208 protein-coding genes, 2 tRNA genes, 1 other RNA gene and 34 pseudogenes (1 of these 245 cut by a window edge) are annotated in these 224797 nt (G+C 68.0%); 164 read left to right on the forward strand and 81 right to left on the reverse strand.

Annotation, left to right across the window (positions count from 1 at the left end):
• Positions 1-53: 53 nt before the first annotated feature.
• The 5 genes and pseudogenes from F1642_RS01855 to F1642_RS01870 all read left to right on the forward strand — a co-directional run.
• A pseudogene (locus F1642_RS01855) lies at positions 54-611 on the forward strand (SDR family NAD(P)-dependent oxidoreductase); the annotation flags it as partial.
• A gap of 37 nt (positions 612-648) precedes the next feature.
• On the forward strand, positions 649-840 hold the full coding sequence (locus tag F1642_RS15210; protein ID WP_255522041.1) for an SDR family oxidoreductase: 192 nt from the start codon (positions 649-651) through the stop codon (positions 838-840).
• Positions 841-1073: 233 nt separating this feature from the next.
• Complete coding sequence (locus F1642_RS01860) at positions 1074-1592, forward strand: hypothetical protein (RefSeq protein WP_194885317.1); 519 nt, start codon at positions 1074-1076, stop codon at positions 1590-1592.
• A 399-nt stretch (positions 1593-1991) separates the two neighbouring features.
• Positions 1992-2360 (forward strand): VanZ family protein, encoded by a 369-nt coding sequence (locus tag F1642_RS01865; RefSeq protein WP_194885318.1) that lies wholly within the window; start codon positions 1992-1994, stop codon positions 2358-2360.
• A gap of 105 nt (positions 2361-2465) precedes the next feature.
• Entirely contained in the window at positions 2466-2858 is a 393-nt protein-coding gene (locus F1642_RS01870) for a DUF4112 domain-containing protein (RefSeq protein WP_194885319.1), read from the forward strand.
• 250 nt (positions 2859-3108) lie between these two features.
• Here the strand turns inward: F1642_RS01870 and F1642_RS01875 are convergent, their stop codons facing one another.
• From F1642_RS01875 to cueR, 3 genes are read right to left on the reverse strand one after another with little or no spacing between them, the layout of a single operon-like run.
• Entirely contained in the window at positions 3109-3870 is a 762-nt protein-coding gene (locus tag F1642_RS01875) for a MauE/DoxX family redox-associated membrane protein (RefSeq protein ID WP_206692636.1), read from the reverse strand.
• 2 nt (positions 3871-3872) lie between these two features.
• Entirely contained in the window at positions 3873-4307 is a 435-nt protein-coding gene (locus F1642_RS01880; protein ID WP_370582743.1) for a DUF411 domain-containing protein, read from the reverse strand.
• Positions 4304-4759, reverse strand: a complete 456-nt coding sequence (gene cueR, locus F1642_RS01885; RefSeq protein ID WP_194885320.1) for a Cu(I)-responsive transcriptional regulator — start codon at positions 4757-4759, stop codon at positions 4304-4306. Before cueR ends, F1642_RS01880 begins: the two co-directional genes overlap by 4 nt.
• A 302-nt stretch (positions 4760-5061) precedes the next feature.
• Here cueR and F1642_RS16240 point away from each other — a divergent pair.
• Positions 5062-5199: pseudogene (locus F1642_RS16240) on the forward strand (DUF305 domain-containing protein); the annotation flags it as partial.
• Positions 5200-5258: 59 nt separating this feature from the next.
• Positions 5259-5345, forward strand: a complete 87-nt coding sequence (locus F1642_RS16245; RefSeq protein WP_370582763.1) for a hypothetical protein — start codon at positions 5259-5261, stop codon at positions 5343-5345.
• Between the two features lie 42 nt (positions 5346-5387).
• Here F1642_RS16245 and F1642_RS01895 read toward each other — a convergent pair whose 3' ends face one another.
• Entirely contained in the window at positions 5388-6614 is a 1227-nt protein-coding gene (locus F1642_RS01895; protein WP_194885321.1) for an amidohydrolase family protein, read from the reverse strand.
• 78 nt (positions 6615-6692) lie between these two features.
• Here F1642_RS01895 and F1642_RS01900 point away from each other — a divergent pair, with 78 nt between their 5' ends.
• A complete protein-coding gene (locus F1642_RS01900) occupies positions 6693-7094 on the forward strand; it encodes a nuclear transport factor 2 family protein (protein WP_194885322.1) in 402 nt (133 codons plus the stop codon).
• Here F1642_RS01900 and F1642_RS01905 read toward each other — a convergent pair whose 3' ends face one another.
• Positions 7095-7796: a GntR family transcriptional regulator gene (locus F1642_RS01905; protein WP_139597418.1), complete on the reverse strand. Its 702-nt coding sequence runs from the start codon at positions 7794-7796 to the stop codon at positions 7095-7097. It abuts the gene before it with no gap.
• A 171-nt stretch (positions 7797-7967) separates the two neighbouring features.
• On the opposite strand from F1642_RS01905, the gene F1642_RS01910 reads away from it, so the two are divergent.
• The 8 genes from F1642_RS01910 to F1642_RS01940 all read left to right on the forward strand — a co-directional run bounded on the left by F1642_RS01910 (position 7968) and on the right by F1642_RS01940 (position 15493).
• Positions 7968-8816: an ABC transporter ATP-binding protein gene (locus F1642_RS01910; RefSeq protein ID WP_045999468.1), complete on the forward strand. Its 849-nt coding sequence runs from the start codon at positions 7968-7970 to the stop codon at positions 8814-8816.
• Complete coding sequence (locus tag F1642_RS01915; protein ID WP_194885323.1) at positions 8813-9586, forward strand: ABC transporter permease; 774 nt, start codon at positions 8813-8815, stop codon at positions 9584-9586. Before F1642_RS01910 ends, F1642_RS01915 begins: the two co-directional genes overlap by 4 nt.
• A gap of 16 nt (positions 9587-9602) precedes the next feature.
• Positions 9603-10619 carry an ABC transporter substrate-binding protein gene (locus F1642_RS01920; protein WP_194885324.1) on the forward strand — a complete coding sequence of 339 codons (1017 nt, stop codon included), beginning with the start codon at positions 9603-9605 and terminating at the stop codon, positions 10617-10619.
• The gene (locus F1642_RS14950) at positions 10619-11041 is read left to right on the forward strand and encodes a gamma-glutamyltransferase (RefSeq protein ID WP_206692637.1); all 423 of its coding nucleotides are present in this window, start codon (positions 10619-10621) and stop codon (positions 11039-11041) included. The genes F1642_RS01920 and F1642_RS14950 overlap by 1 nt, the downstream gene beginning before the upstream one ends.
• Complete coding sequence (locus tag F1642_RS01925; RefSeq protein WP_255522093.1) at positions 10944-12158, forward strand: gamma-glutamyltransferase family protein; 1215 nt, start codon at positions 10944-10946, stop codon at positions 12156-12158. The genes F1642_RS14950 and F1642_RS01925 overlap by 98 nt, the downstream gene beginning before the upstream one ends.
• Positions 12159-12315: 157 nt before the next feature.
• Positions 12316-14001 carry a chloride channel protein gene (locus F1642_RS01930; protein ID WP_194885325.1) on the forward strand — a complete coding sequence of 562 codons (1686 nt, stop codon included), beginning with the start codon at positions 12316-12318 and terminating at the stop codon, positions 13999-14001.
• Positions 14002-14016: 15 nt separating this feature from the next.
• Positions 14017-14730, forward strand: coding sequence for an SOS response-associated peptidase (locus F1642_RS01935; protein WP_206692639.1), 714 nt, complete (start codon positions 14017-14019; stop codon positions 14728-14730).
• Positions 14731-14815: 85 nt separating this feature from the next.
• Positions 14816-15493 carry a GNAT family N-acetyltransferase gene (locus tag F1642_RS01940; protein ID WP_194885326.1) on the forward strand — a complete coding sequence of 226 codons (678 nt, stop codon included), beginning with the start codon at positions 14816-14818 and terminating at the stop codon, positions 15491-15493.
• 52 nt (positions 15494-15545) lie between these two features.
• On the opposite strand, the gene F1642_RS01945 is transcribed toward F1642_RS01940, so the two are convergent.
• Positions 15546-16847, reverse strand: a complete 1302-nt coding sequence (locus F1642_RS01945) for an MFS transporter (protein ID WP_148911832.1) — start codon at positions 16845-16847, stop codon at positions 15546-15548.
• Between the two features lie 269 nt (positions 16848-17116).
• Between F1642_RS01945 and F1642_RS01950 the strand changes: the two genes are divergently transcribed.
• On the forward strand, positions 17117-18691 hold the full coding sequence (locus F1642_RS01950; RefSeq protein WP_194885327.1) for a gamma-glutamyltransferase: 1575 nt from the start codon (positions 17117-17119) through the stop codon (positions 18689-18691).
• Positions 18692-18769: 78 nt separating this feature from the next.
• Here the strand turns inward: F1642_RS01950 and F1642_RS01955 are convergent.
• Positions 18770-18844 (reverse strand) — tRNA-Thr (locus F1642_RS01955).
• Between the two features lie 137 nt (positions 18845-18981).
• Between F1642_RS01955 and F1642_RS01960 the strand changes: the two genes are divergently transcribed.
• The 6 genes from F1642_RS01960 (at position 18982) to F1642_RS01985 (ending at position 23278) form a co-directional block, all read left to right on the forward strand.
• Positions 18982-19152 carry a hypothetical protein gene (locus F1642_RS01960; RefSeq protein ID WP_194885328.1) on the forward strand — a complete coding sequence of 57 codons (171 nt, stop codon included), beginning with the start codon at positions 18982-18984 and terminating at the stop codon, positions 19150-19152.
• Positions 19152-20423, forward strand: a complete 1272-nt coding sequence (gene murA, locus F1642_RS01965; protein ID WP_194885329.1) for a UDP-N-acetylglucosamine 1-carboxyvinyltransferase — start codon at positions 19152-19154, stop codon at positions 20421-20423. The genes F1642_RS01960 and murA overlap by 1 nt, the downstream gene beginning before the upstream one ends.
• Positions 20424-20426: 3 nt before the next feature.
• Entirely contained in the window at positions 20427-20903 is a 477-nt protein-coding gene (locus tag F1642_RS01970) for a DUF2948 family protein (RefSeq protein WP_045999462.1), read from the forward strand.
• 116 nt (positions 20904-21019) lie between these two features.
• On the forward strand, positions 21020-22333 hold the full coding sequence (gene hisD, locus F1642_RS01975; RefSeq protein ID WP_194885330.1) for a histidinol dehydrogenase: 1314 nt from the start codon (positions 21020-21022) through the stop codon (positions 22331-22333).
• Positions 22330-22809 (forward strand): UPF0262 family protein, encoded by a 480-nt coding sequence (locus F1642_RS01980; RefSeq protein WP_045999461.1) that lies wholly within the window; start codon positions 22330-22332, stop codon positions 22807-22809. The genes hisD and F1642_RS01980 overlap by 4 nt, the downstream gene beginning before the upstream one ends.
• Positions 22810-22813: 4 nt before the next feature.
• Positions 22814-23278, forward strand: a complete 465-nt coding sequence (locus tag F1642_RS01985; protein ID WP_045999460.1) for a low molecular weight phosphatase family protein — start codon at positions 22814-22816, stop codon at positions 23276-23278.
• On the opposite strand, the gene F1642_RS01990 is transcribed toward F1642_RS01985, so the two are convergent.
• A complete protein-coding gene (locus F1642_RS01990) occupies positions 23275-23517 on the reverse strand; it encodes a DUF1127 domain-containing protein (protein ID WP_127898244.1) in 243 nt (80 codons plus the stop codon). The genes F1642_RS01985 and F1642_RS01990 overlap by 4 nt on opposite strands.
• 134 nt (positions 23518-23651) lie before the next feature.
• Here F1642_RS01990 and F1642_RS01995 point away from each other — a divergent pair, with 134 nt between their 5' ends.
• Entirely contained in the window at positions 23652-24518 is an 867-nt protein-coding gene (locus F1642_RS01995) for a LysR family transcriptional regulator (RefSeq protein WP_194885331.1), read from the forward strand.
• A 4-nt stretch (positions 24519-24522) separates the two neighbouring features.
• Here F1642_RS01995 and edd read toward each other — a convergent pair whose 3' ends face one another.
• Complete coding sequence (gene edd, locus F1642_RS02000; protein ID WP_194885332.1) at positions 24523-26325, reverse strand: phosphogluconate dehydratase; 1803 nt, start codon at positions 26323-26325, stop codon at positions 24523-24525.
• Between the two features lie 122 nt (positions 26326-26447).
• Between edd and F1642_RS02005 the strand changes: the two are divergent.
• The 6 genes and pseudogenes from F1642_RS02005 to ftsY all read left to right on the forward strand — a co-directional run bounded on the left by F1642_RS02005 (position 26448) and on the right by ftsY (position 33124).
• A pseudogene (locus F1642_RS02005) lies at positions 26448-27682 on the forward strand (RSP_2647 family RNA methyltransferase).
• A 14-nt stretch (positions 27683-27696) separates the two neighbouring features.
• A pseudogene (locus F1642_RS02010) lies at positions 27697-28221 on the forward strand (RSP_2648 family PIN domain-containing protein); the annotation flags it as partial.
• Between the two features lie 60 nt (positions 28222-28281).
• The gene (zwf, locus tag F1642_RS02015; RefSeq protein WP_045999456.1) at positions 28282-29727 is read left to right on the forward strand and encodes a glucose-6-phosphate dehydrogenase; all 1446 of its coding nucleotides are present in this window, start codon (positions 28282-28284) and stop codon (positions 29725-29727) included.
• A 2-nt stretch (positions 29728-29729) separates the two neighbouring features.
• Positions 29730-30401: a 6-phosphogluconolactonase gene (pgl, locus tag F1642_RS02020; protein ID WP_194885474.1), complete on the forward strand. Its 672-nt coding sequence runs from the start codon at positions 29730-29732 to the stop codon at positions 30399-30401.
• Between the two features lie 9 nt (positions 30402-30410).
• Positions 30411-32009: a glucose-6-phosphate isomerase gene (gene pgi / locus F1642_RS02025; protein WP_194885334.1), complete on the forward strand. Its 1599-nt coding sequence runs from the start codon at positions 30411-30413 to the stop codon at positions 32007-32009.
• 107 nt (positions 32010-32116) lie between these two features.
• Positions 32117-33124 carry a signal recognition particle-docking protein FtsY gene (gene ftsY, locus F1642_RS02030; RefSeq protein WP_139597430.1) on the forward strand — a complete coding sequence of 336 codons (1008 nt, stop codon included), beginning with the start codon at positions 32117-32119 and terminating at the stop codon, positions 33122-33124.
• Here the strand turns inward: ftsY and F1642_RS02035 are convergent.
• Positions 33121-34233, reverse strand: a complete 1113-nt coding sequence (locus F1642_RS02035) for a Hint domain-containing protein (RefSeq protein WP_194885335.1) — start codon at positions 34231-34233, stop codon at positions 33121-33123. The two genes, ftsY and F1642_RS02035, sit on opposite strands and share 4 nt — an antisense overlap.
• A 127-nt stretch (positions 34234-34360) precedes the next feature.
• Positions 34361-35341, reverse strand: coding sequence for a GlxA family transcriptional regulator (locus F1642_RS02040; RefSeq protein WP_045999452.1), 981 nt, complete (start codon positions 35339-35341; stop codon positions 34361-34363).
• A 148-nt stretch (positions 35342-35489) separates the two neighbouring features.
• Between F1642_RS02040 and F1642_RS02045 the strand changes: the two are divergent.
• Positions 35490-36897, forward strand: a pseudogene (locus F1642_RS02045) (class II 3-deoxy-7-phosphoheptulonate synthase).
• A gap of 32 nt (positions 36898-36929) precedes the next feature.
• Here the strand turns inward: F1642_RS02045 and F1642_RS02050 are convergent.
• The 6 genes and pseudogenes from F1642_RS02050 to F1642_RS02075 all read right to left on the reverse strand — a co-directional run bounded on the left by F1642_RS02050 (position 36930) and on the right by F1642_RS02075 (position 44815).
• Positions 36930-37801: pseudogene (locus F1642_RS02050) on the reverse strand (lysophospholipid acyltransferase family protein).
• Positions 37801-38721, reverse strand: a complete 921-nt coding sequence (locus F1642_RS02055) for a DMT family transporter (protein ID WP_194885336.1) — start codon at positions 38719-38721, stop codon at positions 37801-37803. The pseudogene F1642_RS02050 and the gene F1642_RS02055 overlap by 1 nt, the downstream one beginning before the upstream one ends.
• 85 nt (positions 38722-38806) lie before the next feature.
• On the reverse strand, positions 38807-40825 hold the full coding sequence (tkt, locus tag F1642_RS02060; protein ID WP_194885337.1) for a transketolase: 2019 nt from the start codon (positions 40823-40825) through the stop codon (positions 38807-38809).
• Positions 40826-40897: 72 nt separating this feature from the next.
• Positions 40898-42220 carry an HlyC/CorC family transporter gene (locus tag F1642_RS02065; RefSeq protein ID WP_045999448.1) on the reverse strand — a complete coding sequence of 441 codons (1323 nt, stop codon included), beginning with the start codon at positions 42218-42220 and terminating at the stop codon, positions 40898-40900.
• 10 nt (positions 42221-42230) lie between these two features.
• Positions 42231-43200: pseudogene (locus F1642_RS15215) on the reverse strand (tyrosine recombinase).
• A gap of 1450 nt (positions 43201-44650) precedes the next feature.
• Entirely contained in the window at positions 44651-44815 is a 165-nt protein-coding gene (locus tag F1642_RS02075) for a hypothetical protein (RefSeq protein ID WP_164871414.1), read from the reverse strand.
• A 126-nt stretch (positions 44816-44941) separates the two neighbouring features.
• On the opposite strand from F1642_RS02075, the gene F1642_RS02080 reads away from it, so the two are divergent.
• Positions 44942-45493, forward strand: a complete 552-nt coding sequence (locus tag F1642_RS02080) for a shikimate kinase (RefSeq protein WP_240542382.1) — start codon at positions 44942-44944, stop codon at positions 45491-45493.
• Complete coding sequence (gene aroB / locus F1642_RS02085) at positions 45490-46596, forward strand: 3-dehydroquinate synthase (RefSeq protein ID WP_194885339.1); 1107 nt, start codon at positions 45490-45492, stop codon at positions 46594-46596. Before F1642_RS02080 ends, aroB begins: the two co-directional genes overlap by 4 nt.
• 76 nt (positions 46597-46672) lie before the next feature.
• Here aroB and F1642_RS02090 read toward each other — a convergent pair whose 3' ends face one another.
• Both F1642_RS02090 and ssb read right to left on the reverse strand, forming a co-directional pair.
• Positions 46673-47719 carry a Glu/Leu/Phe/Val dehydrogenase gene (locus tag F1642_RS02090; protein WP_194885340.1) on the reverse strand — a complete coding sequence of 349 codons (1047 nt, stop codon included), beginning with the start codon at positions 47717-47719 and terminating at the stop codon, positions 46673-46675.
• Positions 47720-47946: 227 nt separating this feature from the next.
• Positions 47947-48456: a single-stranded DNA-binding protein gene (gene ssb, locus F1642_RS02095; RefSeq protein WP_206692640.1), complete on the reverse strand. Its 510-nt coding sequence runs from the start codon at positions 48454-48456 to the stop codon at positions 47947-47949.
• A gap of 173 nt (positions 48457-48629) precedes the next feature.
• Here ssb and F1642_RS02100 point away from each other — a divergent pair, with 173 nt between their 5' ends.
• A complete protein-coding gene (locus tag F1642_RS02100) occupies positions 48630-49250 on the forward strand; it encodes a lytic transglycosylase domain-containing protein (RefSeq protein WP_045999444.1) in 621 nt (206 codons plus the stop codon).
• A 3-nt stretch (positions 49251-49253) separates the two neighbouring features.
• On the opposite strand, the gene F1642_RS02105 is transcribed toward F1642_RS02100, so the two are convergent.
• From F1642_RS02105 to mdh, 11 genes are all read right to left on the reverse strand, one after another.
• Positions 49254-49775 carry a lytic transglycosylase domain-containing protein gene (locus F1642_RS02105; RefSeq protein WP_255522042.1) on the reverse strand — a complete coding sequence of 174 codons (522 nt, stop codon included), beginning with the start codon at positions 49773-49775 and terminating at the stop codon, positions 49254-49256.
• Complete coding sequence (lpdA, locus tag F1642_RS02110) at positions 49768-51156, reverse strand: dihydrolipoyl dehydrogenase (protein ID WP_194885341.1); 1389 nt, start codon at positions 51154-51156, stop codon at positions 49768-49770. The genes F1642_RS02105 and lpdA overlap by 8 nt, the downstream gene beginning before the upstream one ends.
• A 62-nt stretch (positions 51157-51218) precedes the next feature.
• Positions 51219-51620: an MAPEG family protein gene (locus F1642_RS02115; protein ID WP_194885342.1), complete on the reverse strand. Its 402-nt coding sequence runs from the start codon at positions 51618-51620 to the stop codon at positions 51219-51221.
• Positions 51620-51874 carry a hypothetical protein gene (locus F1642_RS02120; RefSeq protein WP_045999441.1) on the reverse strand — a complete coding sequence of 85 codons (255 nt, stop codon included), beginning with the start codon at positions 51872-51874 and terminating at the stop codon, positions 51620-51622. The genes F1642_RS02115 and F1642_RS02120 overlap by 1 nt, the downstream gene beginning before the upstream one ends.
• A 97-nt stretch (positions 51875-51971) precedes the next feature.
• The gene (gene odhB, locus F1642_RS02125; protein ID WP_194885343.1) at positions 51972-53489 is read right to left on the reverse strand and encodes a 2-oxoglutarate dehydrogenase complex dihydrolipoyllysine-residue succinyltransferase; all 1518 of its coding nucleotides are present in this window, start codon (positions 53487-53489) and stop codon (positions 51972-51974) included.
• A 4-nt stretch (positions 53490-53493) separates the two neighbouring features.
• The gene (locus F1642_RS02130) at positions 53494-56460 is read right to left on the reverse strand and encodes a 2-oxoglutarate dehydrogenase E1 component (RefSeq protein ID WP_194885344.1); all 2967 of its coding nucleotides are present in this window, start codon (positions 56458-56460) and stop codon (positions 53494-53496) included.
• 34 nt (positions 56461-56494) lie between these two features.
• Complete coding sequence (locus tag F1642_RS02135) at positions 56495-56848, reverse strand: hypothetical protein (RefSeq protein WP_139085319.1); 354 nt, start codon at positions 56846-56848, stop codon at positions 56495-56497.
• A gap of 92 nt (positions 56849-56940) precedes the next feature.
• Positions 56941-57825, reverse strand: coding sequence for a succinate--CoA ligase subunit alpha (gene sucD, locus F1642_RS02140; protein ID WP_045999684.1), 885 nt, complete (start codon positions 57823-57825; stop codon positions 56941-56943).
• Positions 57826-57906: 81 nt separating this feature from the next.
• A complete protein-coding gene (sucC, locus tag F1642_RS02145; RefSeq protein WP_127898268.1) occupies positions 57907-59100 on the reverse strand; it encodes an ADP-forming succinate--CoA ligase subunit beta in 1194 nt (397 codons plus the stop codon).
• Positions 59101-59285: 185 nt separating this feature from the next.
• Positions 59286-60455 (reverse strand): hypothetical protein, encoded by a 1170-nt coding sequence (locus tag F1642_RS02150; RefSeq protein ID WP_194885345.1) that lies wholly within the window; start codon positions 60453-60455, stop codon positions 59286-59288.
• A 67-nt stretch (positions 60456-60522) separates the two neighbouring features.
• On the reverse strand, positions 60523-61485 hold the full coding sequence (gene mdh / locus F1642_RS02155) for a malate dehydrogenase (RefSeq protein ID WP_045999436.1): 963 nt from the start codon (positions 61483-61485) through the stop codon (positions 60523-60525).
• A gap of 166 nt (positions 61486-61651) precedes the next feature.
• On the opposite strand from mdh, the gene F1642_RS02160 reads away from it, so the two are divergent.
• The 12 genes from F1642_RS02160 to F1642_RS02215 all read left to right on the forward strand — a co-directional run bounded on the left by F1642_RS02160 (position 61652) and on the right by F1642_RS02215 (position 70295).
• A complete protein-coding gene (locus tag F1642_RS02160; protein ID WP_194885477.1) occupies positions 61652-62392 on the forward strand; it encodes a sulfite exporter TauE/SafE family protein in 741 nt (246 codons plus the stop codon).
• A gap of 82 nt (positions 62393-62474) precedes the next feature.
• Positions 62475-63317 carry a CoA ester lyase gene (locus F1642_RS02165; RefSeq protein WP_194885346.1) on the forward strand — a complete coding sequence of 281 codons (843 nt, stop codon included), beginning with the start codon at positions 62475-62477 and terminating at the stop codon, positions 63315-63317.
• Positions 63318-63359: 42 nt separating this feature from the next.
• Positions 63360-63911 (forward strand): NnrU family protein, encoded by a 552-nt coding sequence (locus F1642_RS02170; protein ID WP_194885347.1) that lies wholly within the window; start codon positions 63360-63362, stop codon positions 63909-63911.
• 1 nt (position 63912) lies between these two features.
• Entirely contained in the window at positions 63913-64119 is a 207-nt protein-coding gene (locus F1642_RS02175) for a DUF1737 domain-containing protein (RefSeq protein WP_194885348.1), read from the forward strand.
• Entirely contained in the window at positions 64116-65150 is a 1035-nt protein-coding gene (locus F1642_RS02180; RefSeq protein ID WP_194885349.1) for a MaoC family dehydratase, read from the forward strand. The genes F1642_RS02175 and F1642_RS02180 overlap by 4 nt, the downstream gene beginning before the upstream one ends.
• A gap of 245 nt (positions 65151-65395) precedes the next feature.
• Positions 65396-65788 carry a succinate dehydrogenase, cytochrome b556 subunit gene (gene sdhC, locus F1642_RS02185; protein WP_045999430.1) on the forward strand — a complete coding sequence of 131 codons (393 nt, stop codon included), beginning with the start codon at positions 65396-65398 and terminating at the stop codon, positions 65786-65788.
• 7 nt (positions 65789-65795) lie between these two features.
• A complete protein-coding gene (locus F1642_RS02190) occupies positions 65796-66185 on the forward strand; it encodes a succinate dehydrogenase, hydrophobic membrane anchor protein (protein WP_045999429.1) in 390 nt (129 codons plus the stop codon).
• A gap of 7 nt (positions 66186-66192) precedes the next feature.
• Entirely contained in the window at positions 66193-67995 is a 1803-nt protein-coding gene (gene sdhA, locus F1642_RS02195; RefSeq protein ID WP_045999428.1) for a succinate dehydrogenase flavoprotein subunit, read from the forward strand.
• Positions 67995-68363 (forward strand): hypothetical protein, encoded by a 369-nt coding sequence (locus F1642_RS02200; RefSeq protein WP_052715122.1) that lies wholly within the window; start codon positions 67995-67997, stop codon positions 68361-68363. Before sdhA ends, F1642_RS02200 begins: the two co-directional genes overlap by 1 nt.
• A gap of 4 nt (positions 68364-68367) precedes the next feature.
• On the forward strand, positions 68368-68682 hold the full coding sequence (locus tag F1642_RS02205; RefSeq protein ID WP_194885350.1) for a hypothetical protein: 315 nt from the start codon (positions 68368-68370) through the stop codon (positions 68680-68682).
• The gene (locus tag F1642_RS02210; RefSeq protein WP_194885351.1) at positions 68679-69503 is read left to right on the forward strand and encodes a hypothetical protein; all 825 of its coding nucleotides are present in this window, start codon (positions 68679-68681) and stop codon (positions 69501-69503) included. The genes F1642_RS02205 and F1642_RS02210 overlap by 4 nt, the downstream gene beginning before the upstream one ends.
• Before the next feature lie 12 nt (positions 69504-69515).
• On the forward strand, positions 69516-70295 hold the full coding sequence (locus F1642_RS02215) for a succinate dehydrogenase iron-sulfur subunit (RefSeq protein ID WP_194885352.1): 780 nt from the start codon (positions 69516-69518) through the stop codon (positions 70293-70295).
• A gap of 147 nt (positions 70296-70442) precedes the next feature.
• Here F1642_RS02215 and glyS read toward each other — a convergent pair whose 3' ends face one another.
• From glyS to F1642_RS02230, 3 genes are read right to left on the reverse strand one after another with little or no spacing between them, the layout of a single operon-like run.
• A complete protein-coding gene (glyS, locus tag F1642_RS02220; protein ID WP_194885353.1) occupies positions 70443-72650 on the reverse strand; it encodes a glycine--tRNA ligase subunit beta in 2208 nt (735 codons plus the stop codon).
• Positions 72650-73126 carry a DUF6446 family protein gene (locus F1642_RS02225; protein WP_194885354.1) on the reverse strand — a complete coding sequence of 159 codons (477 nt, stop codon included), beginning with the start codon at positions 73124-73126 and terminating at the stop codon, positions 72650-72652. The genes glyS and F1642_RS02225 overlap by 1 nt, the downstream gene beginning before the upstream one ends.
• On the reverse strand, positions 73123-74046 hold the full coding sequence (locus tag F1642_RS02230; protein WP_045999422.1) for a glycine--tRNA ligase subunit alpha: 924 nt from the start codon (positions 74044-74046) through the stop codon (positions 73123-73125). The genes F1642_RS02225 and F1642_RS02230 overlap by 4 nt, the downstream gene beginning before the upstream one ends.
• Positions 74047-74153: 107 nt before the next feature.
• On the opposite strand from F1642_RS02230, the gene F1642_RS02235 reads away from it, so the two are divergent.
• Positions 74154-75437 carry a peptidoglycan-binding protein gene (locus F1642_RS02235; RefSeq protein ID WP_255522043.1) on the forward strand — a complete coding sequence of 428 codons (1284 nt, stop codon included), beginning with the start codon at positions 74154-74156 and terminating at the stop codon, positions 75435-75437.
• On the opposite strand, the gene F1642_RS02240 is transcribed toward F1642_RS02235, so the two are convergent.
• Positions 75434-76885 carry a TrkH family potassium uptake protein gene (locus F1642_RS02240; protein ID WP_194885355.1) on the reverse strand — a complete coding sequence of 484 codons (1452 nt, stop codon included), beginning with the start codon at positions 76883-76885 and terminating at the stop codon, positions 75434-75436. The genes F1642_RS02235 and F1642_RS02240 overlap by 4 nt on opposite strands.
• Before the next feature lie 118 nt (positions 76886-77003).
• Here F1642_RS02240 and F1642_RS02245 point away from each other — a divergent pair, with 118 nt between their 5' ends.
• Positions 77004-78125 (forward strand): Ppx/GppA phosphatase family protein, encoded by a 1122-nt coding sequence (locus F1642_RS02245; RefSeq protein ID WP_042245371.1) that lies wholly within the window; start codon positions 77004-77006, stop codon positions 78123-78125.
• Position 78126: 1 nt separating this feature from the next.
• Entirely contained in the window at positions 78127-78870 is a 744-nt protein-coding gene (locus F1642_RS02250) for an RlmE family RNA methyltransferase (protein ID WP_045999420.1), read from the forward strand.
• A 65-nt stretch (positions 78871-78935) separates the two neighbouring features.
• Here the strand turns inward: F1642_RS02250 and F1642_RS02255 are convergent, their stop codons facing one another.
• Together F1642_RS02255 and miaA are read right to left on the reverse strand one after the other, a co-directional pair.
• Positions 78936-79982, reverse strand: coding sequence for an AraC family transcriptional regulator (locus F1642_RS02255; RefSeq protein ID WP_194885356.1), 1047 nt, complete (start codon positions 79980-79982; stop codon positions 78936-78938).
• Positions 79983-80068: 86 nt separating this feature from the next.
• Entirely contained in the window at positions 80069-80962 is an 894-nt protein-coding gene (miaA, locus tag F1642_RS02260) for a tRNA (adenosine(37)-N6)-dimethylallyltransferase MiaA (RefSeq protein ID WP_194885357.1), read from the reverse strand.
• Between the two features lie 81 nt (positions 80963-81043).
• Here miaA and pyrH point away from each other — a divergent pair, with 81 nt between their 5' ends.
• The 9 genes from pyrH (at position 81044) to F1642_RS02305 (ending at position 90365) form a co-directional block, all read left to right on the forward strand.
• Entirely contained in the window at positions 81044-81769 is a 726-nt protein-coding gene (gene pyrH, locus F1642_RS02265; protein ID WP_045999418.1) for a UMP kinase, read from the forward strand.
• Position 81770: 1 nt separating this feature from the next.
• Positions 81771-82568, forward strand: coding sequence for an ion transporter (locus F1642_RS02270; RefSeq protein WP_194885358.1), 798 nt, complete (start codon positions 81771-81773; stop codon positions 82566-82568).
• A gap of 86 nt (positions 82569-82654) precedes the next feature.
• The gene (frr, locus tag F1642_RS02275; protein WP_045999416.1) at positions 82655-83218 is read left to right on the forward strand and encodes a ribosome recycling factor; all 564 of its coding nucleotides are present in this window, start codon (positions 82655-82657) and stop codon (positions 83216-83218) included.
• A 7-nt stretch (positions 83219-83225) separates the two neighbouring features.
• Positions 83226-83957, forward strand: a complete 732-nt coding sequence (gene uppS / locus F1642_RS02280; protein WP_045999415.1) for a polyprenyl diphosphate synthase — start codon at positions 83226-83228, stop codon at positions 83955-83957.
• Positions 83954-84820 carry a phosphatidate cytidylyltransferase gene (locus F1642_RS02285; RefSeq protein WP_045999414.1) on the forward strand — a complete coding sequence of 289 codons (867 nt, stop codon included), beginning with the start codon at positions 83954-83956 and terminating at the stop codon, positions 84818-84820. Before uppS ends, F1642_RS02285 begins: the two co-directional genes overlap by 4 nt.
• A gap of 3 nt (positions 84821-84823) precedes the next feature.
• On the forward strand, positions 84824-85975 hold the full coding sequence (gene dxr, locus F1642_RS02290; RefSeq protein ID WP_194885359.1) for a 1-deoxy-D-xylulose-5-phosphate reductoisomerase: 1152 nt from the start codon (positions 84824-84826) through the stop codon (positions 85973-85975).
• On the forward strand, positions 85972-87294 hold the full coding sequence (rseP, locus tag F1642_RS02295; RefSeq protein WP_139597455.1) for an RIP metalloprotease RseP: 1323 nt from the start codon (positions 85972-85974) through the stop codon (positions 87292-87294). The genes dxr and rseP overlap by 4 nt, the downstream gene beginning before the upstream one ends.
• Positions 87295-87396: 102 nt before the next feature.
• The gene (gene bamA / locus F1642_RS02300; protein ID WP_194885360.1) at positions 87397-89697 is read left to right on the forward strand and encodes an outer membrane protein assembly factor BamA; all 2301 of its coding nucleotides are present in this window, start codon (positions 87397-87399) and stop codon (positions 89695-89697) included.
• On the forward strand, positions 89697-90365 hold the full coding sequence (locus F1642_RS02305) for an OmpH family outer membrane protein (RefSeq protein ID WP_045999411.1): 669 nt from the start codon (positions 89697-89699) through the stop codon (positions 90363-90365). Before bamA ends, F1642_RS02305 begins: the two co-directional genes overlap by 1 nt.
• Here the strand turns inward: F1642_RS02305 and F1642_RS02310 are convergent.
• On the reverse strand, positions 90362-91300 hold the full coding sequence (locus F1642_RS02310) for a nucleoside hydrolase (RefSeq protein WP_194885361.1): 939 nt from the start codon (positions 91298-91300) through the stop codon (positions 90362-90364). The genes F1642_RS02305 and F1642_RS02310 overlap by 4 nt on opposite strands.
• A 133-nt stretch (positions 91301-91433) precedes the next feature.
• Positions 91434-92432 carry a Fe(3+) ABC transporter substrate-binding protein gene (locus F1642_RS02315; protein ID WP_045999409.1) on the reverse strand — a complete coding sequence of 333 codons (999 nt, stop codon included), beginning with the start codon at positions 92430-92432 and terminating at the stop codon, positions 91434-91436.
• A gap of 106 nt (positions 92433-92538) precedes the next feature.
• Here F1642_RS02315 and F1642_RS02320 point away from each other — a divergent pair, with 106 nt between their 5' ends.
• Positions 92539-94344, forward strand: coding sequence for an ABC-F family ATP-binding cassette domain-containing protein (locus F1642_RS02320; RefSeq protein WP_194885362.1), 1806 nt, complete (start codon positions 92539-92541; stop codon positions 94342-94344).
• Here the strand turns inward: F1642_RS02320 and F1642_RS02325 are convergent.
• The gene (locus tag F1642_RS02325; RefSeq protein ID WP_194885363.1) at positions 94341-95324 is read right to left on the reverse strand and encodes a putative zinc-binding metallopeptidase; all 984 of its coding nucleotides are present in this window, start codon (positions 95322-95324) and stop codon (positions 94341-94343) included. The two genes, F1642_RS02320 and F1642_RS02325, sit on opposite strands and share 4 nt — an antisense overlap.
• A 249-nt stretch (positions 95325-95573) precedes the next feature.
• Here F1642_RS02325 and rplU point away from each other — a divergent pair, with 249 nt between their 5' ends.
• The 4 genes from rplU (at position 95574) to F1642_RS02345 (ending at position 98040) form a co-directional block, all read left to right on the forward strand.
• Positions 95574-95987: a 50S ribosomal protein L21 gene (gene rplU, locus F1642_RS02330; protein WP_139597460.1), complete on the forward strand. Its 414-nt coding sequence runs from the start codon at positions 95574-95576 to the stop codon at positions 95985-95987.
• A gap of 12 nt (positions 95988-95999) precedes the next feature.
• Positions 96000-96272, forward strand: coding sequence for a 50S ribosomal protein L27 (gene rpmA, locus F1642_RS02335; protein ID WP_045999405.1), 273 nt, complete (start codon positions 96000-96002; stop codon positions 96270-96272).
• Between the two features lie 106 nt (positions 96273-96378).
• Complete coding sequence (locus tag F1642_RS02340) at positions 96379-96963, forward strand: GNAT family N-acetyltransferase (protein ID WP_232303256.1); 585 nt, start codon at positions 96379-96381, stop codon at positions 96961-96963.
• A 63-nt stretch (positions 96964-97026) separates the two neighbouring features.
• Positions 97027-98040 carry an LLM class flavin-dependent oxidoreductase gene (locus F1642_RS02345; RefSeq protein ID WP_139597461.1) on the forward strand — a complete coding sequence of 338 codons (1014 nt, stop codon included), beginning with the start codon at positions 97027-97029 and terminating at the stop codon, positions 98038-98040.
• Positions 98041-98108: 68 nt separating this feature from the next.
• Here the strand turns inward: F1642_RS02345 and F1642_RS02350 are convergent, their stop codons facing one another.
• Positions 98109-98843 carry a Bax inhibitor-1/YccA family protein gene (locus F1642_RS02350; protein ID WP_045999403.1) on the reverse strand — a complete coding sequence of 245 codons (735 nt, stop codon included), beginning with the start codon at positions 98841-98843 and terminating at the stop codon, positions 98109-98111.
• Between the two features lie 104 nt (positions 98844-98947).
• Positions 98948-99916: an NADPH:quinone oxidoreductase family protein gene (locus F1642_RS02355; protein ID WP_194885364.1), complete on the reverse strand. Its 969-nt coding sequence runs from the start codon at positions 99914-99916 to the stop codon at positions 98948-98950.
• Positions 99917-100106: 190 nt separating this feature from the next.
• Between F1642_RS02355 and F1642_RS02360 the strand changes: the two genes are divergently transcribed.
• The 6 genes from F1642_RS02360 (at position 100107) to F1642_RS02385 (ending at position 108984) form a co-directional block, all read left to right on the forward strand.
• A complete protein-coding gene (locus F1642_RS02360; protein ID WP_042244532.1) occupies positions 100107-100466 on the forward strand; it encodes a helix-turn-helix domain-containing protein in 360 nt (119 codons plus the stop codon).
• A gap of 136 nt (positions 100467-100602) precedes the next feature.
• Entirely contained in the window at positions 100603-101388 is a 786-nt protein-coding gene (locus F1642_RS02365) for an inositol monophosphatase family protein (protein WP_194885365.1), read from the forward strand.
• Between the two features lie 24 nt (positions 101389-101412).
• Positions 101413-102771 (forward strand): magnesium transporter, encoded by a 1359-nt coding sequence (gene mgtE, locus F1642_RS02370; RefSeq protein ID WP_127898294.1) that lies wholly within the window; start codon positions 101413-101415, stop codon positions 102769-102771.
• Entirely contained in the window at positions 102768-103310 is a 543-nt protein-coding gene (locus tag F1642_RS02375) for a 5-formyltetrahydrofolate cyclo-ligase (RefSeq protein WP_370582744.1), read from the forward strand. Before mgtE ends, F1642_RS02375 begins: the two co-directional genes overlap by 4 nt.
• A gap of 420 nt (positions 103311-103730) precedes the next feature.
• Positions 103731-107303 (forward strand): vitamin B12-dependent ribonucleotide reductase, encoded by a 3573-nt coding sequence (locus F1642_RS02380; RefSeq protein ID WP_194885366.1) that lies wholly within the window; start codon positions 103731-103733, stop codon positions 107301-107303.
• Positions 107304-107550: 247 nt separating this feature from the next.
• Positions 107551-108984 (forward strand): mannose-1-phosphate guanylyltransferase/mannose-6-phosphate isomerase, encoded by a 1434-nt coding sequence (locus F1642_RS02385; RefSeq protein ID WP_194885367.1) that lies wholly within the window; start codon positions 107551-107553, stop codon positions 108982-108984.
• Here F1642_RS02385 and F1642_RS02390 read toward each other — a convergent pair whose 3' ends face one another.
• A complete protein-coding gene (locus F1642_RS02390; RefSeq protein WP_194885368.1) occupies positions 108985-109737 on the reverse strand; it encodes a DsbA family protein in 753 nt (250 codons plus the stop codon). It lies immediately after the preceding gene.
• A gap of 157 nt (positions 109738-109894) precedes the next feature.
• Between F1642_RS02390 and F1642_RS02395 the strand changes: the two genes are divergently transcribed.
• From F1642_RS02395 to F1642_RS02420, 6 genes and pseudogenes are all read left to right on the forward strand, one after another.
• The gene (locus tag F1642_RS02395; protein ID WP_194885369.1) at positions 109895-111031 is read left to right on the forward strand and encodes a pyridoxal phosphate-dependent aminotransferase; all 1137 of its coding nucleotides are present in this window, start codon (positions 109895-109897) and stop codon (positions 111029-111031) included.
• Entirely contained in the window at positions 111028-112257 is a 1230-nt protein-coding gene (locus F1642_RS02400) for an N-acetylmuramoyl-L-alanine amidase (RefSeq protein WP_194885370.1), read from the forward strand. Before F1642_RS02395 ends, F1642_RS02400 begins: the two co-directional genes overlap by 4 nt.
• A 55-nt stretch (positions 112258-112312) precedes the next feature.
• On the forward strand, positions 112313-114856 hold the full coding sequence (locus tag F1642_RS02405) for a penicillin-binding protein 1A (RefSeq protein WP_194885371.1): 2544 nt from the start codon (positions 112313-112315) through the stop codon (positions 114854-114856).
• Between the two features lie 216 nt (positions 114857-115072).
• Positions 115073-116197 carry a peptide chain release factor 2 gene (gene prfB, locus F1642_RS02410; RefSeq protein ID WP_045999394.1) on the forward strand — a complete coding sequence of 375 codons (1125 nt, stop codon included), beginning with the start codon at positions 115073-115075 and terminating at the stop codon, positions 116195-116197.
• Positions 116194-117180, forward strand: coding sequence for an aldo/keto reductase (locus F1642_RS02415; protein WP_370582745.1), 987 nt, complete (start codon positions 116194-116196; stop codon positions 117178-117180). The genes prfB and F1642_RS02415 overlap by 4 nt, the downstream gene beginning before the upstream one ends.
• An 87-nt stretch (positions 117181-117267) precedes the next feature.
• Positions 117268-118333: pseudogene (locus F1642_RS02420) on the forward strand (patatin-like phospholipase family protein).
• On the opposite strand, the pseudogene F1642_RS02425 reads toward F1642_RS02420, so the two are convergent.
• From F1642_RS02425 to F1642_RS02435, 3 genes and pseudogenes are all read right to left on the reverse strand, one after another.
• Positions 118330-119246 (reverse strand): annotated as a pseudogene (locus F1642_RS02425) (pseudouridine-5'-phosphate glycosidase). The pseudogenes F1642_RS02420 and F1642_RS02425 sit on opposite strands and share 4 nt — an antisense overlap.
• The gene (locus tag F1642_RS02430; RefSeq protein WP_370582746.1) at positions 119243-120064 is read right to left on the reverse strand and encodes a PfkB family carbohydrate kinase; all 822 of its coding nucleotides are present in this window, start codon (positions 120062-120064) and stop codon (positions 119243-119245) included. Before F1642_RS02430 ends, F1642_RS02425 begins: the two are co-directional and overlap by 4 nt.
• A 41-nt stretch (positions 120065-120105) precedes the next feature.
• Positions 120106-120462, reverse strand: a complete 357-nt coding sequence (locus F1642_RS02435; RefSeq protein WP_045999391.1) for a helix-turn-helix transcriptional regulator — start codon at positions 120460-120462, stop codon at positions 120106-120108.
• A 182-nt stretch (positions 120463-120644) separates the two neighbouring features.
• Between F1642_RS02435 and F1642_RS02440 the strand changes: the two genes are divergently transcribed.
• From F1642_RS02440 to F1642_RS02460, 5 genes and pseudogenes are all read left to right on the forward strand, one after another.
• On the forward strand, positions 120645-121025 hold the full coding sequence (locus tag F1642_RS02440; protein ID WP_370582747.1) for an AtpZ/AtpI family protein: 381 nt from the start codon (positions 120645-120647) through the stop codon (positions 121023-121025).
• Positions 121026-121027: 2 nt separating this feature from the next.
• A complete protein-coding gene (locus F1642_RS02445; RefSeq protein ID WP_045999389.1) occupies positions 121028-121777 on the forward strand; it encodes a F0F1 ATP synthase subunit A in 750 nt (249 codons plus the stop codon).
• Between the two features lie 88 nt (positions 121778-121865).
• A pseudogene (locus tag F1642_RS02450) lies at positions 121866-122103 on the forward strand (F0F1 ATP synthase subunit C).
• 165 nt (positions 122104-122268) lie between these two features.
• Positions 122269-122814, forward strand: a complete 546-nt coding sequence (locus F1642_RS02455; RefSeq protein ID WP_194885372.1) for a F0F1 ATP synthase subunit B' — start codon at positions 122269-122271, stop codon at positions 122812-122814.
• Entirely contained in the window at positions 122811-123374 is a 564-nt protein-coding gene (locus F1642_RS02460; protein ID WP_045999388.1) for a F0F1 ATP synthase subunit B, read from the forward strand. Before F1642_RS02455 ends, F1642_RS02460 begins: the two co-directional genes overlap by 4 nt.
• 60 nt (positions 123375-123434) lie before the next feature.
• Here the strand turns inward: F1642_RS02460 and F1642_RS02465 are convergent, their stop codons facing one another.
• The gene (locus tag F1642_RS02465) at positions 123435-124217 is read right to left on the reverse strand and encodes a FadR/GntR family transcriptional regulator (RefSeq protein ID WP_045999387.1); all 783 of its coding nucleotides are present in this window, start codon (positions 124215-124217) and stop codon (positions 123435-123437) included.
• A 99-nt stretch (positions 124218-124316) separates the two neighbouring features.
• Positions 124317-124988 carry an OmpA family protein gene (locus F1642_RS02470; RefSeq protein ID WP_045999386.1) on the reverse strand — a complete coding sequence of 224 codons (672 nt, stop codon included), beginning with the start codon at positions 124986-124988 and terminating at the stop codon, positions 124317-124319.
• A gap of 245 nt (positions 124989-125233) precedes the next feature.
• Between F1642_RS02470 and nth the strand changes: the two genes are divergently transcribed.
• The 5 genes from nth to F1642_RS02495 all read left to right on the forward strand — a co-directional run bounded on the left by nth (position 125234) and on the right by F1642_RS02495 (position 130052).
• On the forward strand, positions 125234-125896 hold the full coding sequence (gene nth / locus F1642_RS02475; protein ID WP_194885373.1) for an endonuclease III: 663 nt from the start codon (positions 125234-125236) through the stop codon (positions 125894-125896).
• Positions 125893-126921, forward strand: a complete 1029-nt coding sequence (locus tag F1642_RS02480; protein ID WP_194885374.1) for an adenosine kinase — start codon at positions 125893-125895, stop codon at positions 126919-126921. The genes nth and F1642_RS02480 overlap by 4 nt, the downstream gene beginning before the upstream one ends.
• A gap of 149 nt (positions 126922-127070) precedes the next feature.
• Entirely contained in the window at positions 127071-128333 is a 1263-nt protein-coding gene (fabF, locus tag F1642_RS02485; protein ID WP_045999383.1) for a beta-ketoacyl-ACP synthase II, read from the forward strand.
• Positions 128333-129514 (forward strand): endolytic transglycosylase MltG, encoded by a 1182-nt coding sequence (gene mltG, locus F1642_RS02490; RefSeq protein ID WP_176695014.1) that lies wholly within the window; start codon positions 128333-128335, stop codon positions 129512-129514. Before fabF ends, mltG begins: the two co-directional genes overlap by 1 nt.
• Positions 129515-129602: 88 nt before the next feature.
• The gene (locus F1642_RS02495; RefSeq protein ID WP_127898308.1) at positions 129603-130052 is read left to right on the forward strand and encodes a hypothetical protein; all 450 of its coding nucleotides are present in this window, start codon (positions 129603-129605) and stop codon (positions 130050-130052) included.
• Position 130053: 1 nt separating this feature from the next.
• On the opposite strand, the gene rnpB is transcribed toward F1642_RS02495, so the two are convergent.
• An RNA gene (gene rnpB, locus F1642_RS02500) (RNase P RNA component class A) lies at positions 130054-130428 on the reverse strand.
• 33 nt (positions 130429-130461) lie between these two features.
• Positions 130462-131106 carry an N-acetylmuramoyl-L-alanine amidase gene (locus tag F1642_RS02505; protein WP_370582748.1) on the reverse strand — a complete coding sequence of 215 codons (645 nt, stop codon included), beginning with the start codon at positions 131104-131106 and terminating at the stop codon, positions 130462-130464.
• A 41-nt stretch (positions 131107-131147) separates the two neighbouring features.
• On the opposite strand from F1642_RS02505, the gene F1642_RS02510 reads away from it, so the two are divergent.
• Positions 131148-131306, forward strand: coding sequence for a hypothetical protein (locus tag F1642_RS02510; protein ID WP_194885375.1), 159 nt, complete (start codon positions 131148-131150; stop codon positions 131304-131306).
• Positions 131307-131410: 104 nt separating this feature from the next.
• Here the strand turns inward: F1642_RS02510 and gatA are convergent.
• The 3 genes and pseudogenes from gatA to F1642_RS02525 form a co-directional block, all read right to left on the reverse strand.
• Positions 131411-132897, reverse strand: a pseudogene (gene gatA, locus F1642_RS02515) (Asp-tRNA(Asn)/Glu-tRNA(Gln) amidotransferase subunit GatA).
• Positions 132894-133181 carry an Asp-tRNA(Asn)/Glu-tRNA(Gln) amidotransferase subunit GatC gene (gatC, locus tag F1642_RS02520; protein WP_042244485.1) on the reverse strand — a complete coding sequence of 96 codons (288 nt, stop codon included), beginning with the start codon at positions 133179-133181 and terminating at the stop codon, positions 132894-132896. Before gatC ends, gatA begins: the two are co-directional and overlap by 4 nt.
• 233 nt (positions 133182-133414) lie before the next feature.
• Positions 133415-133753, reverse strand: a complete 339-nt coding sequence (locus F1642_RS02525; protein WP_194885376.1) for a hypothetical protein — start codon at positions 133751-133753, stop codon at positions 133415-133417.
• A 4-nt stretch (positions 133754-133757) separates the two neighbouring features.
• Here F1642_RS02525 and F1642_RS02530 point away from each other — a divergent pair, with 4 nt between their 5' ends.
• The 9 genes from F1642_RS02530 (at position 133758) to F1642_RS02570 (ending at position 139677) form a co-directional block, all read left to right on the forward strand.
• Positions 133758-134186, forward strand: coding sequence for an AEC family transporter (locus F1642_RS02530; RefSeq protein ID WP_194885377.1), 429 nt, complete (start codon positions 133758-133760; stop codon positions 134184-134186).
• Positions 134187-134299: 113 nt separating this feature from the next.
• Positions 134300-134374 (forward strand) — tRNA-Glu (locus F1642_RS02535).
• 234 nt (positions 134375-134608) lie between these two features.
• The gene (rpmG, locus tag F1642_RS02540; RefSeq protein ID WP_042244479.1) at positions 134609-134776 is read left to right on the forward strand and encodes a 50S ribosomal protein L33; all 168 of its coding nucleotides are present in this window, start codon (positions 134609-134611) and stop codon (positions 134774-134776) included.
• Positions 134777-134883: 107 nt separating this feature from the next.
• On the forward strand, positions 134884-135342 hold the full coding sequence (locus F1642_RS02545; protein ID WP_148911769.1) for a (2Fe-2S)-binding protein: 459 nt from the start codon (positions 134884-134886) through the stop codon (positions 135340-135342).
• Positions 135343-135675: 333 nt separating this feature from the next.
• Positions 135676-137568: a xanthine dehydrogenase family protein molybdopterin-binding subunit gene (locus F1642_RS02550; RefSeq protein WP_370582749.1), complete on the forward strand. Its 1893-nt coding sequence runs from the start codon at positions 135676-135678 to the stop codon at positions 137566-137568.
• A complete protein-coding gene (locus tag F1642_RS02555; RefSeq protein ID WP_255522046.1) occupies positions 137568-138179 on the forward strand; it encodes a hypothetical protein in 612 nt (203 codons plus the stop codon). The genes F1642_RS02550 and F1642_RS02555 overlap by 1 nt, the downstream gene beginning before the upstream one ends.
• 79 nt (positions 138180-138258) lie before the next feature.
• Positions 138259-139092 carry an XdhC family protein gene (locus F1642_RS02560; protein ID WP_194885379.1) on the forward strand — a complete coding sequence of 278 codons (834 nt, stop codon included), beginning with the start codon at positions 138259-138261 and terminating at the stop codon, positions 139090-139092.
• Positions 139089-139454, forward strand: a complete 366-nt coding sequence (locus F1642_RS02565; protein ID WP_194885380.1) for an NTP transferase domain-containing protein — start codon at positions 139089-139091, stop codon at positions 139452-139454. The genes F1642_RS02560 and F1642_RS02565 overlap by 4 nt, the downstream gene beginning before the upstream one ends.
• Positions 139429-139677, forward strand: a complete 249-nt coding sequence (locus F1642_RS02570; RefSeq protein ID WP_194885381.1) for a hypothetical protein — start codon at positions 139429-139431, stop codon at positions 139675-139677. The genes F1642_RS02565 and F1642_RS02570 overlap by 26 nt, the downstream gene beginning before the upstream one ends.
• A 27-nt stretch (positions 139678-139704) precedes the next feature.
• Here F1642_RS02570 and F1642_RS02575 read toward each other — a convergent pair.
• Positions 139705-141077, reverse strand: a pseudogene (locus tag F1642_RS02575) (aspartate aminotransferase family protein).
• Between the two features lie 93 nt (positions 141078-141170).
• Positions 141171-141674, reverse strand: coding sequence for an Lrp/AsnC family transcriptional regulator (locus F1642_RS02580; RefSeq protein ID WP_045999375.1), 504 nt, complete (start codon positions 141672-141674; stop codon positions 141171-141173).
• Positions 141675-141738: 64 nt separating this feature from the next.
• On the opposite strand from F1642_RS02580, the gene F1642_RS02585 reads away from it, so the two are divergent.
• The 10 genes and pseudogenes from F1642_RS02585 (at position 141739) to doeB (ending at position 149249) form a co-directional block, all read left to right on the forward strand.
• A complete protein-coding gene (locus F1642_RS02585; protein ID WP_194885382.1) occupies positions 141739-143100 on the forward strand; it encodes a PLP-dependent aminotransferase family protein in 1362 nt (453 codons plus the stop codon).
• Positions 143101-143287: 187 nt separating this feature from the next.
• Complete coding sequence (locus F1642_RS16250; protein WP_370582750.1) at positions 143288-143470, forward strand: hypothetical protein; 183 nt, start codon at positions 143288-143290, stop codon at positions 143468-143470.
• Positions 143471-143516: 46 nt separating this feature from the next.
• Positions 143517-143918 (forward strand): annotated as a pseudogene (gene dctP / locus F1642_RS16255) (TRAP transporter substrate-binding protein DctP); the annotation flags it as partial.
• Positions 143919-144012: 94 nt separating this feature from the next.
• The gene (locus F1642_RS16260) at positions 144013-144315 is read left to right on the forward strand and encodes a hypothetical protein (protein ID WP_370582751.1); all 303 of its coding nucleotides are present in this window, start codon (positions 144013-144015) and stop codon (positions 144313-144315) included.
• Positions 144316-144379: 64 nt separating this feature from the next.
• Positions 144380-144793 (forward strand): TRAP transporter small permease, encoded by a 414-nt coding sequence (locus F1642_RS16265; RefSeq protein WP_370582752.1) that lies wholly within the window; start codon positions 144380-144382, stop codon positions 144791-144793.
• Complete coding sequence (locus tag F1642_RS16270) at positions 144724-145044, forward strand: TRAP transporter small permease (protein WP_370582753.1); 321 nt, start codon at positions 144724-144726, stop codon at positions 145042-145044. The genes F1642_RS16265 and F1642_RS16270 overlap by 70 nt, the downstream gene beginning before the upstream one ends.
• Positions 145041-146327, forward strand: coding sequence for a TRAP transporter large permease (locus F1642_RS02600; RefSeq protein WP_194885383.1), 1287 nt, complete (start codon positions 145041-145043; stop codon positions 146325-146327). Before F1642_RS16270 ends, F1642_RS02600 begins: the two co-directional genes overlap by 4 nt.
• A 10-nt stretch (positions 146328-146337) precedes the next feature.
• A complete protein-coding gene (locus F1642_RS02605) occupies positions 146338-147039 on the forward strand; it encodes an aspartate/glutamate racemase family protein (protein WP_194885384.1) in 702 nt (233 codons plus the stop codon).
• Positions 147040-147066: 27 nt separating this feature from the next.
• Positions 147067-148264, forward strand: a pseudogene (doeA, locus tag F1642_RS02610) (ectoine hydrolase DoeA).
• Positions 148261-149249 (forward strand): annotated as a pseudogene (gene doeB / locus F1642_RS02615) (N(2)-acetyl-L-2,4-diaminobutanoate deacetylase DoeB). Before doeA ends, doeB begins: the two co-directional pseudogenes overlap by 4 nt.
• Here doeB and F1642_RS02620 read toward each other — a convergent pair.
• Positions 149246-149872 (reverse strand): alpha/beta hydrolase, encoded by a 627-nt coding sequence (locus F1642_RS02620; protein ID WP_194885385.1) that lies wholly within the window; start codon positions 149870-149872, stop codon positions 149246-149248. The pseudogene doeB and the gene F1642_RS02620 sit on opposite strands and share 4 nt — an antisense overlap.
• A 90-nt stretch (positions 149873-149962) precedes the next feature.
• Here F1642_RS02620 and F1642_RS15220 point away from each other — a divergent pair.
• The 32 genes and pseudogenes from F1642_RS15220 (at position 149963) to cysE (ending at position 177986) form a co-directional block, all read left to right on the forward strand.
• Positions 149963-150842, forward strand: a pseudogene (locus F1642_RS15220) (LysR family transcriptional regulator).
• 90 nt (positions 150843-150932) lie between these two features.
• Positions 150933-151407: pseudogene (locus tag F1642_RS02635) on the forward strand (formate dehydrogenase subunit gamma).
• Positions 151404-152923 (forward strand): annotated as a pseudogene (locus F1642_RS02640) (formate dehydrogenase beta subunit). Before F1642_RS02635 ends, F1642_RS02640 begins: the two co-directional pseudogenes overlap by 4 nt.
• Positions 152920-155848: pseudogene (gene fdhF / locus F1642_RS02645) on the forward strand (formate dehydrogenase subunit alpha). Before F1642_RS02640 ends, fdhF begins: the two co-directional pseudogenes overlap by 4 nt.
• A 2-nt stretch (positions 155849-155850) precedes the next feature.
• The gene (fdhD, locus tag F1642_RS02650) at positions 155851-156675 is read left to right on the forward strand and encodes a formate dehydrogenase accessory sulfurtransferase FdhD (protein WP_194885387.1); all 825 of its coding nucleotides are present in this window, start codon (positions 155851-155853) and stop codon (positions 156673-156675) included.
• A complete protein-coding gene (locus tag F1642_RS02655; RefSeq protein ID WP_127898328.1) occupies positions 156665-156868 on the forward strand; it encodes a formate dehydrogenase subunit delta in 204 nt (67 codons plus the stop codon). The genes fdhD and F1642_RS02655 overlap by 11 nt, the downstream gene beginning before the upstream one ends.
• Positions 156869-156939: 71 nt before the next feature.
• Positions 156940-157221, forward strand: a complete 282-nt coding sequence (locus tag F1642_RS15225) for a diacylglycerol kinase family protein (protein ID WP_255522047.1) — start codon at positions 156940-156942, stop codon at positions 157219-157221.
• Complete coding sequence (locus F1642_RS02660; protein ID WP_255522048.1) at positions 157221-157895, forward strand: diacylglycerol kinase family protein; 675 nt, start codon at positions 157221-157223, stop codon at positions 157893-157895. The genes F1642_RS15225 and F1642_RS02660 overlap by 1 nt, the downstream gene beginning before the upstream one ends.
• 6 nt (positions 157896-157901) lie before the next feature.
• Positions 157902-158924, forward strand: a complete 1023-nt coding sequence (locus F1642_RS02665) for a metallophosphoesterase (protein WP_370582754.1) — start codon at positions 157902-157904, stop codon at positions 158922-158924.
• Positions 158882-160561 (forward strand): 30S ribosomal protein S1, encoded by a 1680-nt coding sequence (gene rpsA, locus F1642_RS02670; RefSeq protein WP_255522051.1) that lies wholly within the window; start codon positions 158882-158884, stop codon positions 160559-160561. The genes F1642_RS02665 and rpsA overlap by 43 nt, the downstream gene beginning before the upstream one ends.
• Before the next feature lie 239 nt (positions 160562-160800).
• On the forward strand, positions 160801-161085 hold the full coding sequence (gene ihfB / locus F1642_RS02675) for an integration host factor subunit beta (RefSeq protein ID WP_045999360.1): 285 nt from the start codon (positions 160801-160803) through the stop codon (positions 161083-161085).
• A gap of 50 nt (positions 161086-161135) precedes the next feature.
• Positions 161136-161519 carry a LapA family protein gene (locus tag F1642_RS02680; RefSeq protein ID WP_194885388.1) on the forward strand — a complete coding sequence of 128 codons (384 nt, stop codon included), beginning with the start codon at positions 161136-161138 and terminating at the stop codon, positions 161517-161519.
• 3 nt (positions 161520-161522) lie between these two features.
• Positions 161523-162158, forward strand: a complete 636-nt coding sequence (locus F1642_RS02685) for a phosphoribosylanthranilate isomerase (protein ID WP_194885389.1) — start codon at positions 161523-161525, stop codon at positions 162156-162158.
• A 235-nt stretch (positions 162159-162393) separates the two neighbouring features.
• A complete protein-coding gene (locus tag F1642_RS02690; RefSeq protein ID WP_194885390.1) occupies positions 162394-162801 on the forward strand; it encodes a permease in 408 nt (135 codons plus the stop codon).
• A 34-nt stretch (positions 162802-162835) separates the two neighbouring features.
• Positions 162836-164095 carry a DNA-packaging protein gene (locus F1642_RS02695; protein WP_255522100.1) on the forward strand — a complete coding sequence of 420 codons (1260 nt, stop codon included), beginning with the start codon at positions 162836-162838 and terminating at the stop codon, positions 164093-164095.
• A gap of 80 nt (positions 164096-164175) precedes the next feature.
• Complete coding sequence (locus tag F1642_RS02700; RefSeq protein ID WP_045999664.1) at positions 164176-165360, forward strand: phage portal protein; 1185 nt, start codon at positions 164176-164178, stop codon at positions 165358-165360.
• A gap of 3 nt (positions 165361-165363) precedes the next feature.
• Complete coding sequence (locus tag F1642_RS02705; RefSeq protein ID WP_045999356.1) at positions 165364-165594, forward strand: hypothetical protein; 231 nt, start codon at positions 165364-165366, stop codon at positions 165592-165594.
• Between the two features lie 3 nt (positions 165595-165597).
• Positions 165598-166128: an HK97 family phage prohead protease gene (locus F1642_RS02710; RefSeq protein WP_245008326.1), complete on the forward strand. Its 531-nt coding sequence runs from the start codon at positions 165598-165600 to the stop codon at positions 166126-166128.
• 108 nt (positions 166129-166236) lie between these two features.
• Positions 166237-167400, forward strand: a complete 1164-nt coding sequence (locus tag F1642_RS02715; protein WP_194885392.1) for a phage major capsid protein — start codon at positions 166237-166239, stop codon at positions 167398-167400.
• A gap of 190 nt (positions 167401-167590) precedes the next feature.
• Positions 167591-168205 carry a hypothetical protein gene (locus F1642_RS02720; protein WP_045999353.1) on the forward strand — a complete coding sequence of 205 codons (615 nt, stop codon included), beginning with the start codon at positions 167591-167593 and terminating at the stop codon, positions 168203-168205.
• The gene (locus F1642_RS02725) at positions 168205-168543 is read left to right on the forward strand and encodes a head-tail adaptor protein (RefSeq protein ID WP_139597528.1); all 339 of its coding nucleotides are present in this window, start codon (positions 168205-168207) and stop codon (positions 168541-168543) included. Before F1642_RS02720 ends, F1642_RS02725 begins: the two co-directional genes overlap by 1 nt.
• Entirely contained in the window at positions 168540-168959 is a 420-nt protein-coding gene (locus F1642_RS02730) for a DUF3168 domain-containing protein (RefSeq protein WP_139597529.1), read from the forward strand. The genes F1642_RS02725 and F1642_RS02730 overlap by 4 nt, the downstream gene beginning before the upstream one ends.
• A gap of 12 nt (positions 168960-168971) precedes the next feature.
• Entirely contained in the window at positions 168972-169385 is a 414-nt protein-coding gene (locus F1642_RS02735) for a phage major tail protein, TP901-1 family (protein ID WP_045999351.1), read from the forward strand.
• Positions 169385-169699 (forward strand): gene transfer agent family protein, encoded by a 315-nt coding sequence (locus F1642_RS02740; RefSeq protein ID WP_045999350.1) that lies wholly within the window; start codon positions 169385-169387, stop codon positions 169697-169699. Before F1642_RS02735 ends, F1642_RS02740 begins: the two co-directional genes overlap by 1 nt.
• Positions 169696-169950, forward strand: a complete 255-nt coding sequence (locus F1642_RS02745) for a rcc01693 family protein (protein ID WP_194885393.1) — start codon at positions 169696-169698, stop codon at positions 169948-169950. Before F1642_RS02740 ends, F1642_RS02745 begins: the two co-directional genes overlap by 4 nt.
• Positions 169937-170581 (forward strand): phage tail tape measure protein, encoded by a 645-nt coding sequence (locus F1642_RS02750; protein WP_194885394.1) that lies wholly within the window; start codon positions 169937-169939, stop codon positions 170579-170581. Before F1642_RS02745 ends, F1642_RS02750 begins: the two co-directional genes overlap by 14 nt.
• Positions 170582-170594: 13 nt before the next feature.
• Positions 170595-171227: a DUF2460 domain-containing protein gene (locus F1642_RS02755; RefSeq protein WP_194885395.1), complete on the forward strand. Its 633-nt coding sequence runs from the start codon at positions 170595-170597 to the stop codon at positions 171225-171227.
• Positions 171224-172057 (forward strand): DUF2163 domain-containing protein, encoded by an 834-nt coding sequence (locus F1642_RS02760; RefSeq protein ID WP_194885396.1) that lies wholly within the window; start codon positions 171224-171226, stop codon positions 172055-172057. The genes F1642_RS02755 and F1642_RS02760 overlap by 4 nt, the downstream gene beginning before the upstream one ends.
• Positions 172050-172475: an NlpC/P60 family protein gene (locus F1642_RS02765; protein ID WP_127898344.1), complete on the forward strand. Its 426-nt coding sequence runs from the start codon at positions 172050-172052 to the stop codon at positions 172473-172475. The genes F1642_RS02760 and F1642_RS02765 overlap by 8 nt, the downstream gene beginning before the upstream one ends.
• Before the next feature lie 24 nt (positions 172476-172499).
• Entirely contained in the window at positions 172500-176381 is a 3882-nt protein-coding gene (locus tag F1642_RS02770; RefSeq protein ID WP_194885397.1) for a glycoside hydrolase/phage tail family protein, read from the forward strand.
• Positions 176371-177081 carry a DUF2793 domain-containing protein gene (locus tag F1642_RS02775; protein WP_045999343.1) on the forward strand — a complete coding sequence of 237 codons (711 nt, stop codon included), beginning with the start codon at positions 176371-176373 and terminating at the stop codon, positions 177079-177081. The genes F1642_RS02770 and F1642_RS02775 overlap by 11 nt, the downstream gene beginning before the upstream one ends.
• Positions 177082-177158: 77 nt before the next feature.
• On the forward strand, positions 177159-177986 hold the full coding sequence (cysE, locus tag F1642_RS02780; protein ID WP_045999342.1) for a serine O-acetyltransferase: 828 nt from the start codon (positions 177159-177161) through the stop codon (positions 177984-177986).
• 2 nt (positions 177987-177988) lie between these two features.
• On the opposite strand, the gene F1642_RS02785 is transcribed toward cysE, so the two are convergent.
• Both F1642_RS02785 and F1642_RS02790 read right to left on the reverse strand, forming a co-directional pair.
• The gene (locus F1642_RS02785) at positions 177989-179041 is read right to left on the reverse strand and encodes a quinone-dependent dihydroorotate dehydrogenase (RefSeq protein WP_139597532.1); all 1053 of its coding nucleotides are present in this window, start codon (positions 179039-179041) and stop codon (positions 177989-177991) included.
• The gene (locus tag F1642_RS02790) at positions 179038-179373 is read right to left on the reverse strand and encodes a DUF952 domain-containing protein (protein ID WP_139597533.1); all 336 of its coding nucleotides are present in this window, start codon (positions 179371-179373) and stop codon (positions 179038-179040) included. Before F1642_RS02790 ends, F1642_RS02785 begins: the two co-directional genes overlap by 4 nt.
• 141 nt (positions 179374-179514) lie before the next feature.
• Between F1642_RS02790 and F1642_RS02795 the strand changes: the two genes are divergently transcribed.
• From F1642_RS02795 to F1642_RS02805, 3 genes are all read left to right on the forward strand, one after another.
• A complete protein-coding gene (locus F1642_RS02795) occupies positions 179515-181116 on the forward strand; it encodes a bifunctional UDP-sugar hydrolase/5'-nucleotidase (RefSeq protein WP_139597534.1) in 1602 nt (533 codons plus the stop codon).
• Between the two features lie 89 nt (positions 181117-181205).
• Positions 181206-181799 carry a nicotinate-nucleotide adenylyltransferase gene (locus F1642_RS02800; protein ID WP_194885398.1) on the forward strand — a complete coding sequence of 198 codons (594 nt, stop codon included), beginning with the start codon at positions 181206-181208 and terminating at the stop codon, positions 181797-181799.
• Positions 181796-183181: a D-alanyl-D-alanine carboxypeptidase/D-alanyl-D-alanine-endopeptidase gene (locus tag F1642_RS02805; RefSeq protein WP_139597536.1), complete on the forward strand. Its 1386-nt coding sequence runs from the start codon at positions 181796-181798 to the stop codon at positions 183179-183181. Before F1642_RS02800 ends, F1642_RS02805 begins: the two co-directional genes overlap by 4 nt.
• On the opposite strand, the gene F1642_RS02810 is transcribed toward F1642_RS02805, so the two are convergent.
• Entirely contained in the window at positions 183178-183600 is a 423-nt protein-coding gene (locus F1642_RS02810; RefSeq protein ID WP_045999336.1) for a tellurite resistance TerB family protein, read from the reverse strand. The two genes, F1642_RS02805 and F1642_RS02810, sit on opposite strands and share 4 nt — an antisense overlap.
• Before the next feature lie 87 nt (positions 183601-183687).
• Here F1642_RS02810 and F1642_RS02815 point away from each other — a divergent pair, with 87 nt between their 5' ends.
• From F1642_RS02815 to F1642_RS02860, 12 genes and pseudogenes are all read left to right on the forward strand, one after another.
• Entirely contained in the window at positions 183688-185274 is a 1587-nt protein-coding gene (locus F1642_RS02815) for a lysine--tRNA ligase (RefSeq protein WP_045999335.1), read from the forward strand.
• Positions 185275-185620: 346 nt separating this feature from the next.
• Complete coding sequence (locus tag F1642_RS15230) at positions 185621-186628, forward strand: glycoside hydrolase family 55 protein (protein WP_255522053.1); 1008 nt, start codon at positions 185621-185623, stop codon at positions 186626-186628.
• Positions 186629-187770: 1142 nt separating this feature from the next.
• Positions 187771-188565: pseudogene (locus F1642_RS15235) on the forward strand (SulP family inorganic anion transporter); the annotation flags it as partial.
• A 118-nt stretch (positions 188566-188683) separates the two neighbouring features.
• Positions 188684-188836 (forward strand): annotated as a pseudogene (locus tag F1642_RS15240) (SulP family inorganic anion transporter); the annotation flags it as partial.
• Positions 188837-188842: 6 nt separating this feature from the next.
• A complete protein-coding gene (locus F1642_RS15245; RefSeq protein ID WP_255522101.1) occupies positions 188843-189307 on the forward strand; it encodes an STAS domain-containing protein in 465 nt (154 codons plus the stop codon).
• Between the two features lie 179 nt (positions 189308-189486).
• Positions 189487-191444 (forward strand): annotated as a pseudogene (gene acs / locus F1642_RS02830) (acetate--CoA ligase).
• Positions 191445-191563: 119 nt separating this feature from the next.
• Positions 191564-191821, forward strand: coding sequence for a DUF4212 domain-containing protein (locus F1642_RS02835; RefSeq protein ID WP_042244402.1), 258 nt, complete (start codon positions 191564-191566; stop codon positions 191819-191821).
• Between the two features lie 10 nt (positions 191822-191831).
• Positions 191832-193739, forward strand: a pseudogene (locus F1642_RS02840) (sodium:solute symporter family protein).
• 60 nt (positions 193740-193799) lie between these two features.
• Positions 193800-195615 (forward strand): annotated as a pseudogene (locus F1642_RS02845) (DUF294 nucleotidyltransferase-like domain-containing protein).
• Positions 195612-196115: a hypothetical protein gene (locus F1642_RS02850; protein WP_127898357.1), complete on the forward strand. Its 504-nt coding sequence runs from the start codon at positions 195612-195614 to the stop codon at positions 196113-196115. Before F1642_RS02845 ends, F1642_RS02850 begins: the two are co-directional and overlap by 4 nt.
• The gene (locus F1642_RS02855) at positions 196108-196470 is read left to right on the forward strand and encodes a response regulator transcription factor (protein ID WP_042244394.1); all 363 of its coding nucleotides are present in this window, start codon (positions 196108-196110) and stop codon (positions 196468-196470) included. Before F1642_RS02850 ends, F1642_RS02855 begins: the two co-directional genes overlap by 8 nt.
• 63 nt (positions 196471-196533) lie before the next feature.
• Positions 196534-198345 (forward strand): exonuclease domain-containing protein, encoded by a 1812-nt coding sequence (locus F1642_RS02860; protein ID WP_255522054.1) that lies wholly within the window; start codon positions 196534-196536, stop codon positions 198343-198345.
• Here the strand turns inward: F1642_RS02860 and F1642_RS02865 are convergent.
• From F1642_RS02865 to trpA, 5 genes are all read right to left on the reverse strand, one after another.
• A complete protein-coding gene (locus tag F1642_RS02865) occupies positions 198342-198722 on the reverse strand; it encodes an AAA+ family ATPase (protein ID WP_194885399.1) in 381 nt (126 codons plus the stop codon). The two genes, F1642_RS02860 and F1642_RS02865, sit on opposite strands and share 4 nt — an antisense overlap.
• 38 nt (positions 198723-198760) lie before the next feature.
• Positions 198761-199345: a TerB family tellurite resistance protein gene (locus F1642_RS02870; protein WP_370582755.1), complete on the reverse strand. Its 585-nt coding sequence runs from the start codon at positions 199343-199345 to the stop codon at positions 198761-198763.
• A gap of 222 nt (positions 199346-199567) precedes the next feature.
• A complete protein-coding gene (locus F1642_RS02875) occupies positions 199568-200062 on the reverse strand; it encodes an N-acetyltransferase family protein (protein WP_370582756.1) in 495 nt (164 codons plus the stop codon).
• On the reverse strand, positions 200059-200619 hold the full coding sequence (locus F1642_RS02880; RefSeq protein WP_194885400.1) for a VOC family protein: 561 nt from the start codon (positions 200617-200619) through the stop codon (positions 200059-200061). The genes F1642_RS02875 and F1642_RS02880 overlap by 4 nt, the downstream gene beginning before the upstream one ends.
• Positions 200616-201413 (reverse strand): tryptophan synthase subunit alpha, encoded by a 798-nt coding sequence (trpA, locus tag F1642_RS02885; RefSeq protein WP_045983790.1) that lies wholly within the window; start codon positions 201411-201413, stop codon positions 200616-200618. Before trpA ends, F1642_RS02880 begins: the two co-directional genes overlap by 4 nt.
• Before the next feature lie 155 nt (positions 201414-201568).
• Here trpA and ychF point away from each other — a divergent pair, with 155 nt between their 5' ends.
• Positions 201569-202666 (forward strand): redox-regulated ATPase YchF, encoded by a 1098-nt coding sequence (gene ychF / locus F1642_RS02890; protein WP_045999324.1) that lies wholly within the window; start codon positions 201569-201571, stop codon positions 202664-202666.
• Between the two features lie 36 nt (positions 202667-202702).
• Here the strand turns inward: ychF and F1642_RS02895 are convergent, their stop codons facing one another.
• The 6 genes and pseudogenes from F1642_RS02895 to F1642_RS15265 all read right to left on the reverse strand — a co-directional run.
• A complete protein-coding gene (locus F1642_RS02895; RefSeq protein ID WP_194885401.1) occupies positions 202703-203713 on the reverse strand; it encodes a cytochrome d ubiquinol oxidase subunit II in 1011 nt (336 codons plus the stop codon).
• 3 nt (positions 203714-203716) lie between these two features.
• Entirely contained in the window at positions 203717-205102 is a 1386-nt protein-coding gene (locus F1642_RS02900) for a cytochrome ubiquinol oxidase subunit I (RefSeq protein ID WP_194885402.1), read from the reverse strand.
• 5 nt (positions 205103-205107) lie between these two features.
• A complete protein-coding gene (locus F1642_RS15250; protein ID WP_255522109.1) occupies positions 205108-205398 on the reverse strand; it encodes a hypothetical protein in 291 nt (96 codons plus the stop codon).
• Positions 205304-205675 carry a GbsR/MarR family transcriptional regulator gene (locus F1642_RS15255; RefSeq protein WP_370582757.1) on the reverse strand — a complete coding sequence of 124 codons (372 nt, stop codon included), beginning with the start codon at positions 205673-205675 and terminating at the stop codon, positions 205304-205306. Before F1642_RS15255 ends, F1642_RS15250 begins: the two co-directional genes overlap by 95 nt.
• Before the next feature lie 25 nt (positions 205676-205700).
• Positions 205701-206771, reverse strand: a complete 1071-nt coding sequence (locus F1642_RS16275) for a hypothetical protein (RefSeq protein ID WP_370582765.1) — start codon at positions 206769-206771, stop codon at positions 205701-205703.
• A 48-nt stretch (positions 206772-206819) separates the two neighbouring features.
• A pseudogene (locus F1642_RS15265) lies at positions 206820-207399 on the reverse strand (D-alanyl-D-alanine carboxypeptidase family protein); the annotation flags it as partial.
• Between the two features lie 373 nt (positions 207400-207772).
• Between F1642_RS15265 and clpS the strand changes: the two are divergent.
• The 4 genes and pseudogenes from clpS to F1642_RS02925 all read left to right on the forward strand — a co-directional run bounded on the left by clpS (position 207773) and on the right by F1642_RS02925 (position 209914).
• Positions 207773-208090 (forward strand): ATP-dependent Clp protease adapter ClpS, encoded by a 318-nt coding sequence (gene clpS, locus F1642_RS02915; RefSeq protein ID WP_045980873.1) that lies wholly within the window; start codon positions 207773-207775, stop codon positions 208088-208090.
• 4 nt (positions 208091-208094) lie between these two features.
• Positions 208095-208442 (forward strand): annotated as a pseudogene (locus F1642_RS16280) (MFS transporter); the annotation flags it as partial.
• A gap of 199 nt (positions 208443-208641) precedes the next feature.
• Entirely contained in the window at positions 208642-209109 is a 468-nt protein-coding gene (locus F1642_RS15275; protein WP_255522056.1) for a class I SAM-dependent methyltransferase, read from the forward strand.
• Positions 209106-209914, forward strand: a pseudogene (locus tag F1642_RS02925) (SDR family NAD(P)-dependent oxidoreductase). The gene F1642_RS15275 and the pseudogene F1642_RS02925 overlap by 4 nt, the downstream one beginning before the upstream one ends.
• Here the strand turns inward: F1642_RS02925 and F1642_RS15280 are convergent.
• Positions 209900-210148 (reverse strand): hypothetical protein, encoded by a 249-nt coding sequence (locus tag F1642_RS15280; protein WP_255522057.1) that lies wholly within the window; start codon positions 210146-210148, stop codon positions 209900-209902. The pseudogene F1642_RS02925 and the gene F1642_RS15280 overlap by 15 nt on opposite strands.
• A gap of 244 nt (positions 210149-210392) precedes the next feature.
• On the opposite strand from F1642_RS15280, the gene hemF reads away from it, so the two are divergent.
• Positions 210393-211259, forward strand: a complete 867-nt coding sequence (gene hemF, locus F1642_RS02935) for an oxygen-dependent coproporphyrinogen oxidase (protein ID WP_194885403.1) — start codon at positions 210393-210395, stop codon at positions 211257-211259.
• 9 nt (positions 211260-211268) lie between these two features.
• On the opposite strand, the pseudogene F1642_RS02940 reads toward hemF, so the two are convergent.
• The 5 genes and pseudogenes from F1642_RS02940 to F1642_RS15290 form a co-directional block, all read right to left on the reverse strand.
• A pseudogene (locus tag F1642_RS02940) lies at positions 211269-211560 on the reverse strand (YnfA family protein).
• Positions 211561-211592: 32 nt separating this feature from the next.
• Positions 211593-213556: pseudogene (gene parE, locus F1642_RS02945) on the reverse strand (DNA topoisomerase IV subunit B).
• A 100-nt stretch (positions 213557-213656) separates the two neighbouring features.
• Positions 213657-214316, reverse strand: coding sequence for a glutathione S-transferase family protein (locus tag F1642_RS02950; protein WP_139085723.1), 660 nt, complete (start codon positions 214314-214316; stop codon positions 213657-213659).
• Between the two features lie 63 nt (positions 214317-214379).
• Complete coding sequence (locus F1642_RS15285; protein ID WP_255522058.1) at positions 214380-214757, reverse strand: alpha/beta fold hydrolase; 378 nt, start codon at positions 214755-214757, stop codon at positions 214380-214382.
• Positions 214758-214771: 14 nt separating this feature from the next.
• Positions 214772-215341 (reverse strand): alpha/beta fold hydrolase, encoded by a 570-nt coding sequence (locus F1642_RS15290; RefSeq protein WP_255522059.1) that lies wholly within the window; start codon positions 215339-215341, stop codon positions 214772-214774.
• Positions 215342-215495: 154 nt separating this feature from the next.
• Here F1642_RS15290 and F1642_RS02960 point away from each other — a divergent pair, with 154 nt between their 5' ends.
• Positions 215496-216161 (forward strand): DUF1007 family protein, encoded by a 666-nt coding sequence (locus tag F1642_RS02960; RefSeq protein ID WP_255522060.1) that lies wholly within the window; start codon positions 215496-215498, stop codon positions 216159-216161.
• Positions 216158-217084 carry a nickel/cobalt transporter gene (locus F1642_RS02965; RefSeq protein WP_194885404.1) on the forward strand — a complete coding sequence of 309 codons (927 nt, stop codon included), beginning with the start codon at positions 216158-216160 and terminating at the stop codon, positions 217082-217084. The genes F1642_RS02960 and F1642_RS02965 overlap by 4 nt, the downstream gene beginning before the upstream one ends.
• A 37-nt stretch (positions 217085-217121) precedes the next feature.
• Here F1642_RS02965 and hisG read toward each other — a convergent pair.
• From hisG to F1642_RS02980, 5 genes and pseudogenes are all read right to left on the reverse strand, one after another.
• Positions 217122-217777 (reverse strand): annotated as a pseudogene (gene hisG, locus F1642_RS02970) (ATP phosphoribosyltransferase).
• Entirely contained in the window at positions 217774-217953 is a 180-nt protein-coding gene (locus F1642_RS15295; protein WP_255522061.1) for an ATP phosphoribosyltransferase regulatory subunit, read from the reverse strand. Before F1642_RS15295 ends, hisG begins: the two are co-directional and overlap by 4 nt.
• A gap of 30 nt (positions 217954-217983) precedes the next feature.
• Positions 217984-218214 (reverse strand): hypothetical protein, encoded by a 231-nt coding sequence (locus tag F1642_RS15300; protein ID WP_255522062.1) that lies wholly within the window; start codon positions 218212-218214, stop codon positions 217984-217986.
• Between the two features lie 619 nt (positions 218215-218833).
• On the reverse strand, positions 218834-219088 hold the full coding sequence (locus F1642_RS15305; RefSeq protein WP_370582764.1) for a His/Gly/Thr/Pro-type tRNA ligase C-terminal domain-containing protein: 255 nt from the start codon (positions 219086-219088) through the stop codon (positions 218834-218836).
• Positions 218985-220376 (reverse strand): annotated as a pseudogene (locus tag F1642_RS02980) (histidine--tRNA ligase). Before F1642_RS02980 ends, F1642_RS15305 begins: the two are co-directional and overlap by 104 nt.
• Positions 220377-220754: 378 nt before the next feature.
• Here F1642_RS02980 and F1642_RS16285 point away from each other — a divergent pair.
• The 4 genes and pseudogenes from F1642_RS16285 to ispG all read left to right on the forward strand — a co-directional run.
• Positions 220755-222039, forward strand: a pseudogene (locus tag F1642_RS16285) (adenylosuccinate synthase); the annotation flags it as partial.
• A 98-nt stretch (positions 222040-222137) separates the two neighbouring features.
• On the forward strand, positions 222138-222347 hold the full coding sequence (locus F1642_RS02990; protein WP_045980810.1) for a DUF2842 domain-containing protein: 210 nt from the start codon (positions 222138-222140) through the stop codon (positions 222345-222347).
• An 11-nt stretch (positions 222348-222358) separates the two neighbouring features.
• Complete coding sequence (locus tag F1642_RS02995) at positions 222359-222967, forward strand: thiamine pyrophosphokinase (protein ID WP_370582758.1); 609 nt, start codon at positions 222359-222361, stop codon at positions 222965-222967.
• Positions 222968-223079: 112 nt separating this feature from the next.
• Positions 223080-224218, forward strand: a pseudogene (ispG, locus tag F1642_RS03000) (flavodoxin-dependent (E)-4-hydroxy-3-methylbut-2-enyl-diphosphate synthase).
• A gap of 62 nt (positions 224219-224280) precedes the next feature.
• Here the strand turns inward: ispG and moaA are convergent.
• Positions 224281-224797, reverse strand: a pseudogene (moaA, locus tag F1642_RS03005) (GTP 3',8-cyclase MoaA); it runs 488 nt beyond the window's last position.

Here is a 224797-nt window from a genome sequence, read left to right on the forward strand (position 1 = left end):
CGCCTTCATGCGGTGCGTCGATCAGTTTCACTTTTGAACGCGAAGGATCTCCCATGGCCAGACTGTCCGGAAAGACGGCGCTCGTGACAGGCGCGGCGCGCGGCATCGGTGCGGCCATCGCAACGGCCTTTGCCAACGAGGGCGCACATGTCGTTGTCACCGACATCGATAGGATCGGCGGCCATGCCGTGGCAGACGCGATTGGTGGGACATTCGGCCGGCTCGACGTCACCTCCGAAGCGGACTGGAGTACGATTGCCGAGCAGTTCCCGACGATGGATATCGTCGTCAACAACGCCGGGGTCACCGGGTTCGAGGGATCCGTCCCACCGGCGCATGATCCGGAAAATGCACGGCTTGCCGATTGGCGCGCCGTTCATGCCGTCAACCTGGACGGTACCTTCCTGGGCTGCCGCTACGCCATCCGCGCCATGAGGCCGAAAGGCGTGGGATCGATCATCAACATCTCCTCGCGCTCGGGGCTTGTCGGTATCCCGATGGCGGCGGCCTACGCGTCCTCCAAGGCCGCCGTTCGCAATCACACGAAAAGCGTGGCGCTGTACTGCGCGGGGCAGGGCCTGAACATCCGGTGCAACTCGATCCATCCCGCGGCGGTGATGACGCCGATGTGGGAGCTGATGCTGGGCAATGGCCCCGACCGCAGCAAGCGGGAGGCGGCAATGGTGGCCGACACGCCCCTGCGCCGCTTTGGGCAGGCCCGAGGAGGTGGCTGCGCTGGCGGTCATGCTGGCATCGGACGAGGCGGCCTACATGACCGGGGCTGAACTGACGATCGATGGGGGTATCCTGGCAGGTTCGGCCGCCGCGCCCGGACGTTAGGCCATAAGGGGGGGGCGAGCGCTGTAGGTTCACCGGCACTACCGACTGCAGGCAGTGGCGACCATACTCACGGGCAATCCCGAATGGCCGGCAAAGTATCGGTGATGTCCCAACTTTTGGGATGTCAGGCTAAGCCAGACGCAGTGGGTGGGCCGGATCGGGGTTCGGGAAGGTATTGCGCTTTCACGGCCTCATGAAGATCATCGCTCAGGAGAGAGATTGAGGCCCGGCACATGACCCGATCGCACATGCCAAGCCGACCACCACGGCTTGCAACCTTGCCTCTCGAAGCCTTCGCTCCCCCGGATGCCTGGATCATCGACGACGCGGATATGAGCAGTGCGGACCGTCTGCGACTGTATGTTGCAGCCGAAGAAATCGGTGACGCCCACACAGACTTCGTCAGGGACCCGGCTTCAGCCATTGTGCTGCCCTTCAGCCAACGCTCAGATGTGCTCTTTTTCCGTGTGAATGCGATCGTCCTGGCGGTCTGCACGAAGTGCGGCGCACTGGCAGGCGGCGTCAGCAATTACCATCCCATCGTGTTTCCCGCGCATCGGGGACTTGGCATCGGCCGCGACTTTCACCTCGTGGCAGATGAGAATGGCATGATCCTGTTCCAGCCTGAATACTTCTCCAGGGCAGGATACGCCGCCCGTTTGGCAGCCCATAAAGCGGCCGTTGTTCAGGCGATCAGAGAGGGTCGCGTTGTCCATCCGGAAAACCGCATGCGCTATCGCACTGCCTGGTAGTGGGCCGCTTCCCAAGGCATTGCCCTGTAGCTTGTGAAACTGACCCTGCTACAAAAATAACGTTAGACAGCGCGCCCTGTTAACCTTAAGCAGAAAATAATAATAAGAACTACCCCAGTAGTTGAGCGCACTTCGGCGGCAGAGATCGAGGGCACGAGCAGGACGACAAAGACGCACTGTCGATGACATGCGTGGGCTCCCGGGTAAGCTCCGGGAGCTGCTTCTTTTTTACAAAGAGGTTTGACGCGTTGAACCGTCGGCTGCCCGGCGCCCGCGTTATGCTGCATACCGTTATGATTCCTCAACAGGTAAAGGTGATTCTGTATTCAGGCCCATCATGGTGTAAGGCCGGTATCGTCGTGGCTTTTGCCCGGCAGATGTTTGAAACGCGAAGTGTCCATGCCCCTTCAGTCGAAACTCGCCTTAGGGCTGTCATGTCTGATCGCAACTGCGATTGCGGTCCTGACGCTGACGCCGGTACCAGCGCCGCCTTTGGGGTCAGTCGCGGGATCCGACAAGATCTACCACATGGTCGCGTTCGGGGTGCTTGCCTTTCCGATGGCCTATCTTCGGCCGCGTTGGCTGATGCTGGCTGTACCCGCCTATCTGGCGTTTGGCGGCTTGATTGAGATCCTTCAGCCATTCGTCGGGCGTGACCGCAGTCTTGGGGACTGGCTTGCGGACCTGATCGGTCTCGGGATTGGTGTGGTCATCGGCTTGGCCGCCGGACGGTTTGTACCCTTTGCACGGCCGCGCATGCGCCGGTAACCCCGACGGGGGCTTGGCGGAAAAGCCACAGTGTCACGCTACGCCGACGCGCCAACAGATCAATGCATTTGGGAACCATGGTGGTGCTGTCGTGCTTGCAACCACATGAACGATGATTTGCACAAGGCGCGCTTTGAACGGCTGGAACAGCTTTCCGGCAAACTGGATTCGGTGTTTCGAATCCCAGGCACACGGTTTCGGGTCGGATACGACGCGATCGCAGGTTTGGTGCCGGGGCTCGGTGACGCTGCGGCAATGCTGCCGGCGGCATGGATCGTCTTGGAAAGTTATCGCATGGGGCTGCCTAGGCACAAGCTTATAAGGCAGGGGATCAACGTTGCCGTGGACACGACATTTGGCAGCATCCCTCTTGTCGGAAGCGTCTTTGATGCTTGGTTCAAGTCCAACCTGCGCAACGTCGACATTCTGCGCTCGCATCTCAATCGCGATAGGCTTGCTGGGGTTGGGGCACCTTATGGCGACGAAAGATCATCCTAGAATCTCTCATGGGGGATCTATCGGGAGCCTGCTTGGTCAAGTCACGGAGTAGAAGTCCGTCGCAATCAATGCGACCGGTTCCCGGGAACGCTTTTCCGAGGTCATGCTCACCGCAGCTGTTTCGTTTTGGCTCTGATACTGAATCAATCTGGAGCCTCATTGGGACGCAGGTCGGTAATGGCCGGTCGTTTTTCTTTTCCGTTTTCATTCAGAAGCCATTGCCAGCCGCTTGATCCCCAACTGATACCTACTAATGCGCCAGCACCGTGACCTTGATCAGCATCCAGACCGCCATGGCGATCATCATCAGGTTCTCGGTCAGGGAGACGAACCCCAGGGGGACGTTGCTGTCGCCACCGACGCAGGCGCATTTGATGTCGCGCTTGTCGACATAGACGGCCTTCCAGACGGACACGGCGCCGATCGTGCCGATGAACAGGGCGACCGGAATGGACAGCCACATCAGCGCACCCGCGACCATCAGGACGCCCGCCAGTCCCTCGGCGAAGGGATAGACGTAGCCGTAACGGACCCACCGCTGCGCCAGCAGGTCATAGTTCAAGAACATCGTGGCAAAGCTGTCGACGTCCTTCAGCTTTTGCAGGGCCAGCAGACACATGGAAGAGGCCACGAACCACTCGGCCGCGGCAATGGTGATCAGCTGGCCGAACGCGGCCCAGCTGGTCGCAAGGGCCATCGCGGCGGCCATCGCGAACAGCGCGATCACGGGGCGGTAGGTGGTCGCCGACTTGTCGCGGACGGCCTTGCCGAGATGCCGCCTGAGGTCGTCATAGCCGCCGATCCGCCGACCGTCGATGAAGGTCTGCGGCGTGGTCCGGACGTCGTGTTGTTCCTTGAACGCGTCGACCTCGGCACGGGTGGTCAGGTGGTGGTCCTCGACGCCAAAGCCCTGGCGCCGCAGCAGGTCCAGCGATTTGAGGCCATAGGGGCACATGTGCTTGGCCATCACCATGCGGTGAACGGTGGCGGTTTTGGGGGTCGTCAGGGTCATGGTCAACCTCGATGGCTTGCAAAGATGCGGGTTTCGGACCCGGTCCACAGGATGACGTCATAGGGATCGCGCCGCCCGCCCATCTCCATGCCGGGCACCGCCAGACCGGCGGCCGGCGGACGCTGCGCGAGCAGGGCGCTGATGTCGGTGGCGGGCACATGCCCCTCGATCACATAACCGTCGATCAGGGCCGTGTGGCAGGAGCGCAGCGGCGCAGGCACGGCATGGCGATCCTTGACCCCCTGCATGTCATCGGTCGTAACCACCTCCACGGCAAAGCCGTGATCCCGCAGATGCGCGACCCACGCGCCGCAGCAGCCGCAATCGGGCGCGCGAAAGACCCGCGTGCGGACCGGCGCCTGACCGGACCATGCCATCGCCGGGCCGGCAAGAATGCCCGCCGCCAGCGCCGTCATGAACATGCGTCGATCCGTCACCCGCCGATCCTTTCCTTGAATCCCCGTTCGGGCCGCTCGCGGGGCAACGGATCGTCATCCGTGTCCAAGGTCTCCAACCGCTGCAGGATCGGACAGTTCGGACGCTCGTTTCCGGCGCAGGCATTCGCCAGTTCCTCCAGCGTGTCGGCCATGTCCTGCAGGTGCGCGATCTTGTGGCGCAGGTCCCGGACCCGCGCCTGCGCCAGCGCCTTGACGTCGGCGCTGCGCCGGTCCTTGTCGCGCCACAGGTCCAGCAGTTCGGTGATCTCGGCAACCGAGAAGCCTAGGTCGCGCGCGCGCGCGATAAAGCGCAGCATATGGACGTCGCGCGGTTCGTATTCGCGATAGCCCGAGGCCGTCCGGCTGGCTGTCGGGATCAGGCCGATCCGTTCATAGTATCGGATCATCTTGGCCGATACGCCCGAGCGGTTGGCGGCGTCTCCGATGTTCATGGCAGGGCTCCGTCATTGCTATGACAGGGATATGGGGCTTCCCATCATGGGAAGGTCAAGAGCGTGATGACGCCGTCCGCGCGGCATTGACCTTGCAACGATGGGAAGGATTATCTGAGATCGGGAAGAAGGAGAGCACTGCCATGAAAACGTTCGTCCCCATCCTGCTGACCGCCCTTGCCGTCGCCGCGCCGGGTCTTGCCCAGCAGACGATGGACCATTCCGCCCATGGCGACATGGCGCAGATGGACCATTCCGCCCATGGCGACATGGCGCAGATGGATCATTCCGCGCATGACGACATGGCGACGTCCGGGGCACGACCCGACGATACGCCGGCGACGACGGCCTATCGCGCAGCGATGGCCGAGATGCACGCGAACATGGACGTCGAATACACCAATGACGCGGACGTGGACTTCATGCGGGGGATGATCCCCCACCACCAGGGCGCCATCGACATGGCGCGCATCGTCCTTGAACACGGCCAAGACCCCAGGTGCGCGCCCTGGCCGAGGAGGTCATCGCGGCGCAGGAGGCCGAGATCGAGATGATGGAGGCCTGGCTGGCCGAACACGACAGCTGAACGATGACAGACAGCGCCAGGCAGGTGGTGCATGGCGCTGCGTCAGGCGGGCAGGGTGCCCGCCACGGGGCGCAGCAATCGCGCCGCGGGCCGGTCGAAGCTCTGGCGACCGGCCTTGAAGCCCATCAATGGTGCCGCGATAGTGGCCAGTCCATCCTCGGCCGTCGCGGCGTCCAGCACGATCAGGTCGGCGCGATCACCGACCGACAGCCCGTAATCGGCAAGCTGCAGGATGCGGGCCGGGCCCTCGGTGATCATCCGTAGGCAGGCCGCGAAATCGCCGGCGCCGAGGTGCATCACGTTGGCATAGAGATTGGCCATCCGCAGCAACGAGCAGTCGCCATAAGGCGTGAACGGGTTCATCACGTTGTTCGTCGCCACCGCGACCGTCACCCCTGCCAGCAGGTGCAGGGGCGCCACGCCGCGGGGCGCACGGTGACCCTGGTCCATGCCGTTCAGGTACAGGTCGGTGGCGGGCAGGGCGGTCACGGCGACCCGGGCCTGGGCCAGCATCGCGGCGTGATCGCGCAGGGCACCGTCGGTCATCACCGCCAGCTTGGTCACATGGCCCAGGTTCACGCGGCCCTGCCAGCCGTGGCGGATCGTCCGGTCGCAGATCGCCTTGATCTGGGACCCGTCGGGGTCCAGGTCGAAATCCAGGTGAAAGTCCAGATCGACGTCGTGCCGCACGGCCATCGCGAACAGGATGTCGATCTGCGCCAGCGGGTCGCTGTCGGTATAGGGGCAGCCGCCCAGAAGGTCGGCCCCCTGCGCCAGCGCCTGTTCCAAAAGCGCCTCGGTGCCGGGATCGTTGGTCAGGCCTTCCTGGGCAAAGGCGCAGACCTGCAGGTCCAGCGCAAAGGCATAGTCGTCCTTCAGGGCCAGCACTGCCGTCAGGCTGCGCAATCCGGCGCGGGGGTCGACCTCGACATGGGTGCGAATGTGCATGGTGCCCTGCCGGATCGCGGCCTCGATCACCTGCGCGCCGCGGCTGCGCACATCGTCGACGGTAAAGTCGCGCTTCAGCGCGCTGACCGCGGCCACGGCTGCCTGCACGCTGTCGGCCTGACCGCAGCGGCACAGCAAGCCGGCCTTGTCCAGGTGGATATGCGCCTCGACCAGCCCCGGCAGGACGGCGCGGTGTACGATGTCGCGGACCTCGCGCGACGGGCCAAGGTCACGGCCAAGGGCGGCGATGCGACCGCCGGCAATGCCGATATCTGCGGCACCCTGCGGCAGGCGGGCATTCTTCAGGATCAGATCCAGCATCGTTCTTGTGTCCCCGGCGACCTTCTGTATTCTGATAGTGTATGCACTTTACCCCGCCACAGACAAGCAGAGAGCGCGATGAACCAGAACACCGAAAAAGACCTGCAGGCGGTCAAGGACTATCTTGCGGCGTCGATGGCGCCCGATCCGGTGCTGGCCGCGACCTTCGTCGCGCCGGGCTTTACCTGCCGGTTTACGGGCGGGCGCGTCTTCGACACGCCGTCGGGGCCGACCGGTTTCAACGCCGCCCGCTATGCCTGGGTCAAGAAGCGGATCGAGCGGTACGACGTCGTGCCGGCGGGCGACCAGACGATCGTCTATAGCTTGGGCTATCTGCATGGCGCCTGGCCGGACGGCACGCCTTTCGACGGGAACCGCTATATCGACCGGTTCACGGTGCAGGATGGGCTGATCCTGGACACGGACGTCTGGAACGACAGCGCCGAATGGATCCTTGATCCCACCATCGCCAAGGGCTGATCAGCCCTTGGCATAGGGCTGCAGGATATTGACCAGATCGCGGCTGCGGCTGCGATCGCCCGACAGAAGGGCGCGGGCGGCCACGGCCTCCAGATGCTCGGCCATCAGGTCGGCGGCCTTGTCGGCGGGCCCCTTGGCGATCAGGTCGATCAGGGCCAGATGCTCGCTGATGGCGCAGTCCGACGAATGCGGGCGGGCCAGCGCAGACAGCGACAGGCCCGCGCGATAACAGATTTCAGTGACATAGCGGACCAGGATCGGCTTGCCGGTCATCTCGGCCAGGCGGATGTGGAACTCTGTTGCCAGCCGGATCGACGCGCCGTCGGGCCCGTGGCGCGCGTCATGTTCCTGGCGGACGATCTCCTTCAGGGCGGCGACCTGGTCGGGCGACAGGTGACCGGCCAGATGCTGCACGACCTGACGTTCCAGGGCCACGCGGATGTCGAAGATGTCGCGCGCATCGGCCGGCGTGGGCGCGGTCACGGTCGCGATGCGGTTGCGGCGCAGATCGACCAGGCCTTCGGCGGCCAGCTGCCCCAGTGCATGGCGCGCGATGGTGCGGCTGACGCCGAAGCTTTCGCCAAGGGCATCCTCGGGCAGGCGGTCGCCGGGCATCAGCGCCCCTTCGATGATGGCCCGACGGATGCCCTGGCAGATCGCGGCCATGCGGTCGCCGCCGACGGAACGCGCCCCCGCCGTCATGCGACCGCCTGCCGATCGGGCATGTGGCCCGGAACTGAGGAAAGTTTCGGCATCGACCATCCGGCCACCATTTTCCAGCGCCCCGCGGTTTGCGTGGCTGGGCACCGGCGGGCTAAGGATTCGGTATAAAGTGTATGCACTTTTGTCATGCACCTTTGACAGGGGAACCTCATGAACCCGGATCTTGCACAGATCGCGCCGGAACGAAAGCGACCAGCGGTTCAGCTGTCGCGGGCATCGGTCGCCTTCGGACAGGGCGCAGAGCGCGTCCAGGCGCTGCAACCGACAGACCTGCACCTGGACGAGGGCGAATTCCTGGCGCTTGTCGGGCCGTCCGGCTGCGGCAAGTCGACGATCCTCAAGCTGGTCGGCGGCCTGACCCGCCCGTCCGGCGGAGAGATCATCGTGGGCGGACGCGAGGTCGCGGCCCGCGCCCTGCGCGTCGGAATGGCGTTCCAGAATCCGACCCTGCTGCCATGGCTGACGATCGAACAGAACGTCATGCTGCCGCTGAAGATCGTGCGCCCGTTCAGACAGGATTACGCCCGCAAGAAGCGGGGCGAGTACCGCGACAGGGTCCACGCGCTGCTGGCCGATGTGGGCCTGGAAAAGTTCGCCGGTCATTACCCCTGGCAGCTGTCGGGCGGCATGCTGCAGCGGGCCAACCTGTGCCGCGCGCTGATCCACGAACCCAGCCTGCTGCTGCTGGACGAGCCGTTCGGCGCGCTGGACCAGTTCACCCGAGAGGAGCTGTGGGGCACGATGCAGGATCTGTGGATCAAGCGTCGCCCCACCGTGATCCTGGTCACGCATGACCTTAAGGAAGCCGGCTTTCTGGGCACGCGGATCTGCGTGATGAGCGCGCGCCCCGGCCGCATCATCGACGACAGCCCCGTCACCTTTCCCCGCCCGCGCACGGTCGAGATGACCTTTCAGCCCGATTTCGTGGCCCTGAACCAGCGCCTGCGCGAACGCATCATCGATGCCCGCGGCGAATCCGCCCGAAAGGTCGCGTCATGAACTATGCCATCCGTCACCGCATGTGGTCCGCCGCGCTGATCGTCGCCTTCTTCCTAGGGTGGGAGGTTCTGTGCCTGGCCCTGAACGTGTCCGACCTGGTCGTGCCGCGCCCGTCGCAGGTGATGGCAACGTTGGTCGCGCGCTTTCCGGTCCTGTGGCCGCACATCATCCAGACGCTGTGGACGACCATGATCGGCTTTGGCCTTGGCGTGGCGGTGGGCGTCGTGATCGGCGCGCTGATCGGCACGTCGCGGGTGGCCTATGACACGGCCTATCCGCTGCTGATCGGGTTCTCGTCCATCCCCAAGGTCGCGGTCGTCCCGATCTTCGTGCTGTGGTTCGGGGCGGGGCCGGTGCCTGCGGTCCTGACCGCGCTGGCCATGTGCTTCTTTCCCATCGTGGTCAACATCGCCACCGGCCTGGCCACGACCGAGCCCGAGATGGAGGACGTGCTGAAATCCCTGGGCGCCGGCAAGATGGACCTGCTGCTGAACGTGGGCCTGCCGCGCACCATGCCGTTCTTCTTCGCCTCGCTGAAGATCGCGGCCACCTATGCCTTTGTCGGCACCGTGCTGGCCGAGACTGTCGCCTCGAACAAGGGCATCGGCAACGTGATGATGAGCGCATCGTCGAATTTCGACGTGCCGCTGGTCTTTGCCGGCCTGTTCATCCTGGCCTTCCTGGGGGTCGCCCTCTACGTCCTGTTCTCGGTCATCGAGGGCCGCGTCGTGGGCTGGGCGAACCGCCGCACCGACCTGTCCCCCTCCTGATCCGAAAGGTATCCCGATGCTGAAATCGCTGCTTGCCGCCGCATCCCTGATCGCGATGGCCGCCCCCGCGCTGGCCCAGACCGACATCCGCTTCACCCTGGGCTGGAAGACGCAGGGGTCGGATGCGCCCATCCTGCTGGCCCAGCAGAAGGGCTATTTCGAGGAGGAGGGCCTGAACGTCACCATCGACCAGGGCGAGGGGTCCGCCGCCACCGTCACCCGGATCATGTCGGGCACCTATGACGCGGGCTTCGGTGACATCAACGCCATCATCCAGAACGCCGCCGAACGCCCCGACCAGACCCCGGTCATGGTCTATCAGCTGTGGAACGATCCGCCCTTCACGGTCGTGACCCGCAAGGAAAGCGGCATCACGACCCCTGCCGATCTGGCGGGCAAGACCCTGGGCGGCGCGCCCGGGACGCCCACGACCAAACTGCTTCCGGTCTTTGCGCGCATGAACGACGTCGACCTGGACAGCATCACCATCGAAAGCCTGGCGCCGAACCTGACAGAACCCATGCTGATCCGCGGCGACATCGACGGGGCGATGGTGTTCAACATCACGGCCTGGTTCAACCTGATCAACAACCGCCAGGACCCCGCGGCCGATTTCAACTGGCTAAACTACGGCGATCACGGCCTGGACCTCTATGCCAACGGGGTCATGGTCTCTCAGGCGATGATCGCCGACAACCCCGAGGCCGTGACCGGCCTGGTCCGTGCGATCAACCGCGCCGCGGTCGAGATCGCCCAGGACCACGAGGCAGGTGTCGATGCTGTCCTGGCCTTTGACAACCTGGCCAATCGCGACCTCGAGATGGCGCGAATGATGTTTTCGTACGAGAACCTGATCGCCTCGGACGAGGTGACGCGGATCGGTCTGGGCGATCTGGATGACGACCGCCTGTCGCGCGCCATCGACATCGTCGCCGAGGGCTATCAGCTGCAGACCACGCCCAAAGCCGGGCAGGTCTTCGACCGCAGCTTCCTGCCGCCGCTGGACGACCGCCAGCTGGTCCTGGCCGACTGATGGCGGCCGCCGCGATGCAGCCGATGGCCACCAGCCCGCACCCACTGGCGACACTTGCCGGGGCGGACGTCCTGCAGCGCGGCGGCACCGCGGCCGAGGCCGCCGTGGCGATGGGCGCGGTCCTGGCCGTGGTCATGCCGCATTTCTGCGGGCTGGGCGGCGATGCGGTCTGGCTTATGGCCGACCGCGACGGTTGGGCGACGACGCTGATGGGGCATCGGCCAGGCGCCGGGCGTCCTGCCGGACCTGCCCGACGCGTTGCCCCTGCGGGGGCCGGGGTCGATGCTGACGACCGCCTGCGCCGTCGACAGCTGGGACCATGCCTTGCGCCTGTCGGGGTCCCGATGGGGCGGGACGATGACGCCGGGGGCGCTGCTGGCGCCTGCGCTGACCCTTGCGCGCGACGGGTTTCGGCCCAGTGACAGCCAACGATTCTGGCTGGACTTTCGCGCCGCGGACTGGCCGGACTGGCCGGGCTTTGCGGCCCAGTTCGCCGCTGCCGGAAACGACCTGCTGCGCCAGCCGCAACTGGCCGAGATCCTGTCCCTGATGGTCCGGGACGGGTTGCGCAGCTTCTATCAGGGACCGGCGGCGCAGCGGATCGCCCAGGGCCTGGCCCAGGCGGGCGCGCCGCTGACCGCCGCCGACCTTGCCGCGACGCACAGCCGGGCGGCGCAACCGCTGTCCCAGCCCTATCGCGACCTGATGCTGCTGGCGCCGCCGCCGCCCACGCAGGGGGTGACCACGCTGGCCATCATGGGCATCCTCGACCGGCTGCGGATCCCCCGCGACCCCGCAATGCGGACCCATCTGCTGGTCGAGGCGGTCAAGCAGGCCTTCCTGGACCGCGGGCGTATCGCCGACCCGGACCACGCAGGGGACGACATATCGGCGCTGCTGTCCCCGGATCGGCTGGACGCCAAGGCGGGTGCGATCCGGGCGGATCGTGCACTGGCCTGGCCGCACAGGGTCCGGCATGGGGATACGGTGTTCTTCGCCGCGACAGACAGGCAGGGGCGCTGCGCATCGGTCCTGCAGAGCACCTATTTCGACTGGGGCAGCGGTTGCGTCATCGGCGATACCGGGATCATCTGGCACAATCGTGGCGCAAGCTTTGCCACCGATCCGACCCACCCGAATGTCATCGCCCCCGGAAAGCGGCCCTTCTATACGCTGAACCCCGGCATCGCGCTGAAGGATGGCCGGCCGCATCTCCTCTATGGCACGCAGGGCGCGGATGGCCAGCCGCAGACACTGGCCGTCGTGCTGAGCGGCTTGATCGATCTGGGGCTGTCGCCCGAGGCAGCCTTGGCGCAGCCGCGCTTTCTTCTGGGGCGGACCTTTTCGGACAGCCGCGACAGCTTCAAGGTCGAGGCCTCCCTGGGCGACGCGGCGATCACCTCCCTGGCCGCAATGGGGCATGAGACGGCCGAACTGCCGGCCCTATCTCCGATCTTCGGCTGCGCAGGCGCGATCCGCATCGACGCGACGGGCTGTTCTGGCGCGCATGATCCCCGGGGCGAGGGGCTGGCCCTCTGACGCCGCCATCGGCCGCGTCGTGGGGGATCAGCCGCCGCCGATGTGGGGTGCCCGGTATCGGTGGAACGCCGTGCCGGTCCCGGCCATGGGCCGTACACCATGTCCGCATGACGGATCACCCTCGCCAAGATGACGATGCTGTGCCAGCCTTGCCCGAATGAGACCTGCCTTCACCCTTCTTGTCAGACGCACCCTGCGCCGATGGCGCCGCGACTTGTATCCGGTCCTGCGCATTGCGGCCCACCGGGCCCTGCGACAGGTGCAGTTCTGGGTGCTGGCGCTGCTGATCGGCATCGCGGCGGGATTTGCGGCGCTTGGGTTCAGGCTGGGTATCTCGGGGGTTCAGACGGCCCTCTACGGCGCCGACGACCTGACGCTGGCCAGCGTCGCGCGCGACCTGCCTTGGGCCTGGGTGCTGGTGGTGCCGGTCCTGGGCGGACTTGTCGTCGGGCTGATCCTGGATCGCTTTACCCCAGACGGGCGGGTGCGCGCCGTGTCCGACGTGATCGAGGGCGCGGCGCTGGACGGGGGCCGGGTCGAGGTCCGCGAGGGTCTGGCATCGGCCGCGGCCTCGCTGATCACGCTGGGCACCGGCGGCAGTTCCGGGCGCGAGGGGCCCGTCGTGCATCTGGCCGGCGTCGTCTCGACCGCGGTCGCGCGGCGCATCAAGGCCAGCCCGGTGACCGGCAGGGAGCTGTTGGGATGCGCCGTTGCGGGTGCGGTCGCCGCCAGCTTCAACGCGCCCATCGCCGGGGCGCTTTTCGCGCATGAGGTCGTGCTGCGGCATTTCGCGACGCGCGCCTTTGCCCCGATCGCGATCGCCGCGGTGGCGGGCACGGTCATCAACCGGCTGCAGTTCGGCGGCCTGACCGAATTCATGCTGCCGGTCGAGCCTGACCTGGCCTTCCATATCGAACTGCCCGCCTTCATGGTTCTGGGCCTTGTCTGCGCGCTGGTCGCGGCGGCGATGATGGGCGGGATCTTTCGCGCTGACAGCCTGGCGACGCGGGCGATGGCGCGGATCGGCTGGCCGCGCTGGTCCCGGCCCGCGCTGGCGGGGCTTGCCCTTGGCGTGATCGCCATCCCCTTTCCGCACATCATCGGCGTGGGCTATGAAACCACCGCCGCGGCGCTGTCCGGCCAGATCGGCCTGGGGCAGGCGGTCATGTTCGCGGTCGTCAAGGCGTTGGCGGTCGCGATCACGCTGGGCGGGCGCATGGGGGGCGGGGTGTTCTCGCCCGCGCTGGTCATGGGGTCGCTGACCGGCCTGGCGTTCGGGATCATCGCCACGACCCTTGCGCCCGGCTACTCCGGCAGCGTCAACGTCTATGCCTTTGCCGGCATGGCCGCGGTCGGCGCGGCGGTCCTGGGCGCCCCCATCTCGACCGCGCTGATCGTGTTCGAAATGACCGGAGACTGGCAGACGGGCATCGCGGTGATGACCTCGGTCTCCCTCAGTTCGGCCCTGGCGTCGACCCTGGTCAGGCGGTCGTTCTTCCTGACCCAGCTGGAAAGGCGGGGCATCCATCTCTCCGAAGGGCCGCAGGCCTGGCTGCCCCATCAGCTGCGCGTCACGCCGGTCATCCGCGCGCTGGACGCCCCGGATGCCCCGGCCGAGGATCTGGTCCGTGCCATGGCGGAACGCGGTCCGACCGTGGCCCCGACCACCACCCTGGCCGAGGCCCTGCCGCTGTTCGAACGAAGCGGCGCGGTGTTTCTGGCCGTGACGGCCTGCGACGGCCCGGACGACCCCCTGCGCCTGATCGGCAGCGTCCATCACGTCGACGTCCTGCGCGCCCTGAACCAGGCCCTGGAACAGACCGCCGCCGAAGAGCACGGCTGACACCGCGGCGGCCCCATGCCCGCGGTGCCTGTCACCGTGGCCGGCGGGTCATTGACGCCGGTCCGGGGCGGGCCCAGAAATGGACGCGAACCAGCGGAGGGCGGGGCGATCTGCAACCTTTACAACCACACGACGCCGCAGGAGGCGCTGGTCCGGTTGATCGACGGGCTGACGGACCGGTCGGGAAACCTGGCGCCGGGCAGCGTCTATCCCGACCAGATGGCGCCGATCATCCGGAACGGCGCGGACGGGCCGGAACTGGTCAAGGCGCGGTGGGGCATGCCGTCGCCGCGCTTTGCGCTGAAGACGGAACGCGACCCGGGCGTCACGAATGTCCGCAACCTGGAGTCCCCCCATTGGCGGCGCTGGCTTGGCCGCGAGCATCGCTGTCTGGTGCCGCTGACCAGCTTTTCCGAACCGCGCGGCAAGGGCAAGGGCGTGCAGTGGTTCGCACCCGCCGACCCGGGCGCGACCCTGTTCTTCGCCGGGATCGAGACGCGTGGCTGGCGATCGGTCCGCAAGGTCAAGGACGGAGAGACGGTCGACGACCTCTATGCCTTTCTGACCTGTCCTCCGAACGCCGAGGTCGCGCCGATCCATCCCAAGGCGATGCCGGTGATCCTGACGCGCCCCCAGGAATGGCACGCCTGGCTGGACGGCATACCGGCAACTGAGCTGCAGCGGCCGCTGCCCGACGGGGCACTGACGCTGGTCGAGGCGCCGGTGTGATGCCCGGGGGCCATCCCGGGTCAGGCGTCGCGCGGGTCCGTCCGTGGCGCAACGGACCGCCAGCCTTGGAAAGGAACGATGGGACATGCATGTGGACCTGACGCGTTGGTCACCGCCCCCGGCCCCCGCGCGGGCGCCGATCATCGGACGATACGTGCGGCTGGAACCGCTGCAGGCCGGTCATGCAGGGACGCTGTACGCTGCCGCATCCGCGGACGGGGCCGATGACCGCTTTCGCTGGCTTTTCGAGCATCCGCCCCAGGATCGTGGCGCCTTTGCGGATTGGGTCGACCATGCATCGACATCGCCAGACCCGATGTTCTTTGCGGTGGTCGATGCCGCCACGGGCCGCGCCGAGGGTCGTCAGGCGCTGATGCGGATCGACCGCACCCGTGGCGTGATCGAGATTGGCAGCATCATGTGGGGCCCCGCCCTGCAGCGCAGCCGCATGGCGACCGAGGCGCTGTTCCTGTTCGCTGACCACGTCTTTGCGTTGGGCTATCGGCGGTTCGAATGGAAATGCAACGACCTGAACGCGCCCTCGAAACGGGCCGCCCTGCGTTTCGGTTTTCGGCCCGAGGGGGTCTTTCGGCAGCACATGGTCGTCAAGGGGACCAACCGCGACACGGCCTGGTTCGCGATGACCGATCAAGACTGGCAGGAACTGCGGCCCGGCTATCTGGCGTGGCTGGCGCCCGACAATTTCGACGCCGATGGTGGGCAGCGATCCACGCTTGGGGCCTGTCTGCGCGGCTGTGCATGACGGATGCATCCCGCGCCGCCGGGCGCGGGGTGCAAGGATCGCCGGCCGGCGATCAGATCTTGTCGCGCCCCGTGGCCACGATGCAGATCAACGAGATCACGGCGGCGCCCAGCAGATAGTATCCGACCTGCGCCATGCCATAGTTCATCTGCAGCCAGGTTGCTGCATAAGGTGCCAGCGACGCACCGAAGATGCCGGCAAAATTGAACGTCAGCGATGACCCGGTATAGCGGACCTGGGCCGGGAAGGGCGCGGCCAGCGCCGCCCCGATGACCCCATAGGTCAGGCCCATCAGCATCAGGCTGATCGTGACGAACAGATAGACGCTGGCCTCGTTCTGGGCGCTGCCCTGCATCAGCGACCCGAAGGACAGGGCAAAGGCCCCGATCAGGATGGTCACGATGATCAAGAAGCCATAGCGCCCGGTGCGATCCGCGATCTTGCCGGCAAAGGGGATCGTCAGGCCGAAGACGACCGATCCATAGATCTGGATCAGCAAGGCATCCTTGAACGGGATCCCCAGGACCTTGACGTTGTAGGACAGCAGCCACGCCGTCGCCAGATAGAACAGCACGAAGGTCGCGAGCGCCGCGAAGGTGCCCAGGAACACGCTCAGCTTGTGATGGCGGAACAGTTCGGCCAAGGGGACGGACACGCGCTTGTCCTTTTTCACGGCCTCGGCGAATTCGGGGGTCTCGGTGATGGACAGGCGGATCCACAGGCCGATCCCGACCAGCAGGATCGACGACAGGAACGGCAGCCGCCAGCCCCAGGCCAGCAGCTCGTCCTGGGTGATGAAGTGCAGCAGCACCCAGAAGAACCCCGACGACAGCAGAAGACCGACGGGCGCGCCCAGTTGCGGGAACATCCCGTACCAGCTGCGCTTGCCCTCGGGTGCGTTCTCGGTCGCCAGCAGCACGGCCCCGCCCCATTCGCCGCCCAGGCCGAAGCCCTGGCCGAACCGGCACAGCGCCAGCAGCAGCGGCGCCCAGACGCCGATCTGGTCATAGGTCGGCAGCAGACCGATGGTGACGGTCGACACCCCCATCGTCAGAAGCGCGGCGACAAGCGTGGCCTTGCGCCCGATGCGGTCGCCGTAATGGCCGAAGACGATGGCCCCCAACGGCCGCGCGAAGAACGCGATCGAGAAGGTCGCGAAGGACGCCAGCAGCGCCGTGGTCGGGTCCGATCCCGGAAAGAACAGCGACGGAAAGATCAGCACCGCGGCCGTCGCATAGATGTAGAAGTCGAAGAATTCGATCGTCGTGCCGATGAGGCTGGCCGTCAGGACCTGGGCGGGCGAATTGGCGGGGGCCGCGCCGGCGGGCGGGGCGGATGGTCGGGTGGATGTCATGGCGGGTCCATAGGGCGCATGATTTCAGAGGATCTCGGCCCGTGCGCTGCGACCGGCGCTGATGATGCAGCCCTGATGCGTCGGCCTGTACGGAGGAGGATCGTCGGATGGCCGTTCCGTCGTGAACGACCGGTGCCGACTTAACCGGACGACCGGCGGTGTCAAGTTTGCACATGTCGGGCGGCCCGCCCTTGCATGACGCTGCCCGACGCGCTCAGGTGGGGCGGGGCGTCCCCCCGCAGCCGATGTCGATCACGGAAGGCCAGGCCATGTCGAATTTCTCCAGAACGCAACGCATCCGCAAGGAGGTCGTCTGGACCGATGGCGGCGTCGTCGCCGCGCAGCATCGCAGGGCGGCCGAGGTCGGCGCCGCGGTCCTGGCCGCCGGGGGCGACGCGATGGACGCGGCGGTCGCGACGTCCTTTGCGGTGGGCGTGGTCGAGCCGTGGATGTCGGGTCCGATGGGCGGCGGCATGATGACCCTGTGGCGCGCGGGTGAACAGCGGGCCGAGACGATCGAGTTCGGGATGCGCGCACCCGCGGGCCTTGACGTCGCCGACTATCCGCTGGAGCCGGGGCGGCAGGCGGCGGACCTGTTTCCCTGGACGCGCGTCAGGGACGACCGCAACATCTATGGCGCGACCTCTGTCGCAGTGCCGGGCACGGTCGCCGGGATGGCGCTGGCCCATCGGCAGTACGGGACGCGCGACTGGGGCGATCTGCTGGCCCCCGCCGTGGCCTTGGCAGAGGAGGGGATGCTGCTCGACTGGTATTCGTCGCTGTTGATCGCGTCCGCGGCGCGCCAGCTGGCGCAGGACCCCGATGCGGCGGCGCTGTTCCTGGTGGACGGGCAATGGCCCGACATCGCCGGTTGGACCACGGCCTCGGCCGCGCGCCTGGATCAGCGCGTCCATGCGGCCACCCTGCGCCGGCTGGCCGATCATGGTGCCCAGGATTTTTATCACGGCGACATCGGCCGGATGCTGGTCGACGACGTGCGCGCCAAGGGCGGCAGCCTGTCGATGGAGGATCTGCGCAGCTATCAGGCAGAGGCCCGTGCGCCCCGGACGGTCCACTATCGCGATGCCGTCATCCACGCGCCATCGGGTCTGTCCGCGGGGGCCGAACTGGTCACGGCCCTGCAGCAGATGCAGGCGGCCTTCGATCCCGGTGATGCGCCGTCGGCGGCCAGCTATGCCGCGCTGGCGTCAGGCCTGGGCGATGCTTATCGCGACCGGCTGGCCCATGCGGGCGACACAGGCGAAAGCCCGCGCGCCCCGGCCTGCACCACCAGCTTCAGCGTCGTGGACCGGCACGGCAACATGGTGAACGTCACCCAGACCCTGCTGTCGATGTTCGGCAGCCATGTCGTGTCCGGGCAGACCGGGATGCTGCTGAACAACGGCATCATGTGGTTCGACCCCGAGCAGGGTCGACCGAATTCGCTGGCGCCGGGCAAGCGGTGCCTGATGAACGTCTGTCCCACCGTCGGGCAGGTGGGCGACCGGATGTTTGCCATCGGCGCGTCGGGCGGGCGCAAGATCCTGCCCGCGGTGGCCAACCTGGTCAGCTTCATGGTTGATTTCGGGATGGACCTGGAACAGGCGTTCCACACGCCGCGCATCGATGCCTCCGCCGCGACAGGCACGGTCATGGACAAGGATCTGCCGCAGGACGTGGCGCAGGCGCTGGCCGCCCTAGGCCCCATGACGACCGCCCGGCGAACGGTCCATCCCTATGCCTTCGCCGTGCCCGCGGGCGTGATGCGCCAGGCGGGCCGGAACTGCGGCGCGACCGAGATCATGAGCCCCTGGGGCGACGCCGTCTGCGAAGCGGACGTGTGATCGCCAAGCGTCATCCGCAGCATTTGCGGGTGACGCAACAACCCTGCGGCGCGGGATCTGGGTGCATTTGTGGGTGAATGGTGCTGTGAGAGAGGATTGAACTCTCGACCTCACCCTTACCAAGGGTGTGCTCTACCACTGAGCTACCACAGCAACGTGAGGGGGCGTTTAGACAAAGGTTTCGACCCCTGCAAGGGGGTCCGAACGATTTTTCGGGATTTTGGCGATTGATCGCGCGCGGCGTGTGCGTTTGCTGGACGTGCGGCCCGCGCGGCGCTAACAGGACTGCCATGACCGACCGACGCAATGACAAGCCAAGCCCCGACAGCCGCGAGGAACGCCTGCGAAAGGCGCTGCGCGCGAATCTGGCACGGCGCAAGGAACAGGCGCGGGCGCGGGCGGATCGGGACGACAACAAGACTGCCCCGGATGCGGGCGGCGAGACAGGCAAGGACAGCTGATGGACCAGATCATCGTCACGGGGAACGGCCCGCTTCACGGGGAAATCCCCATCGCGGGTGCCAAGAACGCCTGCCTGACGCTGATGCCCGCGACGCTGCTGACCGATCAGCCGCTGACGCTGACCAATGCGCCGCGCCTGTCCGACATCCGCACCATGACCGCGCTGCTGGGCTCGCTTGGGGCCGAGGTCGCCAGCCTTCAGGAGGGCCAGGTTCTGGCGCTGTCCAGCCATGCGATGGCCAGCCACCGGGCGGAATACGACATCGTGCGCAAGATGCGTGCCTCGATCCTGGTGCTGGGGCCGATGCTGGCGCGGGACGGCGTGGCCGAGGTGTCGCTACCCGGCGGCTGCGCGATCGGGGCGCGGCCCGTGGACCTGCACCTGCGCGCGCTGGAGGCGATGGGGGCAACGCTGGACCTGTGCGAGGGCTATGTCCACGCCAAGGCACCGGCGGGGGGCCTGAAGGGCGCGGTCTTCGACTTCCCGGTCGTGTCGGTGGGCGCGACGGAAAACGCGCTGATGGCCGCGACGCTGGCGCGCGGCACGACCGTCCTTAAGAACGCCGCGCGCGAGCCCGAGATCGTCGATCTGGCCCGCTGCCTGCGTGCGATGGGCGCCCAGATCGAGGGCGAGGGGACGGGGACCATCACCATCCAGGGCGTGCAGGCACTGCATGGCGCGACGCATCCGGTGGTGACCGACCGGATCGAACTGGGAACCTATATGCTGGCGCCCGCCATGTGCGGCGGCGAGGTCGAGCTGCTGGGCGGCCGGATCGAGCTGCTGGCGGCCTTCTGCGAGAAGCTGGACGAGGCCGGGATCAGCGTCGAGGAAACCGAGCGCGGGCTCAAGGTCGCGCGCAGGAACGGCCGCGTGCGCGCCGTCGATGTTCGGACCGAGCCCTTCCCCGGGTTCCCCACCGACCTGCAGGCGCAGTTCATGGCCTTGATGTGCCTGGCCGAGGGCACGTCGGTGCTGGAGGAGACGATCTTCGAGAACCGCTTCATGCATGCGCCCGAACTGGCCCGCATGGGCGCGCAGATCGAGGTTCACGGCGGCCATGCGACCGTCACCGGGGTCGAGAAGCTGCGCGGGGCGCCGGTGATGGCCACCGACCTGCGCGCCTCGGTCAGCCTGATCCTGGCGGGGATGGCCGCGCAGGGGCAGACGACCGTCAGCCGCGTCTATCACCTGGATCGGGGTTACGAACATGTCGTGCGCAAGCTGCGCGGCGTGGGTGCCCATATCGAACGCGTCAAGGAGGAGTGATCCATGGCAGAGGATGCCCGTTTCGCCGATGCCGACCCCCGGCCGCTGGCCCTGAGGGCCGAGGACGAGGCCGACCTGCGCATCCTGTCGTCGCTGGTCCAGGATGCGGTGCTGACAGGCGCCGACATCAGCCATGATGCCAAGGCGCGGCGGCTGTCGCTGCTGATCACGCGCTTTCGGTGGGAGGATGCCGCGGACGCCCGGTTGCAGAACCGCGAATTCGAACGCGTGCGTTCGGTGCTGGTCATCAGCGACGTGATGCGCGTCGTCAGCGACGGCGTCGGGCACGACGGGGACACCGTCCTGTCGCTGCTGGCGATCCGCTGGCAGGCTGGAGAGGACGGGACAGGTCGCCTGTCGCTGGATTTCGCGGGGGACGGGACCATCCTGGCCGATGTGGAATGCATCAATCTGGACCTGCGCGACGTGACACGCCCGCATCGGGCGGTGTCGGGCAAGGCACCGCGGCATCCTGACTAGGGCCGCTTCCGGGTCTTTGGGCAAGAACGAAGCCCGCGGCATCCTGTCCGCCCCCTGACGCTTGAGCCGGACGGGGGCGCAGGATAGGGGCGCGCGGGAACACGAAGGGAATGATGATGCCGGTCTTTCTGAACAGCACCGATGCCGATTTCGAACAGGGCTTCCGCGCGATGCTGGGTGCCAAGCGCGAGCATTCGTCGGACGTGAACGACGCGGTCACCGCCATCATCCGCGATGTCCGCGACCGCGGCGACGCGGCCCTGTGCGATCTGACGACCCGGTTCGACCGGCTGGACCTGACGCCCGCCACGCTGCGCTTCTCTCCCGAGGAGATCGCGGAGCAGGTGGCCCGCGTGACGCCCGAGGACCGCGCGGCCCTGGCCCTGGCGGCCGAGCGCATCCGCGCCTATCACGCCCGCCAGATGCCCGAGGATGCCAGCTGGACCGACCCCGAGGGCGCGACCCTGGGCTGGCGGTGGAGTGCCGTGTCGGCGGCGGGCCTCTATGTGCCGGGCGGGCAGGCGGCCTATCCCTCCAGCGTGCTGATGAACGCGATCCCGGCGCGGGTGGCGGGGGTGGAACGGCTGGTCATCTGCGTGCCGACGCCGGACGGGGTGATCAACCCGCTGGTCCTGCTGGCGGCGCAGCTGTCCGGCGTCGATGAGATCTATCGCATCGGCGGCGCGCAGGCGGTGGCGGCCATGGCCTACGGCACCGACACCATCGCGCCCGTCGACAAGATCACCGGGCCGGGCAATGCCTATGTCGCGGCGGCCAAGCGGCAGGTCTTTGGCCGGGTGGGCATCGACATGATCGCAGGCCCCTCCGAGGTGCTGGTGATCGCGGACGCGGACCAGAACCCCGAATGGCTGGCCTGGGATCTGCTGGCGCAGGCCGAGCATGACGCGGATGCGCAGTCGATCCTGATCACCACCGACCCCGCCATGGCCCGCGCGGTCGCGGCCGAGGTCGAGCGGATCATTCCGACGCTGGATCGCGCGGCCATCGCGGGGGCCAGCTGGCGCGATTACGGCACGCTGATCGTGGTGGAGGACCTGGATCACGCGGCGGCCCTGTCGAACCGCATCGCGCCCGAGCATCTGGAGCTCTGCGTGGCCGACCCCGAGGCGCTGGCGGCCAAATGCATCCATGCCGGCGCGATCTTTCTAGGCGCCCACACGCCCGAAGCGGTGGGCGACTATGTCAGCGGGCCGAATCACGTCCTTCCCACGGCGCGCTCGGCCCGGTTCAGTTCGGGCCTGTCGGTGATGGATTTCCTGAAACGCACCACCATGGCGCGGCTGACGCCGGGGGCATTGGCCGCGATCGGACCGGCCGCCGTGCGTCTGGCCGCATCGGAGGGCTTGCAGGCGCATGGCGCTTCGGTTCAGGCTCGGCTGGGGACCCTGAACGAAAGACCGCATGAATGACGCGCATCATCCGGATCGAGATCGACGACAGCGCCATCGCCCCGGCCACGCCGGAAATGGAGCAGGAGCGGCGCGTCGCCATCTTCGATCTGATCGAGGACAACAGCTTTGCTGTTCCCGGCCGCGACGGGGGCGCCGCGCCAGACGGGCCCTTCGTGCTGGAGCTGTGCATCCGCGAAGGGCGGCTGGTCTTCGACGTCACCGCCGAGGACGCGACCAAGGTGGCCGAGTTCCACCTGTCCCTTGGGCCGTTCCGGCAGGTGGTCAAGGACTACTTCCAGATCTGCCAAAGCTATTTCGACGCGGTCAAGCGCCTGCCCCCCGCCCAGATCGAGGCGATCGACATGGCCCGGCGCGGCATCCACAACGAAGGCGCGCGCACCCTGCAGGAGCGGCTGGAGGGCAAGGCCAGCCTGGACATCGACACCGCGCGCCGCCTGTTCACCCTGATCTGTGCGCTGATCCCGCAGGGCTAATCCGATGACGCAGGACAAGATCCCCTCATCGGTTCTGTTCTGCTGCGACCACAATTCCATCCGCTCGCCCATGGCCGAGGGGATGATGAAGAAGTTCTATGGCCGCGCGGCCTATGTCCAGTCTGCGGGCGTGAAGAACGACATGGAGGTCGACGGCTTCGCCATCGCCGTCTGCGACGAGATCGGCGTGCCGCTGGCCAACCACCGCAGCCGCAGCTTCGAGGAGATGCAGGACTGGGGCGACGACCTTGGCCAGTTCGACCTGATCGTGGCCCTGTCGCCGGCCAGCCAGCGGATGGCGCTGGAGATGACGCGTCATGCGCATCTGGACGTGGAATACTGGCCGATCATGGACCCGACCGGCCTTGCCGAAGGGCGCGAGGCGCGGCTGGCGGCCTATCGCCAGACCCGCGACCAGATCGAGACGCGGATGCGCGCCCGCTTCGGCCCGCCGCACGACCTGGCCTAGCAGCGGACGTCCCGGTCCTGGCGCCAATGAGCGGGCACGTCCCAGATGGGGCGGGACATCTCGGCGATCACGTCGTCGCGGGTCAGCCCGATGTCGCGCAGCTGGTCGTCGGACAGGCGCGACAGGTCGATCCGGGTGCGGCGTACATCGAACATGGTCAATACGCGTTCCACCCACCAGGGGCGGGGCAGGATGCCATGGCCGGTCACCACGCGCAGCAGGGCGTTCTTCTGGGTCATCGTTCAGACTCCTTGATTTAATGCATCAGCAGTGATGATGGATACGGTTTCGATCATCTTTCTAGTTGATGAATATCGTCCAAGGGGGTATTTGTGAAACGAATGGTTTTGATGTGATCCATCAGGGAAAATGGATGATGCGCAATCTGGATATCGCGACGCTGCGGTCCTTGCAGGCGGTCGCCGAATACGGTGCCGTCACCCGGGCGGCCGAGGCGCTGAACATGACGCAAAGCGCCCTGTCGATGCAGATGAAGCGGCTGGAGGAGGTGTTCGGCCGTCCCATGCTGGCCAAAGTCGGCCGCGGGGTCATCCTGTCGGATTTCGCGCAGGACCTGTTGGGCGAAAGCCGCAAGCTGGTGGCGCTGAACGATGCGATCCTGTCGCGCTATACCGGGCTGCAGCCCGAACAGAAGCTGCGCGTGGGTCTCAGCAGCGACTGGCTGTTCGCCAAGGTCGCCCAGACCGTGCGCGCCTTTCGCAAGGATTACCCGCAGGTCGAACTGGTCATGCGCGACGCCCGGACCAAGGACCTGCGGGCGCAGATGCGGCGGGGCGAACATGACGTCATCCTGACCACCGAATTCGAGGCGCCGGCGGGCGCGATCCATCTGGCCAAGGTCGATCTGGCCTGGGTGGGCGCCGTGGGCGGCAGCGCATGGCAGGACCGGCCGCTGGCGCTGGCGACATCGTCGCATTGCGCCTATTACCCCGCGGCCATCGCCGCGCTGGATGCGGCAGGCATCGGCTGGACCCACCCTGCCGGAGAGGGCGGGGACGAGAACTGGCACATCCTGGCCGCCGCCGATCTGGGCGTCACCGTGCGCCCGCGCGGCATTCCGCAGGCGGGGCTGGAGGATGTGGAACATGGCGGCGGGCTGCCGCCGCTGCCGCCGACCTGGTTGAACGTCTATGTGGCGGACGGCCCGGCGCGGCGGACGGCCTCGGATTTCGCGGGCTATCTGCGCCGCGTCGTCTGCGAGGTTGCCGCCGCCGCCTGACGGATCAGACCACCACGCCCGCGCCTTCGGTCGCAGGCCCGGCATTGGCGCGGAAGGCCGCGAACAGCTCGCGTCCCAGGCCCTCGTGGCTGCCCTTGGGGTCGAAGACGGCGGCATCGCGGATGTCGAAATCGGCCTCCAGGCATTCCAGCGTGCCGTTCGCCGCATCCAGCCGCACCCGGTCGCCATCGCGCAGCCGCGCCAGCGGACCGCCCATCGCCGCCTCGGGCGAGACGTGGATGGCGGCAGGCACCTTGCCCGATGCGCCCGACATGCGCCCGTCGGTGACCAGCGCGACCTTGAGGCCGCGGTCCTGCAGAACCGCCAGCGTAGGGGTCAGCGAATGCAGTTCCGGCATGCCGTTGGCGCGCGGCCCCTGAAAGCGGACGACGACGATCGTGTCCTCGGTGAACTCCCCGGCGCGGAAGGCGGTCTTGACCGATTCCTGGTCCTGGAACACGCGGGCGCGGGCCTCGATCAGGTGGCGTTCGGGGGCGACGGCGCTGATCTTGATGACGCCGCGGCCCAGGTTGCCCTGCAGCTGCTTCAGCCCGCCCGTGGCTGCGAACGGATCGCTGGCGGGGCGAAGGATGCGGTCGTTCAGCGTGGTGCGCGCGCCGTCCTCCCACCGGATGGCGTCGCCGTCCAGCTTGGGTTCGCGGACATAGCTGTCCAGCCCCGACCCCGTGATCGTCTTGACGTCCGGGTGCAGCAGGCCCGCCTCCAGCAGCTGCCCGATCATGTAGCCCAGGCCCCCCGCCGCGTGGAAATGGTTCACGTCGGCCAGCCCGTTGGGATAGACCCGCGCCATCAGCGGCACATTCTCCGACAGGTCGTGGAAATCGGCGATGTCGATGATGACGCCCGCAGCCCGCGCCATCGCCGGCAGGTGCAGGACCAGGTTCGTGGACCCGCCCGTGGCCATCAGGCCGACGATGCCGTTCACGAAGGCGCGTTCGTCCAGCACCTGACCGGCGGGAGTGTATTCGTTGCCCAGATTGGTGATCTGCGCCGCACGCTGGACCGCGGCCACGGTCAGCGCCTCGCGCAGCGGCGTGTTCGGGTTCACGAAGCTTGAGCCAGGCAGGTGCAGGCCCATGAACTCCATCAGCATCTGGTTGGTGTTCGCGGTGCCGTAGAAGGTGCAGGTGCCAGCCGAATGATAGCTGGCCATCTCGGCCTTCATCAGCTCGTCGCGGCCGACCTCTCCGGTGGCGAATTGCTGGCGGACCTTGGATTTCTCGTCATTGGGCAGGCCCGAGGGCATCGGACCCGCGGGGACGAAGACCGCCGGGATATGCCCGAAGGTCGCTGCCGAGATGATCAGGCCCGGCACGATCTTGTCGCAGACGCCCAGATACAGGGCCGAATCAAAGCAGTCATGCGACAGGGCCACCCCGGCGGCCAGGGCGATCACGTCGCGCGAGAACAGCGACAGCTCCATCCCCGGGCGGCCTTGCGTCACGCCGTCGCACATGGCCGGGACGCCGCCCGCGACCTGCACCGTTGCCCCCGCCGCGCGACCCGCGGCGCGGATCACGTCGGGATAGCGTTCAAAGGGCTGATGCGCCGACAGCATGTCGTTATAGGCCGTCACGATCCCGATATTGGGCTTTCGCGTCGTCGCCATGTCGACCTTGTCGTCCATCGCGGCATAGGCATGGGCCTGGTTGCCGCAGGACAGGTGCGCACGGGCCGGGCCGTCCTGCGCCGCACGGGCGATCTTGGCCAGATAGGCGCTGCGGCTGTCATGGGACCGCTCGCGGATGCGGTCGGTGACGCGGTCGATCATGGCGTGAAGGGTCATGGGTGCCTCCTCTGGCTTTGCGGCACTATACGCCGTTAGCGTTAACGGTTCAACCATTGGCGGTGGCCAGCCTTGTGCGCGGGGGTGGGAAATGTCAGATCGACCGCAAAAGGAGTTTTGCCATGAGCGAACTGCACAGCGACGACCAGACCGCCGGCCATCCCAACGATCGCGCCGTGATCCGGTTGCGCCCGAAATCCAAGCCGCAGGCGATCCGCCACGGCTTCCCCTGGGTCTTTGCCGACGAGGCGGTGCTGGACCGCCGCACCAAGGCGCTGCCCCCCGGCGGCCTGGCCGTGCTGGAGGATGCCGAGCGTCAGCCGCTGGCCCTGGTGACCGTGAACCCGGTCAGCAAGATCATCGCCCGCGTGATGGACACCGACCCGGGCGCGGTGATCGACGGCGCCTGGCTGCGCGCGCGCCTGACCCGCGCCCTGCAGATGCGCGAGCGGATCTATGACGAGCCCTTCTATCGTCTGGTCCATGCCGAGGCCGACGGTCTGCCGGGCCTGGTTATCGACCGCTTTGGCGACGCGGCCGTGATCCAGCCCAACGCGGCCTGGGCCGACGGCATGGCCGAGGACATCGCCGATGCGCTGATCGAGGTCGCGGGCGTCTCCACGGTCGTTCTGAACGGGCAGGGCCGGTCGCGGGGCCTGGAAGGTCTGGCCGAGCGGCTGGAGGTCATCCGTGGCGCGGCCCCATCCGGTCCGGTCCAGGTCCGCATGAACGGCGCGACCTATCTGGCCGACCTGCTGGGCGGGCAGAAGACGGGCCTGTTCTTCGACCAGCGCCCGAACCACGCCTTCGCGCAGCGGCTGGTGGATGGCGGCTCGGTCCTGGACGTGTTCAGCCATGTGGGGTGGTTTCGGCCTGGCGGCGTTGGCGGCGGGGGCCGACAGCGCGCTTTGCATCGACGGCAGCGCGCCTGCGCTGGAGCTGGCACGGGGCGGTGCGGCCGCCATGGGTGCCGCCGACCGGCTGGAGACGCAGCAGTCGGATGCCTTCAACGCGCTGGAGGCCCTGGCCGAACAGGGGCGGACCTTCGACGTGGTGGTCTGCGACCCGCCGGCCTTCGCGCCGTCGAAGCCCGCGCTGGAAAAGGGCCTGCGCGCCTATGAGCGGGTGGCCAAGATGGCCGCGCCGTTGGTCGCGCCGGGTGGCTATCTGGTCCTGTGCAGCTGTTCGCACGCCGCCGACCTGACCGCCTTCCGCAACGTCAGCGCGCGCGGCATCGGACGCGGCGGGCGGCGCGGGGGTGTTGATCCACACGGGTCAGGCCGGGCCCGACCATCCGACCCTGCCGCAGCTGGCCGAGACGGGCTACCTCAAGGCGCTGTTCTTCCGGCTGGACTGATGCGCGCCGTCTTGGACGCCAATGTGCTGTTCCCCACCATCCTGCGCGAGATCCTGACCGATCTGGCGCAGGCGGGGCTTTACCACGCGCTTTGGTCGGACCGCATCCTGGAGGAATGGCACCGCGCCGCCGCGCGCATCGGCCCTGATGCCGATAGCGTCGCGGGGGCCCAGATTGCGCTACTGCGCCTGCGCTTTCCGCAGGCGGTGCGGGCCGCTGACGGGCAGGCGGCGATCGACCTGGATTTTCCCGATCCTGCCGACCGCCATGTGGTCGAGACTGCCTTGGCCGGGGACGCATCGCTGATCGTCACCGCGAACCTGCGCGATTTTCCACAGCGGATGATGACCGGGCTGGGCCTGCGCGCCATCCATCCCGATGCGTTCCTGTTGGATCTACTGGCGCGCGACCGGCCGGCGGTCCTGTCCGCGCTGCAGGCCGCCCGCGACCGTGCGGAGGCGGCGGGCGGTGCCATGAGCATGGCCGAGATGCTGAAGCGCTGTCGGCTTCCGCGGCTGGCGCGTGCAGTGAAAGGTTGAACGGCATTGCTGTTATCGCTAACAAGGGGTAAGGCGGACGCCACCCAACAGGAGGACAGCATGGTCTCTCGTGTCATTCCGGTCGATGACTTCGACCTTGTGATCTTTGGCGCCACAGGCGATCTGGCCCATCGCAAGATCCTGCCCGGTCTCTACCGGCGCTTCAAGGCGGGACAGTTCCCGGCCACCAGCCAGATCATCGGTGCCGCGCGCACCGACCAGGACGACGACGCCTTCCGCGCCGAGGCGTCCAAGGCCATCTGCGAATTCGCGGGCGCCAAGGCGGACGACCCGCAGCTGGCCGAGTTTCTGGGCCTGCTGGGCTATGTCTCCATCGATGCCAAGGGCGAGGGCGGCTGGCAGGCGCTGAAGGACCGGATGCGCAAGGGCGCGGTCCATGCGTTCTATTTCTCGGTCGCGCCGGCGCTGTTCGGCGACATCGCCGAGCGACTGGCGGGCCACGGCATCGCCGATGACGACAGCCGCATCGTGGTCGAAAAGCCGTTCGGCCGCGACCTGGCCAGCGCCAAGGCGCTGAACGCCACGCTGGCGCAGCATTTCAACGAACAGCAGATCTATCGGATCGACCATTACCTGGGCAAGGAAACCGTCCAGAACCTGATGGCGGTGCGCTTTGCCAACGTGCTGTTCGAACCGCTGTGGAATGCGCAATACGTGGACCACGTCCAGATCACCGTGGCCGAGACCGTGGGCGTGGCCGGACGCGGCAGCTATTACGACAAGTCCGGCGCGATCCGGGACATGGTCCAGAACCACATGATGCAGCTTCTGTGCCTGATCGCGATGGAGCCGCCCTATCACTTCGACCCTGACGCCGTGCGCGACGAAAAGCTGAAGGTGATCCGCGCGCTGGAGCCGCTGGAGCCCGCCGACATCGTCCGCGGTCAGTATCAGGGCGAGGGCAGCGACTATCTGACCGACGCCGAGGACCCCGATTCGCGGACCGAAAGCTATGTCGCGATGAAGGTGCGGATTTCCAACTGGCGCTGGCAGGGCACGCCCTTCTATCTACGCACCGGAAAGAAGCTGCGCGCGCGGACCAGCGAGATCGCGATCACCTTCAAGGAGCCGCCGCATTCGATCTTTGACGACAGCGGCCATCCCAAGGCCAACGAGCTGGTCATCCGCCTGCAGCCGAACGAGGGCATGAACCTCAAGGTGATGATCAAGGAGCCGGGGCCGGGCGGCATGCGCCTGGTGCAGGTGCCGCTGGACATGTCCTTTGCCGATGCCCTGGGGCCGGAGGGCGCGGACATGCCCGACGCCTATGAGCGGCTGATCATGGACGTGATCCGCGGCAACCAGACGCTGTTCATGCGCGGCGACGAGGTCGAGGCGGCCTGGGCCTGGACCGACCCGATCATCAAGTCCTGGGAGGAGGGCAAGCGCCGGCCCGAACCCTATGACAGCGGATCCTCGGGGCCCGAGGAGGCGTTGCGCCTGATGCACCGCGACAACCGTCGCTGGAGGGAGATCAGGGCATGAGCATGGATTTCAAGGAATACCCCGACCGCGAGATGCTGGCCCTGTCAGTCGCCGACCGCATCGCCTCGCAGCTGGCGCAGCATCTGCGTGGCAATGACCGCGCCACGCTGTGCGTGCCCGGCGGCACCTCTCCGGCGCCCGTGTTCGAGACGCTGTCGGGCACCGATCTGGACTGGTCCCGCGTCACCGTGGTCCTGGGCGACGAACGGTGGGTGGATGGGGATCACAAGCGGTCGAACTCTCGCCTGCTGCGGCGCCACCTGCTCAAGGACAAGGCGGCCGCGGCCGAGTATATCGACCTCTACACCGGCGACGCCTCCCCCGACCTGGCGACCGATGGCCTGGCACAGCGGCTGGCGCCGACCCTGCCGTTGACGGTGGTGCTGCTGGGCATGGGCAACGACATGCACACCGCCAGCCTGTTCCCCGGCGCCGATCACCTGGAGGCCGCGATGGCCGCAGGCGCGCCGCCCGTCATGGCCATCCGCGCCGATGGCGCCGAGGAGCCGCGCATCACCCTGACGCGACCGGTCCTGGCCGACGCGCTGAACATCCACGTCCTGATCATGGGCCCCGAAAAGCGCGAGGCGCTGGAGCGCGCGCAGAAGGCGGACCCGATGCAGGCGCCGATCCGCGCCTTTCTTGACCAGGCCACCGTCCACTGGGCCGAATGAGGAACTGACATGACCGCACTTTGGAACCGCCTCAAGGATCATCGCAAGGCCCAGGGGTCGGGCCGGATCGAGGCGCTGTTCGACGCCGACCGCGCCACCGATTACCGGGTGCAGGCGGACGGACTGACCTTCGACTATTCCAAGACGATGATCGACGCGGGCGCGCGTGATCTGCTGCTGGAACTAGCGGCCCCCGTGGCGGCCCGTCGCGACGCGATGTTCGCGGGCGAGAAGATTAACGAGACCGAAGGCCGCGCCGTCCTGCACACCGCGCTGCGCAACCTGCAGGGCAGCGTCACCGTCGACGGCCAGGACGTCATGCCCGCGGTGCGCGAGACGCATCAGCGCATGACCCGCTTTGCGACCCAGGTCCGCGACGGCGGATTTGCGGGGCAGGGCGGTCGCATCACCGACGTGGTCAATATCGGCATCGGCGGGTCCGACCTCGGCCCGGCCATGGCGGTGCTGGCGCTGGCGCCCTATCACGACGGGCCGCGCACGCATTTCGTCAGCAACGTAGACGGTGCCGACATCGCCGACACGCTGAAGGGGCTGGACCCGGCCACGACGCTGGTGACCGTCGCCTCCAAGACCTTCACCACCATCGAGACGATGACCAACGCCCAGACTGCCCGCGACTGGATGGCCGCCTCGGTCACCGATCCGGGTGCGCAGTTCGTGGCCTTGTCCACCGCCGCCGCCAAGGCCGCCGATTTCGGAATCGCCGAAGACCGTGTCTTCGGCTTCGAGGATTGGGTCGGCGGGCGCTATTCGGTCTGGGGCCCGATCGGACTGTCCCTGATGCTGGCCGTGGGGCCGCAGGCGTTCGACCAGTTCCTGGCCGGCGGCGCGGCGATGGACGCGCATTTCCGCACGGCCGAACCGGCGCAGAACCTGCCGGTGATGCTGGCCCTGACGGGCATCTGGCATCACCAGATCTGCGGCTATCCGACCCGCGCGGTGCTGCCTTATGACAACCGCCTGATGCGCCTTCCCGCCTATCTGCAGCAGCTGGAGATGGAATCGAACGGCAAGCGCGTGGCCATGGACGGCAGCGATCTGGAGGTCGTGTCGGGCCCCGTCGTCTGGGGCGAACCCGGCACGAACGGCCAGCACGCCTTCTATCAGCTGATCCACCAGGGGACGATGCCCGTCCCCTGCGAGTTCATCCTCGCGGCGCGCGGGCACGAGCCGGACCTGGCGCATCACCACATCCTGCTGGCGGCGAACTGCCTGGCGCAGTCCGAGGCGCTGATGCGCGGACGGTCGCTGGACGAGGCGCGCGCCCTGATGCAGGCCAAGGGCCTTGAGGGCGCCGAACTGGACCGTCAGGCCCGCCATCGCGTGTTCCCCGGCAACCGGCCTTCGACCACGCTGCTGATGGAGCAGCTGACCCCGTTCGCCTTGGGCCAGATCGTCGCGCTGTATGAACAGCGTGTCTTCGTCGAGGGCGTGATCCTGGGCATCAACAGCTTTGACCAGTGGGGGGTCGAACTGGGCAAGGAACTGGCCCTCAAGGTCGAACCGCTGCTGAAGGGAGAGGCCGCGCCCGGCCACGACCCCTCGACCGAGGCGCTGGCGGGGCTGATCCGGCAGATGCGCGGCTGACGCGCCCCCGAACCGTGGGACATCAAAGCCGCCCCGATCCGTCGGGGCGGCTTTTCCTTGGCGCCGCAAGCGGGTAGGGTCCGCCCGGCACAGCGAAAGGTCGGATCATGGCGTTCTTTACCAAACTGCGAGAGCGGCTGACGCGGTCCTCCTCCAAGATCGGGGCGGGGCTGGACGATATCGTCGGAGAGACCGCAACGGCTCCCGTCGCCCCCGCCGCGGCCCCCGAACCGTCGGGGCTGGTCGGGCGCCTGTTCGGCCGCGCCGAGGCGCAGGTCGAGGAGCCCCGCCGCGCCCTGGACGACGAGATGTTGGAGGAGCTGGAGGACATGCTGGTCCAGGCCGATCTGGGCGTCGAGACGGCCCTGCGCGTCACAGCCAACATCGCCGAGGGGCGCATGGGCCGGCGCATCTCCTCGACCGAGCTCAAACAGCTTCTGGCGACCGAGATCGGGCGCATCATGGCCCCGGTCGCCCGCCCCCTGCCGATCTATCCGAAGAAGCCGCAGGTGGTGCTGGTCGTGGGCGTCAACGGCGCGGGCAAGACGACCACCATCGGCAAGCTGGCCAGCCAGTTCCGCGCCGCGGGCAAGTCGGTGGTGATCGCCGCGGGCGACACGTTCCGCGCCGCGGCGGTCGAACAGCTGCAGGTCTGGGGGCAGCGGGCCGGCGTGCCGGTGATGGTCGCGCCGCAGGGCAGCGACCCGGCCAGCCTGGCATGGGACGCGATGGTCCGGGCCGAGGCCGATGGCGCCGACCTGCTGATGATCGACACCGCCGGCCGCCTGCAGAACCGCCAGGACCTGATGGAGGAGCTGGCCAAGATCGTCCGCGTGATCCGCAAGAAGGACCCCGACGCGCCGCACAACACCCTGCTGGTGCTGGACGCCACCACCGGCCAGAACGCCCTGAGCCAGGTCGAGACCTTCCGCAAGCTGGCCAATATCTCGGGACTGGTGATGACCAAGCTGGACGGCACGGCGCGCGGCGGCGTGCTGGTGGCCTTGGCCGACCGCTTCGGCCTGCCGATCCATGCGATCGGCGTCGGCGAACAGATCGACGACCTGGACGCCTTTGACGCGGACGAATTCGCCCGCGCCCTGGTCGGCCTCTAGGCGTCCAGCAGCGCCTTGCGGTTGCGGTCGTGCCGCTGCACCAGGCGCCGGGCGTGGCGACCCGACAGCAGCGGCCGCGCGGGCGTCAGCGCGCGTCCCGCCGTCAGCTGCCTGATCCGCCGGGCGTTCTGCGCCCCAAGGGCGCGCAGGGCGACGGGACCGGGCAGCAGGCTTTCCGCCCACGCACCCTCGGCCACCAGTACCTGATGATCGGCCAGCAGCACGTGCCAATAGGTGATGTCGCAACGCTCGCCCTGCACCGTGATGCCCGGCAGGCCCACCAGATGACGCGCCGCGACCAGAACCTCCGCCTTGCCGGTCATGCGCTCGGCGATGGGAGAGCGGATCAGCAGCCGATGCTGGGGCGACACGACCAGATCGCGCCCGGGCTGGCCGGGGCCCAGGGCATGGGCCGCGATCAGGATCGGCCGCTGGTCGGGACGCTGGTCCAGATCGCGGGCCTGCATCCGGCGATGACCGATCCACAGGACCGGCTGATATCCGTGGTCCATCGTCCGCAAAAGCGTGCCGGGACGCAGGTCCTGGACCCTGCACGGCCCGGATGCCGTCTGGATCAGCGTGTCCTGCGCAAAACAGGCCGACGCCGTGGGGGCAGGCCAGGGCTGGGCGTCGTCACCCGGCCCGAAGCTGCGAACGCCTGCATAGGTATAGCGCACCCCGGGGTCGAAGACCGGCTCGATCCCGTTGTCATCGGGAATGGGGAAGATCAGAAGCGACTGGCGGCCCCCGAATTCGGTGCCGGCGCCATAATGCTCGTAGCTGCGCGGATACATGACGACATAGCTGTCTTCCGCGTCAGAGGTGATGATCGAGGCGACGAAATTCGACATCTGCGTTCCCGCAGGGGTGATCTTTGCATTGTCCCCGTGACCAAAGACCGCGTCATGGACCAGAAGCTGGTCCGTCTCATCGTATGTATAGGTGCCGCTGCGGAACGCGTCGTCGTCATCGCTGATCACGATCGTACTGAGTACCGGATCGTTCATCACGATCGGCGCGCCGTTCGACCACGGGGCATCGGCCAGCAAGCCGATGCCGCCTGCCGGGATGACATTGCTGATCGTCAGGACCGTGATCGTATGTTCCATGGAAAACCCTTGTGCTGCCGGTCGAACGGACCCGGCAGTCACATGTCACCGGGCAGTACCGGACCCTAGGGCGACAATGGTTAACGCTTGGTTAACCGATTCAGGAAAAGTTAACGATTTCCGCAGCTCAGGCCGGGATCGACGCCGAGGTGCCGCGTTCGCGATAGGGCGTGCTGCCATATTGTGCACGATAGCATTTCGAGAAATGCGACGGGCTGGAAAACCCGGACGCCAGGGCAATCTCGATGATCGACATCTCGGTCTGCATCAGCAGGTTGCGGGCGCGGGAAAGCCGGGTCTCCATGTAGTACCGCTTGGGGCTGCGGTTCAGATAGCGGCGGAAGAGACGTTCCAGCTGCCGGGTGGACATGCCCGCGTCCAGCGCCAGCTGGGCGGGGCTGACCGGGTCCTCCAGGTTCGCCTCCATCCGCGCGATGACGGCGGCCAGGCGCGGATGGCGCACGCCGATGCGGGTGGGGATCGACAGGCGCTGGCTGTCCTGGTCGGTTCGGATCGCGGTATGCAGCATCTGGTCGGCCACGTCCGCGGCCAGCGCGTCCCCCTGCGCCAGCGCGATCAGGTGCAGCATCAGGTCGATCGAACTGGTTCCGCCCGCCGCGGTCAGCCTGTTGCCGTCATGGACGAAGACCGACCGGAACAGGTCGACCTCGGGGAAGGCTTCGGCCAGGCCGTCGTGGTTCTCCCAGTGGATGGTGGCCTTGCGGCCGTCCAGCAACCCGGCCTCGGCCAGGATCCAGGTGCCGGTGCAGACCGCCCCCATCGCCGCCCCGCCGCGCGCCTGCCGGCGCAGCCAGGCCAGCACCGGGCGCGTCGCCTCGCGCGCGATGTCGGTGCCGCCGCAGACGATCACGACCTCGTCCCGGCCGGGCGGGGGGGCGTCAAGGTCCAGTCCGCCGTCCAGCATCACCCGCGTCCCGTTCGAGCACGTCGCCACGTCGCCCCGCGGACCGACCAGGCGCCAGTCGAACAGCGTCTGCCCCGACGCGCGGTTTGCCAGCCGCAGGGGCTCGATCGCGGCCGTGAAGGGCAGCATGGTGAATCGATCCAGCAACAGGAAGGTGAAGCGTCGCGGTTTTTCGGATGGCATGGGGGCTATCTTTGCGTGCGGTTGCGCCCCGCACCCAAACAGCCTTTTGACGCCACGGCAAGGGGGCTTTCCGGAGGGCCGCGGCAGACCCTTTTCCTGCCGACTGTTAGCGTTTATACCGACGCGACATTTTCAAGGAGCGCAGGACATGACGCAGCAGACCCGCAAGACCGCCACCCAGGATTGGGACAAGGCCGGCTGGCGCGCCTATCCGCGCGTCCAGATGCCCGACTATACCGATCCCGCCGCGCTGGCGGGGGTGGAATCGCAGCTGCGCCGCTATCCCCCGCTGGTCTTTGCAGGAGAGGCGCGCCGCCTGCGCGCCCAGCTGGCGGATGCCGCCGCGGGCCGGGCCTTCCTGCTGCAGGGCGGCGACTGCGCCGAAAAGCTTCAGCGAATTCAGCGCCGACAACCTGCGCGACACCTTCAAGGTGCTGCTGCAGATGGCCGTGGTGCTGACCTGGGGCGCGCAGATGCCCGTGATCAAGGTCGGGCGCATGGCGGGCCAGTTCGCCAAGCCGCGCAGCGCGCCGACCGAGGTGATGGACGGGGTGGAGCTGCCCAGCTATCGCGGCGACATCATCAATGGGTTCGATTTCACCCCCGAGGCCCGCATTCCTGATCCGACGCGGATGCTGGCGGCCTATACCCAGGCGGCGGCGTCGCTGAACCTGCTGCGCGCCTTCTCGACCGGTGGTTTCGCGGACATGCACCGCGTGCAAAGCTGGATCGCCGATTTCGTGGGCGGCCCCGAGGCCGCGCGGTACCGCGACATCGCCGGCCGCATCGGCGATGCGATGGCCTTCATGCAGGCGGCGGGCGTCAATTCCGACACCGCGCACCAGCTGTCCAAGGTCGATTTCTATACCAGCCACGAAGCGCTGCTGCTGGAGTACGAAGAGGCCCTGGCCCGCATCGACAGCACCACCGGCCTGCCGGTGGCGGGGTCGGGCCACATGATCTGGATCGGCGACCGGACGCGTCAGCCTGACGGCGCGCATGTCGAGTTCTGCCGCGGGGTCCAGAATCCGATCGGCCTGAAATGCGGCCCGACGACCACGGCGGACGACCTCAAGGTGCTGATGGCCAAGCTGAACCCCGCCAACGAGGCAGGGCGCCTGACGCTGATCGCGCGCTTTGGTGCGGGCAAGGTGGGCGATCACCTGCCGCGCCTGATCCGCGCGGTGCAGGACGAAGGCGCGAACGTCGTCTGGTCCTGCGATCCGATGCACGGCAACGTCATCAAGTCGTCGACCGGCTACAAGACGCGTGCCTTCGATTCGATCCTGCGCGAGGTCCGCGAATTCTTCGGCGTCCACAAGGCCGAGGGCACGATCCCCGGCGGCGTGCATTTCGAGATGACCGGCAAGGACGTGACCGAATGCACCGGCGGCGTGCGCGCCGTCACGGACGAGGATCTGTCGGACCGCTATCACACTGCCTGCGATCCGCGCCTGAACGCCAGCCAGTCGCTGGAGCTGGCCTTCCTGGTCGCCGAGGAACTGCGCGCCCGGCGCGAGGACGCCGCGCCCGTGCGGACCGCTGCTGCCATCTGATCACGACAGGGCCCCGCCGATGCGGGGCCTTTTCATTTCCAGCGGCGGTGGACCCAGAAACCACTGGTCCATGTGGCGCCGCACCAGCATCTCCAGATCGTCGTTCAGTGCCTGCATCATCGCGCGGGAATCGCCATGCGCGATGGGCGCGCCGACATGGACCTTGAAGGACAGCCCGTCCGGCTGGCGGATGCCGCAGATCGGTACCAGCAGCGCGTCATAGCGGCGGGCCAGGTCCGCCGGCGTCATCACCGTCCGCGTGGGCAGGTCGAAGAACCGCAGCTCCGCCCCCTCGCGGTCGAACTGATCGAAACCCAGGGCCAGCCAGCCGCCACCCTTGAGAAACCGCAGCATCGCCGCCAATCCGGCCCGGCCGCGCGGGAACAGCGGCTCGGCGATGGCGGTGATGGCGGGGACGTAATGGCGGGTTGAACGCTTCGTTGTTCATGGGCCGGTACAGGGCGCCGACCGGCCAGCCGCGCGCGGCCAGCGCGGCCCGCATCGCGTCGTAATTGCCGAAATGCGCGCAGGCCAGGATCACCGGGCGATGGCTGTCCAGCGCCTCCTCCAGCGCGGCAAGGCCGGGGCCCTGCAGCGGATCGGCCGTGCGGATGCGATCCGTGAATTCATCGGCGGAATAGATCTCTGCCACCGACCGGCCCGCATTGTCGGGAACGGCGCGCACCAGCGCCTCGACCTCTGCCGGGGACAGGTCGGGGCGGGCCAGCGCCAGGTTGTCGCGGATGCGCCTGCGCCAGCCGGCGATGGGCGCGATCACATGCGAAAATACCCAGCCCATCGCCGGGATGCGGCGCGAATAGGGCAGCAGGCGTGCCAGCCCCATGATTGCCACGAACGCGCCGTTGGCCAGCCGGTCGGTTATCGTGGATCGGTCATCGCGCATCACGCCCCCTTGGCGGCCCGCGCCTCGCGCGACCAGACATACAGCCCCGCGGCCACGATAATGACCGCGCCGATGACGGTCCAGACATCCGGAAGCTGCCCGAAGAAGACGAACCCCCACAGCCCGGCCCAGATCAGCCCCGTATAGCCGAAGGGCGCCAGGGTCCCCGCCTCGGCCGCGCTGAACGCCTTGACCAGCAGGTACTGGCTGACCGTGCCGAACACCGCCAGCGCGGCGAATGCCCACAGATCGCTCGCGGCGATCGGCTGCCAGAACATCGGCACCACGATGCTGGAGGCGATGGTGCCCACGACGGCCGACCACAGCACCGAGGTCGCCACCGAATCGGTCCGCACGACGCGCGTCAGCAACGCCCCCGCGGCATAGGTGAAGGCCCCGGCCAGTGGCAGCAGCGCCGCAGGCTGGAATACGCCCAGTCCGGGGCGGATGATCAGCAGCGCACCGACCAGTGCCACCGCGATCCCCGCCAGCCGTCGCGGGCCGACCTTCTCACCCAGGAACAAGGCCCCCCCAAGCGTGATTAGGACCGGGTTCAGGTCCATGATCGCCGTCGCCTCGGCCAAGCCGATGTATTGCAGCGAGGTGAAGAACAGCCCGACCGACCCAAGCTGCATCATCGCCCGCGCGAACTGCATGCCCGGCTGGCGCGTGCGCAGCAAAGGCAGCATGGCCCCGCGAAAGATCAGCGCAAAGATCAGCAGGTTTCCGATGAACCGCGCCCAGATGACCTGCGCCGGATGATAGGTCTGCGTCAGGTGCTTGGCCGTCGCATCCATCAGCGTAAAACCCAGGATCGCCGCCAGCAGCAGCGCGATGCCCCGTGCCTGGTCCGATCCGGGCCGCCGCAATCCATCCCGCTCCCGACCCATCAGCGCGAATGCGCGCGCCAGGACGCGCATCAGAAGGCGCGGTCATGGGCGTTTGGGCAACGAAGACGCAGTTTGTCCTTTGCCCAAATACCCATCGCGACGGTCGGTCCGGGTATCACAGCAGCGCTTTCGCGCGCTCTGCGACAGCCTCGGCGGTGATGCCGAACTCCTTGTACAACTCGGGTGCAGGACCCGAGGCGCCGAACCCCTCCATGCCGACGAAGGCAGAGCGGTCCTCCTGGCCGCGCTCTCCCAGCAGCAGCCAGTCCCAAGGCTGGCGCACCGCGGCCTCGATCGCGATGCGCACGGTGTTCGCAGGCAGCACCTCGGCGCGATAGTCGCGCGGCTGGTCGCGGAACAGTTCCATCGAAGGGACGGACACGACGCGGGTCGGAATGCCCTGACCCTCCAGCGCATCGCGTGCGGCGACGGCGATCTCGACCTCCGATCCGGTGGCCATCAGTACGACCTTGGGCGTGGCCGAGGCCTCGCGCAGGACATAGGCGCCCTTGGCGGTCAGGTTCTCTCCGGTCTCCTGGCGCAGCAGCGGCAGGTTCTGGCGCGACAGGGCCAGGACCGACGGCGTCGCGTCCTGCGACAGGGCGATCTCCCAGGCTTCGGCGGTCTCGGTCTGATCGCAGGGGCGGAAGGTCAGCGTGTTGGGCGTGGCCCGGCAGATCGCCAGGTGCTCGACCGGCTGGTGGGTCGGGCCGTCCTCGCCCAGGCCGATGCTGTCATGGGTCATCACATAGACGACCGGCAGGCCCATCAGGGCCGACAGGCGCATCGCCCCGCGCGCATAGTCGGTAAAGGTCAGGAACGTCCCGCCATAGGGGCGGAACCCGCCATGCAGCCAGATGCCGTTCATCGCCGCCGCCATGCCGTGTTCGCGGATGCCGTAATGCAGATAGCGGCCCATGCGGTTTTCGGCGCTGAAGACGCCCTGGCCGCCGGTCTTGGTGTTGTTCGATCCGGTGAGGTCGGCCGATCCGCCGAAATTCTCGGGCATTTCGGCATTCAGCACCTCCAGCACGTTCTCGGAGGCCTTGCGGGTGGCGACCTTCGGCTTGGCCTCCAGCGTCTGGACCTTGAAGGCGTCGATGATCGCGTTCAGGCGCGGATGGACCTCGTTGCCGATGCGGCGGGCAAAGTCGTTGCGCGCCTCGTCGGACAGCGCGTCCACGCGGTCGTTCCACGCCGCGCGCTGCGCCGCACCGCGCTGGCCGATGGCCCGCCAGTCCGCGACGATCTGGTTGGGCAGGTGGAAGGGCTCATGGCTCCAGCCATAGGCCGCGCGGGTGGCCGCGATCTCGTCCGCGCCAAGCGGAGAGCCGTGGGCCTTGCTGCTGTCGGCCTTGTTCGGCGCGCCAAAGCCGATGATCGTCTTGCAGTCGACCAGCGTCGGGCGGCCGTCATCCTGCGCGGCTTGGCTCAGCGCGCGGTCGATGTCGGCGGCGTCATGGCCGTCGCAGGACAGGACCCGCCAGCCGGCGGCGGCAAAGCGGGCATGCTGGTCGGTCGCGTCCGACAGGCTGACGCGGCCGTCGATGGTGATGTCGTTGTTGTCCCACAGCACGATCAGGCGGCCCAGCTTCTGGTGCCCGGCCAGGGCGATGGCCTCGTGGCTGATACCCTCCATCAGGCAGCCGTCGCCGGCGATGACCCAGGTGCGGTGGTCGCACAGATCCGTGCCGAACTCGGCGCGCATCGCCTCCTCGGCGATGGCAAAGCCCACGGCGGTGGCGATGCCCTGGCCCAAGGGGCCGGTGGTCGTCTCGACCCCCTCGACATGGCCGTATTCCGGATGGCCCGCGGTGATCGCGCCCAGCTGGCGGAAGTTGCGCACCTGGTCCAGCGTCATCTGCTCATAGCCGGTCAGGTGCAGCAGGCTGTAGATCAGCATGGACCCGTGGCCCGCCGACAGGATGAACCGGTCGCGGTCGAACCAGTGCGGCGCGCTGGCGTCGAACTTCAGGTGGTTGCGGAACAGGACGGTGGCCACGTCCGCCATGCCCATCGGCATGCCGGGATGGCCGGAATTGGCGGCCTCGACCGCGTCCATGGACAGCACGCGGATCGCGCTGGCCAGGTTCCAATGAGCGGGGTCTGCGGTGCGGCGGGCGGCGATGTCCATGGATGTTCCTTGCGGCACGTGGGGTTGGCGCGTTGTTATGGGTTGGCACAGGCGGTTGCAAGCCGCCCCCGGTCAGCCGTCGGTGGCCGTGGGCAGGGGGCGGATGCGCAGCCGGGTGATGCGGTTCTCGCGCCGCGTGACGACCTCGAAACGATAGCCCGCGAAACTGAACACCTGTCCCTGTTCGGGGATCGACTGCGCCATGTGGATCACCAGGCCCGCGATGGTGTTGGCCTCGTCGTCGGGCAGGGTCCAGTCCAGCTGGCGGTTCAGGTCGCGGATGGTCATGCCGCCCTCGACCAGGTAATCGCCCTGGGCGTTGGGCTTGAGGGTCTGGTCCTCCTCAGTGTCGTGCTCGTCGGCGATCTCTCCGACGATCTCCTCGATGATGTCCTCCAGCGTGATCAGGCCGCGCAGCGATCCGTATTCGTCCACGACCAGCGCGAAATGCGTGCGCCGCTTCAGGAACTCGCGCATCTGCTCGTCCAGGACGCTGGTTTCGGGGACGAAATAGGGGGGCATCATCACCGCGGCCAGATCGAACCGCCGCGCGGCGCTGGCATCGCCCGCATCGCCGACGGCCCGGTTCACCGCGCGCAGCAGGTCCTTGGCGTGGATCACGCCCACGATGTTCTCGCGCTCCTCGCGATAGACGGGCAGGCGGGTGTGCGGGCTGGCCAGGACCAGTTCCAGGATCTTCTCGGGCGGCAGGTCGCCGTCGATCATCTGGATCTCCGAACGGTGGCGCATGATCTCCTCGACCGTGCGGTTGCCCAGGTCCAGCGCACCCAGCAGGCGGTCGCGGTCCTCCTTGTTCACCGCGCCCTGTGCGTGGCCCAGGGACAGCGCCCCCTCGATCTCCTCCTCCAGGGAAAACATGTGCTTGCCGGGATCGGTCTTCAGGCCGGCCACCGACAGCATGCCCCCCACGATCAGGCGCACGACGCTGACGATCGGGGACAGGATGACGGTCAGGATGCCGATGGGACGTGCCACCAGGCTTGCCACCTTTTCGGGGGCAGAGATGGCGTACGTCTTGGGCATCACCTCGGAGAAGATCAGCACCAGCACGGTCATCACCAGCGTGGCGATCGCCACGCCACCCGCGCCCAGCAGGCGCGTGAACAGCGCGGTCGCAAGGCTGGCGGCCAGGATGTTGACGACGTTGTTGCCCAACAGGATCGCCCCGATCAGCTTCTCGCTGTCGGCGGTCACGCGGACGGCGGCTTCGGCGCCGCTGTCGCCCCGATCGGCGCGGGCCCGCAGCTTGGCCTTGCTGGATGCGGTCAGCGCGGTCTCGGACCCCGAAAAGAAGGCCGACAGCATCAGGCAGATCAGGATCGCCGCGATGGTGACGACGGCCGCAAAGTCGAGCGCAGAGGTAAGTTGGTCCATGAGGTCCCGGTCAGTTGGTGTTGGCGGCATCGTCAGGCGACACGCCGCGCGCCAGAGGGTGGTGGTTCAGAACCAGATCGCGCATGCGATGGTTCAGCACATGAGTATAGATTTCCGTCGTGCCCAGATCGGCATGGCCCAGCAGCATCTGGATGCTGCGCAGGTCGGCGCCGCCTTCCAGCAGGTGGGTGGCAAAGGCGTGGCGGATCACGTGCGGCGTCACGCGCGCGGGATCGATGCCCGCCGCCACCGCCATCTGGCCCAGCAGGCGCGAAAAGCTCTGCCGCGGCAGGTGGCCCGCCGCGCCCGGTGCGGGAAACAGCCAGCGCGCGCCGCGACCCGCCAGCAGGCGGTACAGCGGGCTGCCCTGGGGGGGCGTTGTCGCGGATCTCCAGCCAGTCGCGCAGGGCGGTCCGGGCGGCCTGGCCAAGGGGGACCATCCGGTCCTTGCCGCCCTTGCCGCGGATCACCAGGACCGCCGGATCGCCCCGGCACCCGGCCACCGGCAGGCTGACCAGTTCGGTGACGCGCATGCCGGTCGCGTACAGCAGCTCGATCAGGCACATGTTGCGCGTGCGGTCGATCCGGCCCCGGCCGATGCCGGGGGCTGCGTCCAGCAGCGCCTGGATCTCGGCCCGGTCCAGCGTGCGCGGGATGCGCTTGGCGCGGCCGGGGCCCGCGATGCGGATGGCGGGGTCGTCCTCGCGCCAGCCCTCCTCCAGCGCAAAGCGGGTGAACTGGCGGATGGCCGACAGGCGGCGGGCACGGGTGGCCCGCGACAGGCCCTGCGCGTCGCAATGGGACAGGTAATCCTCGACCTGCTCGCGCGTCAGCCCGGCCAGCGACAGCGCCCGCGCGCCCAGCCAGTCCGACAGGTCGCGCAGGTCGCGGCCATAGGCCAGCAGCGTGTTCCGCGCGGCCCCGGCCTCGGCGGCCTGGGCGTCCAGAAAGGCGCCGATGGCGTTGTGGTCGGCGCTCATTGCGGGGCCTGCATCTGCGGCAGAAGGGTGATCTGCGCCTCGGCGTGATCGGCATCGGGGTCCAGACCCAGGGCGCGCAGCATGGCTATGCCACGCCCGGCGCGGGCCAGATCGCCCTCCAGCGCCGCGTCGATATCGGCCATCGCGGTCAGCAGCGCCTCTCCGCGACGGGTGTCGGGGGGCGTGGCGGGGGGTGCGGCCATCTCGGGCGCGGGATCGGGGATCACGCTGTCGGGCAGGCCCATCCAGGCGCGCATCAGGTCGGCCACCTCGGCGGCGCGGGGATCGGTGATGCCGGTGGGCAGGTCGGCCGCGACCATCGCCGCCAGCAGGTCGGCCATCCCGGCCGCGCGGAATTCGTCGAAGGCGCGGGGCAACGCCTGCGCCAGATCGCCGCCCGCCAGCGCCGCCTCCAGCGTGCGCATGACTCCGGCGCGTTCCCAGACCCCGCCCGATGCCGCGGGGCCGCTGTTCGCCATAGATCTGGCGCAGGGTCGTGGCGGGCAGGGCGCCGGTGCGCGCCAGACGCTCGGCAGCCTCAAGCCGGGCCTTGAAGCCGCTGTTCAGGCGCAGGTCGGATTGCGCGAAGGCCACCGGCAGGGGCTGCGTTGGCAGGGGCTGTCCCACGGCCTCGTAGATGCGGAATTCCAGCGGGGTCATGCGGTCGGCGGGGGCCAGCAGCTCTGCCGTGTCGACGAAGGCGTCGTCCAGGAAATGCGTCAGCAGGATCGCCTGGCGTTCGTCGATCAGGCCAAGCGCCTCGGCGCCGTGCAGGCCGATCGCCGCCGCGGCCCAATCGCCCGTTTGCGCCAGACAGAAGATGCGCGCCGCAAAGCTGGGCGCGATGCCGGGCGTGCCGTTCATGATCGCGCAGGCGCGGCCTTCGTCGCCCTCCAGCAGGGCGATGTCGAACATGCGGCGAAAGATCTCGGGCTGGCCGGGGCCGGCGGCGACCAGCAGCGACTGCGCCTCGTCCAGCGCGCCCATGTCCAGCAGGCGGTCGGCGCGCGACAGGAACAGCTGTCCCCGCATCCCTTCTGGCGCGGTGGGGGGGGCCAACTGTGCGGTCAGCACACGCTTCAGCAACGCCTGCATGGATTGCAGGCGGGCGGGCGTGGCCAGCACCATCTGCGACAGCTGCGCGGGGTCGCTGCCCGACCACAGGTCGGCCGGCAGCCCGGCACGGCGGGGGCTTTGCGTGCCGGTGTGGTCAGGGTTGCCCTGGTCCAGGCGGGTGACCTGTACCGGACCCACGGCGCCGCTGGTGGCCACCGGCTGGGGTCTGGCGCTTGGGCGGGGCGGTGGGGCGTCGCCGGGCCGCCAGGCCGAGCTTTCGCGCACCGGGCCGCGGACGCTGCCCGACAGCCAGTCGCTGGCCGACAGGGGCTGCTGCTGCGCCAGGGCAAGGCTGGGCAGCAGCGCCAGGACCAGTGCGCAGAGGGTGGTTCTGTCAGTCACCGGCAGCCTCGGCCGGCTGTTCGGCCGCGGGGGTGTCCAGCTGCAGGGGGGTGCGGACCTCCTGGCGGGTCGGGGCCATGTCGCCGAAATAGGCATAGCCCGCGAGGCCGATCAGTCCCGCCAGAATCAGCACCACCAGCAGTTTCAACATCCGCATTGCATTCGCCTTTGCTCGACCGTGTTTTCTGTGTTCTTGCACCGGTCTTGGGCCGGCTCGGGGCGAATATATATGGCAATTTCCGAAAGATCACGTCATTCAGTCACCCGATTGACGGGGGGCCGGATGACACAGGTGCTGACGCGCCATATCGTGCTGATCGGAATGATGGGCGCGGGCAAGACCGCCATCGGGTCGGAACTGGCCCGCAGGCTGCGCGTGCCGTTCACCGATTCCGACGCCGAGATCGAGGCCGCGGCGGCCATGTCCATCAGCGAGATCTTTGCCCGCGACGGCGAGGCGTTCTTTCGCGCGCGCGAGGCGCAGGTGCTGTCGCGCCTGCTGGCGGGGGCGCCGGGCGTCGTCTCGACCGGGGGCGGCGCGTGGATGCGCCCCGAGAACCGGCAGATCATCGGGGAACGGGGCCTGTCCGTCTGGCTGAACTGTTCGCCCGAGACGCTGTGGGCGCGCGTGCGCCAGCGCCCGACGCGCCCCCTGCTGCAGACCGCCGACCCAAAGGGCACGCTGCTGCGCCTGCTGGCGGAACGCAGCCCCGTCTATGCGCTGGCGGACCTGGAATTCGTGTCCCGCGCCGGCGACACGATCGAGGCGACCGCGACCCGCCTGATCGCCGAACTGACCGCCGCCCATCCCACCCTGACCCAGGAGAAGCCATGACCGATCCCGTCACCGTTCCCGTGCCCCTTGGAGCGCGCGCCTATGACGTGCGCATCGGGCAGGGCCTGCTGGGTCGCGCGGGCGCCGAAATCGCACCGCTTCTGTCGCGACCGCGCGTGGCGATCGTCACCGACGCAACGGTGGCAGGGCTGCATCTGGCACCGCTGCAGGCCGCGCTGCGCGACGCGGGGATCGCCAGCGAGGCGCTGGTCCTGCCGGCCGGGGAGGGGACCAAAAGCTGGCCGCATCTGACGGCCTGCGTCGACTGGCTGCTGGACCAGCAGGTCGAGCGGCGCGACGTCGTCCTGGCGCTTGGCGGCGGGGTGATCGGTGACCTGGTGGGTTTTGCGGCGGCGATCCTGCGGCGCGGGGTGCGGTTCGTGCAGCTGCCCACGACGCTGTTGGCGCAGGTCGACAGCAGCGTGGGCGGCAAGACCGGGATCAACAGCGCGCATGGCAAGAACTTGGTCGGCGCGTTCCACCAGCCCTCGCTGGTCCTGGCCGATATCGACGTGCTGGACACGCTGCGGCCGCGCGATTTCCTGTCGGGCTATGGCGAGGTCGCCAAGTACGGTCTGCTGGGGGATGCGGATTTCTTCGCCTGGCTGGAGGAGAACGGCCCCGATCTGGCGCGGAATGCGGGCCTGCGCCAGCAGGCGGTCGCGCATTCGGTGGCGATGAAGGCGGGCATCGTCACCCGTGACGAGACCGAGCAGGGCGAACGCGCGCTGCTCAATCTGGGCCACACCTTCGGTCATGCGCTGGAGGCGGCGACCGGGTATTCGGATCGGTTGCTGCATGGCGAGGGCGTGGCGATCGGCTGTGCGCTGGCCTTCGATCTGTCGGCGCGGATGGGGTTGTGTTCGCAGGAGGCGCCGAGCCGCGTCCTGGCGCATCTGCGCCAGATGGGCATGCCCGCACGACTGTCCGAGATCCCCGGCGCCCTGCCAGACGACGGGGGCCTGATCGCGCTGATGGGGCAGGACAAGAAGGTCGTGGACGGCCAGCTGCGTTTCGTGCTGGCCCGCGGGATCGGCGAGGCCTTCGTCAGCGACGCGGTCGAAGGTAACATGCTGGCACGCGTCCTGCACGACGCGCGGTAGGCGTCCGTCCCGGCCCGCGAAGCCGCGACAGCCCCCATCGAGGGGGCCGCCACGGCTGGCTGTCGCCGAAGCCGCCTCAGGCGGCGCGACGGGTGGTCAGCATGTCGTGCACCATCTGATCGGCCACGGCCGAAGGCAGCTGGTCCGTGTCGCGCGCGCGGGTCAGCATCTGATCGACGCGGCCGGCGATGGCGGTCAGGCGATCCAGGCGCCAGGCGTCGGGCTTGCCGTGGATCTCGCTTGCGACGCTGATGATGCCGCCGGCGTTCACGACATAATCGGGCAGATAGGTGATGCCGCGTGCGGCCAGGATGTCCGCCACGCCGTCATCGGCCAGCTGGTTGTTCGCGGCGCCGCAGACCAGCGTCGCGGTCAGCGCCGCGGCGGTGTCCTGCGTCAGCACGCCGCCCAGGGCGCAGGGAGCCAGGATGTCCATCTGCTGATCGAAGACCGCGTCGGGCGCGCACACGGTCGCGCCAAGGCGTGTCGCGGCGTCGTCGAGCGATGCCTGATGGATGTCGGTCACCATCAGCCGTGCCCCCGCGGCGGCCAGCTTTTCGGCCAGCGACAGGCCGACATGGCCCAGCCCCTGCACCAGCACCCGCCGCCCGGTCAGATCGTCCGTGCCGAACGCATGGCGCGCGCCCACGCGCAGGCAGCGGAACACGCCTTCGGCGGTCCAGGGCGAGGGGTCGCCCGAGGCGCCCGACAGGCCCACGGCAAAACGCGTCGCCTCGGCCGCATGGGCCATGTCCGCCGGAGAGATGCCGACATCCTCGGCCGTCCAGTAGGTGCCGCCAAGCGCGTCGACGGCCTCGCCGAAGGCGCGCATCATCGCCGGGGTCTTGTCGGTGCGCGCGTCGCCGATGATGACCGCCTTGCCGCCGCCCAGGCCCAGGTCGGCCATCGCGTTCTTGTATGTCATGCCGCGGGCCAGACGCGTCACGTCATGGATCGCGGCATCGTCGTCGGCATAGGCCCACATGCGGCACCCGCCCGCGGCAGGGCCGAGCGTGGTCGAATGCAGGCAGATCAGCGCGCGCAGCCCGGCCTGCGGGTCCTGTGCCAGAACCAGACGCTCGAACCCCTGGGGCGCGGTCAGATCGGTAAGTGTCAGTGCCATCTGCAAGCCTTCCTGTGGCAGGCGCGCGGGCCGTCCCGCGCAGGGATCAGCCCAGAAACCGCCAGCGCGGACGCATTGCAAGCGCAGGATCATTCGCAAAGGCCGGACCGGCCGGCGCGCAACTTGCCGCAAGGGCGGGGCGCGTGCCGGCAAGATCGCGTCGCGCGCCGGCAACGAAAAATGGCGGCCCCATGGCCGCCCCTTTCCGGTGATTCGCCCTGATCGGATCAGAACGGGATCTCGTCGTCGTAATCGGCGCGTCCGCCGCCCTGGCCGCCGCCGCCGCGCGACGACGATCCGCCGCCCTGGTTATAGTCGTCATAGCCGCCGCTGTCGCGACCACCGCCGCCCATGCCGCCACCACCCATGCCGCCGCCACCGCCGCTGGCGCCGTCCAGCATGGTCAGCGTGCCGCCGATGCCGCGCAGGACGATCTCGGTCGAGTAGCGGTCCTGGCCGGACTGGTCCTGCCACTTGCGGGTTTCCAGCTGGCCCTCGACATAGACCTTGCTGCCCTTTTTCAGATAGCGTTCGACGACGCCCACCAGGCCCTCGTTGAAGATGGCGACGGTGTGCCACTCGGTGCGCTCCTTGCGCTCTCCGGTGGTGCGGTCCTTCCAGTTCTCGGAGGTGGCGATGCGCAGGTTCGCGACCTTGCCGCCGTTCTGAAAGCTGCGGATTTCCGGGTCGCGGCCAAGATTGCCGACCAAAATGACCTTGTTGACGCTGCCTGCCATGATCAGGATCCTTGGATTATGTGCCTTTGCATCGGGTCTAGCCCAGCCCGCCGGGTGAAGCCAAGCAGGAAGTCGCGTAGCGCCAAGGCCCGACTGGCAGCATGACCGATTTCGTGTATAGTCCGGGACAAAAGCGGCGACAGGCCGGTGCGACAAGGACGAGGGCGGAGATCATGCGGCTAGGCCATACCCTGAAGGCAACCTTCTGTGCAGCGGTGATCGGAAGTCTGGCACTGCCTGCCGACGCGCAGGGCCTGCGCCTGTCGGGCGCGTCTTCCAAGTCGCGCGCCGAACAGTTCGCACGCCAGACCCGGCTGATGGATTCGCGCCTGTCGACCCAGTACCAGTCCTCCGCCCGGCTGCAGCCGAATGCGGGCCGCCAGGAGGTGCTGCTGGAAACGGCGCCGAACATTCCCCGCTATACGGGTCGGCGCAGCGAATACCTGCCCCATGCGCGCCAGGCGGCGCAGCGTCACGGCATTCCCGAGGACCTGTTCCTGCGGCTGGTCCAGCAGGAATCGGGCTGGAACCCGAACGCGCGCAGCCATAAGGGCGCGATGGGGCTGGCGCAGCTGATGCCGGGAACGGCCGCCAAGCTGGGGGTGAACCCCAACGATCCTGTGCAGAACCTGAACGGCGGGGCGCGCTATTTGCGGATGATGTACAACCAGTTCGGCAACTGGACGCTGGCGCTGGCGGCCTATAACGCGGGGCCCGGCGCGGTGCAGAAGCACGGCGGCATCCCGCCCTATCGCGAGACGCGGAACTATGTCCGCATCATCGCGGGCGGCTGATCCTCAGCCGCTGAGTCCGGTCCGCTTCAGCAGGCCCTTGCGCTTGGCCTCGTAGTAGTAGCCGCGCGAATACCACATCACGGCACGGTCGGGGTCGCCCTCGGCCACCATCCAGGCGCCGCGCAGGTACTTCACGCCATAGCGCAGGTTCGTGTCGGCATCCAGCAGACCACGATCCGGCCCGCGATAGCCCATCGTGCGCGCCGTCTGCGGCGCGATCTGCATCAGCCCGTGATACGGGCCGTTCCGCATGTCGGGACGATGGCCGGATTCGCGCAGGATCACCCGTTGGACCAGCGAACTGGGCACGTCGTAATGGCGTGCCCAGAAGTTGATGCGCTGGCGCAGATAGGGCGTCTCGTTCGGGTAGAGGCCCGAACCGCCGATCCGCCCGTTGCTGCCTGACCGGACCCCGCCACCGCCGCATGCGGCCAGCGCCAGGATCGAGATCAGCAGCCCGCGCCGACCAAGATGGGCCGCAGGCCGCGGGGGCAGGGCCCCCGCCACCATACGCGCGTCAGGCATGAATGGCGCCGCCGCCGCAGGCCAGCGCCGCCTCGCGCACGGCTTCCGACACGGTCGGATGCGCGTGGCAGGTCAGGGCCAGATCCTCGGCCGAGGCGCCGAACTCCATCGCCACGCAGACCTCGTGGATCAGGTCGCCCGCCGATGGGCCGATGATGTGGCAGCCCAGGATGCGGTCGGTCTCGGCATCGGCGATCAGCTTGACGAAACCCTCGCCCAGGAACTGCGCCTTGGCGCGGGCATTGCCCATGAAGGGGAACTTGCCGATCTTGACCTTGCGCCCGCCTTCCTTGGCCTGCTCCTCGGTCAGGCCGACATTGGCGACCTCGGGGGTGGTGTAGATCACGCCGGGGATGACGCCATAGTTCACATGGCCATGCTTGCCCGCGATGACCTCGGCCACCGCCATGCCCTCGTCCTCGGCCTTGTGGGCCAGCATCGGGCCGGGCACCGCGTCGCCGATGGCATAGACGCCCTTGATGCTGGTCGCCCAGTGTTCGTCGACCTTGACGAAGCCGCGATCGGTCATGGTCACGCCAAGCGCGTCGAGGCCCAGGCCCTCCACATGCGGACGGCGGCCCGTGGCGACCAGGACCACGTCGGCGGTCAGGCTGTGGGTGCTGTCATCCTTCTTCAGCGCATAGGTCACCGTAGCCTGGCCGTCCTTGGCCTCGGCCGACTGCACGGCGGCGCCCATGACGAAGGACAGGCCCTGCTTTGACAGCATCTTCTGGAACTGCTTCTGCACCTCGCCGTCCATGCCGGGGGTGATGACGTCTAGGTATTCGACCACCGTCACCTCGGCGCCGAGGCGGGCATAGACCGAACCCAGTTCCAGACCGATGACGCCTGCGCCGATCACGACCATGGATTTCGGGATCTTGGGCAAGGCCAGCGCGCCGGTGGAATCGACGATCACGCCCGCGTCGTTGTCGACCGTCACGCCCTTCAGCGCGGCGGGGGACGATCCGGTGGCGATGACGATATTCTTCGTCTCGTGGACGGTGTCGCCGACCTTGACCTTGCCGGCTTCGGGGATCGAGGCCCAGCCCTTGATCCAGTCGATCTTGTTCTTCTTGAACAGAAACTCGATGCCCTTGGTGTTCCCCTGGACCGTGTCGGCCTTGTAGGACTGCATCTTGGTCCAGTCGACGTCGACATGGGCGTTCATCAGGCCCATCTTGGCAAAGTTCTCATGCGCCTCGTGCAGCATGTGGCTGGCATGCAGCAGGGCCTTGGATGGGATGCAGCCGACGTTCAGGCAGGTTCCGCCAAGAGCCTCGCGGCCCTCGACCACGCCGACCTTCAGGCCCAGCTGCGCCGCGCGGATGGCGCAGACATAGCCGCCGGGGCCGGCGCCGATCACGATGAGATCATACATGGCAGTTCCTTTTGTCAGACCGCGGTCGGGGGCTTCGCACCCCCGGGCCCCGCGGGGTATTTTTACAAAGAAGAAATCAGGGCAAAGAGGATCATCAGCACGGTCGCCGCAAAGCCGACGACCCAGATGATCGAGCGGCCCGGCACCCAGCCCCGCACATAGGCGGGGATATAGAGGATGCGCGCGGCCACATAGGTCCAGGCGCAGATCGCGGTCAGTATGCCGGATGCGTCGCCAAGCGTGACCACGACCACCGCCAGGCTGAACATGATTAGGCCTTCGAAATGGTTGTTGAAGGCACGTTGCAGGCGGCCGGCCGTCCCGGTCAGCTCGACCTTGCCGCCGTCGCGCGGACTCATGGCGGCGCGGCGGCCGACCTGGCGCTGCGCCATCACGGAATAGGTCGCGAACTGCGCGGTCTGGATCAGGCCTGCGACGGCCAGGGCTGCGACCTCGGGGGGCATCAGACGGTTTCCACGAAATGTGCGTCGGTGGCGGTGACGCCGGCCTGGGCCGCGAAGACCGCCGCCGCGCCTTTCAGGTAATCGCGGGCGGCCTTCGGGTTTCCGACCTGGAACAGCGCCCAGGAATGACCGTCATCCTCGCGCCAAAGTTGCAGCAGCGTCAGGCCGTTGCGGCCCCGATCCTCGGCATCGGCGTCGAAGGCCGTGCGGAACGTGGCAGGGTCGGCATGGGTGTAGCGGACGATCAGTTGCATGGGTCAGGCTCCGGTTCGTGACGCCCCAGCTTTGGTCCTGCGCCGGTGGCAGCGCAAGCCCGTGGTGCGAGAGGGCCCCAAAGGGCCCCCGGCGGGATCAGAGATCCATCAGCAGGCGGCGCGGATCCTCCAGCGCTTCCTTGACGCGGACGAGGAAGGTCACGGCGCCCTTGCCGTCGACGATCCGGTGGTCATAGGACAGTGCCAGGTACATCATCGGACGGATGACGATCTGACCGCCGACGACCACGGGGCGCTCCTGGATCTTGTGCATGCCCAGGATGCCCGACTGCGGGGGGTTCAGGATCGGCGACGACATCAACGAGCCGTAGACGCCGCCGTTCGAGATGGTGAAGGTGCCGCCCTGCATCTCGGCCATGGACAGCTTGCCGTCGCGGCCCTTCAGGCCCAGCTCGCCGATCTCCTTCTCGATGGCGGCAAAGCCCTTCTGGTCGGCGTCGCGCACGACCGGCACGACCAGACCCGAAGGCGTGCCCACCGCGACACCCATGTTGACGTAGTTCTTGTAGACCACGTCGGTGCCGTCGATCTCGGCATTGACCTCGGGGACTTCCTTGAGCGCGTGGCAGCAAGCCTTCACGAAGAAGGACATGAAGCCCAGCTTGACCTTGTGCTTCTTCTCGAAGGCGTCCTTGTACTCGTTGCGCAGGCCCATGATCGCGGACATGTCGACCTCGTTGTAGGTCGTCAGCATCGCGGCGGTGTTCTGCGCGTCCTTCAGGCGGCGGGCGATGGTCTGGCGCAGCCGGGTCATCTTGACCCGCTCCTCGCGCGCGGCGTCCTCGGCCGGGCGGGGGGCGGCAGGGGCCTTCGCGGCGGGCGCGGGGGCCGCCTTGGCCTTGGCCACGTCCTCCTTCATCACGCGGCCGTCGCGGCCCGAACCCTGGACCTGGTCGCGGCTGACGCCCTTTTCGGCCATGGCCTTCTTGGCCGAGGGTGCATCCTCGACATCGCGCGGCCGGGTCTCCTCGGGGCCGGCATTCGGCAGGACGGTCTCCTGCGCATCCGACGCCTTGGGCGCGGCGGTGCCCGCGGCACCCTCGGTGATGATCGCCAGGCGCGCCTTGGCGTCGACGGTTGCGCCTTCCTCGGCCAGGATCTCGGCCAGAACGCCCGCGGCGGGGGCCGGGACCTCGACCGAGACCTTGTCGGTCTCCAGCTCGCACAGCATCTCGTCGGCCTCGACGCGGTCGCCCGGCTTTTTGAACCAAGTGGCGACGGTCGCCTCGGTCACGCTTTCGCCCAGGGACGGGACCATCACGTCCACGGAATTGCCGCTCATTGTCTTCTGTTCCTCGGTCTTTTCGGCCGGTGCTTCGGCCTTGGCAGGTTTCGAAGCGGGGGCGGCGGCTTCGCCACCCTCGCTGATCTGGGCCAGCAGCGCGTCGGGCCCGACCGTCTCGCCCTCGGCGGCGACGATCTCGGCCAGGGTGCCGGCGGCGGGGCTGGGCACCTCGACGGTGACCTTGTCGGTCTCCAGCTCGCACAGCATCTCGTCGACCTCGACGCGGTCTCCGGGCTTCTTGAACCAGGTGGCGATCGTGGCCTCGGTGACGGATTCGCCCAGGGCGGGCACGCGGACTTCGGTGGTCATCGGATCATCCTTCAAGGTTCAGGGCGTTGGCGACCAGCGCCTCTTGTTCGGCCTTGTGGCGCGATGCCAGGCCCGTGGCGACCGAGGCCGCGGCGTTCCGGCCCGCATAGCGCGCGCGGGTGTGCTTGGCGCCAAGCCGCTCCAGCACCCATTCCAGATAGGGCTCGACGAAGCTCCAGCCGCCCTGGTTCTTGGGCTCCTCCTGGCACCACACGACCTCGGCCTGCTTGAAGCGACCCAGTTCCTTGACCATCGACTGTGCCGGGAACGGATAGAACTGCTCCAGGCGCAGCAGATAGGTGTCGGTGATGCCGGCCTCGTCGCGCGCCTTCAGCAGGTCGTAATAGACCTTGCCCGAACACACCACGACGCGCTTGATCTGGTCGTCGGCCACCAGCTTGGTGTCCGAACGGCCGCGCTGCGCGTCGTCCCACAGCACGCGGTGGAAGGTCGAACCCGACTGGAACTCTTCGGCGCGGCTGATGGCCAGCGGGTGGCGCAGCAGCGATTTCGGCGTCATCAGCACCAGCGGCTTGCGGAAGCCGCGGTGGATCTGCCGGCGCAGGATGTGGAAGTAGTTCGCGGGCGTGGTGCAGTTCGCGACGATCCAGTTGTCCTCGGCGCATTGCTGCAGGAACCGCTCCAGGCGGGCAGAGCTGTGCTCGGGGCCCTGGCCCTCGAAGCCGTGCGGCAGCAGCATCACCAGGCCGGACATGCGCAGCCATTTCTTCTCGCCCGAGGAGATGAACTGGTCGAACATGATCTGCGCGCCGTTGGCGAAATCGCCGAACTGTGCCTCCCACAGGGTCAGCGTGTTGGGTTCGGCCAGCGAATAGCCGTATTCGAAACCCAGCACCGCGTATTCCGACAGCATGCTGTCGATGACCTCATAGCGGGCCTGACCCTCGGCGATGTTGTTCAGCGGATAGTAACGGTCCTCGGACTTCTGGTCGATGAAGGCCGAATGCCGCTGGCTGAACGTGCCGCGGGTGCTGTCCTGACCGGACAGGCGCACGCCATGCCCCTCGGTCACCAGCGAACCGAAGGCCAGCGCCTCGGCCGTGGCCCAGTCAAAGCCTTCGCCCGTCTCGAACATCTGCTTCTTGGCTTCCAGCAGGCGGCCCACGGTCTTGTGCAGGGTCAGCCCATCCGGCGCGTTGGTCAGCGCACGGCCGACCTGGGTCATCACCTCGGGGGTGATGCCGGTCTCGCCGGCGATATAATCCGTACCCTCGCGGTTCAGGCCCGACCACTTGCCGTCCAGCCAGTCGGCCTTGTTCGGCTTGTAGTTCTTGCCGATCTCGAACTCTTCGTTCAGGTGCGCCTGGAAGGCGGCCTTCATGTCCTCGATCTCGCCCTCGGGGATCAGCCCGTCGGCGACCAGGCGTTCGGTGTACAGCTGCAGCGTGGTCTTCTGCGCCTTGATCTTGGTGTACATCGCCGGATTCGTGAACATCGGCTCGTCGCCTTCGTTGTGACCAAAGCGGCGATAGCAGATGATGTCCAGAACCACGTCCTTGCGGAACTTCTGGCGGAACTCGATGGCCACGCGGGCGGCATGGACGACGGCCTCGGGGTCGTCGCCGTTCACGTGGAAGATCGGCGCCTCGACCATCAGTGCGATGTCGGTCGGATAGGGCGAGGTGCGGCTGAACGCCGGCGCGGTGGTAAAGCCGATCTGGTTGTTCACCACGATGTGGATGCAGCCGCCCGTCCGGTGACCGCGGATGCCCGACAGCTGCAGGCATTCCGCCACGACGCCTTGGCCCGCAAAGGCCGCGTCGCCGTGCAGCAGGATCGGCAGGACCGAGCTGCGGTCGGTCAGGTCGCCCAGCTGGTCGCCCTTGGCGCGCGCCTTGCCCAGCACGACCGGGTTCACGGCCTCCAGGTGGCTGGGGTTGGCGGTCAGCGACAGGTGGACATTGTTGCCGTCGAATTCACGGTCGGCGCTGGCGCCCAGGTGGTATTTCACGTCGCCCGAACCGTCCACGTCCTCGGGCTTGAAGCTGCCGCCCTGGAACTCGTGGAAGATCGCGCGATAGGGTTTCGACAGCACGTTGGCCAGGACCGACAGGCGGCCGCGGTGCGGCATGCCGAACACGATCTCCTTCACGCCAAGCGCGCCGCCGCGCTTGATGATCTGCTCCATCGCGGGGATCAGCGCCTCGCCGCCGTCTAGGCCAAAACGCTTGGTGCCCATGTACTTGACGTGCAGGAACTTCTCAAAGCCCTCGGCTTCGACCAGCTTGTTCAGGATGGCGCGCCGGCCTTCGCGGGTGAAGGCGATCTCCTTGCCGTAACCCTCGATCCGCTCCTTCAGCCAGGCGGCTTCCTCGGGGTTCGAAATGTGCATGTACTGCAGCGCGAACGTGCCGCAATAGGTGCGGGTCATCAGGTCGGTGATCTGGCGGATCGACGCGATCTCCAGGCCCAAGACGTTGTCGATGAAGATCGGACGGTCCATGTGGCCGGGACCGAAGCCATAGGTCGAGGGCTTCAGCTCGCCATGATCGGGCACTTCGCGCAGGCCCAGGGGGTCCAGCTGCGCGTGCAGGTGCCCGCGGATGCGGAAGGCGCGGATCAGCATCAGCGCGCGGATGCTGTCCAGCACGGCCTGACGCATCTGGTCGGTCGACAGCTTCAGGCCCTTTTCCTCGGCCTTGGCGGCGATCTTCTTGATCGCGGCGTCGGCGTCGCCCTTGGACGCGGAGGGCCATTCGCCGGTCAGGGCGCTGGTGGTGTCATCCTGGGGGACCGGCGGCCAGTCGGCGCGCTTCCAGCTTGCACCCTCGGATTCGCGGACGGCCACGTCCTGATCGTCGCCAAGCGAGCGAAAGAAGCTGTCCCAGGCTTCGTCCACCGCGCCTGCGTCCTTGGCCCACTGGCCGTACAACTGTTCCACATAGGCCGCGTTATGGCCCTGCAGGAACGAGGAATCGTGGAAATCGGTGTTCTTTGGCTGGTCGGTCATGGCTGGTCCCCGTTCAGGGCAAATATGGGTTGGATCAGGCGCAGTAGATGTCGAAGATGCGGGCGCCGGGATCGGCGGTCGGGTCAAGCCGGGGCTGCTGCTGGATCCGCAGCGGGGCCCGACGTTCAAGGCCGCACAGCGCGACGGCGGTGCGGCTTTCGGCATTCGGCGGGGCATAGGCGGGGCGATAGATCACCCGCCACCCGAAATCCCGCCGAGAGACGGTGCGCACCGATTCCGGCGGCAGGCCGCTGGCCTGGTGCAGGTTGGTGCGCGCCGGGATGCCGCCGGGCAGGATGTCGTTGGTCATCCTGTCCCCGCAGCCCGCAAGGCCCAGCAGCGCCACAAGCGACAGCCATCGGCCCGCGCGGGGTGCGGATGCTGTCATGTCGTGTTGGCCTGCCTGCTGGTCCACGGTCTTTCCCTTTGCGTCAATCCGCCCCCCAACAGGTGGGTACCGGGGGGCGGACTGTCAAATCATCAACCCTTGATCGCCTTCAGCACGGCCTCGCCCAGGCCCGCAGGGCTGTCGGCAACGATGATACCGGCCTTCTTCATGGCCTCGATCTTGGATTCCGCGTCGCCCTTGCCGCCCGACACGATCGCGCCGGCATGGCCCATGCGACGGCCCGGAGGCGCGGTGCGGCCCGCGATGAAGCCCGCGGTGGGCTTCCACTTGCCCTTGCGCTTCTGCTCGGCCAGGAACTCGGCGGCCTCTTCCTCGGCCGATCCGCCGATCTCGCCGATCATGATGATCGACTCGGTCTCGGGATCGTCCAGGAACATCTGCAGCACGTCGATATGCTCCATGCCCTTGATCGGGTCGCCGCCGATGCCGACCGCCGAGGACTGGCCCAGGCCCACGTCCGAGGTCTGCTTGACCGCCTCATAGGTCAGGGTGCCCGAACGCGACACGACGCCCACCGACCCGCGGCGGAAGATGCTGCCCGGCATGATGCCGATCTTGCATTCGTCGGGGGTCATGATGCCGGGGCAGTTCGGCCCGATCAGGCGCGACTGCGATCCGGCCAGCGCGCGCTTGACACGCATCATGTCCAGGACCGGGATGCCTTCGGTGATACAGACGATCAGCGGGATCTGCGCGTCGATGGCTTCCAGGATCGAATCCGCCGCGAACGGGGGCGGGACATAGATCACGGACGCATTGGCGCCGGTCTTGGCCACGGCCTCGTGGACCGAGTTGAAGACGGGCATGCCCAGGTGATCCGTGCCGCCCTTGCCCGGCGTCACGCCACCGACCATCTGCGTGCCATAGGCGATCGCCTGTTCAGTGTGGAAGGTGCCCTGGGATCCGGTGATCCCCTGGCAGATGACTTTGGTATTCTTGTCGACGAGAACGGCCATCATGGCCTCCTTGCGTAAGCGGCGCCAGACGCACCGCGATGTTCCAGAGGAGGGCGCGCGTGACCCGCGCGCCCGGATGGATCAGCCCTTGACCGCTTTCACGATCTTCTCGGCGCCGTCCTTGAGGTCGTCGGCGGCGATCACGTTCAGGCCGCTGTTGGCAATGATCTCCTTGCCCAGCTCGACGTTCGTGCCTTCCAGGCGGACAACCAGCGGGACCTGCAGACCGACTTCCTTCACGGCGGCGATGATGCCCTCCGCGATGATGTCGCAGCGCATGATGCCGCCGAAGATGTTGACCAGGATGCCTTTGACGTTCGGGTCGCTGGTGATGATCTTGAACGCCTCGGTGACCTTCTCGGTCGTGGCGCCGCCGCCGACGTCCAGGAAGTTGGCGGGCTCGGCGCCGAACAGCTTGATGATGTCCATCGTGGCCATCGCCAGGCCTGCGCCGTTCACCATGCAGCCGATCTCGCCGTCCAGCGCGATGTAGTTCAGGTCGAACTTGGAGGCGGCCAGCTCCTTGCTGTCCTCCTCGGTCTCGTCGCGCAGCGCCATGATGTCGGGCTGGCGATAGAGCGCGTTGTTGTCAAAGCCCATCTTGGCGTCCAGGCACTTGATCTGGCCTTCGGGCGTGACGATCAGCGGGTTGATCTCCAGCATCTCCATGTCCTTCTCGATGAACATGCGATACAGGTTCTTGACCAGGGCCACGCACTGCTTGACTTGCTGGCCTTCCAGGCCCAAGGCGAAGGCCACGCGGCGGCCGTGGAAATCCGACAGGCCCGACGCCGGATCGACGCTGAAGCTGACGATCTTCTCGGGCGTGTGTTCGGCCACTTCCTCGATGTCCATGCCGCCCTCGGTCGAGGCGACGAAGCTGACGCGCGAGGTCTGGCGGTCCACCAGCAGGGCCAGGTACAGCTCGCGCGCGATGTCGCTGCCGTCCTCGATATAGATGCGGTTGACCTGCTTGCCGGCCGGTCCGGTCTGGTGCGTGACCAGGGTGCGGCCCAGCATCTGGCGGGTCAACTCCTCGGCTTCCTCGACCGACTTGGCCAGGCGGACGCCGCCCTTCTCACCGGCCGCAGCCTCGGTGAAATGGCCCTTGCCACGGCCACCGGCGTGGATCTGCGCCTTGACGACCCACAGCGGACCGTCCATCTCGCTGGCGCAGGTCTTGGCCTCGTCGGCCTTCATCACGATGCGGCCTTCGCTGACGGGCGCGCCGTATTGACGCAGCAGCGCCTTGGCCTGGTATTCGTGGATGTTCATCTCGACCCCCTCATTCGGTTCGACAGATTTGGGGCCTTGTGCCACGCATGAAGGGCACACAGAAACGAATTCCCCGTAAAATGCCGAAAACCGGCGGGAAGCCGCCGAATGTGATCACAGCCAGAATTGCCGTGATCACAAACATCAGCGCCGATAGCGCAAGCAGGTTGATTCGCGCGCCGCGGTCAGTTCAGCAGCAGCATGTAAAGCCCCGCCCGGCCCTGAAAGCCGTTCAGGAACCGGTCCCAATTGTCGCGCCCGACGGTCAGGCCGGGGCGGGCATAGGGCAGGGCGGCGGTGCCCTGGACCCAGTCCGCCACATCGACCGGGCGCGGATCGTCCAGCCACATCGCCAGGTCGACCCCATGTCCGGGGGCAAAGCGCCAGAAGGGGATCAGCATCCGTCCGGCCAGCGCCTGGTCGACCTCGTCCAGGATCGCCAGCCACATCGACCCCGTCTCCGTCGGCAGGGCAAAGCCAAGCGCCGCCTGCTGGGCGTCGTTGGGAATCCATTCGCGGTCGTTGTCGGTTTCCTGCGCGACCTCGGTCCAGAAGACGCGGTTGGCGGCGACCATCGCCCGCAGATGATCCCCCGCGGCGCGGGTCAGCGCAGGGTCGGGCTGGCGGCGCAGCGTCTGGATCACAACCGCCACCCGGTCCACGATCGGACCGAAGGCGCGGGCTTGCATGTCGAAATTGGGTGCGCGGGCCATCTGGCCGGGCGGTTCGGCAAACTGTTCGGCCAGCGCCGCATCCAGCGCGATCCGCTGCGCCAGCGCGGGTTCGGGATCGAAGGCCAAGATCAGCGTCGCCACCCCGTCGATCAGATGCGTATAGGCACGCAGCCAATGGATGTCGGCGGCGTCGAACCGCACCACAGCCGGGCCTTCGGGCAAAGGCAGGCCCGACAGCGCCGCCAGATCCTCTGCCGGACCCCGCGTGCCGTCGCCGTCGACGTCCAGCCACAGGTCGCGCAGGTCCAGGGTCAGCGTCGCGGGGCCGTCGGGCAGGGCGTCGCGGGCGTCCTGCATGGCCTGCGACAGGTCGCGCATCATCGCGGTGACGAAATCGGCCATCATCGGCTGCGGATCGGGGTTCGGCGGCAGCGTCGCCCCCAGCAACGGCAGGGGCACCAGCGGGTCCGTCGCGCCGATCCGGTGGCGGGCCTGGAACGCGGCCTCGACCCCGCCCAGGAACCGTGTCGCGGCGATGGCCAGGTCGCGGTCGGCCGAGGGCGCCTGCGCTTGCAGCTGCGTCCGTGCCCCCGCCAGGCCCCGGTCCGCGATCAGGGCCGACGTCTCCTGCGCCATGGCGGGCGCGGCAAGCAGCGACAGGACGGCAAGAAGACAGCGCATGGCACACCTGAAACGGGAAACGGCGCGCCGATCATGGCGCGCCGTTCCGGGATTTCGCAAGGAAAGATCAGGCCAGCGAGGAATCGATGCCTTTGCAGGCCTCGACCAGACCCTTCACGGCCTCGATCGACTTGTCCATCATCGCCTGTTCGTCGCGGTCCAGCTTGATGTCGATGATCTTTTCCACGCCGCCGGCGCCGATCACGGTCGGCACGCCGACATACATGCCCTTCAGGCCATAGGCACCGTCCACATGCGCCGCGCAGGGCAGGACGCGCTTCTGGTCCTTCAGATAGGCCTCGGCCATCTCGATGGCGCTGGTCGCGGGGGCATAGAACGCGCTGCCGGTCTTCAGCAGGCCCACGATCTCGGCGCCGCCGTCGCGGGTACGCTGAACGATGCCGTCCAGTTTCTCCTGCGTGGTCCAGCCCATCTTGACCAGGTCGGGCAGCGGGATGCCGGCCACGGTGGAATAGCGGGTCAGCGGCACCATCGTGTCGCCATGGCCGCCCAGCACGAAGGCCGTCACGTCACGCATCGACACATTGAACTCCAACGACAGGAAGTGGCGGAAGCGCGCCGAATCCAGCACGCCGGCCATGCCGCAGACCTTGTTGTGGGGCAGGCCGCTGAACTCGCGCAGCGCCCAGACCATCGCGTCCAGCGGGTTGGTGATGCAGATCACGAAGGCGTCGGGGGCGTGCTTGGCGATGCCCTCGCCCACGGATTTCATGACCTTGAGGTTGATGCCCAAGAGGTCGTCGCGGCTCATGCCCGGCTTGCGCGGAACGCCCGCGGTCACGATGCAGACGTCGGCGCCGGCGATGTCGGCATAATCGTTGGCGCCCTTCATGCGGGCGTCAAATCCTTCGGACGGGCCCGATTGCGCGATGTCCAGCGCCTTGCCCTGCGGCGTGCCTTCCGAGATGTCGAACAGGACGACGTCGCCCAGTTCCTTCATCGCGGCCAGATGCGCCAGCGTGCCGCCGATCTGCCCCGCACCGATCAGTGCGATTTTGGGTCGGGCCATGGATAACCTCCGATTGGGTGGTGAAAAGTTGCGGCAGGGGTAAGCGGTCGCGCAAGGAATCGCAAGACGGTCCCACGGCCGGGTGGCATGGTTGTGCTAACACTTGTCTTCATCCCTGCCACGGGCCACAGATTGCACGTCGTGCAGGGAGAGGCCCATGCTGGAATTGTCGGGCGCGGGCTGGGCGCTGGCCGTGATCGCGGCGATCGCGGTGGGCCTGTCCAAGGGCGGGCTGGCGATGGTGGGCATCATCAGCGTGCCGCTGATGTCGCTGGTGATGTCGCCGGTGCAGGCGGCGGGGCTGCTGCTGCCGATCTACGTGGTGTCCGACGTGGGCGGGCTGATCGCGTTCCGCCGCAACCTGGACCGGCGCGTGCTGCTGCTGGCGCTGCCCGGGGCGATGGCGGGAATCGCGGTGGGCTGGGCGACGGCCAGCGTCGTGCCTGTGCGTGGCGTCACGTTGATCGTGGGGGTCATCGGTTTGGGATTCGCGTTGAACGCGCTGATCCGGTCGGCACTGGACGCCGTGCCCCGGCCCGCGCGGGGCAGGGCGGCCACCATCTGGGGCGGGCTTGCGGGCTACACCAGCTTCGTCAGCCATGCGGGCGCGCCGCTGTGGCAGGTCTATGCCCAGCCTTTGCGTCTGTCGCCGCTGATCTACGCGGGCACGACGACCTGGTTCTTTGCCATCGGCAACTGGGTCAAGCTGATCCCCTATGCCGCCTTGGGCCAACTGTCGCCGGCGAACCTGGCCACGGCGGCGGTGCTGATGCCGGTGTCGCTGGCGGCGGTCTGGGTGGGGCTGCGGCTGGTGCGGATCATTCCGCCCGCGCTGTTCTATCGGCTGATCACCTGGGGCCTGCTGGCGGTGTCGCTGCGGCTGATCTGGCAGGGGCTGGCGGGCTGATCGCCGCAGCGCGGCATTTTTCGCTTGCCATATATGGCGCAACGCGGCACCAAGGCGCAACATTGTTGCCCGGAGACTTCTCATGGCTCGTCCCTACCGCTCGGTTCTGTATATCCCCGCCGCCAATGCCCGTGCGATGGAAAAGGCCCGCGGCCTTGCCGCCGACGCGATCATCTTCGACCTTGAGGATGCGGTGGCGCCCGATGCCAAGGCGGGCGCCCGCGACGCGCTGGCCCAGGCCCTGACGCAGGATTACGGCCCCCGTGCCCGGATCGTGCGCATCAATGCGCTGTCCACGGAATGGGGCGCGGACGATGCCAGCGCCTGCGCCGGGCTGGACATCGATGCGGTGCTGATCCCCAAGGTGGACGGCCCGGATGATCTGGACCGCGTGGCCACGCTGATCCCCGACACGCCCCTGTGGGCGATGATGGAGACGCCCCTGGGCATGCTGAACGCCGCCGCCATCGCGGCGCATCCGCGGCTGGCGGGGATGGTGATGGGCACGAACGACCTGGCCAAGGATCTGGGCAGCCGCTTTCGCGCCGACCGTCTGCCGATGATGGCCGGGCTGGGGCTGTGCCTGCTGGCGGCCAAGGCGCATGGGGTGGTGATCGTCGACGGCGTCTTCAACGCCTTCAAGGACGATGACGGCCTGCGCGCGGAATGCGAACAGGGCCGCGACATGGGGTTCGACGGCAAGACCCTGATCCACCCCGCCCAGCTGGACATCGCCAACGCCGCCTTCGCGCCGACCGAGGAGGAGGTCGCCCTGGCCCGCCGCCAGATCGAGGCGTTTGATGCGGCCACCGCGCAGGGGCAGGGTGTCGCCGTCGTCGATGGCCGCATCGTCGAGAACCTGCACGTCGCCACCGCGCGCCAGACGCTGGACCGTGCGCAGGCGATTGCGGCCATGGCGCAATAAGGGCAGTCTGCGCGCCACAAGCTCCAGCAAGAGGAAAGCCAGATGCTGATCCTGATCCTAGGCGTGGCCCTGTGGTGGGCGGCGCATCTCTACAAGCGGGTGGCCCCCGCCAGCCGCGCCTCGATGGGCGAGCGGGGCAAGGGCATGGTCACGGGCCTGTTGGTCCTGTCGATCATCCTGATGGTCATCGGCTATCGCGGGGCCGAGGGCGCGTTCTTCTGGGGGCCGAACCCGGCACTGGTGGGAATCAACAACCTGCTGGTCCTGGTGGCCCTCTATCTGTTCGCGGCCAGCGGCATGAAGACCCGCGTGACCGCGATGACCCGCCACCCGATGCTGTGGGGCTTTGCCCTGTGGGCGGGCGCGCATCTGCTGGTGAACGGCGACACGCCGTCCTTCATCCTGTTCGGCGGCCTCTTGGCCTGGTCCTTCGTCGAGATGGCGGCGATCAACCGCGCCGCCCCTTGGGTCCGCCCGACCGGACCCTTCCCCGCCCGCAAGGAGGCGATGGCCGCCGTCGGCGCCGTCATCGTCATGATCGTGATCGGCCTGATCCATGGCTGGATCGGCCCCTGGCCCTTCGGAGGAGCCTGACATGCCCCTGATCTATCGCTGCATCACCGAGGACGACACCTCCACCTTCTGCCACCGCGTCAGCGAGGCCCTGTCCAAGGGCTGGTCGCTGCACGGAAGCCCCACCATGGCCCATGATCCCGTGAAGGGCGTCATGCGCATGGGGCAGGCCGTCACCAAGGAGATCGAGGCCGAATACCACCCCGACATGAAGCTGGGACAGCAATGACCAAGACCAATCCCGGCCGGTTCTTCGAGGATTACACCGTCGGCCAGACCATCCGCCACGCCGTGCCCCGCACCGTGGCGGAAGGCGAACGGGCGCTGTACCACGCGCTCTATCCGGCGCGGCACGCGCTGTATTCGTCGGACGAATTCGCGATCACCTGTGGTCTGGACGGCAGCCCGCTGGACGATCTGCTGGCCTTCCACACGGTCTTCGGCAAGACGGTGCCCGATGTCAGCCTGAACGCGGTGGCCAATCTGGGATACGCCCAGGGGCGCTGGCTGCGGCCGGTCTGGCCGGGCGACACGCTGCGCGCCGAAAGCCAGGTGATTGGCCTGCGGCAGAACTCCAACGGCCAGTCGGGCGTGGTCTGGGTGCGGACCCAGGGCCTGAACCAGGTCGAGGAGGTCGTGCTGGACTATGTCCGGTGGGTCATGGTCCGCAAGCGCGACCCCCAGTCCCCCGCGCCCGAGGCGGTGGTTCCCGACCTGGCCGACAGCGTCGACGCAGCCGACCTGATCGTGCCGGAAGGGTTGAGCTTTGCCGAATACGACTTCGATCTGGCAGGGGAACCGCACCGGTGGGGCGATTATGCCGTGGGCGAGGTCATCGACCATGTCGACGCCGTCACCATCGAGGAGGCCGAGCACATGCTGGCCACCCGCCTGTGGCAGAACACGGCCAAGGTGCATTTTGACGCCACGCATCGTCCCGACGGGCGGCGACTGATCTATGGCGGCCATGTCATCAGTCTGGCGCGCGCGCTGTCCTTCAACGGGTTGGCCAACGCGCAGATGATCGTGGCGCTGAATGCCGGCGCGCATGCCAATCCATGCTTTGCCGGCGATACGGTGCGCGCCTGGTCCCAGGTGCTGGACCGTGCGCCGACGGATGCGCCGGGCGTCGGCGCGATCCGCCTGCGACTGGTCGCGACACGGAACGGCGCGCCGGCCGGCATCCTGCGCGACGATCAGGGCAAGTACCTGCCGGACGTGCTGATGGATCTGGACTATTGGGCGCTGATGCCGGTGTGACGGCGCGTCGAGTCGCGACGTTTCGATGTCCGCCGCTAACGGCGGGAAACCTGTGATCACAGCCACCGTGCCTGTGATCACAAAGCCCCATTTCCGCGTCATTTGCGCGCGCGGGGTGGTATCTGCGGATGACAGATGGCATCTGTAGCGTCAAGAACGGCACCAATCGCCAGCCCGCGCGGCCAGCCCGGTCCCTTCCGGGCCCCTGCGACGGGACAAGCTGAACCGACAAAGGAGGGCCGCCGATGGCCGACGTGAACCGGGGCAACCGGCCCCTTTCCCCCCATCTTCAGGTCTATCGCCTGCCGATCCCCGCGGTCACCTCGATCCTGACGCGCATCACTGGCCACGCGCTGTCGGCTGGCATCCTGCTGCTGGTCTGGTGGCTGGTCGCCGCGGTCAGCAGCCCCGGCGCCTTCGCCACGGCCGATTGGGTCCTGCGGTCCTGGCTGGGCTTCCTGATCATGACCGGCTCGACCTGGGCGCTGTGGTTCCACGCGCTGTCAGGCGTGCGTCACCTGTTCTACGACAACGGCCTGGGCCTCGAGATCGACGAGGCCAAGCGCGGCTCCTGGGCCATCATCATCGGTTCGGTCGCGCTGACCGTGCTGAGCCTGATCATCTTCTTCATCGGCTGAGGGCATCATGCGTTACATCACCCCCCGCAAGGCCGCCCAGGGTCTGGGCTCTGCCCGCGCCGGCACCGCGCATCACTGGAACATCACGATGAGCAGCTATGCGCTGATCGTGCTGACGCCCTTGTTCCTGATCGCCGTGGGCGGCGCCATCGGCCTGCCCCAGGATCAGGTCGTGGCCCATTTCGGCCGACCCTTTCCCGGCATCATCACCGCGCTGTTCGTCATCGTGGGCATGATCCATTTCATCAAGGGCTCTCAGGGCGGGGCGATCGCGGACTATGTCCACGGCACCGCCCAGCAACTGACGATGGTCGCCATCGCGATCTTTGGCTGGGGCGTGATCGCCGCCGCCATCTTTGCGCTGGCCAAGATGGCCTTCACCCTTCCCGCGATCTGAGGACGACATGGCAGCTTACGAAACAATCGTTCATGACTATGACGTGGTCGTCGTCGGGGCCGGCGGCGCGGGTCTGCGCGCGACGCTCGGCATGGCCGAACAGGGGCTGCGCACGGCTTGCGTGACCAAGGTCTTTCCGACGCGCTCGCACACCGTCGCGGCCCAGGGCGGCATCGCCGCGTCGCTGTCCAACATGGGCCCCGACAGCTGGCAGTGGCACATGTACGACACCGTCAAGGGGTCGGACTGGCTGGGCGACACCGACGCCATGGAATATCTGGCGCGCGAGGCCCCCAAGGCCGTCTACGAGCTGGAGCATTACGGCGTCCCGTTCAGCCGGACCGAGGACGGTCGCATCTATCAGCGCCCCTTCGGCGGTCACACCACCGAATACGGCGAAGGCCCCCCGGTCCAGCGCACCTGCGCCGCGGCCGACCGCACCGGCCACGCCATCCTGCACACCCTGTACGGCCAGTCGCTGAAGAACAACGCCGAGTTCTTCATCGAATATTTTGCGCTGGATCTGATCATCACCGATGGCCGCTGCACCGGCGTCGTCTGCTGGAAGCTGGATGACGGCACGATGCACGTCTTCAACGCCAAGATGGTGGTGCTGGCGACCGGCGGCTATGGCCGCGCCTATTTCAGCGCGACCAGCGCCCATACCTGCACCGGCGACGGTGGCGGAATGGTCGCCCGCGCGGGCCTGCCGCTGCAGGACATGGAATTCGTGCAGTTCCACCCGACCGGCATCTATGGCTCGGGCTGCCTGATCACCGAAGGCGCGCGGGGCGAGGGCGGTTACCTGACGAACTCGGAAGGCGAGCGGTTCATGGAGCGCTATGCGCCCACCTACAAGGACCTGGCCAGCCGCGACGTCGTCAGCCGCTGCATGACGATGGAGATCCGCGAGGGTCGCGGCGTCGGTCCCGACAAGGACCACATCTTCCTGAACCTGATGCACCTGCCGCCGGAGACGCTGGACCTGCGCCTGCCCGGCATCAGCGAAAGCGCCAAGATCTTTGCCGGTGTCGACCTGACCCGCGCGCCGATCCCGGTCCTGCCGACGGTTCACTACAACATGGGTGGAATTCCCACGAACTATTGGGGCGAAGTCCTTGCGCCGACGGAAGAAAATCCAGACGCGATCTTCCCCGGCCTGATGGCGGTGGGCGAGGCGGGCTGTGCGTCGGTGCATGGTGCGAACCGTCTTGGGTCGAACAGTCTGATCGACCTGGTGGTGTTCGGTCGCGCCGCCGCGATCCGCGCCGGAGAGGTCGTGGACCGTGCCGGTGCCGTTCCCGCGACCAACAAGGTTGAGGTCGACCGCGCGCTGGACCGTTTCGACGGGCTGCGCCATGCCAATGGCACCATGGCCACCGCGGAGCTGCGCGACCAGATGCAGCGCACGATGCAGCTGGATGCCGCCGTGTTCCGCACCGACAAGACCCTGGCCGAGGGCGTGGTCAAGATGGAGGGCATTGCGGGCAAGATGGATGACATCAAGGTCACCGATCGCGGATTGATCTGGAACACGGACCTGATGGAAACGTTGGAGCTGACCAACCTGATGCCCAACGCCCTGACAACGATCGTCGCGGCCGAGGCCCGCAAGGAGAGCCGCGGCGCCCATGCGCACGAGGATTACCCTGAGCGGGATGATGCCAACTGGCGCAAGCATTCGCTTGCCTGGGTCGATGGGAACAAGGTTAAACTGGCCTACCGCCCCGTCCACCTGGAGCCGTTGACCACGGCCGAGGAAGGCGGGATCGACCTGCAAAAGATCGCTCCGAAGAAAAGGGTTTACTGATGCGCTTCAATCTCATCGCCGCTTTCGGCATTGCCGCCGCCACTCTGGCGGGCTGCGTCGCCCCGGTCCCCATGACCGGCCCCGCCGTGCCGACCGCCCCCGGCGTCGCGCCCGCGCCGACCGTGCTGGACGCGGCGTCGCGCCAGATCGCCCGCAACGTCGTCGACAGCGAGATGCAGCGCCGCCTGCCGGGCGTCAACGTCACGCCCTATACCGACTGCGTGGTCAACAACGCCTCGACCGCCGAGCTGATCGACATCGCGCAGATGTCGCGTTCGGGCGTGACCGGCACTGCCGACAGCGTGGCCGCGATCGTGTCGCGTCCGGCGACGACGCAGTGCATCGCCGCCGCGGCGCGCACGGCGTGATCTGATGATCGCGCGGGCAATCTTCGTGGGTCTGCTGCCTGTGGTGGCGGCCTGCGGTCCGGTCCCGGTGGACCAGGCCGAACGAAGCTGCCTGCGCGACGCCGAAATGGCCGAACGCCCCCGTGGCAGCATCGCGATGGGCGTCGGCTCGGGGTCGGGGGGAACGCGCGGCTTCGGCAGCGTCGAGCTGGAGATCAGCAGCGACTATATCCGCGGCCGCGATCCGTCCGACGTCTTCAACCGCTGCGTCCAGCGCCGGTCGGGCCAGATGCCCGAGCGCGCGCTGGCCGACCAGCCCGGCTGGCGGGGGACGCGGTGAGCCGTCCGCTGTTCCTGCATGTCGGTGTCCAGAAGACCGGCACCACCAGCCTGCAGCGGTTCCTGCGCCGTTCGGCCCCGGCGCTGGCGGACGCGGTCGTGATCCGCACGCCCGAAGAAGGGACGCCCATGCGTCCGCTTGGACGTGCGGCCATCGCATGCAGCCTTGCACCCGACGATGATCACCGCGCCACGCTGGTCGCGGCGTTTGAGACGGTTCTGGACGGTCTGCCAGACGACGACCGCCCGGTGATCCTGTCCCATGAGAATCTGGCCGGTGCGATGCCCGGCAACGGCGGAGAGACCCGTCTGTTCCCGGCACTGCCCGCGATGCTGGCGACGCTGGTGCAGGTCGCGGCCGATCGCGGCTTTGCCCCGCATGTGGTGGTCTATACCCGTCGGATGACGGCGTGGCTTCCGTCGGTCTGGGCGCAGGCCGTGCGCACCGACGGCTATGCCCTGACGTTGCCCGAATTCCGCGCGCAGACGTCGGAACTGCCCGGATGGGGCGACCTGCTGCGGCGGTTGGACGGCGCGCTGTCGACTGTTCCCGTCACCCGGCTGCGGCTTGAGGACGAGGCGGACGCCGATCGTCCCGGCCGCCAGCTGCTGTCGCTGGCGGGCGTCCCTGACGCGCGTTTGGACGCATTGCCGCCGCTGGAATCCCGCGCGATGGAGCGTCTGACGCCCGGCGCCACCGAATTCCTGCGCCGCCTGAACGGGCTGGCGCTGAACCCTCATGCCCGCGACCGGGTGGCCGATCTGGTGGCCCGGTCGCAACCCCTGTTTGCGGCCCATGTGCCGTCCGAAGGCACTCTCTGAAAGGAGCTACCCATGGTCCAGTTCACCCTGCCCAAGAACAGTCAGATCCGCGTCGGCAAGACCTGGCCCAAGCCCGAGGGCGCAACCAACGTCAAGAAGTTCAAGATCTATCGGTGGGACCCCGAGACCGGCGAGAACCCGCGTCTGGACACGTATTTCGTCGATCTGGACAAGTGCGGGCCGATGATGCTGGACGCCCTGATCAAGATCAAGGCAGAGATCGACCCGACCCTGTCCTTCCGTCGGTCCTGTCGCGAGGGGATCTGCGGGTCCTGCGCGATGGTGATCGACGGCGGCAACAAGCTGGCCTGCATCTTCGGCATCGACGAGGTCGAGGGCGACGTGGCGATCTATCCGTTGCCGCACATGCCGGTGGTCAAGGACCTGGTGCCGGACCTGACGCATTTCTACGCGCAGCACGCGTCGGTGAACCCCTATCTGCAGACCAAGACGCCGACCCCCGGCAAGGAGTGGAAGCAGTCGATCGAGGACCGCAAGAAGCTGGACGGACTGTACGAATGCATCCTGTGCGCCTCCTGTTCGACGGCCTGCCCGTCCTACTGGTGGAACGGCGATCGGTACCTGGGGCCGGCCGCGCTGCTGCACGCCTATCGCTGGATCATCGACAGCCGCGATGAGGCCACGGGCGAGCGTCTGGACGAGCTGGAGGATCCCTTCAAGCTGTACCGCTGCCATACGATCATGAACTGCACCAACACCTGCCCCAAGGGGTTGAACCCCGCCAAGGCCATCGCGTCGATCAAGCACATGATGGTGGAACGCGCGGTCTGACTGCGTCCCGCGACGGCGGGCGGGGGGCCAGCCCCCCGCACCCCCCGCCAAGGGGACGTGCCGTCCCCTCGGGCTCCCCTGCGGCAGGGCGGACATGCAAAGACGGCCCGGAGAGCAATCTCCGGGCCGTTTTCGTTTGGTGGTGCCTTAGCCTTCGATGCGGGTGAAGTCGGCGATTTGGCGACCAGCCTCGCGGATGCGGCTGAGCAGGTTCAGGCGGTTGCGCCGGACGATCTGGCTGTCGGTGTTGACCTGCACGGCCTCGAAGAACGCGTCGATCGGCGTGCGCAGGGCGGCGATGGCGGTCATGGCTGCGGGGAAATCCTGCGTGGTCATGGCGTGGCGGATCGCCGGTTCGGCGGTGTCCAACGCGGTGAAGAGGGCACGTTCCTCTGCGGTCTCCGCGAACTTGACGTCGGCGCCGAAGCTGTATTCGACGCCGTCTTTTTCCTCAGCCTGCGCCAGGATGTTTCCGGCGCGTTTCAGGCCTTGGGTCAGGTTGCGGCCGTCCTCGGTCGCCAGCATCGCGTTCAGCGCGGTGGCGCGGTTCACCACCTGCACGAGGTCGTCGTTGCCCTCCTGCGCCAGCACGGCGTCGATGATGTCGTGGCGGATGCCCTGATCGCGAAGGTAGACCTTGAGGCGGTCGTGGAGGAAGGCGTTCAAGCTTAGCTTTTCCTCCTCGTCAAACTTCCAAAAATGAAGCGTGACGCGACGCCCGTGCTCCTTAGCGAGTGCAACAATGTCATAATTTGCGCGGATCTGTTTTTGCGAGCCTCGGTCTATTACACGTCCACCTTCTTGTACTTCACTATAGGTATCCGGCAGCAAACGGAGGCTGTGTGCCATAACTACCTCACTCACGCGGATGCGGATGTTGTTGCTCAAGATCAGCCTGATAACACCCAACGCCGCCCGACGCAGCGCATAGGGATCCTTCGATCCCGTCGGCTTTTCGTCGATGGCCCAGAAGCCGGTCAGCGTGTCGATCTTGTCGGCCAGCGCCACGGCGACCGAGACGGGCGCAGTCGGCACCGCGTCGGAGGGGCCGAGGGGGGAGTAGTGGTCGCGGGCGGCGTCGGCGACGGCCTCGGGTTCGCCGGCCTCCAGCGCGTAGTAGCGGCCCATCGTTCCCTGCAGTTCGGGGAACTCTCCGACCATGGCCGAGCGCAGGTCCAGCTTGGCCAGGCGCGCGGCGCGTTCGGCCTGATCGGGATCGGCGCCGACCAAGGGCGCGATCTCGCGGGCCAGGGCCGCGATGCGTTCGATCCGGTCGGCCTGCGAGCCCAGCTTGTTGTGGAAGGTGACCGAGGACAGGCCCGCGGCCCAGGCCACCATGCCCGATTTCGCCTCGCGCAGGTCGTTTTCCCAGAAGAACGCCGCGTCGGACAGGCGCGCGGCCAGGACGCGCTGGTTGCCGGCCAGGATCGTCGCGCCGTCGTCGGGCGTCTGGATGTTGGCGACGGTCACGAACCCTTCGATCCGGCCCGTTGACGGATTGCGGGCCGAGAAGAACTTCTGGTGCTCCTTCATCGAGGTCTGCAGAACCTCGGGGGGCAGGGCCAGGAAGCGGTCCTCGATCACGCCCATCAGGGGCACGGGCCATTCGACCAGGCCCGCGACTTCGGCCAGCAGGGCGTCGTCGGGGACGATCTGCCAGCCGCGGGCAAAGGCCAGGTTGTCGGCCTGCGACCGGATCTCGGCGGCGCGCTCCTGGGTGTCCAGCATCACGCGGGCGCGGCGCAGCTTGGCGGCATAGTCGTCAAAGCCGCTGACAGTGAACACGTCGGGCGCCATGAAGCGATGGCCGCGGGTGGTGTTGCCCGCTGCAATGCCGTCGACGGTCAGCGGCACGACGGTCGCGCCGGCCTCGTCCGACAGGATGCACAGGATCGAATGCAGCGGGCGCACCCACCGCAGGCCGCCCGTCCCCCACCGCATGGACTTGGGCCAAGGGAAATTGCGGATCGTCGTCTCCAGCACCTCGGCCACGATGTCGGCGGCGGGGCGGCCGGGCTTGGTGACGGTGGCGTACCAGACCTGGCCCTTCTTGTCGTCGCGGGCCTGCAGCTGGTCGCGGGTCAGGCCGGTGGAGCGCAGGAACCCCTCCAGCGCGGCATCGGGGGCGTCGGTGCGGGGGCCCTTGCGGTCCTCATGCGTGGTGGGGCTGGCGGCGGTCAGGCCCTCGACCGCCAGCGCAAGCCGGCGCGGCGTGCTGAAGGCGCCGGCGCTGGCATAGGTCAGGCCGGCCTGAACCAGGCCGTCGGTCACCAGGCGCTTGATGTCCTCGCGCGCGCGGGCCTGCATGCGGGCGGGAATTTCCTCCGAGAAAAGCTCGATCAGCAGGTCGGGCATCAGTCCATCACTCCGCGTTCCGGGGTCTTGTCGTTGTATTGGTGCCAGCCGTAGACGCGGCCGTCGGGATAGACGGCCAGCACGCGGTCCACGTCGGGGCGGATCTCGCTGACCGACAGCACGGCGCGGGCGGCGCCGCTTTCCAGGTCGCCGCCGATCCGCGCCGCGTCGAAGCAGGCGAACCAGCCGGGTGCGTTCAGGGGCGTGGCGCCGCCGAAGGGCAGGGCATCGGCGGGAACCGTGTCCACCGTGGCGCAGGCACGCCAGCGCAGCGGGCTGCTGTCGGCGTCGATCCCCTCGAACCCGGTCAGGGTCAGGGGTCGTTCGCCGGCACGGGTGGTCACCGCGATGGCGGCATCGGGGCCGTTCGGGTCGATCGGGTCATAGTACAGGTATTCCTGCGCGTACCACATGCCCGCGCCCGCGGCAATGGTGCTGCCCAGCAGGGCCAGCGCCGCGACCTTGCCCCAGTTCACGCGGGCGACCCCGCCGCATCGGTGGTCAGGAACAGGTCGGCGCAGCCCTTGGCCAGCGCCCGAACCCGGCCGATATAGGCCTGGCGTTCCGTGACCGAGATCACACCGCGCGCATCCAGCAGGTTGAACAGGTGGCTGGCCTTGATCGCCTGGTCATAGGCGGGATGCGCCATCGGGATGGTGCGGCCCGCGCCGTCGGTGCGGTCGGCGGCCAAGATGCGGGCGCATTCGGCCTCGGCGTCCTTGAAATGCTGGAACAGCATGTCGGTGTCGGCCTGGTCGAAGTTCCAGCGCGAATATTCCTGTTCGGTCTGGCGGAAGATGTCGCCATAGGTCAGCGCGATCGGGCTGTCCGGGTCGTTGAAGGGCATGTCCATCACGTGTTCCGCGCCCAGCACGTACATGGCCAGGCGTTCCAGGCCATAGGTCAGCTCTCCGGAGACGGGGCGGCAGTCATGACCGCCGACCTGCTGGAAGTAGGTGAACTGGCTGACCTCCATGCCGTCGCACCAGACCTCCCAGCCCAGGCCCCATGCGCCAAGCGTAGGCGATTCCCAGTCATCCTCGACAAAGCGGACGTCATGGACCATCGGGTCAAGGCCGATGGCGCGCAGGCTGCCCAGATACAGCTCCTGCAGGTCGGGGGGCGACGGTTTGATGATGACCTGGAACTGATAGTAGTGCTGCAGGCGGTTGGGGTTCTCTCCGTACCGGCCATCGGTGGGGCGGCGCGACGGCTGGACATAGGCCGCGGCCCAGGCCCGCGATCCAAGAGAGCGCAGCGTGGTCCCGGGGTGGAACGTCCCGGCGCCCACCTCCATGTCATAGGGCTGCAGGACGGCGCAGCCCTGGCCTGCCCAATAGGTCTGCAGCGCCAAGATGATCTCCTGGAAACTGCGGGGTCGGTTGGGGCTGGTCATCGGGCCATCCTTTTGCGTAGATCGGGCAAGGCGTCTTCTAGGCGCGCGATGCAACAGGGTCAATGAAGGCCCGACGGCGGGGGGACACCCGCGACAGGATGGACAGGATGACGACGCCTCTGCGCTTGGTGATGGGACTGGTCCTGGCGGGGGCGCTGCCCGGTGCGGCGCTGGCCCAGGGCGCGGTGATCCGGCTGGAGGCCAAGCGCGATCCCCAGGCGGCGGCGCAGGCGGCGCAGGGATGGGCCGACCGGTTCGACGGGGTCGTGACGCTGGCCCTGCCGGGCGGCTGGACGGGGATCGCCATCGGGCCGCTGCCCGAGGATCGCGCCGGGCCCCTGCTGGAGCGGCTGAAGCAGGCCGGCAAGGTGCCCCAGGACGCGTTCGTCAGCACGCCCGCGCCGGGGACCGCGCTGATGCCGGTGGGTGATGCCGCGGCGACGGCCCCGGCTGTGGTGGCCCCGCCGCCGCCCGACGCCTATCTGCGGCTGGAATCGGTTCAGGCCGAACCCGAGGCCCGCGCCGCGCTGGCGCGGATCCGGGCCGATTTCCCCGAGGCCGGGCTGTGGCGTCTGCCCGACGGGTGGTTCGCGTTGGCGCTTGGCCCGGTGGCCGAGGATGCGGCCGCGGCCTGGCTGCCGGTGCTGGCCAAGGCCGACATGATCCCGGACGACGCCATGCTGGCCCGCGCCGCCGATCTGGGCGAGGCGCTGGACGCGGGCCAGGCCCCGGACCTGCCCGCGCCCGGCGCGCCCGAACCCCTGCCGCCGCTGGACCAGGTCCAGCGCGCGTTGCGGTGGGCGGGGCGTTACGACGGCCAGATCGACGGCAAGGACGGTCCCCGCACCCGCGCCGCGATCCAGGCCGAGATCACCCAGACCCGCGCCTCGACCGATCCGGGCACGGCGCTGCGGCTGCTGGCGGAACGCCGTGCGGCCTGGGCCGAGGCGCAGGGGCTGGCACCGCTGGTCGACGCGGCGACCGGGCTGACGGTCACCGCCCCCCTGCGCGCGCTGACCTTCGACCGGGCCGAACGGGCGCTGTCGATCTATGGTCCGAAGGACGGATCGGGCGCGGCGCTGATCCTGTTCAGCCAGCCGGGGGGCCAGCAGGAGCTGCTGGATCTGGCCGGTCTGGTCACGGCGCTTGGCTGGGTGCCCCGGCCCGATCGCGTGGTCAAGCCGGGCCACGTGACCCTGCATGGCGCGAATGACGCCCATATCGGTGCCGCCGAAGGCTGGGTCCGCGATGGCCGGGCTGAAGGCTTCGTGCTGATCTGGCCGGCGTCGGACGCGGAAACCCAGACCCGCCTGCAGGCGGAACTGAGCGACAGCCTGACCCGCCACGGGCCCGGCGCGAATGCCGGCGCCGCGCCCACCGCGCTGCCCTAGTCGCGCCAGAACCGCGGCAACAGCAGGACCAGGACCGACACCAGCTCCAGCCGGCCCAGGAACATTCCCACGGTCATCAGCCACTTGGCCGAGGTCGGAAATTCCGCGATCGAGCCGTTGCGCGTCACCTCGGGGCCCCAGACCGGGCCGATATTCGCGATGGCGGTCCAGGCGGCGGTCAGCGCGGTGCGCGGATGCAGGCCGGTCAGCGACAGCCCCACGATCAGCAGGCCGAAGGTCAGGAAGAACAGCGTGAAGAACGCCATGACCGAATCGACCACGTCCTGTTCTAGCGGCTGGCCGTCATAGCGCAGCGGGTAGACGCGGTGGGGCGAATGCATCCGGCGGATCTGGGCGCGCACGGCCTCGAACAGGACCAGATAGCGGAAGACCTTGACCGAACAGCCGGTCGATCCGGTGCAGCCGCCGATCAGCCCGCAGATCACCAGGATCATCAGCGGCAGATGGCCCCACTGCGTCACGTCGGTGGAGGCGAAGCCGGTCCCCGAGAAGGTCGAGATGACGTTGAACACGGTCTCCCGCAGCATCTCCTCGGGGTGGCCGGTCTGGCCCAGCCACAGGACGCGGTACAGCAGGATGATCACGCAGGCATAGCCGATCCAGCGCAGATAGGCGCGCACCTGGATGTCGCGCCACAGCGGTTTCGCCTGGCCGCGCATCAGCTGGACCATGCGGATGAACGGGATCGACGCCAGCACCATGAAGATCGACGACGCCCATTCCGCAGGCCCCAGGAACGCCCCGAAGCTGGCGTCGTAATTCGAGAAGCCCCCGGTCGAGATCGTGCTGAACGCCTGCACGACGGCGTCGAACCCGGTCAGGCCCAGGATCAGATAGGTGATGATGCAGGCCCCGGTCAGGATCAGGTACAGCTGCGTCATCTCGGTCGCGATCTGGCCGGCGCGGGGCAGGACCTTGCCAAGCGTGTCAAAGCCTTCCGACCGGAAGAACTGCATGCCGCCGACCTTCATCACCGGCAGGAAGACCATCGCCACGACGACGATCCCCAGGCCCCCGGCCCAGTGCAGGATCGCGCGCCACAGGTGGATGCCGCGCGCCAGCGAATCCAGCTGCGGCAGGACCGTGGTGCCGGTGGTCGTGAAGCCTGACATCGATTCGAACATCGCGTCGGTGAAGGTCGCGTTCGGCGCGCCCAGCATGAAGGGCAGGGCGCCGAACAGGGGCAGGACCAGCCAGATCCCCGACGTCAGCAGGAACGCCTGATGCAGCGACAGGTGGTCATAGCGCCCGGCCGTCGCCACCGCCACGAAGACGCCCGCCGCCATGGTGATCACCGCCGATTGCAGGAACACCATCCAGTGCGGGTCGCCATGCCACCAGTCGACCACCATCGGCGCCAGCATCATGCCACCGATCGCGGTCAGGATCTTGCCGATCGGATGGGCAACGGGACGGATGTCGATCATCGCTTCTGGTTGCCGCGCCCCCGCGCGCCCGTCAAGTGGCCGCGGCGGTCGCGGCCCCTTGAATGGTCGCCGATGGCAGGTTACGTTTTGTTCAACTTGTCATCGGAGGGCGTGTGTTATGACGCCCAAGCGTCCTGCGGGTGCGGACGCGTTCCCGAGAAATACGGTCGAGCCGTCGGGCACCCGACAACCTGATGAAGGGGCGCTGTATGCTGCCCTGGATTTGGGAACGAATTCTTGCCGGATGCTGATTGCCCGACCGACGGGCAGTCAGTTCCAGGTCGTCGACAGCTTCTCCAAGCCGGTTCAGCTTGGTCAGGGGCTGGAAGCTTCGGGACGCCTGTCCCGCAGCTCGATGGCGCGTACCGTGCACGCGCTGCAGGTGTGCAAGCGCAAGCTTGATCAGCACAAGGTGCGCAACATGCGCCTTGTGGCGACCGAGGCGTGCCGGCGCGCGCGCAACAGCCGCGATTTCCTGCGCACGATCCGGCGCGAGACCGGCCTGCCCATCGAGATCATCGGCGCCGAGGAAGAAGCACGGCTGGCCGTCATCAGCTGCGCGCCGCTGGTCAGCCACAAGACCGAGACGCTGATGGTCGTCGACATCGGCGGCGGATCGACCGAGCTGGTCTGGATCGACCTGGAGGATGTGGAGCCCAAGGAGCGGCCGCGCGCGATCATGCGCCTGTCGGACGGCTTCGGGAACCCGCAGCCGGGCGGCGCCCGCGTGGTCGACTGGATCAGCGTGCCGTTGGGCGTCGCGACGTTGCGCGACCAGTTCGCTGATGTCGAGGACGACCAGGGCCGCTTTGCGCTGATGTCGTGGTTCTTCGAGGAGGCGCTGGCGAATTTCACCCCCTATGCGGACGGATCGCCCGACGAGGGATTCCAGATCATCGGCACATCAGGGACGGTCACCACGGTGGCGGCCAGTTTCCTGGGCCTGCGCCGCTATGACCGGACCAAGGTGGACGGGCTGGAGATGACCAGCGACCAGATCGACCGGGTGATCCATTCCTATCTGCAGCTGGGCCCCGAGGGGCGGCGCACGGACCCGCGCATCGGGCGCGAACGGCATGCGCTGATCATGTCGGGCGCCGCGATCCTGCAGACGCTGATGCGGGTCTGGCCCACGAACAAGCTGTCGGTCGCGGATCGCGGCCTGCGCGAGGGGTTGCTTTATGCCCAGATGGTGCGCGATGGGGTGCTGGCGCCGGAAGGTTTGAACGGAGTGGCATGAGATGACGAAGACACCGACCAGCCGGGACGGCAAGACCAGCGGCCGCGGTGCGCGCGATCTACGCGTGCGGGTGAAATCGGCCAAGGGGCGCAAGCTGTCCTCCACCCTGTGGCTGGAGCGGCAGCTGAACGACCCCTATGTGGCCCGCGCCAAGCGCGAGGGCTACCGCGGGCGCGCGGCCTACAAGATCCTGGAGCTGGACGACAAGTACCGCTTTCTGGTGCCCGGCGCGCGGGTGCTTGACCTGGGCTGCGCGCCCGGCGGCTGGTGCCAGGTGGCGGTGGCCCGTGTGAACGCCCTGGGCACGAAATCGGGCAAGAAGGTCGGGCGCGTGCTGGGTCTGGACCTGCAGGAGGTCGATCCGATCGCGGGGGCCGAGATCCACGTGCTGGACTTTCTGGAGGACGGGGCCGACGACAAGGTCAAGGCCTGGCTGGGCGGACCTGCGGACGTGGTGATGTCCGACATGGCGGCGGCGTCGTCGGGGCACAAGAACACCGACCACAACCGGATCGTGGCGCTGGTCGAGGCGGCGGCGCAGCTGGCCTTCGACGTGCTGGAGCCGGGCGGCACTTTCGTCGCCAAGGTCCTGGCGGGCGGTGCCGAGACCGACATGCAGACCATGCTGAAGAAGAACTTCACCAAGGTCGCGAACGTGAAACCCCCCGCCAGCCGCAGCGATTCGTCCGAGAAATTCGTGGTGGCCACCGGGTTCAGGGGCCGCGAGACCCCCGCCGAAGACTGAGCACCCTTGCGTCCCGCGACGCCGGGGGACTGGCCGTCCCCCGGACCCCCTGCTGGGCGCCCGGCCTAGTCCTGGGGTGGGGCGTTTCGCATCTGGCTGCGGTACGCCTCGGGCGTGCGGCCGGTCGCAGCGGCGAAGGCGCGGGTGAAATGGGCGTGGCTGGCATAGCCAAGGTCCTGGGCCAGGCGCGGAACGGGTCGGTCGGTATGGCGCAGCAGTTCGGCCGCGCGGTCCACCCGCAGTTCATGCAGCAGGTCGATGGCGCGATGGCCCCGCGCCTCGATGCAGGCGTGGTCCAGATGGGTCAGCGTGGTGCCCAAGTCCTGCGCCAGATCGGCCAGGGTCCGGCACGACCCCATCTCGACCGCGGCCAGCGCCAGGAAGCGGTCGACCAGCGGGCGATCGGTGTGGACCGCGCCGGAATCGGTCCGGTGATCCCGCGGCGGGTCCAGACGCGACAGGCGCAGCGACAGCATGTTCAGATAGCAGCCTAGGGTGCGGTGATCGGGGCTGCGGGCGGCCTCGGCCATCAGTTCGGCCAAGGTGGCCGACAGCAGCGCGGCACCGCTGCCCGCGCATCCCGCGACCACCGAACGGGGCAGGGGCGGATCGACATGCGCGGTCAGTTCGGGCGCGATCAGCAGCACCTGACCCTCTGCCCCGTCCAGCGGGCGGGCGGCGAAGGCGGTTCCGGCGGGGACGAAGCGGACGTCGCCTGCGGCCAGAATGCCGCCGCTGCGCGGAAAGTCGATGCGCATGCGCCCTTCGGTCACCCAGATCAGCGCATGGTCGGGGCGCGTGCGCGGCTGGACGGGCACAGGACGCCCGCCCCAGGTGAAGGCGCCTGCAGGCAGCAGGCGAAGGCTGGCCTGTCGCGGCCCGAACCGGTGCGTGGCGGGCGCCACGCGGACGGACAGCGCCTGCGGAACGGCCACGCGGTCCGCGGTCCTTGCCCGCTGCACGGGCACGGGGGCGGTGCCTTCGGTCTGCAGGTGGGGACTGTTGACGTCGATCTGGCCGCCTTGCCCGCGGATGCCCCGACCAAGCGGCGCCAGCCGGGTCGGCGTGAACGGAAACCCCTTGGTCCAGTCAGAGCGATCCCATACCGACATGACACCCTCCCACATCACGGATCCTATCGGCGGATTATCGCCGATCTGTGGGAAAACTCAATGAACGCCGTATGGGTTTCCGGGAATTAGATCGTGATCAGCCCGGCGTTGCCCGCCTGCCACATCTGCCAGTCGCGCATCCGGCCGCGGAACCAGACCCGCTGCGCCTTGGCATATTGCCGTGAGGCGATGATGGCGCGTTCGGTGGCCTCGGCCAGGGTCGCACGACCCTGCAGGTGGGCGACCAGGTCGGGCGCGCCGATGGCCTTGGCCCATTGCGCGGCCGGGTCCCACAGGGGCAGCATCGCGCGCACCTCCTCCAGGGCGCCCTGTTCCAGCATCGCGTGAAAGCGCCCGGCGATCCGGTCCGCCAGCCAGTCGCGGTCGCTGGTGATCAGCACGCGCTGACAGTCGTCGGGCGCCAGCAGGGGCGGGGGCGTGTCGCCCTGCCAATCGGCGATGCCGCGGCCGGTGGCGGTCAGAACCTCCCACGCGCGCTGGACGCGGACCGGGTTCGCAAGATCGATCTGCGCCCGGGTGAGGGGGTCCAGTTCGGCCACCATCGCGGCCAGACCGCCGCCAGCGATGCGCGCGTCGGCCGTGGCGCGGATGGCGGGGGGCGTCGGCGGGATCTGCGCCAGCCCGCGGGTCAGCGCGGTCAGGTACAGGCCCGTGCCGCCCACCACGATCAGCCGCCCCCGCAGCGCCGCGACCTGGCGCAGCCAGTCGCCGACCGACCAGGCGGTGCCCGGCGCGACATGGCCGTAAAGGGCGTGGGGCGCCTGTGCCAGGTCGGCGGCGGACGGGCGGGCGGTCAGCATCTGCCAGCAGGACCAGACCTGCAGGGCATCCGCATTGACCACCGTGCCGCCCTGTGCCCGCGCGACCGCCAGTGCCAGCGCAGATTTGCCGCTGGCGGTGGGTCCGGCGATCAGCAGGTGGCGGGCGGCGTCGATCTGTGTCAGGTCAGGGTCACGCATGGCCGATCCGGGCAGTTGATCCGGCAGCCCTTTTGCGACATTTAACGGCGCGATGAAAGCAGCCGGCGACAGGAGCCCCCGATGACCACCGAAGTCCCCAAGCAATATGGCCGCGTGATGCTGAAAATCTCGGGCGAGGCGCTGATGGGCGATCAGGGATACGGCCTGCATCCCCCCACCGTCGCCCGCATCGCAAGCGAGGTCGAGGCCGTCCAGGCGATGGGCGTCGAGGTCTGCATGGTCATCGGCGGCGGCAACATCTTCCGCGGCCTGCAGGGCAGCGCCCAAGGGATGGAGCGGACCACCGCCGACTATATGGGCATGCTGGCGACGGTCATGAACGCGCTGGCCATGCAGTCGTCGCTGGAAAGCCGCGGCCTGCATTGCCGCGTCATCAGCGCGATCCGCATGGACGAGGTCTGCGAGCCCTACATCCGTCGCCGCGCCATCCGCCACCTGGAGAAGAAGCGGATCGTGATCTTTGCCGCCGGCACCGGCAACCCGTATTTCACCACCGACACCGCAGCCACCCTGCGCGCGTCGGAGATGAATTGCGAGGCGATCTTCAAGGGCACCAAGGTCGACGGCGTCTATGACAAGGACCCGGTCAAGCATGCCGACGCCAAGCGTTACGGCAATGTCAGCTATGACGAGGTGCTGCAGAAGCATCTGGGCGTGATGGACGCATCGGCCATCGCGCTGGCCCGCGACAACAAGCTGCCGATCATCGTCTTCTCGCTGGACGCGCCGGGCGGGTTCCGGTCGATCCTGGAAGGCCGCGGCACCTATACGCGGGTCCACAACTGACATGACCACCAGCCTGCGGGGCCGCGTCGACGGCTTCATCCACGGACCCCGAGCCCAGGGCGTGATCACGGCCGTGATCCTGTTCAACGCGCTGATCCTGGGGCTGGAGACCTGGCCGCGGGTGATGGCGGCGGCCGGCCCCGTGCTGATCGCGCTGGACCGGGTGTGCCTGGCGATCTTCGTGATCGAGATCGGGCTGAAGCTCTATGCCCGCGGGCTGCGGTTCTTCCGCGACGGCTGGAACGTGTTCGACTTTATCGTCGTGGGAATCGCCGTGCTGCCCGCGACCGAGGGTCTGTCGGTCCTGCGCGCCATGCGCATCCTGCGGCTGCTGCGCATCGTGTCGGTCACGCCCCGCCTGCGCCGCGTGGTCGAGGGATTCCTGTCCGCACTGCCCGGCATGGCGTCGGTCTTCCTGCTGATGGGTATCATTTTCTACATTTTCTCGGTCATGGCGACCAAACTGTTCGGGCCGACCTTTCCGGACTGGTTCGGGGACATGGGCAATTCGGCCTATTCGCTGTTCCAGATCATGACGCTGGAAAGCTGGTCGATGGGCATCGTGCGCCCGGTGATGGAGGTACACCCGAACGCCTGGCTGTTTTTCCTGCCTTTTATCCTGGTCACCACCTTTGCGGTGATGAACCTGGTGGTGGGTCTGATCGTGAATTCGATGCAGGAGGCCCACCAGGAGGAAGGCACCGCCGCGACCGAGGCCTATCGCGACCAGGTCCTGGCCCGGCTGGCCCAGATCGAGGCGCGGCTGTCCGCGGGCGAACCCCCGCGGAACGATCCCTGACGGGGCCGAAAAGCGGGCAAAGGCTTTGCCAAGCTGCGGCATTCCCGTTACAAGCGAAAAAAATTCAAAGCAGAGGCAGTCCGACAATGGCTGAGGACATCGAGATCGATATTGACGACCTGGAGCGCCGCATGAAGGGCGCGATGGAAAGCCTGCGGGGCGAATTCGCCAGCCTGCGGACCGGCCGGGCCTCGGCCTCGATGATCGAGCCGGTGCAGGTCGAGGCCTATGGCCAGATGACCCCGATCAACCAGCTGGGCACCGTCAACGTGCCCGAACCGCGCATGGTCACGATCAACATCTGGGACAAGGGCATGGTCAACAAGGTCGAGAAGGCCCTGCGCGAAAGCGGCCTGGGGATCAATCCGCAGACCAATGGCACGATCATCATGCTGCCGATTCCGGAACTGAACGAGGAGCGTCGCCGCGAGCTGACCAAGGTCGCCGCGCAATACGCCGAGAGCGCCCGCGTCTCGATCCGTAACGTCCGCCGCGACGGCATGGACCAGGTCAAGAAGGGCAAGGCCAACGGCATGCCCGAAGACGACCAGAAGCTGTACGAGACCGAAATCCAGTCCCTGACCGACCGCATGATCGCATCGGTCGACGAGGCGCTGACGGCCAAGCAGGCCGAAATCATGCAGGTCTGATCCGACGATGGCGTGGGGCTTGTCGAGAGCTGCCGAAACTGGGGGGACGACCCGTCCCCGCCATGTCGCGGTCATCATGGATGGCAATGGCCGGTGGGCCACCGAACGCGGCTGGCCGCGTCTGGTCGGTCACCGTCGCGGGGCCGAGCGGGTCAAGCAGATCGTCCGCGCCTGCCCCGACCTGGGGGTGGACTGGCTGACCATCTATGCCTTCTCGACCGAGAACTGGAAGCGCTCGACCGAAGAGGTCCTGGGCCTGATGAAGATCTTTCGCCGCTATATCCAGCGCGAGGCCGAGGACATGTCGGCCGAGGGCGTGCGGATGCGCTTCATCGGTGAACGCGGCCGCCTGGACCGCAAGCTGCAGGACCTGATGGCCTCGATCGAGGCGCGGACGGCGGGCAACACGCGGCTGAACCTGACGGTCGCCATCAACTATGGCGGCCGGGACGAGCTGGTCCGTGCCACCGGGCGTCTGGCCGAACGCATCGCCCGCGGCGACGTGATCAACCCGACCGAGGCCGACCTGGCCGATTGCATGGACACCGCCGGGCATCCGGATCCCGACCTGGTGATCCGCACCTCCGGTGAGACGCGGACCTCGAACTTCCTGCCCTGGCAGGCGGCATATTCGGAATACGAATTCACGCCGACCCTGTGGCCCGACTTCACCCCCGATCACCTGGCGACGATCCTGGACCGCTTCGGCCTGCGCGACCGGCGCTTTGGGGGCGCATGACCTCAGCACGGCATTCCGCCGGGTCCGTGCCCGGCGCTGGCGGTCCCGGCAAGTCGGGCGGCAAATGGGGCGACCTGTCGCGTCGTGTGGCGTCTACCCTGGTCCTGCTGGGCATCGGCGTGATGCTGGCGGTGGCGCAGGGACCGTGGCTGCGCCTGGGCATGGCGGTCATCTCCGCGATCACCTTCTGGGAGCTGGCGGCCATGACCGGCTGGCGCAACCCGGCGCGGCACGTGACGCTGTTCGGACGGTCGCGCCCCATCGCGCTGGCCGCGATCGCGGGCGTGTCGCAGGCCTTTGCGCTGACCGGCATGCCCTGGGCGTGGGTGGCGCTGGCCGTCCCCATCCTGCTGGGCCTGCCGGGCGCGGCGCGGCGCGACCGCGCGACCTATACCCTCTTCGGCATCGCGATCCTGATCGTGGCCTTCGGCCTTGTTGGGTTTCGTGAGAATTACGGCCTGAACTTTGTCCTGTGGTTGATGGGGGTCATCATCATCTCGGACACGGCGGGGTATTTCTTCGGCCGCATCCTGGGTGGGCCCAAGTTCTGGCCCGCGCTCAGCCCCAAGAAGACCTGGTCGGGCACCATCGCGGGCTGGATCGGGACCTGCCTGTTCGGCGCGATCCTGTGGATGGCGGGGCAGGGCGACGCGACGCTGATCTGGGTGTCGCCCATCGTCTGCCTTGCCGGGCAGATGGGCGATCTGGCCGAAAGCTGGCTGAAACGGCGCGCGGGGGTCAAGGACAGCTCGAACCTGATACCGGGGCATGGCGGGTTCATGGATCGTTTTGACGCAGTGACCGGGGCGGTCCTGGCGACCATGCTGATCGGGTTTCTGACGAAACTGCCCGTGGTGAACTGACCGATGCGACGCATTTCCATCTTCGGCGCGACCGGGTCGGTCGGCGCGAACGGCGTCGATCTGATCCGCCGCGATCCGCAATCCTATCAGGTCGTGGCCCTGACCGGCGGGCGCAACATCGCGCGGCTGGCGCAGATGGCGCGCGATCTGCGCGCCCAGATCGCGGTCACCGCGCATCCTGAACTGCTGGACGACCTGCGGACTGCGCTTGCCGGGACCGACGTCCAGGCCGCCGCTGGCGAGGCCGCGCTGATCGAGGCCGCGCATCGGCCCGCCGACTGGATCCTGTCGGCCATCGTCGGCGCCGCGGGCTTGGCACCGGGTCTTGCGGCGCTGTCGCAAGGCGGTGTGCTGGCCTTGGCCAACAAGGAATCGCTGGTCTGCGCGGGCGCGCTGCTGCGGGATACCGGCGCGCGGTCGGGTGCCACGATCCTGCCCGTCGACAGTGAACATTCCGCTTTGTTTCAGGCGCTTGGGTCCGACAAGCTGGAATCCGTCAAGGATGTGACCATCACCGCATCGGGTGGCGCGTTCCGCGATTGGCCGCTGGAGCGGCTGGCGGCCGCGACCGTGGCCGAGGCCTCGACCCATCCGAACTGGGCGATGGGTCAGCGGATCACCATCGACAGCGCCTCGATGTTCAACAAGGCGATGGAGGTGATCGAGGCCAAGGAGTTCTTCGGCCTGACCGCCGATCGCATCAAGGTTCTGGTCCACCCGGAATCGATCATTCACGCGATGGTCACCCATCATGACGGGGGCACCATCGCCCATCTGGGCGCCCCCGACATGCGCCACGCGATCGGCTATGCGCTGCACTGGCCCGAACGGCGGCCGCTGCCCGTGGCCGCGCTGGATCTGGCCGCGCTTGGCAGCCTGACCTTCCGCGCCCCCGACGAGACGCGCTGGCCCGCCCTGCGCCTGGCGCGCGAGGTGATGGCCGCGGGCGGGGCCGCAGGCGCGGTCTTCAACGCCGCCAAGGAGCAGGCGCTGGACGATTTCATCGCCGGACGGATCCGCTTTACCGACATGGCCCCCCGGGTCGAGGCCACGCTGGAGGCGCTGTCCGCCCAGCCCGGCTTTGCCCGCGATCCCGAAGACCTGCCCGCCGTCCTGCACTGGGACGGCCTGGCCCGACGAAAGGCCGCCCAGTGATCGACGCCTTTGCCCAGACCGCCGGCACGCTGCTGGCCTTCGTCACCGCCCTGGCGGTCATCGTGACCGTCCACGAATACGGCCATTACATCGTCGGCCGCTGGTCGGGCATCCGGGCCGAGGTGTTCAGCGTGGGCTTTGGCCCGCGCCTGTTCTCTCGCCGTGACCGTCGCGGGACGCTGTGGCAGGTCGCGGCGCTGCCGCTTGGCGGCTATGTGCGGTTCCTGGGCGACGACAACGCGGCTAGTGCCGGGCCGGGGCGCGCCGTCGATCCCGCCCTGCGCCGCCAGACCTTGCAGGGCGCGCCGCTGTGGGCGCGGTTTGCGACGCTGCTGGCGGGGCCGGTGTTCAATTTCGTGCTGTCGATCCTGGTGTTTGCGGGCTTCGCGATCGTTCAGGGCCTGCCCGTGGACGAGGTGCGCGTGGGCGCCGTCAGCGAGGCGCCGCCCGCCATCGTCAACGACCTGCAGCCCGGCGACCGCATCCTGGCCCTTGGCGGCCAGCCGGTCGCCACCTGGCGCGACATCGGCGCATTGACCGAAACGCTGCCGGTGGCCGGGCAGCAGGACTGGCAGGTCGAACGCGACGGCCGGACGCTGACCGTGACAGGCCCCGACCCGATGCCGGCGCGCATCGGCGGCGTGGCGCCGCGCAGTGCCGCGGCCGATGCCGGCATGCGCGCGGGCGACGTGGTGCTTGCCATCGACGGCCAGCCGGTCACCCGCTTTACCCAGATGCGCGAGGCGGTCGAGGCTGCCGAGGGCCGGCCCCTGGCCCTGCGCCTGTGGCGCCCCGGCACCGGAGAGCTGGACGTGACCCTGTCGCCCAAGCTGTCGGACCTGCCCGCCGATGGCGGCGGGTTCGAGCAGCGCTGGCTGATCGGGGTGACGGGCGGCGAAAGCTTCTTCTCGCCCCAGACGCGCAGTGCCGGGCCGCTGGAGGCGCTTGGCCTGGGCGTCGGGCAGACCTGGGGGATCATAACGTCGTCGCTGACGGGGATGTGGGCGATGATCTCGGGGCAGATCGGTACCTGCAACCTGGGCGGCGCGATCAGCATCGCGGAAAGCACCGGCCAGGCGGCCAGCGCGGGCGGCGCGAACTTCCTGTGGTGGATTGCGGTCCTGTCGGCGGCGATCGGGTTCCTGAACCTGCTGCCGATCCCCGTGCTGGATGGCGGCCACCTGATGTTCTACGCCTACGAGGCCGTCCGCGGACGCCCGCCCTCGGACAAGGCGCTGAACCTGCTGACCGCGATCGGCATGGCGGCGGTCCTGTCACTGATGATTTTCGGGCTCACGAACGATCTTTTCTGCCCTTGATGCGCTTGCGGTTTTGACAGCCCCGCCCCGATGGGGCTACAGACCATAGGCAAAACGACAGCCCGAACCGGGCGCGTGCAGGCGGATACAAGAGGGGCCATCATGGAACGGAAACTGGGCAAGGGCGCATTGGCGCTGGTGACGTCCCTGGCGATCGCGGCGCCAATCGGAATGATCCCGCAGCAGGCCGCCGCCGTGGTCTTCGGCAGCATCCAGGTTCAGGGCAACCAGCAGATCGAGACGGGCGCCGTGCTGTCCACGCTGGCCCTGCCGCAGGGCCAGGACCTGAGCCCCGGCCAGATCAACGACGGCCTGCAGCGCCTGCAGAATTCCGGCCTGTTCGAGACGGTCGAACTGATCCCGCAGGGGTCCACCCTGGTCGTCCGCGTCAGCGAGTATCCGATCGTCAACCAGATCACCTTCGAGGGCAACCGCCGCCTGAACGACGAGCGTCTGGCCGAGATCGTCCGCAGCCAGTCGCGCCGCGTCTATCAGCCCAGCCAGGCCATCCAGGATGCCCAGGCCATCGCCCAGACCTATGCCGCCGAAGGGCGCCTGGCCGCCCGCGTCGATCCGCGCATCATCCGCCGCAGCGGCAACCGCGTCGATCTGGTCTTCGAGATCCGCGAAGGCAACGTCACCGAGATCGAGCGCGTCAGCTTTGTCGGCAACCGCGCCTATTCGGACCGCCGCCTGCGCAACGTGCTGGAGACCAAGCAGGCGGGCCTGCTGCGGACCTTCATCCGCCGCGACACCTTCGCGCCCGAGCGCATCCCGCTGGACGAACAGCTGCTGACCGATTTCTATCGTTCGCAGGGTTACGCCGATTTTCGCGTGCAGGGCGTGGCGCCCGAAATCGCGCGTGAACGCGATGCGTTTTTCATCACCTTCAACATTTCCGAAGGGCCGCGCTATCGCTTTGGCCGGGTCGAGACCATCTCGGAGATCCCGGGCGTGGACGCGTCGCTGTTCGCCGAGCAGAGCCGTGTCCGGCGCGGGTCGTTCTACAACCCGTCGGTCATCGACACGTCGATCCGCCGGATGGAGACGATCGCCATCCAGCAGGGCCTGAACTTCGTCAACATCGAGCCCCGCGTCACCCGCAACCCGGAAAACCAGACGCTGGACCTGACCTTCGCGCTGACCCGCGGCCAGCGCGTCTTCGTCGAGCGCATCGACATCGAGGGCAACACCACGACGCTGGACCAGGTGATCCGCCGCCAGTTCACCACCGTCGAGGGCGACCCCTTCAACCCGCGCGAGATCCGCAATTCGGCCGAACGCGTGCGCGCGCTTGGCTATTTCGCGGATGCGCAGGTCCAGACCCGCGAGGGCAGCAGCCCCGACCAGGTCATCGTCGGCGTCAATGTCGAGGAACAGCCGACCGGGTCGCTGTCCCTGGGCGCCAGCTATGGCGTCAATTCGGGCGTGGGCTTCAACATCGGCCTGACCGAGCAGAACTTCCTGGGCCGCGGCCAGACCCTGGGCCTGCAGCTGCAGACCGCGACCGACGACCGCGCCGCCGGGGTCACCTTCATCGAGCCGTTCTTCCTGGGCCGCGACCTGCGCTTTGGCTTCTCGGCCAACTATACCGAAACCGAGGGCCTGAATTCGGATTTCGATACACGTCAGATCCGCATCCAGCCGTCGCTGGAATTTCCGATCTCGGCCAATGCGCGGATCGAGCTGCGCTACCGCATCTCGGAGGACAAGCTGTCCAACGTGACCGAGGACAGCTCGGCCCTGCTGATCGCCGAGGAGGGCACGCGCCTGACCTCGTCGCTTGGCTATACCTACAACTGGGATTCGCGCCGCACCGGGCTGGACCCGCTGACCGCGTACCGGTTCCGCTTCTCGCAGGATTTCGCGGGTGCGGGGGGCGACACCAAGACGATCATCACGACCGCGCTGGCCGGCGTCGAGAGCACCGCCTGGCGCGAGAGCGTGACCCTGCGCGGCGAGGTCGAGGCCGGGGCGATCTATACCTATGGCGATTATTCGACCTGGATCCTGGACCGCTTCCGCACCGGCAACCGCGTCCGCGGGTTCGAGCCGAACGGCATCGGGCCGCGCGACCTGGCTGCGGTGAACGAGGACGGCCTGGGCGGCAACTTCTACTGGGCGGCGCGCGGCGAGGCGCAGTTCCCCATCGGCCTGCCCGAGGAATACGGCATCCAGGGCGGTCTTTTCGTCGATGTCGGCTCGCTGTGGGGTCTGGACCGGACCATCGGCACCGGCGGCGTCCCGGTCGATGACGACATGTACACGCGCGCCGCGGTCGGTGCGTCGATCTTCTGGACCACGCCCATCGGTCCGCTGCGCTTCAACTTCTCGCAGGCGCTGCAGAAGGAAGACTATGACCTGGAACAGAATTTCGACCTGACGATCCAGACGAACTTCTGATGCCGGTCCTTCGGACGGGACTGGGGCTGGTGGCGGCGGCGCTGATGGCGCTGCCCGCCGCCGCGCAGGATGCGACGGTGCCCGACATCCCGGCGCCCGAGATCCCGCCGATCGCCACGCCGCCCGTCCTGCCCAACAGCACGATCCCCAGCCCCGAGGAGGCGGCCGAAAGCGCGCCGATCCTGACGCTGGACCAGGAGGTTCTCTACCTGTCCTCGGCCTGGGGTCTGCGCGCGCAGGCCCGGCTTGAGGCCAAGGGCGAGGAGGTCACCGCCGAGAACGACCGCCTGACGCAGCTGCTGTCTTCGGAGGAGGCGCGCCTTACGGAGCAGCGCAGCACGCTGCCCGCGGCCGAATTCCGCGAGCTGGCCGAAAGCTTCGACATCCGCGCGACGCGCATCCGCCGGGAGCGCGCGCAGGCGGTCCAGGACCTGAATGCCTGGGCCGAGGCCGACCGGGCGGCCTTCTTTCGGGCCGCGCTGCCGGTGATGGGTCAGGTGATGCAGGACCGGGGCGCCGTGGCGGTTCTGGACCGGCGCACGATCTTCGTGTCGCTGGACGCGATCGACGTCACCGAACAGCTGGTCGCGGCGCTGGACGATCGCATCGGCGACGGAGAGGGGGTCGTGCCGCTGCCCGAACCGCCCCCGTCCGAGGATGCGCCCTAGGGCAGCCGTGCGATGCGGTCGTGGATCATGTCGAACAGCGCGTCGCGGTCCACGTCCTTGAGGAACAGCGCGTTGGGCGTCCGCCCGCTGACGCGCCACCAGTCTGCGACGGTCATGCCGGTGGTCCAGCGCCCCTCGATCTCGATCTCGACGTTGATGTGGCGGCCCTGGAACAGGTCGGGGTCCAGCAGCCAGGCGATGGTGCAGGGATCATGCAGCGGCGCGCCGAGGCTGCCGTATTTCGCGGTGTCGAAGCGTTCGAAGAAGTCGGTCCAGCCCGCGACGGCCGGGCCGCAGCGGCCGGGCAGGGCGCGCATCGCCTCGACCCAGGCCCGGTCGGTCAGCGCCTTGTGCGTCACGTCCAGCGGCATGACGACCAGCGGCACGCCCGCGGCGAACACCTCGGACGCGGCCTCGGGATCGACATAGATGTTGAATTCGGCCGCGGGGGTGATGTTGCCCACCTCGAAATAGGCGCCGCCCATCAGCACGATCTTCTGCACGCGTCCGATGATGTCGGGGGCGCGGCGGAATGCCTCGGCGATGTTGGTCAGCGGGCCGATGGGCACCAGCGTCACGGTGCCCGCATCATGGGTGCGCAGGGTCTCGACGATGAAATCGACGCCGTCCTGCGCCTGCAGGGGCAGGGTTGGCGCGGGCAGCTCGATCCCGTCCAGACCGGTCTTGCCATGCACGTGTTCGGCCGTCACCAGATCGCGCGACAGGGGCCGGTCGCGGCCGGCAAAGACCGGCACGTCGGTCCGGCCCGACAGTTCGACCACCTTGCGGGCGTTCACCTCCGTCAGGGCCAGCGGCACGTTGCCGGCCACCGCGACGATGCCCAGGACCTGCAGTTCCGGAGAGGCCAGTGCCAGCAGGATGGCCACCGCGTCGTCCTGACCGGGGTCCGTGTCGATGATGATCTTCTGTGCCAAACCGCGTCTCCAAGGCTCACAAGCGGCGATGATTGCGTCAGCAACGAAAAAGGCGCAAGCCCGCGCCTGCGCCTTTTGAGGACATCTGTAAGTTTCCTTGCGTCGGGGGTTGGGGCCCCGACGCAAGAAGCCGTCACCCGTCGAAGTTGACGCGCTCGATCAGGTCCAGCGCCTGCGGGCGCAGGTCCGAGATCTCGGTCAGCGTCAGGTCGTCGGCGGTGAAGTCGCCCCAGCTGGCCACCAGCTCGGACCGCTCGACACCCTCGGTCACGGGGAACTCGTTGTTGGTTTCGGCATAGATGCGCTGTGCCTCTTCGCCGGCCAGGAACTGCATCAGCTGCAGGGCCGCGTCGCGGTTCGGCGCGGACTTGGTCATCGCCACGCCGGACACGTTCACATGCGTGCCGCCATCCTCGAAGGTCGGGAAGACGATGCGGACCGATTCGGCCCACTCCTTCTGCTCGTCATCCTTCAGCATCGCGCCCATGTAATAGGTGTTGCCCAGGCTGATGTCGCATTCGCCGGCCCAGATCGCCTTGACCTGGTCGCGGTCGCCGCCCTCGGGACGCTTGGCCAGGTTCGACTTGACGCCCTCCAGCCAGGCGACGGTCTCCTCCTCGCCGTGATGGGCCAGATAGGCCGCGGTCAGCGCGACGTTATAGTCGTTGGTGAAGCTGCGGGTGCAGATGCGGCCTTCCCATTTCGGATCGGCCAGATCCTCGTAGGTGGTGACCTCTCCGTCGGCCACGCGCTCCTTGCTGGCATAGACGATGCGGGCGCGGGTGGTCAGGGCGAACCACTGGTTCTCGTCGTCGCGCAGGCCGGCGGGGATCGCCTCCAGCGCCGGGTCCTCGACCGGCTGCAGGACGCCCGCGTCCTTGACCTCGCCCAGGCGGGCCACGTCGACGGTCAGCACCAGGTCGGCGGGCGAACGGTCGCCCTCGGCCTGCAGGCGCTCGACCATGCCCTTGTCGACGAAGGCCACGTTGACCGGAATGCCCGTCTCGGCGGTGAAGGCGTCGATCAGCGGCTGGATCAGCTCGGGCTGGCGGTGCGAATAGACGTTCACTTCCTGCGCCAGGGCCGGCATGGCGGTGGCACCCAGCAGCGTGGCGATGATCAGGGGACGCATGTTGACTCCTTTGGTCAGAATTCCCGCGTCTTGTGGCAATTCCGACCGAACCTGTCAAGCAATGCGGTGGATTGACCCCGACGCGGCGCCGGGCTAGGGCGCGGTCATGGCACGCGCACCCCTTTTGCAACTCTCCGAGATCTCGCTGACCTATGGCGGCGATCCCATTTTCGAGGGCCTGTCCCTGAACGTTCAGCCGGGCGACCGCGTCGCGCTGGTCGGTCGGAACGGGTCGGGCAAGTCCACCCTGATGAAGGTGATGGCAGGTTTCGTTGAACCCGACCGGGGCGAGGTGGTCCTGGCCGCCGGCGTCTCGACCGGCTACATGGAGCAGGACCCGGACCTGTCGGGCTTCGAGACGCTTGGCGAGTTTGCCCGCGACGGGTTGGAGCCGGGCGAGGATTACCGCGTCGACATGGCCGCCGAGGGGCTGAAGTTCGACCCCGACCGCCCCGTGGCCACCGCATCGGGCGGCGAACGCCGCCGTGCCGCGCTGGCCCGCCTGCTGGCGCAGGCGCCCGAACTGATGCTGCTGGACGAGCCGACCAACCACCTGGACATCGAGGCCATCGGCTGGCTGGAGGACCATCTGTCCCAGACCCGTGCGGGTTTCGTGCTGATCAGCCACGACCGCGCCTTTCTGCGCCGCCTGACCAAGGCGACGCTGTGGATCGACCGTGGCCAGGTCCGTCGGCAGGAACGGGGCTTCGAAGGCTTCGAGGATTGGCGCGAGGCGACCTGGGCCGCCGAGGATGACGCCCGCCACAAGCTGGACCGCAAAATCAAGGCCGAGGCCCGGTGGGCCGTCGAGGGCATCAGCGCGCGCAGGAAGCGCAACCAGGGCCGGGTCCGCGCGCTGGCCGCCCTGCGGGCCGAGCGCAGCAGCCAGATCCGCCGTCAGGGCACCGCCGCAATGGCGTTCGACAGCGGCACCACCAGCGGCAAGAAGGTGGTCGAGGCCACCGGCATCGCCAAGGCCTTCGGCGACAAGACCATCCTGCGGCCCTTCGATCTGCGCATCCAGCGCGGCGATCGCATCGCCTTTGTCGGCCCCAACGGCGCGGGCAAGACCACGCTGATCAAGATGCTGACCGGAGAGATCGCCCCCGACCAGGGCACGGTCACGATGGGCACCAACCTGGAGATCGCGGTCTTTGATCAGGCCCGCGCCGCGTTGAACCCCGACCAGACGCTGTGGGAATCGCTGACCGGCGACCCCGAGATGCGCGTGTCGGGCCGCGCCGATCAGGTGATGGTGCGGGGCCAGCCCAAGCATGTCGTGGCCTATCTGAAGGATTTCCTGTTCGACGACGCCCAAGCCCGCGCACCCGTCCGCAGCCTGTCTGGCGGCGAGAAGGCGCGTCTGCTGTTGGCGCGGCTGATGGCGCGGCCGTCGAACCTGCTGGTCATGGACGAACCGACCAACGATCTGGACGTCGAGACGCTGGATCTGCTGCAGGACCTGCTGGGCGAATATGACGGCACCGTGCTGCTGGTCAGCCACGATCGCGATTTCATCGACCGGGTGGCCGACACCACCGTGGCGATGGAGGGTGACGGCCGCGCCACCGTCTATGCCGGCGGGTGGAGCGATTACCAGGCGCAGCGCGGCGAGACCGTGGTCGAGGAACCCGTCGCGGTCGCCAAGGCCGCGCCGGTGACGGAAAAGCCCAAGGCCGCGCGCGATGGCCTCAGCTTCACCGAACGGCACCGGCTGGACGCGCTGCCCGGCATCATCGCAAAGCTGGAGGCGGAGATCGCCAAGCTGTCGGAATTCATGTCCGACCCGACGCTGTTCCAGACCGCCCCGGCCAAGTTCGAAAAGGCCAGCCTGGCTCTGTCCGAACGCCAGGCCGCCCTGGCCGATGCCGAGGAGGAATGGATGTCGCTGGAAGAAAAGGCCGCCGTCTAGGCGGCCTCCCCCTCGCTGCGGGCAAGGTGGTTCTGCAGCCAGCCATGGGCGAAGGCGATCTTGTGCCGGACCGGCACGGTCAGCACGAACGGGTAGAGGTCGCTGTTGTCCAGCGCGCGATTGATATCGTTAACCGCGATGGTGATCTCGGCCGCGATGTTCAGCAGGCGATACGGATCGGTCTCGGAATAGGGGTGATAGTCCGGCGGCACCCCCGGCATGTCCAGATGAGTGCTGCAGAAGCTGTCGGCCACGTCCGTCAGGTGCAGCAGGTGGGCGACCGTCTCGGCCCAGTCCTCGTGCGGGTGCGAGGTGGCATAGCTGGTGATGAAATCGCCTGCCGGGTCGCGCGGATCGGCATAGTGGTTCTTGAGGGCCTGGGCGTAATCGGCCCGCTCGTCGCCGAAGACGGCGCGGAAGGTGGGCAGGAAATCGGGCAGGACCTTCAGGCGGTCGAACAGGAAATGCGCGATCTCGTGGCGGAAATGGCCGACCATCGAGCGGTACTGCTCGCCCAGCTTCAGCTGGCGTTTCAGGCGGATCAGCTCGTCCGCCTCGGTCACGTTGATGGTGATCTCTCCGTTGGCATGGCCCATGATGATCTGCTGATCGCGCCCGCCGGTATGTTCCGACAGCATCAGGAACCGCGGACGCCGCCCGGGATCGGCCGGGGTGAACCAGTCCCATTCCGCAAGGTTGGCCAGAACCCACCGCTTGGCGCGTTCGGCGCTGGCCAGCAGGCGCTGGTTGTCGCCGATGTTCATCACCGGCACGACATGCGACATGGCGCAGGACGCGCAGAAGCCGCCCGGAACCTCGGCCGCCCAGTTGCAGGCGATGCGCAGGCGGTTGGCGCAATGGGGGCCGTCCGCCACCATCCGCCGCAAGACCGGCGCATAGACCAGTGGCTCTCCGCACAGACAGATCAGATTGTGGAAATAGGCGCGCGTGCCGCAATGCGGGCAGGAGAAGCGTTGCATCAGCTGGGGTCCGGTCCTGTCAGTGGCAGGGTACAAGCCCCGCGGTGCCGCAGGGTTCCGCACCATCGCACCAGCCTTGACAGGCGGGCCCGGATCGGGCAAATGCAGCGCACCGGCAGGGCATCCGCCCTTGGCCGGTCGATTGTTTTTAACGACACCCGCACAAGGGTGCGCCGTCCGAAGGCGGGGTTCGCCCCCCAACGCCGACATTGTCGGGGCCGCAGGACGCGGTGATGAAGGAAGAAAGCGATGTTCGCGGTTCTGAAAACTGGCGGCAAGCAGTACAAGGTGCAGGCGGGCGACGTCCTGCGCGTTGAAAAGCTGAATGCCGCGGCTGGCGATACGGTCCAGTTCAACGATGTGCTGATGGTCGGCTCGACCCTGGGCGCGCCCCTGGTCGCCGGTGCCTGCGTGCAGGCCACCGTGATCGAGCAGATCAAGGCCGACAAGGTCATCACCTATGTCAAGCGCCGCCGCAAGCACAGCTCGCAGCGGACCCGCGGTCACCGCCAGCAGCTGACGCTGCTGCGCGTCACCGACGTGCTGGACAAGGGTGCGGACAAGACCGGCGTCAAGACCGCCGTCGGCGCCCGCACGAAGGTCGAGGCCGCCGATGCGCCCGCCAAGACCAAGAAACCGGCCAAAGACGCCGCTGAAGCCTAAGGAGAACGACCCATGGCACATAAAAAAGCAGGCGGTTCTTCCCGCAACGGCCGCGACAGCGCGGGACGCCGTCTTGGCGTCAAGCTGTTCGGTGGCCAGGCCGCCATCGCGGGCAACATCATCGCACGTCAGCGCGGCACCACCTGGTGGCCGGGCGTGAACGTCGGCATGGGCAAGGATCACACCCTGTTCGCGCTGACCGACGGCCATGTGAGCTTCAAGAAGGGCCTGAAGGGCCGGACGTTCATTTCGATCGTCCCCGCCGAGCTGGAAGCAGCCGAGTAACCTTAGCGTAATATTCTGATGCTAAGGGGGGATCGGCGAGAGCCGGTCCCCCGAACCGTTTTATCGTCACATTTATTGATCGGTTTCTTGGGGAGGAAACATGGTGATGTCTGCACCCATGCGCGAGGGGAGTCGTCTGGACGACCTTGCGCCCGTCTTGGCCGATGGCCCGGCCCAGCCCGTGATCGCGACAGAGCGCTTCACGCTGCGACCGCTGCGCGCCTCTGATGCCGGCCTGATCGAACATTACACCGCCGACCGACGCGTGGCCGAAGGCACGCGCGCCATCCCCCATCCCTTGCCCCGCGGCGCCGCCGAGAGTTTCGTCGCCCGCTCCCTAGCCGCGGATCGGTCCGAGGATGTCTGGGCCATCGACGGGTCGGACCACAAGCTGGCCGAACTGCTGGGCGTCGTGTCGCTGACCCGCATGGAGGGGTCGCAGTCGGAACTGGGCTTCTGGATCGGCGCGGGCTTCTGGAACACCGGCTTCGCGACCGAGGCCGTGGCGGCCCTTGTCGCGGCGAACCCGCACGGGGCACGGACCCTGTTCGCCGAGGCGTTTCAGGACAATCCGGGATCGGCCCGGGTGCTGACCAATTGCGGCTTCGTCTATCTGGGCGATGCCGAAAGCTGGTCCGTCGCGCGGGGCGGCCGGGTGCCGACCTGGACCTATCTGCGCAAGATGGCCTGAACGACTGCCTGATATGTCCTGTCCCGTCATTGCAAAGCGGGGCAGGCGGCCTAGATCAAGGGAATGACACAGCATCTTCCCTATTCCGTTCTCGACCTGTCGCCGGTTCCCGAAGGGTCCACGGCGCAGGACGCCATCCGCAACACGATCGACCTTGCCCAACATGCCGAGGGCTGGGGCTATCACCGCTTCTGGTTGGCCGAGCATCACAACATGCCCGGCATCGCCAGCGCCGCGACCGCGGTCCTGATCGGACTGGTCGCACAGGCGACCAGGACGATCCGCGTGGGGGCGGGCGGCATCATGCTGCCCAATCACGCGCCGCTGACCGTGGCCGAGGCCTTCGGGACCCTGGCCACGGCCTTTCCCGACCGCATCGACCTGGGCCTGGGCCGCGCGCCCGGGGGTGACGGCGCGGTGATCCGCGCCCTGCGCCGCGATCCGATGGCCGACAGCTTTCCGCAGGACGTGGTCGAGCTGCTGGACTATCTGGGCCCTGAACGCGCGGGCGCGGCCGTCCGCGCGCTGCCCGGAGAGGGGACGAACATCCCCGTCTGGATCCTGGGCAGCAGCCTGTTCGGCGCGCAGCTGGCGGCGCATCTGGGCCTGCCCTATGCCTTTGCCAGCCACTTCGCGCCCGAACAGCTGGAACAGGCGCTGAGCATCTATCGCGAACGGTTCCGACCCTCGCCCTGGGGGCAGAAGCCCTATGCGGTGCTGGCGGCGAACGTCTTTGCCGCCGACGACGCCGGAGAGGCCGCCTATCTGCGCACGACGATGCAGCTGGCCTTCGCGCGCCTGCGGACCGGCCAGCCCGGCAAGCTGCCGCGCCCGGTCCGCGACATCGACGCCGAGATCGGCGCGCAGATGCGCCAGGCCGTCGACGGTGCGCTGCGCATCAGTGCCGTGGGCGACCGCGAGCGCGTCCGCGACCAGCTGTCGCGTCTGGTCGAGACCTATCGCCCCGACGAGGTGATCCTGACCGGCCAGATCCACGATCACACGGCCCGGCTGCGCAGCTTCGAGATCGCGGCCGAGGCGGCATCGTCCCTGCCGCCGGTCCGGAAGGCCGCCTGAGACCCCGCCATGCAAAAGCAAAAGGCCCCCGAAAGGGGGCCTTTTTTTCATGTCGCAGGTGCGCTGGATTATTCGCGGTTACCCATGAAGGACAGCAGGAACATGAACAGGTTCAGGAAGTCCAGGTACAGCTTCAGCGCGCCCATGATGGCGGACTTGCCCAGGAAATCCGCACCCGACCCCTGCATCTGCAGGTAGGTGTTCTTGATGTTCTGCGTGTCATAGGCGGTCAGGCCCGCAAAGATCAGCACGCCGATGACCGAAATCGCGAACTGCATGGCCGAGGAGGCGATGAAGATGTTCACGATCGACGCGACGATTAGGCCGATCAGGCCCATCAGCAGGAACGTGCCCCAGCCCGACAGATCCTTCTTGGTGGTATAGCCCCACAGGGACAGGCCCGCGAAGGCGATGGCCGTGACCAGGAAGGTCTGGACGATCGACACCCCGGTATAGACCAGGAAGATCGAGCTGATCGAGACGCCCATCAGCGCCGCGAAGGCGTAGAAGACCCCGGTCGCCGCCGAGACGGACAGCCGGTTCAGGGCCGCGCCGAAGGCGAACACCATCAGCAGCGGCGCGAACATGATCACCCAACGCAGCGGCGAATTGTACAGCGTGTTGGCCACGGCCGGGTTGGTCATGGCGGCGGTCGCGGTGCCATAGGCGGTCGCGGCGGTTACACCCATGCCGACCGCCATCAGCCCATAAACCTTGTTCATGTAGGCCCGCAGGCCCTGGTCGACCGCCGCCGTGCGGTGGCCTACGCCCTGCGCGGTACGGTACGTGTTGTAATCTGCCATCGATGTCTCCCTTGGAAGGCATGCCGACGCAGTGCCGGCTTGGGTCCAATATCGGTGGAAAGGCGGGATTTTTCAATGCCGCGCTTGGCTCAAATGCGTCGGGATCACAGCGTGATGACCACTTTGCCGACGCTGCGCCGCTCTCTCAGCATGACGTAGCCCTGGGCCAGATCGTCCAGGGGCAGGGTGGCGCCCGCGACAGGGTCCAGCCGGCCCGCGCGGAACAGGTCGAACAGCGCGTCGATGCTGTCCCGCAGCGCCTGCGGGTCCAGCCCGCGATAGCCGCCCCAGTAGAAGCCGTGGATGGCGATGTTCTTGACCAGCGCATGGTTCAGCGGCAGCACCGGGGGGCGACCGCCGGCAAAGCCGATGACCAGAAACCGCCCGCCGGGACGCAGGGCGCGGAACGCAGCCTCGCCCGGTTCGGCGCCCACGGGGTCATAGACCACGTCCGCGCCGCCAAGATCGCGCAGCGCCGCGCGCAGATCGGGGCAGGTGGCGCTGTCGATCACGTCGGATGCCCCCGCCTGGCGGACCACCTCGACCTTGTCGGCGCCGCGCGCGATGCCGATCACCCGCGCGCCCATCGCGACGCCGATCTGCACCGCGGTCAGCCCGACCCCGCCCGCGGCCCCCAGAACGACCAGCGTCTGTCCCGCCTGCAGCGCGCCGCGCCCGGCCAGGGCCAGATGACTTGTCCCATAAGCCACCTGAAAGCCCGCCGCCTGTTCCAGCGTCATGGCGTCCGGAATGGCCTGGACGGCCCCCGGATCGACCGCGATCACCTGCGACATCGTGCCCGGTGCCGAAACGACCACGCGTGTGCCGGCAACCAGGCCCGATCCGGCGGGTGCCGAGAGGACGGTGCCCGCCCCCTCCAGCCCCGGCACGAAGGGCGGATCGGCCGGTTCCTGGTACTGTCCCTTGGCCTTGAGCAGGTCGGCAAAATTCAATGCCGCCGCGCCCATGCGCAAAAGCACTTGATCGGGACCGGCCACGGGGGGCGGAACATCCCGGATCACCGGGTCCTGCCCCAGGGCCGAGATGAAGGCTGCGCGAATCATTTGTGACATGTATTGTGGCCCTCGGATGTTGTCTGCACGTTCGCATCCCCGCTGGCCAAGTCAACGCGATGCCGATATGGCCGCAAGGACACCCCTGGACCTGTCTTTATGGTCAGGAAAGCCCCGATTAACCAAGTTGACACTCGAAAATTGTGCCTTTCCGGGCTAGAGCATCCTGAGATTGCAAAAGGTTGGGGCAATGAAGCATAGTGTAGATGTTCACGTTGGTAAGCGTATCCGCCATCGTCGCTGGATGATTGGCATGACTCAACAGCAACTCGCCGACAAGGTCGGCATCAAGTTCCAGCAGATCCAGAAGTACGAGACCGGCATGAACCGCGTCTCGGCCTCGCGTCTGTGGGACATCGCGCGGGCGGTCGACGTTCCGGTCAGTTTCTTCTTCGAGGGCCTGTCCGAGGGCGAGGTTCCCGGCGTGGTCGAAGGCGACATCTTCGCCGACAAGGAAGCGCTGCAGCTGGTGCGCGCCTATTACGCCATGCCCGAGGCGCAGCGTCGCCAGATCTTCGAGCTGGCCCGCGTCCTGTCCGACGCGGCCTGAAAGGCCTGACCGCCAGAAGGCGGATGACCCTGCCGCCGTCCCGCGCCGCTTGACCGCCGGACGACGGCCCCCTTTGACCGCTGGTCCCCCGGCGCATGACAGGCTACACCCGGCGTGACGACACGCAGGGGGCCGCATGCAGGACGCAGACCAGATCACCCGCACCGCGCATCTGATGGCAGACGCTGCCCGTCGGGCGATCCTGCCGTGGTTCCGCCACGCGGATCTGGCGGCCGACAACAAGCGGCCGGCCGATTTCGACCCGGTGACCCAGGCCGACCGCGATGCCGAACGCGCGATGCGCGACGTGCTGGCGCGCGAGCGGCCCGATGACGCCATCCTGGGCGAGGAATATGGCGCGACCCCCGGCACCAGCGGGCTGACCTGGATCCTGGATCCGATCGACGGCACGCGCGCGTTCCTGTGCGGGGCGGCCAGCTGGGGCGTGCTGATCGGCCTGTCCGACGGGCGGGACGTCATCTATGGCCTGATCGACCAGCCCTATGTCGGCGAGCGGTTCGAGGGCGGGCTTGGCCATGCCCGGCTGACCTCGGCCGCGGGCGAACGGGGGCTGCGCGTGCGCGGCGGGACGCCGCTGGAGCGCGCGACGCTGCTGACGACCTTTCCCGAAATCGGCACGGCGGCCGAGGCCACGGCCTTTCGCCGCGTGGCCGACCGGGCGCGGCTGACGCGATACGGGCTGGACTGCTATGCCTATGGCCTGCTGGCCCTGGGCCAGGTCGATCTGGTGATCGAGGCGGGGCTGCAATCCTATGACATCGCGGGTCCGCTGGCGGTGGTGCAGGCCGCGGGCGGCATCGTGACCGACTGGCAGGGCGGGTCCGCCGCCCAGGGCGGTCAGGTGATCGCCGCCGCGTCCGAGGCGCTGCACCGCGCGGCGCTGGATCTGCTGAACGGCTGACACGACAAGAACGCAGGGGGCAGCATGGCCGACGAAAACCGCGCGACCGAAACCGACGATCTGCTGAACCGCGTCGACGCGGCGGTCGAGGCCGGCGACCGCGCCGCACTGGACGCGGCCCTGGAGCCGATGCACCCGGCCGACATCGCCGACCTGATCGAGCGGCTGACCCCCGGCGACCGCCGCGCCTTCCTGACGCTTTACGCCGACGGCATCGACGGCGATGTCCTGTCCGAGATCGATGAATCCATCCGCGAGGAGGTGCTGGAGCAGCTGCCCCGCGCGGTCCTGGACGATGCCGTCCGCGAGATGGACAGCGACGACGTCGTCGACCTGGTCGAGGACCTGGACGACGCCGAGCGGGCGCTGATCCTGGCCGCGCTGGATGCTGGCGACCGCGCGGCGGTCCAGCAGTCGCTGGCCTATCCCGAATATTCCGCCGGCCGCCTGATGCAGTCCGAGGTCGTCACCGCGCCCGAGCATTGGACCGTGGCCCGTGCCATCCAGTTCCTGCGCGCCGAGGAATGGCTGCCCGAACAGTTCTATCACATCGTCCTGGTCGATCCGCGCCGCCATCCGGTGGGCTATGTCACGCTGGGTCGCCTGCTGGCATCGCGCAGCGACGCCACGCTGCGCGAGCTGGCCGAGGATAGCTTTCGCACCATCAGCGCCTTTGCCGAGGAGGCCGAGGTCGCCTATGTCTTCAACCAGTATCACCTGATCTCTGCCCCCGTCGTGGACCGCGATGACCGCCTGGTGGGCGTCATCACCATCGACGACGCGATGCAGGTCCTGGACGAGGAGCACGAGGAGGACATCCTGCGCCTGGCCGGGGTGGGCGACGAATCCAGCATCTCGGACAGCGTGATGCAGACGGTGCGCCAGCGCGTGCCGTGGCTTGCCACCAACATCGTCACCGCCCTGGCCGCCGCCAGCGTCATCGCCTTCTTCGAGGACGCCATCGCCCAGCTGGTGGCTTTGGCCGTGCTGATGCCGATCGTGGCGTCGATGGGGGGCAACGCGGGGACGCAGACGCTGACCGTCGCGGTGCGCGGCCTTGCGACGCGCGACCTCAGCCGGGCCAACGCCCTGCGCGTCGTCCGGCGCGAGGTCATCGTAGGGCTGACCAACGGGGTGTTCTTCGGGGTCATCATGGCTGCGATCACCTGGGTCTGGTTCCGCGATCCGGGTCTGGCGGCGGTGATCGGGTCGGCGATGATCATCAATCTGCTGGTCGCCGCGCTGGCGGGCATCCTGATCCCGCTTGGCCTAAACAAGCTGGGCGCGGACCCCGCGCTGGCGTCGGGAACCTTCGTGACCATGATGACCGACGTCATCGGTTTCCTAGCCTTCCTGGGGCTGGCCACGGCGGTGCTGCTGTGACCGCGGACAAGGCCCTGCTGCGCGCGCAGGCGCTGGCGGCCCGTGCGGCGGGCGGCGACGGGCAGGCCCTGTCGCGCCACCTGATCGCGACGCTGGCACCCCATGCAGGCGCGGTTCTGGCCGGATACTGGCCCATGCGCGACGAGGCCGATCCCCGCGCCGCGATGGCCGCGCATGACGGGCCGTTGGTGCTGCCGGTGGTGACCGGCAAGGCGCGCCCGCTGGTCTTTCGCCGCTGGCGCGACGAGGCGCTGGTGCCCGGACCCTTCGGCACGGCGCACCCGGCCGATTCGGCCGAGGTGCTGACGCCCCGCGTGCTGATCGTTCCGCTGGCGGGGTTCGACCGGCAGGGAAACCGCCTTGGCTATGGCGGCGGGTTCTATGACAGGACGTTGGAATTGCTGCGCAAATATGGTCCGGTGACGGCGATCGGGCTGGCCTATGCCTGCCAGCAGCTTGACCTGATCCCGGCCGAGCCGACGGACCAGCCGCTGGACCTGATCGTGACCGATGATGGTGTCCTGACGCCCATGCGCTGATTTCCGCCGGGCGTGGCAGATCTGCATCGGCTGTGTGCAACCGGGGGATGAATTGCGGATAAGCCTGTGGACAAGTCGTGGAATGCGGTCGGCAAGGGACTGTTCGGACGTGATTTTTGACGCCGTATGCCGCGTGCACCGCCTGTTCCTGCATGTCTCTGTGCGCGAATCTTGCACGCAGCCATGGGGCGGTCTGTCAACGGCCTTCGCGAGGCCGATCGCTAAAAAATTCGGTTGAAACAGCGTCGAAGCGGCGGCAGTTTGTGGGCAATCGCCAGTGTGGCACAAGATGTGGTGGTCCTATCGGGGGCGACCACAGGAACGTCGCAGCAGTCCTGATCTGACGGCCGTCCCCTGAGGCGGACGCGCCCTGCACGGGCGGATCGCGGCTGCGCGCAGGGGACCGGAAGGACAAGCAGGATGAAGATCGAGCGGCGCTTTACCACGGAAACCGGCGGGGCCTATGGCGGCATCGCGTTCACCACCACCCTCAGCGAGATCCGCAATCCGGACGGCACGGTGGTCTTTCGCAACGACGCGGTCGAGGTCCCCGAGGGCTGGAGCCAGGTCGCAAGCGACGTCATCGCCCAGAAGTATTTTCGTCGCGCCGGCGTTCCCGCGCGGCTGAAGCCCGTCCGCGAAAAGGGTGTGCCTGAATTCCTGTGGCGCCACGTTCCCGACCACGCCGCGATGGCCGACCTGCCCGAGGACGCCCGGTTCGGCGGAGAGACCAGCGCCGCGCAGGTCTTTGACCGCCTGGCGGGGGCCTGGACCTATTGGGGCTGGAAGGGCGGCTATTTCACCACCGAGGCCGATGCCCGCGCCTATCTGGACGAGATGCGCCACATGCTGGCCCGCCAGATGGGTGCGCCCAACAGCCCGCAATGGTTCAATACCGGCCTACATTGGGCCTATGGCATCGACGGGCCGGGGCAGGGGCATTTCTATGTCGATCACAAGACGGCCACGCTGACCGCATCGACCAGTGCCTATGAGCATCCCCAGCCGCATGCCTGCTTCATCCAGTCGGTCAGCGACGATCTGGTGAACGAGGGCGGCATCATGGACCTGTGGGTCCGCGAGGCGCGCCTGTTCAAGTACGGTTCGGGCACCGGCACCAACTTCTCGTCGCTGCGCGGCGAGGGTGAGCGGCTGTCCGGCGGCGGCAAGTCGTCGGGCCTGATGGGGTTCCTGAAGATCGGCGACAGGGCCGCGGGTGCAATCAAGTCGGGCGGCACGACGCGCCGCGCGGCCAAGATGGTCATCTGCGAAATGGACCATCCCGACATCGAGGCCTTCGTGAACTGGAAGGTGATCGAGGAGCAGAAGGTCGCGTCCCTGGTCGCCGGCTCCAAGCTGCACGAGCGTGAGCTGAACGGCATCTTCGCGGCGATCCGCACCGGCGGCGGAGAGGTCGATCCGGCCCGCAACGACGCCCTGAAGGCCGCGATCCGCAGCGCCAAGCGCGCGATGATCCCCGAGACCTATGTGAACCGCGTGCTGCAATACGCGCGCCAGGGCTTCGACAGCATCGAGTTCCCGACCTATGACACGGACTGGGATTCCGAGGCCTATGTGTCGGTGTCGGGCCAGAACTCGAACAACTCGGTCCGGGTGACGGATGCCTTCCTGCGCGCGGTGCGCGAGGATGCGCCGTGGGAGCTGATCCGCCGCACCGACGGCACGGTCGCCAAAACCGTGTCTGCGCGCGACCTGTGGGACCAGATCGGCCACGCGGCCTGGGCCTGCGCCGATCCGGGCATCCAGTTCCACGACACGGTCAACGCCTGGCACACCTGCCCCGAGGACGGGCCGATCCGCGGGTCGAACCCGTGCAGCGAATACATGTTCCTGGACGACACCGCCTGCAACCTGGCGTCCATGAACCTGCTGACCTTCTGGACCGACGGCCGGTTCGACGCCGACGCCTATGTCCATGCCAGCCGGCTGTGGACCGTCACGCTGGAGATCAGCGTGCTGATGGCGCAGTTCCCCTCGCGCGAGATCGCGCAGCGCAGCTATGACTTCCGCACGCTGGGGCTGGGCTATGCCAATATCGGCGGTCTGCTGATGAACATGGGCCTGGGCTATGACAGCGACCAGGGCCGCGCGATCTGTGGGGCGCTGTCGGCGATCATGACCGGCACGGCCTATGCGACCAGCGCGCGGATGGCGGCGGAACTGGGCGCGTTCCCAGGCCATGCCCGCAACGCCGACCACATGCTGCGCGTGATCCGCAACCACCGCGCCGCGGCGCATGGCACGGCGTGCGAGGGCGTGAACGTCGCCCCCGTGGCGCTGGACGCCGCGAACTGCCCGGATGCCGGCCTGGTCGAGCTGGCCCGCGCGGCCTGGGACGAGGCGCTGGCCCTGGGCCAGGCGCACGGCTTCCGCAACGCCCAGACCACCGTCATCGCGCCCACCGGCACGATCGGCCTGGTGATGGATTGCGACACGACCGGGATCGAGCCGGACTTTGCCCTGGTCAAGTTCAAGAAGCTGGCGGGCGGCGGCTATTTCAAGATCATCAACCAGTCGGTCCCGGCGGCGCTGGAGAAGCTGGGCTATGCGCCCGCGCAGATCGAGGAGATCGTGGGACACGCGGTGGGCCACGCCACCTTGGGCAACTGCCCCGCCATCAACCATGCATCGCTGGCCGGTCACGGCTTCGGCGCGGCCGAGATCGCCAAGGTCGAGGCGGCTCTGCCGTCGGCCTTCGACATCCGCTTCGTCTTCAACCAGTGGACGCTGGGAGAGGATTTCTGCCGCGGCACCCTGGGCATCCCAGCGGACAAGCTGTCGGACCCCAGCTTCGACCTGCTGCGCCATCTGGGCTTCAGCCGGGCGCAGATCGACGCGGCCAACGACCATGTCTGCGGGACGATGACGCTGGAAGGCGCGCCGCATCTGCGGGCCGAGCATCTGCCGGTGTTCGACTGCGCCAATCCCTGCGGCAAGACCGGCACGCGCTATCTGTCGGTGGAAAGCCACATTTACATGATGGCCGCGGCGCAAAGCTTCATTTCCGGGGCGATCAGCAAGACGATCAACATGCCCTCCAGCGCGACCATCGCGGACACGCTGGCGGCGTACGAGCTGTCGCACAGCCTGGGGATCAAGGCCAACGCCCTCTATCGCGACGGCTCCAAGCTGAGCCAGCCGCTGGCCAGCGCCCTGATCGAGGATGACGAGGAGGCCGAGGAGATCCTGGCCCACGGGTCCACCCACGACAAGGCCCGCGTCCTGGCCGAGAAGATCGTCGAGCGCGTCATCGTCAAGGAGATCGTCCGGTCGAACCGCGAGAAGCTGCCGCAGCGCCGCAAGGGGTATACCCAGAAGGCCATCGTCGGCGGTCACAAGGTCTATCTGCGCACCGGCGAATATGACGACGGCAAGCTGGGCGAGATCTTCATTGACATGCACAAGGAAGGCGCGGGCTTCCGGGCGATGATGAACAACTTTGCCATCGCCGTGTCGGTGGGCCTGCAATACGGCGTGCCGCTGGAGGAGTTCGTGGACGCCTTCACCTTCACCCGGTTCGAGCCGGCGGGCATGGTTCAGGGCAATGACAGCATCAAGAACGCGACCTCGATCCTGGACTATGTGTTCCGCGAGCTGGCCGTCAGCTATCTGGACCGCACCGACCTGGCCCATGTCGCCCCCGAGGGCGCGCGTTTCGACGAGATGGGCGGCGGCGAGGACGAGGGGCGCCCCAGCCAGCCGTCCGAACTGAAGTCGCTGACGATGCTGAAGCAGATCAGCAGCGCGGGCTATCTGCGCAAGCGGATGCCGCAGGACCTGATGGCGCTGCAGGCCGGCGTGTCGGTGACGGCCGTCACGACGGGCATGGCCACGGGGCTGGACCTGCGCGCCAAGGCCCGGATGCAGGGATACGAAGGCGATCCCTGCGGCGAATGCGGCAACTACACGCTGGTGCGCAACGGCACCTGCATGAAATGCAACACCTGCGGCGGCACCAGCGGCTGCAGCTGAGCATGGGTGGGGAATAAGTCGGCCCCCTGTGCCGTTTCCCTATCGACAGGCCCGACCCGTCGCAGCAGCAAGCGCGCACAGACGCGCGACGACTGACCCCCGTGCGCGGCCCCGTGCACGGGGGTCTTTTTCACGGCGATTTCAGGGCGTGACTTGACGCTGACGGCGCTTGGCCCTTGACTGCGGGAACGACCGGCTGCAACCGGCAGGAATGATGACAGGGCGGGGTTCGCCCAAGGGGTTTGCGATGACGATGATTACACCGGTGCTGATGGCGGGCGGTTCGGGCACGCGGCTGTGGCCCGTGTCGCGCAAGAGCTTTCCCAAGCAGTTCGCCGCCCTGACCGGGGACGAGACGCTGTTCCAGGCCTCGGCCCGGCGGCTGTCGGGCGCGGGATTCGCGGCGCCGGTGGTGATGACCAATTCCGACTTCCGCTTCATCGTGGCCGAACAGCTGGAACAGGCGGGCATCGCGCCGGGCCGCATCGTGATCGAACCCACGGGCCGCAACACCGCCCCCGCGATCCTGGCGGCGGCGCTGATGGTCGCCGCGGACGATCCCGACGGACTGGTGCTGGTGGCGCCGTCCGACCACGTGATCCCCGACGCCCAGGCCTTTGCCGCGACCGTGGCACAGGGTGCAGAGGCCGCGGCCCAGGGGCGCATCGTGACCTTCGGCATCACCCCCGACCGCCCGGAGACGGGTTACGGCTATCTGGAACTGGCCGGTGCCGGAGAGGGGCCGCAGCCCCTGGCGCGGTTTGTCGAGAAGCCTGACGCCGATCGGGCGGGCCAGATGCTGGCGGCGGGCAACTATCTGTGGAACGCGGGTATCTTCCTGTTCAGCGCCCGCACCATGATCGAGGCGTTCCGCGCCCACGCCCCCGCCTATCTGGAGCCGGTCCAGCAGGCGCTGGACCAGGCGCATCTGGACCTGGGCTTTTTGCGGCTGGCCAAGGCGCCCTGGGCCGGGGTCGAGGATCAGTCGATCGACTATGCCGTGATGGAAAAGGCCGACAACCTGACCGTGGTGCGGTTTTCGGGCCGCTGGTCGGACCTGGGCGGCTGGGACGCGGTCTGGCGCGAGGCGCTGAACCATGCGCCGTCGGATCACGGCGTGGTCACCGACGGCAATTCCACCGCGATCGACTGTCAGGACGTGCTGCTGCGGTCGGACAGCGACGATCTCAAGGTCGTGGGCATCGGGCTGCGCGACGTGATGGTGGTGGCGACCTCGGACGCGGTGCTGGTCGCCGACCGGGGCCGGGCGCAGGACGTGCGGCTGGCCGTGTCCGCGTTGAAGGCCAAGCGCGCCAAGCAGGCCGAGGCGTTCCCCCGCGACCATCGCCCCTGGGGCTGGTTCGAGACGCTGGCCTTGGCCGACCGCTTTCAGGTCAAGCGCATCGTGGTGAAACCCGGTGCGGCCCTGTCGCTGCAAAGCCATGTCCACCGGTCGGAACACTGGATCGTGGTGTCGGGCACCGCGCGGGTCACCGTCGACGACAGCGTGACCCTGGTGACCGAGAACCAGTCGATCTATGTGCCCCTGGGCGCCGTCCACCGGATGGAGAACCCCGGCAAGGTGCCGATGGTCCTGATCGAGGTGCAGACCGGCAGCTATCTGGGCGAGGACGACATCATCCGCTACGAGGATGTCTATTCGCGCAGCAGCGCCGACTGATCACATGCTTTCGCGGATCTGGGCGATGGTCTGGGCCACGCCCGCCCGCGGAACGCCGCGCAGCATCTGGTCGCCGATCACGAAGGTCGGCGTCCCCTGGATCGCCATCGTCTGGCCCAGCTCGTGGTTCTTCTGCAGGACCGTGTTCACCGCTTCCGTGTCCATATGCGCCATGATCGCGTCGGCATCGACGCCGATCTCTTCGGCTATGCCGCGCAGCGATTCATCCGTCGCGGGCGCGCGCAGGGCCATCAGCGCGTCATGGGCCTTTTTATAGGCCTCGTCCCCGGCGATCTGGTGGACCGAGATGGCAAAGCGGCTGGACAGTACGCTTTCCTCTCCAAGAATCGGAAATTCCTTCAGGATCAAACGAATGTTGCCATCTTCCTCGACCGCGTCATGGACCTCGGCGTTGAACTGGCGGCAGACCCCGCAGCGATAGTCGATGAACTCGACCATGGTCAGGTCGCCGTCCGGATTACCGCCCACCCAGCTGTGCCCATCGTCGAACAGCGCGTCGCTGTTGGCCTCGACCAGCTGCAGGTCGGTCTGCGCCGCATCCTGGGCCTGGCGGTTCTCCAGCACGTTGATCGATTCGATCAGCACCTGCGGGTTCTCCATCAGATAGTCGCGCACCGCCTCTCCGAAGGCGGCCTTTTCATCGTCGGTCATGGCCGAGATGTCGAAGGCCATCGCGGGCGCGGACAGGGCCAGGCTGGTCCCCAGGAAAAAGGCGGCGGTCAGGCGTGTCATGGGGCATTCCTTGGTCTGATGTGGGCGACAGCTTGGACCGCCGCGTCCGCGATGGCAAGAACGCCCCCGACACGGCTGCGTGACGGCACGCCCCCGCCTAAAGGCTGGAGCGTGCCGCCGTCCCGCGCTATCACAAGGCAAAAATGAGGCCGAGCGAATGCGACACTCCCTGCGCGGACAGGTTGACCCGTTCATCGTGATGGACGTGATGGAGGCGGCCGCCCGGGCCGAGGCGGCAGGTCGCCATGTCATCCACATGGAGGTCGGCCAGCCCGGCACTCCCGCCCCCCTGGGCGCGCGACAGGCGCTGGCGCAGGCGCTGGAACAGCCTTTGGGATATACCGTGGCCCTTGGCCTGCCGGCGTTGCGACAGGGCATCGCGGACCTCTATCACCGCTGGTACGGGGTCGATCTGGACCCCGCGCGGGTCGTCGTGACGCCGGGCAGCAGCGGCGCGTTCATCCTGGCCTTTTCGGCGTTGTTCGATGCGGGCGACAGGGTGGCGATGGGCTATCCGGGCTATCCCAGCTATCGTCAGATCCTGCGCGCGATGTCGCTGACGCCAGTCGGCATCCCGACCCGCCCCGAGGACCGCTATCAGCCCCGGCCCCAGGACCTGCCCGACGACGTGCAGGGGCTGATCCTGGCCTCTCCGGGCAATCCGTCGGGGACGGTGCTGACCGTGCCGGAGCTGGCGGGCCTGACCCAGGCCGCTGCCGCGCGGGGCATGGCAGTGATATCGGACGAGATCTATCACGGGCTGTCCTATGCCGACCGTTGCCATTCCGCGCTTGAGGTGACGGATGAGGTTCTGGTCGTAAACTCCTTTAGCAAATACTTTTCCATGACAGGGTGGCGGGTCGGATGGATGGTCGTGCCGCCCGATATGGTGCGCACGGTCGAGCGTCTGGCGCAGAACCTGTTCATCTGTCCGCCCCATGCCAGCCAGGTCGCGGCCTTGGCCGCGCTGGACTGCACCCCCGAGGCCGAGGCCAACCGCGCCGTCTATGCCGAGAACCGCCGCCTGATGCTGGAGGGGCTGCCGCGCGCGGGCTTTGACCGCATCGCCCCGCCCGAGGGCGCGTTCTACATCTATGCCGACGTGTCGCACCTGACCGACGATTCCGTGGCTTTCGCGGCCGAGATCCTGGACAAGGCGGGCGTCGCGGTCACGCCGGGGCTGGATTTCGACCCCGACCGCGGCGCGCGCACGCTGCGCTTTTCCTATGCCCGCGCGACGGCGGACATCGCCGAGGGCCTGGCCCGCCTAACGGCCTTCATGGCGGCCAGATGAGGCTTCTGCTGCTGATCCTGCTGCTGCTGGCGGGGCCGGTCCAGGCCCAGGATCCGGCACGGCTGATCCTGGGCGGGTCGTCCCTGACGCAGGCGCCGCAGGGCTGGTGGCACCGCGCCTTTGGCCCTCAGCCGCTGGAGCTGTCGCTGGCGCTGGACCGCCCGGTGCCGTGGCGGACATTCCTGGTCGGCGATCCCGCACGCCTGGTCGTCGATCTGCAGGGCGTCGACCTGAGCGGCCGCAGCCCTGCCGACCTGTTCGGACAGGACCTGGCGCCTGCGATCCGGTGGGGCAGCTTTCGGCGCGGCTGGTCGCGGATGGTGATCGAACTGCCGGGGCCGTTCCGCGTGGCCGAGGCCGGGATGCGCACCCAGGGGGCCGAGGCGCGGCTGCGCATCGCCCTGAACCCCGTCGCGCCCGAGGATTTCGCGCCGCGCCCGTCGGCCGCGGCGGCGCTGCGCAACCTGCCCGATCCGGCGGACCTGCCGCCGCCCGCCACCGCGACGGGGCTGGCGGTGACGCTGGACCCCGGTCACGGCGGCTTTGACCCCGGCGCGCAGGCGGGCCCCGATACCGAGGCCGCGCTGGTCCTGACATTCGCGCAGGAGTTGCGCACCGCCCTGGAGGCGCGGGGCGTGACAGTCACGATGACCCGCGACAGCGACGTCTATGTCAAGCTGGAGGACCGGATGACCACGGCGCGGCAGTCGGGGTCCCACCTGCTGCTGTCGCTGCATGCCGATGCGCTGCCGCAGGGGCAGGCGGCGGGGGCCACGGTCTATGTCTGGAACAGTTCGTCCGACACGCGGGCGGGCCAGCAGCTGACGATGCGCCATCAGCGCGACGACCTGTTGGCGGGGATGGACCTGCGCGGCCAGGACGACGCGCTGGCCACGGTGCTGATGGATTTCGCGCGCACCGACACCCAGCCCCGGTCCGAGGCCTTCGCACGGCTGCTGACCTCGCGCATGGCGCTGCGGGGGATCGGACTGCACGGGCGGCCGGTGCAGGGGGCGGCGTTCTCGGTGCTGAAATCGCCTGACATCGCGTCGGTCCTGCTGGAGCTGGGGTTCATCTCGGACCAGACGGACCTTGCGAACCTGACCGACCCCGAATGGCGCGCCCGCATGGTCGAGGCCGTGGCCGAAGCCACGACCGGCTGGTGGCGCGACGAAACAGGCGCGCGCCGGGCTGCTTCGTCACTGACACACCCAGTGTTGCTTTGACCGGGGCACCCGTGGCCGCTATAGACGCGGCGAAACCCCGACAAAGGCTGACCCCGTGCTGCGACCCATCCTGTCTTTCTTCGGTGCGATCTTTTCCTGGGTGGTCACCGGGGTGTTCTTTGCGGCCCTGACCGTCGGCGGCATCTTCTGGATCTATTCGCGCGACCTGCCCAGCCACGAGACGCTGGCCCAGTATTCGCCCAAGACCATCAGCCGCATCTATTCCGCCGAAGGCCAGCTGATCGACGAGTTCGCCGAGGAGCGCCGCATCTTCGTGCCCATCGACGAGGTGCCCGACCTGATCAAGCAGGCCTTCGTCAGCGCCGAGGACAAGAACTTCTACAGCCATCCGGGCTATGACCTGCGCGGCATCCTGTCCGCCGCTTTCGAGGCCGCGGTCTCGGGCGGGTCCAGTGTGCGCGGCGCGTCCACGATCACCCAGCAGGTGATGAAGAACTTTCTTCTGTCCAGCGACCGCAGCGTCGAGCGCAAGGTCAAGGAGCTGATCCTTGCCGCGCGGCTGGAACGCAGCCTGTCCAAGGACCAGATCCTGGAGCTGTACCTGAACGAGATCTTCCTGGGTCAGAACAGCTTCGGCGTGGCCGCCGCGGCCCAGACCTATTTCAACAAGTCGCTGTCCGAACTGGCCCCGCACGAGGCCGCGATGCTGGCCGCCATGCCGCAGGCGCCCGGCCGCTATCACCCCGTGACCGCCAAGGAGCGCGTGACCGAACGGCGCAACTATGTCCTGCGCGAGATGTGGCAGAACGGCTTCATCGACGAGGCCACCTATGAGGCCGAGGCCAAGCTGCCGCTGCGGTCGGTGCAGAACGGGGACTATCCGTCGTTCCGCCGTGCGCTGCCGCCGCGCGACTATTTCACCGACGAGATCCGCCGCCAGCTGAGCCTGGAGTTCGGCCAGGAGGAATTCTTTGGCGGGGGGCTGACCATCCGCGCGACCGTCGATCCCGACCTGCAGTCGGAGGCTGCAAGCGCGCTGCAGACCGCGCTGGAGGATTACGACCGCAACCGCGGCGTCTGGCGCGGCACCGGAGAGGTGATCGAGGCCGGACTGCTGACCGACGAGGCCAGCTGGCGCGGCGCGCTGTGGGACCTGCGCCTGCCGCGCGACATTCCGGGCTGGCACCCGGCCGTGGTGCTGGAGGTCGGGGCATCCGACGCCCGCATCGGCATCGAGGGGATCGAGGAGGACGCCGACGGTCACTGGATCCCCGCATCCGACGTGCAATGGGCCCGGCCCCTGGACCGCGAGACGCGCACGCTGGGTCCGCGCGCGCAGGTGGCGGGCGATCTGGTGCGTGTGGGCGACGTGGTCCTGGTCCGCGCCATGATGGATGGTGCCGATTTCAACCGCTGGAGCCTGCGCCAGGTGCCCGAGGTGCAGGGCGGGTTCATGGCTATGGACGTCAATACCGGCCGCGTCCTGGCGATGCAGGGAGGGTTCTCGTACGAGAGCAGCGTCTTCAACCGCGCCACGCAGGCACAGCGCCAGCCGGGGTCGTCCTTCAAGCCCTTCGTCTATGCCGCGGCGCTGGACAACAACTATACCCCCGCAACCATCGTCGTGGACGAGCCGATCCGCATCAACACGCCCCAGGGGCTGTGGGAACCGCAGAACTCGTCGGGGCGCCATTACGGGCCGACGCCGCTGCGGACGGGGATCGAGCAGTCGCGCAACCTGATGACCATCCGCATTGCGGACGACATCGGCATGGATCGGGTCGCCAAGTATGCCGAGGATTTCGGCGTCTATGACACGCTGGCGCCGTTCCTGGCCAACGCCCTGGGCGCGCAGGAGACGACGCTGTTCAAGATGGTCGCCGCCTATGCGATGTTTGCCAATGGCGGCGAGCGGGTCGAGCCCACGCTGGTCGACCGCGTGCAGGACCGACGCGGGCGCACCGTCTATCGCCACGACCAGCGCGTCTGCGAGACCTGCGCGATGCAGGCCATGCCCGCCGGGCAGGCGCCGGTGATCGACACCAACCGCGAACGCGTGATGGACGCGGTCACGGCCTATCAGCTGACCTCGATGCTGGAGGGCGCGGTCGAGCGCGGTTCGGGGTCGGGCGTCGATCTGCCCGTGCCGATCGCGGGCAAGACCGGCACGACCAACGATGCCAAGGACGTGTGGTTCATCGGCTATTCCAGCAACATCGTGGCGGGCTGCTATCTGGGCTATGACCAGCCGCGTTCGCTGGGTGAACGGGCCTATGGGGGGACGCTGTGCGTTCCAGTCTTCAACGCCTTCATGCGCGAGGCCGTGGCCGAGTATGGCGGGACGGAGTTCACCGTTCCGCCGGGCGGCTATTGGGTCAAGATCGACCGCATCACCGGCCAGCGCCTGCCGGACGATGCCACCGGTCCGAACGTCATCGCCGAGTATTTCCGCGACGGCACCGATCCCGACTGGCTGACGCCCTACGTCGTGTCGGGCTTTGGCGACGAGGTGGTGATCCTGCCCTGGGAAGCCGGGGCCAGCGGTGGGGGGCAGGCGATCACGACCTCGACCGGCGAGAGGCGGGTCATTCCGGGGCGGACCGATTTCGGCACCATGTCGTCGGGCGGGCTGTACTGAGGCCGCGTGCCCGTTTGCGTCCCGCGACGGGCGGGGGGCCTGCCGCCCCCCGCACCCCCCGCCCACCGCGGTGACGATGGGGGGTCCGGGGGCGTCCGGAGCGGGACCGGCGGGCGCATGGCGCAGCGCGCGTGGCGTAGGGCCGTGCCGGTCTTGCCCAAGGGCGGCCTTCGCGGTATCACCCCGGACCTGACGCCTGACCGAAGGAATCCGCCCATGCGCGCCGAGACGCAGTCCACCATCGAGGCCATCCGCCGTTCCCTGACCCTGCTGGGCCAGCGCCTGGACTGGACCACCGCGCCGCATCGCCTGGAAGAGATGAACGCCATGATCGAGGATGGCGACCTGTGGTCGGACCCGGCCCGCGCGCAGAAGCTGATGCGCGAGCGGCAGTCGCTGTCGGACGCCATCGAGACCTATCGCCGGATCGAGGGCGACCTGTCGGCCAATGCCGAGATGATCGAGCTGGCCGAGGAGGAGGGCGACGCCGAACTGGTGTCCGAGGCCGAGGGCAACCTGAAGGCGCTGGCCAAGATGGCCGCCCAGAAGGAGCTGGAGGCGCTTCTGAACGGCGAGGCTGACGGCAACGACACCTTCCTGGAGATCAACGCGGGCGCGGGCGGCACGGAAAGCTGCGACTGGGCGTCGATGCTGGCGCGCATGTACGTGCGTTGGGCCGAGAAGAAGGGATACGAGGTCGAGCTGCTGTCCGAGACGCAGGGCGAGGAGACCGGTATCCGCAGCGCCGCCTACAAGGTCAGCGGGCACAACGCCTATGGCTGGCTGAAATCGGAATCGGGCGTGCACCGGCTGGTGCGGATCAGCCCCTATGACAGCGCGGCGCGGCGGCACACCTCGTTCAGCAGTGTCTGGGTCTATCCGGTGGTCGACGACAACATCGAGATCGACATTCCCGACCGCGACATCCGCATCGACACCTATCGGTCGTCGGGTGCCGGCGGTCAGCACGTGAACACCACGGATTCCGCCGTTCGGATCACCCACCTGCCCACCAACATCGTCGTCACGTCGTCGGAAAAATCCCAGCACCAGAACCGCGCCAACGCCATGGCCGCGCTGAAGGCGCGCCTGTACCAGATGGAGCTGGACCGCCGCAACGCGGAGGTGAACGCCCAGCATGCCGCCAAGGGCGATGCGGGCTGGGGCAACCAGATCCGCAGCTATGTCCTGCACCCCTATCAGATGGTCAAGGACCTGCGCACCAGCGAGGAGACCAGCGACACACAGGGCGTGCTGGACGGCGACCTGGACCGCTTCATGGCCGCGACGCTGGCGCTGGACGTGGCCGGGAAAAGCCGCGCCGAGGCCAACGCCGAGTGATCCCGTGGCGCCAGCTGGGGCAGGGCGGTCCCCGGGTCGGGGCCGTGGCCTTGGGGACGATGAACTTTCAGGGCACCTATGGCGCGGCAAATGCGGCGGAGAGCCAGCGGGTGATCGACGCCTGCATCGACATGGGGATCGACCATATCGACACGTCCGACGTCTATGGCGCGGGCGGGGCCGAGGAGATGCTGGCCCCGGTCCTGGCGCGCCACCGGGGCCGCGTGACCATCGCCAGCAAGGCGGGCATCACCCGCAATCCGGACCATCCCTTCGACAATTCGCCCGCCTATCTGCGCGCCGCGCTGGAGCGGTCGCTGCGCCGCATGGGGGTCGAGCGGATCGACCTCTACTATCTGCATCGCCGCGAAGCCGCACGCCCGGTCGAGGAGGCGATGGAGACGCTGATGCGCCTGCGCGACGAGGGCAAGATCGGCGCCATCGGCCTGTCCGAGGTGGCGCCGTCCACGCTGGAGCGCGCCTGCGCCATTGGTCCGGTGGCCGCCGTGCAGTCGGAGTATTCGCTGTGGTCGCGCCAGGTCGAACTGGGCATGGTCGATGCCTGCGCGCGTCACGGGGCGGCGCTGGTCGCGTTCTCTCCGGTCGGGCGGGGGGTCTTTGCCGATGTGCCGCCGGACCCGGCGGGCTTTGCGCCGGGCGATCTGCGCGCCGGCATGCCGCGGTTTCAGGCCGATACCTGGGCGCGCAACCTGCCGCGTTTGCGGGCCTTTGCGGACTGGGCGCGCGATCAGGGCGAAAGCCCGGCGGCCGTGGCGATCGCATGGGTGCTGTCGCGCGCGCCGCATGTCATCGCGCTGCCCGGATCGCGCAGCCTGGATCATTGGCGTCAGATCGCCCGCGGCGCGGGCCTGTCGCTGAGCGCCGATCAGCTGGCCCGGATCGACGCGATCCTGCCCGCCGGGTGGGCGCATGGCGCGCGCTATGGGACCGCCATGGCGCAGGGGCCCGAAGGCTGGGCGTGATGCCGCAGCGCGGCATCGGCGCGGAACTTGCCATGATATCGGACCTTTGTATGATGCTGCGACTGCATCATGAACAAGGGGCGGGCCATGGAGATCAAACGCATCAATCTGGCCCTGCAGGGCGGCGGCGCGCATGGGGCCTTTACATGGGGCGTCCTTGACCGCCTGCTGGAGGAGGAGTGGCTGGAATTCGCGGCGATCAGCGGCACCTCGGCCGGGGCGCTGAACGGGGCGGCGCTCAAGGCGGGGCTGGCGGCGGGCAAGGGCCTGGCCGGGCGGCGTGCCGCGCGCGAGAACCTGGATGCCCTGTGGATGCAGGTCGGATCGAAAAGCGACAACCGCGTGGTGCGCTGGACGCAGTCGGTGATGCCCATGTCCCGCGGCATGCAGCGCTGGACCGAGATGGTGTCCCCGGCCGCCTGGATGGACAACCTGACGCGGCTGTTCAGCCCCTATGATTACGGCCCGTTCTACGTCAACCCGCTGGAATCGCTGCTGCGCGACCTGCCTTGGGCCGATTTCACCTGTGATCGGGGGCCGGACCTGTATGTCGCCGCCACGAACGTCCGCACGGGCCGCATCAAGGTCTTTACCGGTGGCCAGGCGACGGTCGATGCGGTGATGGCCTCGGCCTGCCTGCCGACGCTGTTCCGCGCGGTCGAGATCCACGACAGCGACACCGGGCGGATCGAGGCCTATTGGGATGGCGGCTACGCGGGCAACCCGGCGCTGTTCCCGCTGTATCGCGCAAGCCTGCCCCGCGACATCCTGATCGTGGCGATCAACCCGCTGATGCGCGAGGTGCTGCCCCGCACGCCGGTGGAAATATCGGACCGCGTGAACGAGGTCAGCTTCAACAGCAGCCTGATGAACCAGCTGCGCGCGATCAATTTCGTCAAGCGCCTGTTCGCCCAGGGCAAGATGGACGGCGACGCGATGAAAAACGTGCTGATCCACCTGATCGACGACGACAAGCTGATGACCGACCTGTCCGGCGCGCTCCAAGCTGATGCCGCGCCCGGGCCTGCTGGCCGCGATGAAGGCGGCGGGCCAGCAGGCCGCCGACACCTTCCTGTCCGACCATGCGGACAAGCTGAACAGGGCCGACAGCTTCGATCTGGCGGCCCTGTTCCCGGCGCAGCGCGTGGTCTAGGCCATCGCGGCGGCGATGCGCGCCGCCAGCCGCGCGTTGTTCAGCACCAGTTCGATATTGCTCTCCAGCGAGCGACCTTGGGTCAGTTCGAAGATGCGCGACAACAGGAAGGGCGTCACGGCCTTGGCGGCGATGCCCTGGGCCGCGGCCTCGGACAGGGCCTGTTCGATCACGGGCATGATCCGGTCCTGCGGGATCTCGGCCTCGACCGGGATCGGGTTCGCGACCAGCTGGCCGCCCTTGAGGCCCAGGGCCGCGCGCATGGCGGCGGCGGCGGCGATCTCCTCGGGCTGTCCATGCGCAGCGGCGCGCGGATGCCCGAGGCGCGCGACCAGAAGGCCGGCAATTCGTCCTGGCCATAGGCGATGACCGGCACGCCCAGGGTCTCCAGCACTTCCCAGGTCTTGGGCAGGTCCAGGATGGCCTTGGCGCCTGCGGCCACGACCGTCACGGCGGTCTGCGCCAGCTCCTGCAGGTCGGCCGAGATGTCGAAGCTGTCCTCGGCCCCGCGATGGACGCCGCCGATGCCCCCGGTGGCAAAGACCTTGATGCCCGCCAGCTGGGCGCAGATCATGGTGGCCGCGACCGTGGTGGCGCCGGTGCGGCCCTTCGCGATGCAGACGGCCAGGTCGGCGCGGCTCAGCTTCATCGCGTCCGCCGGCGGGGTCTGCGCCAGGGTGCGCAGGGCCTCAGGCGTCAGGCCGATATGGATCTGGCCGCCCATGACGGCGATGGTCGCGGGGACGGCGCCGCCCTCGCGGATGGTGGCCTCGACCTTCTCGGCCATCTCCAGGTTCTGGGGCCAGGGCATGCCATGGGTGATGATCGTCGATTCCAGCGCCACCACGGGCAGGCCGCGATCCAGCGCGTCGCGAACCTCGGGGGCGAAAGTAAGGGGGGCAGTATGGGTCACGGGACGTCCTTTCCGGAGACATGCGCGGCCGAGGCCCTGACGGCCTGCCGCAGCGCCGCGTCGCGCGGCATTTCCTTAAGTTCGGCGGCCAGATGGGCCGCAAGAAAGCAGTCGCCCGCACCGGTCACGCGTTCCACGGTGACGGTTGGGGGCTGATGGGTCAGCGTGGGGCCTCCGGCGATCGCCTCGGCCGCGGGGTTCGGGCCGTCGGTGACCAGCACGCGGGCGGCGCCGCGCGCCACGACCGCCTCGGCGGCCAGTGCCGCGTTGGCGCAGGCGCGCCCGGCCAGGATCTCGGCCTCCAGCCGGTTCAGATAAAAGCAGCCGCGCCGCGCGGCGATTAGCGGCTCCAGGCGTTCGGCCTTGCCGGGGCTGGCGGGCACCACGCGCAGGTCGGCGCGCATCAGGCGCGGATCGCGGGCGATGGCCGACAGCAGCTCCTCGGTCAGGTTGCCGTCCAGGACCACGGGGCCGGTCCAGGCGGGGAGGGTGTCCAGCGGCGCCAGGATCGCGGCGCCGGCCAGTTCCAGGCTCAACGCGTCGGCCACGGCGGCGATCAGCCCCTCGCTGTCCTCAATGGCCATATAGCAGTCGGTGGGCAGGCCCGCGTCGCGGGTCAGATGCTCGGTCATCACGCCAAGACGCTGCGCCTCGGCGATCAGGCCCTCGCCCTCGGAATCGCGGCCCACGGCGGACAGGACCGACGGTGTCATGCCCCACCGCGCCAACGCGACCGCCACGTTCAGCGCCACGCCGCCCGGCAGGTGGCGGATGCGGCCCGGCACGTCGGCCCCCCGGCGCCATGCGGCGCGGCGCACGGCCGATCACGTCCCACAGCATCGCGCCGATGCACAGCACGTCAGGCGTCTTGGTCATCGTCATCCCCCAGCTGGGCGTTCAGAAAACGTTCGAAATCATCCAGGTCCACCGGGTCGAACTGCCCGAACCCCTGCATCCAGACCGAGGCCTGGCGCATCCCGTCCGGGTCCAGCTTGCACCAGGTGATCCGGCCGCGCCTCTCCTGCCGGATCAGGCCGGCGGCCGCAAGCACCGCCAGATGCTTGGAGATCGCCGCAAGGCTGACCTGGAACGGATCGGCCACGTCGCTGACCGCCATGTCATCCTCCAGCAGCATCGACAACACCCGACGCCGCGTCGGGTCCGACAGGGCCGCAAAGATCAGATCCAGCCGGTCCGGCGGGGTGGGCGGGGTCATGGCGGGGCTTTCTGCGGAGGGCGATGGTCAACCGGGCGGTTGAATGATGGCGCGGCGCGATCGGGATTGCAAGATTGCCGCCACCGAAGAAAGACAATGTGGATCAATGCGTTGCAGGCAGGTCTCAGTTGCTTGACTTGGGGGGCGTCTGCCCCTAGACAGCGCCCAACGACGTCAGGGGCGTGACAGATGGCCGAAAGACCCCAGGGCGATGCGGACAGGGCGCGGATGCCGACCGGCTGCGCGCACTGGAGGCCAAGCTGGCCGCCCTGACGCCAAAACCCGAAGGCCCCGGCCCGATGGGAAAGTACGAACAGGCAAACCTTGCCTGGCGGATGGTGATCGAACTGGTGACCGGCCTGGGGCTGGGCTTCGTGTTCGGTTACGGGCTGGATTATCTGATGGGCACGACGCCCTTCCTGATGGTCCTGTTCATCTTCCTCGGCCTTGCGGCTGGCGTCAAATCCATGATGCGCACCGCGTCCGAGCTTGACAGGAAATCCGGCCCCGCGCCGGAAGGCGAAAAATCCGGCGAACGGCCGGACCGTGACGAAAGGGACTGATCGTGGCGACGGAAGCGACTGGCGGCGGCCTTGAATTCCACCCGATGGACCAGTTCGTGGTCTCGCCGCTGTTCGGTGACGGGCCCGTGGCGTGGTACACGCCCACCAACGTGACGCTGTGGCTGGCGCTGACGGCGCTGGCGTCCATCGCGCTGCTGGTGCTGGGCACCCGCGGCCGCGCCATCGTGCCGAACCGCGCCCAGTCCATCGCCGAGATGGCATACGGCCTGGTCCACAAGATGATCGAGGACATCGCCGGCAAGGATGGCCTGCGGTATTTCCCCTACATCCTGACGCTGTTCATGTTCGTGGTCTTCGCGAACCTGCTGGGCCTGCTGCCGCTGGCCTTCACCACGACCTCGCACATCGCCGTCACCGGCGTTCTGGCGCTGGCGGTGTTCTTCGGCGTCACCATCATCGGCTTCGTCAAGAACGGCGCGCATTTCCTGGACCTGTTCTGGGTGCGCTCGGCGCCGCTGGCCGTGCGCCCGGTCCTGGCCGTGATCGAGGTCATCAGCTACTTCGTGCGTCCGCTGTCGCTGTCCATTCGTCTTGCGGGCAACATGATCGCCGGCCATGCCGTCATCAAGGTTTTCGCGGGCTTCGCGGCCATTGCCGCCGTCGCCCCTGTCGCCATCATCGCGGTCATCGGGATGTACGCCTTCGAGGTGCTGGTCGCCATCGTCCAGGCCTATGTGTTCACCATCCTGACCTGCGTTTACCTCAAGGACGCGCTGCACCCGTCGCACTGACGCGACGGTCCTCGCAGCCCCTGCGCGGTCCCGCATCGGGTCCGCATCCACCAAGATCGACCAACTTCCAACCGCAAGGAGAAATACCATGGAAGGCAATATCGCAGAACTGGGCCAGTACATCGGCGTCGGCCTGACCGCGTTCGGCATGGGCTTTGCCGCCCTGGGCGTCGGCAACGTCGCCGGCAACTTCCTGGCCGGTGCCCTGCGCAACCCCGTCGGCCGCTGCCGGCCAGACCGCCACGCTGTTCATCGGCATGGCATTCGCCGAAGCACTGGGGATCTTCTCGTTCCTCGTCGCGCTTCTGCTGATGTTCGCGGTCTGATCCACGGCCATCCTTGCGGCGGGGTGGGGGCCTGTCCCCGCCCCTTCGTTCGTTCCAAGGCCATGGGGTAGGATATGTTCAGCCTGTTGCAAGAGGCCGCCACCACCGCGGTCGAAACCACTGAGGGCGCGATCGTCATCGACGATGCCGCGACCCACGGCGCCGATGCCGCGACCCCACGGGGTCGATGCAGCCGGACACGCCGCCGAAGCCGCGGGCCTGCCGCAGCTGGATATCGCCACGTTCGGCAACCAGATCTTCTGGCTGGTCGTCACGCTGGTGGTCCTTTATCTGGTCCTGTCGCGCGTGGCCCTGCCGCGGATCGCGGCCGTTCTGTCCGACCGTCAGGGTGCCGTCACCGGCGATCTGATGGCCGCCGAAGAATTCAAGCTGAAGGCCCGCGAGGCCGAGGCTGCCTATGACAAGGCGCTGGCCGATGCCCGCACCGAGGCACAGGCCATCGTCGCCCGCAACCGTGCCGAGATCCAGGCGCAGCTGGACCAGGCGATCGCCAAGGCCGATGCTGAAATCGCCGCCCGCACCGCCGAATCCGAGGCGCGCATCCGCGAGGTCCGCGCATCCGCCGATGTCAGCGCGCGCGAGGTGGCTCAGGATGTCACCGCCGAACTGGTCCGCACCTTCGGCGGCCAGGCCGACGACGCCACCGTGGGCGCAGCCCTTGACGGGCGCATGAAAGGGGCCGTGCAATGAACCGCATGATCGCAACGCTGATCCTGTTCAGCGCCGGACCCGCCATGGCCGCATCGGGCGACTACGGCTTCTTCTCGCTGCGCAACACCGACTTCATCGTGCTGCTGTCCTTCCTGGGCTTCATCGGGGTGCTGGTCTATTTCAAGGTCCCCGGCCTGATCGGCGGCCTGCTGGACAAGCGCGCCGAGGGCATCCGCAACGACCTGGACGAGGCCCGTCGCCTGCGCGAGGAAGCGCAGGAGATCTATGCCAGCTACGAGCGTCGCTCGCGCGAGGTCAAGACGCAGGCCGACCAGATCGTGGCCAACGCCAAGCGCGAGGCCGAGGCCCAGGCCGCCACGGCACGCGAGGATCTGTCCCGGTCGATCGACCGTCGCCTGCAGGCGGCCCAGGACCAGATCGCCAGCGCCGAGAACGACGCCGTGCGTGCGGTCCGCGACCGTGCGGTCGCCGCGTCCATCGCCGCCGCCGCCGAGATCCTGGCGGGCCAGGTGCGCGCCGGACAGCGTTCGGCCGGCATCGATGATGCCATCGAGGACGTGGCGCGTCGCCTGAACTGAGATCGCCGGACCGACATTCGGCCAAGACTGATCGAAAGGGCCCCTTCGGGGGCCCTTTTGCTATGGCGCGCGGCGGTTCTGCAGGCGCAGCCGTGCGACGGCCGCGTGATCGTCGGCGCGACGCTGCGCGGTCAGGGTGCGGGCGACCAGGTCCAGATGATCCTCCAGCACGGCACGGGCACGGGGGCCGTCGCGGGCCTGCAGAGCATCGTTGATCGCGATATGCTGGTCCAGCAGGCGGTCGCGTAGTTCCGGGCTGGCAAAGATGCGCGGGCGGTTGAACAGCATGCCCTGGCGCAGCAGGTCCTGCATCGCGCGCATCAGGTGCAGCGCGATCAGGTTGTGGCTGGATTCCACGATGGCCATGTGAAAATCGGCGTCCAGCGCGGCCTCGATCTGCGGATCGGGGCTGGCATGGGCATGGCGCATGGCCTGGACGATGCGGTCCAGCACGGCCAGATCGGTCTCTCCGGCGGCCATGGCGGCACGTTCGGCGGCCAGCCCCTCCAAGTCCTTGCGGAAGGTCAGATAGTCGTCGGCCGCCTGCGGATGGCGCGCGATCAGGCGAACCAAGGCAGGAGAGAACGCGCTGCCCAGTACGTCGGCCACGAAGACGCCCGCGCCCGGTCGGGTGACCAGCAGCCCGTCGGCCTGCATCGCGGCCAGCGCCTCCCGCAGGGAAGGCCGGCTGACGCCCATGCGTTCGGCCAGTTCGCGCTCGCCCGGCAGGCGTTCGCCCGGGCGCAGCACGCCCTGCAGGATCAGGGCCTCGATCTGGGCCACGACGGCGTCGGACAGGCGGGCGGCGTCGATGGGCTGGAAGGGGCTGTCGGCGTCGGACATGGCGGTATCCCGGGGTTCTGGAAGGTCATCCTAGAACCGGACCCCGCCAATGCAAAGAGGCCGGGCGATGGCCCGGCCTCTGGTCGCGATGCGGCAGGATTACTGCGTCGGACGGATCAGGATCTCGACGCGACGGTTCTGTGCGCGGCCCGCGGCGGTGTCGTTCGACGCGATCGGCTGGTTGTAGCTGGCGCCAAGCGCCGACAGCCGACCCGATGCCACGCCGGCGGCGGCCAGGATGCCCGCGACCGATTGCGCGCGGCGCTGCGACAGGTCCTGGTTCAGGGCGGCGCTGCCGGTGTTGTCGGTGTGGCCCACGACCTCGACCCGGCTGTTCGGGTACTGGTTCAGGTTGCGCGCGACGGCATAGAGGTCGGTCTGCGCCGGGCCGGAGACGGCGGCCGATCCGGTGGCGAACAGGATGCCCTCGGGCAGGATGACCTGCAGGTAGCTGCCGCGGTTGATGATCTGCACGTTGGGGTTGCTGATCGATTGTTCCAGCGCCGCCGCCTGGCGGTCCAGGATGTTGCCGGCCACGGCACCTGCTGCGGCACCGATGATCGCCGCGCGTGCGGCGTCCCTGCCCTGGTTGTTGCTGTCGCTGTCACGCGTGCCGCCATAGAGCGCGCCCACGGCGGCGCCGGCAAGCGCGCCCTGCTGGGTGCGGCTGAGGCCGGTGGCACCGGTGCCGGTATCGGTCATCGCGGGCGCGCAGGCGCCCAGCAGGGTCAGGCCACAAACGGCCAGGATCGAAGTCTTGCGGAGGTTCATCGGGCTCCCTTTCCTTGGGTCGCGGGCGGGCCTTGGTGCCGCACCCGGTGCGTTCGTGGCTGCCCCGGCGGTTCGGTGGAACCGATTCCGGGATCTGCCGTCAACGCGTGGCAAGCTGTCGCAGTTCCGCGCCAAAGGAAAGTCACTGTTTCGTGGAGGCCACTGGAAACGCGGCAGAAACCCGCCCGTGGCCCGCCGGGACGGGGCGCGCTTGCAAACGGGCGCGGCGGCGGTCACAAGCAGGCATGGCCATCCAGCGTCGCATTCCGCCCCCATTGCCCTTTGCCGATCAGGTCGCGATCTTTTCGCGCCTGGCCGAGGCGAACCCGGCGCCCGAGACCGAACTGCTGTTCGTGAACCCCTTCACCCTGGTCGTGGCGGTCGCGCTGTCGGCGCAGGCGACGGATGTGGGCGTGAACCGCGCGACGCGCGGCCTGTTCGCGGTGGCCGACACGCCCGAGAAGATGCTGGAACTGGGCATCGAGGGCGTGACCGAGCATATCAGGACCATCGGCCTCTATCGTCAGAAGGCCAAGAACGTCATCGCCCTGTCGCGCATCCTGGTCGACGATTACGCCGGACAGGTGCCCGACAGCCGCGCCGCCCTGACCAGCCTGCCGGGCGTCGGGCGCAAGACGGCCAATGTCGTGCTGTCCTGTGCCTTCGGCCATCCGGCGCAGGCGGTCGACACGCATATCTTTCGGGTGGGCAACCGCACCCGCATCGCCCCGGGTCGCGACGTCGACGAGGTCGAGCGCGCGATCGAGGACAACGTCCCCGCCCGGTTCCAGACGCACGCGCATCACTGGCTGATCCTGCACGGGCGCTATGTCTGCCAGGCGCGCAAACCCCGCTGCGGCATCTGCCCGATCCGCGACCTGTGCCCCTATGAGGAGAAGACCGCATGACCACCCCGGACCGGACTGGGCCCTATATCATCGGCATCGGCAATGCCGTGATGGACATCATCGCGCCGACCGAGGAAGCGCGGCTGGAGGCCCTGGGCATCACCAAGGGCATCATGCAGCTGGTCGACCGAGAGCGGTCGGAATACCTGATGGCCGCCCAGGCCGATGACCATTCGGCCCGCCGCGACCAGGCGCGCATGGTCGCGGGCGGCAGCGTGGCGAACACGCTGGCGGGCATCGGCGGGCTGGGCCTGCGCACGGCCTTCATCGGCAGTGTCGCCGATGACGAGATCGGGCGGCTCTATGCCCGCCAGACCGAGGCTGCGGGCACGCGCTTTGTGAACGCGCCGGTGGCGGGGGCGGGGCTTCCCAGTTCGCGCACGATCATCTTCGTCACGCCCGACGGAGAGCGGTCGATGAACACCTATCTGGGCATCTCGGCCGAGCTGGGGCCGGAGGATGTCGCGCCCGAGGTGTTCGACGGCGCGGGCTGGCTGTTCCTGGAGGGCTATCTGTTCGACAAGGACAAGGGGAAGGCCGCGTTCCTGAAGGCCGCCGACTGCTGTCACGCGGCGGGGGGACAGGCGGGCATCGCGCTGTCGGACCCGTTCTGCGTGGATCGTCACCGCGACGATTTCCGCCGCCTGGTCGCGGGTCCGATGGATTACGTGATCGGCAACGTCCACGAATGGCAGTCGCTGTACCAGGTCGAGGACCTGGAGGAGGCGCTGCGCCTGGCGCAGGCGGATTGCGGCACGGTGATCTGCACGCGGTCGGGCGACGATGCGATCCTGATCCGGGGTGGCGAGCGCGTGACGGTGCCGGTCCGGCGCATCGTGCCGGTGGACGCGACGGGGGCGGGCGATCAGTTCGCGGCGGGGCTGATCTATGGCCTTGCCTCGGGGCATCCGCTGGAGGTCGCGGGACGCATGGGCATCATCGCGGCCTCCGAGGTGATCGGCCATGTGGGCGCGCGCCCGCAATCCGACATCCGGGCCCGGTTCCGGGCCGCGGGCCTGGGCTGATCTGCGTCCCGCGACGTGCCGGGGGGCCAGCCCCCCGGACCCCCCGGCGGCGCGCCGCCATGGCCTGCCCATCGCAATTTCGTGGCGTTGCGCGGCAGGGGGGGCGCGTGTATCAGGGCTGAAATTGCGAGCAGCTGAAGGAATTGCCGATGCGCAGGGTTGTTGTCACCGGGCTTGGGATGGTCACGCCACTGGCGTCCGGCGTCGAGGCGACGTGGGAACGTCTGCTGGCCGGGAAATCCGGCGCGGGGCCGATCACGCGCTTTGACGCGTCCGACGTCGTGACGAAATACGCCTGCGAGATCCCCCTGGGCGACGGCAGCGACGGCACCTTCAACGCGAACGACTGGATGGAGCCCAAGGACCGCCGCAAGGTGGACGACTTCATCCTGTACGGGATCGCCGCCGCGCATCAGGCGGTGACCGACGCGGGCTGGATGCCCGAGGACGAGGAAAGCCGCCTGCGCACGGGCGTGATGATCGGCTCGGGGATCGGCGGGCTGTCGTCCATCGCGGACACGGCGGTCCTGATCAAGGAGCGCGGGCCCAAGCGGGTGTCGCCCTTCTTCATTCCCGGCGCGCTGATCAACCTGATCTCGGGGCAGGTGTCGATCCGCTATGGCTTCAAGGGGCCGAACCACGCGGTGGTCACGGCCTGTTCGACCGGCGCCCATGCCATCGGCGATGCGTCGCGGATGATCCGCTATGGCGATGCAGACGTGATGATCGCGGGCGGCGCGGAAAGCCCGATCAGCGAGATCGGCATCGCGGGCTTCAACGCCTGCAAGGCGCTGTCGACGAAGCGCGAGGACGACCCGCAGGCGGCCAGCCGCCCCTATGACGCGGATCGCGACGGGTTCGTGATGGGCGAGGGCGCGGGCGTCGTCGTGCTGGAGGAATACGAGCACGCCAAGGCACGGGGCGCCAAGATCTATGCCGAGGTGCTGGGCTACGGCATGTCGGGCGACGCCTACCACATCACCGCGCCAAGCGAGGACGGCGATGGCGGATACCGCGCGATGGAGGCGGCGCTGCGCAGCGCGAACCTGACGCCGGACCGCATCGACTACATCAACGCGCACGGCACCTCGACCATGGCCGACACGATCGAGCTGGGCGCAGTCGAACGGCTGATGGGCGATGCCGCGTCGGGTGCGGTCATGTCGTCCACGAAATCCAGCATTGGTCACCTGCTGGGCGCGGCCGGCGCGGTCGAGGCGATCTTCTGCGTGCTGGCGATCCGCGACCAGATCTGCCCGCCGACGATCAACCTGGACAACCCCGCCGTGACGCCGAAGCTGGATCTGGCGGCCAATGCCGCGGTGCGCCGCAAGGTCGACGTGGCGCTGTCCAACAGCTTCGGCTTTGGCGGGACCAATGCCAGCCTGGTGCTGGGGAAGGTCGCCGGATGATCTGGCGCAACATCGCCTCGAACTTCCTGACGCTGGCCATCGTGCTGCTGATCGCGGCGGCGGCGGCGGTGGCCTGGGCCAAGCGCGAATTCAGCGGGCCGGGCCCGAGCGCCATCGCGCAATGTGTCCAGATCTCTCCGGGCGCCAGCCTGAACGCGGTCAGCAACCAGCTGGCGGCGCAGGGGGCGATCTCGAACGCCTACATCTTTCGCGCGGGGGCCGACTACATGGACAAGGCGCGCGACCTGAAGTTCGGCAGCTTCCTGATGCCGCCTCAGGCCAGCATGGAGCAGATCGTCGAGACGGTGACGGCGGGCGGCCCCTCGACCTGCGGGACCGAGGTCGTGGTGCGCGTCGGCGTGCGCGAGAACACTGTCCTGCTGCGCGACACCAACCCCGAGACCGGCGCCTATGAGGAAATGGCGCGCTGGACCCCCGGCAGCGGCGACCGTCCGGCGCCTCTGGTCCAGGCCCAGGACCGCGCCGACGTGCGCCTGTCGCTGGTCATGGCCGAGGGCGTCACCAGCTGGCAGGTGGTCGAGGCGCTGCGCGCCGCCGATTTCCTGACCGGAGAGGTGGCCGAGATCCCGGCCGAGGGAAGTCTTGCGCCCGACACCTACCTGCTGGAGAAGGGCGGCGACCGGAACGCGATTTTGGCCCAGATGGCCAGCCGCCAGGCCGCCATCCTGGCGCAGGAATGGGAGGCGCGTCCCTTCGGCATGCCCTATGAGACGCCCGAGGAGGCGCTGATCATGGCCTCGATCGTCGAGAAGGAGACGGGGCAGGCGGACGAACGCCCGCAGGTCGCCAGCGTCTTCGTGAACCGCCTGCGCCAGGGGATGCGCCTGCAGACCGACCCCACGGTGATCTATGGCGTCACGAACGGGCAGGCGGTGCTGGACCGCGGCCTGCGCCGGTCGGAGCTGGACACGCCCACGCCCTTCAACACCTACCGGATCGACGGGCTGCCGCCCACGCCCATCGCAAATCCGGGCCGGGCTGCGATCCGCGCGGCGCTGAACCCCGACGAGACGGACTATCTGTACTTTGTCGCGGACGGCACCGGCGGGCACGCCTTCAGCCGCACGCTGGAGGAGCACAACGCAGCCGTCGCGCGCTGGCGCGAGATCGAAAGGCAGCAGGGCCTGCCCGCGGACAGCCCGGTCCAGACCGCGGATTGATCGCGCAGGTTTGACAAACACGGCCCCCGGACGCAGGCTTGCATCCGGGGGCCTTTCTCATGGCCCCATAGCCTTGGGAGGAGCCGTGATGATACTGCCCGACATGCTGAAGACGCTGACCGACAATGCCCGCCAGTTCCAGGAACGCCTGACCGAATGGCAGGCCGCGATGGCCAAGGGCCAGGAGGAGGCGATGGAGCAGGCCCGCCAGTGGCAGGCTCAGGCCATGCAGCAGCAGCAGGAGGTCAACGCCCGCGTCATGGCCCAGATGGAAGGCGCCAGCGAGGCCATGCAGAGCCAGTGGCAGCAGATGCAGAAGGCTTGGGAGGACCAGTTCGCCACCATGCAGAAGCAGGGCGAGGAGATGCGCGCCAAGGCCATGTCCGCCGCGGGCGGCACCGGCGGCAGCGCATTCGCCGATTGGGCCGAGACCTATGCCGCGCAGATGGTCGCCTTCACCCAGAAGATGCAGGGCGAATCCGCCAAGGCGATCGCCACCGCGACCGAGGCGCGGGGCAAGGGCGGCAAGAAGGCCTGAGTTGCGCGGAGGGCCTGTAAGCCGGATTTTGTCCACCGCTCGCGCGGCTGGATGACCATTCCTCTGGTCCGTCCGTTACCGGACGGATCTAGCTGCCTACCCGGATCTGCTGGGGCAAGGCGGCCCTGCGGATTGCTCCGCGCGCGATCCCTATTCGGCATTGCTCCTGGTGGGGCTTGCCATGCGGGCGCTGTTGCCAGCCCCCCGGTGGGCTCTTACCCCACCGTTTCACCCTTACCCATCCGGGGATGGGCGGTCTGTTCTCTGTGGCGCTATCCCTGGGGTTGCCCCCGCCGGGCGTTACCCGGCACCATCGCCTCATGGAGTCCGGACTTTCCTCGACAGGTCGCCCTGCCGCGGTCATCCAGCCCTCCGCGCGCCGCCCGTATGGGACGCGGCGCGCGGGGCGTCAAGGGGCCGCCGTCCCAAGAAGCCGCGCGACGGTGCGGCGGTCGTCGGCCGTCTCCGGGCCCGCGGCCCAGGGACGGTGGCGCAGGCGGAACGCATCCAGGCGCGCCGGCACGTCGGGATAGCCCAGGGCGGACAGGCCCTCCGCCAGCACCGGATCAGCGTCGGTCGGCGCGGGGCGGGCGAATGTCGCCAGACCCTCGGCCGCCAGGGCCTCCCAGTCAAAGCGCGGGCCGGGGTCGATCTTGCGGCCCGGCGCCAGGTCGGAATGGCCGATCACGCCACCGGGCCCGATGGACCAGCGGTCCATGATGTCGCGCAGCAGGCGGCGCAGCGCGGCCATCTGCGGCGCGGGATAGGGGCGGTCGCCGGGATTGGCCAGCTCGATCCCGATGGACCGGCTGTTGACGTCGTCCAGCCCCTGCCACCGTCCAGCCCCCGCATGCCACGCCCGGCGGGTTTCGCAGACCAGCTGTTCCGTTGTGCCGTCCGCATCGATCAGCCAATGGGCGCTGACCTCGGCCGCGGCATCGCACAGCCGCGCGCGTGCCGACGGGCTGTCCGCCATGCCGGTATAGTGGATCACGATCAGCGACGGCACCTGCCCGCGGCGGTCGCCGTGATTCGGACTGGGAAAGGCGGTCACGGTCGCCCTATGGCGCGGGGCGCCGGACGCGCAGGCCCATCGTGGGCGGGATCGGCACGGGGTCCGAGCCCGCGATCTGCGCGCCGGTGGGCGCCTGGACCGGCAGGGCGATGGGGATCGTCGCGGCCGGGGTGGTCCCGGTGACCAGCGCCGCCTCGCGTGCGGTGCGGTACTGGCCGTACCGGTCGGCCTCGAACTGATAGTTCGGGTTCCAGCCCCGATGTTCCCCGCATCCGGCCAGCGCCCAGCACCCCGATCATCCACCAGCCGCGCATGACGCCTCCATCGGTCCGTTTCGCGGACGTTACCACCAGCGATCCGGCTTGGCCACAAATCCCGCAGCGCGTTCCAGCACCTGCGCCTGGTTCAAGAGATCGCCCTCCTCGAAGGGGCGGCCGATCAGCTGCAGGCCTAGGGGGCAGGCCCTGCGCGTCCTGTCCCACCGGCACCGCGATGCCGGGCAGGCCCGCCAGGTTCAGCGTCACCGTGAAGACGTCGTTCAGATACATCTGCACCGGATCGCCCTTGTCGCCCGAGCCAAGCGGGAATGGCCGCCGAGGGCGTCGCGGGCGCCAGGATCGAATCGACGCCTGCCGCAAAGGCCTGGTCGAAATCGCGCTTGATCAACGCGCGCACGCGGCGGGCGCGGTTGTAATAGGCGTCATAGAAGCCCGCCGACAGCACATAGGTGCCGATCATCACCCGGCGCTGAACCTCGGGGCCGAAGCCCTGGGCGCGGGTCTTCTCGTACATCTCGGTGATGCCGTCGCCCTTGCCCAGGGTCGCGCGGTGGCCGTAACGCACGCCGTCATAGCGGGCCAGGTTCGACGATGCCTCGGCGGGCGCGATCACGTAATAGGCGGGCAGGGCGTATTTCGTATGCGGCAGGCTGATGTCGACGATCTCGGCGCCCGCGTCGCGCAGCATCTCGGCCCCCTGACGCCACAGGGCGTCGATGGCGTCGGGCATGCCGTCCACGCGGTATTCACGCGGGATGCCGATGCGCTTGCCACGGATGTCGCCAGTCAGCGCGGCCTCGAAATCGGGGACCGGCAGGTCGGCGCAGGTGCTGTCCTGGGGATCGGCAGAGGCCATCGCGCCCAGCATGATCGCGGCGTCCCGCACCGTGCGCGTCATCGGCCCCGCCTGGTCCAGGCTGGAGGCGTAGGCGATGACGCCCCACCGGCTGACCCGGCCATAGGTCGGCTTCAGCCCCACCGTGCCGGTGAAGGCCGCGGGCTGGCGGATCGATCCGCCCGTATCGGTACCGGTCGCGCCCAGGCACAGATCGGCCGCGACGGCTGCGGCCGAACCGCCGGAACTGCCGCCCGGGGTCAGCTGCGCGCCGTCAGGCCCGCGCCACGGGTTCACCGTCGGACCATAGCAACTGGATTCGTTGGTCGAACCCATCGCGAATTCGTCCTGGTTCAGCTTGCCCAGCATCACTGCGCCCGCGTTCCACAGGTTCTGCGTCACGGTCGATTCGTATTCCGGGGTGAAGCCCTGCAGGATGCGGCTGCCGGCCTGCGACGGCACGCCCTTGACGCAGAAGACGTCCTTGACGCCCACCGGGATGCCGGTCATCGGCGCGGCGTCGCCCGCCTTGATGCGCTGATCGGCGGCGCGGGCCATGTCGCGCGCCATGTCGGGGGTGTGATGCACGAAGGCGTTCAGCGCGCCCGCGGCGTCGATGGCCGAGAGGCAGGCATCGGTCAGTTCGACCGAGGTCAGATCGCCTGCGCGTAGCGCGTCGCGCGCGTCGGCAATGGTCAGTCGGTTCGCGTTCGTCATTCCACCACCTTCGGCACGGCAAAGAACCCCTCGCGGGCGTCGGGGGCGTTGGACAGGATCTTGTCGGCCATGCCGCCCGAGGTCACGACATCCTCGCGCCGCTTCAGGCGCATGGGGGTGACGCCGGTCATGGGTTCCACGCCCTCGACATCGACCTCGTTCAGCTGGTCCATGAAATGCAGGATGCCGGACAGATCGCGCGCCAGGGCGGGCAGGGCGGCATCATCGACCGCGATGCGCGCCAGATGGGCGACCTTGCGGGCCTGATCCTCGGTGATCGACATGACGTTTCCTTTCGTTGGCCGCGGGTCTACAACCCCGCGCGAAAGGCCGCAAGACGCACGGCCGAAAGGTCCCCATGCAAGCAGCCCTGGCCGTCATCCCCGTCATAGCCCTTGTCCTGCTGGGCCATCTGGCGCGGCGGGGCGGGCTGATTCCCGCCGCCAGCTGGCCGGGAATAGAGCAGTTGGGATACCGCGTGCTGTTCCCGGCGATCCTGCTGACGTCGATCTATCGGTCAGAGCTGTCCCTGGGGCGGCTTGGCCCCTATCTGGGCGCGATGGCGCTGGCCTTTGCGGTGACCGGGGCGCTGGCGCTGATCTGGGCCGTGCGCCGGGATCAGACCGGGCCGCGCAGCAGCTCGCTGTTCCAGGGCGCGCTGCGGTTCAATTCGCTGCTGATCCTGGCGGTCGCGGCCCAGGGCCTGGGCGGGCAGGCGCTTGGCGACCTGGCCGTGGCCTTTGCGTTCCTGATCCCGGCGTTCAACATTTCGGCCATCGTGGCGCTGACGCTGCTGTCGGACGGGCCGCGCCCCGCGGGGGGCCACGGCCCGCATCGGCGCCGAGATCGGCCGCAACCCGATGGTGCTGTCCTGCGCGGCGGGGCTGGCGCTGAACCTGTCGGGCGTCGCGCTGCCCGCGGTCGTGCTGTCGCCGCTGGACTGGCTGGGGCAGGGGGCGCTGGCCGTGGGCCTTCTGGCGGTGGGGGCGGGGATCGATCCCGCGCGCCTGTGGCAGCGCGACCCGGCGCTGTGGCTGGGGGTGTGGTTGCGGCTGGCGCTGTGCCCGGTGATCTTCCTGGCCGCCGCGCTGGCCATCGGCCTGCCTGCGGGGCAGGTCGCGTCGGGCGTGCTGGCCACGGCCGCACCGGGGGCGCCCGTCGGCTATATCCTGGCGCGCCAGATGGGCGGGGACGCCGATTTCTATGCCGCGATCTTCACCTGGCAGACCGTCCTTGCGGCACTGACCTTGCCCTTGTGGCTTATTTTCGCAGGATTTCTTGGGGCCTGAGGGCCGCGTGCGATTTTTTTCGGGCAGGTCCGTTTTTTTGGCTTGCAGCCTCTCGCGGCTTTGCCTAAACACCGCCTCACGCCGCCAGGGAAGACTGGCAGCGGACAGAAAGTGGCCCGTTCGTCTATCGGTTAGGACGTCAGGTTTTCAACCTGAAAAGAGGGGTTCGACTCCCCTACGGGCTGCCACTTCTTTCTCGACATCGACGGATTGACCAACGCCTCGGCTTCCTGCCAGGGGCGTTTCGCATGGTGCAGGGCGTTTATCGTCGGCGCGCCGTTTTCTGCGACCAAGACCCATGTTTTCGTGCCGATCCGCGGCTTTGGCGGTTGACTCCACCACCTGCGGGGCTAAAAGGCGGCTTCGATAAGAATTCCACGGGGTTTGCGGCGCGCGATTGCCCCGAAGCAGGAGCAACAACCATGGCGAAGCCGACCACCATCAAGATCCGGCTGAACTCGACCGCCGGCACCGGCCACTTCTATGTGACCAAGAAGAATGCCCGCACGATGACCGAAAAGATGTCCGTCCGGAAATACGACCCGGTCGTGCGTCAGCACGTCGAATACAAGGAAGGCAAGATCAAGTAAGATCTTCCCGTCCGACTGCGCAGGGGCCGCCATCCGCAAGGATTGGCGGCCTTTTGCCATGGATGCGCCCGCTTGCGCGACGCGGCGGGCTGCGGCAGATTGCGTCCATGCGACTGATCGTCAACGGAAACACCCATGACCTGGACGCCGACCCGCAGATGCCGCTGCTGTGGGCGCTGCGCGATCTGCTGGGCCTGACCGGCACGAAATACGGCTGCGGCATCGCGCAATGCGGGGCCTGCACGGTGCACATGGACGGCATGGCGGTGCGCGCCTGCCAGATCCGCCTGGCCGACGTGGCCGGAGAGGTCACCACGATCGAGGGGCTGGGCACGCCAGACGACCCGCACCCGGTCCAGGCCGCCTGGATCGAACAGCAGGTCGCCCAATGCGGCTATTGCCAGTCCGGCCAGATCATGCAGGCCGCGTCCCTGCTGGCGCTGAACACCGACCCGTCCGACGCGGACATCGACCGCGCGATGTCGGGCAACCTATGCCGCTGCGCGACCTATCCCCGTATCCGTGCCGCGATCCGGTCGGCGGCGATCCGCATAGGGTCTGCCTGATGCCGCGTGCGGGGCGCATCGCGCGGCGGGGTTTCCTGATCGGATCGGTCGCCGTGGCCGGGGGCGTGGCCTTTGGCACCTGGCGCTATGCGCGCCCGCTGCCGAATCCCTTTGCGGGGACCGATGCAGGCGCGCTGAACCCCTATGTCTTGATCGACACGGATGGCGTCACGCTGGTCGCGCCGCGCGCCGACAAGGGGCAGGGCGCCCGCTGGCTGCAGGCCGCCCTGATCGCCGAGGAATTGGACATCGACCCCGCCACTGCCCGCATCGTGCCGGGCCCGGTCAGCGCCACGTACTATAACCGCGCGCTGATCGCGGATTTCATGCCCTTTGCGCCGACCGATACCGGTTGGCTGGCAGAAACCGCACGGGGGCGCCGCCGACATTCCCGCGCGCCTGCTGGGCTGGCAGATGACCGGCGGGTCCAGTTCGACCACCGACGGCTTCGACAAGCTGCGCCAGGCGGGCGCCGTCGCGCGCGAGACGCTGAAGCAGGCCGCCGCCCTGCGCCACGGGCTGGACCGCGCCGATCTGGACACCGCAAAGGGCGCAGTGATCCTGCCCGATGGCACGCGCATCCCCTATCCCGACCTGGCCCGCGACGCCGCCGCGATGCCCCCCGTGACCCAGGTCGTGCTGCGCGACCGGTCGCAGTGGCGCTGGCTGGGAAAGCCGATGGCACGCGCCGACGTGGTCGCGAAATCGACCGGCACGCAGGTCTATGGGATCGATCTGGTCCTGCCCGACATGCTGCACGCAACGGTGCGGATGGCGCCCTGGGGCGGGACGGTCGCACGGCTGGACCCCGTCGCCGCCGAAGGCCTGCCCGGCGTCCTGCGCGTGCTGCCGATCACCGGGGGTGTCGCGATTCTGGCGCGCGACACCTGGTCCGCGATGCGGGCCGCGCAGGCGCTGGACGTCGAATTTGCGACCCCCGATACGGCGGGCGATCAGCAGGCGATCTGGGCCGCGCTGCAGGCCACCCATGACGCGGGCGACATCGACAGCCGCAAGCGGGACGATGGCGACGTCGATGCGGCTGTCGGACCCGGCGATTTCACCGCCGAATACCGCGTGCCCTTCCTGGCCCATGCGCCGTTGGAGCCGATGAACGCCACCGTGCTGGTGACGGACGATGCCTGCACCATCTGGGCCGGCACGCAGGTCCCCGATTTCGCGGTCGCCCGCGCCGCCGCCCTGACCGGCCTGCCCGAAACCGCGATCCGGCTGGAGAACCAGATGATCGGCGGCAGCTTCGGCCGCCGGCTGGAGATCGACTTCATCGCCCAGGCTGTCCAGATCGCGATGGCCGTCCCCGGTCGTCCGGTCAAGCTGACCTGGTCGCGCGAGGAGGATTTCGCCCATGACCAGCCCCGCCCCGCGCAGATCGCCCGCGTCCGGGGCCGCGTGACCGCCGACGGCGTGCAGGCGCTGGACCTGGCGGTGGCCAGCCCGTCGGTCATCGCCTCCTGGTTCGGGCGCGTGGCCAGCGCGCCGCCCGGTCCCGATCTCAGCATCACCACCGGCGCATGGGACCAGCCCTTTGCGATCCCGCATTTCCGCGTGACGGGCCTGCGCGCGCCCGAATCGGTGCCGGTCAGCAGCTGGCGGTCGGTGGGCGCATCGTCGAACGGCTTCTTCCTGGGCACCGCCCTGGACGAGATGTTCGCGCAGTCCGGCATCGACCCGCTGGAGGGGCTGTTGCGCGTGTGCGACCACGCCCCCTCGCGCGCGGTGCTGGAGGGGGTCCGCGACCTGTCGGGTTGGACCGGCCGCGACGCGGGGCAGGGGCGCGGGCGGGGGGTGGCGTTCTGCCTGTCGTTCGGCGTGCCCTGCGCCCAGGTGGTCGAGGTTCAGGACACACCGCAGGGCATCCGCCTGACCCAGGCCTTTGCCGTGGCCGATGTGGGCATCGTGCTGGACCCGGTGAACGCCGATGCGCAGCTGTCGGGCGGCATGCTGTTCGGGCTGGGCCATGCGATGAACTGCGAACTGACCTATCGCGATCACCGCCCCGATCAGACCAATTTCCATGACTACGAGGGGTTGCGCATGCACCAGGCCCCCGCCGTTCAGGTCCGCCTGCTGGAGAACGGCCCCCTGCGGGGCCTGGGCGAACCCGGCGTTCCGCCCGCCGCCGCGGCCTTGGGCAATGCGATCTTCGCCGCGACGGGCCTGCGCCTGCGCGACCTGCCCTTTGCCCGGGGGGTGCGGTTCGCATGATGCGTCTGCTGACCCTGCTGCTGATGACCGGCCCGGCCTGGGCCGAGGGTGTCATGCCCTCGATCGTCGCTCCGCCTGCGGCGGGATCGGTCAGCACCGCCGACGGTCTGGCGGCATGGGACCGCGTGCGGCAGGTCGTGTCGCATCCGCGCTGCGCCAACTGCCATGTCGGGCCCGATCACCTGCCCATGTGGTCCGGTCCCGAATATACCGAACCCCGCCCTCACGGCATGCATGTCAGCGGCGGCGACAGCCGCATGGGTGTCGAGACGCTGCCCTGTGCCACCTGCCACGTTACCGCGTCGACGCTGGAATCGGATCCGCATCAGGCACCGAACGCGATGATCCCCTGGCAGCTGCCCCCGGTCGAGATGGCGTGGTTCGGCCTGGACGGCCCCGCCCTGTGCCGCCAGCTGCGCGACCCGCAGCGGAACGGCGGGCGCGACTGGGTCGAACTGGCCGAACACCTGCGCGACGATGCCAGCCACGGCGGCTTTGTCGCCTGGGGTTTCGCGCCCGGCGGTGGCCGCGAACCCGCGCCCTTCGGCCTGCGGGCGCATATCGACGACGTGCTGAAATGGGGGGCAGCCGGACAACCCTGTCCGGAATGACCATCCTGGTCGCTTTTTCGGCATCCAAATCGGGCCGACTGCGTTAGGCTGCCAGCACCGATTGCCGAAAGCCTGCGCCATGTCGATTTCCGCCCCCATCACCGCCACCGCCGACTGTCCCGTCAAGGCGCTGCTGCGCCGTCCCGGCGGGTCGCTGGCCATGCTGACCGATGCCAAGGGCGGCTTTCCCCGCCGCCCCGGCGCGATGATGGCGCTGTGGCCCGATGGCGGTCGCGTGGGCCGTCTGGGCGCGGGCTGCATCGATGCGGATATCGCGGCGCATTTGGACATGCCCGGCCCGGTGACGCGCCTGACCTATGGCGTGGGCGGCCCTGTCGATCTGCCGCTGCCCTGCGGCGGCACGGTGCAGATCGCGCTGATCCATAAGCCCGACCCCGACTGGCTGGGCGCCATCTGGGACGACCGCATCCGCCGGCGGACCGGCAGATGGTGCCTGAACCTGCGCACCGGTGCGCCCTGCCGTGCGGGGGATCCCGACCCCGACGACTTTTCCCTGGTCCTGCCGCCGCCTCCCGCGTTTCAGATCCACGGAGAGGGGGACGAGGCGCAGGCCCTGACCACCCTAGTCACGGCGATGGACATGCCCGTGATGGGACAGGACGCGACACCGGATGCCCATACCGCCGTGGTGACGCTGTTTCACGACCACGACCGTGAGCTGCCCGCGCTGGCCCGCGCACTGCGGTCAGAGGCGTTCTACATTGGCGCGCTGGGGTCGCGGCGGGCGCAGGCGGCACGGCTGGCGGCCCTGACCGAACAGGGGTTCGACCTGGCGGCGCTGGACCGGATCACCGGACCCATCGGCGTCGTCAGTCCGGCCCGCGATCCGCGCCTGATCGCGGCCTCGGCCCTGACCCAGATCCTGGCCGCCTACGAGGTGCTGACAGCGTGACCTGCACCGGCCTGCTTCTGGCGGCTGGCGCCTCGCGCCGTTTCGGTCCGTCGGACAAGCTGCTGGCGACGGTTGCGGGGATGCCGCTTGTGGCGCATGCCGCGCAGGCGATGCGGGCCACTCCCTTGGACGACCGCATCGCCGTCATCGCCAATCCCGCACTGGCACCGTTGCTGGATGGTTTTCGCATTGTCCTGATCGCGCAGGGTCAGCAGTCCGACAGCCTGCGCGCGGGCCTGTCCGCTGCCGGCAATCCTGACCGCCTGCTGATCGCGCTGGGCGACATGCCCGACGTCACTGCGGCGCATTTGACGCAGATCGTCAGCCTGGCCGCGGATGGTCCTGCCGTCCTGCAGCCATGACGGCATCGCGCCCCTGCCCCCCGCCTGCTTTCCGCGCGACTGGCTGCCCCGGCTGGCGCAGCTGATCGGGGATCAGGGCGCGGGTCGGCTGCTGCGCGATCTGGCGCCGTCCAGACAGGTTCCCGCGCCGGGCCTTTTGCGCGACATCGACCTGCCTGAACAGATCAGCCCGCCGCCATTGAGGCGGCCGAACGACGCCACAGGGGGGTGCGGGGGGATGTGAAATCCCCCCGCCGTCGCGGGACGCAATTCAGCCCAACACCTCGGCGACCGCCTCGGTCGTGACGGCGACGATCCGGTCGGCCTCCTCGCGCGTCAGGCACAGGGGCGGGGCAAAGCCCAGGATGTCGCCCTGCGGCATCGCCCGCGCTATCACGCCGCGCTTCAGCATCGCCGCCACGACCTTGGCGCCCTTGCCTTCGGACGCGTCGAAAAAGCGCCGGGCATCGCGGTCCGCGACCAGTTCCACCGCGCACAGCATCCCCTCGCCGCGCACCTCTCCGACATGGGGGTGATCGCCCAGGGCCGCTTGCATCCGCTCGTTCAGATAGGCGCCGACGGTGCCCGCATTCCCGACCAGCCCCAGGCTATCGATCAGCTTCAGGTTCGCCACCCCGGCCGCCGCGCCGATGGGATGGGCGGAATAGGTCCAGCCATGCCCCATCACGCCGTTCTCGTCCGTGCCGCGCGCCAGCACGTCCCAGACGCGCTGGCCCACGATGCTGGCCGACAGGGGCGCATAGGCGCTGGTCAGGCCCTTGGCGCTGGTGATCAGGTCGGGGCGCATGCCGTAATGGTCCGACCCGAACATCGTTCCCAACCGGCCAAAGCCCGTCACCACCTCATCCGCGATCAGCAGGATGTCGTGGCGGTCCAGAACCTGCTGGATGGCGGGCCAATATCCCGCGGGCGGCGGCACGATGCCCCCCGTGCCCAGCACCGGCTCTCCGATGAAGGCCGCGATGGGTGTCGGCGCCGTGTTCCGCGATCAGCGCCTCCAGTTGCGACACGCAATGGCCGACGAAGTCCGATTCCGACATGGCCGCATCGGGGCGGCGGAAATAGTACGGCGCCTCGGTATGGATCACCTGGTCCAGCGGCAGGTCGAACTTGGCGTGAAACAGCTGCAATCCTGTCAGCGATCCGGTCATCAGGCCCGACCCGTGATAGCCGCGCCACCGGCTGATGATCTTCTTTTTCTTCGGGCGGCCCAGGATGTTGTTGTAATACCAGACCAGCTTGATGTTCGTCTCGTTCGCATCCGACCCCGACAGGCCGAAATAGACCCGCGCCATGCCCTGGGGCGCGCGGTCCATGACCATCTGCGCCAAGGTGATCGCGGCCTCGGACCCGTGGCCGGCATAGGCGTGGTAATAGGCCAGCTGATGCGCCTGATCGGCGATGGCCTGCGCGATTTCGGGGCGGCCATAGCCCACGTTCACGCAATAGAGGCCCGCAAAGGCGTCCAGCAGGCGGTTGCCGTCGCGGTCGGTGATGTGACAGCCCTCGCCGCCGGTGACGATGCGCTGCGGCGCCTCGCCCCGCGCGAATTGCCCCAGATGGGTCGATGGGTGGAAAAAAGCTCTCGCGGTCCCAACGGGCCAGTTCGTCATTCGTCAGCATCATCGCTCCTGTTCCTGCTGGGGGCAGGATAGGGCGGTGGGGCCCGAAGATTTCTCTGATCCGATGGGTTCTGCCCGAGGAAATCCCTGAACTTCAGCCCTCAAGCCGATGATGTTCCAGCATGGCGCCCAGGGCGGGCTGATCCTTGACCGGCTTGGTCACGATATAGCTGAAATAGCGCCGCACCCCTGCGCCGCTGTCCAGCAGCCCGTCCATGACCCCCTGGAACGCGGCCACGTCGGGGGCGATCACCGACATCAGATAGTCGAACCCCCCGCCGATCGCCCAGCAGCCGGTGACGGCGTCCATGCGCGCGATCACCGCCTCGAACCGCTGAAAGCTTTCGCTGCGGTGCTGGTCCAGCTCGACCGTGACGAAGACCTGCACATGCGGCCCCAGGGCGGCAAGGTCGATCTGGGCGCGGTATCCCCGGATCAGGCCCGCCTGTTCCAGCCGCCGCATCCGGTCCCAGCAGGGGGTGGGCGACAGGTTCACGCGGGCGGCCAGGTCGGTCTTGGTGATGCGCCCCTCGCGCGACAGCACCGCCAGGATGGCGATGTCGCGGTCGTCCAGGCGCAGGCTGCGGGGCGGGATCATGGCGCGCATGTTCCCCCGCGCGGCCCGCTTGTCAATTCGCGCGCGGCGGGCGATCCTGCATCCCATGTCCCACTGGCCCCTGAGACGCACCGACATCACCCGCCCCGCCTATCGCAGCCTGGCCCAGGGCATCGCCGCGGCGATCGACGCGGGCAGCCTGCCGCCCGGCACGCGCCTGCCGCCGCATCGCGACCTGGCCTGGCAGCTGGGCGTCAGCGTCCAGACCGTCAGCCGCGCGTACGAGGAGCTGATCCGCGCCGACCTGATCTCGGGAGAGGTCGGGCGCGGCAGCTTCGTGCGATCCGGCCCGCGCGAGACGATCGAGGTGCCGTGGTTCCGCGCGCCCACCGACCGCCCGCCGATCGACCTGTCGATGATGACCCCCGTGGCGCTGCCCCAGATCCGCACGGCCTGGAGCGAGACGCTGCTGCGCCTGTCGGACCGTCTGCCCGACCCGGCGATGCTGTCCTTCCGCCCGCGCCAGACGATGTCGCTGTATGGCGGCATGGCCGCGGCGTGGCTGGCCCGCTGCGGGATGGTGGTCCCGGCGCAGCGGATCCTGATCACAAACGGGACCACGCCCGCGATGTTCGTGGCGCTGCAATGCGTGGCGTTGCCCGGCGACATCATCGCGACCGAATCCGCCACCTGCCACACGCTGCGGCCCGCGGCCCAGCATCTGCACCTGCGCCTGCAGGGCATCCCCGACGACGAACACGGCATGGACCCCGACGCGCTGATCCGGGCCGCGCGGGCGGCGGGCGGGCGGATGAAGGCGGTGTTCCTGCTGCCCTCGGGCGGGGGGCCGCGGGCGCGGGTGATGGACCGAGACCGGCGCGAGACCCTGGCCCGCGCCGCGACCCAAGCCGGGCTGATGATCCTGGAAAGCGACCCCACGGGGCCGATGCCGCCTCGCCGCCCGCCCGCGCTGTCGGGATTCGCGCCGGAGCGCAGCTTCTATTTCACGGGCCTGTCGAAATGCCTGTCGCCGGGGCTGCGCCTGGGTTTTCTGGCGATGCCCGAAAAAATGGCAGAGGCCGCGCTGAACCGGCACCTGTCGATGGCCTGGATGGCCACGCCCCTGATGGCCGAGATCGCGCATGACTGGATCACCGGCGGCACGGCGGACGCGCTGCTGGCGGCGCAGCGCAGCGAACTGGCCGCAAGGAACCGGCTGGCGGTGCGCGTCCTGGGCCAGCGTGCGCAGGGGTTCCTGCATGGTTTGCACCGCTGGATGCCGCTGGACCCCGGCACCGACGAAGGCGCGGCCCTGGCCACCGCGCTGTCCCACCAGGTCGCGCTGGCGCCCGGCGCGGGCTTTGCGATCCTGCCCCAGGGGCCGGCGCTGCGCGTGTCGCTGGGCGGGGCCACGACGCGCGATCTTGAACAGGCGCTGCGCATCGTCTCGGCAGTCCTTCCGGGCTGAGGGCAGGACAATCGGGCGACCTGTTTGACTCTCGCGGTCAGAATTGTCATGATTTAATACATCAATTGACTTGGATTCCGCTTGTCCCGAACCATCGGGTCCAATCGGAACGGTCCGAAAGGTCCGAATCCTGCCGCAGAAGGGCCCGTGCGATCCGCGCGCAGGGCCCGCCCCAACAGGAGGTATCATGACCATCACCACCCGCCCCGCATTCCGCCTTGCCACCGCCAGCCTGACCGCCCTGATCCTGGGATCGGGGGCCGCCATGGCCGACACCTGGCGCTATGCCTTCGAGGAGGCGCTGGACGAGGTCCAGGGCGTCTATGCCCAGAAGTTCAAGGAGGAGGTCGAGGCCAATTCCGACCCATGAGGTGCAGCTGTTCCCCTTTGGCACGCTGGGCGAATCCGACAACATCATGGAGCAGACCCAGTCGGGCATCCTGCAGTTCGTGAACCAGTCGCCCGGCTTCACCGGATCGCTGATCCCCGAGGCGCAGGTGTTCTTCGTGCCCTATCTGCTGCCCGAGGATGACGACCAGCTGTTCGCCTTCTTCCGCAATTCCGAGGCGATCAACACGATCTTCCCCGAGCTGTACGCCCAGCAGGGGCTGGAGCTGCTGAGCATGTACCCCGAGGGCGAGGTGATGGTCACCTCGAACCGGCCCATCGCGGCGCCCGCCGATTTCGACGACGTCAAGGTACGGGTGATGACCAACCCGCTGTTGGTCAGCAGCTATCAGGCCTTCGGCGCCACGCCGACGCCGCTGCCCTGGGGCGAGGTCTATGGCGGCCTGCAGACCGGCATCGTCGATGCGCAGGAGAACCCGGCCTTCTTCATCGAATCCACCCGCATGTACGAGGTTCAGGACCACATCACCCCGGCTGGGCCACAACAACTTCACCACCGCGCTGATGGCCAACCAGGAGTTCTTCGAGGGCCTGTCCCCCGAGGACCAGCAGGTGGTCCGCGACGCGGCCAAGACGGCGTTCGACCACATCATCGAATATCAGCAGGGCCTGACCGAGGCGTCGCTGGAGAAGATCACCGCCGACCGCCCCGAGGTCACCGTGACCACCCTGACCGAGGAGCAGCGCGCGCCCTTCCGCGACACCGCCGCCCAGGTCGAGGAGACCTTCCTGGAGATCGGCGGTCCCCGCGCACAGGAGGTTCTGGACCAGATGAAGGCGGACCTGTCCGCCGCGGCCCAGGGCTGATCCCGGTGCCCCGTCCCGTCCTGCGGGGCGGGGCGCCTAAGCGAACGATGATGGACAGGTGGCCATGACGCCAGAGACCAAAGGTGACCGGCCCCCAGGCCCGGCCGACGACCCGGACATCCTTGCCGCGGCCGAGGCGACGCAGGCGCAGGACGACATCGACGATGCGCTGTACGAATCCGGTCTGCCCGGCGTCCTGGGCGTGGCCGACCGCGCCATCGCCCGGCTGGAGGCCGTGGCGCTGGCGATCGGCGTGCTGGCGATGGCGTTCAACACCGTCGCCAATGTCGTCGGCCGCTTCGTCTTTGGCCGCTCGCTCTATTTCGCCGAGGAGGTCAACCAGGCGCTGATCGTCCTGGTGACCTTCGCGGGCATGTCCTATGCGCGCGGCACGGGCGCCACATCCGCATGTCGGCCATCACCGACGCGCTGCCGCCTAGGGCACGCAAGGCGATGCTGGTGGCGATATCGGCGCTGACGGCGGTGCTGCTGCTGGTGCTGGCGTGGTTCGCGCTGTCCTATGTCATGAGCCAGGCGGGCCGGGGCAGGGTTCTGCCCGCGCTGCGCATCCCGCAATGGTGGATCATCGTCTGGGTTCCCGCCGGCTTCTTCCTGACCGGCCTGCAATACGCGCTGACCGCGCTGAAGAACCTCAGGGACCCCGACATCTGGCTGTCGACCGCCGTGCGCGACGGGTACGACCTGCCGCAGAAGGACGCCGACGCATGACCACCGCCATCCTGGGCACGATGATCGTGCTGCTGCTGCTGGGCTTTCCGATGATGGTCCCGCTGATCGTCGCTTCGGTCGTGGGCTTTGTCGCGATCTTCGGCGGCATCGGCCACTTGGAGACGCTGGTCCAGCAGGTCATCGCGGGCATCCAGCCCGCCAGCCTGATCGCGGTGCCGATGTTCATCTTCGCGGCCGAAATCATGACCCGCGGCCAGTCGGCGGGCCGCCTGATCGACGTGGTCATGGCCTTTCTGGGCCACGTCAAGGGCGGGCTGGCCATCTCGACCGCGGGGGCCTGCACCATGTTCGGCGCGGTGTCGGGGTCGACGCAGGCCACGGTCGTTGCGGTGGGCGGCCCGATGCGGCCGCGCCTGCTGAAGGCGGGCTACAGCGATTCCTTTACGCTGGCGCTGATCGTGAACGCATCCGACATCGCCTTCCTGATCCCGCCGTCGATCGGCATGATCATCTATGGCGTCGTGTCGGGCACGTCGATTGCGGAACTGTTCCTGGCGGGGATCGGGCCGGGGTTGCTGATCCTGGTGATGTTCTCGATCTACTCCTATGTCTATGCGGTGCGCCACGACGTGCCGACGGAACCGCGCATGCCCTGGCCCGACCGGCTGCGCGCCGTGCGCCGGGCCATCTGGCCGATGGGCTTTCCGGTGCTGATCATCGGCGGCATCTATGGCGGGGTCTTCTCTCCGACCGAGGCCGCGGCCGCCTGCGTTCTCTATGCCCTGGTGCTGGAGATGCTGGTCTTTCGACAGGTGTCGCTCCGCCAGCTGTTCGCGACCGCCAAATCGACCGGGCTGATCACCGCGGTGGTGTTCATCCTGGTCGGCGCCGGTGCGGCCTTCAGCTATGTCATCAGCTTCGCCCAGATCCCGCAGGAGATCCTGGCCGGCATCGGCATCGACGGCATGGGCCCCTATGGCGTGCTGTTCACCATCTCCATCGCGTTCTTCATCGGCTGCATGTTCGTGGACCCGATCGTGGTGATCCTGGTGCTGGTGCCGATCTTTGCGCCGGTGGTGCAGGCGACGGGGCTGGACCCGGTGCTGGTCGGCACGATCATCACCCTGCAGGTCGCCATCGGCAGCGCCACGCCGCCCTTCGGCTGCGACATCTTCACGGCCATCGCGGTGTTCCGCCGGCCCTATTGGGAGGTCATCCGCGGCACGCCGCCCTTCGTGATCATGCTGCTGACGGTATCGGTCCTGCTGATCTTTTTCCCGCAGATCGCGTTGTTCCTGCGCGACCTGTCCATCGACGGGTAAGGGGAGCCGCATGCAGGACAATCTGAACCGGTTCGGGCTGGTGGCCCTGGCCACCGACCTGACGATCGAGGGTGACGCGGCCAGCCTGATGCCGCCCGGAACCCGGCTGCACGTCACGCGCATCGCCTTTGACAACCCCACGACCGAGGACAACCTGCGCGCCACCGGCCCGCGCCTGCGCGCCGCGGTGGATCTGCTGGTGCCGGGCGTGGCGCTGTCGGGCATCGGCTTCGGCTGCACCTCCGCCGCGGCGGTGCTGGGCGACACGATGGATGCGCTGGCCGGGGGGCGCGCGCCGGTGACCACGCCCGCGGGCGCGGCGCTGCGGGCGTTCGCGGCGCTGGGCGTGGCGCGGGTCGCGCTGATGACGCCCTATCTGGCGGCGACGACCGACCTGGTCGGCGATCATTTCGCGTCCAATGGCATCGATGTCGTCCGCCGGTCGTCGATGGGTCATGCCGACGACCGCGACATGGCCATGCTGAACCCGACCGAGATCACCGAAATGGCGCTGGCCAGCGACCACCCTGACGCGCAGGCGCTGTTCATGTCCTGCACCGCGCTGCCCGCGCTGGATCTGATCGACACGCTGGAGGGGCTGCTGGGCAAACCGGTCGTCACCTCGAACCAGGCGCTGTTCTGGGCGATGCTGGACCGCGCGCGCATCCCGGGCCGCGGGCCGGGCGCGCTGTTCCGCACCCGCAGCTGGTAATTCACCCCCCGACGCAAGGTCCGTCCCATGCCTGAACTGCAACGCACGCCCGAACGTTTCGCGACCGAGGAATACGAGGCCCGGCTGGCCGGCACCCGCGCCCGCATGGCGCGCCAGGGCCTGGACGCGCTGATCGTCAGCGACCCGTCCAACATGGCCTGGCTGACCGGCTATGACGGCTGGTCGTTCTATGTGCATCAATGCGTGATCGTCGGGCCGTCGGGCCCGCCCGTCTGGTTCGGGCGCGGGCAGGACGCACAGGGTGCGCTGCGCACCGTCTGGATGCCCGAGGACGCGATCATCGGCTATCCCGACCATTACGTCCAATCGACCGAGCGTCACCCGATGGAATACCTGGCCCGCCCGTCTGACCGATCTGGGCTGGAACCGGGGCACCATCGGGGTCGAAATGGACAACTACTGGTATTCGGCCAAGGCCCATGCCTGCCTGGCGGCGGGCCTGCCCGGTGCGCGGCTGACGGATGCCGCCTCGCTGGTCAACTGGCAGCGCGCCGTCAAGACGGAGAAGGAACTGGAATACATGCGCAAGGCCGCGCGCATCGTCGAGCGCATGCACCGCCGCATCGCCGACAAGGTCGAGGTCGGCATGCGCAAATGCGACCTGGTGGCCGAGATCTATGATGCGGGCCTGCGCTATGACGAATGGTCCGGCCATGGCGGCGACTATCCGGCCATCGTGCCGCTGCTGCCGTCGGGGCCGGATGCGGGGGCGCCGCACCTGACCTGGGACGACCAGCCGATGAAGCCCGAGGAGGGCACGTTCTTCGAGATCGCCGGCTGTTATCAGCGATACCACGTGCCGCTGTCGCGCACGATCTTTCTGGGCAAGCCCCCCGATGCCATGCTGGAGGCCGAGAAGGCCGTCCTGGAGGGCATGGACGAGGGGCTGGAGGCCGCCCGCGCCGGCAACACCTGCGAGGATGTCGCCAACGCCTTCTTCCGGGTGCTGGACCGCCACGGCATCGTCAAGGACAACCGCACCGGATACCCGATCGGCCTGTCCTATCCGCCCGACTGGGGCGAACGCACCATGTCGCTGCGCCGGGGCGACAAGACCGTGCTAAAGCCGGGCATGACGTTTCATTTCATGACCGGGCTGTGGATGGACGACTGGGGGTACGAGACGACGGAATCGATCATCATCACCGATGGTGCGCCCGACCTGTTCTGCACCCTGCCGCGCCGGATGCTGGTGAAGGGATGACCGCGATCACGCCCACCATACCGCTTGACGCGCCGGGCAAGCATCACGGCTTTCTGCGTCTGCCCTACAGCCGCAACGACAGCGCCTGGGGCAGCGTGATGATCCCGCTGACGGTGATCCGCGGCGGCGACGGGCCCACCGCCCTGCTGACCGGGGGCAATCACGGCGACGAATACGAAGGCCCCCTGGCGCTGCAGCAGCTGGCATGGGAGCTGGAGCCCGCGCAGGTGATGGGCCGCGTGATCATCCTGCCCGCGATGAACGCGCCCGCGGTCGCGGCGGGCACGCGGGTCAGCCCCATCGACGGGGTGAACATGAACCGCGCCTTTCCGGGGCGCCCCGATGGTTCGGTCACACAGAAGATCGCGGATTACCTGACGACGGTCCTGGTGCCCGCCGCCGACCTGGTGCTGGATTACCATTCGGGGGGCAAGACGCTGGACTTCCTGCCCTATGCCGCGGCGCATTACCTGGACGACGCGAATCAGCAGGCGGCCTGCGTGGCCGCGATGCGGGCCTTTGGCGCGCCCTGGTCGATGATGATGCGGGAAATCGACGCGGTGGGCATGTTCGACACGACCGTGGAACAGCAGGGCAAGGTCTTCGTCACCACGGAACTGGGCGGCGGCGGCACGGCCACTGCGGCGACCGTCTCCATCGCGCTGCGCGGGGCGCGAAACGTGCTGCGCCATGCGGGCATCCTGTCCGGCCCGGTCGAGGAGTGGACGACAGCCGCATGCTGGACATGCCCGACGATGCCTGCTTCCACTTTGCGCCTCAGGGCGGGCTGCTGCATCCCCTGGTCGATCTGGGTCAGGAGGTTGCCGAGGGGCAGCCGCTGGCCTGCATCTGGCCCGTGGACCGCACCGGCATCGCGCCCGTGACGGTCTGCGCGAACCGCCCCGGCCTGCTGGCTGCGCGGCACTTTCCGGGGCTGGTGCAGACCGGCGACTGCCTGGCCGTGGTGGCCGTCCCCGCGCCCTAGCGCGCGATCGCGTCGATCAGGTCGGCCAGCCCCTGCGGGTCGGACTGGAAGGGCGAATGCCCCCAGGGCCGGTGGTGCAGGTGATCGACCGGCGCGCGGTCCAGCATCGCGCGCTGCGCGGCAGGCAGGATGGCGCGGTCCCGGTCGCACAGGACATAGTGGCGGGTGGTCTGCTTGCGCGGTCCGGGCAGCGGGTCGCGCAGCGGGCCGACCGGCTGGGGCCTCAGGCGGGACAGATCGGCGTCGGCGCAATCGTCATACAGCATCGCCCGCGCGGCGTCCGGCGGCAGGATCAGCCGCCCCTGGTCGTCGCGCGGCCAGTTCCGTGGCGGCGCGGGGATCAGCCGGTCCAGCGACGCCACGCTGTCGCCCGGCAGCGGTAGATAGGAACACAGGTGGATCAGCACCCGCGGTGCCGGGTCCATCGCCTCGGCCAGCATGCCGCCCAGGGAATGACCCACCACCACCGGCGCCCAGGGCAGGGCCGCGGCGCAGGCGGCCAGGGTGTCGCCCGCCACATCGGGACAGGCCACGCGCCAGCCTTGCGCCCGCAGCAGGGCCGCGGTCCGGTCCCAGCACCAGCCGCCGTGCCATGCCCCGTGGATCAGCAGGATATCGGTCATGCGCCGACCCCTGACCCGCGACGGCCCGCGCGGCAAGTCTTGACCGCGCCTGCCCGGACGCGCCTGATGGCGGCCAAAGGGGGACCACGCATGATCGACAAGCTGGAGATGTTCCTGGCCGTGGCCAAGGAGGGCCATTTTGGCCGCGCCGCCGCGACCATCGGCGTGACCCAGCCCACGCTGTCCGCCGGGATCAAGCAGCTGGAGGAGAGCCTGGGCGTCCTGCTGATCTTTCGCGGATCGCGCTATGGCGGGCTGACGCCCGAGGGGCAGCAGGCCCTGGTCTGGGCGCGGCGCATCGTGGGCGACACCCGCCAGCTGCGCGACGAGATGCGGGCCGTCCGCCACGGCCTGTCGGGCCGGCTGCGCATCGCGGTCATCCCCACCGCGCTGACCTGGGCCGCGCGGATCAGCGCCCGGTTCGGGGCGGCGCATCCGAACGTGGGCTTCACCATCCTGTCGCGCCACCTCGGCCGAAATCCTGCAGATGATCGACGACCTGGAGGTGGATGCCGGCATCTCGTATCTGGACAACGAACCGCTGGGCCGGGTCAGCAGTGTACCGCTGTACGACGAACGCTATCTGCTGGTCGCACATCAGGATCATCCGCTGGCGGCGCAGGCGCAGGTCGCGTGGTCTGATCTGGACGGTCAGCGGCTGTGCCTTCTGTCCCAGGACATGCAGAACCGCCGCATCATCAACCGCACCTTGACTGCCGCAGGCGTGGTGCCGCAGGCCACGGTGGAATCGAATTCGACCGTGGTGCTGGTGTCGCATGTGATGGCCGGTGGCTGGCTGACCATCCTGCCCGAGGATATCGCCGGTTTCCTGGCGCAGGGCAAACCCTTGCGCCTCATCGCGCTGGAGGGGTCGGCACCGGGCCACGCCGTGGGTCTGATCGCCCCCTGGCGGGAGCCGCACACCCCGGTTCTGGAGGCGCTGCTGAGCGAGGCCCGGCGCATGGTTTGATAGAAATTCTCTATCGTTCAACGGAACTGCGATATTGATTTCAGATGATCCCCGCTGTCTTCTGGGGAACGGATATCTGAAAGGCCAGCCATGCTGAACGACGCGCCAGCCCCGACCGCGGACGAGATCCGCGATGTCGTCACCCCCCTGACCGCGCTGGAGGGGCCGCTGCTGCCGATGCTGCATGCGATCCAGGCGGAATGGGGGCACGTGCCGCAGGCCGCCGTGCCGGTGCTGGCCGACGTGCTTAACCTGGGCCGGGCCGAGGTGCATGGCGTCATCAGCTTCTATCACGATTTCCGCGACCATCCCGCCGGACGTCACATCCTGAAGATCTGCCGCGCCGAGGCCTGCCAGTCGATGGGCGGCGCCGCGATGGCCGCTGGCGTTCTGGACCGGCTGGGCGTGGGACTGGCACGGGACCACCGCCGATGGGGCCGTGACGGTTGAGCCGGTCTATTGCCTGGGCCTGTGCGCCTGCGGTCCTGCCGCGATGCTGGACGGGCAGCTGATGGGGCGGGTCGACGGCGACCGGCTGGTCACCGCGCTGGAGGCCGCACGATGAGGATCTTTGTTCCCCTGGACAGTGCCGCCAAGGCGCTGGGTGCCGATGCCGTGGCCGATGCCCTGACGCAGCAGATCGCCGCGCGGGGTCTGGATGCCCAGGTCGTGCGCAACGGGTCGCGCGGCATGGTCTGGCTGGAGCCCCTGGTCGAGATCGAGGCCGACGGCCGGCGTCTGGCCTATGGCCCGGTGACGCCCGCCGATGTGGGCGCGCTGCTGGATGGCACGTTGCCCTGCCTTGGCCGGGTCGAGGACATTCCCTTCTTCGCGCGCCAGACGCGGCTGACATTCGCGCGCTGCGGGCTGATCGACCCGCTGGACCTGGACGAATACGAACGCCATGGCGGTCTGGCGGGGCTGCGCCGCGCGATCGGCATGGACGGCGCGGCCATCGTGGCCGAGGTCACGGCCAGCGGGCTGCGCGGGCGCGGCGGCGCGGGCTTTCCGACCGGCATCAAGTGGAAGACCGTGGCCGATGCGGTCGCCGATCAGAAATACATCGTCTGCAATGCCGACGAGGGCGACAGCGGCACCTTCGCCGACCGGATGATCATGGAGGGCGATCCCTTCACCCTGATCGAGGGGATGGCGATCGCCGCCCTGGGAGTCGGGGCGACGCGCGGCTATGTCTACATGCGGTCGGAATACCCCGTGGCGATCGACGTGCTGGAACGCGCGGTCGTCATCGCCCGCCAGCGCGGCATGCTGGGTGCGGATGTGCTGGGCTCGCGGCGGGCCTTCGACATGCAGGTGCGGGTCGGCGCCGGCGCCTATGTCTGCGGAGAGGAGACCAGCCTGCTGAACAGCCTGGAGGGCAAGCGCGGCACGGTGCGCGCCAAGCCCCCGCTGCCCGCGCTGGAGGGGTTCCTGGGCAAGCCCACGGTCGTCAACAACGTCATCAGCCTGGCCACCGTCCCGGTGATCTTCGAACGGGGCGCGCAGGCCTATGCCGATTTCGGGCTGGGGCGGTCGCGGGGCACCGTGACCCTGCAGATCGCCGGCAATGTCGCGCGCGGCGGCCTGTTCGAGACCGCCTTTCGGGATGTCGCTGGGCGAGGTCGTCAACGACATCGGCGGCGGCACCGCGACCGGGCGTCCGGTCAAGGCCGTGCAGGTCGGCGGGCCGCTGGGCGCCTATATGCCCGTCAGCAAGTTCGACACGCCGATGGGATACGAGGATTTCGACGCGGCGGGCGGGTTGATCGGCCATGCCGGCCTGGTCGTGTTCGACGACAGCGCCGACATGCTGCAGATGGCGCGTTTTCGCGATGGAGTTCTGCGCCGTCGAATCCTGCGGCAAGTGCACGCCCTGCCGGATCGGCGCCGTGCGCGGGGTCGAGACGATCGACCGCATCGCCGCGGGCGATCCGGGTGCCGCCGCCCTGCTGACCGATCTGTGCGAGACGATGAAGGACGGGTCGCTATGCGCCCTGGGCGGCTTCACGCCCTATCCGGTCATGTCCGCGCTGACGCAATTTCCCGACGATTTCGCCACCCATAAGGAGGCCGCGGAATGAAAGACTTCATCATCCCGGAATTCGCGCCCGGCGACGACCGCGACATGGGCACCCTGCGCGCAGCGGCGCCCCGGTCGCCCTGACCATCGACGGCATCGCGGTGATCGTGCCCGAGGGAACGTCGGTGATGCGCGCTGCCATGATGGCCGACGTGCAGATCCCCAAGCTGTGCGCCAGCGACAACATGGAGGCCTTCGGGTCGTGTCGCCTGTGCGTGGTCGAGATCGAGGGGCGGCGCGGCACGCCCGCATCCTGCACGACCCCCGTGGCCGAGGGGATGGTGGTCCACACGCAGTCGGCCAAGATCCGCAAGCTGCGCAAGGGCGTGATAGAGCTGTATATCAGCGACCACCCGCTGGATTGCCTGACCTGTTCGGCCAATGGCGATTGCGAGTTGCAGGACACGGCCGGGCAGGTGGGCCTGCGCGACGTCCGCTATGCGCCGGGCGACAACCATTTCGATCCGTCGGGAACGGGCGCGCGGTCGCAGGCCGAGGCCCGGCTGCGCGGGGGGCATGACAACCCGCAGTTCATTCCCAAGGACAACTCCAACCCCTATTTCACCTATGATCCCAGCAAGTGCATCGTCTGTTCGCGCTGCGTGCGGGCCTGCGACGAGGTGCAGGGGACGTTCGCCCTGACCATCGAGGGCCGGGGCTTTGACAGCCGCGTCAGCGCCGGGACCAGCGCCGACGATTTCTTCTCCAGCGATTGCGTCAGCTGCGGTGCCTGCGTGCAGGCCTGCCCGACCGCGACCCTGCAGGAGAAGTCGGTGGCCGAACTGGGCACGCCCACGCGGTCGGTCATCACCACCTGCGCCTATTGCGGCGTCGGCTGCAGCTTCAAGGCCGAGATGAACGGCGACCAGCTGGTGCGCATGGTGCCCTACAAGCACGGCAAGGCGAACCGCGGGCACAGCTGCGTCAAGGGGCGGTTCGCCTATGGCTATGCCGCCCACCAGGACCGCATCCTGAAACCGATGATCCGCGAGCGGATCGAGGACCCGTGGCGCGAGGTCGCCTGGGACGAGGCGCTGGCCTTTGCCGCCGACCGGATGCGCGGCATCCAGGAACGGCATGGGCGGCGGTCGGTGGGGGTCATCACCTCCAGCCGCTGCACGAACGAGGAAACCTATCTGGTCCAGAAGCTGACCCGTGCGGTGTTCCTGAACAACAACACCGACACCTGCGCGCGCGTGTGCCATTCGCCCACGGGATACGGGTTGGGCAAGACCTTCGGCACCTCGGCCGGGACGCAGGATTTCGACAGCGTGGAACAGACCGACGTGGTGCTGATCATCGGGGCCAACCCGACGGACGGCCATCCGGTCTTTGCCAGCCGCCTGAAGAAGCGCCTGCGCCAGGGGGCCAAGCTGATCGTCGTCGATCCGCGCCGCACCGACATCGTGCGGTCCGCGCATGTCGAGGCATCCCATCACCTGCCGCTGCGCCCCGGCACCAACGTCGCCGTCATCAGCGCCATGGCGCATGTGATCGTGACCGAGGGGCTGATGGACGAGGCCTATATCCGCGACCGCTGTGATTGGGACGAGTTCCAACATTATGCCGAGTTCATCGCCGATCCCCGCCACGCCCCCGAGGCGACCGAGACGCTGACCGGCGTGCCCGCCGCAGAGCTGCGCGCCGCCGCGCGGCTGTTCGCGACGGGTGGCAACGGCGCGATCTATTACGGGCTGGGCGTAACCGAGCACAGCCAGGGGTCGACGACCGTCATGGCGATCGCGAACCTTGCGATGCTGACCGGCAATATCGGGCGGCCCGGCGTGGGCGTGAACCCGCTGCGCGGTCAGAACAACGTGCAGGGCGCCTGCGACATGGGGTCGTTCCCGCACGAGCTGCCGGGATACCGCCACGTCAAGATGCCCGACGTGCGCGCGATCTTCGAGAACGCCTGGGGGGTCCAGATCGACCCCGAGCCGGGCCTGCGCATCCCGAACATGCTGGATGCCGCGGTCGAGGGGACCTTCAAGGGCCTGTACTGCCAGGGAGAGGACATCCTGCAATCCGATCCCGACACGCATCATGTGGCGGCGGGCCTTGCCGCGATGGAATGCGTGATCGTCCACGACCTTGTTCCTGAACGAGACGGCGAACTATGCCCATGTCTTCCTGCCCGGGTCGTCGTTCCTGGAGAAGGACGGGACCTTCACCAATGCCGAACGCCGCATCAACCGCGTGCGCAAGGTCATGGCGCCCCGCAACGGCTATGAGGACTGGGAGATCACCCAGATGCTGGCCAACGCGATGGGGGCGGGGTGGCATTACACCCACCCGTCCCAGATCATGGACGAGATCGCCGCGACCACGCCCAGCTTTGCCGGCGTCAGCTATGAGCGGCTGGAGGAGCTGGGGCTCGGTGCAATGGCCCTGCAACGAGGCCGCGCCCACGGGCACGCCGCTGATGCATGTCGACGGGTTCCAGTCGGGGCGCGGGCATTTCGTGATCACCGAATACATCCCGACCGACGAACGCACCGGACCGCGGTTCCCGCTGCTGCTGACCACCGGGCGCATCCTGTCGCAATACAATGTGGGCGCGCAGACCCGGCGGACCGAGAACACCGCCTGGCACGGCCAGGACGTGCTGGAGATCCATCCGCATGACGCCGAAACCCGCGGCATCCGCGACGGCGACTGGGTCCGGCTGGCCAGCCGGGCGGGGGAAACCACGCTGATGGTGACGCTGACCGAACGGGTGTCGCCGGGGGTGGTCTATACGACCTTCCACCATCCGGCGACGCAGGCTAACGTGGTGACGACCGATTTTTCGGACTGGGCGACGAATTGCCCGGAATACAAGGTCACCGCGGTGCAGGTCAGCCCCTCGAACGGTCCGTCGGACTGGCAGGAACGCTATACTGCACAGGCCGAAAGGTCGCGGCGGATCCTGTCAGCCGCGGAGTGACGATGAACCTGCCCGACCCCACGACCCAAGCCCCCGCCACCCATGTCCGCGCGACCAGCCGCGCGGATGTCACCCGGACCCTGCCCGAGGAGACGGCGGTGGCGATGGTGTATGGCGGATCGACCCAGGCCGTCATGATGGCGACGCCCGCGGATCTGGAGGATTTCGCCGTGGGCTTTTCCCTGACCGAGGGGATCGTGACCGACCCCGCCCAGATCGAGCGGCTGGAGGTTCTGGCCCATCCCCGCGGCGTCGAGGCGCAGATGTGGATCGCGGATGACCGCACCGACGCGCTGGCGGCGCGGCGGCGTTTCATGGCAGGGCCGGTGGGCTGCGGGCTATGCGGGATCGACAGCCTTGAGGAGGCGGTGCGCGCGCTTCCCGACCTGTCGGGCGCTGGGCCGGCGCTGGATGCGAGCCAGATCGCGCGGGCGACCGACGATCTGCGCGGCTGGCAGCCATTGCATGACCGGACCCGCGCGGTCCATGCGGCGGGCTTCATGATCCCCGGACGGGGGATCGTGCTGGCGCGCGAGGATGTGGGCCGCCACAACGCCTTGGACAAGCTGATCGGCGCGATGGCGCGGCAGGGCATGGATGCGGGGAAGGGCGCCTTTGTGCTGACCAGCCGCGTGTCCGTCGAGATGGTGCAGAAATGCGCCCTGGCCGGGGGCGCGGTGCTGATCGCCGTGTCCGCCCCCACCGCCCATGCGCTGCGCCTGGCGCAGGGCGCGGGCATCACCCTGGCGGCCTTTGCCCGCGGCGAGGGCTTTGATCTGTTTTCCCACCCCGAACGGCTGCGCGCCGAGGTGTCCGATGTCGCCTGACAAGATGGTCCTGATGGTCAACCAGATCGCCGGTTTCTTTGACACCCAGCCCGGCGGCGCAGCACCCGAAAAGATCGCCGCCCATCTGCGCGATTTCTGGGAGCCGCGGATGCGCGAACAGCTGGTCGCCTTTGTCGGCGGCGGCGGGCAGGGGCTGAAACCGTCGGCCGAGGCGGCGGCCCGGCTGCTGTAGATGCAACCCTGCGGCGGGGTCGGGTGTTCGGTGCCCAGCAGATGACAATCACGGCCGGGGACAATCCAGCGATGCAGCACAAGACCGATGGGTTCGACCTGGCCAGTGCCAAGGTCTGTGTCGTGATGAACCGCGGATCGGGCAAGAAGAAGCATGTCGAGCTGCGCGAGATGCTGAACGAACGGCTCGCACCCGCGTGCGGCAGCTTCGAGCTGCGCGAGAGCCGGAAGGGGAGCGATCTGCCCGCGCTGGCGCGCAAGGTCGCGACCGAGGGGTTCGACCTGGTGATCGCCGCGGGTGGCGACGGCACGCAATCGGCGGTGGCCGGGCTCTGGTTGATCGCGACGTCGTGATGGGCGTCTTGCCGGGCGGGACGTTCAACTACTTTGCCCGCGACCTGGGCGTCGGAGAGACCGTCGAGGAGGCGCTGGACACGATTTTGGACGCGCGGGTCGAGGCGGTCGATGTCGGCGACGTCAACGGTCTGATCTTTCTGAACAATGTCAGTCTGGGCGCCTATCCGCAGATCCTGAAGACGCGCGAGGGGATCTACAAGCGGTGGGGGCGGTCGCGGATGGCGGCCTATTGGTCGGTGCTGGTGGCGCTGCGGCGTCTGCGCCGCCCGATGCAGCTGGTCGCCCGCGTCGACGGGCAGGAGAGCCGCTATACCAGTGCCTTGGTCTTTGTCGCACGCAGCGCCTATCAGCTGGACAGCTTTGGGCTGGAAGGGGCGGAGGAGATCCGCCGCGGCGAATTCGCGGTGCTGATCGCCAAGGCGAAGCACCCCCTGCCGCTGATGCGGTCCGCCTTGCGCATGGCGATGGGCAAGAGCGCCAAGAACGACGATTTCGACCTGATCCTGACGGACGAGCTGACCATCGAGACCCCCAAGCGGCGCCAGCTGATCGCCCATGACGGCGAGAAGACCGCGTTGGAGAGCCCCTTCCGGCTGAAGGTGCGCCATGACGGCCTCAAGGTCCTGCTACCCCGCGATGGGGTCAGCAAGACCGAGCAGCCGAAGGGCTGACGACCAGTGACGCGCATTCTTCACCTGACCGACCTGCATTTCGGATTTCACCGTGCCGCATTGGAGGAGCCGCTGCTGGCGCGGATCGCGGCGCTGCGCCCCGACCTGGTAGTCATCGGCGGCGACATCACGCATCGCGCGCTGCCCGCGCAGATGCGGCAGGCACGCGCCTTTCTTGACCGCATCGAGGCGCCCCTCATGTGCATGCCGGGCAATCACGACGTACCGGCATGGAACCTTGTGGCGCGGATGTTCTGGCCCTTTGCGGGGTTCCGGCGGCATTTCGGTCCCGTGCTGACCCCGGTGGGGCGGGCGGGCGACGTGCGGGTCATGGCGCTGAACAGCGCCGATCCCTATGCCTGGCAACGCGGCAAGATCCGCGAGGGCGAGATCGGCCGCGTCATCGGCAATGTCGACGCGATGGGCACGAATATCGTGGCGCTGCATCATCCGCTGCAGCAGCTGCCGCGGGTCGACAAGGCGCTGGCCCGGCGCGCGTCCGAGGCGCTGTACCGGCTGGAGGCGTCGGGGGTGCAGGTTGTCCTGTCGGGGCATCTGCACCGTTGGGCGACGGACGCGTTGCTGGCGACGGGGCGCCATCCGCGCGTGCTGCAGATCCAGACCGGCACGGGCACTGTGTGCACGCATCACCGACGGGCAGAACGAGTTCGTGCTGCTGGAGATCGACGGCCCCGACCTGCGGCTGGAGCGGCATGTCGCGCCGATGGACGCGGGCGCTTTCGGCGCCCCCGAGATCGCAGATTACAGCCGTGTGTCGGGCGTGTGGAGACGCGTTTAGGCGTTGAAATTGGCGTCAAACACGGGTATTGGGGCCGCAGTCACACGGGCGACATGGTCAGAACAGACCGCATTCCAACGGGTCGGGCGTCATGCCGCGACCCTTTGGCGTTGCCCCAACGGCACCATAAAGACCGGCGGAGCCAACCGTCAGGCCGGAAAACAGACACAAAGGATACTGAATACGTATGTGCGCTAAAGCGACCATGGAGGAGTTCGAGGCCCTTCTGAATGAAAGCCTCGAGATTGACACCCCCGACGAGGGCAGCGTTGTCAAAGGCCGCGTCATTGCCATCGAGGCAGGCCAGGCCATCATCGACGTCGGCTACAAGATGGAAGGCCGCGTCGATCTGAAGGAATTTGCCAATCCCGGCGAAGAGCCAGCATCAAGGTCGGCGACGAGGTCGAGGTCTATCTGGACCGCGTCGAGAACGCCCGCGGCGAAGCGTCGATCAGCCGTGAGAAGGCCCGCCCGCGAGGAAGCCTGGGATCGTCTGGAGAAGGCCTACGAAAGCGAAGAGCGCGTCGAAGGCGCCATCTTCGGTCGCGTCAAGGGCGGCTTCACGGTCGACCTGGGCGGTGCCGTCGCCTTCCTGCCCGGTTCGCAGGTCGATGTGCGCCCCGTGCGCGATGCCGGCCCGCTGATGGGTCTGAAGCAGCCGTTCCAGATCCTGAAGATGGACCGTCGCCGCGGCAACATCGTCGTGTCGCGTCGCGCCATTCTGGAAGAGAGCCGCGCCGAACAGCGCGCCGAAGTCATCGCGAACCTGACCGAAGGTCAGTCGATCGACGGCGTGGTCAAGAACATCACCGAATACGGTGCCTTCGTTGACCTGGGCGGCGTCGACGGCCTGCTGCACGTCACCGACATGGCCTGGCGTCGTGTCAACCACCCGTCCGAGATCCTGGCGATCGGCGAGACCGTCAAGGTCCAGGTCATCAAGATCAACAAGGACAGCCACCGCATCAGCCTGGGCATGAAGCAGCTGCAGGCCGATCCGTGGGATACGGTCGCCGACAAGTTCCCGATCGAGTCGGTCCACCAGGGCCGCGTGACCAACATCACCGATTACGGCGCCTTCGTGGAACTGGAAGCCGGTGTCGAGGGTCTGGTCCACGTTTCGGAAATGAGCTGGACCAAGAAGAACGTCCACCCGGGCAAGATTGTCTCGACCTCGCAGGAAGTCGAAGTGATGGTTCTGGAGATCGACGAGGCCAAGCGCCGCGTGTCTCTGGGCCTGAAGCAGACGATGCGCAACCCGTGGGAAGTGTTCGCCGAAACCCATCCGACCGGCACCGTCATCGAGGGCGAGGTCAAGAACATCACCGAGTTCGGTCTGTTCATCGGCCTGGAAGGCGACATCGACGGCATGGTCCACCTGTCGGACATCAGCTGGGATGCCCGCGGCGAAGACGCGATCCAGGACTTCCGCAAGGGTGACGTCGTCAAGGCGGTCGTCCAGGACGTGGACGTCGAGAAGGAGCGCATCAGCCTGTCCATCAAGTCGTTGGAAAACGAGAACATGGCCGAGGCCGTTGATGGCGTGAAGCGTGGCACCATCGTCACCGCCGAAGTCACCGCGATCGAAGAGGGTGGCATCGAGGTCGAGTACAACGGCGTCAAGTCGTTCATCCGCCGCAGCGACCTGGCTCGCGACCGTGCCGACCAGCGCCCCGAGCGTTTCAGCGTCGGCGACAAGGTCGACGCCCGCGTGACCAACGTCGACACCAAGACCCGCCGTCTTGGCCTGTCGATCAAGGCCCGCGAGATCGCCGAGGAAAAGGAAGCCATCGACACCTATGGCAGCTCGGATTCGGGCGCGTCCCTGGGCGACATCCTGGGTGCGGCACTGAACCGCAACAGCTGATCGGCCCAACCCGATCGATCCTTGCCCGCCCCGGTTCGTCCGGGGCGGGCTTTTTCTTGCCCACGGCCGGGCGGATGCGCGCCATCCCGCTTGCGCGTTTGGGGCAAAGCTGGCAACGCTATGAAACCAGTGACTTCTGTCGGGCGTTGAACGGAAACATGAAGGGCGGTATTGCACCGGCCTTGCGGTTTGACGTGCTGACTTTGACGGCAGGAAGACCCGTCCAATTGGGGGAACATATGATCCGGTCCGAACTGATCCAGAAGATCTCAGATGAAAACCCCCACCTGTTCCGCCGCGACGTCGAGAGGATCGTGAACACGATCTTCGAGGAGGTCATCGACGCGATGGCGCGGGGCGACCGGGTCGAATTGCGCGGCTTTGGCGCCTTCTCTGTCAAGAAGCGCGATTCCCGGACGGGGCGAAACCCGCGCACCGGTGAATCGGTCGAGGTTGACGAAAAGCACGTTCCGTTCTTCAAGACCGGCAAGCTGCTGCGTGACCGCCTGAACGGCGACGCCTGAGGTCCCTGTTTACCGGGCATCCCGCCCGTCTGCGATATCGAGGAAATTCAATGCGCTTCATCCGTCTGATCTTTGTCGCAGCACTGGCGCTTGTGCTAGTGGCGGTCGCCTTGGCCAACCGTGACATGGTCACCCTGTCGGCGTTCCCGGCCAATTTCGGACAGTATCTGGGCGGCACGTGGTCGCTGACGGTGCCACTGTTCCTGGTGATCTTCGTGGCCTTTGCCTTGGGCATGCTGGCCGGTCTGATCTGGGAGTGGCTGCGCGAGGCGCATTTCCGCCGCGAGGCGCGTCAGCGCAATGCCGAGGTTGTGCGTCTTGAGAGCGAGGTCGGGCATCTGCGCGACCGCCACGCCGCCCCGCGCGACGAGGTTCTGGCGATTCTGGACGAGCCTGCCCCGGTCAAGGGCGCGGCCCTGCCTGCGGTTCGCTGAGGCGTGGCCGAGGTCAAGATCTGCGGGCTGTCCGAGGAACGCCATGTCGCGGCGGCCGTCGATGCCGGTGCGCGCTTTCTGGGGTTCGTATTCTTTCCCAAGTCGCCGCGTGCAGTGACCCCGACCCAAGCCGCAGCGCTGACGGCGGAGGTTCCCGTTGGGGTCGCCCGCGTGGGACTGTTCGTCGACCCGTCGGACGATTTGCTGCGAGAGGTACTGGACCAAACGGCGCTGGACGTGATCCAGCTGCACGGCCATGAGAGCACCGCGCGGGTGGCCGAGGTCAAGGCGTTGACGGGGCTGCCTGTGATGAAGGCGGTCGGTCTGTCGGGTCCGGCGGACCTGCCACAGCTGATGGATTACGGCGTGGCGGCGGACATGCTGCTGGTGGATGCCAAGCCGCCGGCGGGGGCCGATCTGCCGGGCGGGAACGGGCTGGCCTTTGATTGGCGGCTGCTGGTCGGGCGGCATTGGTTGCGGCCCTGGATGCTGGCCGGGGGACTGACACCGGACAACGTCGCCGAGGCCGTGCGCCTGACGGGGGCGCCTGTCGTGGACGTCAGTTCCGGCGTGGAATCGGCGCCGGGCGTCAAGGATGTTGCGCGGATCCGCGCCTTCGTCGCCGCCGCGCGAAGCTGATTCAGGGGCGTGTTGCGCGGCGTACGCCGGGGGTGTTGCATAGTGTATCACATTGCAATCGCAAGGTTTATGCGCCATATTTTGCACGTATGGGTTTATCCATTGACTTGGCGAACGCCCTAAGGTATAACTTTTACATGCTGGAAGAGGTGGGCAAGCGGCCGGGGGAAACCCTTGGGCCGCTTTTTTCGTCTCTTGGCTCGTGCGGACAGGAACACGAGGCGGGGCAGAGTGCATGAACGATATGGAATGGGGCGGGGCCGGGAAAACCGACGGACCTTTCGTGACTAAAACCCAGCCTGAGAAGGCCGGGTTCGCGATGCGCGAGATCGCCGAGGGCGAGGACGAGATCGACGTCCTGCGCTGGCTGTTCTGGGATTACGTCAAGGACCTGCGGGGGCACCAGGCCGAGCTTGAAGCGCTCAAGTCCGGGGAGCTTGACCCGGCCAAGCTGAAAAAGGCCATGGAGACGGCGAAGACGGTCCGCGAGGCCGTCCAGCTGCTGATGGCGGAAAGGATCAAGGTTGACAAACTTCGCAAGGACATCGCGGGCGGCGTCGGAGGGGGCAGCCTTGACCTCGGCGCCGCACGAGACGAGATCGGGCGCCGCCTGGCTTGCCTCCGCCGGGCCGGAGGAGGTTGAGGAATTCCTGGGCGGGCTGTCGCAGAACGCGTTGATGAGCCTGCCTTGGCTGTTCGAGTTCTGGGCTTTGCCGCACCAGTTGCCCCCCGAGGGCGACTGGAAAAGCTGGGTGATCATGGGCGGGCGCGGGGCGGGCAAGACCCGCGCCGGGTCGGAATGGGTGCGCAGCCTGGTCGAGGGCCCCACGGCTGCTGCACCCGGGAAATGCCATCGCGTGGCCCTGGTCGGCGAGACCTTCGACCAGGTGCGCGAGGTGATGGTGTTCGGCGAGAGCGGCATCCTGGCCTGTTCGCCCCCCGACCGGCGTCCGGTCTGGGAGGCGGGCCGCAAGCGGCTGGTCTGGGCGAACGGGGCGACCGCCACGGTCTATTCCGCGCATGAGCCGGAGGCTTTGCGCGGGCCGCAATTTGATGCGGCCTGGGTCGATGAGCTGGCCAAGTGGAAGAAGGCCGAGGATGTCTGGGACATGCTGCAGTTCGCGCTGCGGCTTGGCGAGCATCCCCAGCAGGTCGTCACCACCACGCCGCGCAATGTCGGCGTGCTGAAGCGCATTCTGGGGAACGCCAGCACGGTCGTGACCCATGCGCCGACGGATGCGAACCGCGCCTATCTGGCGGAGAGTTTTCTGGCGGAGGTCGAGAGCCGCTATGGCGGGACGCGGTTGGGGCGCCAGGAGCTGGACGGCGTGCTGCTGGACGATGTCGAGGGGGCGCTGTGGACGACCGCGATGCTGGAAGACGCGCGGGTGGCCGAGGCGCCCAAGCTGGACCGGATCGTCGTCGCGGTCGACCCCTCGGTCACCGGGGGGCGGGCCAGCGACGAATGCGGCATCGTGGTGGCGGGCGTCGTCACCCAAGGCGAGCCCAAGGATTGGCGCGCCTATGTGCTGGAGGATGCCAGCGTCCGGGGCGGGCCGACGGATTGGGCCCGCGCCGCGATTGCCGCGATGGATCGCCACGGCGCCGAGAAGCTGGTGGCCGAGGTGAACCAGGGCGGCGATCTGGTCGAGAGCGTGGTGCGCCAGATCAACCCGTTGGTGCCGTTCAAGGCGCTGCGGGCGTCGCGGGGCAAGGGCCTGCGGGCAGAGCCCGTTGCGGCGCTGTATGAGCAGGGTCGCGTCAAGCACCTGAAGGGCGCCCTCGGTACGCTGGAGGATCAGATGTGCCAGATGACGGTGCGCGGGTTCGAGGGGCGGGGCAGTCCCGACCGGCTGGATGCCCTGGTCTGGGCGGTCCATGAGCTGATGATCGAGCCCGCCGCAGGCTGGCGCAGGCCGCAGATGCGGCGATTGTAACCGGGTCCGAGAGGTCGGACCGACGAAGGGCCGTCCCGCAGGGGGCGGCCCTTTCGCATGGCTGAGGCATGGAGGCGAGCATGGCGTTTCGATTGTTTTCGCGGGAGGAGAAATCATCCCCCCCGCCAGAGAGGAAGGCCAGTGCGACGGGCCGGGTCGTGGCATTCGCCAGCGGGTCCGGGCGCCCTGTCTGGTCGGCCAGGGATACGGGCACGCTGACGCGCGGCGGGTTCATGGGGAACCCGGTGGGCTTTCGCAGCGTGCGCCTGATCGCCGAGGCCGCGGCGGCCGTGCCGATGATCTGCGCGGATCGCGACCACCGCTATGAGGTGCATCCGGTTCTGGATCTGCTGCGCAGGCCCAATCCGGGCCAAGGGCGGGCGGAGCTGTTCGAGGCGCTGTTCGGGCAGATCCTGCTGTCGGGCAATGGTTATCTGGAGGCTGTGGGCGCGGACGCCACGGGCATCCCGGAGGAGCTGCACGTGCTGCGGTCCGACCGCATGAGTGTGGTGCCCGGTGCGGATGGCTGGCCCGTCGCCTATGAATATGCGGTGGGCGGGCGCAAGCACCGGTTCGACATGACCGGCAGCCCCGACCCGATCTGCCACGTCAAGGCGTTCCACCCGCAGGACGACCATTACGGTCTGTCGCCGATGCAGGCGGCTGCCGTCGCGCTGGACGTGCACAACAGCGCCAGTGCCTGGTCCAAGGCGCTGCTGGACAATGCGGCGCGGCCCAGTGGGGCGATCATCTACAAGGGGATCGACGGGCAGGGGGTGCTGAGCCCCGAGCAGTACGACCGCCTGGTGGGCGAGATCGAGATGAACCATCAGGGCGCGCGCAATGCGGGCCGTCCGATGCTGCTGGAAGGCGGGCTGGACTGGCGTCCGATGGGTTTCAGCCCGTCCGATATGGAGTTCCACGAGACCAAGCTGTCGGCGGCGCGCGAGATCGCGTTGGCTTTTGGCGTGCCGCCCATGCTGCTGGGGATTCCGGGGGACGCGACCTATGCGAACTATGCCGAGGCGCACCGGGCGTTCTTCCGCCTGACGGTGCTGCCGCTGGCGACACGGGTGTCGGCGGCGGTCGCCTGGTGGCTGTCCGAGCATCTGGGTGCCGAGATCGAGCTGCGCCCCGATCTGGATCAGATCCCTGCCCTGGCCGAGGAGCGCAACCAGCAATGGGCCCGCATCAGCGGTGCGAGCTTCCTGACGGATGCGGAAAAGCGCGCCCTGCTGGGCCTGCCGCCCCTGGACGGGGCGTGAGGCATGGAAGGGTCGCGTTTCGTCAAGGACGGGCTGTGGCACGACACGCGTCTTGAGGCGCAGGAACGGATCATGGCGCTGCAGTTCGGCCAGGTCGAGAAGCGCCTGGAGCGGATCGAGGCGATGATCGAAGGGCTGGAGCGGCGGCTGTGGATGACGGTCTACGGCGTGGTCGCTGTGATCCTGACGCAGGCCGTCCAGGGTATTCTAGATTATGCGCCGAAAGGAGGCTGAGGAATGGTTCCGGGTCTGGAGATGAAGTTCGCGGGCGGTCCGCCCGTGCTAACCGACGGTCAGGTGATCGAAGGCTATGCCAGCCTGTTCGGTTTGACCGATCAGGGCGGCGATGCGGTGCTGCCCGGCGCGTTTGCCGCGTCGCTGGCGCGGATCGCGGCGCGCGGCGACAAGGTGCGCATGCTGTGGCAGCACGACCCGACCCGACCCATCGGGGTCTGGGACGAGGTCCGAGAGGACGGCAAGGGCCTATGGGTCAAGGGCCGCCTGTTGCCCGACGTGGCGCAGGCCCGCGAGGCGGCGGCGCTGATCCAGGCGGGTGCGATCGACGGGCTGTCCATCGGCTATCGCACCCTGCGGGCCGAACGCGACAAGGCCGGGCGGCGCGTGCTGGCCGAGGTCGAGCTGTGGGAGGTGTCGCTGGTGACCTTCCCGATGCTGGCCGAGGCCAAGGTGGATCGCAAGGACAGCGACGAGCTGCGCGACGTCGCGGCGCTGTTCGTGCAGGCGGCACAGGCCCTGCGCGGCGCATGAGATTTCGGACCGGGCGCATCCCGGTCCGTCAACCAGGTTCGGACCAGTCCCGTGCGGGAGGTCCGACGACAGGGGCGCGGCCCCGATCACCGTGACGAGGAGAAGACCATGACCGAGGTGAAGGCCGCGGGCGGCGGCGACATGCCCGCCGACCTGAAGGGGGCCATGATGGGGTTCGTTAGCGAACTCAGAGGCTTTCGTGAAGATATTCAATCCAAGCTCAACGCACAGGAACAGCGTATGACCATGATCGACCGCAAGACCGCCCTGCGGGGCCGCGCGCCCCTGTCCGCCACCGCAGAGGTCGAGGTGCCCCACCAGAAGGCGTTCAACGCCTATCTGCGCAGCGGCGACGACGACGGCCTGCGCGGTCTGGCCATCGAGGAGAAGGCGCTGTCGGTGGCCAGCGACGGCGGGTTTCTGGCGGCACCCAAGGTTGCCGAGACCGTGCAGAACACGCTGCATTCGACGTCGTCGCTGCGCCGTCTGGCCAACGTGGTGACCATCGAGGGCAGCGTCTATGAGGCGCTGGTCGAGCGTGGCGACATGGGCGCCGGTTGGGCCACCGAGGCCGCCACGGTCGAGACCGCGAACTCGGCCCTGGACCGCATCGCCATCCCGGTGCACGAGCTGTCCGCGATGCCGCGTGCCAGCCAGCGCCTGCTGGACGATGCGGCCTTTGATGTCGAGGGCTGGCTGGCCGAGCGCATCGCCGAGAAGTTCGCCCGGTCCGAGGCCAACGCCTTTCTGCGCGGCGACGGCGTCGACAAGCCGCGCGGCCTGCTGAGCTATCCGACCGCGCCTGCGGCGACCGCGACCACGGCCCAGATCGGCTTCGTCGCCACCACCGCGGCTGGCGATTTCCCGGCCGCTGCGCCGATGGATTGCCTGATCGACCTGATCTACTCTCTGGGCGCGGAGTATCGCTCGAACGCCTCGTTCCTGATGAACTCGAAGACGGCGGCGCGGGTGCGCAAGATGAAGGATGCAGACGGCCGCTTCCTTTGGACCGATGCGCTGAGCGTGGGCCAGGTGCCCCAGCTGCTGGGCTATCCTGTGATGATCAGCGAGGACATGCCCGACATGACGACGAGCTCGTTCTCGATCGCGTTCGGTGATTTCCGCGCGGCCTACACGATCGTCGAGCGTCCCGACCTCCGCGTGCTGCGCGACCCGTTCAGCGCCAAGCCGCACGTGCTGTTCTATGCCACCAAGCGTGTCGGCGGCGGGATCACCGATTTCCGCGCCGTCAGGCTGCTGCGCTTCATCTGATCCCCCGGGGGATCAGATGAGGGAGGGGCGCGCCTGGTGCCGGGCATTCCGGTTTAGCAACTGTCCGCGCGCGCTGATGGCCGGCGTGCGGCGCGCCCCGCTTCCCTTTTGCCTGCAAGACAGCCGGGGCCCCGTTCGGGGGCCCCGCCTTTGGTGGAACATGCGGACAGCACGACGGGAGGTTCGCAACATGATGCTGATAGAGGAAACGGCGCCCGCGGCGGAGGCGCTGCCGGTGGCCGCCCTGCGCGCGCATTTGCGTCTGGCCCAAGGTTTCGAAGGGCCCGACGACGCCGCCGAGACGGCGGCACTGGCGGGCTTTCTGCGTGCAGCGATCGCCACGATCGAGGGGCGCACCGGCAAGGTGCTGCTGAAGCGGCGGTTCCGCATGCAGCTGGACGATTGGCGCGACCGGCTTGGCCAGTCGCTGCCGCTGGCGCCCGTGCATTCGGTCGAGCGCATCGAGATCGACGACGGGAACGGCACGCTGACCCAACTGCCCCCCGAGGGGTGGCGGCTGGTCCCGGACGGACAGCGCCCCGTGATCCTGCCCACTGGGGTCGTGCTGCCTTCGATTCCACGGCGGGGGACGGTGACGATCACGTTTCTAGCGGGCTTCGGGGATGCCTGGTCCCAGGTTCCGGCGGATCTGGCGCAGGCGGTCATCCTGTTGGCCGCGCGGTATTACGACGATCGCAGCCAGGATGGTTTGCGTCATGCGCTGCCTTTCGGTGTCAGCGCGCTGATCGAGCGCTGGCGCGCGGTCCGCACGCTGGCCGGGCGCGGCAGCCGGGAGTGGCGCTGATGGCCGCCCCGAACCTGTCGACGCGGCTGGCGCTGGAGACATCCGACCGGATCGCGGACGGCCTGGGCGGCTATGAGACGCGGTGGCGTCAACTGGGCTGGCTGTGGGCGCAGATGGAGGCGCGGTCGGGTCGCGAACAGGGGACCGGCGCGGGAATGATCAGCGTGGTCCAATGGCGCATCACGCTGCGCGCTGCGTCTGTGGGTGATGCGCGACGCCCTCGGCCTGGGCAGCGGCTGCGCCAAGGAACACGGTTGTTTCAGATCGAGGCGGTCGCGGAAAGCGATCCGTCCGGTCGGTATCTGGACTGCTTTGCGCGCGAGGAGGATCTGACATGAGCTATGGGGCAGGGGTCGCCTTGCAGGCGGCCATCTATCAGCAGCTGCGTACGAACGAGGCGCTGGCGGATCTGGTGGGCGATGCGATCTTCGACGCGATGCCTGTGACGGCGCCGAGCGGAATCTATGTCTCGCTTGGTCCCGAGGAGGTGCGTGACGCCAGCGATTCCACGGCACGCGGATCACGGCATGATTTCGTGATCTCGGTCATGGCGGGCAGCGACAGTGGGGCGGGCTTCGGCGCGGTCAAGGCCGCAGCGGTCGCCGTGGCCGATGCGCTGGAGGCGGGCGGACTGGTGCTGTCGCGCGGACAGCTGGCTGGTTTGTGGTTCCTGCGCGCAACCGCGCGGCGGGTGAAAAGCGGCGCGGCTCGTCAGGTCGACCTGACCTTTCGCGCACGCATCGATCTGAACTGAGGAGATGGGACAATGGCAGTGCAAAGCGGACGTGATCTGCTGATCAAGATGGATATGTCGGGCAACGGCACGTTCGAGACCGTGGCAGGCCTGCGTGCGACGCGCCTGTCCTTCAATGCCGACACCGTCGACGTGACCAGCATGGACAGCGCCGGTGGCTGGCGCGAGCTGTTGGGCGGTGCCGGCGTGCGCAGCGCGTCGATCGCCGGATCCGGCGTGTTCCGCGACGCGGCCACCGACGGGCGCGCCCGCCAGGCGTTCTTTGACAGCGAAATCCCGTTGTTCCAGGTCATCATCCCTGATTTCGGCACCGTGGAGGGCCGGTTCCAGATCACCGGCCTGGAGTACGCGGGCAGCCACGACGGAGAGGCGACCTATGAGATGTCGCTGGCTTCGGCAGGGGCGCTGACCTTCGTGGCGCTGTGATGGCCAACCCGATGCGAGGCGAGGTGTCGCTGATGCTGGATGGTCGGCCGCATGTCGCGCGCCTGACCCTCGGCGCCCTGGCCGAACTGGAGGCGCAGCTTGAGGCGGACGGGTTGACCGGGCTGGTCGCTCGTCTTGACGCCGGGCGTTTCTCCAGCCGCGAGATCCTGGCCGTGCTGGTGGCCGGGCTGCGCGGCGGCGGCTGGACGGGGCAGGCGGGTGATCTGACGGCGGTGCAGATCGACGGGGGTCCGCTGGAGGCCGCCCGCGTTGCCGCCCGCCTGCTGGCCCTGGCGTTTCGGGCGCCTGCATGACCGGGCGCGCCGGGGGGTTGGACTGGGCGGGCCTGATGCGGGCGGGCCTGCAGGGGCTGCGTCTGCATCCCGATCAGTTCTGGGCACTGACCCCCGCCGAATTGGGCCTGATGCTGGGCATGGGTCCGACGGCGTCCCGCATGACCCGTGACCGGCTGGCCGATCTGGCAGCTCGATATCCCGACGCGCCCGCACCGGCGGGCGTGCTCTTGGCTGAAACGACGGGGGATCATCAAGATGACCACACGTGACGGGACCGGCACCGCGCTGGACCAACTGGACGACGATCTGGGCCGCAATTCCCGCATGACGCAGGAGTTCCAGGCGGAACTGGGCAGGTTGCGCCAGTCGATGATGTTCACCACGCGCGAGGTCGGTACCCTGTCCTCGGGGCTGGAGCGTGGCTTGGGCCGCGCCATCGACGGTCTTGTCCTGGACGGCGGCAAGCTGTCGGACGCGTTGAAATCGATTGGGCAGTCGCTGGCCGATACCGTCTATGGCATTGCCATGAAGCCGGTCGAGAACGCTTTGGCTGGATCGATCGCGAGCGGCATCGGAGGGATGCTGGGCGGGGTAATGCCCTTTGCCAAGGGCGGGGCATTCGCCAACGGCCGCACCATGGCCGGAGATGTCGTCTCCGGACCCACGGCATTTCCGATGCGCGGCGGTCAGGGGCTGATGGGCGAGGCCGGGCCCGAGGCGATCATGCCGCTTCGGCGCGGTCCCGACGGCAAGCTGGGCGTCGCCGCAGCCGGGGGAGGGGGATCGGTGAACGTGACGTTCAACATCCAGACCCCCGACGTGGCCGGGTTCCAGCGCAGCCAGTCGCAGATCGCAGCGCAGATGTCGCGCGTGCTGGCCCGCGGCGAGCGAAACAGCTGAGAGGAGGCAAAAAATGGCGTTTCACGACGTAAGATTTCCGACGAACCTGTCCTTTGGCGCCATCGGCGGTCCCGAGCGGCGCACCGAGATCGTGGCGCTGGCCAGCGGGTTCGAGGAGCGCAACACACCCTGGACGCATGCGCTTCGCCGCTTTGACGCGGGCATGGGCCTTAGATCGTTGGACGACCTGTCGGAGGTCATCGCCTTTTTCGAGGCGCGTGCGGGGCAGCTGCACGGGTTTCGGTGGAAGGATTGGTCCGACTACAAGAGTTGTCTGCCGTCAGCGGCCCCGGCATTCGGCGATCAGGTGATCGCGGTCGGGGACGGGCAAACGCGAGTCTTTCCGTTGTCGAAGGCCTATCGATCCGGGGCGACGGTCTATCGTCGGCCCGTGACAAAGCCGGTCCAGGGTTCCGTGCGCGCCGGGATCGGGGGGGCAGAGGTGTTCGTCGGCATCAACTATGCCGTGGACCATGTTGCCGGGCGCATCATCTTTGACGAGGCCCCAGAGGCAGGCGCGGACATCTCTGCCGGGTTCGAATTCGACGTTCCGGTGCGCTTCGACACGGACCGGATCGCGGTATCCGTCGCCTCGTTCCAGGCCGGGCAGGTTCCCGACATTCCGGTCGTGGAGGTTCGGATATGACGACGACGACAGTTGCACGCGCTTGGTCGGTGCGTCGAGCGGATGGTCTAACGCTTGGCTTTACCGATCATGACCAGCGGCTGGTCTTTGGCGGGGTGACCTTTCGCCCTGACCGCGGCCTGACCGCGCGGGCGCTGGTTCAGGGAACCGGCCTGTCGGTCGACAACTCCGAGGCGGTCGGGGCGCTCAACGATGATGCGATCACCGAGCGCGATCTGGTGGCCGGTCGGTGGGACCAGGCGGAACTGCGCATGTGGGAGGTCGACTGGAGCGATGTCGCCCGTCGCAAACTGGTGTTTCGCGGGTCTCTGGGCGAGGTCTCGCGTGCGAACGGGGCCTTCCGGGCCGAGCTTCGCGGCCTGTCAGAGGCGCTGAACGCGCCGCAGGGGCGCGTCTATCATCCCCGGTGCAGCGCGCGCCTTGGCGATGGAGCGTGCAGGGTCGACCTGAGCGCGGAAAGCCTGAGCGTGCTGCGCCAAGTGCAGGTTATGGACGAGGGACGCGTCTTCACGTTCACCGCATTTCCGGCCTTTGACGCGGCCTGGTTCGATCATGGTCGGCTGGAGGTTCTGTCCGGAGCGGCGCAAGGTCTGCATGGTGCGATCAAGAACGACACTGCACGCCCCGGTGGCCAGAGGATTATCGAGCTGTGGTCCAGTCTGGGCATCCTGCCCGCCACCGGCGACCAGATCCGGCTGACGGCAGGATGCGACAAGGCTGCGGACACGTGCCGGCTGAAGTTTCGCAATCAATTGAACTTTCGCGGGTTTCCGCATCTGCCGTCCGAGGATTGGCTGATGGCGCCTCAGGCAGGACGCCGGAATGGATAGCCCGGTCGTCGATGCCGCCCGGCTGTGGCTGGGCACGCCTTATGTCCATCAGGCCAGCGTCCGGGGCAGTGGCTCCGATTGCCTCGGGCTGATCCGCGGCGTCTGGCGCGACCTGTATGGGGCGGAGCCTGAGGCGCCCCCGGCCTATACCGCCGATTGGGCCGAATGCGGCAGCACCGAAGTGCTGCTGTCCGCAGCCATGCGGCACCTGCGTCCGGTCGATGATGCGGACTGGCAACCAGGGCAGGTGCTGTTGTTTCGGATGCGGCAGGGCGCCATCGCCAAGCACTTGGGCATCCTGTCGGCCGCGGGCGATGCCCCGCGGTTTCTGCATGCCTATACCGGCCACGGTGTCATCGACAGTCCGCTGACACCCCCGTGGCAATCCAGGATCGTGGCGCGGTTCCGCTTTCCCTGACCAATTCGAACGAAGGAGGCCCTTATGGCCACGATTGTCCTGTCTGCCGTGGGTGCGTCGCTTGGCGGAGGTTTCGGGGGGGCGGTCCTTGGGCTGTCGGGTGCCGTTCTGGGCCGTGCAGCAGGAGCCGTCCTAGGTCGTGCCATCGATCAGCGCCTGCTGGGCGGTGGGGCGAAGGCCGTCGAGACGGGCCGGATCGACCGCCTTCGCATCCAGACAGCCGGAGAGGGCATGGCCATCCCCCGGATCTGGGGACAGATGCGCCTGCCTGGGCATGTCATCTGGGCATCCGACCTTGAAGAGGTCACGCGGTCCGAGAATGCGAGTGGTGGAAAGGGCGCGCCCAGCACCCAGGTGACCCAGATCAGCTATCGTCTGTCTGTCGCATTGGCGTTGGCCGAAGGTCCGATCCTGTCGGTGGGCCGGGTCTGGGCCGATGGCGAGGAGATTGCACAGGCGGATCTGAACATGCGGATCTATCGTGGTGGCGAGGCGCAGATGCCGGACCCCGTGATCGCCGCCATCGAAGGCGACGCGGCCCCTGCCTATCGCGGCACTGCCTATGTCGCATTGGAGAACCTGAGCCTAGAGCGGTGGGGCAACCGCATGCCGCAGCTTAGCTTTGAGGTGACATGCCCGGCACGTGACGGCAGCGGCCTGTCGCGCGACGTCCGGGCCGTCGCTCTGATCCCCGGCACGGGGGAGTATTCGCTGGCCACGACGCCTGTGACCGAAAGCGGTGACTTGGGCGAAAGCCGCAGCTTCAACACGAACACGCCGATGGGCGGGACCGACTTTCGCGCATCGCTGGATGTCTTAGGGCGCGAACTGCCGAATGTGGGTTCGGTGTCGTTGATCGTGTCTTGGTTCGGCAGCGATCTGCGCATTGGTCAGTGCCGCGTGCAGCCCAAGGTCGAATACCGTCAGGTCGACGGGGCGGAGATGCCCTGGCGCGTTGGTGGCATCGGCCGTGCGGATGCGGCCGAGGTCGCGCGCAAGGATGGACGTCCGATCTATGGCGGCACGCCGTCTGACCGCTCGGTGATTGAGGGGCTCCGGGCGCTGTCGGCGTCGGGGCGCAAGGCGATCTTCTATCCGTTCATCTTGATGGAGCAACTGGGCGGCAACGGATTGACCGACCCTTACGGCGCGACCGAGCAGCCTGCCATGCCCTGGCGCGGCCGCATCACGACCAGCGTGGCCCCCGGCCGGACCGGCACCACCGACGGCACGTCGGCCGCCGTCGATCAGGTGGCCGCGTTCTTCGGATCGGCTGCTCCGACCGATTTTGCGCGCATCGGTGAGACCGTCACCTATTCCGGTCCGGCCGAATGGTCGTACCGGCGGTTCATTTTGCACTATGCCCATGTCTGCGCAGCGGCGGGCGGTATCGATGCCTTTCTGATCGGGTCCGAGATGGTCGCGATGACCCAGATCCGCGGTCCGGGAAACACCTATCCCGCTGTGGCGGCCCTGCGCCGCCTGGCTGCGGACGTCCGCGGCATCCTTGGGCCGAACGTCAAGATCGGCTATGCCAGCGACTGGTCAGAATATTTCGGCCATCACCCCGGAAACGGAGAGCTGTTCTTTCATCTGGACCCGCTGTGGGCTGATCCGAACATCGATTTCATCGGCATCGACAACTATATGCCGCTGTCCGACTGGCGCGATGGCGACGACCATCTGGATGCGTCCTGGGGTCGGATCGACAATATCGACTATCTGCGCGCCAATGTCGCAGGAGGAGAGGGGTACGATTGGTTCTATGCCAGCGACGCCGACCGTCTGGCGCAGAACCGCACGCCCATCACCGACGGTGCCTATGACGAGGCTTGGGTCTGGCGTTACAAGGACCTGACGGGCTGGTGGCAGAACCTGCACTACAACCGCCCCGGTGGTGTGCGGCAGAGAGAAGCGACCGCATGGGTGCCCGGGTCGAAGCCGATCTGGTTCACCGAGTTCGGCTGCGCCGCCCTAGACAAGGCGACGAACCAGCCGAACAAGTTCCTGGACGCGATGTCGTCCGAGAGCATGCTGCCGCATTTCTCCAACGGTACGCGGAACGATGCGATTCAGGCCGCCTATGTCGAGGCGACGATGGCGCATTGGCGCGACCCGGCCAACAACCCGGTCAATGCCGATGGCATGCGGATGCTGGACGTGGACCGCGCGCACGTCTGGTGTTGGGACGCGCGGCCCTATCCGGCCTTTCCGGGGCGTGGTGATCTGTGGTCGGACGGTCCTGCGTGGGATCGCGGACACTGGCTGAACGGGCGTGCGGGCGCCGTCACGCTGCGCGCGGTGGTCACGGACATCTGCAAGGGTGCGGGTGTGACGGCCGTTGATGTGTCGAGAATATCAGGCGTGGTGCGGGGCTATGCCCTGCAGGGTTCCGAATCCGGGCGGGCGGCATTGCAGCCCCTGATGCTGGCACATGGGTTTGACGCGGTAGAGCGCGACGGCGTGCTGAAGTTCGTCTCGCGTGACGGACTGGCACGCGCGCAGATCGGACCTGATGACCTGGCCATCACCGGCGACGTGACCGGGTTCGAGACCGTCCGTCAGATGGAATCCGCGAACATCGGTCAGCTACGCCTGAGCCATGTCGCGGCAGGGGGCGACTATGCGGTCGCGACGGCCGAGGCCAGCCTGACGGATATCGACCGTCGCGCCGTGTCCGAAAGCGAACTGGCCATGGTGCTGACCCGCCCTGAAGGGCGCGCCATCACCGACCGCTGGATCGCCGAGGCCGAGGTGGCGCGCGATACGGCACGGTTCGCGCTTTCGCCATCACGTGCGGATCTTGGCCCTGGCGACGTTGTCGTGACGCATATGCCGGGGCAGGAGAGCCGCCGCTGGCGGATCGACCGGGTCGAGCGTGCGGGCGCCATCACGGTCGATGCCGTTAGGGTCGATCCCGGCCTCTACACGCCGCGTCTGGCGCATCAGGATCAGGGCGGTATCGGCCGGTATCTGCCGCCGATGCCCGTGTTCCCGGTGTTCATGGACCTGCCCCTGCTGCGGGGCGACGAGGTTCCGCATGCCCCGTGGCTGGCGGTCGCGGCCCATCCCTGGCCGGGATCGGTCGCGGTCTATGGCTCCGTCGAGGCCGAGGGCGGGTTCGACCTGAACCTGATGCTGCAACGCCGCGCCCTGATCGGTCGGACGCTGACGCCATTGGGGCGTGCAAGCCCGGGCCTGATCGACCGGGGCGAACCGCTGCGTCTGCGGATGCTTCGCGATCCGTTGCGGTCCGTGAACGAACGCGCGTTGCTGTCGGGTGCGAACGCGATGGCGATCGGGGACGGCAGCCTGACCCGATGGGAGATCGTCCAGTTCGCGAACGCAGAGCTGGTGGCACCGGACACCTGGCAGATCAGCCGCCGCCTGCGTGGGCAGGCCGGCACGGATGCGATCATGCCGGATGTCTGGCCTGCTGGCAGTCTGGTCGTGCTGCTGGATGGCGGCCCCCGCCAGGTCGACCTGCCACCCTCCACTCGCGGCCAGGAGCGGTTCTGGCGGGTGGGTCCGGCCCTGCGGGCGCCGGACGACGCCAGCTACCGCAGCCGTACGACGGTCGCGCCGGGGATCGGGCTGCGGCCCTATGCGCCCTGCCACCTGCGCAAACAGGGCAATGACATCACCTGGATCAGGCGCAGCCGGATCGAGGGTGATGGCTGGGACGGCGCCGACGTTCCGCTTGGCGAGGAATCGGAACGCTATCTGTTGCGCCTGATCCAGGCGGGGCAAATCGTCGCCGAGACGCAGACGCAGACCCCGTCATGGACCATCCCCGCGGCGGTCCGCGACCAGTTGCAGCCCGGACAGGTCACGATCGAGGTGGCTCAATTGTCGCAGACCTTCGGGCGCGGCCCCTTTGCAAGGAGAGACTTCAATGCCCAGTGAAACCGCGCGCCTTCAGATGGCCCTGTTGCAGCCCGCGCAGGCCCAGAAGCACGTCACCGTCAACGAGGCGCTGATGCGGCTGGACGGCATGGTGAACCTTGTATTGCAGAGCGTGTCGACGCAGACGCCCCCGGCAACGGTTCTGGATGGCCAGTGCTGGGGCGTTCCCGCGGCGCCCACGGGGGCATGGGTGGGGCAGACGGGGCGCATCGCCGTGGGATCGAACGGCGGGTGGGTCTTTCTGCCGCCGTCCCGCGGCATGCGCTGTTTCGTCGCCGACAGGGGGGTGGAGGCCATCCATGACGGCACTGCCTGGATCGTCGGCGCGATGAGCATGGGAAGCCGCGGGTCGGGCCTGGTCACCGGGATGGCCGAGGGCGAGGTCATTCTGGGCACGGGCAGCAGCACGGTGACCGGGGTCTTCATCCCGGCGGGTGCGCTGGTGATCGGAGCTGTCGGACGGGTCACGGCCACTCTGACCGGTTCGCTGACCGGCTGGCGTCTTGGTACGGCGGGGGCGTTGAACCGCTTCGGTCAGGGCCTTGGCAAGCAGCAGGATTCATGGGCAAGGGGGATGCTTGGTTCGCCCATGGCCTATTACCAGGCCGATCCGCTGATCGTCACGGCCGAGGGCGGCACGTTCACGGGCGGGCGCATCTCTCTGGCGGTGCATTGGCTGGAAATGCGGCTGCCGAACTGATCGACCGGGCCCGCCCGTCTTTTCCCGGACCGCATTCTGTCCTATGTAGGAGGTCTGACAGACCGGGCGGGCCCAAGATGAACATGCTGCACACCGAAAAGACACCGCTGTCCCTGGACCGTGATGCGATCTGGGCGCAGCTGCGCGACGAGGGGCGGGCGGCAGCCGCTGCCGAGCCGCTGTTGGGCGCGCTGATCCATGCGGGGCTTTTGCATCACAAGAGCCTTGAGGCAGCACTGGCCTATCGTCTTTCGCTGAAGCTGGCATCGGGAGAGATGAGCGAACAGATCCTGCGCGAGATCGCCGATCACGCCTATGCCAATGCCCCCGAACTGGGAGACGCCGCGCGGGCCGACTTGATGGCGGTCTATGACCGCGATCCGGCGACGCATCGGCTGATCCAGCCGCTGCTGTTCTTCAAGGGGTTCCAGGCGCTTCAGGCCTATCGGATGGCGCATTGGCTGTGGCAGCAGGATCGCAAGGATCTGTCGTACTTCGTCCAGATGCGGTGTTCGGAATGCTTTGGGGTGGACATCCATCCCGCAGCGCGCATTGGCACGGGCATCATGATGGATCACGCCCATTCGATCGTCATAGGTGAAACGGCGACCGTCGGCAACGACGTGTCGATGCTGCATTCCGTGACGCTTGGAGGGACCGGCAAGGAGGATGGCGACCGTCATCCTAAGATCGGCGACGGCGTGCTGATCGGCGCGGGCGCGAAGGTTCTGGGCAACATCCGCGTCGGGCACCATTCGCGGATCGCGGCCGGGTCGGTCGTGCTGCACGAGGTCCCGTCCTGCAAGACCGTCGCGGGCGTCCCCGCCCGCGTCATTGGCGACGCAGGTTGCCCCGAACCATCGCACAGCATGAACCAGCTGCTGGGCGCCGACGACTACGGCTAGGGTCAGTCGGCGCTGGCGCTGCCTCTCAACTCGTCGAGGGTGATGCGCTGGCGGGTCAGCCGGTCGTCCAGCGCCTCTGCCAGGCGAGGCGCAATCGACAGTCCCTGATAGATCATGGCCGAATAGATCTGCACCGCCGTAGCGCCGGCCCGCAGCTTCTCCCAAACATCGTCGACGCTGGTGATACCGCCGACGCCGACAAGCGGCACAGCGCCTTTCGTTTCACGATACAACAGGGCAAGGACGCGGGTCGACCGGGCGAACAGGGGTCGACCGGAAAGTCCGCCTGCCTGTCCGGCATGCGGTCTGGTGATGCCGTCACGCGACAGCGTCGTGTTCGTGGCGATGATGCCGTCCAGTTTGGCATTCATGGCGACCGACGCGACCTGCGCGATTTCAGTGTCGGTCAGATCCGGGGCGATCTTGACGAAAACCGGCACGCGCCTTGCCAGGCCGTCCCGCGCGGTCAGCACCCGGTCCAGCAGGGCAGAAAGCGCCTCTGCCCCCTGCAGGTCGCGCAGTCGTTCCGTGTTCGGCGACGAGACGTTGACGGTCACGAAATCCGCTGATTGTCCCGCGACGCGTAGGACCTGGGCAAAGTCCTCGGCCCGGTCCGTGCTGTCCTTGTTGGCGCCCAGGTTCAATCCGACCGGCACGCCCGTGGGACGTGCCGCCAGGCGCCGGCCGATCACGTCCGCACCTTCGTTGTTGAAGCCGAACCGGTTGATGATGGCTTGTTGTTCTGTCAGTCGGAACAGGCGCGGTTTGGGATTGCCCGGTTGTGGGCGCGGGGTGGCGGCCCCGACCTCCAGAAAGCCGAAGCCGGACCGCATCAGAGGGGCAATGACGCGCGCGTTCTTGTCGTATCCCGCGGCAAGGCCAATCGGGTTGGGCAACGTCATTCCCGCCAGAGACACCTGCAACCTGTCGGATGTCACGGCTCGTCCATGCAGCGGCACCACACCGCGTGCCAGCGCCGCGATCGACAGGTCGTGCGCCCGTTCGGGGTCAATGCGGTGCAGCGCGGCAAGTCCCAGCTTTTCGACCACGCTCATGGCGCGATCCCCGTGTCGTGACCCGCGTCGGTCAGGCCAATGGGTCGCGACCATTGCACATCCGCCAGCGTCAATGCCCGGTACAGATGCGGGAACAGCGCCCCGCCGCGCGACGGCTCCCACCGTAGATCAGGCGCCAGGGCGTCCGGATCGCAGGACAGCAGGATCAGCCCGTCCTCATTCGCAAAATGCTTGGACAATGTCACCGACAGCTGCTGGGCCGTCGAGAAGTGGATGTAGCCGTCGGCCAGATCGACGGGCGCCCCGAGGGTGCGGCCGTCCTGCTGCATCTGGGCCCATTCGGCCGCGCGAAATACTTTGAAGATCTGCATGGCGGCATTTGCCTCCGCCCGGGGCTGCGGGTCAAGACGTCATCGGCCTCCATGCTGCCTAGGGACCTGAAGGTTTGACCCGCCCCGTCGGCTGCGCCAAGCTGCCGGGGCCAACCAACAGGGCCACATAGGGAATCAGGGATGACACGACGCCTTCTTGCCGCCGCATCCGCCATCGCGCTGTTCGCAGGAACCGCGCAGGCCGAAACCGTTCTGCACATTCTTCACACGAATGACGTCCACAGCCGGATTGAGCCGATCAGTGACCGCGACAGCACATGTGATGCGGAACAGACCGCCGCGGGCGAATGCTTTGGCGGGATGGCCCGCATCGCCACCAAGATCAAGGAACTGCGCGACCGGATCACGACCGAGGGCGGGAACGTCATCGTGCTGGATGCGGGCGATCAGTACCAGGGGTCGCTGTTCTACACGACCTACAAGGGCACCGAGGTGGTCGAGTTCATGAACGCCATCGGCTATGACGCGATGGCGGTCGGCAACCATGAGTTCGACGACGGACCCGAGGGTCTGGCGGTACTGACCGACGGCGTCGACTTTCCGGTCCTGTCAAGCAACATCGACGTTTCCCAGTCGAACGTGCTGGCCGACAAGGTCGCCAAGCACACCATCCTGGAGGTCGGCGACCAGAAGATCGGCATCGTCTCGGCCTTGGCCATGGACACGCCTGAAACGGCGTCGCCCGGGCCCAATGTCATCTTTCAGGATGACGCCGACAGCCTTGCTGCGGCAGCGGCGGAACTGGCCGATCAGGGCGTCGACAAGGTCATCGCCCTGACCCATGTCGGCTATCTGCGCGATCTGGAACTGGCAGCCGAGGTGCCGGGGATCGATGCGGTCATCGGTGGCCACTCTCACACCCTGCTGGGTGACATGGAGGGCGCGACGGCGGCCTATCCCACCATGGTGGACGGGGCAGACGGCGCGCAGGTGCCGGTGGCGCAGGTCTATGCCTATGGCAAGTATCTTGGCCATCTCACGCTGACCTTCGATGATGCGGGCGTTCTGACGTCGGTCGAGGGCGAGCCCATTCTGCTGGACGCCTCGGTTCCCGAGGACGAGGCGATCGCCGCCCGCGTGGCCGAGATGGCCGAACCCATTGCCGCGCTGCGCGAGGAGGTGGTGGCCAGCACATCGGCGCCGATCAACGGCGACCGGGACGTCTGTCGTGCGCGGGAATGCGAGATGGGCAATCTTGTGGCCGACGCCATGCTGGACCGCGTGGCGGATCAGGGCGTGACCATTGCCATCCAGAACGGTGGCGGACTGCGCGCGTCGATCGACGAAGGCGAGGTGACGATGGGCGAGGTCTATACCGTCCTGCCGTTCCAGAACGTCCTGGCGACCTTTCAGCTGACCGGTGCCGATGTCGTCGCCGCACTGGAGAACGGCGCCAGCCAGTACGAGGAGGCCGCAGGCCGTTTCGCGCAGGTGGCGGGACTGAAATACACCGTCGATCCTGCTGCTGAATCGGGCGCGCGCATCAGCGAGGTGATGGTGCAGCACGATGGCGAATGGGTGCCCATCGATCCTGCGGCGACCTATGGCGTCGCCACCAACAACTACATGCGCGGGGGCGGCGACGGGTACGAGGTCTTCGCGAAGGGCGGCCAGAACGCCTATGATTTCGGACCCGATCTGGCCGAAGTGGTGGCGGATTATCTGGGCGCGCGTCAGGAGGGCTATGCCCCCTATGTCGATGGCCGCATCACCGTGAAATGACGCCAAGGGGTGCCGGGCCGTGGGTCTGGCACCCGCTTTTTGCGGTCCGCGTGCTTGGCGCGGGCGCCGCCTTGCGCTAATCGAGCCGGATGCGAACGGGCTTTCCCCTCGCGCGGCCAGGCCAGCGCATCGGCATTCTGGGCGGGTCCTTCGATCCGGCCCATCAGGGGCACCTGCTGATCAGCCAGGTCGCCCTGTGCAGGCTGGGTCTTGACCGGGTCTGGTGGCTGGTCTCTCCCGGAAACCCGCTCAAGGCGCACGGCCCCGCGCCGTTGGCGACGCGCATGGCCGCCGCCCGTGCCACCGCCCGCGATCCCCGCATCCTTGTCACCGACATCGAGGCCAGGCTTGGCCTGCGCAAGACGGCGGATACCCTGCACGCGCTTGCGCGGCTTTATCCGGGGGTGCGGTTCGTCTGGCTGATGGGGTCCGACAACATGGTGCAGTTCCACCATTGGGACCGCTGGCGCGCAATCGCCGACCAGGTGCCGATTGCCGTGATGGCCCGGCCCGGATCGCGGCTGGCGGCGCGTCATGCCGTTGCGGCCAGCATCCTGCGTCGCGCGCGCCTGCCGGAAGCGCGGGCCGCTTTGCTGGCACAGGCACGGCCGCCGGCCTGGGTGCTTTTGAACCTGCCGATGTCGGGCCTGTCCTCAACCGAACTGCGGAAAGGGCTGCGATGACGCTGAACCGACGCCGGATGCTGACCATGATTGCGGCCGCGACCCTGGCCCCCGGTACCCTATCCGCGCAAGGGCTGGACCTGCGCCCCCGGCCGCGACCCGTTCCGGAACCCGGTGATCTTGTCGCGCGGTCCGGCCTGCCCGGGCGGGTGGCCTTTGCGTTGACCGACGGGACCGAACCGCTGGCCCTGCGCCAGGCGGGGGCGTTGCTGGCGCCGGCCAGCACGATGAAGGCGATCACCGCGCTTTATGCGCTGGACCGGCTTGGCCCGGCCCATCGGTTCCGCACGCGGGTGATCAGGGCAGGGGACACGCTGATCCTGGCGGGCGGCGGCGACCCGGTGCTGACCACCGATGACCTGGCGCGTCTGGCCGACGATCTTGCCGGGCTGAAGACGCCAAGCCCTGCGCGCTTTGCGGTCTGGGGCGGCGCCTTGCCCGGCATCGCCGAAATCGCCCCCGAACAGGACGATCATCTGCCTTACAACCCCGCCATCTCGGGGCTGATGCTGAACTTCAACCGTGTCCATCTGGGCTGGACCCGCGTGGGCGTCGACCATCAGATCAGTGTCGAGGCGCGGGCGGCCGACAATTCCCCCCGCGCCTATACCGTCACCGCGATGCCGGGCGACCAGGCCGACCTGTTCACCTATCGCCACGATCTGGAACGCGAATATTGGACCGTATCCCGCGCCGCGATGGGTCGAACGGGCAGCCGGTGGCTGCCGGTGCGCCTGCCCGAACTTTATACGGCGGACGTGTTCCAGACGTTGTGCCGCGCCCGCGGGCTGGTCCTGCCCGCGCCCGACGTCATCGACCGCCTGCCAGCGGGCCAGGACATCGCGCATCATGACAGTCCCCCGGTCGAGGCGCTGGTCCGCGACATGCTGGAATATTCCACGAACCTGACGGCCGAGGCGCTTGGGCTGCATGCCAGCGGTGCGCCCGATCTGGTGCGGTCGGGACAGGCGATGCGCGGCTGGCTGGACGGGCTGGGGCAGGGGATGCGGCTGGCCGATCATTCGGGCCTGTCGGATGCCAGCCGGATCAGCCCCTATGCGATGACGCGCGTGCTGGCGGGGCCGGGGCGCGATCTGCTGTTGTCGCGCCTGATGCGGCGCAATCCGCTGGCCGACGACGACCACCCGGTCAACGCGCCGGTCGCGGCCAAGACCGGGACGCTGAACTTCGTGTCGAACCTGGCCGGATACGTCACCGGGCCGTCGGGAACCGAAGGCGTGTTCACCATCTTCTGCGCCGATGCCGAGCGTCGCCGAGCCGCCATCGGAGAGGAGCTGCCCGCAGGGGTCAGCACCTGGACCCGGCAGGCCAAGGCGCTGCAGGCCGATCTGCTGAACAGTTTCGCGGGTCGCCTGGCCTAGACGGTCATGTGGCGCACGCGGGCCGACAGCTCGATCGCGGCGGCGTGCAGGCGGCTGATGTTCAACTGGTCGCGGATCTCGGCCAGCATCATGACCTCGCCCTCGTACAGGCGGCCGTCGGCGGCGCCCACGTCGCAGGCCAGCGCATAGGCCGTCTCATAGAGCTTTTCGGGCAGCGCGTCGCGGATCAAGCCGAACAGCGCGTCCACGCCGTCCTCTTCGTCGAACAGCGTCATCACGGTCTGGCTGATCGGCCGGATGCGGTCGTCGTCATAGGCCGCAAAGACCGGCGCATGGTCGACCATCCGCTGGATCGCCACCAGTTCGGACGTGCGGATGGTGCTGTCCGAGCAGGACACCGCCACCATCACCGCGACAAGCGCATCGCAGGGGGACAGGGAAGGCAGGTCGATGGTCATGGCACACTCCGCTTCGTTCGGGTGCAAATTATTGACGATCTGCGGCGCTTTCAATAAGCGTTCCGGACCTCAACAGGAGATCCGACCATGACCACCCTGCGCGACGCCGCGATGCAATCGAAGGCTTGGCCGTTCGAAGAAGCGCGCCGGGTGCTGAAACGGTACGAGAAGCAGCCCCCCGAAAAGGGCTATGTCCTGTTCGAGACGGGCTATGGCCCCTCGGGCCTGCCCCATATCGGCACCTTCGGAGAGGTCGCGCGCACGACGATGATCCGCCGCGCCTTTCAGGAGATCAGCGACATCCCGACGCGGCTGATCTGTTTCTCGGACGATCTGGACGGCATGCGCAAGGTCCCCGAGAACGTCCCCGACCAGGAGATGCTGAAGGAGCACCTGCAGCTTCCCCTGACCTCGGTCCCCGATCCGTTCGGCGAATACGACAGCTTTGGCGGTCACAACAACGCCATGCTGCGCCGCTTTCTGGACACGTTCGGCTTCGACTACGAATTCGTCAGCGCGACCGAGTTCTACAAGTCCGGCCAGTTCGATGCGGTGCTGCTGCGCGCCGCCGAACGCTATGACGACATCATGGCGGTGATGCTGGCATCCCTGCGCGAAGAGCGTCAGCAGACCTATTCCTGCTTCCTGCCGATCAGCCCCAAGACGGGCCGCGTGCTGTATGTGCCGATCAAGCATGTCGACGCCAAGGCCGGGACCATCACGTTTGACGAGGACGGCGAGGAGATCACCCTGCCGGTCACCGGCGGCAATGTGAAGCTGCAGTGGAAGCCCGATTTCGGTGCGCGTTGGGCCGCGCTGGACGTCGACTTCGAGATGTATGGCAAGGATCACAGCACAAACACGCCGATCTATGACCGCATCTGCGAGATCCTGGGCGGCAAAAAGCCCGAGCATTTCACCTATGAGCTGTTCCTGGACCAGGACGGCCAGAAGATCAGCAAATCCAAGGGCAACGGCCTGTCGATCGACGACTGGCTGACCTATGCGTCCACGGAAAGCCTGTCCTATTTCATGTATCTCAAGCCCAAGACGGCCAAGCGGATGCATCTGGACGTGATCCCCAAGGCGGTGGACGAATACCACCAGCAGCTGCGCGCCTTTCCCGACCAGACCCCCGAACAGCAGCTGGCGAACCCTGTCTGGCACATCCACGGCGGCAACGTGCCGGCGTCCGACATGGCGATCCCGTTCCAGATGCTGCTGAACCTGGCATCCGTCGCGGGCGCCGCGGACAAGGAGGGGCTGTGGGGGTTCATCCGCCGCTATGCCCCCGAGGCCAGCCCCGAGACGCATCCCGGTCTGGATCAGGCTGCGGGCTTTGCGCTGCGCTATTTCACCGATTTCGTGGCCCCCTCGCGGCAGTTCCGCGAACCCACCGAAGTCGAGCGTGCCGCGATGCAGGACCTGGCCGATCGGCTGGCCGCATGGGACCAGCCCGCCGACCCCGAAACGCTGCAGTCGATGGTCTTCGCCGTCGGCAAGGAGCACGGGTTCGAGCCGCTGCGCGACTGGTTCGCGGCCCTGTACCAGGTGCTGCTGGGCGCGGACCAGGGGCCCCGGTTCGGCGGCTTCATCGCGCTTTACGGCGTGGATGAGACCCGTGACCTGATCCGGGACGCGCTTGACGGCAAGCTGGTCCTGAACCAAGGCTGACGTTGCGGACGGGGCCGTTGCGGCGCACGCTGCGTTCAGGCCCCGTTAACCTTTCATCAACTATTTCTGTCCGCATCACGGCGGGTCTTCCCGGACCCGCCCGCCATGCCGATACGGAAGGGATAGCCGATGAACATAGCGATCACGAACGGGCTTTTGCTGACCCCACCCGCCTTCAGGGCGGGCCTGGGCGTTTGGTCGCGCCAGCGACGGCACATCGGGCAGTCCCACCTGGGCCGATGCGGGCAATGCCGGCATCGTTCCCGCCGACCAGGATTTCGGTCCCTGCTTCGAGGTCGTCAAGCAGCAGACCACGACCAGCCTGCGCTTCATGGGAGAGACGCCGATGATCCCCGGCGTCTATCTGCGCGTGTCGGCGCGGGTCAAGATCGTCGCCGGGCCGCTGGCGAGCGTGCGCATCGCGGGCTGGGCGGGCGACGGGTCGCGCAATGCGGTCGCGGGCCTGGTCACCGCGGGGACGACCGTGGCGCTGCGCAACTACGGCGAGGTGGTCGAGGTCAGCGCCATCGTCGGCGTCGGCAACCGGCCGGGCGTCGATCTGCCGTGGGGCACGCGCGCGGTCTATGGGCATTTCGGTCTGGACCTGGTGGGCGCCAATGGCGGGGCGTTCCGGGTCGAATCGATCCGTATCGACGACATCACCGCGGCGTTCGTGCCGTCGCTGCTGGACTGGGTGGACGTGCGCGATTTCGGCGCGGTCGGCGATGGCGTCACGAACGACCGGGCCGCGTTCCTGGCAGCGGACCAAGCGGCGGCGGGCGGATCGATCGTGGTGCCCGCAGGGACGTTCTTCATCTCGGGCGACCTGTCGATCAACAGCCGCATCCGTTTCAAGGGCCGCCTCATCACCCCGCCCTCAACACGCGTGTCGCTGCTGCGCAGCTTTGATTTTCCGACCTATGCGGATGCCTTCGGCGACGAGACGCTTGGCATGAAAAAGGCGCTTCAGGCGCTGCTGGGCTATACCGACCACATCTCTCTGGACCTTGGCGGGCGCCGCGTGGACTTGGACGAACCGCTGATGCTGGCCGAACTGGCGCCCACGCTGGAGGGGTTTGCGAACCGCCGGGTGATCCAGAACGGCTCGATCCAGGCAAAGCCCGGCCCCGCATGGCAGACCGGCCGCGCGACCAGCCCCGGCACCTACAACCCGGCCCAGCCCTATCTGCTCAGCAACGTCGCCAATGTCGCGGCCATCGGAGGTCGGCAGCCGCATCATCGGCAGCGGCGTCGGCCGCGAGGTCTATGTGAACGCCAAGAACGTCGCCCAGGGCACGCTGACCCTGTCGCAGCCGCTTTATGGCGGCGCGGGGACGCGGCAGTACAGTTTTGAACGCTATCGCTATCTGTTCGACTTTTCGGGCGTGCGCGAACTGAGCCGCCTGAACTTCTCCAAGGTCGATTTCGGCTGCGACCGCATCGCCAGTGGCGTGATGCTGCCCCAGCAGGGAGAGATGATCCAGTTCGCCGATTGCTACTTCACCCGTCCGATGGACCGGGCGATCACCTCGATCGGGCGCGGCTGCCAGGACCTGCTGGTCGATAACTGTCAGTTCATCTCGAACGATCTCGACCTGCCGGCGCAACAGCGCACCACGGTCGCGATCAACGTGAACGCCAACGACATCAAGATCCGCAACAACCGCTTCGTGCGGTTCGCGCATTTCATGGTGGCGAACGGCGGTGGCCACATCATCAGCGGCAACCACTGGTTCCAGGGCGACGGGTCGGGGCAGGGGCTGCGCTATGCGGGCCTGGTGCTGACCCAGCCCAACGTGCAGACGACGGTGTCGGGCAACTATATCGACAACGCCTCGATCGAATGGACCAACGAACACAGCGCCATCCCAAACTTCACCGGGTCCGAGTTCAGCTTTGGCGGCCTGACCCTGACGGGCAACACCTTCCTGTGTTCGAACACCGTTGCGTGGTTCACCTGGATCACCGTCAAGCCCTATGGCTCGGGGCATTTCATCCAGGGGCTGAACGTCGTGGGGAACGTCTTCAAGGCGCTTTACGGCAACGTGGAGCGGATCGACCGGGTCGACACCTCGATCGCCGACCTGAACTACAACAGCATGCGAAACCTGCAGTTCGAGGCGAACACCTTCAACGGCATCAACACCTATGTGTCGAACCCGCTGATGATCCAGCTGACCCAGAACACCGCGACGGCGACCTGGACCACGCCGGTCCTGACCGGCCTGCCATTCCAGGGCTGGGCGCGGTCCGTCCAGTCCGTCGTGACCGAGGTCGCGCTGCAGTCGACCAGCGGCGCCCGTGTCGATGCGACCCCGACGGTCGTGCCGGATTCGGGCACGTCAAAACGCCAGATCCGGCTGACCTGGTCACAGCCCCTGCGCGGCCGGGTCTGCATCTATGCGCGGATGGATCGCCCGCAATAGCACGATCATGCTGTTGACAGGCGCCTTGGGCCGGGGGCAACCTCGGCCCAAGGCCATGTGCGGAGGATCCATGGGCTATCGCCCCGCCTTTCTGGATCTTTCATTCGATCTCAAGGACCTGCAGGCAGGACTTACGGTCGCCATCGTGGCGCTGCCGCTGTCTCTGGCGATCGCCATCGCCAGTGGCGTCGGTCCCGACCGCGGGCTGGTCACGGCCATCGTGGGCGGGTTCCTGGTCAGCGCCATGGGCGGGTCACGCCACCAGATCGGCGGCCCGGCAGGCGCGTTCATCGTGCTGGTCGCGGGCTGCGTCGCGGCGATCGGCATCGACGGCCTGATCCTGGCCACGATGCTGTCCGGTGCAATGCTGGCGGTGCTGGGCCTGCTGCGTCTTGGCGGCACGATCCGGCTGGTGCCCTATCCGGTGATCTTGGGGTTCACTGCCGGGATTGCGGTGATCATCGCCGCAAGCCAGCTGCGCGACCTGTTGGGCCTAACGCTGTCCGTGCCCGAACCTGCCGCGCTGCTGCCCAAGCTGTCCGCCCTGTGGCAGGCCCGTGCCACGGCTGATCCGCAGGTCATCGGCGTCGCACTGACCGCGGTCGCGGTTATCGTGATCGCACAGCGCCTGGCGCCCCGCCTGCCGGCGCTGCTGCTGGGGATCGTCGCCGCCACCCTTGCCGCACAGGTGCTGGACGCGCCATCGGTCTTTGATCGCTTCGGCGCGCTGCCGGCCGGTCTGCCGATGCCGATGCTGCCCGCGCTTGACTGGGTGTCCGTTCAGGCGGCGCTGCCCTTCGCGGTGGGCTTCACCTTGCTGGGGGCGATCGAATCGCTTCTGTCGGCGATGGTCGCCGACCAGATGGCCGGCACCCGCATGCGTCCCGATGACGAGTTGATCGGGCAGGGGCTTGCCAATATCGGGGGCGGGTCTGTTCGGCGGCTTTTGCGTCACCGGCACCATCGCGCGGACGGCGACCAACGTGAAGGCCGGAAGTCGCGGCCCGGCATCGGGGATGATCCACGCCGCGCTGCTGCTGGCCTTCCTGATCGTCGCGGCGCCGCTGGTCGGGGCCATTCCCCTGGCCGGCCTGGCGGGGCTTCTGATGGTTGTTGCTTGGAAGATGATCGAATGGCACGCGATGATCAGCCTGACCCGCATCGACCGGGCCGAGGCGGGGGTGATGGCCGCGACCTTCCTGGGCGTGATCCTGCATGATCTGACGACCGGCATCCTGATCGGCATGGCGCTGACCGGGATGCTGTTCATCGCGCGGATGTCGCGCGAGGGGACCGCCCATGCCCCCGCAGCCGACCCCGATGGCCCGGCGGACCGGATGGTGATCCATCTGTCCGGGCCGGTCTTCTTCGGCTCGGTCGCGCGGATCGAGGGGGCGCTGGCCCGGATCGACGCGCATCCCCGCCTGCTGCTTCTGGACATGTCACAGGTCACGCTGATCGATCGAAGCGGTGCCCAGATGATCCGCGACCTGTCCGACCGGCTGGCGCGCCGCGGAACCCGGGTCGTGGCGGTCCATGCGCGGCCGGTGCTTCGGGCGGGACTGCACGGCAGCGTCACGGTTGCCGAGGACTCTGCCCGTTTGTGAAGCATTGACAGGATCGGTGATCCTCAAGTCAATTCATTTACAAAATTTCCGTTTGTAAAAAACAAGTTAACTTGTTCCCTCATCTGTGATTAACATGGTGGCGACGCAGCGTTGCGCCCACACCCTGACAAGGGTCGTCGCGGCCGGGCTGCAGCATGGCGACGACGAGGGGGAAAGTCATGACCGCTGAAAACATTCGCAAACACGCCATTCCGGCCGGTCTGGAGGACGCTCATGCCGGCCCCGAGGATTATGCGCGGCTGTATGACGAATCGATCCGCGACCCGCAGGGCTTCTGGTCCCGCGAGGGGCAGCGGCTGGACTGGATGACGCCCTATACCAAGGTCAAGAACACCGACTTCACCCTGGGGCAGGTCAGCATCAAGTGGTTCGAGGACGGGGTCCTGAACGCCTCGGTCAACTGCATCGACCGCCACCTGCCGACCCGTGCCAACCAGACCGCGATCATCTTCGAACCCGACGATCCGCAGACGCCCGCCCAGCACATCACCTATGCCCAGCTGTCCGAAAAGGTGAACCGGTTCGCCAACGTCCTGCTGAGCCAGGGCGTGATGCGCGGCGACCGCGTGGTGATCTATCTGCCGATGATCCCCGAGGCCGCCTATGCGATGCTGGCCTGTGCGCGCATCGGGGCGATCCATTCGATCGTCTTCGCGGGCTTTTCGCCCGATGCGCTGGCCAACCGGATCAACGACAGCGGCGCCAAGGTTCTGGTCACCGCGGACACCGCGCCGCGTGGCGGCCGGCGCACGAACCTGAAATCGAACGCCGACGCGGCACTGCTGCATTGTTCGGACAAGGTGCGCTGCCTTGTGGTCAAGCATACCGGCGACCAGACCACCTGGGTCGAGGGGCGCGACATCGACGTCAAGGCGCAGATGGAGCAGGTCGCCCCCGACTGTCCGCCCCGCCCCATGGGCGCCGAGGATCCGCTGTTCATCCTGTATACGTCGGGATCGACCGGCAAGCCGAAGGGCGTCGTGCACACGACCGGCGGCTATCTGGTCTATGCCGCGATGACGCATCAGTACACGTTCGACTACAAGGACGGCGACGTCTTCTGGTGCACGGCGGATGTGGGGTGGGGTCACCGGCCACAGCTATATCGTCTATGGCCCGCTGGCCAACGGCGCCACGACCGTCATGTTCGAGGGTGTCCCGACCTGGCCCGATGCCGGGCGCTTCTGGCAGGTCTGCGCCAAGCACAAGGTCACCCAGTTCTATACCGCACCGACGGCCATCCGCGCGCTGATGGCCAAGGGGCCCGAGCCGGTCGAGGCGCATGACCTGTCGTCGCTGCGCATCTTGGGCACCGTCGGAGAGCCAATCAACCCCGAGGCCTGGAACTGGTATAGCGAACATGTCGGCAAGGGCCGCTGCCCCCATCGTCGACACCTGGTGGCAGACGGAGACCGGTGGCCACCTGATCACGCCGCTGCCCGGCGCGATCGAGACAAAGCCCGGATCGGCCACGGTGCCGTTCTTCGGCGTGGTCCCGGTGATCCTGGACGCGGCCTCGGCCGAGGTGCAGCAGGGCGACCCGGCCGAGGGCGTGCTGTGCGTCGGCGACAGCTGGCCCGGCCAGATGCGGACCCTGTGGGGCGATCACGCCCGCTTCGAGGAGGCGTATTTCCAGCAGTATCCCGGCTATTACTTCACCGGCGACGGCTGCCGGCGGGACGAGGACGGCTATTACTGGATCACCGGTCGCGTCGATGACGTCATCAACGTCAGCGGCCACCGCATGGGCACGGCCGAGGTCGAATCCGCCCTGGTCGCCCATGAGAAGGTCGCCGAGGCCGCGGTCGTGGGATATCCGCACCCCATGAAGGGGCAGGGCATCTATGCCTATGTCACGCTGATGAACGGCGTAGACCCCTCGGAGGAGCTGCGCGCCGATCTGGAGAAATGGGTCCGCACCGAGATCGGCCCGATCGCCAAGCCGGACCTGATCCAGTGGGCGCCGGGCCTGCCCAAGACGCGGTCCGGCAAGATCATGCGCCGCATCCTGCGCAAGATCGCGGAAAACGACCACGGCACCCTGGGCGACACCTCGACCCTGGCCGAGCCCGAGGTCGTGGACGATCTGATCGCCAACCGCATGAACCGCGGCTGACGACCGGCCGGGGGCCCTGGCGCCCCCGCAAACCTGCCCGCGCCCATCGCCGGGGACGGGCTTGGAAGAACACTAGGGCGGAGTGACAGACATGTCTGAACAGGGAGGGACCTAGGGACATGAGTGACAGACAATCCTCGAATGCCTATTGGCAGGCCAATCTACGCATCATCTACATTTGCCTCGCGATTTGGGCGCTGGTGTCCTACGGCTTCGGCATCATCCTGCGGCCGCTGCTGTCGGGCATCTCGGTGGGCGGAACGGATCTGGGATTCTGGTTCGCGCAGCAGGGGTCGATCCTGTGCTTCATCGCGCTGATCTTCTTCTACACCTGGCGCATGAACCGCCTGGACGCCGAACACGGCGTGGACGAGTGAGGACCCAGCCATGAGCCAATTCACCCTGAACCTGCTGGTCATCTGCGCCTCGTTCGCGCTGTATATCGGCATCGCCATCTATTGCCGGGCGAAATCCACGGCCGAATTCTATGCCGCCAACCGTGGCGTCGGACCGGTCATGAACGGCATGGCGACGGCTGCCGACTGGATGTCGGCCGCGTCCTTCATCTCGATGGCGGGCCTGATCGCCTTCACGGGCTATGACAACTCGACCTACCTGATGGGCTGGACGGGTGGCTACGTGCTGCTGGCCCTGCTGCTGGCGCCCTATCTGCGCAAGTTCGGCAAGTTCACCGTGCCGGAATTCATCGGCGACCGCTTCTATTCGCGCACCGCGCGGATCATCGGCGTGATCTGCCTGCTGATCGTCTCGATCACCTACGTGATCGGCCAGATGACCGGCGTGGGCGTCACCTTCTCGCGCTATCTCGAGGTGTCGAACGCGACCGGCCTGTGGATCGGCGCGGCGCTGGTGTTCTGCTATGCCGTTCTTGGCGGCATGAAGGGCATCACCTACACGCAGGTCGCGCAGTATGTCGTGCTGATCATCGCCTACACGATCCCGGCGGTGTTCATCTCGCTGCAGCTGACGGGCAACTTCCTGCCACCCTTGGGCCTGTTCGGCACGCATGAGGGATCGGGCGTGGCGTTCCTGGCGCAGCTGGACGGTCTGGTGACCGACCTGGGCTTCCGCGCCTATACCGAGCACCACAACTCGACCCTGGACATGGTCCTGTTCACGATGGCGCTGATGATCGGCACCGCGGGTCTGCCGCACGTGATCATCCGCTTCTTCACCGTGCCCAAGGTGTCCGATGCCCGCAAGTCGGCAGGCTGGGCGCTGGTCTTCATCGCGCTGCTCTATACCGTCGCTCCGGCGGTGGGTTCGATGGCGCGCTTCAACCTGACCGCGACCATGTGGCCGGGCGCCGCGCAGGGCGAGACCTTCAGCCAGCCCGCCGTATCGCTGGCCGACATCGAGACCAGCGAGGACCTGGCCTGGATGCGCAACTGGCAGACCACCGGCCTGCTGAACTGGGAGGACAAGAACGGCGACGGCCTGATCCAGTACTACAACGACGGAGCCGCCGCACAGGCGACCGCGCTGGCCGCGGCCCGCACCAGCGGCGACCAGGCGGCGATCGACGCGGCCCAGGCCGCCTATGACGCCCGTTTGGCCGAAACCCATGCCGCCCTGCCGGGCGCCCCCCGCGGTCGAGCAGAACTGGGTCGGGAACGAGCTGACCACCGTGAACAACGACATCATGGTGCTGGCCAACCCCGAAATCGCCAACCTGCCGGGCTGGGTCATCGCCATCGTCGCTGCCGGCGGCCTGGCCGCCGCCCTGTCGACCGCGGCGGGTCTGCTGCTGGCGATCTCGGGCGCCGTGTCCCACGACCTGATCAAGGGCACGCTGCGCCCGAACATCAGCGAAAAGGGCGAACTGATGGCCGCGCGCGTCTCGATGGCGCTGTCGATCCTGGTCGCGACCCTGCTGGGCCTGAACCCGCCGGGCTTTGCGGCCCAGACCGTGGCACTGGCCTTCGGCCTTGCGCCAGCTCGATCTTCCCGGTGCTGATGATGGGGATCTTCTCCAAGCGTGTCGGCAAGGAAGGCGCGATCGCCGGCATGATCGCGGGCATGCTGTCTACGATCCTCTACATCTTCGCCTACAAGGGCTGGTTCTTCATCGCGGGGACCAACATGTTCCCCGATACGCCCGACGCCTGGCTGTTCGGCATCTCGCCGGCCTCCTTCGGCACCGTGGGCGCGGTGATCAACTTTGCGGTCGCCTTCGGCGTCTCGGCCGTCAGCAAGCGTCCCCCCGCCCATGTGCAGGAACTGGTCGAATCGATCCGTGTCCCGCGCGGTGCGGGCGGTGCCGTCGCGCACTGATCATGCTGCCGCGTCCCCGACCGGGGGCGCGGCACCCTCCTTCCCACAAGGTCACCCCGGATGCCCGACAGCATTGTCGATTTCATCGCCACCGTGCATCCCTATGACAGCCTGAAGCGGGACGAGCTGGCGCGCGTCGCCACCTCCTTCAGCCGCAGGACATTCGCCCCCGGCGACCTGATCTATCAGTTCGGAGACCGCCTGCCGGGCCTGTACCTGATCGAAAGCGGCCAGGTCGCGGTCACCGACCGCAACGGCGACAGCGTATCCCAGCTGGGGCCGCGCAATTCCTTCGGCGAACGCGGCCTGCTGCGCGACGGGGTGGCGGTCACATCGGCGCGGGTCATGGACCGGCCGGCGGTGATCCTGATGTTGCCCCGGGCAGAGGTGACGCGCCTGATCGCTGACCATCGCGCGGTCGCCCGGTTCTTCGACCGGGGAAGGGGACCCTCCGACCGCGGGGGCGACCTGGCCCGGCTCAAGGTGGGGGAACTGCTGTCGGGCAAACCGGTCAGCTGCACCCCCGACACCCCGATCATCGAAGCCGCCCGGCAGATGCGCGACGCCCGCGTCAGCAGCCTGGGCATCACCCAAGGCGGCCGCCTGATCGGGCTGGTCACCATCCGCGACATGTCGAACCGCGTGGTGGCCGAAGGGCGCGACATGCGTCAGCCGGTCAGCGCCGTGATGACGCCCGACCCGGTGACCTTGGCCCCCACGGCCTTGGGCTATGACGTGCTGAACATCATGCTGGAACGGCGCATCGGGCATCTGCCGGTGGTCGATGACGGCCGTTTCGTCGGCATGATCAGCCAGACCGACCTGACGCGGGTCCAGGCAATTTCCGCCGCGGGGGCTGATCCGGCAGGTCGCCAAGGCGCGCGACACCGCACAGATGGCCGCCATCACGGCCCGCATCCCCGAACTGCTGACGCAGTTGGTTCAGGCCCGCCAGCGGCACGAAATCATCACCCGCATGATCACCGACATCGCCGACGCGGTCACGCGCCGCCTGCTGGACCTGACGGCCGCCGACCTTGGGCCTGCGCCCGCCGCCTGGTGCTGGGCCGCCTGCGGCAGCCAGGGCCGTCAGGAACAGACCGGCACCAGCGATCAGGACAACTGCCTGATCCTGGCGCCCGGCGCCGATCCGAAGGACCCGTGGTTCACCACCTTGGCGCGGCGGGTCAGCGACGGGCTGCATGCCTGCGGCTATGTGCATTGCCCGGGCGACATGATGGCGACCAATTCGCGCTGGTGTCAGCCGCTGGACGTCTGGCAGGGCTATTTCCGCGACTGGATCACCCATCCCAGCCCCGAGGCGCAGATGCTGGCCTCGGTCATGTTCGACCTACGCGCCATCGGCGGCGACGGCGAGTTGCTGGGCGACCTGCAGGACGGAACCTTGGAAGCGGCCTCGAAGAATTCGATTTTCATCGCGCATATGGTTGGAAATTCACTGAAACATCGACCTCCGCTTGGCCTGATCGGCGGCTTTGCCACGATCCGGACCGGAGAGCATCGCCACCATATCGACATGAAGCACAACGGCGTGGTTCCGATGACCGACCTGGCGCGGGTCTATGCCCTGCAGGGGCGCATCGGCGCGGTCAACACACGTGCCCGGCTGGAGGAGGCCGAGGCGCGGGGCGTGATCTCGGCCACGGGCGGGCGCGACCTGATCGCGGCCTATGACATGATCCAGACCGTGCGGCTTGAGAATCAGGCGCATCTGGTCAGGGCGGGGCGCAGGCCCGACAACTACCTCTCACCGGCGGATCTGTCGGATTTCGAACGCAGCCACCTGCGCGACGCCTTCGTCGTCGTGCGCGGAATGCAGTCGGCGGTGGGACATGGCAAGGGGATGCTGGGATGACAGGGATCGGAAGCGATCTGATCGGGGTGATCGCCGCGGCGGTCGGGGCGGCGGCGGTGCTTTATGCCGGGATGCATCTGGCGCGCAAGCTGGGCCTGTCGCCCGCCGCCTGGCTGCTGCCGGCGGGCATCGGGCTGTCGATGGTCGCCTATTCGGTGTGGAACGACTATGCATGGTTCGACCGCGCGCAGGCCAGCCTGCCTGCCGGTTCGCAGGTACTGGTCGTGGGACATGACAGCCAGCCCTGGGCGCCCTGGACCTATCTGTTCCCGGTCGAGACGCGGTTTGCCGCGCTGGACCCCGCGCAGATCACGCAGGGCGCGGACGGCACGCGCCGTGCGCCGATCATGCTGGTGGAGCGCCGCGGCCAGACCGTGATCGTGCCGCAGGACTTCGACTGCGCGGGCGCGCGGATCCGTCCGGGACGTGCCGACTGGATGCCCGCGGGCGATGATGCGGCCTTTGCCACCGTCTGCCCGGATGGAGGGACCAATGGCTGACATCTTGGTCATCGAGGATGAGGACAACATCGCCACCGCGCTGGATTTCCTGCTGACCCGCGACGGCCATCGCCATGACCGCATCGCCACCGGACGCGGCGCCGTCGACCGCATCCGCCAGACGCGGCCGGACCTGGTCCTGCTGGACGTGATGCTGCCCGAGGTATCTGGGTATCAAATCGTCCAGGACGTGCGCGCCGATCCCGACCTGGCGGGGGTGCGGGTGCTGATGATGACTGCACGCGGTTCCGTGGTCGAACGGCGCAAGGGGCTGGCGCTAGGCGCCGACGGCTTTATCGCAAAGCCCTTCGAACTGGCCGAGTTGCGGGCCGAGATGGCCCGCCTGCTGTCCTGATGCGCCGGCGCATCCTGATGCTGTTTCCTGGCCGCGCTGGTTGCGGCGCTGGTCCTGGCGGGGTTGGCGCTGTGGCGGGTGGTGCAGGGCGGGCAGGATGCGGTGATCCAGGCCGCGATGATCGCGGGCCTTGGCCTGCTGGGGCTGATGACCGCGCTGTGGTTCCTGTTCGACCGGCACCTGGCCCGGCCGCTGGAATCGCTGGCCGGGGCGTTGCGGACCGGGCGCGTTCCCGACCTGGCGCAGGCCCGTCACCTTGCCGATCTGGGCCCGGCCGCACGGGACGCGGCCCTGGCGCGCGAACGGTCCGACCAGGCGCTGGCGCAGGCGCTGCAGCATCACGCCGCCGAAACCCTGCGCGAAAAGGCCAGCCTGGAGGCGATCCTGGCCGATTTCGGCGCGGGCGCGGTCATGGCCGACGCACGGGGGCGGGTGGTGTTCTATAACGCCAGCGCGGCGCGGCTGCTGCCGGGGCTGGCGCTGGACCGGGCGCTGGACACGCTTTTGACGTCGGGCGCGTTGCGGGCGGCACAGATGCGGCTGTCGGCGGGGGCCGCCGCGACGGACCTGACCTGCCTGACGGTCGGTGGTGTCCGCCTGTCGGGTCGGTTGCGCGCGATCGACGACGGGCTGCTGCTGATCCTGCGCGATGGCGCGGTCCAGCGCCCCGCGCCTCGCGACACGCTGGAGGCGCTGCGCCGCCATGCCTCCACCCTGGTTCCGATGCTGGACGCGCTGGACGGGCCGATCCCGCCCGCGTTGGCTCAGGCGATCCGCGCCGAGGGGCAGGGCTTGGCCAACGCCACACGCAGCCTGTCCAGGATCATGGCCAGCGATGCGCCCGGCACGGTGGCTGCGCTGACGGAACTGGCCGCGGGGCTGGAGGCCGCGGATCTGCCGCCCCTGGCGTTCCGTGCAGAGGCGGCCAGCCTGAACGCGCTGCTGCTTCTGCTGGATGCCCGGCTGCGCGCCCTGGGTCACACCCCGGTGCTGTCGGTCCGGCCGGACCCTGACGACCAGATGCGGCTGGTGCTGGACTGGCGCGGGTCGCCGGTGCCCATCGACCTGCTGGAGGGTTGGCTGACCGCCGCCCCCGATCCCGGCCAGCCCGATGTGACGGGGGCGGAGATATTGGCCCGCCACGGCACCGGCATCTGGCCGGAAACCGACGGCGCAAGGGCGCGGCTGGTCATGCCGCTGGCCTTGGCGCAGGGCGTCGCGGACGGATCGGGGGTGACCTATGATTTCGCCTTGGCGACGCGGGGGGCGGCGTCGTCGCGGCTGGCGGACCTGACCTGCGTGGTCTTTGATACCGAGACCACGGGGCTGACAGATCGCGATCGGATCGTCCAGATCGCCGGTCTGCGCCTGGCGCGCGGCCGCCTGACCGGGGAACGGTTCGAGACGCTGGTGAACCCCGGCTGTCCCATTCCCCCGGCCTCGACCGCGATCCATCACATCACCGACGCGATGGTGGCCGACGCCCCGGATCTGACCGCGGCGCTGACGGCGTTCCGGCATTTCTGCGACGACAGCGTGCTGATCGCGCATAACGCGCCCTTCGACATGGGCTTTCTGCGGCGCGCCGAGGCGCAGACCGGCACGCGGTTCGACAACCGGGTGCTGGACACGGTGCTGCTGTCGGCGATGGTCTGGGGTCAGTCAGAGGTCCATACGCTCGATGCGCTGACCGAGCGTCTTGGCATCGCCATCCCGCCTGAGGCCCGGCATACCGCGATGGGCGATACCATCGCCACCGCGCAGGCCTATCTGGCGCTGATCCCCGCGCTGGAGGCCAAGGGCATCACCCGATTCGAGGAGGTCGTGGCCAAGGCCCGCGACCACCGCGCACTGATCGCCGACGCGAACCGCTAAAGCGCGATCTGCGGCTGGTCCGTGGAGGGGTCTTCGTCGGGGCGCAGCGTGTCGCCCAAGGGCGGCGGCGCGGGCGCGTCTTCGCGGCGTCGGATCAGGATGTCGCCGTTGGGCAGGCGTTCCGGCGCCTGATAGTTGCGGATGTCATCGACCTGCGCGGCCAGATCCTGCAGGACGGGGCCCATCTGGCGCAGAGCGCCGGCCAGGTCCTGTGCCAGGGGCGACGTGGCACCGGGCTCCTCCTCGCCCCACAACTGCCCCATGATCGCGCCGAGGCCGCGTTCCAGGAACCCCGGTTCCTCCGGCGGGTCCTGCGCAAAGGCGGGGGCGGACATCAGGGCAAGGCACAGGGCAGCGGGGGTCAGGATGCGTGTCATGGGCCAAAGATGGGCAGTGCCGGCCCGCCGCGCAAGGTTCAGGCGGCCCCGGCCTGCAGATTGCCGCGATAGAGGTTGCGATAGCTGTCCCAGGCCTCGTTGAGGCGACGGGTGCGGGCCTCGGCCAGGCGGATGGCTTCGGGGGGCAGGCCGCGGCCGATGGCGTGGTCGGGGTGATTCTCGCGCAGCAGCTGGCGCCAGCGGCGCTTGACCTCGGGCAGGGGAGTGTCGGGGGCGACGCCCAGAACCTCGCAGGGCGGGCAGCCGGCGCCCTTGTCATGCCGCCGCCGGATCGCGGCAATCTGCGCGGGCGCCAGCCCGAAGATGCGACCGACCTCGTCCAGGAACGCGATCTCGGCGGGCTGCAGCGCACCGTCGGCCACGGCGATGACGAACAGCCCCTCCATCACGTCCAGAAGGACCGGATCGCCGGGCTGGAACATCGACGCCATCTTGCGCGCCCAGGCATCGAATCCGGCCACGTCCTTGCGGGCCAGATCGAAGACGCGGGCGGCGTTCTTCTCCTCGGACCGGGGGATGATGAACACCCGGCGAAAGGCCGCGACCTCGGAGCGTTCGACGGTGCCGTCGACCTTGGCCAGCTTCGCCCCAAGCGCGATCACCGCAATGGTGAAGGCGACCGACCGTTCCGGCGGGCGTCGCCGGACGATTCGTCCACAGGAACACGGTGATGCGGTCGGCCATCCGCTGCCAGAAGCTGCGGGGCCTTGGCAGGTCAGGGCAGGGGCCCGTGCAAGTCTCGGGGGTGGTGCAGCAATCCATGCCCCAAGGTTAGCGCCGAAACCGGCCAAGCGATAGGGGCGCATTGCCGCCGCGGCGGCATGCTAGGCCGAAAGATCGCGCCCCATCAGCACAAGGTCGTGAAACTGCCCGAATTTCCATCCCGCCGCCGGGATGCGGCCCCATTCGGCATAGCCCATGGCCCGGTGGAAGGCGATCGAGCCCTCGTTCGACCCGGTGATCCCGCCGATCAGGATGCGGTGGCCGTGCTGGCGGGCGTGGTCCTGAACGGCGGTCAGCATGGCCCGTCCTACCCCGCGTCCCCGCGCATCCGGAGCCGCGTGGATCGTGTGTTCCATGCTGCGCGCATAGCCCGCACCGCCGCGAAACTGGGAATAGGTGGAAAAGCCCAGAAGCCGGTCGCCCTCGGCCGCTACGATGAAGGCCTGTCCGGCCGCCTGCCGCTCTGCGATCAGGGCCGCGATCTGGTCATGGCTGCGCTCATCGGGCCAGAAGGTGATGGCGGTGTCGCGGACGATGGGGTTCCAGATGGCCGCGATGGCGGGCACATCGGCGGCGGTCGCGTCGCGCAGGATCACAGCGTCACCTCTCCGTCCGGGGTTGCCAGGGTCGCGGTCAGGGGCGTACCCGCCCCGGTCAGCATCAACCGACGGTCGTCCAGCTCAAGCCGGTCCAGCGGCAGGGTCAGCCGCGTCAGGCGCACCCCGCGATCGGGCAGGCGGTCGGACGGGTGCGGCCCGTCATCCCAGTCGATCAGCATGGGCTGCGCCCCGTCGCGCGGCATCTGGCCGGCCAGCGGCAGGGTGATCTGCCATGACAGGTCGCCGCGCCGGGCCTGCACGACGCGCGTGCCTGCAGGTGCGCGCAGCGGCGTCGCGCGCATCACCCAGCCCGCCACCCGCGGCGGGCCGTCGAACCCGTCCAGCCCGAACCAGCAGGGCTGGACATCGGCCTCCGGATCGGGCGCGATCAGTTCCAGGTATTCCCCCGGCCCAAGCGACATCAGGCGGTTGTGCGTGCCCATGCCCGGATGGCGCCCGCCCGGTTCCAGCGTCAGGCCGCGACCGGCCAGCCACGCGGCCCCTTCGTCCAGGGTGCGGGCGGCGATGGCCACATGATCGAAGGCCAGGCTCACCCGCGATGGGCGCCCGCGGCCAGGTCGCGGACGAAGGCCAGGATTTCCGGGACGGGGCGCCCCTCGCCGATCTGCTTGACGATGGCGCTGCCGACGACGCAGCCGTCGGCGACGGACGCGATCGCCTCGGCGGCCTCCGGGGTCGAGATGCCAAAGCCCACGACGACCGGCAGGCCGGCGGCGGCGCGGATGCGCGCGACCTCGGGGGCGACGTCGGCGGCATTGGCTGCGGCCGCGCCGGTGATCCCCGTGACGCTGACGTAATAGACGAAGCCCGTGATGTTCCTGACCACCGCAGGCAGACGGCGGTCGTCGGTCGTCGGCGTCGCCAGGCGGATGAAGTTCAGCCCCGCGGCCGTGGCGGGCACGCAGAGTTCGGAATCCTCCTCGGGGGGCAGGTCGACGACGATCAGGCCGTCGATCCCCGCCTCGACCGCATCCGTCAGGAACTGGGTCACGCCGCCCTTTCGGGCATAGATCGGATTGTAATAGCCCATCAGCACGATGGGCGTCGTGGTGTCGTCGCGCCGGAATTCGCGCACGATGTCCAGCGTGCGGCTGACGCTGCCGCCCTGGGCCAGGGCGCGCTGGCCCGCCGCCTGGATCGTGCTGCCATCGGCCATCGGGTCGGTGAAGGGCATGCCCAGTTCGATGATGTCCACCCCCGCGTCGGGCAGGCCGCGCATGATCTGCAGCGCGGTCGCATCGTCGGGGTCTGATGCCATCATGTAGGCCACGAAGGCCTTCTTGCCCTGGGCCTTGAGCGCCGCAAACCTGTCGTCGATTCTGGTCATGTCCGTCCCTGCATTCTTTGGCACAATCCCTAGCGCGCATGGGGGGTGGGGTGCAATCTCCGGGCGCGGGTCGGGCGCGGGCCGGGCCGAGGCTGGACTTGGCCGCGCGGGGCGCGTAACAGGCGCGGGATATTCAGACGGGAAAGGGTGCTGTCATGGGCTTTCGCATGGGGATCGTGGGCTTGCCGAACGTGGGCAAGTCGACGCTGTTCAACGCATTGACGAAAACCGCCGCCGCACAGGCCGCGAACTTCCCGTTCTGCACCATCGAGCCAAACGTGGGCGAGGTCGCGGTCCCCGACCCGCGGCTGGACACCCTGGCCGCCATCGCGGGCAGCAAGCAGATCATCCCGACGCGCATCACCTTCGTGGACATCGCGGGCCTGGTGAAGGGCGCCAGCAAGGGCGAAGGCCTGGGCAACCAGTTCCTGGCCAACATCCGCGAGACGGACGCCATCGCCCATGTGCTGCGCTGCTTCGAGGATGGCGACATCACCCATGTCGAGGGCCGGGTCGACCCGCTGGCCGATGCCGACGTGATCGAGACTGAGCTGATGATCGCCGACATGGAATCGATCGAGCGTCGCCTGGCCAACCTGTCGCGCAAGCTGAAGGGCGGGGACAAGGACGCGCTGGATCAGGACCGCCTGCTGCGCCAGGCTCTGGCCGTGCTGAACGAGGGCCGCCCGGCGCGCACCATCGCCGTGTCCGACGACGACCGCCGCGCGTGGGACATGCTGCAGCTGCTGACAGCAAAGCCCGTGCTGTTCGTCTGCAACGTGGCCGAGGACGAGGCCGCCAACGGCAATGCCCTGTCCGAGAAGGTCCGCGAGATGGCCGAGGCGCAGGGCGCGGGCCATGTCGTGATCTCGGCCCGGATCGAGGAGGAGATCAGCCAGCTGGACGCCGAGGAGGCGCAGATGTTCCTGGGCGAGATGGGCCTGGAGGAGCCGGGCCTGGATCGTCTGATCCGCGCCGGATACAGCCTGCTGGGCCTGCAGACCTATTTCACCGTGGGCCCCAAGGAGGCCCGCGCCTGGACCATCACCAAGGGCACCCTGGCCCCGCAGGCGGCGGGCGTGATCCATGGCGATTTCGAAAAGGGCTTCATCCGGTCGGAAACCATCGCCTATGACGACTATGTCGCCGGCAAGGGCGAGGCCGGGGCACGTGAGGCGGGCAAGCTGCGCGTCGAGGGCAAGACGTATGAGGTCAAGGACGGCGACGTCCTGCACTTCCTGTTCAGCGGCTGATGAGGAAAGGCGGGCCAGGCGGCCCGCCTTGTTCGTTCAGGAATAGGTCAGTTCGGTCGCCTTGCCGCGGAAGACCGTGTAGGCCAGCACCGAATAGGCGATGATGACCGGCAGGACGATCAGCGCGCCCACCAGGATGATGATCAGCGCCTCGGGCGCGGCGGCGGCCTGATAGATCGTCATCTGTTCGGGGACGACATAGGGGTAGAAGCTGTAGGCCAGCCCCCCGAAGGCCAAGACGAACAGCGCCGTGGTCAGGGCGAAGGGCGTCCAAGCCATGCGGTCGTTCTCCATCGGCAGCACGTGCAGCACCCGCCACAGGGTCGCGATCAGCACCACCGACAGGATCGGCAGGGGGGCCAGGATCGCGAACTCGGGCCAGCTGAACCACTTGTCCCAGATGCGAGCACTGACCAGGGGCGATGCGGCCGAGATCGCGGCGATGCCCGCCACCAGTCCCCAGATGCCGCGCCGTGCCCACAGGATCGCCTTGGCCTGCAGGACGCCCTCGGCCTTGCCGATCAGCCAGGTCGCACCGATGACGCTGAACCCCACCGTCAGGAAAACCGCCGTCAACAGCGCAAATGCGATGTTGGTCCAGCTGAGCTGCAGCCCGGTGACATAGAGGCCCAGCATGAACCCCTGCGCCAGGGTCGAGGCCAGGCTGCCTGCGAAGAACGCCCGGTTCCACGCGGCGCGGTGCCGGGTCGGGGCCTTGGCGCGAAACTCGAACGCGACGCCGCGCAGGATCAGGCCGATCAGCATGACCGTCACCGGCAGGTAAAGCGCGGTCAGGATCACCCCGTGCGCCACCGGGAAGGCCACCAAGAGCAGGCCGATGGCCAGGACCAGCCAGGTCTCGTTCGCGTCCCAGAAGGGACCGATCGAGGCGACCATGCGGTCGCGTTCGGACGGGGTGGCAAAGGGGAACAGCAGTCCCACCCCCAGGTCGAAGCCGTCCAGGACGACATAGACCAGGATGGAAATGCCCATCAGCATCGCGAAGACGAAGGGCAGCCAGATGAACGGATCACCAAAGAGGTGCATGATCTACTCCGCAGGTTGCAGGGCGCGCACGCCCGCGTCGGGGGTGGGCAGGTCGGGGGTCAGCGGGTCGTGGCGCGCGGCGCGGCGCGCCAGATAGGTCAGCGTGCCCAGATAGGCCGCCATCAGGACCGCATAGACCAGAAGGTAGGCGACCAGGCTGGAGGCGACCATGCCGCCGGTGACCGGGCCGACCGCCTCCTTGGTGGTCAGGACGCCCGTGACCAGCCAGGGCTGACGCCCGATCTCGGTCACGTACCAGCCCGCCAGCGTGGCGATCCAGCCCGAGAAGCCCATCGCGGCAAAGGCATAGATCCAGGGGCGCGGCAGACCTTCGACCCCGCGGCCGCGGCGCATGAACCACAAGGCCGACCAGGACAGGGCCAGCATCGCCATGCCCATACCCACCATGATCCGGAAGCTGAAGAAGACGGGGGCCACGGGCGGGTGTTCGGGGGTGCCGTCGGCGGCCACGAAATCGTTCAGGCCCGGCACCTCTCCGTCCAGGCTGTGCGTCAGGATCAGGGATGCGACGTTGGGGATGGCGATCTCCATCCGGTTCTCGCGCGCCTCCTGATCGGGCAGGGCGAAGAGGACCAGCGGCACGTTGCCCTGCGTCTCCCAATTGGCCTCCATCGCGGCGACCTTGGCGGGCTGGTGTTCCAGCGTGTTCAGGCCGTGCATGTCGCCGGCATAGATCTGCAGCGGGATCAGCACCGCGCCAAGCGTCGCGCCAAAGCGCAGCGTGGCCCGCACCTCAGCCCCCCGGTCGCCCCAGATCCAGCGCAGCGCCGAGATGCCCGCGATGAGGAAGGCCACCGTCAGCCCCGAGGCCAGCAGCATGTGCGTCAGGCGGTAAGGCAGCGACGGGTTGAAGATGATCGCCATCCAGTCGGTCGCGTGGACCACGCCGTCGATCACCTCATAGCCCGCGGGCGTGTGCATCCAGCTGTTCAGGACCAGGATCCAGAAGGCCGACAGGGTGGTGCCGAACGCCACCAGAAAGGTCGCGGTCGTGTGCAGCCAGCCCGGCACGCGGCGAAATCCGAACAGCATGATGCCCAGGAAGGCGGCCTCGAGGAAGAAGGCGGTCAGCACCTCATAGGCCAGAAGCGGACCGGCGATGTTGCCGACGCTTTCCATGAAACCGGGCCAGTTGGTGCCGAACTGGAACGACATGGTGATGCCCGACACGACGCCAAGCGCGAAGGACAGGGCAAACACCTTCACCCAGAACCGGTAGGCGTCCATCCATTTTTCGTCGCCCGTGCGGTTGAAGCGCAGCTTGAAGAACAGCAGCACCCAGCCAAGCGCGATCGTGATGGTCGGGAAAAGGATGTGGAACGAGATGTTCGCGGCAAATTGAATCCGCGACAGAATCAGCGGGTCCATGGGTTTCAGCCTTTCGATTGAGGTTTGCTGCGGCGGATCGGGATCAGCTTGCCCGCGCCGTCGACAAGGCGGCCAAGACGGGCGCCCATATTCATCAGCGCAACCAGGCGCTCGGTCTCGAACCGGGCCAGGTCATCGTGGAACCGCGTCATCTGTTCGATCAGCTGGCGCAGTTCGGCGATGCGCGCGTGGGCTGCGCGGTCAGCCGGGTCGGGTTCGGCCATCGACAGTTCGCGCAGCTTGGTCAGCGTGGGGTCGATCTCGCGCTTGCGCCGTTCGTTGATCAGCGTGCGCACGATCTCCCACAGGTCGTCGGGCGTGGTGAAGAATTTCGCGCCGGTCGTCCTGCTGATGGCGCAGGCGCACCAGGTTCCAGCTTTGAAGCTCCTTGAGCGCCATCGACACGTTCGAGCGGGAGAAGCCCAGGGCGGCGACGATGTCGTCCGCACACAGCGGCTCGTCCGCCAGGAACAGCAGGGCATAGACCTGACCGACGGTGCGGTTGATGCCCCACCGCGATCCCATTTCACCGAAATGCAGGATGAACTCCTGCCGCAAGGCCGACACTGACATTCGCTTGTTCCCGTCGTTTCAGAAATTACTGAAAATAACATAGAGCAAGCGACGTGTCGGCATAGCGGGCAGGTTGTCGCATCCGCATATGAAAAAGCCCCCGCCTTTTCGGGCGGGGGCGACAAGTCAGTCTGACCGGGTCGTCAGTTGGCGATGACCTGGCAGGGCTGCGACCGGCTTTGCATCCGCTCGCAGGCCAGTTCGGCATGGCCCTTGGAGAGGTTTCCGAACTGCGGCTCGAACCCGCGATTGGTGTTGGCGACGTGCCGGCGCGCCGCGCCGAACAGGTTGCCGTCCTGCAGGGCCAGACGCAGCAGCAGCCGGTCAGCCTCTGCCTGAGAGGTGTAGCGGCCCAGGCTGACGCCCCAGTTGCGGCCGCTGTCGGTGGGGACGGCGCACGACCTCCAGTGCCTCGGGTGCGCTCAGGTCGCCTTCGCCCATCGCGGCCAGGATCACGGTTTCGGACCGTGGCTTGGGCGCCCTGGAACTGTCCAGCGACAGGGTGCCGGGGGGCCGCCTGCATCTGGGGTTCGGGGGCGGGCGCGGCTGCAGGCTCGGGCTGGGCGACGGCGGCGATGCTGGCTGTGCGCCGGGGCGAGGGCGCAGGGCGCGCCGATCCGGCCAGCACGGGGGCCGCAAGGCTGGCCTGCTGCGCCGGCGCGTCGTCCGATGCGACGGCAGTGGCAAGCGCCTGCTGGATCGCGTCGGCCGCGGGGGCCGCGGATCCGGGGCGGGCGCGCGGACGCTGGCTGCTGGCCAAGGCGACGCCCGGCGGTGCGGCTGGCGCCGCGGTCGCGCCGGCAAGGCGCAACGCCTCGGTCAGGTCGACCTTGGGCGCTGCGGCGACAAGGGTCGACGCGGCGGCGGCAGGGCGGGTCGCGGGGGGCGGCGATGCCTGCAGCACCAGGCGCTGCGGCTCTGCCTGGGTCGCGGCGGGGCTGGCGGCGACCTGCGCGCGGCGCGTCGTGGCCTGCACCAGCAGGCGCGGAGGCTGCGGACGGACCTCGCGCACGCGGTCGGGGATGCGGGTGAAGCTGCTGTCCAGCAGTTCGGTCATCACCTGGTTGCGATGCGCGGTGGACGTGCCGCCGAACACGGTGGCGATCAGGCGACGGTTGCCGCGCTGCGCCGAGGCCGTCAGGTTGAAGCCCGCAGCCCGCGTATACCCCGTCTTGATCCCGTCGGCACCGGCATAGGCATCAAGGAAGCGGCGGTTCGTCGACGCGACCTGCGCGATGCCCGCATCGGCCGACCGGCGCGAGAACAGGTTGTAGTACTGGGGGAAGTCGTAGAACAGGTGGCGTCCAGAACGCTCATGTCATGGGCGGTCGAATAATGCCCTTCGGTCGTCAGGCCATGGGCGTTGCGGAACTGGCTGTTGTTCATGCCAAGCGCCCGCGCCATCTGGGTCATCTGCTGGGTGAAGGCCTGTTCAGAGCCTGCCAGCCCCTCGCCGATGGTGGTCGCGGCATCGTTGGCCGACTTGATCGCAGCGGCGCGCAGAAGATAGCGCAGCTCGATCTGCTGACCCGCGCGCAGGCCCAGCTTGGAGGGGGCTCGTTTGCGGCCTTGGAGGACACGGTGAATTTCGAATCCAGCCGCACCTGACCGCGTTCGATAGCCGAGAACGCCATGTAAAGCGTCATCATCTTGGTCAGCGAGGCAGGATGCAGTCGCGTATCCGAATTCTGACGATAGATGGGTTGCCCGGTCCGGGCGTCCATCACATAGGCCGCGAAAGGTGCCGCGGCAGCCGGAAGCCCCAACAGGGCAACGGCCAGGACGGCATGACAAAGCAGCCGGAAGGCATGGGTAAATCGGGTCACTGTCGCTGTCTCTCTGCCTCAAGCGGGCGCGTCGTTAGTCGCACGTCCGTCGTTAATCAACCTATAATAGCACGGCTCTTTTCACCTTGAAACCGGGCAATCACGCTAATTTTGTCTGCACTGTAGGCGGCGCCGTCCGGACCCGGATCGCGGCGCATCCGCGCGGGGGGCTTTCATCCGGGCGCGATTGCGCTATATTTCCTGGGATGGCGACAGCGCCCACCCCCTCGCCTCAGCATTCAGGAACGACCGCAGCCCGATGACGCACTGGATGACCGCACCCGACAATCCCGACGACCAATCCGATCTGGCGGTCAAGCCACGCGCGAAATCGCAGCGGCCGCCGATGTACAAGGTCCTGTTGCTGAACGACGACTTCACCCCGATGGAGTTCGTCGTCCACGTGCTGGAGCGGCTGTTCCACATGACCCACGCCCAGGCGATCGAGATAATGTTGACCGTGCACCGCCGCGGTCTGGCCGTCGTCGGCGTCTTTTCACACGAGGTGGCCGAGACGAAGGTCGCCCAGGTGATGGAGCTGGCCCGCCGCCAGCAGCATCCCCTGCAATGCACCATGGAAAAAGAGTAATCGCGTGACCCAATCACGACTGGACCTGGCCTTTCCGGACGGCCATCCCGGGGGCCGGGTACTGTTCATCGGCGCCACTGCCGCCGATGACCTGTCCCCCCTTGACCCCGCACAGCTGACCATCGTCCAGGGAAACTTTCCCGATCATGACGGACTGACCGCCCGCGGATTCGATGTCCGGACGGAGCCGGAGGGCCGTTTCGACGCGGCCGTCGTCCGCCTGCCGCGCGCCAAGGCCGCCGCACGCGCGCGCCTTGCTCTGGCCGCGGCGCATCTGGCGCCTGGCGCGGCCCTTTGGGTCGATGGGCAGAAGACCGACGGCGTCGATTCCCTGCTGAAGGAACTGCGCGGCCATGCCGGGGTGCGCGATGTCATCAGCAAGGCCCATGGCAAGATCTTTCAGGTGACGCTGCCCGACGCGGGCCTGCCCGCCGACTGGACCGCGACCGAGCGTCAGGTCGAGCCGGGCTTCGTGACCCTTCCGGGCGTCTTCTCGGCCGATGGGATCGATCCGGGGTCGCGGATGCTTGCCGACAACCTGCCGCCCCAAGATGCCCACACGCGTGGTCGACCTGGGCGCGGGATGGGGCTGGCTGTCCGCGCAGGCCCTGGCCCGACCGGGCATCGCCGAGCTGCATCTGGTCGAGGCCGACCACGCCGCCCTGACCTCGGCCAAGCGCAACGTCACCGATCCGCGGGCACAGTTTCACTGGGCGGACGCGCGCAATTTCACCCTGCGGGAGCCGGTCAACGGCGTCATCATGAACCCCCCGTTCCACGAGGGCCGACAGGCCGACCCCCGGCTTGGGGCCGACTTCATCGCTACCGCGGCGCGCATCCTGACCGGCGCGGGTCGGCTGTGGATGGTCGCCAACCGGCATCTGCCCTACGAATCGGTCCTGGCCCAGCATTTCGGCCAGGTCCATGAGATCGCGGGCGACACGCGCTTCAAGGTGATCGAGGCGACCGCGGCGGGCAAGGGTACCGCCACGGTCCGGGCCCGGGGGGCACGGCGGTGACGCTGTCGATCCAGGGCAAGACGGCCATCGTCACCGGGGCCGGGCGCGGCGTGGGCTTGGCCATCGCGCGGCATCTGGCCGAACGCGGCGCATCGGTCATGTTCGCGGATGGCGACGAACAGGCGCTGCAATCGGCGGTGTCGGATTATGCCGACGACGAAAGCCAAGTGCGCCATTTTCGTCGGGAACATGTCGGAAAAGCTGGCGATGGCGAACCTGCTGTCGGCCACGCTGGATGCGTTCGACCGCGTCGACATCCTGGTGAACGCCCATCGCTTCGTTCGGGGCAGCGATCCGCTGGACACCGACATGGACGCGCTGGAGGAGATGCTGCGCCAGAACATGCTGGCCAGCCTGCGCCTGTCTCAGATGGTCGCAAAGCGCATGATCCGTCAGGCCGAAGGCGAAGGGCCAAGCGCGCAGACCGGGGCGATCGTCAATATCTCGACCCTGGCGGCGCGGCGGCCGATTCCGTCGATGCTGGGCTATTCCATCGCCTGTGCGGCGCAGGAACAGGCCACGCGCGGGGCTAGCGCTGGCCCTGGCGCCGCACCGCATCCGCGTGAACGGCGTCAGCTTCAGCAGCGTCATGTCGCACGAGCTGCAATGCGCGCTGAAGGACAATCCCGACCAGCGGGCGCAGATCATTGCAGGCACGCCCCTGGGCCGCATCGCCCCGGCCGAAGAACTGGCCGAGACGGTGCATTACCTGGTCAGCGACGGCGCGCGCTTTGTCACCGGCCAGATCGTCACCGTCGACGGCGGACGCAGCCTGGCCGACCCGGTGACGTCACAGGTGCTTTAGGTTTCCTCGGGATAGGGCGGCGCGGCAGGCGGCCACGGCGGCATTCGCGCCGCGCGTCAGGGCCGCCTGACGCTCTACCAGGCCGTCGCGCTTGCGCGTCTCGGCCGCGGGGTCGATGGGCACGCGGAACCGTTCCACATCGACATAATCCCGCCAGCAGCCATAGGTGCTGATCTGCGCCTTGCCCTCGTGGTCGCGGATCACGCGTTCGCATTGCGCGAACCGCGTCCGCACGACCTGGCGTTCGTCCCAAGCATAGCCCCCGCGACAGATTGCCCTCGACCTCGGCCAGCAGGCTGCTGACGGTGCGGTATTCGCTGGTGTTGCGGCTGATGCAGCGTTCCTGCGGGCGTGCCGCAGGCGGCAAGGGCCAGGACCGGTGCAAGGCAAAGGGCAAGGGCGGTGTTGCGGCGCATGGCGGCTCTCTTTATGGACGCAGGCGATGCTAGTCGCGATGCCTGGGGCTGGCAAATCACGAATGAGGCCCGCCATGGATGAACAACGCCACCGCGCCGCGCTTTGGTTCCGCGAGCTGCGCGACCGCATCACCGCCGCCTTCGAGGCGCTGGAGGACCGCGCCCCGGGCGACGCCCCCGCGGGCCGGTTCGAGGTGACGCCCACGGAGCGCGCCGACAACGGCGGCGGCGGCATCATGTCGGTGATGCGCGGCGGCCGGGCCTTCGAAAAGGTCGGCGTGAACTGGTCCGAGGTGCATGGCACCCTGGCCCCCCGCGCCCAGGCCGCGATGGCCGCCCGCGGCGTGCCGGGCATGGAGGATGACCCGCGGTTCTGGGCATCGGGCATCAGCCTGGTCGCGCATATGCGGAACCCGCACGCGCCGGCCGTGCACATGAACACGCGCATGTTCTGGACCCCGGGGGCATGGTGGTTCGGCGGCGGGTCAGACCTGAACCCCTGCATCGAATACGCCGATGACACCGCGCATTTCCACAACACGCTGCGCGATGCCTGCCTGCCGCACGGGGCGGACTACTATGACCGCTTCAAGGCCTGGGCGGACGAGTATTTCTTCATCCCCCATCGCGGGCGGGCGCGGGGCGTCGGCGGCATCTTCTACGACGACCTGAACACCGGGGACTGGGAGGCGGATTTCGCCTTCACCCGTGACGTGGGCGCGGCGTTCCTGCCGGCGTTCCTGCCGCTGGCAGAGGCGCGGATGACGCAGGCGTTCGACGATACCGACCGCGACACGCAGCTGATCCACCGGGGTCTCTATGCGGAATACAACCTGGTCTATGACCGCGGCACGAAATTCGGGCTGGAAACCGGCCACAACGCCGACGCCGTCCTGATGAGCCTGCCGCCGCTGGCCAAGTGGGTCTAGGCCCACCGCCTACGGGCGGGCGCCTGCCAGGATCACCGCGGCCCCGACGATGCACAGCCCGGCCCCCAGCAGGTTCCAGCCTGCCGGGGGTCTGCCCCTCGACCAGCCACAGCCACGCCAGCGACGTGGCGATATAGATGCCGCCATAGGCCGCATAGGCGCGCCCCGCGAAATCGACCTGAACACGCGTCAGCGCCCAAGCGAACAGCGCCAGCGCGACCACGCCCGGCACCAGCCACAGCGCCGACCGATCCAACCGAAGCCAGGCCCAGAAGGCGAAACAGCCCGCGATCTCGGCCATGGCGGCCGTGACATACAGGCCGATCGTGGGGATCACACGTCCAGTTCCTCGACGAAGCGGGCGTTTTCCTGGATGTATTCGAACCGCAGCTCTGGCTTCTTGCCCATCAGGCGTTCGACCAGATCGCCGGTCTCGCCGCCTTCGTCGTCGTCGATGCTGACGCGGATCAGCTTGCGGGTGGCGGGGTTCATGGTCGTGTCCTTGAGGTCCTTGGCGTCCATCTCTCCCAGACCCTTGAAGCGCTGGACGTCGATCTTGCCGCGGCCGCCCAGGCCCTTGGCCATCATCCGATCCTTTTCGGCGTCGTCGGCCACGTACAGGCGGTGCGCCCCCTGCGTCAGACGGTACAGCGGCGGGCAGGCCAGATACAGGTGCCCCTTGTCGATCATCGGCCGCATCTGCGTGAAGAAGAACGTCATCAGCAGCGACGCGATATGCGCGCCGTCGACATCGGCGTCGGTCATGATGATGACCTTGTCGTAGCGCAGGTCGTCGACGTTGAAACGCGTGCCCATGTTGACGCCAAGCGCCTGGCACAGATCGTTGATCTCCTGGTTGGCACCCATCTTGGACGATGCCGCGCCCAGCACGTTCAGGATCTTGCCGCGCAGGGGCAGCAGGGCCTGCTTGGTGCGGTCGCGGGCCATCTTCGCGGAACCGCCGGCGCTGTCGCCCTCGACGATGAACAGTTCCGTCCCGTCGCGGTTGGTGGCACTGCAATCGACCAGCTTGCCGGGCAGGCGCAGCTTTTTCGTGGCCGTCTTGCGCGCGGTCTCCTTTTCCTGGCGGCGACGCAGACGCTCCTCGGCGCGTAGCACCAGGAAATCCAGGATCGCGCCCGCGGATTTGGTGTCCGACGCCAACCAGGTGTCGAAATGGTCGCGCACCGCGCCCTCGACCAGGCGCGCAGCCTCGGTCGTGGCCAGGCGGTCCTTGGTCTGGCCCACGAATTCCGGTTCACGGATGAAGCAGCTGACCAGCGCGCAACCGCCGATGATCAGATCCTCACGCGTGATCTGGGCCGCTTTCTTGTTGCTGACCCGCTCGCCATAGCTGCGGATGCCCTTCAGGATCGCAGCCCAGAATCCCATCTCGTGCGTGCCGCCCTCGGGGGTGGGGACGGTGTTGCAATAGGACTGGATGAAGCCGTCGCGCGCGGGCGTCCAGTTGATCGCCCAGTCCACCTTGCCCGGTACGCCGAACTTGGCGTTGAAGTCGATGCTGCCGGAAAACGGGCGGTCGGCATAGGTGCTGGTCCCGGTCAGGGTCTCGGTCAGGTAATCGGCCAGGCCGCCGGGGAAATGGAACGTGGCCTCGCGCGGGGTCTCTCCGTCGTCGATCTCGGTCTTCCAGCGGATCTCGACGCCGCTGAACAGGTAGGCCTTGGATTTCACCATCTTCATCAGCCGCGCGGGCTTGAAGCGGTGGTGACCGAAGATCTCCTCGTCGGCATGGAAGGTCACGGTGGTGCCGCGCCGGTTCGGGGCCGCCCCGATCTTGGCGACCGGCCCCTGCGGAATGCCGCGGGAAAAGCGCTGCTCGAACAGCTCCTTGTTGCGCGCGACCTGCACGACCATCAGGTCGGACAGTGCGTTCACGACCGACGCACCCACACCGTGCAGACCACCCGAGGTCTGATAGGTGTCGCCCGAGAACTTGCCCCCCGCATGCAGCGTGCACAGGATCACCTCCAGCGCGGACTTGCCGGGGAACTTGGGGTGCGGATCGATGGGAATGCCGCGGCCATTGTCGCGCACGATGACGCTGAAATCGGCCAGCAGCTCGACCTCGATGCGCGTGGCGTGGCCTGCCACGGCCTCGTCCATCGAGTTGTCCAGGATTTCCGCGACCAGGTGATGCAGCGCGCGTTCGTCGGTGCCCGCCGATATACATGCCGGGACGCTTGCGCACCGGCTCCAAGCCCCTCCAGCACCTCGATCGAGGATGCGGAATAGGCGTCGCTGGCGGCGTTGCCGGAGAGAAGGTCGTCGGCCATGGGGTCGCTCACTGATTTGGATCGCGGCGCTTATCTCATGGCGCGGGGGCGGGCGGCAAGGGGTTGTGTCCCCTGCGCGGCCCGCCCCAAAGGATTGCGCCTATTCCGGCTCCGCCATGCGGGCGGCCCACATCGCCTGGAACGCCGGGCGGTCCTGGCAGGCCGACAGCCAGGCGCGGATCGCGGGAAACCCCTCCATCAGCGCGCCGTGTCCCTGAGCATAGCGGACGATCTCGGCCAGGTTCAGGTCGGCCACGGTGAACCGGCCGCCCACCAGATAGGCATGCGTTGCCAGATGGTCCTCCAGCACCTTCAGCGGCCGGACCAGCCGTTCGGCCGCGTCCGCCACGATCCCCACGTCATCGGCCGATTGCAGCGTGCCGCGGTTGTGCAGCATCAGGATGGTCAGTGCGTCGGGCTCGATCGCGGTGGCGCCATAGATCGACCACTGAGTCATCAGCGCGTCTTCGGCGTAGTCCTGCGGGCCTGCGGGGCCGCCATGCTTGCGCGCCAGATGCAGCGTGATCGCCAGCGATTCGGACAGGACCAGCCCTTCGTCCTCGATCACCGGGATGGCGCCTGCGGGGGACAGGGCCAGGAAATCGGGGCTGCGGGTGTTGGGCGGTGCATCGGGCGCGTCGGCATTGCCGATGCGATAGGCCTGGATGACGGGCACCTGCCGGAAGGGCAGGTCCAGTTCGTGACAAAGCCACACGACACGCGATGCACGCGAGCGGGTGACGCCGTGGATGGTCAGCATGATGGCCCCCGGTTTGGTTTGGCGGCCACCTTGGGACGCGGGCGCGGGCGCTGCAAGCCCCCGTCAGCGAAGGCCCGCGCGGACGCTGGCGCGGTCGACGGCGTCGATGATCGCCTGCGGATCGCCATGCTGGGGCATGTGGCCCTGATCGGGCAGGATCGTCAGCGCGGCGTTGGGCAGCGCCTCTGCCAGGGGCAGGGCGTGAATGTCGGCGGGCACAATGCTGTCTTGACCGCCATGGATCACCTCGACCGGCATCGTCAGGCGCGGATACTGCGGCGCCATCACGCGAAGATAGGCGCGCAACCCGTTGATCTGTGACGCATTCGCGCGATAGTTGCCGCGCCGCGCGGCCAGCCCCACGCCGATATAGTCGGCATATCCCGGGGGTACGGGCTGGGGCGCGAAGATGCCCGCCATGATCCGGTTGCCCAGGGACACCGGCGCCAGGGCGGTCAGCAGCGGTGGGCCCGACGCGGTCGCCCAGGGGCGTCTCTAGGAATGCGTACCATCCGGTCAGCGTGCCAGGCCAGGGCATCGTCGCCCCGGACACGATCACCAGCGCCGCCGTGTCGCCCGGTGTGCGCAGGCCCCCAGGCCATCGCAACCGCGCCACCATAGCTGTGACCCAGCACCACGGGTCGGCGCACGCCCAACTGGTCGGCGGCGGCGCGCAGAAGTTCGGCCTGGGCGATGGGGTTGTCGGTCTGCGCGCCGATATCGTCCGTCCAGCCCAACCCCGGCCGGTCGAAGGCCAGGACGCGGTACCGGGTCGCCAGGCGGTCGGCCAGGGCGAAGGTAAAATCGCGGCTGTTCCCGCTGGCCCCGTGCAGCAGGATCAGGTCGGGACCGCTGCCGCGGATGTCGACATGCACGGTGCGGCCCTGCACCTGGATCAGCTGTCCGGTGGGGGGGAATTCGGCCTCGAACGCGGTTTCGCGCGCGGTGGCGCGGGCATCGACGATCCGCCCGCAACCGGTCAGCGCCAAGGCCAGCCCCGCCATCGTGAATGTCCGTCGTTTCATGCCGTCCCCTGTTCCTCTGTATTCAGACACGTCCGAACCCGCCCCGGGGTTGCGGCGCCCGCGTGGTTTTCCGCCGGGCTGGCAAAGCGGTGATTTGCAAGCCGCGCCGCACGCGGGTAACTGGAACCGCCGTCCTTGCCAAGGTGTCCTGCCGATGTCGCCGCGCGTGTCCTGCCTGTCCGCCCTGCTGATCGTCGCGCCGCTTGGGGCGTCGGCCCATCCGCATGTGTTCATCGACGCAGGCCTGTCCTTGCGTCACGACGCGGCGGGGGCGCTGACCCATGTGGGGGTCGAATGGGCCTATGACGAATTCTATTCCCTGCTGATCATCGAGGATCTGGGCCTGGACCCCGATGGCGACGGCGTCCTGACCACCGACGAACAGGCGGCCCTGCAGGGCTTCGACGCGGACTGGGAGCCGGGCTTTGACGGGCGGCTGTTTCTGGACGCAGACGGCCGCAGGCTGGCGCTGGACGGCCCGCAGGAATTCGCCGCGCGCTATGAGGACGGGAGGGTGATCTCGGCCCATGTGCGCCCGCTGGCCGAGCCGCTGGACGGGGACCGTCCGCTGACGATCCAGGTCTATGACCCCGAATACTATGTCCAGTTCAGCATTCCCGAACCCCCGGTCATCGCGCGGGACGATTGCACTGTCGATCTGCGCATGGGCGATCCCTATGCCGCAGCCGATGCCTATGCCCGCGCGGTGGGCGAGGCTCTGGGCGACGGCCAAAGCGCCGAGGAGGCGGACCTGATCACCGTGGATATCGGCGCCACCGGCGCGGATTCGGTGCAGGTCCGCTGCGGCCCAGGGTCATGAGGCGCGCCGTCGCCCTGACGGGGCTGGTCGTCGCCCTGGCGGTGGTGGCGCTGTGGCTGGGCGGCGGTCTGGCCGGGATCGAGCGGTGGGCCACCGACCAGCAGCGGGCCGTCCAGAACGCGATGGCCGGGGCCTTGCGGGCGCTGCGGTCGGGCCAGCCGGGGGCGGTCGCGTCGCTGCTGGGGTTGTGCTTTGCCTATGGCGTCGCCCATGCGGTCGGGCCGGGGCATGGCAAGGTGATCATCGGCAGCTATGGGTTCGGCGCCCAGGTGCCGTTGGCGCGGCTGGCCGGACTGTCGGTCCGCATCGTCGCTGGCGCAGGCGGGCACGGCCATAGCCCTGGTCTGGGGCGGCATCACCATCCTGGACTTGGGGCGCCAGACCTGACCGACCTGTCGGAGGTCGCGATGGTGCAGGCCAGCACGGTCCTGGTCGCGTCGGTCGGCCTGTGGCTGGCATGGCGCGGCCTGTCGATGCTGCGCGCGCAGGCGCGGGCGGATCACCACCACCATCACCACCACGGCGACGCCTGCGGCTGTGGCCATGCGCATGGCCCCACGCCGCAGCAGGTTGCCCAGACGCGGTCGCTGCGCGACGGGGTGCTGGTCGTGGCGGGCATCGCGCTGCGGCCCTGCACCGGAGCGCTGTTTCTGCTGATCCTGACCTGGCGGATGGGCATCTTTGGAATGGGCATCCTGGGACGCTGGCGATGGCCTGGGCACCGCGGTGGTGACGGTCGCGGTCGCCTGCCTAGCGGTCTGGGCGCGACGCGGCAGCTTTGCCCTGCTGCCCGAACACGGCCCCTGGGCGGGCGCCACGCGCTGGTTGCCCGGAACGCTGCAATTGGGCGCAGGGGTGCTGATCGCCGCGATCTCGGTCGCGGTGCTGCTGCCGTGGCTTTGACGCGGGTGCTGCGGGGTTAGGCTGACCGGTCTGCCTGCGGCGGCACCAGCCGGGCGATCAGCGCGTCCATTGCCGGCCCATCGCCGCGCGGCTGGCGAACAGCGTCGCCTGCGACCGCAGGATCGGCGCCTCGTCCAGGATGCGCAGGTTGTTGGCGCGCAGCGTCTCGCCCGACGAGGTGATGTCGGCGATCGCTTCGGCGGTCAGGTTGGCGACCGTGCCCTCGGTCGCGCCCTGGCTGTCGACGAGTCGGTAATCCGCGACCTCATGGGCGGACAGCCATGCGCGGACCAGGCGGTGATATTTCGTGGCGATGCGCAAACGGAATCCATGCTCGGCCCGGAAATCGCGGGCGATGGCTGCGAAATCGTCCAGGTCCGTGCAGTCGCGCCAGCAATCCGGCACGGCCAGGATCAGGTCGGCATGTCCAAAGCCCATCGGCGCGACCTCGACCAGGTCGCTTGACCATCCGGCCAGCTTTTCGCGCCACCAGGTCGGTGCCGGTCACGCCCCAGTTCGATCCGGCCGGCGGCCAGTTCGCGGGGAATCTCTCCGGCCGACAGCAGGACCAGCGAAACACCCTCGACCCCCTCGACCCGGCCCGCATATTCGCGGTCGGACCCGGCCCGCGACAGACGCACGCCGCGGTCGGCGAACCAGTCGAAGGTCTGTTCCATCAGCCGTCCCTTGGACGGCACGCCAAGACGGATCATGCCTGCGCCTCCAGTTCGGCAACAAGGCCGGGGCGGATGATGCCACCCACGGCGGGAATCTCGCGGCCGCGGCCCAGCACGCGAGTCAGCGCGTCATAGCGCCCGCCCGACGCGACCGGCGGCCATCCGGCGCGGTCGGCCTGGAACGTGAAGGTGAAGCCGTCGTAATATTCCATCGTGGGTGCGCCCGTGGCTGGCGTCAAAGATCACCGTCTGCAGGTCGATGCCGCGCGCGGGCGATGGCGTCCAGGCGGTCGCGGGATGCGGGCCACCGCCGGCGCGATGGCGGGCATGTCGCGGGCCAGGTCGGCCAGCGTCGACAGCGCCTGCGGCGCCGGGGCGCGCAGGGCGAACAGACGCTCCAGTCGGTCGGTCCAGACCGGGGCCAAGGGCGGCACCGCCACGTCCGACTGCAGGCGGGCGATGCGGCGGATCATTTCGTCCTCGGTCCGCATGCCGGCCCAGGACATGGTGACGTCGGGAAAACTCCCGTGCGATCGACGGGGCCGAGAACCGCGCCAGCAGGCGCGCAAAGCGGCCCGGCGCCAGATGTGTGCAGCAGCGCCACGAACGCGCCTCGGTCAGGGGCAGGCCGCGCACCGCATCCAGCAGCAGGCCCATATCGCCCATGCGCGCCTGCAGGCCCAAGGGCGCCAGCGCATCATGGAACAGCCGCAAAGACCTCGGCATCGGCCTGGGGATCGCGGTGTGAACAGCTCGAACCCGCATTGCAGGTATTCGTGGTCGCGCGCGCAGCGGGGCGGGTGTCGCCCGTGTCCTGCTTGCGGAACACCTCTCCCAGATAGCAGTAGCGGGCCGGATCGCGCCGTTCTGCATATGCGCCTGGACCACCGGCACGGTGAAGTCGGGGCGCAGCATCATCTCTCCACGGATCGGGTCCTGGGTGACATAGGCGCGGGCGCGGATGTCCTCTCCGTACAGGTCCAGAAGGTCGCCCGCGGGCAGCAGGATGTCGGGCGCGATCTCGGTCGCACCGGCGTCGCCGGAACCGCGACAGCATCCGCTGTCCGACCGCCTGCTTGGCCTGCTTCGGGATCATCCGATGATCCTGAGGACTTCGGCAACCAGATCGGCGCGCGCGACCTCGGTCTGTGCGGGCTGGGATTTCCATTCCTCGACAGAGGCTTCTGCGGCGATCTTCGCGCCTAGGATCAGGTCCTTGACCTGCACCACGCCGCGTTCCGCCTCATCCCCGCCCTGAATGATCGCGACGGGTGCGCCGCGCTTGTCCGCGTATTTCAGCTGGTTTCCAAAGTTCTTGGGGTTGCCCAGATAGACCTCGGCACGAATGCCGGGCGGCGCGCAGATCGGCGGCCATGGCCTGGTAATCCGACATCCGATCGCGGTCCATCACGGTCACGACCACGGGACCGGCGACCTGGGCCCCGGCCAGACCCTTGGCGCGCAAAGCGGCCAGCAGACGGTCGACGCCGATGCTGACGCCGGTTGCCGGGACCTTCTGCCCGGTGAAACGCTCCACCAGCCCGTCATAGCGGCCACCGCCCGCGACCGATCCGAACTGCCGCTTGCGGCCCTTTTCGTCCAGAATCTCGAAGGTCAGTTCGGCCTCGAAGACAGGACCGGTGTAATAGCCAAGGCCCCGGACCACGGCCGGATCGATCACGGCGCGATCCTCGGCCACGCCCATCGCGGCCAGCATCGCGGCGATCTGGCGCAGTTCGTCCACGCCCTCGGCGCCGATGGCCGATCCGCCGACGGCGGCCGACAGGTTGTCCAGCGTCGCGGCGTTGTCCGCACCCTTGGCCTCCAGGAAGGCCAGCACCGGCCCCGCCTGCGCCTCGGACAGGCCCACGCCATCGATGCGCGCGCCGCTATCGTCCAGGCGGCCCGTGGTCAGCAGGGCCAGCACGCCCTCGCGACCGACCTTGTCGAACTTGTCGATCTGGCGCAGCACATCCTCGGCCTGATCCTCGCGAACCTGAGCCGCCTCCAGGACGCCGTTCAGAACCTTGCGGTTGTTGATCCGCACCAGATAGTCGCCGCGGTCGATGCCCACGGCTTCCAGCGCATCGGCCAGCATGCCGCAGATCTCGCATCAGCCGCTACCGAGGCCGACCCGACCGTGTCGGCATCGCACTGATAGAATTGGCGGAACCGACCCGGCCCCGGTTTTTTCGTTGCGCCAGACCGGTCCCATCGCAAAGCGGCGGTACGGGCTGGGCAGGTCGTTGCGGTACTGCGCCGCGACGCGCGCCAAGGGCGCCGTCAGGTCATAGCGCAGTGCCAGCCAGTCGCCCGCCGTGCCGCCGCCGGGCACCGCCTCCTCCTGCCAGGCAAAGACGCCGGCATTGGGCCGGTCCACGTCGGGCAGGAACTTGCCCAGGGCCTCGACCGTCTCGACGGCGCTCGTCTCCAGCGGATCGAAGCCATGGCGGTGATAGACCTGCGCGATGCGGTCCAGCATGTCGCGCCGTTCGGTCACGTCCTGCCCGAAATAGTCGCGGAACCCCTTGGGCGTCTCGGCCTTGGGGCGGGGCTGCTTCTTGTCTTTTGCCATGGTATCAGTCGCCTTTTCGGGCCCATATTCAGGCGCCGCTGTAACGGAAGGTGACGACATGGACAAGCAGCAGGACCGCCTGCATCAGCTGGAGGAGGCCTTGGCCATCTGACGCGGCTGACGGATGAGCTGTCCGAGGTCATCGCCCGACAGGACCGGCGACCTTGCCCGCGTCACCCGGCGCCTGGATCAAACTGCTGCTGGCCGAGGCCGAGCGTCAGGCAGATGCGGCGGCAGCGTCGCGCTGGCCGACCAGCGCCCGCCGCATTACTGAGACCGGCCGCTTCTTCTTTGACCAAATACCCTCCGGGGGTCCGGGGGGCGAAGCGCCCCCGGCGGTCGCCCCCGGCTGGGTCCCGACAAAGCGGCTTTCCCCCGCCGTGCCCGATGCGCTAATGCCGGGCTGAAAAGAACTTCGGACAACGAAAAGGATCGCTCATGGCCAATGTTGTGGTTGTCGGAGCCCAGTGGGGCGACGAGGGCAAGGGCAAGATCGTCGACTGGCTTTCGGAACGCGCCGATGTCATCGCGCGCTTTCAGGGCGGTCACAATGCCGGCCACACGCTGGTCATCGGCGACAAGGTCTTCAAGCTCTCGCTGCTGCCCTCGGGGATCGTGCGCGAGAACAAGCTGGCCGTGATTGGCAACGGCGTCGTGCTGGACCCCTGGGCGCTTTTCTCGGAGATCGACAAGCTGGCGGGGCAGGGCGTCGCCATCTCGACCGAGAACCTGATGATCGCCGAGAACACGCCGCTGATCCTGCCTCTGCACCAGGACCTGGACAAGCTGCGCGAGGAGGCCGCCGGCAAGGCGAAGATCGGCACGACCGGCCGCGGCATCGGTCCCGCCTATGAGGACAAGGTCGGCCGCCGCACGATCCGCGTCGCCGACCTGGCCGACGAGGAGACGTTGGACAGCCGCCTGGACCGCCTGCTGGCCCACCACGATGCGCTGCGCGCGGGTCTTGGCGCCACGCCTATCGACCGCGCCGAGCTGAAGGCCAAGCTGATGGAGGGTGGCGCCGAAGCTGCTGCCCCTATGCCCAGCCCGTCTGGAAGATCATGGGCGACGCCCGCAAGGCCGGAAAACGGATCCTGTTCGAGGGTGCGCAGGGATCGCTTCTGGACATCGATTTCGGCACCTATCCGTATGTCACCTCGTCCACGACGACCTCGGGGGCGGCGGCCAGTGGCACGGGCATGGGGCCGGGGGCGATCGGCTTCGTGCTGGGCATCGTCAAGGCATACACACCCGCGTGGGCGAAGGTCCCGTTCCCGTCGGAACTGGACGACGCCGACGGCCAGCGCCTTGGCGAGCGGGGCCACGAGTTCGGCACCGTCACGGGCCGCAAGCGCCGCTGCGGCTGGTTCGATTGCGGTGCTGGTGCGTCAGACCCTGCGCGATCAGCGGCGTCAACGGGATCGCGCTAACCAAGCTGGACGTGCTGGACGGGTTCGACACGCTAAAGATCTGCACCGGCTACGAGATCGACGGCGTGACGTATGACTATCTGCCGACGGCGGCCGCGCTGCAGGCCAAGGTGCGCCCGATCTACGAGGAGATGGAAGGCTGGCACGAATCGACCGCCGGGGCGCGCAGCTGGGCAGACCTGCCGGCCGCCGCGATCAAGTACGTGCGCCGCGTCGAGGAGCTGATCCAGTGCCCCGTGGCGATGCTGTCGACCAGCCCGGAGCGTGACGACACGATCCTGGTGACCGATCCTTCGCCGACTGATTGCGTCCCGCGACGTGCCGGGGGACATCCTGTCCCCCGGACCCCCTTGGGGCGCGTTCGGGGATACCGAGGAAAGAGCCAGACGACATGGAACTGAAGACCCGCAAGCGGCTGTCCATCCTGATCCTGGTGATCGGCATGCCCGCCTATGTCGTCGCGGCGGTGTCGCTGATGAACTGGCTGGACGGGCGGTTCGGACGCCAGCCGATCTGGATCGAGCTGCTGATCTATGTCGCGCTTGGCGTGCTGTGGGCGCTGCCGTTCAAGCGCGTCTTCAGCGGCGTCGGCAAGGGCTGAGGGCGGGAATGGTGGACCAGCCCCGACCGGTCCGCCACCTGCGCGGGGTCACCGTGATCGGCGGCGGCATGGTGACGCCCGCCGATCTGTCGGTGGCGCTGTCGGTCGCGCCCCTGCTGGTTGCAGCGGATGGGGGTGCGGACCGGGCGCTGGCCCTGGGGCACGCGCCGGACTGGGTGATCGGGGACCTGGACAGCATCTCGGACCCGGCGCGGCGGTCGGTTCCGGCCGCCCGCGTGCTGGAGGTGGCGGAGCAGGACAGTACGGATTTCGCCAAATGCCTGGGACGAATCGACGCGCCGCTGGTCATGGCGGTGGGCTTTGCGGGGCTGCGACTGGACCATACGCTGGCCGCGCTGACGGTGATGGTCCAGCCCGGCGTTCCGCGCGTCGTCATGCTGGCCAGCGATGACGTGATCGTGCTGTGCCCGCCGCGCCTGACCCTGCCGCTGATGCCCGGGACGCGGGTGTCGCTGTACCCGATGGACCGGCGCGCGGCAGCAGCCAGGGCCTGGAATGGCCCATCGACGGCATCGATTTCGCACCCGGGCCAGCGGGTCGGCACTCGAACCGGGCGACGGGGCTGGTCAGCCTGCGGGTGCAGGGGCCGATGCTGCTGATGCTGCCCCGAGACTGTCTTGGAACGGTGCTGACGGCGATGCAGCGCTGAGGGGGGCGGTTGTCGTTGCGGCTGCATGGCTTATCTGAGGGGCGAACCCCCGGAGGCTTGCCATGTCGCTGAACCCGATCCGTCCCTGGCGCAACATCGAGCGCCGCAAGTCGCGCCAGATCATGTGGGCAAGGTCCCCGTCGGTGGCGATGCCCCGATCAGCGTGCAGACCATGACCAACACCAACGGCCACGACGTCAAGGCGACCCTGGCCCAGGTCATCGCCGCCGCGGATGCCCGGCGCCGATATCGTGCGCATCAGCGCCCCGGACCAGGAGACGACGCGCGCGCTGCGCGAGATCTGCCGCGAGAGCCCTGTGCCGATCGTCGCCGACATCCATTTCCACTACAAGCGCGCCATCGAGGCTGCCGAGGCGGGCGCCGCCTGTCTGCGCATCAAACCCCGGCAACATCGGGGACGAAAGCCGCGTGCGCGAAGGTCATCAAGGCGGCCAAGGACCACGGCTGTTCGATCCGCATCGGCGTGAATGCAGGCAGCCTGGAGAAGCACCTGCTGGAGAAATATGGCGAGCCCTGTCCCGACGCGATGGTCGAGAGCGGGCTGGACCATATCAAGATCCTGCAGGACAACGATTTCCATGAATTCAAGATCAGCGTGAAGGCCAGCGACGTGTTCCTGTCGGCGGCGGCCTATCAGCAGCTGTCCGAGGCGACGGACGCGCCGATCCATCTGGGCATCACCGAGGCGGGCGGTTTCGTCGGCGGCACCGTCAAGTCGGCGGTGGGCCTGGGCAACCTTCTGTGGATGGGGATCGGCGACACGATCCGCGTCAGCCTGTCGGCCGATCCGGTCGAGGAGGTCAAGGTCGGCTTCGAGATCCTGAAAATCGCTTGGCCTGCGGACGCGCGGGGTGCAGATCATCAGCTGTCCCAGCTGCGCACGGCAGGGCTTTTGACGTGATCCGCACGGTCGAGGCGCTGGAAAAGCGGCTGGAGCACATCAAGACCCCGATGAGCCTGTCGATCATCGGTTGCGTGGTGAACGGACCGGGCGAGGCCGCTGATGACCGATCTGGGATTCACCGGCGGCGGGGCCGGGTCGGGCATGGTCTACATGGCCGGCAAGCAAAGCCACAAGCTGTCGAACAACCAGATGGTCGATCACATCGTCCGGCTGGTCGAGGAACGGGCCGAGGTCCTGGACGCCGAGGCGCGCGCCGCGGAAGCCGCCGCCGAGTAGGGTTGCGTCCCGCGAGGGCCGGGGGCGCTGGCACCCCCCGGACCCCCCGCAGGCGCGCCCTGTCAGCCGCCGGTATGGCTCATGTGGCGGGTCATCTGGCCTACGACGCCTTGGCGGGAATAGTCGAAGTCGTGACCCTTGGGTTTGCGCGCGATGGCCGCGCGGATCGTCTGGCGCAGGGCCTCGTCGTCGGCGCTGGCGCGCAGGGGCGCGCGCCAGGTCGGCGTTGTCCTCCTGGCCCAGGCACATGAACAGCTCTCCGGTGCAGGTGACGCGCACGCGGTTGCAGCTTTCGCAGAAATTTATGGGTCAGGGGCGTGATGAAGCCGATCTTCTGCCCGGTCTGGGCCAGCCTGACATAACGGGCCGGGCCGCCCGTGCGTTCGGCAAGATCCAGCAGCGTAAAGCGTTCGGCCAGCCGGGCGCGCAGGTCGGACAGGGGCCAGTACTGGTCCAGCCGGTCCTCCTCTCCCATCTCGCCCATGGGCATCACCTCGATGAAGGTCAGGTCGTGACCCTCGTCGCCGCACCATTGCACCAGATCGAACAGCTCGCTGTCGTTGACGCCCTTGAGCGCCA

This window comes from Paracoccus sp. NBH48 (assembly GCF_015390265.1).
GTDB classification, from domain to species: domain Bacteria; phylum Pseudomonadota; class Alphaproteobacteria; order Rhodobacterales; family Rhodobacteraceae; genus Paracoccus; species Paracoccus marcusii.

Excerpts from the sequence above, each read along its gene's own strand:
- F1642_RS01950 (WP_194885327.1), top strand. The coding sequence starts at position 17,117 with ATGTCGAATTTCTCCAGAACGCAACGCATCCGCAAGGAGGTCGTCTGG.
- F1642_RS02200 (WP_052715122.1), top strand. The coding sequence starts at position 67,995 with ATGCGCTTCAATCTCATCGCCGCTTTCGGCATTGCCGCCGCCACTCTG.
- F1642_RS02080 (WP_240542382.1), top strand. The coding sequence starts at position 44,942 with ATGACACAGGTGCTGACGCGCCATATCGTGCTGATCGGAATGATGGGC.
- F1642_RS01935 (WP_206692639.1), top strand. The coding sequence starts at position 14,017 with ATGCCCGCGGTGCCTGTCACCGTGGCCGGCGGGTCATTGACGCCGGTC.
- F1642_RS15275 (WP_255522056.1), top strand. The coding sequence starts at position 208,642 with ATGCCCACACGCGTGGTCGACCTGGGCGCGGGATGGGGCTGGCTGTCC.
- odhB (WP_194885343.1), bottom strand. The coding sequence starts at position 53,489 with ATGACCACCGAAGTCCGCGTGCCCGCCCTGGGCGAATCCGTCACCGAG.
- fabF (WP_045999383.1), top strand. The coding sequence starts at position 127,071 with ATGCGCAGGGTTGTTGTCACCGGGCTTGGGATGGTCACGCCACTGGCG.
- F1642_RS02130 (WP_194885344.1), bottom strand. The coding sequence starts at position 56,460 with ATGACCGACCAGCCAAAGAACACCGATTTCCACGATTCCTCGTTCCTG.
- F1642_RS01905 (WP_139597418.1), bottom strand. The coding sequence starts at position 7,796 with ATGACGGCGGGGGCGCGTTCCGTCGGCGGCGACCGCATGGCCGCGATC.
- mgtE (WP_127898294.1), top strand. The coding sequence starts at position 101,413 with ATGGCCGACGAAAACCGCGCGACCGAAACCGACGATCTGCTGAACCGC.
- F1642_RS02105 (WP_255522042.1), bottom strand. The coding sequence starts at position 49,775 with ATGCCTGACGCGCGTATGGTGGCGGGGGCCCTGCCCCCGCGGCCTGCG.
- F1642_RS02340 (WP_232303256.1), top strand. The coding sequence starts at position 96,379 with ATGTCTGCACCCATGCGCGAGGGGAGTCGTCTGGACGACCTTGCGCCC.
- F1642_RS02040 (WP_045999452.1), bottom strand. The coding sequence starts at position 35,341 with ATGCCATCCGAAAAACCGCGACGCTTCACCTTCCTGTTGCTGGATCGA.
- F1642_RS02435 (WP_045999391.1), bottom strand. The coding sequence starts at position 120,462 with ATGACCCCGCCCACCCCGCCGGACCGGCTGGATCTGATCTTTGCGGCC.
- F1642_RS15210 (WP_255522041.1), top strand. The coding sequence starts at position 649 with ATGGCCCCGACCGCAGCAAGCGGGAGGCGGCAATGGTGGCCGACACGC.
- pyrH (WP_045999418.1), top strand. The coding sequence starts at position 81,044 with ATGACCACCGAAGTCCCCAAGCAATATGGCCGCGTGATGCTGAAAATC.
- F1642_RS02790 (WP_139597533.1), bottom strand. The coding sequence starts at position 179,373 with ATGCAGATCTTCAAAGTATTTCGCGCGGCCGAATGGGCCCAGATGCAG.
- F1642_RS15290 (WP_255522059.1), bottom strand. The coding sequence starts at position 215,341 with ATGAAACGACGGACATTCACGATGGCGGGGCTGGCCTTGGCGCTGACC.
- F1642_RS01865 (WP_194885318.1), top strand. The coding sequence starts at position 1,992 with ATGCCCCTTCAGTCGAAACTCGCCTTAGGGCTGTCATGTCTGATCGCA.
- F1642_RS02285 (WP_045999414.1), top strand. The coding sequence starts at position 83,954 with ATGACCTCAGCACGGCATTCCGCCGGGTCCGTGCCCGGCGCTGGCGGT.
- lpdA (WP_194885341.1), bottom strand. The coding sequence starts at position 51,156 with ATGTATGATCTCATCGTGATCGGCGCCGGCCCCGGCGGCTATGTCTGC.
- F1642_RS02180 (WP_194885349.1), top strand. The coding sequence starts at position 64,116 with ATGACCAAGACCAATCCCGGCCGGTTCTTCGAGGATTACACCGTCGGC.
- F1642_RS02460 (WP_045999388.1), top strand. The coding sequence starts at position 122,811 with ATGAACCGCATGATCGCAACGCTGATCCTGTTCAGCGCCGGACCCGCC.
- F1642_RS02270 (WP_194885358.1), top strand. The coding sequence starts at position 81,771 with ATGACCACCAGCCTGCGGGGCCGCGTCGACGGCTTCATCCACGGACCC.
- F1642_RS02810 (WP_045999336.1), bottom strand. The coding sequence starts at position 183,600 with ATGACCATCGACCTGCCTTCCCTGTCCCCCTGCGATGCGCTTGTCGCG.
- F1642_RS02785 (WP_139597532.1), bottom strand. The coding sequence starts at position 179,041 with ATGAGCGTGGTCGAAAAGCTGGGACTTGCCGCGCTGCACCGCATTGAC.
- F1642_RS02480 (WP_194885374.1), top strand. The coding sequence starts at position 125,893 with ATGACCACCCCGGACCGGACTGGGCCCTATATCATCGGCATCGGCAAT.
- F1642_RS16260 (WP_370582751.1), top strand. The coding sequence starts at position 144,013 with ATGGCCAACCAGGAGTTCTTCGAGGGCCTGTCCCCCGAGGACCAGCAG.
- F1642_RS02835 (WP_042244402.1), top strand. The coding sequence starts at position 191,564 with ATGAGTGACAGACAATCCTCGAATGCCTATTGGCAGGCCAATCTACGC.
- ihfB (WP_045999360.1), top strand. The coding sequence starts at position 160,801 with ATGATCCGGTCCGAACTGATCCAGAAGATCTCAGATGAAAACCCCCAC.
- F1642_RS02120 (WP_045999441.1), bottom strand. The coding sequence starts at position 51,874 with ATGCAACTGATCGTCCGCTACACCCATGCCGACCCTGCCACGTTCCGC.
- F1642_RS02795 (WP_139597534.1), top strand. The coding sequence starts at position 179,515 with ATGACACGACGCCTTCTTGCCGCCGCATCCGCCATCGCGCTGTTCGCA.
- fdhD (WP_194885387.1), top strand. The coding sequence starts at position 155,851 with ATGAACCTGCCCGACCCCACGACCCAAGCCCCCGCCACCCATGTCCGC.
- glyS (WP_194885353.1), bottom strand. The coding sequence starts at position 72,650 with ATGCCCGACCTGCTGATCGAGCTTTTCTCGGAGGAAATTCCCGCCCGC.
- F1642_RS02385 (WP_194885367.1), top strand. The coding sequence starts at position 107,551 with ATGACGATGATTACACCGGTGCTGATGGCGGGCGGTTCGGGCACGCGG.
- F1642_RS02725 (WP_139597528.1), top strand. The coding sequence starts at position 168,205 with ATGGCCGCCCCGAACCTGTCGACGCGGCTGGCGCTGGAGACATCCGAC.
- F1642_RS02715 (WP_194885392.1), top strand. The coding sequence starts at position 166,237 with ATGACCGAGGTGAAGGCCGCGGGCGGCGGCGACATGCCCGCCGACCTG.
- F1642_RS02895 (WP_194885401.1), bottom strand. The coding sequence starts at position 203,713 with ATGCACCTCTTTGGTGATCCGTTCATCTGGCTGCCCTTCGTCTTCGCG.
- F1642_RS02165 (WP_194885346.1), top strand. The coding sequence starts at position 62,475 with ATGGCTCGTCCCTACCGCTCGGTTCTGTATATCCCCGCCGCCAATGCC.
- ssb (WP_206692640.1), bottom strand. The coding sequence starts at position 48,456 with ATGGCAGGCAGCGTCAACAAGGTCATTTTGGTCGGCAATCTTGGCCGC.
- bamA (WP_194885360.1), top strand. The coding sequence starts at position 87,397 with ATGGAACGGAAACTGGGCAAGGGCGCATTGGCGCTGGTGACGTCCCTG.
- F1642_RS02065 (WP_045999448.1), bottom strand. The coding sequence starts at position 42,220 with ATGGACCAACTTACCTCTGCGCTCGACTTTGCGGCCGTCGTCACCATC.
- F1642_RS02800 (WP_194885398.1), top strand. The coding sequence starts at position 181,206 with ATGCGAACGGGCTTTCCCCTCGCGCGGCCAGGCCAGCGCATCGGCATT.
- F1642_RS02560 (WP_194885379.1), top strand. The coding sequence starts at position 138,259 with ATGTCGATTTCCGCCCCCATCACCGCCACCGCCGACTGTCCCGTCAAG.
- F1642_RS02730 (WP_139597529.1), top strand. The coding sequence starts at position 168,540 with ATGAGCTATGGGGCAGGGGTCGCCTTGCAGGCGGCCATCTATCAGCAG.
- tkt (WP_194885337.1), bottom strand. The coding sequence starts at position 40,825 with ATGGACATCGCCGCCCGCCGCACCGCAGACCCCGCTCATTGGAACCTG.
- sucD (WP_045999684.1), bottom strand. The coding sequence starts at position 57,825 with ATGGCCGTTCTCGTCGACAAGAATACCAAAGTCATCTGCCAGGGGATC.
- F1642_RS02115 (WP_194885342.1), bottom strand. The coding sequence starts at position 51,620 with ATGCCCCCCGAGGTCGCAGCCCTGGCCGTCGCAGGCCTGATCCAGACC.
- sucC (WP_127898268.1), bottom strand. The coding sequence starts at position 59,100 with ATGAACATCCACGAATACCAGGCCAAGGCGCTGCTGCGTCAATACGGC.
- F1642_RS02530 (WP_194885377.1), top strand. The coding sequence starts at position 133,758 with ATGGTGCTGTCCTGCGCGGCGGGGCTGGCGCTGAACCTGTCGGGCGTC.
- F1642_RS02660 (WP_255522048.1), top strand. The coding sequence starts at position 157,221 with ATGGGCGTCTTGCCGGGCGGGACGTTCAACTACTTTGCCCGCGACCTG.
- F1642_RS15300 (WP_255522062.1), bottom strand. The coding sequence starts at position 218,214 with ATGATCCGCCGCATCGCCCGCCTGCAGTCGGACGTGGCGGTGCCGCCC.
- F1642_RS01945 (WP_148911832.1), bottom strand. The coding sequence starts at position 16,847 with ATGACATCCACCCGACCATCCGCCCCGCCCGCCGGCGCGGCCCCCGCC.
- uppS (WP_045999415.1), top strand. The coding sequence starts at position 83,226 with ATGGCGTGGGGCTTGTCGAGAGCTGCCGAAACTGGGGGGACGACCCGT.
- F1642_RS02305 (WP_045999411.1), top strand. The coding sequence starts at position 89,697 with ATGCCGGTCCTTCGGACGGGACTGGGGCTGGTGGCGGCGGCGCTGATG.
- ftsY (WP_139597430.1), top strand. The coding sequence starts at position 32,117 with ATGGCGTTCTTTACCAAACTGCGAGAGCGGCTGACGCGGTCCTCCTCC.
- prfB (WP_045999394.1), top strand. The coding sequence starts at position 115,073 with ATGCGCGCCGAGACGCAGTCCACCATCGAGGCCATCCGCCGTTCCCTG.
- F1642_RS02205 (WP_194885350.1), top strand. The coding sequence starts at position 68,368 with ATGATCGCGCGGGCAATCTTCGTGGGTCTGCTGCCTGTGGTGGCGGCC.
- F1642_RS02750 (WP_194885394.1), top strand. The coding sequence starts at position 169,937 with ATGACCACACGTGACGGGACCGGCACCGCGCTGGACCAACTGGACGAC.
- edd (WP_194885332.1), bottom strand. The coding sequence starts at position 26,325 with ATGACCCTTCACGCCATGATCGACCGCGTCACCGACCGCATCCGCGAG.
- F1642_RS02350 (WP_045999403.1), bottom strand. The coding sequence starts at position 98,843 with ATGGCAGATTACAACACGTACCGTACCGCGCAGGGCGTAGGCCACCGC.
- F1642_RS02775 (WP_045999343.1), top strand. The coding sequence starts at position 176,371 with ATGCCCAGTGAAACCGCGCGCCTTCAGATGGCCCTGTTGCAGCCCGCG.
- F1642_RS16250 (WP_370582750.1), top strand. The coding sequence starts at position 143,288 with ATGACCATCACCACCCGCCCCGCATTCCGCCTTGCCACCGCCAGCCTG.
- F1642_RS02135 (WP_139085319.1), bottom strand. The coding sequence starts at position 56,848 with ATGACAGCATCCGCACCCCGCGCGGGCCGATGGCTGTCGCTTGTGGCG.
- F1642_RS02075 (WP_164871414.1), bottom strand. The coding sequence starts at position 44,815 with ATGCGGATGTTGAAACTGCTGGTGGTGCTGATTCTGGCGGGACTGATC.
- sdhA (WP_045999428.1), top strand. The coding sequence starts at position 66,193 with ATGGCAGCTTACGAAACAATCGTTCATGACTATGACGTGGTCGTCGTC.
- F1642_RS02965 (WP_194885404.1), top strand. The coding sequence starts at position 216,158 with ATGAGGCGCGCCGTCGCCCTGACGGGGCTGGTCGTCGCCCTGGCGGTG.
- F1642_RS02230 (WP_045999422.1), bottom strand. The coding sequence starts at position 74,046 with ATGACCAGCCCCAACCGACCCCGCAGTTTCCAGGAGATCATCTTGGCG.
- F1642_RS02390 (WP_194885368.1), bottom strand. The coding sequence starts at position 109,737 with ATGACACGCCTGACCGCCGCCTTTTTCCTGGGGACCAGCCTGGCCCTG.
- gatC (WP_042244485.1), bottom strand. The coding sequence starts at position 133,181 with ATGTCGATCACCGAGGATCAGGCCCGCAAGGTCGCCCATCTGGCGCGC.
- F1642_RS02150 (WP_194885345.1), bottom strand. The coding sequence starts at position 60,455 with ATGCGCTGTCTTCTTGCCGTCCTGTCGCTGCTTGCCGCGCCCGCCATG.
- F1642_RS02620 (WP_194885385.1), bottom strand. The coding sequence starts at position 149,872 with ATGACCGATATCCTGCTGATCCACGGGGCATGGCACGGCGGCTGGTGC.
- F1642_RS15245 (WP_255522101.1), top strand. The coding sequence starts at position 188,843 with ATGATCAGCCTGACCCGCATCGACCGGGCCGAGGCGGGGGTGATGGCC.
- F1642_RS02865 (WP_194885399.1), bottom strand. The coding sequence starts at position 198,722 with ATGACACGCATCCTGACCCCCGCTGCCCTGTGCCTTGCCCTGATGTCC.
- F1642_RS02755 (WP_194885395.1), top strand. The coding sequence starts at position 170,595 with ATGGCGTTTCACGACGTAAGATTTCCGACGAACCTGTCCTTTGGCGCC.
- F1642_RS02320 (WP_194885362.1), top strand. The coding sequence starts at position 92,539 with ATGGCACGCGCACCCCTTTTGCAACTCTCCGAGATCTCGCTGACCTAT.
- mdh (WP_045999436.1), bottom strand. The coding sequence starts at position 61,485 with ATGGCCCGACCCAAAATCGCACTGATCGGTGCGGGGCAGATCGGCGGC.
- F1642_RS02100 (WP_045999444.1), top strand. The coding sequence starts at position 48,630 with ATGCGGCTAGGCCATACCCTGAAGGCAACCTTCTGTGCAGCGGTGATC.
- F1642_RS02580 (WP_045999375.1), bottom strand. The coding sequence starts at position 141,674 with ATGATCCCGCCCCGCAGCCTGCGCCTGGACGACCGCGACATCGCCATC.
- rpmG (WP_042244479.1), top strand. The coding sequence starts at position 134,609 with ATGGCGAAGCCGACCACCATCAAGATCCGGCTGAACTCGACCGCCGGC.
- F1642_RS15225 (WP_255522047.1), top strand. The coding sequence starts at position 156,940 with ATGCAGCACAAGACCGATGGGTTCGACCTGGCCAGTGCCAAGGTCTGT.
- F1642_RS02960 (WP_255522060.1), top strand. The coding sequence starts at position 215,496 with ATGTCGCCGCGCGTGTCCTGCCTGTCCGCCCTGCTGATCGTCGCGCCG.
- hemF (WP_194885403.1), top strand. The coding sequence starts at position 210,393 with ATGAGGCCCGCCATGGATGAACAACGCCACCGCGCCGCGCTTTGGTTC.
- F1642_RS02360 (WP_042244532.1), top strand. The coding sequence starts at position 100,107 with ATGAAGCATAGTGTAGATGTTCACGTTGGTAAGCGTATCCGCCATCGT.
- F1642_RS02315 (WP_045999409.1), bottom strand. The coding sequence starts at position 92,432 with ATGCGTCCCCTGATCATCGCCACGCTGCTGGGTGCCACCGCCATGCCG.
- F1642_RS02705 (WP_045999356.1), top strand. The coding sequence starts at position 165,364 with ATGGAAGGGTCGCGTTTCGTCAAGGACGGGCTGTGGCACGACACGCGT.
- F1642_RS01995 (WP_194885331.1), top strand. The coding sequence starts at position 23,652 with ATGATGCGCAATCTGGATATCGCGACGCTGCGGTCCTTGCAGGCGGTC.
- F1642_RS02760 (WP_194885396.1), top strand. The coding sequence starts at position 171,224 with ATGACGACGACGACAGTTGCACGCGCTTGGTCGGTGCGTCGAGCGGAT.
- nth (WP_194885373.1), top strand. The coding sequence starts at position 125,234 with ATGGCCATCCAGCGTCGCATTCCGCCCCCATTGCCCTTTGCCGATCAG.
- rpmA (WP_045999405.1), top strand. The coding sequence starts at position 96,000 with ATGGCACATAAAAAAGCAGGCGGTTCTTCCCGCAACGGCCGCGACAGC.
- F1642_RS02655 (WP_127898328.1), top strand. The coding sequence starts at position 156,665 with ATGTCGCCTGACAAGATGGTCCTGATGGTCAACCAGATCGCCGGTTTC.
- F1642_RS02990 (WP_045980810.1), top strand. The coding sequence starts at position 222,138 with ATGGAACTGAAGACCCGCAAGCGGCTGTCCATCCTGATCCTGGTGATC.
- F1642_RS01910 (WP_045999468.1), top strand. The coding sequence starts at position 7,968 with ATGAACCCGGATCTTGCACAGATCGCGCCGGAACGAAAGCGACCAGCG.
- F1642_RS02035 (WP_194885335.1), bottom strand. The coding sequence starts at position 34,233 with ATGGAACATACGATCACGGTCCTGACGATCAGCAATGTCATCCCGGCA.
- F1642_RS02605 (WP_194885384.1), top strand. The coding sequence starts at position 146,338 with ATGCAGGACAATCTGAACCGGTTCGGGCTGGTGGCCCTGGCCACCGAC.
- F1642_RS02190 (WP_045999429.1), top strand. The coding sequence starts at position 65,796 with ATGCGTTACATCACCCCCCGCAAGGCCGCCCAGGGTCTGGGCTCTGCC.
- rpsA (WP_255522051.1), top strand. The coding sequence starts at position 158,882 with ATGTGCGCTAAAGCGACCATGGAGGAGTTCGAGGCCCTTCTGAATGAA.
- F1642_RS02695 (WP_255522100.1), top strand. The coding sequence starts at position 162,836 with ATGAGCCTGCCTTGGCTGTTCGAGTTCTGGGCTTTGCCGCACCAGTTG.
- F1642_RS02495 (WP_127898308.1), top strand. The coding sequence starts at position 129,603 with ATGATACTGCCCGACATGCTGAAGACGCTGACCGACAATGCCCGCCAG.
- F1642_RS01985 (WP_045999460.1), top strand. The coding sequence starts at position 22,814 with ATGACGCAGGACAAGATCCCCTCATCGGTTCTGTTCTGCTGCGACCAC.
- murA (WP_194885329.1), top strand. The coding sequence starts at position 19,152 with ATGGACCAGATCATCGTCACGGGGAACGGCCCGCTTCACGGGGAAATC.
- F1642_RS01940 (WP_194885326.1), top strand. The coding sequence starts at position 14,816 with ATGCATGTGGACCTGACGCGTTGGTCACCGCCCCCGGCCCCCGCGCGG.
- pgi (WP_194885334.1), top strand. The coding sequence starts at position 30,411 with ATGACCGCACTTTGGAACCGCCTCAAGGATCATCGCAAGGCCCAGGGG.
- F1642_RS02805 (WP_139597536.1), top strand. The coding sequence starts at position 181,796 with ATGACGCTGAACCGACGCCGGATGCTGACCATGATTGCGGCCGCGACC.
- zwf (WP_045999456.1), top strand. The coding sequence starts at position 28,282 with ATGGTCTCTCGTGTCATTCCGGTCGATGACTTCGACCTTGTGATCTTT.
- F1642_RS01875 (WP_206692636.1), bottom strand. The coding sequence starts at position 3,870 with ATGACCCTGACGACCCCCAAAACCGCCACCGTTCACCGCATGGTGATG.
- F1642_RS01990 (WP_127898244.1), bottom strand. The coding sequence starts at position 23,517 with ATGACCCAGAAGAACGCCCTGCTGCGCGTGGTGACCGGCCATGGCATC.
- F1642_RS01900 (WP_194885322.1), top strand. The coding sequence starts at position 6,693 with ATGAACCAGAACACCGAAAAAGACCTGCAGGCGGTCAAGGACTATCTT.
- F1642_RS02455 (WP_194885372.1), top strand. The coding sequence starts at position 122,269 with ATGCCGCGACCCCACGGGGTCGATGCAGCCGGACACGCCGCCGAAGCC.
- F1642_RS02710 (WP_245008326.1), top strand. The coding sequence starts at position 165,598 with ATGGTTCCGGGTCTGGAGATGAAGTTCGCGGGCGGTCCGCCCGTGCTA.
- F1642_RS02325 (WP_194885363.1), bottom strand. The coding sequence starts at position 95,324 with ATGCAACGCTTCTCCTGCCCGCATTGCGGCACGCGCGCCTATTTCCAC.
- F1642_RS02600 (WP_194885383.1), top strand. The coding sequence starts at position 145,041 with ATGACCACCGCCATCCTGGGCACGATGATCGTGCTGCTGCTGCTGGGC.
- F1642_RS02740 (WP_045999350.1), top strand. The coding sequence starts at position 169,385 with ATGGCCAACCCGATGCGAGGCGAGGTGTCGCTGATGCTGGATGGTCGG.
- F1642_RS15230 (WP_255522053.1), top strand. The coding sequence starts at position 185,621 with ATGATCCCCGGCGTCTATCTGCGCGTGTCGGCGCGGGTCAAGATCGTC.
- F1642_RS02400 (WP_194885370.1), top strand. The coding sequence starts at position 111,028 with ATGAGGCTTCTGCTGCTGATCCTGCTGCTGCTGGCGGGGCCGGTCCAG.
- F1642_RS02235 (WP_255522043.1), top strand. The coding sequence starts at position 74,154 with ATGACGACGCCTCTGCGCTTGGTGATGGGACTGGTCCTGGCGGGGGCG.
- trpA (WP_045983790.1), bottom strand. The coding sequence starts at position 201,413 with ATGACCAGAATCGACGACAGGTTTGCGGCGCTCAAGGCCCAGGGCAAG.
- F1642_RS02240 (WP_194885355.1), bottom strand. The coding sequence starts at position 76,885 with ATGATCGACATCCGTCCCGTTGCCCATCCGATCGGCAAGATCCTGACC.
- F1642_RS16270 (WP_370582753.1), top strand. The coding sequence starts at position 144,724 with ATGTCGGCCATCACCGACGCGCTGCCGCCTAGGGCACGCAAGGCGATG.
- F1642_RS02770 (WP_194885397.1), top strand. The coding sequence starts at position 172,500 with ATGGCCACGATTGTCCTGTCTGCCGTGGGTGCGTCGCTTGGCGGAGGT.
- F1642_RS02720 (WP_045999353.1), top strand. The coding sequence starts at position 167,591 with ATGATGCTGATAGAGGAAACGGCGCCCGCGGCGGAGGCGCTGCCGGTG.
- aroB (WP_194885339.1), top strand. The coding sequence starts at position 45,490 with ATGACCGATCCCGTCACCGTTCCCGTGCCCCTTGGAGCGCGCGCCTAT.
- F1642_RS02900 (WP_194885402.1), bottom strand. The coding sequence starts at position 205,102 with ATGGACCCGCTGATTCTGTCGCGGATTCAATTTGCCGCGAACATCTCG.
- F1642_RS02345 (WP_139597461.1), top strand. The coding sequence starts at position 97,027 with ATGACACAGCATCTTCCCTATTCCGTTCTCGACCTGTCGCCGGTTCCC.
- F1642_RS02255 (WP_194885356.1), bottom strand. The coding sequence starts at position 79,982 with ATGTCGGTATGGGATCGCTCTGACTGGACCAAGGGGTTTCCGTTCACG.
- F1642_RS15295 (WP_255522061.1), bottom strand. The coding sequence starts at position 217,953 with ATGGAATATTACGACGGCTTCACCTTCACGTTCCAGGCCGACCGCGCC.
- F1642_RS02585 (WP_194885382.1), top strand. The coding sequence starts at position 141,739 with ATGTCCCACTGGCCCCTGAGACGCACCGACATCACCCGCCCCGCCTAT.
- F1642_RS02365 (WP_194885365.1), top strand. The coding sequence starts at position 100,603 with ATGCAGGACGCAGACCAGATCACCCGCACCGCGCATCTGATGGCAGAC.
- F1642_RS16265 (WP_370582752.1), top strand. The coding sequence starts at position 144,380 with ATGACGCCAGAGACCAAAGGTGACCGGCCCCCAGGCCCGGCCGACGAC.
- F1642_RS01930 (WP_194885325.1), top strand. The coding sequence starts at position 12,316 with ATGAGACCTGCCTTCACCCTTCTTGTCAGACGCACCCTGCGCCGATGG.
- F1642_RS02380 (WP_194885366.1), top strand. The coding sequence starts at position 103,731 with ATGAAGATCGAGCGGCGCTTTACCACGGAAACCGGCGGGGCCTATGGC.
- cueR (WP_194885320.1), bottom strand. The coding sequence starts at position 4,759 with ATGAACATCGGAGACGCCGCCAACCGCTCGGGCGTATCGGCCAAGATG.
- F1642_RS01920 (WP_194885324.1), top strand. The coding sequence starts at position 9,603 with ATGCTGAAATCGCTGCTTGCCGCCGCATCCCTGATCGCGATGGCCGCC.
- F1642_RS02175 (WP_194885348.1), top strand. The coding sequence starts at position 63,913 with ATGCCCCTGATCTATCGCTGCATCACCGAGGACGACACCTCCACCTTC.
- F1642_RS01895 (WP_194885321.1), bottom strand. The coding sequence starts at position 6,614 with ATGCTGGATCTGATCCTGAAGAATGCCCGCCTGCCGCAGGGTGCCGCA.
- F1642_RS02055 (WP_194885336.1), bottom strand. The coding sequence starts at position 38,721 with ATGCGCGTCCTGGCGCGCGCATTCGCGCTGATGGGTCGGGAGCGGGAT.
- F1642_RS01980 (WP_045999461.1), top strand. The coding sequence starts at position 22,330 with ATGACGCGCATCATCCGGATCGAGATCGACGACAGCGCCATCGCCCCG.
- hisD (WP_194885330.1), top strand. The coding sequence starts at position 21,020 with ATGCCGGTCTTTCTGAACAGCACCGATGCCGATTTCGAACAGGGCTTC.
- F1642_RS15255 (WP_370582757.1), bottom strand. The coding sequence starts at position 205,675 with ATGTCAGTGTCGGCCTTGCGGCAGGAGTTCATCCTGCATTTCGGTGAA.
- F1642_RS01870 (WP_194885319.1), top strand. The coding sequence starts at position 2,466 with ATGAACGATGATTTGCACAAGGCGCGCTTTGAACGGCTGGAACAGCTT.
- F1642_RS02680 (WP_194885388.1), top strand. The coding sequence starts at position 161,136 with ATGCGCTTCATCCGTCTGATCTTTGTCGCAGCACTGGCGCTTGTGCTA.
- clpS (WP_045980873.1), top strand. The coding sequence starts at position 207,773 with ATGACCGCACCCGACAATCCCGACGACCAATCCGATCTGGCGGTCAAG.
- F1642_RS01960 (WP_194885328.1), top strand. The coding sequence starts at position 18,982 with ATGACCGACCGACGCAATGACAAGCCAAGCCCCGACAGCCGCGAGGAA.
- ychF (WP_045999324.1), top strand. The coding sequence starts at position 201,569 with ATGGGCTTTCGCATGGGGATCGTGGGCTTGCCGAACGTGGGCAAGTCG.
- F1642_RS02570 (WP_194885381.1), top strand. The coding sequence starts at position 139,429 with ATGGTCCTGCCGTCCTGCAGCCATGACGGCATCGCGCCCCTGCCCCCC.
- F1642_RS02245 (WP_042245371.1), top strand. The coding sequence starts at position 77,004 with ATGACGCCCAAGCGTCCTGCGGGTGCGGACGCGTTCCCGAGAAATACG.
- F1642_RS02850 (WP_127898357.1), top strand. The coding sequence starts at position 195,612 with ATGACAGGGATCGGAAGCGATCTGATCGGGGTGATCGCCGCGGCGGTC.
- rplU (WP_139597460.1), top strand. The coding sequence starts at position 95,574 with ATGTTCGCGGTTCTGAAAACTGGCGGCAAGCAGTACAAGGTGCAGGCG.
- F1642_RS02765 (WP_127898344.1), top strand. The coding sequence starts at position 172,050 with ATGGATAGCCCGGTCGTCGATGCCGCCCGGCTGTGGCTGGGCACGCCT.
- F1642_RS02555 (WP_255522046.1), top strand. The coding sequence starts at position 137,568 with ATGCGTCTGCTGACCCTGCTGCTGATGACCGGCCCGGCCTGGGCCGAG.
- cysE (WP_045999342.1), top strand. The coding sequence starts at position 177,159 with ATGAACATGCTGCACACCGAAAAGACACCGCTGTCCCTGGACCGTGAT.
- F1642_RS02690 (WP_194885390.1), top strand. The coding sequence starts at position 162,394 with ATGAACGATATGGAATGGGGCGGGGCCGGGAAAACCGACGGACCTTTC.
- F1642_RS02545 (WP_148911769.1), top strand. The coding sequence starts at position 134,884 with ATGCGACTGATCGTCAACGGAAACACCCATGACCTGGACGCCGACCCG.
- F1642_RS14950 (WP_206692637.1), top strand. The coding sequence starts at position 10,619 with ATGGCGGCCGCCGCGATGCAGCCGATGGCCACCAGCCCGCACCCACTG.
- F1642_RS02465 (WP_045999387.1), bottom strand. The coding sequence starts at position 124,217 with ATGTCCGACGCCGACAGCCCCTTCCAGCCCATCGACGCCGCCCGCCTG.
- miaA (WP_194885357.1), bottom strand. The coding sequence starts at position 80,962 with ATGCGTGACCCTGACCTGACACAGATCGACGCCGCCCGCCACCTGCTG.
- F1642_RS02215 (WP_194885352.1), top strand. The coding sequence starts at position 69,516 with ATGGTCCAGTTCACCCTGCCCAAGAACAGTCAGATCCGCGTCGGCAAG.
- F1642_RS02395 (WP_194885369.1), top strand. The coding sequence starts at position 109,895 with ATGCGACACTCCCTGCGCGGACAGGTTGACCCGTTCATCGTGATGGAC.
- F1642_RS02815 (WP_045999335.1), top strand. The coding sequence starts at position 183,688 with ATGACCACCCTGCGCGACGCCGCGATGCAATCGAAGGCTTGGCCGTTC.
- F1642_RS02700 (WP_045999664.1), top strand. The coding sequence starts at position 164,176 with ATGGCGTTTCGATTGTTTTCGCGGGAGGAGAAATCATCCCCCCCGCCA.
- F1642_RS01970 (WP_045999462.1), top strand. The coding sequence starts at position 20,427 with ATGGCAGAGGATGCCCGTTTCGCCGATGCCGACCCCCGGCCGCTGGCC.
- F1642_RS02735 (WP_045999351.1), top strand. The coding sequence starts at position 168,972 with ATGGCAGTGCAAAGCGGACGTGATCTGCTGATCAAGATGGATATGTCG.
- F1642_RS02090 (WP_194885340.1), bottom strand. The coding sequence starts at position 47,719 with ATGGCACTGACACTTACCGATCTGACCGCGCCCCAGGGGTTCGAGCGT.
- frr (WP_045999416.1), top strand. The coding sequence starts at position 82,655 with ATGGCTGAGGACATCGAGATCGATATTGACGACCTGGAGCGCCGCATG.
- F1642_RS01860 (WP_194885317.1), top strand. The coding sequence starts at position 1,074 with ATGACCCGATCGCACATGCCAAGCCGACCACCACGGCTTGCAACCTTG.
- F1642_RS02470 (WP_045999386.1), bottom strand. The coding sequence starts at position 124,988 with ATGAACCTCCGCAAGACTTCGATCCTGGCCGTTTGTGGCCTGACCCTG.
- F1642_RS02855 (WP_042244394.1), top strand. The coding sequence starts at position 196,108 with ATGGCTGACATCTTGGTCATCGAGGATGAGGACAACATCGCCACCGCG.
- pgl (WP_194885474.1), top strand. The coding sequence starts at position 29,730 with ATGGATTTCAAGGAATACCCCGACCGCGAGATGCTGGCCCTGTCAGTC.
- F1642_RS02745 (WP_194885393.1), top strand. The coding sequence starts at position 169,696 with ATGACCGGGCGCGCCGGGGGGTTGGACTGGGCGGGCCTGATGCGGGCG.
- sdhC (WP_045999430.1), top strand. The coding sequence starts at position 65,396 with ATGGCCGACGTGAACCGGGGCAACCGGCCCCTTTCCCCCCATCTTCAG.
- F1642_RS02355 (WP_194885364.1), bottom strand. The coding sequence starts at position 99,916 with ATGTCACAAATGATTCGCGCAGCCTTCATCTCGGCCCTGGGGCAGGAC.
- F1642_RS02170 (WP_194885347.1), top strand. The coding sequence starts at position 63,360 with ATGCTGATCCTGATCCTAGGCGTGGCCCTGTGGTGGGCGGCGCATCTC.
- dxr (WP_194885359.1), top strand. The coding sequence starts at position 84,824 with ATGCGACGCATTTCCATCTTCGGCGCGACCGGGTCGGTCGGCGCGAAC.
- F1642_RS01915 (WP_194885323.1), top strand. The coding sequence starts at position 8,813 with ATGAACTATGCCATCCGTCACCGCATGTGGTCCGCCGCGCTGATCGTC.
- F1642_RS02950 (WP_139085723.1), bottom strand. The coding sequence starts at position 214,316 with ATGCTGACCATCCACGGCGTCACCCGCTCGCGTGCATCGCGTGTCGTG.
- F1642_RS02250 (WP_045999420.1), top strand. The coding sequence starts at position 78,127 with ATGACGAAGACACCGACCAGCCGGGACGGCAAGACCAGCGGCCGCGGT.